We start from the raw sequence: 230,686 nt of genomic DNA, 5'->3' as shown, positions 1-230,686 counted from the left end.
GTCTCGACGGTTGTTAGTGCTAAGGTTGAGCCGAGCGAACTCGCTTCTGCGATGACGTACTGGGCCGCGAAAGTAAATGACTTAGAACTAAGCAAACAATGTCGAGAGCTTGCTTTAACGCTAGATGTAAATGTCGTAATGGAAAAAAATTACCAACAAATTCTTACTGTTTATAATTCCAAGTGACATGACTGCTATTGATTAATTTCAGTAAGGCTTCTTTCTATAGAGTTCAGGTATGAATTAAGAAATTTGCCAGGGGATGCCTTAGTAGAAAATAGTTTTATTAACACGCTTTCTGCTAAGTGCTCCCTATCTGTTACATCTATAAGCTCGTGCTTAAGCATGTTCTCTACAATTTCTGCAAAATTAAAATAGCTCGGTCCGGTAATGACCGGTAGTCCTAATGCCGCAGGTTCTAGCATGTTATGCCCGCCAACTTTGTCACCGACTAAGCTGCCGCCCATAAAGCATACATCGGATGCGCCCATTAAGACCAGCATCTCACCCATGGTGTCACCAAGATAGACCTGTGCTGAATCACTTACTGTGGGCAGTTCTTTCGTTTCAGTACGTCTTACTGTACTAAACCCCGATGTTTGGGCAAGTTGGCACACATCATTAAAACGTTCCGGGTGGCGTGGCACTAGAATTAGTAAAGCGTCTGAGTGTTGTTGTAACACTTTCTTGTGTGCGGCAAGTACTTGTTCATCTTCACCTTTATGAGTGCTGGCTGCAATCCAGACTGGCCGTGTCTGACCTAATTGTTTTCTTAACGCTTTACCTTGTTCTATGGTTTTTTCCGATATGGTGATATCGAATTTTATTGAACCAGTCGTAAATAGTTTATGTTTGCTAACGCCCAGTTTTGCAAAGCGTTCTTTATCTGAGTCAAACTGACACAACACCTTCGTTAGACATTTCTCTATTTGATTAAACAATGACTGCACTTTGGCGTAGTTTCGGCATGACTTTTCAGATAAACGGGCGTTAACCACAGTAATTGGAATCCCGGCTTTGTGCACCGTGTTAAGGGTATTTGGCCAAAGCTCGGTTTCAATGATCAGCATTTGCTTTGGATTTGTAGCCTTTAAAAAACCTTTTACCGCAAAGCTAAAGTCGATAGGCATATATCGGTGTTCAACCAAATCACCTAATTTTGCTATCTGCTCTGCACCAGTACTGGTCGTCGTAGTAACCAGAATCGTCTGTTCAGGATTCTGCTTTTTTAACGCTTTTATTAGCGGTGCCGCCGCGATGCTTTCGCCGACCGATACGGCATGAATCCATATTGGGCGTTGGTGAGTATTAAGCTTTGGCGTAATACCGAAATGTTCTTTCCAGCGCGAACCAAATTTAGGTTTGTTTGGCTTGCTCTTGTACAAGCCAAATAAAAGAATTGGCGACGCCAGAGCAAGCAGCAGCGTATAAATAAGACGAATTAACATGAGCTAACCGTAATGGCTTCAAGCTTTTGGATACTGTTCAGCACTTGTTTCGGAGACAACTCCGTCAAGCACTTAAGGTGGTTAAACTGACATTCACGCTGAAAACATGGGCGACAATCAATATCGGTATGAACAATCTCAACTTTCTCAGCAAGTGGTGGCGTGTATTTTGGCGACGTAGAGCCATACACTGCGACGACATTACAACCAACTGCGGCTGCGACGTGCATTAAGCCCGAGTCATTCGCTACTACCGTTTTACACGCAGCAAGCAGATCCACGGCTTCGATTAAGCTGGTTTGTCCGGCAAGAACATGAATATGTTGATGGAACTGTGGCGGCACCAAGGCTCGAATGCCGTTACAAGTTTCAAGATCTTTCTGTGAGCCGAATAGCCAGATTTGATGGCCTTCTTTACACATCTGTGTGGCGACTTCCGCATAATGGGTTTCTGGCCACTTCTTCGCTGGGCCAAACTCTGCGCCTGGACACAAACCAATAATCGAACGCTCTTGATTCAGATTGAACTTCTGGATAGTTGCCTGCTGCTCTTCTTGATTAATAGTAAGGCTAGGGCGTGGCAGCGTCTCTAATCCGCCAAGTGATGATGAGTCCACCATCTCCGATTTTGGATAAGCCAAAGCCACATAGCGTTCCACCATGTATTGAAACGACTTCATGTTAGGACGAATGTCATTCAGCAAACCAAAGCGCATCTCGCCTTTCCAGCCAGTGCGAAGTGGAATGTTAGCAAACCAAGGAATTAAGGCGGATTTAGCCGATTTTGGCAGGATGTAGGCGTGATCGTATTTCTTCTCACGCAGTGTTTTACCAATTTCACGGCGCCCCAGAAGGTTAAATTCACCATGCCCAATTGGCATTTCAATGGCCTTATTCACCTCAGGCATTCGCTCTAAGATCGGTTTACACCACCCCGGAGCAATGACATCAATTTCGCTCTCTGGATTCAGTTGCTTTAAAACGATGTAGAGGGATTGCGACATCACCATATCGCCAACCCAAGAAGGACCAATAATCAGGATTTTGTTTTTCGACATGTTGATATCACTTATTGTTTAATAAAGCCATGCTCACGCATTTCTCGATAAGGGTTACTGCCATCTGCTTGAGTACGCAGTAGACGCAGGGTCCACATATATTGCTCCGGCTTTTTGCTAACGAAGTACTCAACGGCTTCATTGAGCGAGCGTGCATCGTCGTTATCAGTTTCCTGAAGCGTCAGTGGCGGCATGAACTCAATACTAAAGCGACCGGTTTCCGGATCCAGTGAAGCGAAAGTTGGTATTACTTGCGATTTTGACAGTTTTGCTAACTTCGTCAGACCTGGCAGTGTTGCCTTTGTCGTCGCGAAAAAGTCTACGAACTCACTGAGCTCAGCACCATGATCTTGATCTGGCAGGTAGTAACCTAAGTAACCCTCTTTAATCGATTTGATGAAAGGTTTTATACCTCCGGAACGTTCATATACTCGGCCACCATACTGCACGCGTTGGCGGTGCATTAACCAGTCTGTCACCGGGTTTTTCTGTCTTTTTGCCATCGCAGATACTGGTAGCTCTTTTGAGGCCAGCAGTACTGCCGGAATATCAATAGACCAGGAGTGAGGCACTAATAAAATTACTTTTTCATTTTGTTCAGTGAGCTCGAACAATTGTTCTGCGTTTACAAAATCACACTTTGATTGTAACCACTCAGGAGAACGCAAAGAGACCAGGCCAAATCTAAGAGTAAATACACCGGCAGTGTAAAGAGTTTTGTAAACCAGTTGGTCACGTTCTTGTTCACTTAAATGTGGGAAGCATAACGCTAAGTTAGTTTTTACGTTATTGACGGTATTTGCCTTGGATTTAACTAAACGTGATGCCAACACTTTTGCCAGCCACTTGTGAAAAGAGAGAGGCAGCAAAGCGATAAGTGCAGAGCTGAAAACACCGAGCCAGGTTCCCCAGTATTTAGGCTTGAGAAATGAGTACTCAAATACAGGGTTATAGGCTTTGGGATCGAAGTCGTCACGTTTATTAGTCATAGTGTGTCTAGTTACCTATAGGTATGGGACGAATGGATAAAATGCAGATAGCAGAAATGATACAGACTATTGGAACTGAGTAAAGGTGGCAGACCATAATAGCCGCCACCCCATAATTACAAACAAAGATGCTTAGCGGTTTTGGATAGCCAGGTATTCAGCGACACCTTCTGCAACCGTTTTGAACTCAACGTCACAGCCTGCTGAGCGTAGCTTAGTCAGATCGGCTTGAGTGAACTCTTGATATGCGCCTTTTAGATGATCTGGGAATGGAATCGTTTCGATTTCACCTTTACCGTGGTGAGTGATCACGGCTTTTGCTACTTCTTCAAATGACTCTGCACGGCCTGTACCGCAGTTAAAGATGCCTGAAACGCCGTTTTCAAAGAACCATAGGTTTACTTTGCATACATCGCCCACGTAGACAAAGTCACGCTTGAAGGACTCGCTACCAGCAAACAGTTTTGGATTCTCACCTGCATTTAGCTGGTTGTTCAAATGGAATGCAACGGATGCCATGCTGCCTTTATGATTTTCGCGAGGGCCGTACACATTGAAGTAACGGAAGCCAGTGATTTGAGATAGAGTCTCGCCGTGCTCTTCAGCATCTTGCCATAAGCGACGTACGTAGTTATCAAACTGTTGCTTCGAGTAACCGTAGACGTTAAGTGCGCCTTCGTATTCGCGCTCTTCAACAAATGTGTCTGTCTCACCGTATGTTGCTGCAGAAGAGGCGTAAAGGAATGGAATTTCGCGATCTAAACAGTAATGCAGTAGCTCTTTTGAGTACTCATAGTTGTTCAGCATCATGTATTTACCATCCCACTCGGTTGTCGCAGAGCACGCACCTTCGTGGAAAACTGCTTCGATCGGACCGAAATCATCACCCGCCATAATTTGGGTAAGGAAGTCGTCACGATCCATGTAATCTGTGATGTCCAGATCAACTAAGTTCTTAAACTTCTTGCCATTTTTTAGGTTGTCGACAACCAGGATATCGTTAATGCCAACTTCGTTGAGAGCTTTAACAATGTTGCTGCCGATCATGCCAGCACCACCAGTTACGATGATCATAGAACTTCCACCATAGATTAAAATTTTCTCAGGAATTTTAGCAAGAAACGTATAAAGGTTCTAGGACCTAGGGTCCTAGATCCTAGAGAGGAATTGTTGGGACTATTTTGACTTACAAGATGTTGAGAAGTGGTGGTTAGGTTAATGGAATACGGAATACGGAGTTCCATACTTTAGCCCCGTCATCCTGAACAGCGACGAAGGAGCGTGATTCAGGATCTACTTACCGAGTGTGCTGATGTAAAGGAAGGTTCTAGGACCTAGACCCTAGGATCCTAGGACCTTTCATTACCCGTATTCTGTAAGCGAAGCGCTCGGTAATCCAAAACAACGAACACAAGCGTTTAAGAAATACATTAAAGCTTCAGCAAGCAAGCCTAAAACCCTAAAACCCTAGGACCTAGGACCTAAAAACCTAGGCCCTAAGATCCTAAGCCCTTTCTTTACTTACTTCTCATCCGAATGGTTTGGTCTTTGGAACCAAGGGTTTCGTTCATCCGTTAGTTCAATCAAGCTGTATTTACGACCCAGCTTCTGACCACCATCACGAGTCAGTGGTTGCCAACTGAAGTTCGCACGGTTGTTACTTGGCTTAATTGTCATGATGTCGTATGGAATTGAAATATAGAAGCCTTTGGTATAGCTGCCTTCACCAAACTCATCGGCTGATAGGTCACTCACTGATGCAAAGACACCTGCGATGACACCACTCTTGAATTGTTTCGCAAAATTCAACTGAGCGCCCTTATCACCACCCAGGAATTGACCAACATCCAACTGGAACATTGTGTTAGACAAGAACTCCCATTGCGGGAAGTAGTATCCAGATACAAAACCAGTAAAGCCTTTATCAATAACCTCGAACGGACGACCATATTCTGGAATGTCCTGCCATTTGTCGGTGTAAACGCCAAAGTAACTTTGTGGATCACGCTGAGAGATTAAGTTAACGTCAGCACCAATGGCCCAGTTTGAACCTTGTGGGCGGTATAAGAACTCTGTACCAACACCAGCAAACATACTTTCCAGATAACCCGCATAGAATTGCTGGTCCATCGTATCTGAGTATTCCTGGAACCAGGTTAACTGCAGATTCGACATAGTGACGTCATGCTCGTTCTGGTAAGCTCGGAACATGGTACGCACACGCGGAATTGTTGTACCATCTGGTGGCGTGACGTAATTAAACTTGTCGTAGTTGTTGTACCAATCCCAGTAAAGTGAACCGCCTATTTCCAGGTTGTCAGTTAACCAGTAAGAGGCATTACCATTTAAACCGACGCTAAACAGGTAAAAGTCTTCAGCGTTGCCCAGTGTTTGAACTAATTTGGGCGCAAAACCCCAATCGAAGCGCTTAAAGCCATCATAGGTTGCTTCACCTTGTGGTTTGCTGTTCGATGTTGAAACTGCATCTTCGATTTGTGGGTTGACGTAGTTTACTTGTGCGTAATCTCGGTACTTATCTTTAGAGATAACCGTTTGATTTGATACTAAACCAAGGCTTCGCTCATTAATGGTAAACGTTTCAACACTTTCCGGTACTTGGTTGCTCAACACGGCGGCGGCTTTTTCATGTGCTTCGCTGCGATCACGGTATTTCTTCTGCTCACCGACAATCGATACGGTATCTCCCTTCGCGTAAATTTTGGTATTCTGATAACCCGCAATCTTATCCAGATCTTCCGTTACACGTTCCCAATCGACCTGAGAAAGCTCGGCCGGTTGGTTATCTTCTGCTTTTGGCGTTGGTGTATCACGCCAGAAAGATGGCATTTTGTTGAAGTTGGTGTACAGGCTTAAACCTGCTACGAGGGTATCTCCACGCTCATAACTTACGCGCAGATCAGCCATGTGGCCCAAACGGTACAATACACCAAAGTTCCACGGTGTATGCGGTGTCATGTCTACGCCACCGCGCACAACAGGGTAGTCTTCACTGTAATCGTTGCTGTCGTATTCCAGTTTAAAGCGTAGCGGGGCATAAAGGGTTTGATACTCCACACCGCCGAATATTGCAGAAGAGCCTTTGAACCAGCGTTCATAATCAACGCTGCCACCATTACCTTTATAATCGGATGGTCGGTCACAGTAGCGATCTGAAACTTTACACGCTGGGTTGGTGATATTATCGCGAGTGCCTAAATAGCCCCAGCCCATACCCAAGGTAAAGTCGAACGTACCTAAGTTAGGGTTAGAGTAGCGCTTGGTTGCTGCGATAAACTCGCCGTCAAATAGGCCGGTGCCTGCCAAATCACGAATACCAACCGAAAGCTCTGGTACATACTGAGATTCTTCTAAAAGACGAATTTTAAAGTCGACGCCTTTATCGGTGTACTTTGTATCACCGGAAAAGCTAGGATCATCACTATAGAATAAGTCATTGACCAGGGTATAACGAAGAGTCGTCTCCAGCCATGGCATTACTTGTAGAGTGACATTGTAAAACTGGTATTCATTACTGAAATTGACAGCAAAGTTAAATTCGCCTTCTGGTGCCATACGGCCGGTTGGCATCTGCATTAGACCTACACCGCCAAAATCCATCTGTGATGGCTGTAAAGGTGGTGCTTCAAATGGCATATCCTGAGCCCAAACTAATGCCGGACCCATTAAAGAAAGGGTTAAAGTATTTCTAATCAGCGTCATAGTGGGCTCTTCATTGAGGTTGGCTTCAGTTGTGTAAGCAACTTAACAATATCCTGATCCATTTCAGAGTTTTCAAACTTCTCAAACGGGATATAAACCATGGTCAATGGCGGCAGATAATATTGAGTCGTCAACCAGGAACCGTGATGTGGCTGAGCAACGTTGCCATCGGGATAAATTAAGATTGGCGGGTGGGCCAGTTCACCAATGTCACTTTCCAGGTTTGCAATTTGTTGCTTTAATGGAATACCGGCTTGCTCTTTAACCGAGTAGACTTTGTTTAGGTTACCTAGATAAACGACTTTTTCTTCTCGCTGTATTGATACAAGAGATAAATCACCATCAAGCAGTGGGTTGTTAAATTTATCCAGGCGGATGTCATCCACATCAACATTAGAGAATACACGCGGAGCAAATTGATGCTTTTGAATGTATTTATAGAACGGGTGGGAGACCAGATTGTGCTGAATCATCTGATTCAACACCGAATTTTTCAGCGCAGTTGATTTACTTAATGCTTCTACAGAATCATCAAATAACGTTGTGCCGAGAGGGTATTGTAAAACAAGGTCTTGCTGTTGGGCCTGTTTTAGAACATCCGCTAAACGAGCTTTTTGTTGAAATTGCAACTGTTTACTCACGCCAACCAGTTCAACGTTTAAATACGCATCTTTATTTGGGGTGGATTGAGCGGAAGCAGGTACACCAATTGTGCTTGCTAACAGAGCGAAGCTTAATAAAGGGAACAGTCGTTTACTCATGATTTGCTGTATCCTTTCAAAATCGTTAACTCAACAGGTACCATATTTGGCCCTAAATGTTGTCGGGTCTTCACGACTTGCCCTTCACCATTTACCCAGTAAAGGTTTTCGACGGTTTCCGATAGGCTAGGGAACTCAACGGATTCGCGATATAGATCGGCTGAGGTTGAGGACAGTGGCGTGGTGACCACTTCTTTACCTTGATAGGTTCGAGTAATGTGAGCAGGAAAGCCGTAACGGTATTGTTCAGCCCAGTCATATGAAAGCATGTATTCAGTGTTTGAAAAGGTATAGCCAGGTACTTGGCCATATACGCCCGCAATATTGTTGTTCTGTAAGTTCACGGTTTTAACGATATGGCCGTTCTCTGTTACTACCATCGCCTTATCTGAGCTGACCCACTTCAGTTGAGTTTTACCGGTAAGAGGGTTTTGCTCTGCGAAGGCTAAAACAACAAAAATTTGTTTTTGATTGCCTATCTTAAGGTATGCGCTGGCGTACGGTACGGCTTCAATCTCTTGAGGTGTGAGCTCGACATCGATGTAATTACTATAAGCTTCCTGAACGGTTGCGGACACATCATTGAATTTTTGCGTACATCCGAACGTCAGACTCATTACCGGTAGGATAAGAAGTAGGTGCTTCCACTGTTTTGCTCGAAAGATATTCATTATTCCCTCTTGAAAATGAAATCGCCCTGAATAAATCAGGGCGATTATCTACTATTTACTGAACTCTATTAGTTAGAAGTAGTAGTAGATGTAGAAGTAGTTGTAGTGCTTGAGTCACTGTCTGCTGCTGCTACTGCTACAACAGTTGCTGCTGCTGCTGCACCAACGCCTACTGCAACTTCGCCATTAGCAAGAACTGCTGCTTCTTCAGTTGTGCCAGCTTCAGTTGCTGCGAATGCCGTTGATGCGCTTAGAGCCATAAGAATAGCCAGAGCTGTCTTCTTCATTATTAATCCTTGTTTATCCGGTATAAAAAACATCGATGTTTTGGAACATAAACTAATGTGCCAAAATGTATTTTAGATAAAAAATCGCCAGCATGTAAACAGTTTCGTATGTGTTCGGCTGTTAATTTTAAGAAAATAAACAACCTAGAGATCTAGGCCCTAGGATCCTGGGACCTAGATCTCTAGACGCTTCTACACCTTATTTACTAAAAACGACCGTCTCATTCTTACATTCTAGACACATTCGCCCCCTTGCCGTTTCCTGTCATTACATGCATAATTTGGCAGCTTTGTAGAGTGCTTTAAATCATGATTTTTTTGATTTAATCTCACAAGCTAATAGCTTAATTAAAAATATTTATATTAATAAACCGAATGAAATTAATCGGTAATCAGCGAACAGTGGCTAACGCGTAAATGCCGCAGGGCGGTAGCGTGGAATGCGCGAGATATTTAACAGGCCTCACTGCTCGCATTAGTTAGTATGTGCAGTGGTAGGTCGATACCTAGGGAACAATTACGTGATTAATAAACGACCATGGCTAGGGGCGTTGAGCGCAGTAAGTTTAGGCTTGTGCTCTTTTTCTGCCTCAGCAGATTTTTATGCTGGTGCGTTATTGAGTTACTCTAACGCCGAATATCACCACACCTCCTCATCTTCAGTAGCAGAAGGAAGCCCTTTTCTTCTTCAGGCTCAAGCCGGCTACTTCTTCAATGATTACCTTGCCTTAGAAGCCCGTTACGGAACCTCTCTCGAACGCGATAGTGGTTTAGCAGTCGATAGTATTGCAAGTGGCTTTGCCAAATTTAATATTCCAGTTTCTGATCGAGTCGCTCTTTATGGGTTGGCTGGCTACTCCTCCGTGCAAATAGACCAACAGAATGTTGGATCGGGTAAAGACCAGGGCTTTAGCTTTGGTATGGGAGCGCATTACGCGCTAGATAAGCAAAGTGCGGTTGTGTTCGAGTTTATTGATAGCCTCTCCGAAGATAAAGTTCGCTTGAATGGAATTTCACTAGGCTTCCAACACCGATTTTAATTAAAAGACTTTAATTAGAAACCTAGCGCCTAGGACGTCGTGTCTAGGTTTTTCACCTCATTAAATTTATAGCGAATGATCATGCTTAAAGGATATTTCTCTATTGCGGTTTGTGTGCTGGCAAGCATGTTTGCGCCATACACGTTGGCGCAAAACCCAACTCCAGCACAGATCCAAATGTTTAAGAGCTTACCTGCCGATCAGCAACAAGCGTTGGCCAGTCAGTATGGTATCTCCATCCCATCAGCCTCTTCCCAATCTACGAGCTACCAGAATCCTCAGGTGATTGAGCCACGTACTCTGGTGAACGAAAATGCTCAAAACGGGCAAGTAAATCAACAAGACCAAGATGAAGAACTAAAACGTTTTGGTTTAGAACTCTTTGCTGGCTCACCAACTACTTTTGCACCTATTAGCGACGTTCCTGTGCCTGCTGATTATACGGTCGGAGCGGGTGATGAGATCGTTATCCAGTTATTCGGGAAAGAGAATACTACCCATCGCCTGCGTGTTAACCGTGCGGGTATCATCAACTTTCCATCGTTAGGTCCGGTACAAGTTGCTGGAATGAGCTTCTCTGAAGTGCGCGACTCACTTAATCAACGCGTAAATGAACAGATGATAGGTGTACGCAGTGATATCTCCCTTGGTGAAATGCGTACCATGCAAGTATTTATTATGGGTGATGCGTACAAACCGGGCGCTTACACTGTTAGTGCATTAACGACGATTTCTCAGGCGATTTACTACAGCGGTGGTTTTAGTGAAAGCGGCGCTCTGCGTGATGTTCAGCTAAAACGTAATGGACAAGTCATTCGCAAACTTGATATGTACGATTTGTTGCTGAAAGGTGATGCACGTAACGATGTTCGTTTGTTACCTGGCGATGTAGTCTTCATTGGTTCGGTTAAAGGTACGATTTCTATTGATGGTGAAGTCAATCGCCCTGCCATTTATGAAATCAATTCGGGTGAAACCTACAAGCAAGCGATTCTTATGGCGGGCGGTTTTACTGCAAATGCTTACAGCGACCAGATTGAAATAAAGCGCTATGCAGCAAAAGGCACTCGAGAAGCGTTGACGCTAAACTTTACTCAGTCTACCGATCAGCAAGCTAAAGTAAAAAATGGCGATACCATTAACGTGCTGAAAAAAAGTGAAGAGCTGACTCGCTATGTTCAAATCGAAGGTGACGTGCGCCATCCTGGTTTTGTTGAATGGAATAGCGGGCTACGTATCGCAGACCTTTTCCATTCCGTTGATTCTTCATTCAACTCAACAGCAGATGTTAATTACGCAGTAGTCGTACGAGAAATCAATTCTCAGCGAGATATAGAAGTTCACCAAGTGAACCTTGCCAAAGCTATCTTGTCTCCAGGCAGTAAAGATAACTTACAACTAAATTCTCGTGACCGAGTATTGGTCTTTAACCGCTTTAATAATGAAGACTTAGATAATCTTGCACAGGAAGATGTTGCTACCAAGGCAAAAACTCTCGAGGAGGCTCAGGCTCTGGCTCAGCAAGATCTTAAGCAAGAGCAAGAAGTCTTAAATCCTGCGGTTGCCGTAACTGCGGTGGATAGTAAGTCGAGAGCTAACGCGAATAGAACTAAGATTATTTTCCGCGGTAAAGAGATCACAAAGGAAGACTTTGAAGCACTTAAGCAAAACACTCGCCGTACTTTACTTGCATCAGTGTTATTGCAACTTCAACAACAGTCGCGATTGGGTCTAGCGCCACAAATTGCGGAAGTGTTCGGCGAAGTCAAACACCCTGGCCGTTATCCTCTTACACCACGAATGACAGTTTCTACTCTGGTTGAAGCGGCGGGTGGGCTAACTTACAACGCCTTTACTATTAATGCAGAACTTGCTCGCACCGTGGTTAATAGTGTCGATGAGCGTGCTTATATTGATGTAGAACGTATCGATCTACGCAAAGCGATTCAAGGTAGCACTGCTGACGACGCGATTATTGCAGGCCGTGACCGTTTAAACATTCTAGAGAAGCCAAGCGTGAAATTGCAAAGCACAGTGACTTTGCAAGGTGAAGTCCGCTTCCCTGGTACTTACACCGTGAGTCAGGGTGAGACGCTTGGACAACTCCTCGAACGTGCTGGTGGTCTTACCGAGTTTGCGCATCCGCAAGGTGCAATCTTCACTCGTGAAGCACTACGTCTACAAGAGCAGAAACTGCTAAACGAGTACGCTGCTGATATGCGTGCAGAAACTGCGAAGAAAACCTTCCGTGCAGACAGCAACTTAGGTTCAGTTATTTCTGACCCTGATAAAACGCTGAAGTTTGTTGAAGAAGCAAGCCGCAGTAAAGCACTTGGCCGTATGGTTGTTCAGCTAAATCGTATCATTAAAGATGAGCGTTCTGCGGACTTTATGCTAGAAGACGGCGACTTCCTATTTGTTCCGACCTTCCGCAATACGGTGTCTATCATGGGTGAAGTTCAGGTTCCAATTACTTATCTGCTAGATACTAAGCTAGACGTGGAAGACTACCTGAACAAGGCTGGTGGTGCGAGAAAACAAGCGGATGAAGACCGTATTTTCGTTGTACGCGCTGACGGCTCAGTTTACAAGCCAACTTCAGGTTACTGGTTCGGTAATAACAATGAAGAGCTAAGTGCTGGTGATACCATTGTTGTACCAATCGATACGGACTACCGCGATGCTCTAAGCACCTGGACCGCTGCAACGCAAATCCTCTACCAAACAGGTGTAGCGATCAATGCGCTTAAATAAAGGTTATAGGGCCTAGGATCCTAGGCCCTAGGAAACCCAAAGATTTGGAAGTGGATGATGCGACAACTTGCTTTTGAAAAACTCGAAGTTTGGAAACGCAGTTGTCGCTTGTCTTGTGAGTTATATAAAGAGCTCGACAGTTGTAAGAACTTTGGTTTTAAAGACCAGCTAACAAGAAGCGCACTTTCGATAGCATCCAATATTGCAGAGGGTGAAGAGCGAGAGACAGCAAATGAGTCTGCAAGGTTTCTTTATATTGCAAAAGGCTCTGCTGGCGAAGCAATAACCCAACTTTATATTGGAATAGAGGCTGGTTTTATCGAACGTCCAAAAGGGCTCGCTTTTATTAACGAAGCCAAAGAAATATCAGCGATGATTGCCGCACTAATTAAACGCAGAAAAGGCTCAGTAAGAGAGCAATCTGCAAAATATGAATAGTTAAAAGAAAGGCCCTAGGTCCTAGAAATCTAGGATCCTAGGACCTAATTATCGTAATCCGTAATCCGTAATCCAATTTAAACTCGATCCTATCCCTAGCACCTAGTTTTTACCTAGGATCTAGAACCTAGGACCCTAGGACCTTAAAACTCCCATGGAACAAAATAAACCTCAACATCACGAGTACTTACCCTACCCACCCCAACCTGCAGCGATCGCTGATGACGAAATCGATCTTCGTGAACTTTTCAAAGCCATTTGGAAGGGAAAGTGGATCATCATCGCCACAACGTTTGTATTTGCAGTTGCTTCCGTGTTTTATGCCCTAAGCCTACCAAATAACTACAAAGCAGATGCATTATTAGCTCCCGCAGAAAGCTCAAGCGGTGGTGGTTTATCTAAAATGGCTGGACAGCTTGGCGGGTTGGCTGCATTAGCTGGAGTTAATCTAGGCGGTGGTGAAACTTCCCAAACCGATCTTGCAGTCCAAGTAATGAAGTCTCGCCAGTTTGTGGACGCGTTCATTAACAAACATGATTTACTTGTTCCGTTGATGGCAGCAAAAGATTGGGATTTAACTAATAACAAGTTAGTTATAAATGAAAATCTCTATAACTCAAATACAGGTGAGTGGCTGCGTGAACCGGAAGGTCTTCGCGGCTCTAAGCCAACTGCGCAAGAGGCTTTTGAAATATTCAGTAAAGATACTTTAAGCGTAGGTCAAGACAAAGAGAGTGGTTTGTACACGATTTCTATTAAACACTATTCTCCTTATGTAGCTCAGCAATGGGTTAATTGGCTGATTGAAGATATAAATAAAGTTATGCGTGAACGTACTATCGCAGAAACTTCTCAAAACTTAGACTATCTCAATACCCAATTACAGAAAACTGCTGTAGCCGATATGCAAAGTACCTTTTACAAGCTCATCGAAGAACAAACAAAAAGCTTAATGCTGGCAGAAGTTCAAGAAGAGTTTATTTTTAAGATTGTTGATCCTGCTGTGGTTCCGGAAATAAAGGATGGCCCTAAACGCGCACTAATCTGTGTATTAGGTACTCTACTGGGCGGAATGCTCGGTGTCGCAGTTGTATTGGTGCGTTTTGCATTTAGGAAAGAAGATGTTGAGGACCTAGGACCTAGGACCTAGGTCCTAGGACTAAAATATTTAAGGAGCCGAAATTCGAACTTTGGCTTTATATTGCAGAATTAATGGCTCTCGAAGTAAGCATCTATCGAGACCAGAATAAAAATGTTAACCGATTTATAAGTGTGAAATGATGAAAATATCTCCAGAGAGAATGACTCACCTAAAGCAGCTTGAAGCCGAGTCAATCCATATCATGCGCGAAGTTGCTGCGGAATTTGATAATCCAGTAATGCTTTACTCTGTAGGTAAAGATTCATCCGTAATGCTGCATTTGGCTAAAAAGGCTTTTGCACCAGGTAACCCGCCGTTTCCACTAATGCACGTAGATACTACGTGGAAGTTTAAGGAAATGATTGAGTTTCGCGATTACATGGCAGAAAAGCTAGGCATGAAGCTGATTGTTCACCAAAACCCAGAAGGGTTGGAAATGAACATCAACCCTTTTGTTCATGGTAGCTCAAAGCACACCGATATCATGAAAACTCAAGGGCTTAAACAAGCACTAGATAAATATGGCTTTGATGCTGCTTTTGGTGGTGCACGTCGTGATGAAGAAAAATCACGTGCAAAAGAGCGTGTGTATTCATTCCGTGATGAACATCATCGTTGGGACCCTAAAAATCAACGCCCAGAGCTTTGGAACATCTACAACGGTAAAGTAAATAAAGGTGAAAGTATTCGAGTATTCCCACTTTCGAACTGGACTGAGTTAGATATTTGGCAATATATCTATCTAGAAAGTATTGAAATTCCATCTTTATACCTAGCGAAGAAACGCCCTGTAGTAGAACGAGATGGTATGCTGATCATGGTGGATGATGAGCGTATGGAAATAAAAGAGGGTGAAACCGTAGAAGAAAAAATGGTTCGCTTCCGTACTCTAGGTTGTTACCCGCTTACCGGTGCCGTTGAGTCAGAAGCAACAACGTTACCTGAAATTATTCAAGAAATGCTTCTTACAACGACTTCGGAGCGTCAAGGCCGTGCAATTGACCATGACAGTTCTGGATCAATGGAGAAGAAAAAGCGCGAAGGCTACTTCTAACCTGAAAGCTTTTTAATAACAGCAGTAGCAGAGAGTGAATAAAGTGCCTTTTGAGCAGTGGGTCACCGGTGGGGCTCTTATTGCCCTAATTACATTGTTGGTTTGGGGGCGTATAAGAGCCGTTTACAGTTTTATCATTGTGACCGCAGCTTTGTACGTAACGGGCGTGATCGACCAAAGCACCGTTCTGGGTAATGTGACGAACATGTCGGTAATCACATTGATCATGCTTATGCTCTCGGCGCTTGTTTTAGAACGTACGGCGATTCTTTTTTGGTTGGCGACCAAAATAGCAGATGAGAATTATTATCGTACGTTATGTAAGCTTGGATTGGCGAGCTCATTAAGTTCTGCATTTCTCAACAATACGGCTGTGGTCGCAACATTAATGGGGACGTTACTCAACAACCCATTCCATTCTGCTAAGAAGTTGCTTATTCCGCTGTCTTACTTCTCTATTCTGGGGGGGACGCTCACACTAGTTGGGACAGCAACGAATCTGGTGGTGAATGGCTTATTACAAGAAGAGGATTTGCCTTCTCTTGCTGTTTTTGACTTTTTACCCGTGGGTTTAGCGCTACTGATTGGATGTGGCATAGCTATATTTGCTATCTCTCGTTGGTTACCTAATGGTGGGGTTCAAAAAACGCAAACTCACCAAGAGTATTTTATTGAAGCAGAACTACTTAAGGGAAGCTCTCTAGTTGGTAACTCCGTGTTAAAAAACGGTCTGCGTTCTCTCAAGTCTCTTTTCTTAGTAGAAATCGTTCGTCAGGGAAGATTGATCTCTCCAGTTTCTCCTCATGAGAAAATGGAAGAGGGAGACAAGCTGATTTTTGTCGGTGACGTGAGAGAAGTAAGCCAACTGTCCAATATGAATGGTCTAGAGCTTTTTAGCTCTGATGATTTTGACTTAGAAAAAAATCTTCAAGAAGTGTTAGTGAGTCCTGAATCTATATTGATAGGGAAGACCATCAAGCAAGTGGAGTTTCGTTCTCGGTTTGATGCTGCAGTGGTAGCAATTTCGAGGCAAGGACAAGCAATATCGGGTAAGTTGGGAGAGCTAACCATTCTTGCAGGCGACAAATTGCTGCTAGCAACAGGCAGCGATTTTGATAAGAGACCTAATCTATCGAGGAATTTCTTTTTCCTTAGCCAGAGACAAGTAAATAAACCTTTGTCATTGAAACAGAACGTGGTCGGTATTGTTGGCTTTATTACTGCTGTCGTTATTGCTAGTGCAACGCCACTCAGTTTGGTTGAAACCTTAAGCGCTTATCTGTTGTGCTCGCTTACATTAGGGCTTATCGATGGTTCGGTATTAAGAAGACGCTTCCCATTCGAATTACTGGCTATCTTGGTGTGTGCGTTATCTATTGCGGCTGCGTTCAGTAAAAGTGGTTTATCTACTCAACTAGTTATGAGTACCAGTGCTCTGCTTGAGTCTGTTAGTCACCACCATGCTTTGCTGATGATCATATTGCTGACCATTTTGCTAACCGAAATTATGACAAATACAGCCGCCGCCGCGATTGTTTTACCTCTCGCTCTTAGTGTGTCATCTCATTTGCAAGTTGATTACATGCCTTTTGTCATGGCGGTAGCTTATGGGGCAAGCGCTTCATTTATCAGCCCATTTGGATATCAAACGAATTTAATGGTAATGAATGCTGGCGGTTATAAGTTTGTCGACTTTATAAAAATAGGTTGGTTAATGACGCTCACTTATATCGCGATAGCGTATGCGCTGATTCCGATAGTATTTCCTTTTTAAAAAACAGTGGATTGAATTCAAATGAGCTCTCCCTACGAAGTAAAAGACAATGAATCCGTGAGTAATGATGTCGTTTGGCATAATACGACGGTTACTCATGAAGATCGTATTAAATTAAAGCAGCAAAAGCCGGTAGTGCTTTGGTTTACGGGTTTAAGCGGTTCAGGAAAGTCTACGGTTGCAAATGCGGTTGAAAGTAAGCTGCTGAGTTTAGGAAGACATAGCTACCTGCTTGATGGCGACAATGTTCGCCATGGTTTGAATAAAGACCTTGGGTTTAGCGACGATGACCGTGTAGAAAATATTCGCCGAATAGGTGAGGTAGCTAAGCTATTTGTGGACTCTGGTTCGATAGTGCTCACAGCTTTTATTTCTCCATTTATTGCTGACCGCGAACAAGTCCGAGACTTGATGACAGAAGGCCAGTTTCTGGAAGTGTTTATTGATACGCCGCTTGAAGTATGTGAGCAACGCGATCCCAAAGGCCTTTACAAAAAAGTTCGTGCAGGTGAAATCAAAAACTTTACTGGTATTGATTCCAAATATGAAGTGCCAATTTCACCAGAAATTCATGTGAAAACCGCGGGAAAATCCGTTGCAGAATGTGCGGAGTTTATTGTTGCTCAGCTAACTGACAAAGGTTATTTAACGCTACGTTGATAGCTATATGGCTTTATAAAATATTTTAGATATAACAACAAAATGAAAGAAAGGGAGTATGAATACTCCCTTTAAGCAAAGGATACAAAAATGTCTCACTCTTCAGACTTAATTGCCACAGATATCGAAGCCTACCTAAAAGTTCATGAAAACAAAGATCTGCTTCGCTTTTTGACCTGCGGTAACGTTGATGATGGTAAATCTACCCTGATTGGTCGCTTGCTTTTTGATAGTAAGCTTATCTATGAAGATCAGATGGCAGCGATTGAAAAAGATTCCCAAAAGTTCAATACAACCGACGAAGCATTTGACCTGGCACTTCTCGTTGACGGGCTTCAGTCTGAGCGTGAGCAGGGCATCACTATTGACGTAGCCTACCGTTATTTCTCTACAGATAAGCGTAAGTTCATTATTGCGGACACTCCAGGGCACGAACAGTACACTCGTAACATGGTTACAGGTGCTTCTACGTGTGATCTTGCGATTGTAATGGTTGACGCTCGCCACGGTATTCAAACACAAACTAAGCGTCATAGTTACATCTGTAGCTTGTTAGGTATTAAGCACATTATTGTTGCTATAAACAAGATGGATTTGATGGAGTATAGCCAAGAGGTTTACCAAAAAATCAAAGCAGATTACCGTGAGATGGCAAAGAACTTCAACATTGACGATATTCGCTTCGTACCAATCTCTGCGCTTAAAGGCGATAACGTAGTAACGCCAAGTGAAAACATGGATTGGTATCCAGGTGCGACATTGATGAAGTTACTGGAAACAGTAAAGGTTGACCAAGACAAAGATCTTGAGCACATGCGTTTCCCTGTTCAATATGTAAATCGCCCTAACCTCGACTTTAGGGGATTCTGTGGCACTCTTGCATCGGGTATTGTTCAAGTCGGTGACGAAGTGACAGCTCTGCCTTCAGGTAAAACATCCCGTATTAAATCGATCTTCACTCATGACGGCGAGTTAGAGACCTCTTATCCTGGCCAGGCAATTACCATTACTCTTGAAGATGAAATTGATGTATCTCGTGGAGATATGCTGGTTCATGTTGGCCACGAGCCAATTGTCACTAATAAAGTTGCAGCGCATGTAGTATGGATGGGTGAAAACCCGATGCGTACCCACAAAGAGTACATTTTCAAGTTCGCAACTAAATCATGTACAGGTAAAGTCACTGAGATTGAGCACAAGATTGATGTGAATACACTACAGCAGCATGCTGAAAATAGTGAAACACTTGATCTAAATGAGATTGCCTTATCTAGTATTTTATTGACGGATAAAATTGCCGTTGATAGCTACAAGACCCTCCCTCAAACTGGTGCATTTATTATTATTGACCGCCATACGAATGTTACTGTAGGTGCGGGAATGGTTAATAAAATTGCAGAACGTTCAAAAGAAACTAGTCGAGTTTATTCTCAAGCAGAAAAAGAACTCAATGCTTATATTCGTAAGCATTACCCTGAATGGAATTGTAAAGTGGTTTGAAATTGATATATGAGAATTAACTTACCAACGCTTTCTGGAGCATCGCTACAGTTCCTTAAATTGCTAGGCTCGAGTGGATTTGTAGGAATTATAGGCTTGATGCTTATTCCTGTCATATCAAGACTCTATTCCCCAGAAGAGTTAGGGCAGTTTCAACTTATATTAAGTTTGGTGATTATATTTTCTAGTATATCATCATTAAAATATGAAATGGCAATAGCTTTACCTTTAAAAAGATATAGAAAAAATATTTTATCTCTAGTTTCGTTTATGGCTATTGGTATATATTTTATAATGTTAATTGTATTTATATCTCCGATTTTTAGATATTTAGACGATTTTTATGATGTGAAATATATTTATGATAATAGGTATTTTGTTCTTTCGATTGTATTGGTTATGGGAATAGTACAATCTCTAAATATGAACCTAATAACAAACGGACACTTTGATGTAATAATAAAAAATAAGTTTATCCTTACTCTGATTTCAAATGGTATAAATATAGTTGGTGGCATCTACAATCCAACATATTATATCCTAATTATTTCTCATTTAATATCATATGTTGTTGTATTAGCAAATAGTACCGTGAGGGTAAAAATAAGAAATATATTTACAAGGAGAAACTTAAATCTAAGCTATTATTATGCGCGATTATATAAAAAGTTCCCGACGATAAATACAATACAAGTTGTAATTAACACTTTTTCTATACATATGCCAGTCTTTGTCCTAACAAAGCATTATGGTGCAGAAGTAGTAGGCATTTATATGTTGGCCAACAGAATATTAGAAATGCCCTATTCCTTGATTATTAATTCAATGACTCAAGTGTATATAAAATACTCATCTGAATCATTATCTGAAGATAAGAACAAATTAAAGTCTTATTATAAAAGTACAGTTGGCAAGCTTACTGCTATAGCATTAATGCTGTTGTGCGCTATAGTTTTATTTTATGCTTTTTTTGTTGATTTGATTTTTAATGAAAATTGGTACGGAATTGGACAATATATGTTGTTAATCTGTATATCTAAAACATTTCAGTTATTAAACGCACCAGTTGCCTCTACATTAAATCTCATAAACAAGCAAGAGATGGGTTTGATCATTGTTCTATTTTTTGTTTTGTTAAGATTTGTGAGTATTAATCTTGGAGAAAATCCATTTGACTCATTACTATATTATTGTTTGAGTACAGCAATATTTTACATTGTATACAACTTATCCATCTATAGAGAGTTAAATAAAATATGAAAAACTTTATGATAAGGTTATATCATAAATTAATGATGAAAATTCATTTCTATCGTAACGATATAGTAATATCACCTGGTAGCTTTATTAATCCATCATGCAATATTGGAGAGGGTACAAGAATAAATGCCATTTCATATATAGACTCTTGTGATATTGGACGTTACTGTGCCATTGCAGGTCGGTTAAGCATTAGAGTATCTAATCATTTTACTAATTATATAAATATGCAAGGTCACTTTCAGTACGATATTCTATCATCAAAGGTAAAGGTTACAGGCCATATAAAAAAAAGAGTTAGAATCGGTGATGGAGTTTGGATTGGTGATGGGGTGACCATTCTACCTAATGTACAAATAGGTGATGGAGCTGTAATAGGTGCCGGTAGCGTTGTTACAAAATCAATACCTGCTTATGCAATTGCTGTTGGAAACCCAGCAAGGGTAATAAAGTATAGATTTAATGAGGATATAATAGATGTTCTATTAAAGTATAAACCTCTTAAAAAAAATAAAAAAGATTTAAAAAGAATGAAAGAAATATTTGAGCTTGACATGAGAAAAGTCAATAAAGAAGAGTTAATAAAAAGGTTTGAAGAGCTATAGTATGAGAAAGCTAATTTTGCATATTGGTACACACAAGACAGGAAGCACATCTATACAAAACTACCTCTTCCACAACCAAAAGGAGCTAAAACAAAGCGGTTGGAGATTATTTGACGAAAATAGGTTAGAGCCTAGCGCATCTATAGGTAGTTGTAACTCTTGGATCAAATTCAACGGAAGCAAAGAAAGCTTTGATGCCAAAATAGATGATCTTTTTTTTAAAAAAATAGCGAATACAACTGGGAACGTAATAGCTTCCAGTGAGGAGATGTTTTGGATTTTTGATGAAAAAGAGATATCTAGGCTAAAGAATAAATTAAATTCAATATTTGATGAAGTCACAATAGTTGTATACTTTAGACGACAGGATAAATTTCTGTTGTCTCATTACCAACAAGGTTTTAGAACATATAAATCAACAGCAGCTAGGTTTTATGGAAGGACATTATCACCACTACCAAAGTTAGATGACTACATGGATAAATATCTAAATTATAACGATGCCTTTGAACGATGGTCGAAAATATTTGGGAAAGACAATATAAAAGCAAAGTGGTTCGAAAAGGAGACTCTTGATGGTGGGGATGTAGTTTCTGATTTCTTATCTAATTTGTCAATAAAGCCTTCTAAAACATACCCTCAAATAAATGAGTCGCTTTCTAAGCTAGATATTATCTTAAAGCACTTTTCTCTAGCTGAACCTATTGATATTTTATTTAATAGTCAGGGGACTTTTAGTGAAAAGAGAAAGTTTCTGCCAACAAAGTCAGAAATGAACGGGGTTTTGGTTCGTTATCATTCTAGTAATGTCGATTTATGTAATAAATTAGCTGTCAAATTGCCTTATAATATAGAGAGGGAATCGTTTGAAGCTTACTTGGATAACCCCGATACAATTACAAATGAAGAATATGAAAAGGTTATCATGTTCCTAATTAACTTTATAACCGATAACTTAGTTTTTAAAGTATATATATGTTTTATAAAGTTAAAGCGACGTCTTTTAGAAATCATTTCAAATTTTAAATGTAAGTTTAAAAGGTTAATGCTTTGAATCTATTTTCGATGAAGATAAAAAACTATATATTCTTCAAAGTAATACTCACCGCCCTAACTGTAGTCTTTCTATCATTTGTGCATCCATACTTAGGTGTAGTTGTACTTTTTTTGATTACTATATTCCATATCAACGACTTTAGATTTGTTGCATACTTATCCATACTGTGTTCTGGGTTTCATGGAATTCTTCAGTTGAAAGGGTTATCACCAATAGCTGGCTCTGTTGATGTGTTGTTTACGTTAATACTATTTCTTCAACTGGCTATTTATTTTGTAGTTAATAGAGATATAAATATTGTAGTATCAAATAAATTGTATTTGATATTTTCTTTATTGATATTCATGACAGCTAGTGTTTTGTTATCTAAATATAATAATGACTTTATATTTTTGATATTGTATTTGAAAGACTTCTTTGTGCCATTAACTGCCTTTTTTTATTTCTATATATGTATTAGAAATAAAATGATCAATCCGAATGATGCAATTAGATTTCTATATTATGGTTTGCTGATCGTATCTTCAATGTCATTGATTCATTATCTATTTAATATATCTGACGTGTTTGAGAGATATGTACCGAGGCGGGGTTTTAGTGGTGATGAGTTTGCTTCTATAAGAGTTGTTATGGGTATACCAATTCCTAGAATGAATTCCCTTTTTGTATTGTCTACACAAGGTGCTTCCTCTTGTCTTTATGCAGTTGGTATGTATTTATCTATATTTGAATATAAGCATTTGAATATTAATAAAGCGATAGCTTATGTTTTTGGAATTATATTCACTCTTTGTGGTGTTTTCTCTGTTTCTTTTTCATTCATACTTACGTTATCTATTATATTTTTGATAAGAGTAATGTCTTCGAGAAGTGTATATTTAAGGTTAAGCTCTTTGATATTCGGAGGTGTCGTTTTGTTTTTACTATCCTCCGCTACAATTAATGATGGAAATAGATCTGTTGGTTTAATACCTTATGCTCTGGATAGTTTTATTGGTCCGGCTGTCGGCGTTATAGACGCAATGAGTTTTGGTGACTTCATTTTTGGTTTTGGCATAATACCTAAATTGTACTACAACGAATATATGCCTATCGATACGAAACACTTTCTAAGTGATGTTGTCTACGACAATTGGCTTATAGGAGCATTCTTACAGGCAGGGTTTATTTATTCAATCTTATCTCTATTATTACTTATTTTTGTTGTTCACCGACATTTAAATTTAAAAAACAATCATGTAATTACTTTGGCCTGCACTATTTTTTTATCTTTTTTGGGATTTTCTCATGGTTTTTTTCTATTAGATCGCTTGTTTATATTTAAGGCGGCTTTAGTTCTAGCAATTATTTTTAATGAAAATTCATCTCTTGGAGAGAAGCTATGGAGAAGTTGAACGGTGCGATTTGTATTGTCGCATATAATAGGGAAGGAGCACTACTTCGTATCCTAGATAATATATTATTAAGTGATGTCTGTGATTACAAAATATATGTTTCTATTGATTACAGTGAAGAGCAAGACAAAATTATAAATAAACTTCAAACAAAGGATTACTTTAATAGAATAGAATTAATAAAGCGAGACATCAACTTAGGCCTAAAAGAACACGTATTAGCTTGTGGTGACTTGGTTAACTCTCATGATTTTATCGTTATATTAGAGGACGACTTAATCGTTTCTAAATACTTAAAAAATTATATAAATACTTGCCTTTCTTCTAGTTTGGAAAATATAGCCACAATCTCCTTATACTCCTATCATAGAAGTGAGGGGGATTTGTGTAGTTTCATACCTTTATCATCTGGTTCGGATAACTATTTTATGCAGTTCCCAAGTTCGTGGGGACAAATTTACACAAAATCAATGTGGAACAATTTTAGAAATTGGCTGAAAGTTAATGATTGTGATATGTTTCATGATGATCTTCTTCCTTCATATATTTGTCTCTGGCCCAAATCTTCGTGGAAAAAACACTTTCTAAGATATATGGTGCATACTAATAAGTACTCTATATACCCATACTTTTCATTAACTACTAATCCAGGTGAAGATGGTACACATCACAAAGCGGTAGGAGCCACATGGCAATCCAACTTGTTAATAGAAGACAAAAATTGGGAAATAAAGGATTTTGATTCCTGTAAAGTTATTTATAATAGCCATTTTTGTATTGGAGATAAATCTAAAAATTATGCTCGGTCTCGTGTCCGTGATAGACGAGCTAATGACTCGGCTTTTATACACTTGGATTACCTTTTTTTATTTTTAAAGTCCGTGGCTAATTACTTTATAGGAAAGATTTATAGATGAAGTACTCAATAATTATACCATCATATATAAGGCCTATTGAACTTAGGGAATGTATTAACAACCTAATAGATATATTAAATGAAAACTTAAAGTTAGTAATTGTTCTTGATGGAAGTCCAAAGTCGATATTTGATATGGTTAGAGCATTTAAATCAAAACATATCCATATTCTAGAAGGCGATGGCAATTTGTTTTGGGGAGGAGCAATCAACGCGGGCATGGAGTTTGCTTTTGATAATTTGGCATCAGAACGCGTTATTTGGCTTAATGATGATACAGTATTCACATCAGAAGATGTCCAGAAGTTTATCTCTGAACCATACGATTCAAACACAATAGTAGGAGCTCGGCTTATAGGACGAAATGTTAATAGGAATATATATAAAGTCGAGGAAGGTAAAGGTCTCGTTCATGTAGATTATTTAAATGGGAATTTTACATCTATACCGGTTTCTGCTTTCAAATTTTTTGGTAATATTGACAGCAATAAATTCCCTCATTTTGCAGATGCTCCTTACTTAGAGAAAATTGCTAAGAATAAAAATTATAGTTTACTAGTAAATAGTAGTGTAACTGTTGATATTCATTACGACGTACTTCGTCATCTTTCAATGTACGAACAGTTCATTCTTAGAAAAGATAGGTTTAATTTTTTTTATTGGTCTTTGTTTGATATACGTTCGAAATGGTACCTCCCTTATCGCAAGAATTATTATTTAAATAAGTTTGGAACTTTTGGATATTTTATTATGGTTCTTGGTTTTTTAAGAGATTGGACACAGGTTATTTGTGTAACCCCTTTTGTTTCTTTTATCAAAAATAAAGCTAAGAAAAGTGTTCTTAATAAACTAAAAACTAGCCTAACTGATAAAGAGTACCATAGCCTTTTGGAAGAGTTAAAATGAAGATAGTTGTTTCTAATGTTTTTGGCCCCCTAAACCTAGGAGACTTTGAGCTTTTCAAGAGGCTTGTTGACATAGTCGAACGTGAATCAGTGGAAATTTCGGCTATTGCAAGGGAGCCGAAATTATCTAATGATTTTTTTCCTAATATTGAGTTTTATGAGCAAATAGGCAAGTCTGAAAAACTTTATTTAAGACTTTTATACTTACTATCCTCACTAATGTATGCATACATTCCTAGCCTTTCTAAACTAATATTGCCTAAGTCCCAATACAATGCTTTGGTATCACTTAAAAATAGTGATGTTGTTATTGCATGCCCAGGAGGATTTTTAGAAGACTCATCTTTCTCCTTTTATGCGCATATTGTTCAACTATATGTCGCTACTCAACTATCAAAAAAGGTGATTCTTGCACCTATGTCTATTGGGCCCGCAAGGTCTAAATTAAATAGAACTCTGATTAAATCGGTGTTAAGGAAAGCTAATAAAATATATGTGCGTGAATTGGTAAGTGCAAATTTATGTAAGGACTTAAATATAGATTATATACTGAGTAATGATCTCGCTTTTGACATACAGCACAAGTATTCAAAGGAAAGGAGTAATAGAGCATTATTTACTATCATTAATTGGAATTTTCCAACTAGTCCAAATGCTGAGCAACAACTTGATAATTACCTCAACTCTCTAGTTACTTCCGCAATACATTTACACAATAATTATGGCTTGGAAATTGGTGTGATTCAGCAGGTAGCTAGTGATAGACCTGCAATAGATAGGTTCGTTGAACTTCTTAGTAGACACAATATTACGGTTATTGTTGAGGGTGATGGTTATACTCCAGAACAGATTATGAACCTAATTTCTTCGGTAAAAGTTGTCGTTGCTTCTCGCTTCCATAGTGCTATTTTTTCATTAAATGTAAAAACTCCTGTTGTTCCCATAAGTTATCTTCCTAAGACTTCTGGAATGCTAGATTTATATGATTGTAGTGACTTATATTTAGATATTGTCGATTTAGATTCTAAATTGTTAATTAGTAAGCTTGATAAACTTTTGAATGACCCCGAGTTCTATGCCAATCTATTAAATAAATTAAAGTTTGGCCTTAATAACTATAAGAGATTCGAAGATGATAGTTTTAACGGTTGGTCCTAGAAAAGATCCTGTTACAGGGCAATCGAAATGTTTCAATTATTTTGTTGAAAATACAAAGCATGAAACAATTAATATCTTTAGCACGGGAGTTGGAAAGTTTTATTTTATAAAATATATCTTGTTAGTTTTTTATCATCGTTTATTTTCTAACTATGATGCTATATACTTTACTTCTTCTCGTAGCAAATTGGGCTTTTTGAGAGATCTAATTCTTGTTTTGATAAACAATAGTGACGATAAGCTAATTGTTAATCACCTTCACGGTGCTGATTTTAAGCTATTCTACGAATCGGCTAGTGCTTTTTATAAAGTAATTATTGATTTCGTGTACAAAAAAATTGATATTTCTATAGTTCTTTGTAATGGCATGAAGTCACAATATTCTAATTATAAAAATATGAAGTTGGAAGTTGTTTCGAACTTTTATGATCAACAAGAAGTAGGTAGTTTTCGTGAGTACAATAAACAAAAACCTTTAGAAATCCTATTTCTTTCAAACCTTATAAATTCAAAGGGCTATAAGGAACTAGTTAATGCCGTAAAAATGGTGAACCGGATAGAAAAGGATAGTTGCATATTACATTTAGCCGGGGCCACTTTTGATGAAGATTCCCGAAAGTTTATTTTTGAAATAGAGTCTAACAAACATGTTATGTATCATGGTGTTATTTCTGGAAAAGATAAATCTGATTTATTAAGTCGTGCTCATGTTTTAGCTCTTCCTACTTATTATCCGACTGAGGCTCAGCCGCTTTGTTTAATCGAAGGTATGGCATCTGGTTGTTATATCGTCACAACTGACCACAATTATATTCCAGAGTTTGTTAGTGAATTAAATGGTACAGTGTTGAATATTCATCACGCTCCGATTGATGATAGTTTTAATAGTAGTTTAACTCAAGTGCTTTTATCTCTCATAAAGGGAGAGGATAATTTTCTTGAAAAAATGAATTACAATATCACTTATTCTAAATCTGAGTTTTCTAGCATAGTTTACATTAATAAAATTGATATGATTCTTGAGGGGAAATAATGAAAAAGGCATTAATCACAGGTATTACAGGTCAAGATGGTTCTTACCTAGCTGAATTTCTTTTGGAAAAAGGTTATGAAGTTCACGGATTGATACGCCGTGCATCTTCTTTCAATACAGAGCGTATAGATGCAGCGATAGCAAATTCAAATAATATTAAACTGCATTATGGTGACCTAACTGACTCATCTAACCTAATTCGTCTGGTTAAAGAAATTCAACCTGACGAAATTTACAACTTAGGTGCGATGTCTCATGTAGCAGTCTCATTCGAATCTCCAGAGTATGCTGCCGACGTCGATGCTATGGGTACAATCCGTTTATTAGAAGCGATACGTATCAACGGACTAGAGAAGAAGACTCGCTTCTACCAAGCATCAACTTCTGAACTTTACGGTGAAGTTCAGGAAATACCTCAACGCGAAACTACTCCTTTCCACCCTCGCTCTCCATATGCGGTTGCTAAGATGTATGCTTACTGGATCACAGTAAACTACCGTGAGTCATATGGTATGTATGCGTGTAATGGTATTTTGTTTAACCATGAATCTCCACGTCGCGGTGAAACATTTGTAACTCGTAAAATTACTCGCAGTATCGCCAATATTTCTCAAGGATTAGAGTCTTGTTTATATTTAGGTAACATGGATGCACTTCGTGATTGGGGACACGCTAAAGACTACGTTCGTATGCAGTGGATGATGCTTCAGCAAGATGTGGCTGATGATTTTGTTATTGCTACGGGCAAACAAATCTCAGTGCGAGAGTTCGTACGCATGTCGGCAAAAGAAGCGGGTATAGAGTTAGAGTTTTCAGGAGAAGGCGTGGATGAAATTGCAACTGTAACTGCTGTTGATAGTGAAAAAGCACCATCTGTTAAAGTTGGTGATGTGATTGTTCGTGTTAGTCCTAAGTTCTTCCGACCGGCTGAAGTTGAGACACTTTTAGGTGATCCAAGCAAAGCTAAAGAAAAGTTAGGTTGGGTGCCTGAGATCACTGTAGAAGAAATGTGTTCAGAAATGGTTGCTGCAGATGTGTCTAAAGCGAAACAACATGCATTGTTGAAATCTCATGGTTTTGATGTGGCGATTTCTTTAGAAAACTAAAAGTGAATTTGATTGTGAAAAAACGTATTTTTGTTGCTGGTCATCGAGGAATGGTTGGTTCGGCAATTGTTCGACAGTTATCTTTACGGAATAATGTTGAAGTTATTACACGTACACGCACAGAATTAGATCTCCTAGACCAAAATGCAGTTAATGAGTTTTTTGCAACGGAGAGTATTAATGAGGTCTACTTAGCTGCGGCTAAAGTTGGAGGCATTCATGCAAACAATACTTATCCAGCGGAGTTCATTTATGAGAACTTGATGATGGAGTGCAACATCATCCATGCAGCTCATAATAATAATGTTCAGCATCTTCTATTCCTAGGCTCATCTTGCATTTATCCTAAGTTAGCTGAACAGCCTATGACGGAAAGTTCGTTGCTTACAGGGACCTTAGAGTCCACCAATGAGCCGTACGCGATAGCGAAAATTGCAGGTATCAAGCTTTGTGAATCTTATAACCGACAGTACGGTCGTGACTATCGCAGTGTGATGCCAACAAACTTATATGGTGAAAACGATAACTTTCATCCAGAAAACTCACATGTAATTCCAGCTTTGATGCGCCGATTCCATGAAGCAAAACTAAATAACGATAAAGAAGTTATTGTGTGGGGGACTGGTAAGCCGATGCGCGAGTTTCTTTATGTGGATGATATGGCTGCAGCTTCCGTTCATGTAATGGAACTTGATAGTGAGAGTTACCAAGCTAATACCGAACCTATGCTATCTCATATTAATGTCGGTACAGGCAAGGACTGTACTATTCGCGAAATGGCAGAAACGATGGCAAAGGTCGTCGGTTTTGAAGGCGCTGTGGTTTTCGATAGTACCAAACCAGATGGTACACCGCGCAAATTGATGGATGTTTCACGCCTTGCCTCGTTGGGATGGAAATATAAAGTGGAACTAGAAACGGGCCTGCGTAACACATACCAATGGTTCTTAGCGAACCAAGATCATTTCCGTAAATAATAGGTATAGTTATGACGCAACGACTGGATGAATCAACGTTTAAAACGGTCGTTGCATCTACCCCACTTGTTTCTATAGATCTCATCGTTCGTAACTCGAACGGTCAAGTATTATTAGGATTAAGAACAAACCGTCCTGCAAAAGGTTTCTGGTTTGTTCCTGGTGGACGTATTTGCAAAGACGAAACTTTTGAGCAAGCCTTTTTACGCCTAACCCAAGTTGAGTTAGGGGTATCTATACCTATCTCCAAAGCATCCCTATTAGGTCCATATCAGCACCTTTACAGGGATAATTTTTCTGGTAGTGAGTTTTCAACTCACTATGTGGTTTTAGGTTATCAAATTGAGCTAGATGTACCATTATCTGGTTTGCCCGATGAGCAACACCAGAACTATCAATGGTGGGATGTCAACGAATTACTTGCATCTAAGCTGGTTCATAGTAATACCAAGGCGTATTTTTCTGATAATTATAAATAAAGTAGGTAAGTAATATGCTTTTACCGGTAATAATGGCGGGAGGCTCAGGTAGCCGATTATGGCCCCTTTCACGTAGCTTGTATCCCAAGCAATTCATCAGTTTGGCTAGTGATAAGTCCATGTTGCAAGAGACGATAGCACGTCTTTCTGGACTAGAACATCATGCGCCTTTATTGATATGTAATCAGGAACATCGTTTTATTGTTGCTGAACAGTTGCGAAAGCAGAATATTCAGCACGGTGGAATTATACTAGAGCCAGTAGGCCGAAATACCGCACCTGCAATCGCTCTTGCTGCGTTGCATGCGGTTAGAAGTGGTGAAGACCCATTGTTATTAGTCCTTGCTGCTGATCATGTAATCCAAGATTCTTTTGCATTCTCTGATGCAGTTAGAGCCGCAATCCCATCTGCTGAGCAAGGCATGTTGGTCACTTTTGGTATTATACCTACTGCGCCAGAGACTGGTTATGGTTATATCAAGCATGGTGATGCCATCGAAGAGTCTGTTTTTCGAGTTGCCCAGTTTGTCGAAAAGCCAGATTTAAATACAGCAGAACAATATCTGTCTTCTGGTGAGTATTATTGGAATAGTGGTATGTTTTTGTTTAAAGCTTCTCGTTATTTGGAGGAGCTTAAAGAGCATCATCCTAATATCCTTGAAGCTTGCGAATCTGCTATGCAAGATTCGCGACAAGATTTGGACTTTATTCGACTAGCCGAAGAAGCATTTTTTCTTTGTCCTGATGATTCCATCGATTATGCAGTAATGGAAAAAACTCACGATGCATTGGTCGTTCCTATGAATGCAGGATGGAGTGACGTGGGCTCTTTTAGTGCATTGTGGGAAGTGTCTGCTAAAGATGATTTGGGCAACGTAGCCGTAGGGGATGTACTGACTGATCAAACAAGTAACAGCTATATCTACGCACAAAATAAACTGGTGTCTACGGTTGGTGTTGAGAATCTTGTCATTATTGAAACCAAAGATGCAGTATTAGTAGCCAATAAAGACAAAGTTCAAGATGTAAAAAATATTGTTAATCAGTTGAAAGCCCAAAATCGAAGCGAATGTGAACAGCACAGGGAGGTTTACCGCCCTTGGGGCTCACATGATGAAATTGCGGAAGGCGAACGTTTTCATGTTAAGCACTTGCGTGTAAAACCAGGTGAAAAAACGGCACTTCAGATGCATCATCACCGAGCGGAGCATTGGATTGTGGTTCAAGGCACGGCGAAAGTAACCAATGGTGAGAAAAGCTATCTAGTCAGTGAAAATCAATCCACCTATATTCCACTTGGTTCTGCCCATCGTATAGAAAACCCAGGAAAAGTCGATTTGCATTTGATTGAAGTGCGTTCAGGCAATTATTTAGAAGAAGATGATATTGTGCGCTTAGAAGAGTACGGAGTAGGGTATTAGAACAATGGTTATGTTGAATACAAAACAGGTAATTGCACAGTCTGGCGTTCAATTTGGCACTAGTGGTGCGCGTGGACTGGTTACACAGTTTACTCCTGAAGCGTGTGCAGCTTTTACGCATGCTTTTCTTGACAGCCTATCGGGTCGGTTTGAGTTTAAGCGAGTGGCTATCGCGATTGATAACCGTCCAAGTAGTCCTGAGATGGCGAAGGCTTGTATCGCTGCAATAGAATCTTGTGGTTTTGAAACGATCTACTATGGCGTGATCCCAACTCCTGCACTGGCATACTCTGCAATGCAGGATGATATCCCTTGCATTATGGTCACAGGTAGTCATATTCCTTTTGATAGAAATGGCCTGAAATTCTATCGTCCGGATGGTGAAATTACCAAAGTTGATGAGCAAGCAATTTTAAATGCTGAAGTAAGCTTTGATAGCAAAATGAATTTACTAGAGCTTCTTGTGGATCCTAAAGCAGCTCAGCAGTACGTACAACGTTACACAAGTCTATTTGACGCTAATATGCTTCAAGGCAAGCGCATAGGTATATATGAGCATTCAAGCGCAGGTCGCGATTTGTATAAAGGCTTGTTCGAAGCTTTGGGAGCAGAGGTTATTTCATTAGAAAGAACTGATGGTTTTGTACCAATTGATACTGAAGCTGTGGCTGAATCCGACAAAATTAAAGCTCGCGATTGGTCTGAAAAGTATGAGCTTGATTTTATCTTCTCGACCGATGGTGACGGTGATAGACCGTTGGTGGCTGATGAAAGTGGTGAATGGCTACGTGGCGATATTTTAGGGCTGCTTTGTGCTGAGGCGCTGCAAGTCGAGGCGTTAGCAATCCCAGTAAGTTGTAATACGGTGATTGAAACTTCTCCTGTGTTTAAAGCGGTTTCAAAAACTAAAATTGGCTCTCCTTACGTTATTGCAGAGTTTGACACTCTGTCTAAAAGATACAACACGTTTGCTGGCTTTGAAGCTAACGGTGGCTTCCTATTGGGGTCAGATATAACTTTTAATGGCAAGTGCTTGAAAGCCCTTCCTACGCGTGATGCAGTATTGCCTGCATTGATGTTGCTGGCAAAATCGAAAGGAACTACTGTTTCCGCTCTAGTGAGTGAATTACCACAGCGCTATACGGATAGTGACCGCATTCAAAATTACGCGACGGAGAAAAGTCAGTTAGTAATATCGAAAGCAAGTAAAAATCCCCAAACTTTACTGACCAAGCTTGGTTTTTTAGATACTAACGTCACAAGCATTAACACAACAGATGGTTTGAGAATTGAACTAGAGTGCGGAGATATTGTTCATCTACGCCCATCTGGTAATGCACCAGAACTTCGTTGTTATGCTGAGTCAGACTCAGTAGTAAGTGCGTCTGAAATAGTTAAACGGACTTTAGATAAGTTGCAATCTATTGAACCGATTGACTTATAAAAAGAATGCTGGAGTAAAGGTGCCTCCAGCGTTATATAACAACATTAAAGCAGTTGGTAGTCACAATAAAAATGATATTTCGATTAAGTAATCCAATTAAAAACTTTGAATGGGGTTGTAAGTACGCATTGTCAGAGTTATTTGGTATTCCAAATCCAGATATGCGCCCTCAAGCTGAACTCTGGATGGGAGCTCATTCAAATGGCAGTTCTCACATTAAGATTAGAGGCGAAGAGTTGTCGCTAGCGGATGCCATCAATAGCGATTCGGCTTATTGGTTAGGAGAACAAATGGAAAAAGGTGTAGAGCAGCTTCCGTTTTTAGTCAAAATTTTGGCAGCTAATCAACCACTGTCAATCCAAGTTCACCCGAGTAAAGTGGCAGCGGAAACTGGTTTTGAAAAAGAAAATGCTCAAGGTGTTGCTTTTGATTCTCCTGAAAGAAATTACAAAGACTCTAACCATAAGCCTGAATTGGTTTATGCAATTACTCCCTATCTAGCAATGAATGGATTTCGTCAGTTAGATGAGATCCATAAACTCTTTTCTGCCATGGAATTGCCTTCAGTAGCGTTATTGCTAGAGCCGTTTTTATCTAATCCTAGTAAGCAAACATTAGAGCGACTTTTTGCTGCGATTTTGCAACTTGATGAGTCAGAAAAACAGCAAGCTGTTAGTGAATTATTGAGTTTCGATTCCACTAAAGATCATAGTGCTGAAATTACTGAGGCTTTTCAGTTGATTACTGAGTTAGCGAAGTTATACCCAGACGATGCAGGATTATTCTCTCCTTTATTTCTTAATATCATTGAGTTACAACCTGGGGAGGCTATGTTTTTGTATGCCGAAACGCCGCATTCCTATTTAAAAGGGGTGGGAGTTGAGGTGATGGCGAACTCTGACAATGTGCTCAGAGCGGGGCTCACACCAAAATACATTGACGTACCAGAGTTGATTGCCAACACCAAGTTTGAGTCTATCAAGCCAAGCGATCTTAAAATGGAGCCAATCAAACAAGGAGAGCGTTTGATTTATCCGATACCGGTTGAAGATTTCAAATTTGATATTATCGATGACGCAATACTAGATATTACTGTGTTATCTCCTGAAATTTTGTTGTGTGTGAATGGAACTGCAGAGATAAAAACTGAGCAGAACTGTGTCACGTTGAAAGCTGGAGAGTCGGTGATGATCCCTGCAGCGACTTCAAGTTACTCGCTAAATAGTCAGGGCGTAGTTGCTCGAACCTATTGCTAAATGGCCTTAGTAAAAATGAAAGTATCCATAATTACGGTTTGTTATAACTCTGCGAAGACTATTAAAGATACGATTGAGTCAGTTAAGAATCAAACTTACTCTGATATTGAGTACATTGTTATTGATGGTTGTTCAACAGACAATACATTAGAAGTCCTTCAAGCTTACTCCGACTCAATCAATGTCTTGGTTTCAGAGAAAGATCAAGGCCTCTATGATGCAATGAACAAAGGATTAGCCCTGGCTTCGGGTGACCTAGTAGGAATCCTTAACTCAGATGATATTCTAGCCGATAGCGGCACGATTGAACGGATTGTGCGAGCAGCTGAGAGTGTGGATGGCGTTTATGGTGATGTCGGGTTTTACGATTTCACATTAACTAAAAAAACGCGCCATTATTCATCAAAGGGGTTTCATAAAGCCAAGTTCTCAAGAGGATTTATGCCAGCCCATCCGTCCTGTTACTTTAAAAGATCGTTGCTTAATCGAGTTGGCCTTTATAGCCTGGATTATAAAATAGCCGCTGATTTTGATTTTTTGGTTCGAGCTTTTGCTATCCCTAATTCTTCATTCTGTTATTTACCCGAAGAGGTTGTGAAAATGCGGGAGGGAGGGATTAGTACATCGGGCTTTTCGGCGAATATTTTGCTTAACCGAGAAATCATTCAATCGTGTCGAAATAATGGGCTACCGTGTTCTTGGCTGTCAGTACTGAGTAAGTATCCGGAGAAAATTATGGGGTTGATGTTTAAATGATTTTGATCACAGGCTCCAATGGCTTCTTAGGGAGTCGCATAGTAGAGCGAAGTCACGGTAAAGAGCTCGCCCTTCTTGATCGAGGTGCAGAGAGTAAGCATCCAAACTATCCTTTTTTTCAATCGGAAATAAATGGTCTTGATGATTACTCGCTAGCGCTTGCCGGATGTAGTGCAGTGGTTCACTGTGCCGCACGTGTCCATGTAATGGATGATAAAGTAGAAGACCCATTAGCACTTTATCGAGAGGTGAATACTGCTGGTACCCTTAACCTCGCGAGGCAAGCTATCAAAGCTGGTGTGAAGCGATTTATTTTTATAAGCAGCATCAAGGTTAATGGTGAAAGTAGTCAACTTAGTAAGTCTTTTACTTCAAGCGATCCTCACGCATCTCAAGATGATTATGGCTTGTCTAAATCGGAAGCAGAGCAGCAGCTACTGGAGGTCGCCAAAGGTTCGGTAATGGACGTGGTGATCATCCGTCCAACGTTAGTCTATGGACCTGGGGTGAAAGCCAATTTTGCCTCACTGATGAATTTAGTTTCAAAAGGTATACCGCTTCCGTTTGGTTGCATTACTAATAACAAGCGCAGTTTGGTTTCAGTCGATAATTTGGTTGATTTGATCATCACTTGCATTGACCATCCTAACGCGGCTAACCAAGTGTTTTTGGTGTCGGATGACAACGATGTCTCAACTTCAGCAATGGTTCGTGAAATGGCCACCGCTCTAGGTAAACCTACTATGCAATTGCCAGTGCCCGTTTGGTGTTACAAATTGGCAGGTAAACTATTCAACAAATCAGATGTTGTGGATAGGCTCACGGGTTCATTACAAGTAGATATCACTCATACAAAAGAAACACTAGATTGGAATCCTCCTCAGACCTTACAAGATGGCTTTAAGCAAACTGCTGACGCCTTTCTACAATCTCAGAAAAACAGTGGTAACTCATGATTCGTATAATCGACTTTCTAGCCGCCTTCTTTGGTCTGTTGTTTTTATGGCCTGTATTACTGGTGGTGACCATTATCGGTCTGTTTGATACTGGCTCTCCTATTTTTGTGCAAGAGCGTGTAGGGCGTAACAAAAAGCCTTTTAAGCTGATTAAGTTTCGCACCATGTCTGTTGATACAAAATCAGTAGCGAGTCATTTAGCAAGTAATGCTGCTATCACTAAGTTGGGCTCGTTCTTACGCAAAACGAAGATTGATGAGCTTCCGCAGCTTATCAATGTTTTAAAAGGGGAAATGAGCCTGGTAGGGCCAAGACCGAACCTTTTCAATCAAGAAGAGCTGATTGCGGAGCGTGATGCGTTAGGTGTGTACAATGTTTTACCAGGTATCACAGGATTAGCTCAGGTGCAAAACATTGATATGTCTACACCAACATTGCTCGCCCAAACGGATAAGCAAATGATCGATACTCTGAGCATAAGAGATTACTTTAAGTATATCTTGATGACCGCGACAGGTAGCGGGGCTGGAGATGCTGTGAAGTAGTGCTTGTTCGAAGAGGCTAGTCAACTTTATCTCAGGCTGTTTTGTTGGTTAGTTTGACGAATTTCTCATTATGTGGCATGGGTCTGATTATAATCTTCAGTTAAATCGCATTGACCTTCTTTCATAAGTCTAACTACTATACTAATAAAGGCTATGATAACGTTTCTTTAATTCTTAATAACAACAAATAATATTACTTATGCAGCGTCTACAATTTCTTTGGCAGTTATCTCGCACCAACAAACGTATTGTCAGTGTTTTGATTGATGTGGGGCTGATTTTCTTAGCGCTTCACTTATCGTTATTAGTTCGATTAGGTGATGCACAGTACTTTTCAAAACCTTCAATTTGGGGGATCTTTATTGCGCTGGCAATGGTGACAGTGGTCGTTTTTGCTCGTTTAGGTCTCTATCGGGCTGTACTTCGTTACTTGACCTTTCAAGCTCTATTTGTTGTGAGTGCAGGTGCGGTAGTATCGGCGCTACTATTGGCCGCACTCAGCTTTTATATGAGCGATCCCGTTCCGCGAACGGTTCCAATTATTTACGGTGCCTTCCTAGCGTTACTATGTGGAGGCCCGCGAGTTATTGTGCGTTCTCTGGTTGCTCAGAGCTATCCAAATCAAAGCAAAGAAGTATTGATATACGGTGCTGGGTCGGGTGGTCGCCAGCTAGCGAACGCGCTTCGTAGCACTGGTGAATACCGTGTACGAGCATTCATTGATAAAGATTCTACTTTAACTAACACTGTGATTTTGGGGCTTCCGGTCATTGCTTTAGAAGATGCAATGCCTCTTATCAATAAACATGATGTCTCTCAAGTGTTGCTAGCGGTACCAAGTGCAAGCCGCGCTCGTCGTAAGTTGATTTTAGATGACTTAGCTAAGTTACCTGTTGAGGTGCTAACCGTTCCAGATATGACAGACATTGTCTCCGGCAAAGCAAAAATCGATGAGTTGAAAGATGTTGCGATTGAAGATTTGCTAGGTAGAGATCCAGTTGCACCACAACAAGTACTACTTGAAGCCAATATCAAGAACAAAGTGGTCATGGTGACAGGTGCGGGTGGTTCAATTGGCTCTGAACTATGCCGTCAAATTGTAATGCAGAATCCGACGTCAATTGTCTTATTTGAGTTATCTGAGTTTGGCTTATACCAAATCGATAGGGAACTGAACCAGTTGAAATCAGAGCACGGTCTGGATTGTGATATTATCCCACTTCTTGGCTCTATTCAGCGCAGACACCGACTAGAAACGGCGATGAAGTCTTTCAACGTTCAGACTGTTTATCACGCAGCCGCTTATAAGCATGTTCCTCTTGTTGAATACAACGTCGTCGAAGGTGTGCGTAATAATGTTTACGGCACTTACTATACTGCACGTGCTGCGATTGAAGCAGGTGTCGAGTCATTTGTATTGATATCGACCGATAAAGCGGTTCGCCCTACTAATGTAATGGGTACCACTAAGCGTATGGCAGAGCTAGGCTTGCAGGCACTAGCGGAGCAGGAAAACAAAAAAAACAATGGTACACGATTCTGCATGGTGCGCTTTGGTAATGTATTAGGTTCTTCTGGCTCGGTCATTCCTCTGTTTAAAAAGCAAATTGCAGCGGGTGGACCTGTGACGGTCACGCACCCAGATATTACCCGATTCTTTATGACTATTCCTGAAGCTGCGCAACTAGTGATACAAGCTGGTGCAATGGGGAAAGGTGGTGATGTCTTCGTTTTAGACATGGGCGAATCGGTTAAAATCACTGATTTGGCGACCAACCTAATTCATTTATCAGGTTTGGAAGTCAAATCCGCGACTAACCCTCATGGCGATATTGAAATACTGTTCGCGGGACTGCGTCCAGGTGAGAAACTGTACGAAGAGTTGTTAATCGGGGATAACGTCAAGAAAACCGCCCATGAGCGTATTATGACCGCCCATGAAGTTCATTTACCTCTATGTGAATATGAAACGCTTCTCGATAAATTGGATATAGCATGTCATGCTGTTGATCATGAGCGTATACGAGAATTACTTTTAGAAGCTCCGACGGGGTTTAATCCAACAGATGGCATTGGTGATTTGGTTTGGAATCATAACCGAGTTTGCCGACTGACGTTAGTTGAGACTGATGATGCAGTGAATGCCTAAATTCTTGATAGAGCGATGATACATCCGTACATAATGGATGCGTCATACTCTTTATGATCCAAAAGTACGTCATTAAGCCAATATGACTTTGAGGATATGGGGCAGGATTTGTTTTTTCAAATATTGGCAGAGCTTCGCCAATTATAATGAGTAAGATTTAGAGAACAGAATAATGAAAATAGCAGTTGCTGGTACGGGCTATGTAGGGCTTTCAAATGCCATGTTGTTAGCGCAAAACCACGAAGTTGTTGCGCTGGATATCATTCCAGAAAAGGTTGATTTACTTAACAACAGGAAATCTCCAATAGTGGATGTGGAGATCGAAGATTTCCTTAAAAACAAACCGTTAAATTTTGTTGCTACGACAGATAAAGAGCTCGCTTACCGTGAAGCTAAGTACGTTGTTATCGCCACACCAACCGACTATGACCCGACGACTAACTACTTTAATACCTCTTCGGTAGAAGCGGTTATTAAAGACGTGATGTCAATTAATCCAGAAGCCGTGATGGTCATTAAGTCGACGGTACCTGTCGGCTATACTGCTCGCGTCAAGCAAGAGTTGGGCTGTGAAAACATCATCTTCTCACCAGAGTTCCTACGCGAAGGAAAAGCGCTTTACGACAACTTGTACCCATCTCGTATTATTGTTGGAGAGCGCAGTGAGCGTGCTGAGACTTTCGCTGGTTTGTTAGTTGAAGGGGCAGTAAAAGAGAGCATCCAAGTCTTGTTTACTGATTCAACAGAAGCAGAAGCGGTTAAGCTGTTTTCAAACACCTACTTAGCGATGCGCGTTGCGTACTTTAATGAACTGGATTCATATGCAGAAGCGCACGGTTTAGACGCACGTCAAATCATCGAGGGTGTTGGCTTAGATCCTCGTATTGGCAGCCACTACAATAACCCATCGTTTGGTTATGGTGGTTACTGTCTGCCAAAAGATACCAAGCAGCTTTTGGCGAACTATCAACAAGTACCGAATAATATTATTGGCGCTATCGTTGATGCTAACCGTACACGTAAAGATTTCATTGCTGATTCCATTCTTAAGCGTAACCCTAAAGTTGTTGGTGTTTACCGCCTTATAATGAAGGCTGGCTCGGATAATTTCCGTGCTTCTTCTATCCAGGGCATCATGAAGCGCATCAAAGCGAAAGGTATTGAAGTCGTGGTGTATGAGCCAGTTCTTCATGAAGACGAGTTTTTCAAATCTCGTGTGGTAAAAGACTTGAATGAGTTTAAGCAGACTGCCGATGTGATCGTTTCAAACCGTATGGTGGAAGAACTAGCGGACGTAGCTGATAAAGTTTATACACGTGATCTGTTTGGTAGCGATTAATTTCAATTTTCTTTAAAGCTAAGGGCTCCTACTGTGGAGCCTTTTTTTCAGTTGGTAATTAAAATGATAAAAAAATGTCTGTTCCCTGCAGCGGGTTACGGTACTCGTTTCCTTCCTGCCACTAAATCCATGCCGAAAGAAATGATGCCGGTGGTGAACAAACCATTAATTGAATATGGCGTCGAAGAAGCAATTGAAGCAGGTATGGACGGCATGTGTATTGTTACTGGTCGTGGCAAGCACTCGCTGATGGATCACTTTGATAAAAACTACGAATTAGAACACCAAATCAGCGGTAGCAGTAAAGAAGTGCTACTAGACGATATTCGTAGTTTGATTGATTCAGCGAGCTACACCTATATCCGTCAACGTGAAATGAAAGGCTTAGGTCATGCTATTCTGACGGGGCGCGAGCTTGTGGGTGATGAACCATTCGCGGTGGTATTGGCCGATGACCTTTGTGTTAACGAAGAACAAGGCGTGTTGGCGCAAATGGTTGAATTATACAATAAATACCGCTGCTCGATTGTTGCAGTTCAAGAAGTCCCAGAAACAGAAACGCATAAATACGGTGTGATCGCTGGTGAGATGATCAAAGAAGGTATCTTCCGAGTCGACAATATGGTTGAAAAGCCAGAGCCTGGCACTGCACCGAGCAATCTAGCTATCATTGGTCGCTACATTCTGACTCCTGATATTTTCGAGTTGATTGAAAATACTGAGCCAGGCAAAGGTGGAGAAATTCAAATCACGGATGCCCTGATGCAGCAAGCACAAGACGGTTGCGTACTGGCGTACAAGTTCAAAGGCCAACGTTTTGATTGCGGTAGTGTGGAAGGTTACATTGAAGCGACAAACTACTGCTTTGAGAATATTTACAACAAGGCGTCTAAAAGCCAGGTCGAAGATGCGCCTATAGAGAAGGTTGCTTAATTGGGTTAGGACCTAGGTGCTTTGTGTTAGGGCCTAGGTACTAGAATCCTAGGTCCTAGGTGTTTTCGCGGTAAGTTCAGTGATAAACATAAGTTGCGGTGTTTGTTGCTTTGGAATACAGAGCGCTTCGCTTACAGAAGGTCCTAGATCCTAGGGGACTAGGTCCTAGGATTACTCACTGGGACTGTTGTACCCGATTAAGTATTTGTATTTGCTGTTTTGGAATACTGATTACAGAGTACTGAAAAGTATATTTTTGTATTCGTAATCCCAACAATCTCCCCCTAGGATCTAGGATCTAGGATCTAGGGTCTAGGATCTAGGATCTAGGATCTAGGATCTAGCCCCCTCAATAAACCACCTTATATCCTTTTTCCTCCAACTCTTTTCCTAATGCTTGTTTAGCATCTTCTTCTCCATGAATTAAATGAACGGCCTTTGGTGGAGTTGGGATGCCTGTGACAAACTTCAATAAGTCACTTTTGTCTGCATGTGCTGAGTAACCAGAGATGGTATGAATTTGGGCTTTAACTTGAACTTCTTGAGCATCTATCTCCACCTCTGAAAATCCTGCTTGTATGGCTTCACCTAGCGTCCCTTGAGCTTGATAACCTGCAAAAAGCACATCATTTTTCTTATCTGGAAGTAGTGCTTTTAAGTAGTTAACGATTCTGCCTCCTTCACACATTCCGGAAGCGGCCACAACAAGGGCGGGTTCATCGGTCGAAGCGAGTCTGTTGACCAGAGCTTTATGCTCGGTGTTATTCTCGACCGTAATGCACTGATCAAACGCGAGTGGGTGACGTTGATTTTCGAGTCTTTGCTTAGCCTCTTGTCCCCACAGCGTTTTAAAACGTCGATAAGTTTTCGTCACTTCTTTGGCAAGAGGAGAGTCTAGGATGATGGGTAATGAAGATGCCAAATCATGCTCGTTAATCAACTGCTCAATATCAAACAGCAGTTCTTGTGTTCTGCCGACACTAAAAGCAGGTATTAGAATTACACCACCATCTTTTAACGCATGATCAATGATGTTTTTTAAACGTTGAGTGCGAGTGGTTATGTCCTCGTGTTGTTTATCGCCGTAGGTCGATTCTATAAACAGATAGTCGGCGCGCTGGGGAGATTGTGGATCAGGTAAGAGTGGCGTATTCGACGGTCCTAAGTCTCCGGAGAAAACGATGATGTCATCATTTGGCAGTCTACATTCTACATAAGCGGAACCAAGTATATGTCCTGCGGGTTGAAAGCGAACGTAAGTGTGATGGGATAGATCTATCCATTTCTGGTACTCACAAGGTTTGAGCTGTTTCTTGATGATATTCAGTACCTTCTGGCGCTGGAGGTAATTCAGGCCGAGTTGTAGCTTCAGACCGTCTTCAAGCATTAAAGGGACGAGTTCTGCAGTTGCTTGAGTGCAATATATTGGCCCTTTAAACCCAGCCGCCAGCAACCACGGCAAGCGGCCAATATGGTCTATATGAGCGTGAGTAAGAACGAGCGCTTTTACCTGATCGATAGGAAACTCAATGTTAAGAGAAGCGTCGCGCCCACCAAAACTAAGGTCCTGACCCTGAAACAGGCCACAATCAATCAAAATACTTCCATAAGGCAGTTTGAGCTCATGACAAGAGCCAGTAACGGTGTGCTTGCCACCGTGATGGGTAACGCTTGCAATATCTGAGATTGTTGTCGTCATGCCTAAAGTTCTCCTTATGTATTCAGAATAGGCGAGCTGTTAGTGAAGAGTAAGACTTATGACCCAGTGGATTAGATGTAATTAGTTGGGAAAGTGCGGAAATGCGAGAAAGGAAGCCATTTCATTAAGGTCCTAGATCCTAGGGGACTAGGTCCTAGGTGAGTTAGCTGAAAGTTCGGCGTATCTCTTTGGCGTTTGAGCTTGTTGTTTTGGAATACAGAGTACTGAAAAGTATATTTTTGTATTCGTTATCCCAACAAACTCCCTCTAGGGCCTAGGGCCTAGGGCCTAGGGCCTAGGAACCTAGAACCTAGGTTCTTAGTAAGCCCTTAACATCGAATTTGGGCGGTAAAAAATAATCCGTAATCCCCCCTAGGGCCTAGGATCCTAAAACCTAGGACCTTATAACCTACATCCTCACTGTCTTCCAAGTTCGTGATACAATCCTCGCATTAAATTGAATTCGAAATTTGCTCTCGCAAACGCAACACGCCTTAGTGAGTACAAGAGAGAACATGTAAAGGTTAAAGATGCAATCAGATCATGAATTCCAAAACTGGACTGTCATCGGCAAAGGCGCAGAGCGAGTTTGTTTCCAAAATCCCTCCAATCCTGCTCAATGTGTAAAGTTGAGTCAGAAAAGTGCCGCAAAGCAAACCTATCGAGAGATTCAGTTTTTTGAGCGATTAAAAAAGAAAAACGTCCAGTTCACGCATATTCCTGAATTCTTAGGGAAGGTAACAACAGAGACTCAAGTGGGCTTTAAGCAGCAAGTGGTTTTGGACGAGGATTTATCAGTATCATTAAACTTCGCACAATATATTGTGCAGCAAGGGGATGATCTCGATATGGATAACATGCTGTTAGCCGTTCGAATTTTGAAAGATTATTTGCTTGAGAGCCGAGTGATACCAAGTGACTTGGTGATGACAAATATATTGGTGAGGCAATCAGGGGATGAGATAACGCTCTATCTGATAGATGGATTCGGCAATACTGAGTTTATCCCTGTATCGGACTTTATCCCTTACTTGATGCATAAGAAGATCAATCGTAAGTTTAAGAAGTTTCTAAGAAAAAATTTACACCTCAGTATGGAAATTAGAGAAAACTCTGCGGATTTAGAATCTTACAATCAAAAGATTGATGAGTTTGAAGCCTTGTACCTTTAATACTTTTTTCTCTAATAAACGTGGGCTTTGAGAGCGCGGTTGAGATAGGTAGATATCTGACATACAAAAAGGGATGCATGTAAGCACCCCTTTGTTATTTCTGCTTGTTTAAAAACAAGATTAAGCTTTTGCTGCTGCCGCTGCTTTAGCGATTGCTGCGAAGCTCTTCGCATCTAGAGAAGCACCACCAACTAGAGCACCGTCGATGTCTGGTTGTGAGAAGTATGCTTCTGCGTTTTCTGGCTTAACAGAGCCGCCGTATTGGATGATTACTTGCTCAGCAACTGCTTCGTCTTTAGCCGCGATTAGTGCACGGATAGAAGCGTGGATGCGTTGTGCATCTTCAGCTGTTGCTGCTTTACCAGTACCGATTGCCCAGATTGGTTCGTAAGCGATGATTGCGCCGTTTAGAGCTTCAACACCGTATGCATCGATAACTGCGTTGATTTGACGAGCACATACTGCTTCAGTTTCACCCGCTTCGTTTTGAGCTTCTGATTCACCGATACAGAAAACTGGAGTTAGACCGTTCTCTTTTAGGAAAGCGAATTTCTGAGCGACAAACTCGTCAGATTCGTTGTGGTAGTCACGACGCTCTGAGTGGCCGATGATGATGTGAGTAGCACCGAAGTCTTTCAGCATTTCTGGAGACATATCGCCAGTGAAAGCACCGCTGTTGTTTAGGTCAGTGTTTTGTGCACCTAGGATGATCTTGTTACCGCCTTCAGCGATTAGACGCTCAGCTAGATCTAGGTAAAGTGCTGGTGGAGCTACTGCTACGTCAACACCTTCAACGCCTTCAAGCTCAGCATTAAGACCAGTTAGCAGCTCAGTTACCATTGCCTTGCTACCATTTAGTTTCCAGTTACCCATCACTACAGGACGACGCATAGGAATATCTCCCTTATTTTTTATGTAAAAAGTCTATTAATGTAAAAAATCTACGAAAGAATATAACAGAATAATGTGAACAGATCATGATTGGTATCATGTCTTGTGTGCCTTTCTATCTCTGGTTGGAGCTGAAGTTGTTCTGTCATTTCTATCAAAAGCAATCGATTGGTGATCACGTAGACAGAATGATAGTTCATTCCTCGGAAATTGCTGCCTAGATTGGTATTACTACGCACTGAACTTTTTGTGCTGTAGAAAGGAATCAAAATGCCAAACTTAGTTTTAGAGTATTCAAACTCGGTGGATGAGCGCGTCAATATTCAAGGTCTGCTGGAAGATCTACATAAAGCAGCGCTGGATAGCGGGCTTTTTGAGTTGGCATCAGTGAAATCAAGAACACTCAGATGCCACAACTGGTTGATAGGAGAGGAGGGAGATAGTCTCGATTTTATTCATATCAACTTTGAATTGCTCGCAGGGAGAACCGCAGAGGAAAAGCGAGCGTTATCGCGAGATCTGATGGCAGTACTTCAGGAGCAAGCCAGCCATATCCACAGCTTAACGGTGAATATTCGCGATATGGATGTGGAATGTTTTCAGAAAGTGGTGAATTAAACGTATGAAGCGGTTGTTCAAATCGCTGGCTTTTTCTTTGTGCCTTTTCAAATTAAGTCAGCTCGGCTACTCTAAAACCTTTTAGGGGTAGAGGGATTGTTGATGCTAACTAAAGAGTTATTGTTTTCTTTTCAAGGGCGTATAGGGCGTAAAACTTTTTGGATTTGGAACGTTATTTATTACGTTTCCATCTTAGGTTTTGGAGTGGGTATCAGTAAGCTATTTCCTGCTTTTTCTCACCTTCTGCTTCCTGTTTTTCTCTTGGTTATGCTTATCCCTGATCTCGCCATTACTACTAAGCGCTGGCACGACCGTGATAAATCGATTTATTGGTTAGCGCTCAATATTCCTTTAGTGTTAGGTAGACTCGCAACCCCAATGACTAGCCCTGTTTCGCAGGAGCCGGCCACAGTGCAATTGTTTATTGCATCCATTTCGTTAATTTGTGGGGTATGGATATTGGTTGAGTGTGGTTTTCTGAAAGGGTCAACCGGTCCAAATAAGTACGGCCCAGATCCGGTTGAAGGTCCTAGATCCTAGGTCCTCGGTTCTAGGTTCTAGAGGTGTCTGCGGTAAGTTCAGTTAAAAATGTAAGCTCAGGTGCTTGCTGCTTTGGAATACGGATTACGGAATACAGGTAATGAAAGGTTCTAGGTGGCTAGGATCCTAGGTTCTAGGAGTGTCTGCGGTAAGTTCAGTTAGAAATGTAAGCTCAGGTGTTTGTTGCTTTGGATTACGGATTACAGAGTACTGAAAAGTAAATTTTTGTATTCGTAATACCAACAAGCTCTTTCTAGGACCTAGGAGCCTAGAACCTAGGATCTTAATCGCTCCTGAACTGAACCACATTATGTGTCTTTTCAGGTTGTTGCTCACCTTGCAATGCTGCTCTGAACTTAATGATCTGTTTCTGTAATTCATTCATTAATACCACGTTGATATGGTGAGGGTTTTTACAGTTATTGATCACTCTGTCGATGTGGCTTTGCTGCGCCCATAATCTTGGTTGCATGCTTTCTGATGCACCCTCAATCATCTCGCGAACCATATCTTGGCGGAATTGCTCAAAGGCTTCTGGATCACTTTCTGCCATTCGCACCAGTTCGTCGAATGGAGGAAGGGCTTGTGGCTTGTGAGTCGGTAGATGGGGCATCGCTTCTCTCCAAATCTATATGGATAGTTACGCTTCGATATCAAAAGCGTACATCACGCAGAAGAGGAGTGCGGTGAAACTTATTCTGCAGTCTCACATATAAGAGAATGCAGTCATATTACATTACCAGAGAAGAGATTGAACCTAGGAGATTAGCTACGTTTGAATACGGTAGACGCATCGACGCTGGCCGCTGATGATGTGCTCCGTGCGTTCGATGTGAGTTTCGTTGCCAAGTAAAGCCCGGAACACGCTCAGTTCTGATTTACAGAGACTCGGACAGCGAGTTGCAGCTTTACAAATAGGGCAGTGGTTCTCAATTAAGATAAAGCCGTAGTCATCTTGCTCAAGTTCAGCCATGTAGCCTTCTTGCTCTCGCAGGTAGACGAGCTTCTGTAGTTTGCTTTCCAGAGAGTCACACTGTTCTAGATGCTGGCGATAGTTTTGAATGGTAAGTTTTTCACGTTCTGAGGTGACTTTTTCCAGGCCATCTTTTCCAAAGATATGCTCGACAGCTTCAATGAATTGAACGGTGAGCTCGCCATGGCGGTCTGCAAATTGCTCATGCCCTTTTTGCGTGAGTGTCCAGTGTCTGGTAGGTCGACCGACTTTCACCTTTACATCGTAAATAGACAGGATGCCATCATCTTCTAAACCTTGCAGGTGCTGACGCGCCCCCATGCTTGTCATACCAAGTTCAGAAGAGAGTTGTTTGGCCGTGACAGAGCCGTCACGCTTAACGATTTGCAATATCCTATCTACGGTTTTCATATATCCACCATTTATACATCAGTACATATTATGCGCGATAGGTTTTGTAAAGAAAAGTGTTGACTTAGATAGGGAAGGTTCGAGGTACTAGGAACCTAGGCCCTAGAGGGAGTTTGCTGGGAGTGCGAATACAAAAATATACTTTCCAGTACTCTGTAATCCGTAGTCCGTATTCCAAAGCAGCAAACACCGGAGCTTACGTTTATCACTGAACTTACCGCAGACACACCTAGGACCTAGCCCCTAGGATCTAGGACCTTTCACTCCCTGTATTCCGTAATCCGTATTCCAAAACAGCAAATACAAACGCTTGATCGGGCACAATAGTCCCAGCGAGTAAACCTAGGGCCTAGGAACCTAATCCCTAGGCCCTCATCTTTTATAAAATAATATCGCGAACTTCTGGATCTTTACGTTCCAGGTAGTGGATTGACTTGATACGGCGAATTGTGCGGCAGCGACCACGAATAAGCAGGGTTTCAGTCGTCGCAATATTGCCCTGACGAGTAATGCCTTCCAGCAGATCACCTTTAGTGATGCCGGTCGCTGAGAATACTACGTTGTCGCTGCGTGCCATGTCTTCCATCTTCAACACGACATTTGCCTTAACGCCCATCTCTTCACAACGTTTTAGCTCTGCCGCGCCGTAGATACGGTTTTCTTCAGTATTCCCTTTTACTTCATGACGAGGTAGCAAGCGGCCATGCATATCACCGTCAAGTGCGCGAATCACTGCGGCTGAAACTACGCCTTCAGGTGCGCCACCAATGCAGTACATGACGTCAACTTCACTGTCTGGCATACAAGTCAGGATAGAAGCAGCGACATCACCATCTGGCACTGCGAATACGCGCACACCCATCGCCTGCATTTCTGCGATGACATCGTCGTGGCGAGGTTTTGCCAGTGTGATTACTACTAGGGTATCCAGTGTTTTATTCAGCGCTTTAGCGACGTTTTCCAGGTTTTCTTTCAACGGCTTTTCTAAATCGATCACGCCTTTTGCACCTGGGCCAACCACCAGTTTTTCCATGTACATATCTGGCGCTTTTAGGAAACTGCCTTTTTCTCCAGCAGCAAGTACAGCCAATGCATTCGATTGTCCCATTGCTGTCATGCGAGTGCCTTCAATAGGGTCTACTGCAATATCGACCTCATCACCACCGATTCCCACTAGCTCACCGATGTATAGCATTGGCGCATCATCAATTTCGCCTTCGCCAATGACAATTTCACCACTAATCTCTGTTTTGTTCAGTAGTGCGCGCATAACCTCAACGGCCGCACCGTCCGCTGCGTTTTTATCGCCGCGACCAAGCCATTTGTAACCAGCCAGTGCTGCACCTTCAGTAACACGGGAAAATGCCATTGCTAAATCACGTTTCATGATGTCTCCAAGTAAGCAGAGGGAAGAAGAATTTGCGCGGCGATTCTATCATATCGATGATTAAACGTTTGCTTTTTTGCCAAGCTTTTACTTTGGGTAAATTGAATTTGATCAATACTGAGTCAGTTTTTGCCGTGGCGAGACGCAAATACCTTGCTCAAAAATACTTCGCTGATAAGAAAAGTCAGCGTTTAGTGAGATTGCGCCGGTTTTTTAACCGAATGATGCGAAATATCGAATATAGTGAGTGTTTCTCGTCGCGACGCTGAGTAGAATGAACCTTATATAGGTAAGGTGCGCGCCTGTCTCGTGCATCATCCCAACGGAACAACATAGGTAGGCCAAGATGTCTTTTGAAGTATTAGCACAACTAGAATCTAAAATTCAAACTGCAGTTGACACAATCACTCTTCTTCAGATGGAAGTGGAAGAGCTGAAAGAAGATAAAGTAAAACTAGAAGCAGAAGCGAACGAACTTCGCTCTCAACGTGAAGAGCTAGAGCAAAAAGCTGAGCAAGCTCAACAAGAGCACGCACAGTGGCAAGAGCGTATTCGCGCACTTCTTGGCAAAATGGAAGAAGTGGAATAAGCCAAGCGAAATAAGGGCCTAGGTTCTAGAATCCTAGGTCCTAGATAGAGCTTGTTTGGATTACGGAGTAAAAAGTCAACTTTTCAGTACTCTGTAATCCGTATTCTAAAACTGCAAAACCAAACTTAGCGTTTATCACTTTACTAACCGCAAACACACCTAGGACCTAGTCCCCGAGGATCTAGGACCTTATGTTCTAGCCTTAATCCCTAGGATCAAGAACCTCTAATATTTCTTCCTCTGTCTCATCCAACTCCAGGTCAATATTTAGCGGTTCTGGAGACAAGATGATGCCTGTGCTGTCTGCGTAGATGTAGTCCTCAGGTAGAAAACTTACGCCACCAAAGTTTACAGGCACATCATACTCGCCAATACCTTGGCTAGACGCACCGACTGGGATTGAAGCCAGCGCCTGAATGCCAAGATTCATGTCTTCAAGTTCGTCGAGCTCACGTACACAGCCGTATACGACCAGACCTTCCCATTCGTTTTCTTCTGCAATGGTTGCGATTTCCGCATCAACAAGGGCTTTACGCAAGGAACCGCCACCGTCAATTAGCAATACGCGTCCGAGTCCATCTTGCTCTAACGTTTCCCGTATCAGCGAATTGTCTTCAAAACACTTGATAGTGGTAATTTGACCGGCGAACGAAGCGCGACCGCCAAAGTTACTGAACATAGGTTCAACCACATCTACCTGCTCGAGATAAATGTCACAGAGTGCTGAGGTGTTGTATTCCATAACGTACCTTTCTAAACAGAAACTGGTTGTCTTTGAGTATATCTAGGCATTAAGTCAATGCAATGACAAATCTTTTTTAACTTACCAGAGTTTGAGCTACCACAATTGTTGCAAATAAAACGTTAGTAACAAGAGAGCATTTTACGATGACCGGCATCATCGGTGCGATTTGTGCGGGCTTTTGGGTTTCCCATACTGCTTTGCCATGATGAGCGACAAAATAAATACTCAACAAGAATGGCAGGCTAATCCAAACGGGTTTGCTCTGTATTAGCAGATACGCAGCGAAAGCGAGTATAGCCCCGCCCAATAGAATGAAGTGGTATTGTTTTGATTTATGCTGACCCAGACGAACAGCGACGGTACGTTTGCCGCATTCGCGATCATTATCAATGTCACGCATGTTGTTGATGTTCAGCACTGCAACGGCGAGCAAGCCACAACCGAGGGCTGGCAGGAAAAGTGTGGTATCAACATGACCAGTATGAAGAAAGTAAGTGCCTGATACACCAAGCAAGCCAAAGAACAGGAATACTGAAATGTCGCCTAATCCGACATAGCCGTAGGGTTTGCTGCCCATGGTATAAGCCACTGCAGCTAGAATGGCAAGTATGCCCAATCCAATGAAGGTCAGGATACTTTCCAAAGAGCTTAGTGAGTAAAACACTAAGATGAGTCCAGAAAAGACGGTAAGCACGATATTAAAGATTATTGCTTGTTTCATCTGTTTGGTACTTACCGCACCGGACTGTATAGCGCGCAGCGGGCCCAGACGTTTTTCATTATCTGTGCCTTTTACGGCGTCGCCGTAGTCATTGGCCAGGTTCGAAAGAATCTGCAGTAGCGTAGCCGTCACAAAAGCCATGATGGAAATGGTTAATGAGAACTGACCCGCTGAATATGCGAGGGCGCTGCCGGTAAGAATAGAAACTAATGCCAGCGGTAATGTTTTTGGACGAGCGGCATCAAGCCAGATCTGTAAAGATTGTTTCATGGATATTTCGTGCTAGTAACCGATTTGTCCAGTATAAGCACAAAGAAGCAGATACGCTATTGACCTAAAGCAAGTCAATGAAAGTCAGGGGGAACAGAAGGTCCTAGGTTTTAGGATCCTAGGTTCTAGGAGTGCCTGCTGAGACGGTATTCTCTATCGCGACTCAAAGTTAGCTGATATTAGATTCCTGATGTCGCTATGACTCCTCGGAATGACGGCCTCAAGGTAAGGCGCAAGGGGGGGGCTTTTCGGTAAGCGCAGCGCTCTGTATTCAGTAATCTGTATTCAAGAAAGCGAGCATTTGAGCAAACGTTTTTCGCTTGAATTACAGCAATGACATCTAGGATCTAGGACCTATAACCTAGGCCCTAGATCCTCAAACTTAAAGAATAAAGCGGCTTAGATCTTCATCTTCAATAGTTTCGCCCAGACGCTCGTGCACGTAAGCTGCGTCAATCACGAACTTAGAACCAGCCTGCTCTGTCGCGTCGTAAGAGATTTCGTCCATCAGACGCTCCATGACGGTATGCAGGCGGCGAGCACCGATGTTTTCTGTGGTTTCGTTTACCGTCCATGCTGCTTCGGCAATTTTCTTAATACCATCTTCAGTAAACTCGATGTCGACGTTTTCTGTTTTCATCAGCGCGATGTACTGTTCAGTCAAAGACGCTTTTGGTTCAGTCAGAATACGTTTGAAGTCGTTACTGCTTAATGCTTCCAGTTCAACACGAATTGGCAGACGACCTTGAAGTTCAGGGATCAGGTCAGACGGCTTCGCCACCTGGAATGCGCCAGAAGTAATAAACAGAATGTGATCTGTTCTTACCATGCCGTGTTTAGTCGATACGGTACTACCTTCAATTAGCGGTAACAGGTCACGTTGAACACCTTCACGAGAGACGTCCGGGCCCGAGCTTTCACCGCGTTTACAGATCTTATCGATCTCATCGATGAACACGATACCGTTGTTCTCAACGTTGAAAATCGCAGCTTCTTTTAGTTCTTCCTGATTCACCAGCTTCGCAGCTTCTTCCTCAGCAAGCGCTTTCATTGCATCTTTGATTTTCAGCTTGCGCTTTTTCTTAGTGTCACCAGCCAGATTCTGGAACATACCCTGAAGCTGGTTGGTCATCTCTTCCATGCCCGGAGGAGCCATGATCTCTACACCCATTTGTGGCGCAGCGATATCAATTTCAATCTCTTTATCGTCCAACTGGCCTTCACGCAGTTTTTTGCGGAAGATTTGACGAGTGTTGGATGTCTCTTCTTTTTGCTCAACCTGACCCCAGCTGTCTCGAGCTGGTGGCAGTAGCGCATCCAGAATACGTTCTTCTGCTTGTTCTTCAGCGCGGAATTTTACTTTTTCCATCGCCTGTTGATGAGTCATCTTGACCGCAACATCAGTCAGGTCACGGATGATGGTTTCTACTTCTTTACCAACGTAACCCACCTCTGTGAATTTCGTTGCTTCTACTTTAATGAACGGTGCATTGGCCAGCTTCGCCAGACGACGAGCGATTTCAGTCTTACCAACACCTGTCGGGCCGATCATCAGAATGTTTTTTGGCGTTACTTCTACGCGTAGGCTCTCTTCAAGCTGCATACGACGCCAGCGGTTACGAAGAGCAATCGCAACCGAACGTTTTGCTTTGTCTTGACCAATGATGTGGCGGTTCAGTTCATGAACGATTTCGCGAGGGGTCATTTCAGACATATTCTTTCCTTACTTCGTTACGATTACTCGGTTGGTGCGGCCAGCTCTGTAGTTGATTCTAGTTCTTCTACAGTGTGGTAGTGGTTTGTGAATACACAAATGTCGCCAGCAATGTTCAATGCTTTTTCAGCAATCTCACGCGCATCCAGGTCTGTGTTTTCTAACAGTGCCGTTGCTGCGGCTTGGGCGTATGCACCACCAGAGCCGATCGCGATCAGGTCATTTTCAGGCTGAACCACATCGCCGTTACCGGTAATGATTAAAGATGCCGTTTCGTCTGCGACAGCAAGAAGCGCTTCAAGTCTGCGAAGCGCGCGATCGCTGCGCCAGTCTTTTGCCAGCTCCACGGCTGCTTTGGTCAAGTGGCCTTGGTGCATTTGCAGCTTGCTTTCGAAGCGTTCAAAAAGAGTGAAGGCATCCGCTGTACCGCCAGCAAAACCAGCAAGTACTTTGTTGTTGTATAGGCGGCGAACTTTGCGCGCGTTACCTTTCATTACGGTATTGCCTAGAGATACTTGGCCATCACCCGCGATGACGACTTTATTATTTCGACGTACAGATACAATGGTAGTCACGAGTCGACCTCTTAATTATTTCTCTTTGGATGTATCACTGTATATGGGGGAGGGGGAAAGGGGATTCAAGGGGGAAAAGATAGAGGACCTAGGTTATAGGATCCTAGGTCCTAGGGAAAACACTTGGAATACGGAATACGGAATACGGAATACGGAATACGCGCAAGCGTTGTCTTTCCTGTTTTCTGTAATCGAGAAGCGAAGCGCCCTATACTCTGAATTTTAAGCACGGAAGTTTCAACAAGTAAACCTAGGACCTAGCTACCTAGGACCCTGTAATCCGTATTCTGTATTCCAAAGCAGCGAGCACGTGAGCTGACATTTCTTACTGCACTCACCGCAGACGCTTCTAGGATCTAGGACCTATTTTTCCCTAGGCCCTTCTTTTAATAATTTTCTTTCCAAATCGCACACGGCTCGATTTTAGCTCGTTGCAACTTATGGCGATCTTTCTCAGCATCGCGCTTAAATTTGTATGGACCTAAAATGATCCGATACCAAGAACTACCTTCTTTTTTGACTATCTTGCTCGACAAACCCTGGAAGGCGATAGCCAACTTTCGCTCATCAGCCTGAGCCTGAGTCTTGTAAGCGCCACATTGCATTACGTAAGGGATCTTCGAAACTTCAATCTCTTTTGCTACCACCTCGACTTCACGCTTAGGGAGTGATTCCACGTACTCCCACTTTTCTTCCGGTGGTGGTGGTAAATCCTTCTTCGGCTTAGGTTTGCTGACTGGAGTCGTTGGCTGCTTCTCGGCAACAGGCTGAGGTTCCGGATCATTGTTGAGTAAGTAGAGCCCGTAACCAAAACCGCCCACTAGCACGATTGCCAGTAGACCGCTACGCCAAGGTTTCTTTCTAGACGGTTGTTTTTTTGTCGACTTTTTTGGGGTTCCGCGCCCCCGTCTCACATAATCTCTGTTTGCCACGGCTACTTCTGGTCATCAAGTATTATTCCAATTATGTTAATCCAGAATGAGACCAGAAAACACCCTGTTTCTGTAATCTTGTTAGATACATATACAAAAAAGCGGCGCAAATTTAGCACCGCTTTGAATGGATAGCATCTCACGCCAATGGTGAGAAAAATTATGCGCGTTGAGGAGGCGCTGCGCTTCCTCGTACGATCAAATTAGTTTCCAGAAGACGTGAGCCTGAATGTACGTCGTGACCTTTCAAAAGTTCGAGCATCATTAGCATCGCTTGTCGGCCAATCTCGTAGCGAGGCTGGGAGATGGTCGTCAATGGTGGATCGCAGTACTGAGCAAAGTTGATGTCATCAAAGCCCACTACCGACAGATCTTGCGGCACTCGCAATCCTAGCTTTTTCGCTTCCTGAATCGCACCAATAGCCATAGTGTCACAGTGACAGAAAATAGCGGTTGGTGGATCCGGCAGTTCCAACAGTTTACGTACGGCTTTTGCTCCGCCTTCAAAAGAGAATTCGGTGACGATGCTGTACTGAGGGTCTTTATTGATGCCGGCTCGACGCAGTGCTTGCTGATAACCTTGCTGACGGAATTGGCATAATACGGCGGTATCAGGACCTGAAATCTGTGCAATACGCTTATGACCGAGTTGAGTCAGGTAATTGACGGCTTCAAATGCCGAGGTCAGGTTATCAATGTGGACTGTTGGAAGCTCTAGCTCAGGAGCAAACTCACAGGCCATAACCATTGGAGGCAGGTTCTTTTGTTCTGGTTTACTGACGTCAAAAGGTAAGTCTGTACCAAGCAGCAGCATCCCGTCAGCTTGCTTAGTAAAAACCAGGTTAACGAACGAGCTTTCGCGTTTTTTCTGCTGACCACTATCACCTAGCAACACGAGGTAACCGTGTTCCATTGCGGCATCTTCAATACCACGAATGATTTCAGAAAAGTAAGGGTCGCAGATGTCTGGGACGATAGCAACAATAGTCTTTGATTCGTTTCTTCGTAAATTACGTGCTAACGAATTAGGTGAGTAACCCGCCTCAAGTACTGCGTCTTCAACTCTTTTTCGCGTAGAAGACGAGACTTTTTCTGGATTCATCAATGCTCGAGATACCGTCGCGGTAGATACTCCCGCAAGTTGGGCAACATCCTTCATTGTCGCCATAGTTTTTAACCTCTCAAATATTTCGCCAAGATGACGTTATTTCCTTTATTGAAATCGCTGTGATTTAGCACAGATAAATTCACGCCCTATCATTACATTTTTGGTGTTTATTTGTCAGATAACGCGCTTGTTTCTTGCTAGAACACCACTTTAACTTGTGGGAATCGCCATGGAGTTAAATTAAAGTCTTTTGCTTCAAGGCACTTAAGACTTTACTAATTTGGATAGTCTATTCATTTCTATGGCGAAAGTTACGGTCTGTTTAACAAAAATCGTAATGACAATGTGATATCCATCACATTAAAAGGTAATTCATTACATGAGTAAACGTTTGCTAGCTGAGATCTTGTGGTTCTATGTCTAAATTCCAACGTACTTTTTTGGCATTAGGCAACAACTCAATAGCAGGTTTGGCACTGGTTAATAACTTTTGCATCAAGGAACGATGTTGCGTTTGCAGCAAAAGTTGCCAGCGATATTTACCCGCTCGCTTAGCAAGGGGCGAAGGCGTCGGGCCTAGCACCATACAAGTATCATCAAATAATGGGTGAGATTCGAGGGTAAAACGGACTTGACGCAGAAAGTCCTCCACCAATTCGCTTTGGTTTGCTTCCGCTTTGAATAGAGTCAGGTAACTGTACGGGGGAAGCTGTGCCAGTTTACGCTCTTCTAAAGCGCTCATTGCGAAGTGTCGGTAATCTTTTTGCAGCAGTGCTTGCAACAAACTGTGCTCTGGATGATGAGTTTGCAAAATAACTTCACCGGGTTTACTCGCACGCCCAGCTCGTCCCGCAACCTGAATGAAAAGTTGTGCGAGACGTTCAGAAGCACGAAAGTCACTGCTGTATAAAGATCCATCCACATCCAAAAGAGCAACGAGTGTGACGTTAGGAAAATGATGCCCTTTAGCGAGCATTTGTGTGCCTATTAAAATCTGGTAGTCGCCCTTGCGAATCGACTCGAGGGCATCTTCTAAACTGCCTTTGCGACGAGTGCTGTCTCGGTCGATACGAATAGCTTTGTATTCTGGAAAGAGTTGCGCCAACTGATGTTCTAGCTGCTCAGTACCGACACCAACGGTCACCAGTTGAGTGGAACCACATCCCTGACACTGATGAATCACTGGCTGCTGCGAGCCACAGTGATGGCAGCGTATTTCATTACTGTATTGGTGGAAGGTGTAGTAGGCATCGCACCGTTTACACTCTGCAATCCAGCCACACTCATGACACATAAGCGCAGGAGAAAAGCCGCGACGGTTAAGGAATAGCATTACCTGATTACCGGCTTTTAAGTGTTTACGCATTTCTGCAATTAAAGATGCGGATAAACCACTTTCTAAATATTGTCCTTTGACATCGAGAACTTTGTTTGTTGTTGGTACCGCTGAGCCAGCACGCTGAGTGAGCGTCAGATGGTGATATTTACCCGTTAGTGCATTGTGCAGCGTTTCTAGAGCGGGAGTCGCAGAACCCAGCACGATAGGTATCTGCTCTTTGTGCGCACGCATCACTGCAACATCGCGCGCGTGGTAGCGTAAACTATCTTGCTGTTTGTATGACGAGTCATGCTCTTCATCAACGATAATAATACCGAGTTCGGCAAAGGGAGTGAGCAGGGCAGAGCGGGTTCCGATAATGATCCCTGCGGCTTTATCCCGAGCAGATAACCAGGCATTTAGACGCTCGGTTTCATTTAAACCCGAGTGAATCACATCAACTGGTACATTGAAGCGACGTTTAAATCGGTTAATGGTTTGCGGCGTAAGGCCGATTTCCGGAACCAGTACTAATGCTTGCTTGCCTTTCTCCAATACGGGCTTGATCAGGTTGAGATAGACCTCTGTTTTGCCTGAGCCAGTCACGCCCTCTAATAAATAGCAGGCAAACCCGTTTTGACTGTTCACGCTGGCAATGGCTAATGCCTGCTCATGATTGAGTTTTGGCTTATCGACGTCACTTTCTACCGAGTGTGACCATGTGGATGTGGCTGGTTTCTTCTCTATTCGTTCAACCCAGCCTTTTTCTTCCAATGTATTTAATACGCTTGATGTGATCTCTTGCTCAACCAGTTCCTGATGAGGAATAGGGCCATGAGTCATCATTTGTAGTGCGCGCTGTTGTTTTACGGCGCGTCCGAGCCCTTGCATGAGTTTGTCTTTGCCAGATTCGGTGATTTGCCATTCTTGCAACGTAGCAAAATCGGCAGGCTTGCCCTTTCTTAAAGCTGCCGGCATTGCGTTGTGAAGGGTATCGCCCAATGGGTATTGATAAAACTGGCTACACCATGTGAGCAACGAGAACAGTTTGTCTGACCAGATTGGCTGAGAATCTAATACCGCTTTAATGGGCTTGAGTTGTTCTTTAGGGAAATCAGAGTGGTTCACCATTGCGGTGACAATACCCACCAGAGTCTGGCGACCAAACGGCACAGATACACGTCCGCCAATAATCGGAAACAGATGTCCCGGGATGGCATAATCGAATTGTTTATCGAGTGGGACGGGCAGTGCCACTCTCGCAATGGATGGACGCATAGTTTTCAAGCTGTAATATAAAGAGGGAAAGAAGCTTAGAGTCTATTAAAATCAGTAGGAAAATTCGAGTAAAGCCGATCTTCGGTGCGTGAAAGCGGCTATTACAAATAGACTGGATAAAAAAGTGGCGAAAAAATTGCCAAATATGTTGATCCTATCAATGTGATTCATTAATATATCGCGCCTTGAGATATGGCTTCGGCAATAAGCTGATGCGGTATCGCATTTTTAATATTAATTACGTGTGGTGTACGGCTTAGACTCGTATAGCGACACGGCCTACTATTGAGGTTATCCCATGAAAGCTGGTATCCACCCAGAATACAAAGCAGTAACTGCTACTTGTTCTTGCGGCAACACGTTTGAGTTCAACTCAACTCTAGGTAAAGATTCTATCCACCTAGACGTATGTGACAAGTGCCACCCATTCTACACTGGTAAGCAACGTATCGTTGATACAGGCGGCCGTGTTGATCGCTTCAACAAGCGTTTCGGTGCACTATCAAGCGGTAAGAAATAATAGCAGACGCTATTACGATTACAGTTTAAGAAAAGGACGCTTCGGCGTCCTTTTTGTTTATGAACGTTTTGTTTATGAAGCAGCTGGCTGGTGGCCCTAAAACCGTCAGTTAAAACTCAAAAACAACAAGTTAAAAATAGTTGCGATTATTTTTCACTCAGGTCTTGCAACCTAAAGTGTGATCTGTATAATGCAGCGCACTGGTTAAGCCAGTTGTGAACCAATGAGCAGTGAGGAGCTAATAAACTCAATAGTTTATTAGGTAATGTAGACTCAGCTTATGTTCGCGGTTAATACAATTAGCTATCTTTTCTTCGGAAAAACTATCCCCAGAGGTGACTTTGGCATGTAGGGATAGTTAATCGAAAATTAACTGACAATGCGTCCTAATCTTGGATGCTACGGTTTCACATGAATCAATCGGCATTCTCTCGTCTTGACGAGTCTGAGTGGCGATATTGTTTGTGTAATTTTTTACTATTGGAGCTCTGTCTCATGCAGAACCAACGTATCCGTATCCGCCTAAAAGCTTTCGATTACAAACTAATCGACGCTTCTACAGCGGAAATCGTTGAAACAGCTAAGCGCACTGGCGCACAGGTTCGTGGTCCAATCCCACTACCAACTCGTAAAGAGCGTTTCACAGTTCTTATCTCTCCACACGTTAACAAGAAAGCACGTGACCAGTACGAAATCCGTACTCACAAGCGTCTAATCGACATCGTTGAGCCAACAGACAAAACTGTTGATGCTCTAATGCGTCTAGACCTTGCTGCGGGCGTTGACGTTCAAATTAGCCTAGGTTAAGGGAGATTAGAATAATGATTGGTCTAATCGGTCGTAAAGTGGGCATGACCCGCGTATTTACTGAAGACGGCGTTTCTATCCCAGTAACTGTTGTTGAAGTTGAAGCAAACCGCGTTTCTCAAGTGAAAACTCTTGAAACTGACGGCTACGCTGCAATCCAGGTTACAGCTGGTGCAAAGAAAGCTAACCGTGTAAACAAAGCTGAAGCAGGTCACTTTGCTAAAGCTGGCGTTGAAGCTGGTCGCGGTCTTTGGGAATTCCGTTTAGAAAACGGCGAAGAGTTCGAAGTTGGTGCTGAACTAACTGTTGAACTATTCAACGAAACTAAGAAAGTAGACGTTACTGGTACATCTAAGGGTAAAGGCTTCCAAGGCGCTGTTAAGCGTTGGAACTTCCGTACTCAAGATATGACTCACGGTAACTCATTGTCTCACCGTGCTCCTGGTTCTATCGGTCAATGTCAGACTCCAGGTCGCGTATTTAAAGGCAAGAAAATGGCAGGTCACATGGGTGCTGAGCGTGTAACGACTCAAAACCTAGAGATCGTACGTGTTGACGCTGAGCGCAATCTGCTTCTTATTAAAGGTGCAGTACCAGGCTCAACAGGTGGCAACGTGATCGTTAAACCAGCTGTTAAAGCATAACGTCTCAGGAGTAAGTAATGGAACTAATGGTTAAAGGTGCTGATGCACTAACTGTTTCCGAAACTACTTTCGGACGTGAGTTTAACGAAGCTCTTGTACACCAAGTAGTTGTTGCGTACGCAGCAGGTGCTCGTCAAGGTACTCGTGCTCAAAAAACACGTTCAGAAGTTTCTGGCGGTGGCGCTAAGCCATGGCGTCAAAAAGGTACTGGCCGTGCGCGTGCTGGTACAATTCGTAGCCCAATCTGGCGTACAGGTGGTGTTACTTTTGCTGCGAAACCACAAGATCACAGCCAAAAAGTAAACAAGAAAATGTACCGCGGTGCTATGAAGAGCATTCTTTCTGAGCTTGTTCGTCAAGAGCGTCTAATCGTTGTTGATAACTTCTCAGTTGAAGCACCAAAGACTAAAGAGCTAGTAGCTAAGCTTAAAGAGCTTGAGCTAACAGACGCTCTTATCGTGACTAGCGAAGTAGATGAGAATCTATTCCTAGCTGCTCGTAACCTATACAAGGTTGACGCACGTGACGTAGCTGGTATTGATCCAGTTTCTCTAATCGCGTTCGACAAAGTTGTAATGACTGCAGCTGCAGTTAAGCAAGTTGAGGAGATGCTAGCATGATCACTGAAGAGCGTATCCTAAAAGTTCTACGTGCACCGCACATCTCTGAAAAAGCAACTATGGCAGCTGAGAAAGCGAACACTATCGTTTTCAAAGTAGCTAAAGATGCAACTAAAAAAGAGATCAAAGCAGCTGTAGAAAAGCTATTTGAAGTTGAAGTTAAGTCTGTAAATACTCTTATCACTAAGGGTAAGACCAAACGTCAAGGTCTACGCCAAGGTCGCCGCAGCGACGTTAAGAAAGCGTACGTTACTTTGAAAGAAGGTCAAGATCTTGACTTCGTTGGCGGCGCGGAATAACAGGAGTAGTTAAGAATGGCTATTGTTAAATGTAAGCCGACTTCCCCTGGTCGTCGTCACGTTGTTAAAGTTGTTAACGCTGACCTACACAAGGGTAAGCCATACGCACCTCTTCTAGAGAAAAACTCTAAGAATGGCGGTCGTAACAACAACGGTCGTATTACAGTACGTCACATCGGTGGTGGTCATAAGCAACACTACCGTCTAGTTGACTTCAAACGTACTAAAGACGGTATCCCAGCGACAGTTGAGCGTCTTGAATACGATCCAAACCGTAGCGCAAATATCGCTCTAGTTCTTTACAAAGACGGTGAGCGTCGCTACATCCTAGCACCTAAAGGTGTTGTAGCTGGTGATGTTATTCAGTCAGGTGTTGATGCACCTATCAAAGCTGGTAACTCTCTACCAATGCGTAACATCCCAGTAGGTTCAACAGTACACAACGTTGAACTTAAGCCTGGTAAAGGTGGTCAGCTAGCTCGTTCGGCTGGTGCTTACGCTCAAATCATCGCTCGCGATGGTGCGTACGTAACTGTCCGTCTACGTTCTGGTGAGATGCGCAAAGTTCTAGCTGAAGGTCGTGCAACGATCGGTGAAGTTGGTAACTCTGAGCACATGCTACGTGAACTTGGTAAAGCTGGTGCTTCACGCTGGCGCGGCGTACGTCCAACCGTACGTGGTGTAGTAATGAACCCAGTTGATCACCCACACGGTGGTGGTGAAGGTCGTACTTCTGGTGGCCGTCATCCAGTATCTCCTTGGGGTATGCCAACTAAAGGCTTCAAGACTCGTAAGAACAAACGCACTGACAAGTACATCGTACGTCGTCGTAACAAGTAATCTATATAAAGAGGAATCGCCATGCCACGTTCTCTCAAGAAAGGTCCTTTTATTGACCTACACTTGCTGAAGAAGGTAGAGAAAGCGGTGGAAAGCGGAGACAAAAAGCCTATTAAGACTTGGTCCCGTCGTTCAATGATCATCCCAACGATGATCGGTTTGACCATCGCTGTCCATAATGGTCGTCAGCACGTACCAGTATTTGTAACTGATGAAATGATCGGTCACAAACTGGGTGAATTCGCACCAACACGTACTTACCGCGGTCACGCTGCGGATAAGAAAGCTAAGAAGCGCTAAGGAGTAAATGATGGAAGCAGTTGCTAAACATAACTTTGCTCGCATTTCTCCTCAGAAAGCTCGCTTAGTTGCGGATCTAATCCGTGGTAAATCTGTTGACCAAGCTCTAGAAATCCTAACGTTCAGCAACAAAAAAGCTGCTGCACTAGTTAAGAAAGTTCTAGAGTCTGCTATCGCTAACGCGGAGCACAACGAAGGTGCAGATATTGACGATCTGAATGTCGCAAAAATCTTTGTAGATGAAGGCCCAACCATGAAGCGTATTATGCCTCGTGCTAAAGGTCGTGCGGATCGTATCTTGAAGCGTTCAAGCCACATCACTGTTGTTGTAGCAGATCGCTAGAGACTAGGAGAGTAAGCAATGGGTCAAAAAGTACATCCTAATGGTATTCGTCTAGGCATCGTTAAGCCTTGGAATGCTACATGGTTTGCTAACACCAAAGATTTCGCTGACAACCTAGACGGCGACTTCAAGGTACGTCAGTTCCTTACAAGTGAACTGAAAAAAGCGTCTCTATCACGCATCGTTATCGAACGTCCTGCTAAGAGCATCCGTGTGACTATTCACACTGCTCGTCCAGGCGTTGTTATCGGTAAGAAAGGTGAAGACGTTGAGAAGCTACGCGCAGCTGTAGCTAAAATTGCAGGTGTACCAGCGCAAATTAACATCGCTGAAGTACGTAAGCCTGAACTAGATGCGCAACTTGTTGGTGACAGCATCGCGTCTCAGCTAGAGCGTCGTGTTATGTTCCGTCGTGCTATGAAGCGCGCGGTACAAAATGCAATGCGTCTAGGCGCTAAAGGTATCAAAGTGGAAGTAAGCGGTCGTCTAGGCGGCGCTGAAATCGCACGTTCAGAGTGGTACCGTGAAGGCCGTGTGCCTCTACACACTCTACGTGCTGACATTGATTACGCAACTTCTTCGGCTCACACTCAATACGGTGTGATCGGCATTAAAACTTGGATCTTCAAAGGTGAGATCCTAGGCGGTATGCCAGCAGCTAACGCTGTAGAGCCAAAAGGCGATAAGCCTAAGAAGCAGCGCAAAGGCCGTAAGTAAGGAGTCGACAGATGCTACAACCTAAACGTACTAAGTTCCGTAAGGTTCAGACTGGTCGTAACCGTGGTCTAGCTAAAGGTACTGATGTAAGCTTCGGCGAATTCGGTCTTAAAGCTGTTGGCCGTGGTCGTCTAACTGCTCGTCAAATCGAAGCGGCACGTCGTGCAATGACACGTCACGTTAAGCGTCAAGGTAAAATCTGGATCCGTGTGTTCCCAGACAAACCAATCACAGAAAAACCACTTGAAGTTCGTCAAGGTAAGGGTAAAGGTAACGTTGAGTACTGGGTAGCCCAAATCCAACCTGGTAAGGTTATGTACGAAATGGGTGGTGTACCTGAAGAATTGGCACGTGAAGCGTTCCGTCTAGCGGCACGTAAACTGCCTTTCAAAACTACATTTGTAACTAAGCAGGTGATGTGATGAAAGCACAAGATCTACGCGAGAAAAGCGTTGAAGAGCTTAACGCTGAGCTTATGAATTTGCTACGTGAACAGTTCAACTTGCGCATGCAAGCTGCTACTGGTCAACTACAGCAAACTCATACTCTGAAAGCTGTACGCCGTGATATCGCACGTGTGAAAACTGTTTTGACTGAGAAGGCAGGCGCATAATGAGCGAAGTAAAACGTACTCAAACAGGTCGTGTTGTTAGCGATAAGATGGACAAGTCTATCACTGTTGCTATCGAGCGTTTCGTAAAGCACCCAATTTACGGTAAGTTCGTTAAACGTACGACTAAAGTACATGCACATGACGAGAACAACGAGTGTGGCCTAGGCGACACTGTTGAAATCGCAGAGTGTCGTCCACTGTCTAAGACTAAGTCTTGGACTTTGGTAAAAGTTGTAGAAAAGTCGAAGATCTAATCTTCACTGTTCTATGATAAGAAACGGCTCCAAGAAATTATTTTTGGAGCCGTTTATTTTTTGACTACCCAATCACAAAAAAGGGTGGTACAATTCGCGTCCCTTTTAAAGAGGCAGCCCGACCCGTGATGGGTCTAGTTATTAATATTTAGCGGAGCACTAACATGATCCAAATGCAAAGTATGCTGGACGCAGCTGATAACTCAGGCGCACGCAGCGTAATGTGTATTAAGGTTCTGGGTGGCTCTCACCGCCGTTATGCACATATCGGTGACGTCATCAAAGTTACTGTGAAGGAAGCAATTCCTCGCGGTAAAGTTAAAAAAGGTGATGTTCTGAAGGCGGTGGTAGTGCGCACCCGTAAAGGCGTACGTCGTCCTGACGGTTCTGTCATTCGCTTCGACCGAAATGCTTGTGTATTGCTAAACAATACATCTGAGCAACCAATCGGTACACGTATCTTTGGTCCTGTGACACGCGAACTTCGTGGCGATAAGTTCATGAAGATCGTTTCACTGGCTCCAGAAGTTCTGTAAGGAGCACGTAGAAATGGCAGCTAAAATCCGTCGTAATGACGAAGTAATCGTTCTTGCTGGTAAAGACAAAGGCAAGAAAGGTAAAGTAACTAAGGTTCTAGCAACCGGTAAAGTTATCGTTGAAGGTATCAACCTTGTTAAGAAACACCAAAAGCCTGTACCGGCTCTAGGTCAACAAGGTGGCATCGTTGAACAAGAAGCAGCAATTGATGTTTCTAACGTTGCAATCTTTAACGCAGCTACTGGTAAAGCTGACCGTATCGGTTTCCGTTTCGAAGATGGTAAGAAAGTTCGTTTCTTTAAATCTAACAACGAAATCGTTTCTAACTAATTAGAAGTAATTTGGAGTTCTACTATGGCGAAACTGCATGATTACTACAAGTCGTCTGTAGTCGCTGAACTGACCAAACAGTTCAGCTACACAAGCGTCATGCAAGTCCCTAGAATCGAGAAAATCACCCTGAACATGGGTGTTGGTGAAGCAATCAACGACAAGAAACTGCTAGAAAACGCAGCATCTGATATGGCAACGATCTCTGGTCAAAAGCCACTTATCACTAAAGCGCGTAAATCTGTTGCAGGTTTCAAAATCCGTGAAGGCTACCCTATCGGTTGTAAAGTAACCTTGCGTGGCGAACGTATGTGGGATTTTCTTGAGCGTTTAATTAACATCGCTCTTCCACGTGTACGTGACTTCCGTGGTGTTAGCGCTAAGTCTTTTGACGGACGCGGTAACTACAGCATGGGCGTTCGCGAGCAAATCATCTTCCCGGAAATCGACTTTGATAAAGTTGATCGTGTACGCGGTCTAGACATCACTATTACGACGTCTGCTGGTACTGATGAGGAAGGCCGTGCTCTGCTGGCTGCCTTTAACTTCCCATTCCGTAAGTAAGGTGAAGGGTTACTGTTATGGCTAAACAATCAATGAAAGCACGTGAAGCTAAACGTGCAAAGCTAGTAGCTAAGTTCGCTGAGAAGCGTGCAGCGCTTAAAGCTATCATTAGCGATGTAAACGCATCTGAAGAAGATCGTTGGAACGCAGTTCTTACTCTGCAATCTCTTCCACGTGATTCAAGTGCATCTCGTCAGCGCAACCGTTGTAACCAAACTGGTCGTCCACACGGTTACCTACGTAAGTTCGGTCTAAGCCGTATTAAGGTTCGTGAAGCTTGCATGAAAGGCGAGATTCCGGGTCTTCGTAAGGCTAGCTGGTAATTGCCACTTAATCATTTGGAGTAAATCATATGAGCATGCAAGATCCGATTTCGGATATGCTGACCCGCGTTCGTAACGGTCAGGCAGCAAACAAAGTTGCTGTTAAAATGCCTTCTTCAAAGCTTAAAGTTGCAATTGCTGCACTACTAAAAGCTGAAGGTTACATCGCTGACTTCGCTGTTGAAGGCGAAGCAAAACCTGAGCTAGAAGTTACCCTTAAGTACTTCCAAGCTAAACCAGTTATCGAGCAACTTAAACGTGTTTCTCGTCCAGGTCTACGTGTTTACAAGAAGAAAGATCAACTTCCTTCTGTAATGGGTGGTCTTGGTATTGCAATCGTTTCTACTTCCAAGGGTCTTATGTCAGACCGCGCTGCACGTAAAGCAGGTCTTGGCGGTGAAATCATCTGTTACGTAGCTTAATAAGGAGTAGACTATGTCTCGTGTTGCAAAAGCACCTGTCGCTATTCCAGCTGGCGTAGAGGTGAAACTAAACGGCCAAGAAATCACTGTAAAAGGTGCTAAGGGCGAACTAACTCGCGTTCTTAACGATGCAGTTGTGATCGCTCAGGAAGAAAACAACCTAACTTTCGGTCCTAAAGAAGGCGTTGCTAACGCTTGGGCACAAGCAGGTACTGCTCGTGCACTAGTTAACAACATGGTTGTTGGTGTTACTGAAGGCTTTACTAAGAAGCTAACTCTTAAAGGTGTTGGTTACCGTGCTGCTATTAAAGGCAACGCTGTAGGCCTAACACTAGGCTTCTCACACCCAGTTGAGCACGAGTTGCCAGCGGGTATTCAAGCTGAATGTCCAAGCCAAACTGAAATCGTACTTACTGGTTGTGACAAACAACTAGTTGGTCAAGTTGCGGCTGACATTCGTTCTTACCGTCAACCTGAGCCTTACAAAGGTAAAGGTGTTCGTTACGCAGATGAAAATGTGCGTACTAAAGAAGCTAAGAAGAAGTAAGGTAACACTATGGATAAGAAAGCATCTCGCATCCGTCGTGCTACACGCGCACGTCGTAAGATTGCAGAACTGGGTGCGACTCGCCTAGTTGTACACCGTACTCCTCGTCACGTGTACGCACAGGTTATCGCGGCTAATGGCTCTGAGGTTATCGCAGCAGCTTCTACTGTAGAAAAAGCGATCCGTGAGCAAGTGAAATACACTGGTAACGTTGATGCAGCTAAAGCAGTAGGTAAAGCTGTTGCTGAGCGCGCTCTTGAAAAAGGCGTAACTGCAGTTGCATTTGATCGTTCTGGTTTCCAATACCACGGTCGAGTAGCGGCGCTAGCAGAATCTGCTCGCGAAGCTGGTCTGAAATTCTAAGGTAGGGTTGGAAGATGGCTAAAGAACAACAAGTTCAAGCGAATGATTTGCAAGAAAAATTAATCGCAGTTAACCGTGTTTCTAAAACGGTTAAAGGTGGTCGAATCATGAGCTTCACTGCACTAACTGTAGTTGGTGACGGTAATGGTCGTGTAGGTTTCGGTTACGGCAAAGCTCGTGAAGTACCTGCTGCGATCCAAAAAGCAATGGAAAAAGCGCGTCGTAACATGACTACGATCGCTCTAAACGAAGGCACTCTTCACCACCCAGTGAAAGGTCGCCACTCGGGCTCTAAAGTTTACATGCAGCCTGCAGCAGAAGGTACTGGTGTTATCGCAGGTGGTGCGATGCGTGCAGTACTAGAAGTTGCTGGTGTACACAACGTACTATCTAAAGCGTACGGTTCTACGAACCCAATCAACATCGTTCGTGCAACGATCGATGCACTAGGTAGCATGAAGTCACCAGAAATGGTTGCTGCTAAACGTGGTCTAACTGTTGAAGCTATTTCGGAGTAAGAACACCATGGCAACTATTAAAGTAACTCAAACTAAAAGCTCAATTGGTCGCCTGCCAAAGCACAAAGCTACTTTGCGCGGTCTAGGTCTTCGTAAAATCAACCACACAGTAGAACTTGAAGATACTCCGTGCGTACGCGGTATGATCAACAAGGTTTACTACATGGTTAAAGTTGAGGAGTAATCAGAATGCGTTTGAATACTCTATCACCGGCTGCTGGTTCTAAGCACGCTTCTAAGCGTCTAGGTCGCGGTATCGGTTCTGGCCTAGGTAAAACTGGTGGCCGTGGTCACAAAGGTCAAAAATCACGTTCTGGCGGTAAAGTTCGTCCAGGTTTCGAAGGCGGTCAGATGCCTCTGAAACAACGTCTACCAAAATTCGGTTTCACTTCTCGTAAGAGCCTAGTGTCTGCTGAAGTTCGTCTAGCTGAGCTAGCGAAAGTATCTGGTGACGTGGTTGACCTAAACAGCCTTAAAGCTGCTAACATCATCACTAAGAACATCGAATTCGTAAAAGTTGTTCTTTCTGGTGAAATCAGCAAAGCTGTGACTGTTAAAGGTCTACGTGTGACTAAAGGCGCTCAAGCTGCAATCGAAGCTGCAGGCGGTAAAATCGAGGAATAATCTCGAGGAACGAGGTACAGATGGCTAAGAAACCAGGACAAGATTTTCGTAGTGCTCAGAGCGGCTTAAGTGAACTAAAGTCGCGCTTATTATTCGTAATTGGTGCACTTTTAGTATTCCGAGCAGGCTCTTTTGTGCCGATCCCTGGTATTGACGCTGCTGTACTTGCCGATTTGTTCGAACAGCAAAAAGGTACCATCGTAGAAATGTTTAACATGTTCTCCGGTGGTGCTCTTTCGCGTGCATCTATATTAGCATTGGGCATCATGCCGTATATTTCGGCATCTATTGTTGTCCAATTGCTAACTGTAGTTCATCCAGCGTTAGCTGAACTCAAAAAAGAGGGTGAAGCAGGCCGTCGTAAGATAAGCCAATACACACGCTACGGCACGCTTGTACTTGCAACTTTCCAGGCTATAGGTATTGCAACAGGCTTACCAAACATGGTCGACAATCTGGTTGTTATCAACCAAACCATGTTTACGCTAATTGCTACCGTAAGTTTAGTAACCGGCACCATGTTCCTAATGTGGTTAGGTGAACAAATTACAGAGCGTGGAATTGGTAACGGTATTTCGTTGCTAATTTTTGCAGGTATTGTTGCTGGATTGCCTTCTGCAATCGGTCAAACAATCGAGCAAGCGCGTCAAGGTGAATTGCATGTACTTCTTCTGTTGCTAATCGCGGTATTATCTTTTGCAGTCATTTACTTCGTTGTTTTCATGGAACGTGGTCAACGTAGAATCGTTGTTAACTACGCGAAGCGTCAACAAGGTCGTAAAGTGTTTGCTGCACAAAGCTCGCATCTGCCACTTAAAATTAATATGGCAGGTGTTATTCCGGCGATTTTTGCATCAAGTATTATCCTGTTCCCAGGAACACTGGCTCAGTGGTTTGGTCAGAACGGTGAGAGCAGCATGTTCGGTTGGTTAACTGACGTGTCTTTGGCTCTTAGCCCAGGTCAACCGCTGTATGTAATGCTTTATGCAGCAGCAATTATCTTCTTCTGTTTCTTCTACACGGCGTTGGTATTCAACCCTCGTGAAACAGCAGATAACTTGAAGAAGTCTGGTGCATTCGTACCCGGCATCCGCCCAGGTGAGCAGACAGCGAAATACATTGATAAAGTGATGACACGTTTAACCCTTGCTGGTGCACTGTACATTACCTTTATCTGTCTGATTCCCGAGTTCATGATGGTCGCGTGGAACGTACGTTTCTACTTCGGCGGTACATCACTACTAATCGTAGTAGTTGTAATTATGGACTTTATGGCACAGGTACAGACTCATCTGATGTCTCAACAGTATGATTCTGTGTTGAAAAAAGCGAATCTGAAAGGCTACGGCCGTTAATCCGGCGGTAGACTCAGTTTCATTTACGGAGTTTAGCAATGAAAGTTCGTGCTTCCGTTAAAAAAATCTGCCGTAACTGTAAAGTAATCAAGCGTAACGGTGTCGTTCGCGTGATTTGCAGTGAGCCAAAGCACAAACAGCGCCAAGGCTAATTAGCAGAAATTTTTACTTGAAAACGAAGGTTAGGTCGAGTATATTCCTCGGCCTACCTTTTGCGTGCAAAAGAAGTAGTATCCCGCAGCGTATCCATAACGGGCTTTGCTGCGGCTAATTCTTTTATAGAAACACTTAGGAGTGAATAATGGCCCGTATAGCAGGCATTAACATTCCTGATCAGAAACATGCTGTAATCGCTCTAACAGCGATCTACGGTATCGGTAAAACTCGCTCTCAAGCTATCCTAGCTGAAGTGGGTATTGCTGAAGATGTTAAGATCAGTGAACTAACTGAAGAGCAGATCGATCAACTGCGTGATGGTGTAGCTAAGTACACTGTAGAAGGTGATCTACGTCGTGAAGTATCTATGAACATCAAGCGTCTTATGGACCTTGGCTGTTACCGCGGTCTTCGTCATCGTCGCAGTCTACCACTACGTGGACAGCGTACTAAAACCAACGCTCGCACCCGTAAGGGTCCGCGTAAGCCGATCAAGAAATAGTCGGGAAGGTAGAGTACAATGGCTAAACAACCAACTCGCGCTCGTAAGCGCGTACGCAAGCAAGTTGCAGATGGCGTTGCGCACATCCATGCTTCTTTCAATAACACAATCGTAACCATTACTGACCGTCAAGGTAACGCTCTTGCATGGGCTACTGCAGGTGGTTCTGGTTTCCGTGGTTCTCGTAAGTCTACTCCGTTCGCTGCACAGGTTGCTGCTGAGCGTTGTGCTGAAATGGCTAAAGAATACGGCCTAAAGAACTTGGAAGTTATGGTTAAGGGTCCTGGTCCAGGTCGCGAATCAACTGTTCGTGCACTGAACGCCGCTGGTTTCCGCATCACTAATATTGTTGATGCTACACCAATCCCTCATAACGGTTGTCGTCCACCTAAGAAACGTCGCGTATAACGTTTCTAGGACAATTGGAGAAGAATCATGGCAAGATATTTGGGTCCTAAGCTGAAGCTTAGCCGTCGTGAAGGCACTGACTTGTTCCTTAAGTCTGGTGTTCGCGCGATCGATACCAAGTGTAAAATTGATAACGCACCAGGTGTACACGGCGCTCGTCGCGGTCGTCTATCTGAGTATGGCGTTCAGCTTCGTGAGAAGCAAAAAGTTCGTCGTATGTACGGCGTTCTAGAAAAACAATTCCGTAACTACTACAAAGAAGCTGCTCGCCTAAAAGGCAACACTGGTGAAAACCTACTTCAGCTTCTTGAAGGTCGTCTTGATAACGTAGTTTACCGCATGGGCTTTGGTGCAACTCGCGCAGAAGCACGTCAGCTAGTTAGCCACAAAGCTATCCTAGTTAACGGTAAAGTTGTAAACGTTCCTTCTTTCAAAGTAGCGGCTAATGACGTTGTTTCAATTCGCGAGAAAGCTAAACAGCAAGCTCGTATCAAAGCAGCTCTAGAAGTTGCTGAACAACGCGAAAAACCAACTTGGATTGAAGTAGATGGTGGCAAGATGGAAGGTACATTCAAGCGTATGCCTGAGCGTTCTGATCTATCAGCTGACATCAACGAACAATTGATCGTCGAGCTTTACTCTAAGTAAGGTTTAAACTAAAGAGAGGACACAATGCAGGGTTCTGTAACAGAATTTCTTAAGCCACGTCTAGTTGACATCGAACAAATCAGCTCGACTCACGCAAAAGTAACTCTTGAGCCATTAGAGCGTGGCTTTGGTCATACTCTGGGTAATGCACTTCGCCGCATTCTTCTATCTTCTATGCCTGGTTGTGCAGTGACAGAAGTAGAAATTGAGGGCGTACTTCACGAGTACAGCACTAAAGAAGGCGTACAAGAAGATATTCTTGAAATCCTTCTAAACCTTAAAGGTTTGGCTGTACGTGTAGCTGAAGGTAAAGACGAAGTGTTCATTACTTTGAACAAATCAGGCTCGGGCCCTGTGGTTGCAGGTGACATCACCCATGATGGTGATGTAGAGATCGCTAACCCTGAACACGTTATTTGTCACCTAACGGATGACAACGCTGAAATCGCTATGCGTATTAAAGTAGAACGTGGTCGTGGTTACATTCCAGCTTCTGCGCGTATCCATACTGAAGAAGATGAGCGTCCAATCGGTCGCCTACTAGTAGATGCTACTTACAGCCCAGTAGACAAAATTGCCTACGCTGTAGAAGCAGCTCGTGTAGAACAACGTACTGATCTAGACAAGCTTGTTATCGATATGGAAACAAACGGTACTCTAGAACCTGAGGAAGCAATCCGTCGTGCAGCTACTATCCTAGCTGAACAATTGGATGCGTTCGTAGATCTTCGTGATGTACGTGTTCCTGAGGAGAAGGAAGAGAAGCCAGAATTCGATCCGATCCTACTGCGTCCTGTAGACGATCTTGAACTAACAGTTCGCTCTGCTAACTGTCTGAAAGCAGAAGCGATTCACTACATCGGTGATCTAGTACAACGCACTGAGGTTGAGCTACTTAAAACGCCTAACCTTGGTAAAAAATCTCTTACTGAGATTAAAGACGTACTTGCGTCACGTGGTCTGTCTCTGGGCATGCGCCTAGAAAACTGGCCACCTGCATCAATCGCTGAAGATTAATCGATACTAGTTAGAAGGATTAGGTCATGCGCCATCGTAAGAGTGGTCGTCAACTCAACCGCAACAGCTCACATCGCAAAGCGATGTTCAGCAACATGGCTAGCTCTCTAGTACGTCATGAAGTTATCAAGACTACTTTGCCAAAAGCAAAAGAGCTACGTCGCGTAGTTGAGCCTTTGATTACACTAGCTAAGACTGACAGTGTTGCTAACCGTCGTCTAGCATTTGCACGTACTCGTGACAACGAAGTAGTTGCAAAACTGTTTAACGAACTAGGTCCACGTTTTGCTGCTCGTCAGGGCGGTTACACTCGTATCCTAAAAGCTGGCTTCCGTGCTGGTGACAAAGCTCCAATGGCTTACATTGAGCTTGTAGATCGCCCAGCTGCTGAAGAAGCTGCTGAGTAATCAGTTCGTAAGAACGAAAAAGCCGAGCGTTAGCTCGGCTTTTTTGTATCTGCTATTTCAATCTTCAGAAATCTAAGCGTGTTATATCTTCCAGTGACCTTAAGAAATTCAGTCTAGTCTGGTTGTTAACTAACAGTGCTTAGTTCCTAATTCGTTAGCAATTCTTGCTTATTCGCCTGACCATAATCCTGTCAAAGAACTTAACAGACCTTCACTTGCACCTTGTTCGTTCAGGTATTGCAAAATAACGGGTGCAAACTGGCTGATCATCGAAGCGTCTAACCCTAATTTATCGAATGTACTTTGAACCGTACTTAGACTTTCGACATTACCTAGCAAGCTTTGCGCGCTACTCAGAGTAGATAAGCCAGGAATGAGCGACTCAAGTTCGCTGCTATTTTCATCTGATAGTTGGCTTTGTGCCAATGCCAGCAATGCACTGCTGCCACCCGCCGCTTGTTCCGTTGATACTGGAAGCTGACTGGTTAATAGTCCAGTTAACGGAGAAGATTCCGTACTTAAACTTTGTCCGACCATATCCATCAGCCCGCTCTCGCTACTTTTTTCCGTGATTGCATTGAGGAAAGCATGTGCACTGCCGATATTCATCGATAGAAGTGCAAGAGTTAGGAGTGTTTTACGCATAGTACCTCCAATGGTTGAGCGCGTTTTTGAAATTATTATTTTTCACGTTATTAGGCTGACAGTGTAGCGGATAACGTCTTTTTATCTTAAACAAAAAAGCGGCGCAACAGCGCCGCTTGATAATGTGTAATTGAAACAGTTTTCAATTATAGGATGTCTAGTAGTTCTACTTCGAATACTAGTGCTGCGAATGGAGGGATTGCAGCGCCTGCGCCACGTTCACCGTACGCAAGGTCTTGTGGAATGTATAGTTTCCATTTAGAACCAACAGGCATTAGTTGTAGAGCTTCAACCCAACCTTTGATTACGCCAGTTACTGGGAACTCAGCTGGTTGACCGCGAGATACAGAGCTGTCAAATACAGTACCGTCTGTTAGCTCACCGTGGTAGTGAACACGCACAGATTTGTCTGATGTTGGGATTTCGCCAGTACCTTCAGTGATGATTTCGTACTGAAGACCAGATTCAAGTACTTTAACTTCTGGACGTAGAGCGTTGTCATTTAGGAACGCTTCGCCGTCAGCTGCTGCAGCTTTAGCCGCTTCTTGACGTGCTGCTTCTGCGCGAGTGTGTAGCTCTTGCAGTGCTTTGTTGATTTCGTCGATTTCAATTGCTGGCATGTCGCCAGTCAGTGCAGTAGCAATACCTGCTGCGATTGCATCAACGCTAAGACCTTCTAGACCAGAACCTGCAAGTTGCTGACCCATTTGCAGACCAATGCCGTAGCTTGCTTTTTGTTCTGCAGTTTCAAATTTAATTTCAGACATGACTGTCGCTCTTGTTAGGAGTGAGAAAGATAACAGGATATCAGTTTCGGGCTAAGGTTTAAATGATTGACTCAGATTGTCTTGTTTGACCATGTAGGGTGTGACTTATCTCTTACTCCAAGTGAATTTTCTGCTAATTTAAACCAAATTCCATTTTACTTGAGTGAAAAACATATACTCTCCGCGTTGGTATTTTTATACTGGCAGTAGAAGTAACAAGGGGCTCATCAGAATGAATCGTCGCAGAAAGAAAAAGCAGCAAGTCGACTACATAGAGTTGATCAAACAAAAGTTCGCTGCTATCGACTGGAAGCAGCCGTTCAATAAAAGTAAGTGGTTGGAACGCGTACAGCCAGTCACTGCGTTTTGGCAGCGCCTGCCTAAATTCCACCAACGAGCGCTGATGGTGCTAGTTCCACTCTTTGTATTGCTTTTCATAATGCCGATGCCAAAGAACACTGAAGAAATAGTGGAGCAATCTCAGCCTGTTGAGCATCAACGGGTTACTATCGACCTCAATGCGCAGAGCCTGAGCCAACAACGGACATCGCAAAACTCAGGTCCAAAATCTGAAAACTGGAAAGAGTACCAAGTGAAGAATGGCGATACGTTGGCCCAGGTATTTCGTAATAACCAGCTTTCAATGGCAGATTTAAGTTCGTTAGTTAAAATTGAAGGCAGTGATAAGCCACTTAGTCATATCAAACAGGGACAATTGATTCGATTTAAATTCTCTGGAGATGGCCAGCTTGATATGTTGCAACTGGATAAAGGGGATCATTCAGTGATGTTTTTCCGCTTATCAGATGGCAGTTTCGGACGTAATAAATAGATTTTTGACAATAAAAAAGACGCGAAGGTATCGCGTCTTTTTTATTGGTCACTGTACCGGATTATTTAGAGAGCTTCTCTGCGCATATCTACGTGAGGTATACCATCTTCAAGGTAGATCTCTGAAATGACATTAAATCCGTGGCAGGCATAAAACTCGGTGAGGTGTTCTTGTGCACCAATATCGATGGTCTGTTTAGGCCATAGCGCATCACACTGTTTTAATGCTTCTTCAAGTAATTGGTGACCCAAACCACCTCCACGTGCCGTTTGCTTGGTGACGACTCTGCCAATACTCACATTGTCATAGTTCGCCCCCGCAGGTAACAAGCGAGCGCAAGCGACCAATTCATCATTGTGATAACCGAGCAGGTGGTGGACATCTTCAAGTGTGTCTTTACCATCGAGTTCCGGATATGGGCAGGTTTGCTCCACGACAAATACATCGATACGTAAACGCATTAACTCGTACAGTTGATGGGTTGTCAGTTGATCAAAAGGCAAAGTAATCCAGGTGAGCATTTCCATAGTCCGTTATTGATTTGAGATTACTGACTTTACTCGGTTTTCTGCTAATACTCATTAACAATGGTTAATTTTAACTGGTCTTCCTGACAAATCTGGCGATAATGTGCCCTCTTTTTCATCCTACCTGAGGATATTCCCCTGTGAGCAAACAAACTTTTGACCACGTAGGGCTAAGCCCGGCGTTACTCGCTACGCTTGATGCATTGAATTACACCCATATGACGCCGATTCAAGCGCTGAGCTTGCCTGCGATTCTGAACCAGCGTGATGTGATTGGTCAGGGTAAAACTGGCTCGGGTAAAACCGCTGCGTTTGGTTTGGGGGTTTTGTCTAATTTAAATGTGAAGCGCTTTCGAGTGCAGTCCTTAGTGCTGTGTCCGACAAGAGAGTTGGCCGATCAGGTAGCGAAAGAAATTCGTACACTGGGGCGTGGTATTCACAATATTAAAGTTCTGACGCTTTGCGGTGGTATGCCAATGGGGCCGCAGATAGGCTCACTTGAGCATGGTGCACATATCCTTGTCGGCACGCCTGGCCGTATTCTCGATCACCTTGAAAAAGGTCGAATCAATCTAGAAGAGCTTAATACACTGGTACTGGATGAAGCAGACCGTATGTTGGAAATGGGCTTCCAGGATGCTCTGGATGCCATCATCGATGCTGCGCCGAAACAGCGCCAAACGCTGCTTTTCAGTGCTACTTTTCCTGAGAAAATCGAGCACATTGCCCAGCGTATCATGCAGTCGCCAGAGATGATCAAAGTGGAATCAACTCATGATACTTCGAGCATTGCACAGTACTTCTATAAAGTTGAAGGCTCGGAAGCTCGTGATGAAGCTTTGGCAAACCTTCTCCTTACTTACCAACCTGAGTCTGCAGTTGTATTCTGTAACACCAAAAAAGAAGTGCAAAGCGTGGCGGATGAATTGCATCACCGCGGCTTCAGTGTGATTGATCTTCATGGTGACCTAGAACAGCGCGAGCGTGATCAGGCTTTGGTCCAGTTTGCCAATAAGAGTGTTTCAATTCTGGTTGCCACTGACGTTGCCGCGCGCGGTTTAGACGTTGATAACCTGGATGCGGTATTTAACTTTGAGCTATCTCGAGATCCTGAAGTGCACGTGCATCGCATTGGTCGTACGGGCCGCGCGGGTAGCAAAGGTTTGGCCTTCAGTTTCTTTGGTGAAAAAGACGGCTTGCGTGTTGCTCGTATCGAAGAGTACTTAGATATGGATGTCGTGCCAGCGACGCTACCGGCGAAGTCAAACCAACAGCCGTACCAAGCGAAAATGGTGACGATAAACATTGATGGTGGGAAGAAGCAAAAAGTCCGTCCGGGCGACATTCTAGGTTGCTTAACGGGTAAAGACGGAATCCCAGGAACTCAAGTGGGTAAGATCCATTTGTTCCCAGTACGCGCTTATGTTGCGGTGGAGAAGTCTGCTGCGAAGAAGGCTCTGCAAACCATCAGTACCGGCAAGATGAAAGGGCGTCAATTCCGCGCTCGTCTTCTGAAATAGCTTCCTCATTTCACCGAAAAGGTTCTTCACATTAATAAATGTTAATCGTTGAATGATTCTATGAGTGAAAGTGTTATAGATGCAGTCATCCCGTCATTCCAGCGAGCTTAAGCGAGACTAGGAATCTAATGTCAGCGTGCTGAGGCGTTTTAGGAATGATTCGACCAACAAAGCGCTCGGAGAGTAGATTCTGAATCACGCTCGTGCCTCGCTGTTCAGAATGACGACGTAGAACGAAGATGCTGCTCGCTGTTAATCGAGCAGCATTACTTCAAATCAAGCGCTTTTTCTTACTTATGAGCTTTGCTCAGACGCGCTTTAATACGGCTCAGGCTAATAGGCGTAATGCCAAGATAGGCTGCGATTTGGTTATCGGTAATACGTTGTTCCAGATCTGGATAGTGCACACAGAACAACTGGTAGCGTTCTTCCGGAGAGTAGAGAAGCATGAAGCGTTCTTTGTTCTCTTTATTCATCAACTGAGTTTCCAGCAGTTTGAGATAAATAGGATGCTTATCCGCTCTCCAGTGATGTAGTGTCTCAATTGGCAAACAAAATAATCGGCAAGCCGTCAGTGTTTCCAGCAAAAAGGGTGAGGGCTGATTTTTGATGATGCTTTCGAAACCAATCACCCAGTCCTGTTCCCAATAAAATTCTTTACTGAACTCCTTCCCTTGTTCTGTCAGGTAACTTGCATGACATACCCCTTCAAGAATGAAGTAGATATCTGAACTAAATTCTCCCTGATGGCAGAGAATGTGCCTTGTCGGAAGTTCAAGCGCTTGCCCATGTTCGATAAGTTGTGAGGCTTCTTGTTCGGAAAAGCCATTTTGAGTTAAGTCGTAAAATACGTCGTTTGGCATCAAGGTATAAAAGTTAAACAGTGATTAATGGCATTCTAACCTTTCTTGCTCAATAACAAAAAGCTGCTCAATAACAAAAAGCGACTACTGGGATCAAATGCCAGTCGCTTAACGACTCCTATTGGGTCATTCCAGCGAGCCCTAGCGAGACTAGGAATCTAATATCAGCGTGCTGAGAGATAGAGAAATATCTTTGACAACAAAGTGCTCGGATAGGAGATCCTGAATTACGCTCCTTCGTCGCTATTCAGGACGACGGTAGACTGGGATATGCTGCTCACAGTTCAACGAACGGTATGAATTGCTACGATCCTCTTTATCCCGAGCCATGGTACGCCGTTTATTCGTGTCAGCGAAGCCGAATCAGAAAGCGTTAATATTCGCCTTAATACTTCAACTGGAATGGGGTAAACGGCCAATTCACGCTTTTGAATGAGACCAAACAAAAACTTCTTAGCAGATTTTTGAATAAAAAATGAAATTTTAGAATTTCAGGTAATATAAACGCCCAGCCATAATGCCTGCATACCGATATCTATGGATGATGAGCAAACACATGGCAGCGAAAGATTCAGTAACCACTTTTCCCTTACCAAAGCCGCGATTGGTTTCTGATAACCAAACGGTAGGGACATCGCGATTTTCAAAGCGCTCATTGCAGCCTGGTGAAGTTGCGCTAGTTGGCGCAGGTCCGGGTGATCCTGAACTTTTGACCGTGAAGGCTCTGAACTGTCTACAGCAAGCTGATGTCGTTTTGTACGACTACCTTGTCTCTGAAGAGATCATGGCATTGATCCCAAGCGATACGATCTTAGTTTGTGTGGGCAAGCGTGCCGGACACCATAGTGTGCCGCAGGAAAAGACCAATCAATTATTGGTTGATTTCGCAAAGCAAGGTTACCGAGTGGTGCGAGTGAAAGGTGGTGATCCATTCGTGTTTGGTCGTGGTGGTGAAGAACTTGAAGTTCTGGCTGATGCTGGTGTGCGTTTTCAGGTTGTTCCCGGTATTACGGCGGCGGCTGGAGCAACGGCATATGCCGGGATTCCTCTGACACACCGTGATTACGCTCAATCAGCCATTTTTGTCACCGGTCACTTGAAAGAAGAAAGTGACGAGATGGATTGGTCAACACTGGCTCGTGGCAATCAGACTTTAGTGATCTACATGGGGCTGATGAAATCAAACTATATTCAGAATCAGCTTATTAAACACGGTCGCTCTGCCTCAACACCGATTGCCATTATTGAACGTGGTACGCAAATAGAACAGAAAGTATTTACGGGAGAATTGTCCCAACTATCTGATTTATCGAAGGATGCTCAATCTCCTTCCTTAATCGTGGTAGGTGAAGTGGTTCGATTGTCTCAAAAGTTAGACTGGTTTTTGTCTAGTACTGAATTCAACAAAAGTGCTATCGCCAACTCCATATAATTTCAGTCCAAAGATTAGAGACGTAATGCGCCTTCAAGCTTAAAAGGAAATACAAAACATGGACCAACAACGTTTAACTCACCTTAAACAACTCGAAGCGGAGAGTATTCATATCATCCGTGAAGTTGCGGCTGAGTTTGATAACCCAGTCATGATGTATTCGATTGGTAAAGATTCATCGGTGATGCTGCACCTTGCGCGTAAAGCTTTTTACCCAGGTAAGATCCCATTCCCACTGCTGCATGTGGATACGGACTGGAAATTCCGCGAGATGATTGAGTTCCGTGATCGTACAGCAGAAAAATACGGTTTTGAGCTTTTGGTACATAAGAACCCAGAAGGTATCGCAATGGGTTGTAGCCCATTCGTTCATGGTTCTTCAAAGCACACAGATATCATGAAGACCCAAGGTCTTAAGCAAGCTCTGAACAAATACGGTTTTGATGCTGCTTTTGGTGGTGCGCGCCGAGACGAAGAGAAATCACGTGCGAAAGAGCGTGTGTACTCATTCCGCGATAAAAACCACACCTGGGATCCTAAAAACCAACGTCCGGAATTATGGAAGACATACAACGGTCAGGTTAACAAAGGTGAGAGCATTCGTGTGTTCCCACTTTCAAACTGGACTGAGCTCGACATTTGGCAGTACATCTACCTGGAAAACATTGAGATTGTACCGCTTTACCTTGCTGAAAAACGTCCTGTCGTTGAGCGCGATGGCATGTTGATCATGGTAGATGATGATCGTATGGAGCTTCAGCCAGGCGAGGTGATCGAAGAGAAAAGCGTTCGTTTCCGTACTTTAGGTTGTTATCCGTTAACCGGCGCGATCGAATCAGAAGCTAATACTCTGACGGGCATTATTGAAGAGATGCTGGTGGCCACATCAAGTGAGCGTCAAGGACGAGCGATCGACCACGATCAGTCAGGATCGATGGAACTGAAAAAACGTCAAGGTTACTTCTAAAGGATCGAAGGAAAGATAATGAACAGTGCAGTTGAAGCTCAATTAGCCGAGCTTGGTATCGAAGGCTATTTAACACAACACCAGTACAAGTCTTTACTTCGATTTCTGACTTGTGGTTCTGTTGATGATGGTAAGAGTACCCTTATTGGTCGCTTACTTCATGACTCAAAACAAATTTATGAAGATCAGCTAGCCGCTGTGCATTCCGATAGTCAGCGTGTCGGTACAACGGGTGAGAAGCCAGATTTGGCACTCCTTGTTGATGGTCTGCAAGCGGAGCGTGAACAGGGTATCACTATCGATGTGGCTTACCGTTACTTCTCAACGCAGAAACGTAAGTTCATCATCGCTGATACTCCGGGACACGAGCAGTACACACGTAATATGGCGACTGGTGCTTCGACGTGTGATTTAGCGGTAATCCTTGTGGATGCTCGTAAAGGCATTCTTGATCAGACTCGTCGCCACTCATTCATTTCAAACCTGTTGGGATTGAAGCATTTTGTTGTCGCAATTAACAAAATGGACTTAGTGGATTACTCGCAAGAGCGTTTTGAAGAGATTCGTGATGCTTATCTAGAGTTCTCTGAAAACCTGACGGGTGAAATTGATATTCAAATCATCCCGATTTCAGCACTTGAAGGCGATAACGTCGTTGATAAAGGCGAAAATCTGGACTGGTTCAAAGGTCCTTCACTGCTTGAGTTACTTGAAACTGTTGACGTTGACCGAGAAAAAGGCAACGGTGAATTCCGTTTCCCAGTTCAGTATGTGAACCGTCCTAACCTCGATTTCCGTGGTTTTGCGGGTACGATTTCGTCTGGTTCAGTGAAAGTGGGCGATAAGATCAAAGCGCTTCCTTCAGGCAAGACATCAACCGTTGCGCGCATCGTTACCTTTGACGGTGATATCGACGAAGCACAAGCAGGTCTGGCTGTTACTTTGACTCTGAATGATGAAATTGATATCAGCCGTGGTGATTTGATTGTTCTGGAAAACGCTCAGGTAGAAACCACTAACCATCTGCTTGCAGACGTCGTGTGGATGACAGAGCAGCCATTGCAACCTGGTCGTGATTACGACATTAAGATTGCTGGTAAGAAAACAGTAGGTCACGTTGAGGTGATTCGTCATCAATACGACATCAACAACCTGTCTACGCACGGAGCGGCTGAGCTTCCACTAAACGGTATTGGCTTGTGTGAGTGGTCATTTAACGAGTCTGTTGCAATTGATAACTACCAGGATTGTGCTGATACCGGTGGATTTATCATCATTGACCGTCTGACAAACGTAACAGTTGGTGCTGGCATGGTGAAAGAAAGCCTTGCTGCAGTAGAGCGTGGTTTGACTGACATCTCTGCATTTGAATTGGAGCTTAACGCACTGGTTCGTAAACACTTCCCGCACTGGGAAGCTAAAGACCTAAGCCAATTGCTCAAGAAGTAAATGGTTTGCCTGACTGAGTTGCGAAATGCAGTCAGGCGCTTTCCTCTGAAACCAGAATGTTTCGGTAAATACTGAACATTCTGGCTTCCTTTTCGCTTGCTTTGTTCTGATTATTCATTTTATCGCTCTGCACAAACGTTCTGTGTAGCTGCTTGTTTCGCCCTAATCGGGCTTTTTGGTAAGGAAAGGCTATGTGGGAACAAGGATTTGTATTAGCGATTCTGCTTGGCGTTATTACTTGTTTGCTTGTCACTAAAATTAAGCCTAGCTATATCTTTGCTGGTGCTGCCTTTGTTGCATTCATGGCCGGGATGATGGATTTGAACACCATCGCAGCCAACTTTACCAACTCATCGTTGTTAACACTTGTATTGTTGATACTCGCTTCATGCGCCCTGGAAAAAACGCTGCTTATCAGTTGGGTGAGTCGCAGTATCTCAGAAGGCCAATTAGGAAGTGTTATTGCGAAGCTGGGTTTGTCTACGGCTCTACTTTCTTCTTTTACGAACAATACCGCAGTTGTGGTGTCCCTGATCGGCGCGATCAAACGCAACCAACAACATGCACCCTCAAAGCTATTGATTCCGCTTTCATATACGGCAATTTTTGGTGGCACATTGACGTTGATTGGTACGTCAACCAACTTAATTATCAACAGCTTTGTCGAAGATGCAGGCCTGCCTAGCCTGAACTTTTTTACTCCGACATTGATTGGCTTAGCTGTGCTGGTGGGTGGGTTGTTAATTCTGATCCCATTAAGTTACTTACTGCCAAATTATGACGACCAGACTCAGGAAGATTTACCTTACTTTCTTGAATCCCGCGTTGAGCCTGGCTCACCGTTAGTTGGACGTACGGTCAGTGAAAACAATTTACGTGCTTTACGTAAGTTGTTCTTAGCGGAAGTGATTCGTGATGGCGTGACGGTCTCGTCGGTAGGACCGGATTTTGTGCTCAATGCTAAGGATCGCCTGCTATTTTGTGGTGATGTGGAGAGTGTGGCGACATTGCAAGAGATCCCAGGATTGACACTGTTTGGCCAACAACATTTAAACGGGCAGAACTTTGTCGAAGTCGTGGTGAGCTCCTCTGCTACGTTTTGCCATAAGACACTCAAAGAGAGCCGTTTCCGTGATCGTTTTGATGCGGTTGTTGTCGCGATTCGACGTGGTCATGAGCGTCTGGAAGGCGGCCTTGGCAACATAGTTCTGGCTCCGGGTGACACTTTAGTATTGGTGCCAGGTAAGCGATTTGAAACTGAGCGCAGAGCACATGGTAAAGAGTTCGTCCTGATTCAAGATTTGGATTCGAGTGCCCGTTTAGATGTTCACAAGTCTTCTATCGTATTACTCGGCTTTGCGGCTGTTATTGGTTGTGCATTACTGGAGTTAGTGCCAATCATTAAAGGGCTGGCAGTGTATATCATCGCGTTGATCGCCCTGGGCATTGTTCAACTTGGAGAGCTGCGCCGCCGTTTCCCGGTAGATATTGTTGTGATTGTAGGCTCAGCACTTTCGATTGCACAGCTTATGATCTCTTCTGGCTTATCCATCAGAATGGGTGAGATGTTTATCCAGGCTTTTAATGGCTGGGGCGTATTTGGTGCACTGGTGGCGACGTATATCATGACGCTGGTGTTAACTGAGTTAGTGACCAACAACGCCGCAGCAGCGCTCGCTTTTCCTATCGGCTACAGTATGGCGGTAGGGTACGGCGTCGATCCCATGCCATTTATTATGGCTGTATTGTTCGGCGCGAGTGCGAGCTTTATTTCTCCCTACGGTTACCAGACTAATTTGTTGGTATACAGCGTAGGAAATTACAAATTGACCGATTATGTGAGAATAGGTGTGCCTATTTCAATTGTGTATTCCGTCTTAGTACTGACACTGATTCCGGTCTTCTTCCCGTTTTAATTCCGATATTTACAAGGATACGTTATGACAGCCGACACTACGGTAAAAGATGAAAACATTGTTTGGCATCAGCACTCGGTCGATAAACAGTTTCGTGCTGATTTAAAGAAACAAAAGCCAGCGGTGTTATGGTTTACCGGCTTATCTGGTGCGGGTAAATCAACGGTAGCTGGCGCATTGGAAAACCGTCTTGCAGAGCTTGGTTACCATACTTATTTGCTTGATGGCGATAACGTTCGACATGGCTTGTGCAGTGATTTAGGTTTTTCAGAGCAAGATCGCCGTGAGAACATTCGTCGTATTGGTGAATTGGCTAAGTTAATGGCAGATGCAGGTTTGATTGTACTGTCTGCGTTTATTTCTCCACACCGTGCAGAACGCCAGTTGGTTCGAGATCTATTGCCTGAAGGTGAATTCATTGAAGTGTTTGTGAATGCTTCTCTGGAAGTGTGCGAAGGACGCGATCCTAAAGGTTTGTATCGCAAAGCCCGCGCAGGAGAAATTCCCAACTTCACTGGTATTGATTCAGAATATCAAGCGCCTGAAAGCCCAGAAATTGATTTACCGGCGGGAGAGAAAAGCGTCGATGAGTTGGTCGAGTTGTGCTTACACGATCTAAAACAGCGTGGTGTGATCCGCTGAGATACTTTTTAGATCATGGGTGGTCAAAAGGTTATTGAGTAGGTTGAGGAGCTTTTGGAACATAGGTGACCAAAAGCTCCTGAAGCGTGATTATACGGTGTGATTGATGCTGGTGTTCGTCTCGCTATGCACATTAAATTTCTGATTTAAAAGCGCTAATATTTGATCGTAATACTCTGTGTTAGTCTTATTTCCCAGCAGCTTACACAGTTCGTTGCCGGTTGGGCTAAATCGATAATAAAGCAATCTCACTCCCTTAGAATTGGCATGCAGCGACAAATTCTTCCCTTGATAGGTGAGTGATAAAGGCGTCTCAACACTGATCTCTCCTGACTCAAGTTCGGTACTGTGCAGTAAGCCTAATTCAATCAGTACCAGCAAGCTGGAGTAAGGGAGTTGGAAGGCGCCCATATTTAAGTTACTGGTGGTATCTCGTTTACCAAAACTAAAGAGACCATTGTGGGCTTTGTAGCCAATTAATAACTTGCGACTTCCATCACCACCAAAGCTGCAAGCCAGAGAGGCTGCTCTTTGCAGAGTTTGTGCTTCTTTCGGCGACATGTCTTTAAGCATTTTGAGTGCTTTCATCGATGTAGAACCCGGGTTGGTGACTTCACGTTTCAGCACTTGTGCCCAGAGTTTTTGCATCGAGCTGCTGTGAATGTCTTGTGCCATCTCGAAAAATCGATAAAGCCAGTCCTGATCCGGCTCACCTGCAGTTTCATCTCTGCATGAGCTGTGCGCTAGTTTTAAAATCTGCTCGAGGTTTTTCTGGCGTTGTTCCTGGCGTCGTTGTTCGCGTAATTGTGCTCGTTCAAGCGCTGATTTGGCAGGAGGCTCTTTTTGCAGTAATGCATCTAACCCGTGGGTATGAGCAATGCTCTGAATGCGGCTGGCGCTATCTTTGATGTAGCTGCTCGTTTTTTCATGACGGCGACTCTGCTGGGATGTGGACTGGTGCTCGATGACTACGGGTTGTTTTACTAGGTCTGCCATTTATCTTCCTACCGAGGGAGCTGCGGTTAACGCTTGAAGCAATTTACCTCTTAATGTTCTCAACGACCAGAGAATGAGCATCAGAATTTGATCAAATAACGCTATCCAAAATGATAATGAATTGTTAAAATTGTTATCGTTATTTTGGAGGGGCGATGAAGTTCTCAGAAGCAAACAAACTGAAAAAGCACCTGTCGATAGCGTTTCTTTTAGTCCTGTATGTGAGTGTATTAGCGTATTTGTCTCGCTATATTATTTAGTTCGCATATGAAAAGGGCGCCGAAGCGACGCCCTGGGTGTATCTTTTAAAACGGTGACGATTGGACACTACATATCGTCGTAACTTTCTATTTTCGTACCTTCTATCAAGTAGGCCGTTTCTGCCAGTTCATGGCTCATGACTTCTGTTTTGAGCTTCCCTACGACGTAAACTACATCCCAAAGCTCCTGCACAGGTGCTCCTTTTGGAAACTTCACGTAAATGATCTGATTAGGTGGTGGTGGCGGAACGTGAATACATGCCCCGAAGTATGGCACCAGCAAAAACTCGGTAACGGTATTCGAATCACCTTCCAGCGGAATAACAAATCCCGGTATTTTTACCAGACTACCGTTCAGTTCGGTCCTTACGCTGCCAATCTTAGACTGTTGCGCTGCGCCACCACTATGTTCTGATGCGTTAGGCATGCCGACACTATCGAACATTTTACGCTCCGATTCGGGCACGAGGTCAAGCCAGTCCAGCGTTAATGGCTCTTCGCTTGCCATTACAGGAGCCGTAAAAGAAATCACCAGCAAGCAGCTAGTGAGTATTTTTTTCCACATTTTTTATATCCTTATTGTCATTCCGTCACTCAGTGATTGTCTATAAGCGCGTAGTGCAGGGATGAAACCAATCATAATACCAGCGCATTGTACAAAGCCGAGCAGCATCCATTCATATGCAGAAAGAAAGCTTAGTGTCAGATGTATACCATAGTGCTGTTGTATTATGGGTTGCAATAGCGCCAGAATGGAATAGAGACCCGCAACGCCTGTGATAATCCCAGCTGCGGTCAACAAACTGGCTTCGCTGATCAGCAGAGAGAACACATGGCGAGGTCTCGCCCCCATCGCCCGTAGAATGGCCATTTCTCGACGTCTTTCTTGCAGACTGGTTAGCAGACTGCTTAACATTCCGAGTAATCCTGCGATGACGACAAAACCTGAAACTGCCATCAATGCCTGCTCTGCAACCGACATCATTCCCCACAATTCATGTAAAGCAACGCCTGGCATGATCGCGCTCAAAGGCTCTTTAGGATAAGTGTTAATTTGTCTTTGCAGGGCGAAGGTTTGAATACGTGATTTCAAACCGACGAGCATCGCGGTGATTTGTTTCGGTTGAAAGTCGACGGCTTTTAAATCTTCGGCATTTGGCGTTGCACCTAAATTTGCGCCACTTTCCCAGCCTACGTGGATTGCTTCAATGGCTTCTAAAGATACATGAACGGTCTTATCGACTGGTGTGCCTGTCGGAGACAGAATTCCGACAACATTGAATGGCAGGTTGTCATGACGGCTAAAGCCGACGTCACTGATGCCATGAGCGATGATGATCTTGCTGTCAATCTGGTAACCCAGTTGTTTCGCCACATCTGAACCGAGGACGGTTTCAAATAAGCCATTGAATTCTCGACCCTGAATAAAAGTAAGTGGTTGCTTACTTCCATATTTGTAGTGTTCGAAGTAGCTGTGATTAGTCCCCATAACACGGAAACCTTTATGGGAGTCGCCCAGTGAGATGGGGATAGCCCAATCGACAGAGCGATGCTGACTAAACTCCTGATAGCTCTTCCAGTCGATATTATTGGTAGCGTTGCCAATTCGAAACACTGAATAAAGCAATAAATTTACCGGCCCAGAACGACCACCAATGATTAAATCAGTGCCTGAAATTGTATTCGCAAAGCTGTCTTTTGCCTGAGTCCGAATCCGCTCAACGCCAAGCAGTAAGATGACAGAAATCGCGACAGTCATGATGGTCAGTAAGGCGGTGGCCTTGCGGTTCATTAAGCTTTTCCAGGCAAGCTTTACAACGGCGCTCATGACAATCCTCCTAAGCTACTGCATTGGTTGATTTCAGGAAGGTTAATCGTGCGGCTAAATAATGGCTCTAAGGTTGGGTCATGGCTGACAAACACCAGTGTGGCATTGACTTGATTGGCTTGTTCCATCAGTAGTTCAATGAAAGCCATGCGGTTGTCATGATCCAGAGCAGATGTTGGTTCGTCAGCAATCACTAACGCGGGATGCCCCATCAAAGCTCGAGCCGCGGCCACTCTTTGCTGTTGGCCAATACTCAATTCAGACACCGGACGCGAATGCAGACTGTGAGGCAAATGCAGCCTCTCTAACAACGCAGACGCTTGCTCGACCAATGCATGATGGCTCGCCCTTCGTGCGATACGATCACGTCTTACCTGACTGAACTGGCAGGGCAGTAATACGTTTTCTATCACATTGAGATATGGCAACAAATTGAATTGTTGGAAAATATAACCAATATGGTCCGCGCGAAACTTATCTCTTTGACTTGCCGATAATGTCGATAAATCGGTGCTTAACACGGAAAGTGACCCTGAGCTCAGGGTATTGACTCCGGTAAGCAGAGCCAGAAGTGTTGATTTACCGCAGCCACTTGGCCCTTTGATAAACACATGCTCACCAGATGCAATGCTTAAATGAGGAATAGCGATGGTAGCGATGTCAGAGCCTGGCCAAATAAACTCGGCATCCTTGAGCTCTACAACGCTGGATATGGAATCAGTCATAGATTATCACCAAAGGAATAGCGTGTAAGTGCGCACTTACACGCCAGGCTAGTTATTTGATTTTTATCTCGGCGTTATCTTTGCTGAGATTGGTTGCTGACTGAGTGGTATCAGTAAACAAGTTAACACTGACCGATTCTGTTGCAGGGAATTGATTAAACCAGCCAGCTTTAATGTTACTGAGTTCACTGACTTGCTCACAGTTGAAGCGATATTGCACAGAAAACTCACCATGATCGTTGTGCTCATCATGGTCGTGCCCTTCGTGATGGTCATGTTCATCATGACCATTGTTATCATGGTGCTCGTCATGATCATCGTGCTCATGTTCGTCGTGGTCGTCATGCTTATGAACACTGTGGTCATGCTCTTCATGTTCATCATCAAGAGTGTGGTTCACAAGGGCTTCTGTAAGATCACATTTGGCTTGTGGGTTGATAGCAAACAAGCTATTTGCGTCTTCCAGTTTGGCGACAGCGTGTTTTAGAGCCTGTTCTTGCTCTGCATTCTCAGGCGGGTGTTCGAAGCCAACCACGTCAGCGCCTGGAGCGGTAATTTCAATTAGCAGATCTTTGCCGTCTTGGGCAATGTTAAATTCGACTTTGCCGTGAACGTGTGCATCGTGCTGGCGGTATTCTTCCGCGATTGCGGTTGTAGACAGAGATAAGCCGATAACAAGAGCCAAAGTGTGTTTAGATGGCATTTTTCTTTCCTAATTTTGCGTCTACCAATTTGAATGAGTATGAATTCAAATTGATACTAAGTCTTTTAATACGTTATTAAAAATCACGAATATTGCGAGTCAATAACACTAAATGGTTTAAGTATGAGTGATGACGAAGCAAAATTAGGTGGTGCACGAGCCGCGCTAACGACTTCCTCGATAGGGACTGAAAGTTCGATTACGTATTGGAGTTTGTTACGCGTGTACGTCAGAGTGTGAATGGTTGGCTGAGACTTTGCCAGACCGTGATTCGCATTGGCGAACATCTGGCAGTGATGGTGGGTATGATGTTCAGGCGTCAGATCCAACTGATGGAAGATGGTGGCAAAATTCCATACGATCAGCAAAGCCACACTGAAGAGTACAACAGTGCGATGCCAATCTCTTAATGTCGTTTGCCTGAAGTGAACCATTTTTGAGCCTGAAACCTGACCGAGTGTTATAATATAACACTCATTATTGGTAAAAGTTCACTCTTTTGTATGCAAAGGGAAAAATCAGATGACTGCGGGAGGCGTGACTCCCTGCCCGGAGAGACAAGGAATCTGTGTTAGGTTTAAATGCTCTGTTTGATCAACTCAATCACTTGAGTGATCTCTTTTTGTTCTAATGCCCCTTCTTTGGCGAAGAGCACTTTCCCCTGTTTATCTTGCACGATGATTGCCGAGCTCTCTGGTTTTAATTCCCAGGCTTTTGCTACTACACCATTCTCATCTAATACCATGGATGACCAAGGAAACTCTTTCTTACTATCTTGTGCTGAGGATTTCACAAAGGATCCCGTGCCCCAAATAGCGTCATCCTGATTGATGATCGTTGTTGTCTGGTAGTTTTCTTCAGGAAACTTAGCCGCAGTAATGGCTGACATCAAAGGGGCGTTCATTTCCTTTGCGCTGCTGCGACCGGCAATTGCTTGAATGACGCGCACTTTTCCCTGCATTTGTTGGGTTGCCCAAGGCTGGAATGCAACGCCTTCACCTTGCATTACAATTTCACCATAAGCTCCGACTTTAACGGCAGGAACGGTTTCGCCAATGAGTAAATTATTTGCGAGTGAAAGACCTGGAGTCAGAGCCAGCAGAAGGGGCAGGAGAGTCTTAGTTTTCATATTGTTATATTCCGTAAAGTTAGCATTGTTATAGCTAAATAACCTCGAGATGGTTAGTACAGCAAGCCAAGGTTTGTTGATAGAAGCTAGTTTGGTCTGACCAGTATATAGGTAGTGCAAATAAATTCACAGGGTGTTTGTTAACAATTTATTAACGCATGAAGTTGTGTAATGTTGCGTTGTGATTAGGATTTGCTAAAATGAAGTCGGTCGCAAATTGCGCTATAAGATTGTTAAGGATAGACAATCTGTGTTTTCTCAAAGGAATTGAGGTGAAAGATGCTACGTGAATTCGCAGTATATCGACCACTCCAGGTGGCTCGCTTTGTAAAGACGCTATTCAAAGGTCAGTTTTTTATTGCAGGCGTGGGGAGCTTCTATTTTGACAATGGTAAAGTTCTCCTTCCCGACGTGAATGATCAGAAAAGACTTACGGTTTTTAAAGAAGTGAATCAGGCAATTGCATCGTTATAAGCATTTATAATTGAAGCAATATTAAGAGCGACCAAGGTCGCTCTTTTTAGTTACGCAGATAAAAGTTTATTTAACCTTGTAAGCTTGGTGGGAAGCAAACGCCAGTGCCGCCCAGACCGCAGTAGCCTTCTGGGTTTTTCGCCAGATATTGCTGGTGGTATGTTTCAGCAAAGTAGTATGGTCCTGCGGTTTGTATTTCTGTGGTGATGTTGGCTCTCTGTTCTTCTTGCAGGGCTTGTTGATACTGTTGTTTCGATTGCTCTGCGATCTCCTGCTGTTCTTGCGAATAAGTATAAATAACAGAACGATACTGAGTGCCAAGGTCATTACCCTGACGCATGCCTTGAGTCGGGTCGTGTTTCTCCCAAAACGCGGTAAGAAGCTGTTCCAGTGAAATCATTCGTTCGTCGAATACCACTCTTACGACTTCCGCATGACCCGTTTCTCCGGTACACACTTCTTTATAAGTCGGGTTTTTTGTGTATCCGCCTGAATAGCCAACGGATGTAGAAACCACGCCATCCAGTTTCCAAAACAGGCGCTCAGCACCCCAAAAGCAGCCCATGCCTAATAAAATTTGTTGCTGGTGAGGTTGTAATGGTGCAGTCAAACTCGATTGATTAACAAAATGCGTTTCTTCAATTTGCATCGGCTGATCTCGACCAGGTAGGGCATCTTCTATACTGATTAATGTTTGTTTATTGAGCATGCTATCTGTCCTTTTAAATGTGTCTTAAATTTGCGAACTTGTCCTAGTTCGTCTCTATCTGAAGATGTAATGACAAAGGCTACGGTAAAGCTTTAATATTACAGACTTAGCCTGTAATTGGCGTTATTATTATTCTCATTTATTTTAATCTCAGTTAGCTAAAAAAACGCATGATAAAAAAAGCTCTCCCGATCATTGTTGTTGGCTTGTTTGTCTTTTCTCCCACGGTGTCTGCCAAAGTAGCTTTGAAGCTACAAGGCATTGATGGCGCTTTGGAAGAAAATGTCAAAGCTTACCTGACTTCAATTCCAGAAGAAGACTACTCGACTTCATTGCGTTTTCAGGCGCGACTAGATGAAAGTATCACTGAAGCGCTCAATGCGCTCGGATATTATCATGCCAAAATTTCATATACTGTTCCTGAAAATAAGGATGAATTGATCATCGATATCGCAAAAGGCTTGCCAGTAAAGGTCAAAGTCATGGATGTCGTGATCACGGGTGAAGCGCAGGACGATGAAGAATTCGCGAACCTTCTTAAGGCATCACCATTAAAAGTGGGGCGGGTTCTTAATCAAGGTGACTACGACAGTCTGAAATCCGGTATACGTAACCTGGCGTTGCAGCGTGGCTACTTCAAAGGGGATTATTTACTCAGTCGTCTGGAAGTGGTTCCTGCATTTAACGAGGCGAATATCCGTTTGCATTATGACAGTGGTATTCGTTATCACTTTGGCTCTATCAATATTACCGGTAGCCAGATTTGGGATGAGCGTGTTGCTTCGCTGAGTCCTTTTGACACCGGCGAACCTTACTTAGTCTCAAGTGTTGGTGAATATAACCAGAACCTTTCTAACACTGACTGGTTCTCATCTGTGTTTGTCGAGCCAGATTTGACACAACTCGATGAGGGACGTGATTTACCTATCAAGGTCTCTCTTGCTCCGGCAGCCAAAAACCAGATTGAAACGGGTCTTGGCTACTCCACTGATACTGGTGTGCGTGGCACATTAAAATGGAAAAAGCCCTGGATCAGCTCCCGTGGTCACAGTTTAGATACTGCTCTTTCCCTGTCCCAACCGGAACAAACCATTACTGCAGGCTACAAGATACCGCTTGATGACGTTTTGCACCAATACTACCAGCTTCAGTTTGGGTTAAAGCATGTGGATAACCGTGATACCCAGAGTTTAGAGTCGAATTTAGCGGTAGAGCGTCACTGGATAGTCGATGACGGCTGGCGTAAGACCTTGTATGTACGTCACTTGTACGAAAACTTTTCGCAGGGTTTACAGGAAGATGGTGTGCACTTCTTGCTGCCGGGGGCGACGTTTTCACGTACAAGAGTTCGTGGCGGCAGTATGCCAATGTGGGGCGATAAGCAAACCATCACATTTGAATATGGTGACCCAGCTGTTTTATCTGCGACCCGAGTTTTTCGCTTCTTGGGGCGAACTTCCTGGATTCGTGGGATTGGCGAAAACCATCGTGGGCTCTTCCGCTTAGAAGGCGGCGCTAACTTTATGGAAGAGTTCGATAAGTTACCTCCATCGTTGCGCTTCTTTGCTGGTGGCGACAATAATATCCGCGGATATGGTTACGAATCCATTTCTCCTGTCGATGAGAGTGGAGCGCTAACGGGGGCAAAATACATCCTGAGCAGCACTCTGGAATATCAATACCGTATTACGGGTAACTGGTGGGGAGCCACTTTCTACGATATTGGTGATGCATTCAATAATACGCCCGAATGGAAAGCGGGGGCCGGGGTTGGTATTCGCTGGGCTTCTCCGGTAGGTCCGGTCAGCTTCGATTTTGCATGGGGATTGGATGATCCTTCTAAGAATGAATTCCGCATCCATTTCTCTTTGGGGCCTGAACTATGATGAAAACGATGTTTAAGTGGACCAAATGGTTATCGCTCAGTTTGATTGGTCTTCTGCTGTTGCTCATCATTTTAGTGTCAACAGTACTGTTTACTCACCCTGGTTTAAAGCTGGCAATATGGGGGGCAGAAAAAGCGCTGCCACAATTGCAGGTAGAGAAGATTCAGGGCGCGTTATTCCCTCGTTTTTCGATGCAGAACATCAGTTTTGTTGATGAATCGCTGAAGATTGATGCGAAAGTGGATAGCCTGACGCTGGCGATCAACTTCCGTTGTTTCTTCGATCCGAAAGTCTGTGTTGATGAACTATCGCTGCAAGGTGTGAACTTCCAGATGCCGGATCTTCCGCCTGCCAGTGACGAACCTGAAGAGGAGACACAGCCGCTGCGTTCAGTCAGCACGCCAGTACCAATCTTTGTCAATAAAGTTAGCTTAAATGACATCAATCTGAACATCTTGGGGAACCAAGTGGACTGGCAACAGTTCTCGACCGCGTTATCGATGCAGGGCGATCGCTTAGTGATTGCGCCGACTGCATTAAAAGAGATTAATGTTGCATTGGCCCCAAGTGATGCTGCGTCAGCACCTACAGAGGCTGAGGCAACAGAACCCAAGGCCGGCGAAGCAGAAACAGATAAAGAAGCAGATGCGGCTAAAGATATAGCAGCAGAGGCCACAGAAGATTCGGTAGCGGAAGCAGGATCTACAGAGCCAGCGGATACTGCTCCGCAAGATATTGTTCTGCCTGAAGTGTGGATCCCACTGACAGTGGACGCTCGACGCCTTGATATTAATAACTTCAAGTTAGCAGGCGAAACACCGGTAATTGTTCATCATCTTGGTCTGGTGGCGAAAGCTGGGGGCGATCGCGTTGAAATAAAAACGCTTGAGCTCGATATGCCTGAGGTCGAAGCGACATTAAGCACGCAAGTGACGCTTTCTGCGGACTATCCGATTAACGCTCAGTTAGATGCGTTGGTCAAACAAGCCGATGTAAAAGGACAGAAACTGTCGTTTTCAGCATCTGGATCGGTGGGGGACCTGTCTCTTAAGGCTACCCTTTCTGAACTGACCAAAGCCGAGATCCAAGGAAAACTTCAGCCACTTAAAGCTCAGCTGCCATTTGATGTGACCATTAACAATGTGGAAGCGCAGTGGCCGTTGTTGGGGGAGAGTGATTATCAAGTATCAGTACCAAGTCTGGTGGCTAAAGGCTCTTTAGATGGTTATGAAGTTGCGCTTGAGACGAAAGCATCCGGTAAGGACATCCCAGCAGTTGATGTGGCCCTGAACGGTAAAGGCACATTAGAGCAAATTGATCTGGAAAGCCTTGTAGTTAAAACTTTAGGCGGCGAACTGTCCGGTAAGGTGATGGCCAACTGGGCAGCGCCAATAAACTGGCAAGCCGATCTCAACCTGCAGCACATTCAGCCGGGTCTGCAATGGCCTGAAGCGGAAGGCGACATCAGTGGCAGTTTATCCACTTCTGGCTCGCTAACAGAGCAAGGTGGCTGGCAGGTCAGTCTTCCTACGCTTGATATTGACGGCATTCTGCGCGGTTACCCACTTAAAGTGAAAGGCCAGTTAGAAGCTTCAGATAAAGATGGTAAAGCCGAGGATATCCAGCTCACAACTCAAGGTTTAGTGCTGGCTCATGGTCCTAACCAGTTGAGTGCTAAGGGTAAGATAGATAAACAAATCTTGATGGATGTTGAGGTTAACTTCCCGGACTTTGCGAAAAGTGTGCCTGATCTTAGCGGTAATATGAACGGTAAAATCGCAGTACGAGGCAGTTTAAAAGAGCCAAACATCAATTTAGATCTGGCGTTAAATAAAGTGGGCTGGCAACAGTTAGCCAAAGTAGAAACGGTCACGTTGAAGGGGGACGTTTCACCACTACCGGCACCGAAAGCTAAGGTCAGTATGGTGGCGAACAGTATTACCTATGACAACTTGAAGTTCGATAGTGCTGATCTCGAAGTTTCGGGCGATGAAAAACTGCATCAACTTACCTTAGATGTGGTTTCGGATATCGTGTCTACCAGCCTGGAAATTCAGGGTTCATTTGAACAAAAGCCAGAAATGATCTGGGATGGCGCCTTGACTCGTTTGTCGCTCAATACAGTTCAAGGACCTTGGGCTTTGCAGAAATCGACGGCTGTGAAGGTCAATATCGATAAGCAGATCGCTGATGTTAAGGCGCACTGTTGGTTGCAAGCTCAGTCGAGTGTGTGCCTGTCCGAAAACATCAGTGTCGGTAAAAGTGGTGAGGCGAAGTTAGCGGTAAACAACTTTGATTTCAGCCAGATAAAGACGCTGTTACCGGCAGAAACTAAGCTGCAAGGCTCAGTGAATGCGCAAGCTTTTGCCAAATGGGCACCAAACATGAAGCCGGAAGTGACGCTGAATGTCGACATGCCTGAAGGTCAGGTAGAACAAGCATTAGAACAGCCAATTACGGTTGGTTGGGAAAGTGTCAGCTTTAAAGCCGCATTGGCAAAAGATAAGCTGGATGCGCAGTGGCTTGTAGATGTAACAGATAACGGTGATCTATCTGGTAATGTCTCGCTGATTAATGTGTCTTCTGAATCCCCTGAGATTGCAGGTAATGTGTCACTTTCGACGCTGCATCTGGACTTCTTAGCGCCATTGATTGGTCAGTACAGTTCGTTCAAGGCCAATATGAATACTGATCTTGCTCTGTCTGGTGATGTGATGCACCCTAAAGTCAATGGTCAGTTCTTGATTGATCAGATAAAACTGAATGGAGAAGTCACACCAATTGACATCGATTCTGGTCAGGTGGTGATTAACTTTAAAGGTCATCAGGCTGACTTAAATGCTGATATCAATACCCCAGATGGTAAGCTGGAAGTCACCGGAGATGCGGACTGGCAAGATTTACAAGATTGGCATACCAAAGCGCGAGTGTTCGCCAAAGAGCTGAAAGTGGATATGCCACCTATGGTGAAAATCATCGTTGAGCCAGATATGACGCTTGAGGTGACGCCGAATTTAGCCAAGGTACAAGGCAATATTAACCTGCCTTGGGGGCGAATTGTTGTTGAAGCACTGCCGCCAAGCGCCGTTGGCGTTTCAAGTGACCTGGTTATTCTGGATGAAAACTTACAGCAGGTCGACGATACGGTGGCCGTACCGTTTAATGTTGAAACCGACATTAACATCAAGATTGGTAACGACTTCCAGCTTTCGGCGTTTGGTCTGAAAGGTGACTTACAGGGTAATCTGAATGTTACTCAGAAAGACAAAGGTCCGTTTATCGTCGGTGAAGTAAAAATTGTCGATGGTTCTTACCGTTCCTTTGGCCAGGATTTGGTGATTGATGACGGTAAAATCATGATGAATGGTCCCGCGGACGAACCTTATCTGTCGATTACCGCTATTCGTAACCCTGATAACACGCAAGATGATGTGACTGCCGGTGTCCGGGTAACAGGCCCAGCATCTGATCCAAGTTTGGAAATTTTCTCGGATCCTGCTATGCCTCAGGCGAATGCGCTGTCCTACTTACTACGTGGTCAAGATATTGATGCGGAATCTGGTGGTAATGCGATGACCACAACATTAATTGGTTTAAGTCTGGCGAAAAGTGGTCGTGTTGTCGGTCAGATAGGTGAAGCCTTTGGCGTACAAGATTTACAGCTCGATACCGCAGGGTCGGGTGACGATTCTCAAGTGACGGTAAGTGGATACATACTTCCGGGTTTACAGGTCAAATATGGTGTGGGTATCTTTAACTCGCTGGGTGAATTCACGGTACGTTATCGCCTCATGCAAGATCTGTATTTAGAGGCAGTATCTGGTGTAGACAGCGCCGTTGATTTACTCTATCAATTTGAGTTTGATTGATAACGTAACTCATAGCTAAGGAGTAGTTATGCAGCATTTGGTTTTTGTTTACGGCACGTTACGTAAGGGAGAGTACAATCACCACTATTTGAGTTCGGCGCAGTTTCTAGGCCTCCACGAAAGTGATGCTCAATTTACTTTGTATGACTTAGGTCCATACCCTGGTGTGTCGAAAGGCCATCAATCTGTACAAGGTGAAGTCTATCTGATTGATGACGAAACGCTCACTGAGTTAGATAAACTCGAGGATGTGCCGGTCGAGTACCGCCGCGAGAGTATTAGCACGCCTTTTGGTCAGGCTTGGATTTATATTTATCAAGATACCGAGCAACTGACGGAAGAGATTGCGTCCGGAGACTGGTGCCAAAGAGTGTAAGGTGCTGCCTGTGGTACACGCTGCCTCTGGCATACATTGGTACCGTGGTTACGACGTTGGTCGAATATAGCTTGCTTTGAGTCGCACTCACGGAAGCTAAATTTGGGTATTAAAAAAGAGCTGCAATTATGCAGCTCTTTTTATTGGGATAAGTTTGCACTTATTTTTTCTGTGCACGCTCATAAGATTCAAGGATTTCAGCTTTAGCGGCTTCAACATCTGCCCAGCCGTCTACCTTCACCCATTTACCTGTTTCCAGTTCTTTGTAACGTTCAAAGAAATGCGTGATTTGAGCTTTCAGTAATTCTGGGATGTCACCCACATCTTGGATGTGTTCATACTCTTTTGAAATTTTAGAGTGCGGAACCGCAACTACTTTTGCGTCTTCACCAGACTCGTCAGTCATTTTCAGTACACCAACAGGGCGACAACGAATAACGGAACCCGGCATCAGAGGGTAAGGAGTAGGAACAAGTACGTCTACCGGGTCACCATCAAGAGAAAGTGTGTGGTTCACGTAACCATAGTTACATGGGTAGAACATTGGCGCAGACATAAAACGGTCGACAAATACAGCACCAGAGTCTTTATCTACTTCGTATTTGATTGGGTCTGCGTTTGCAGGGATTTCGATAACCACATAGATATCTTCAGGCAGAGATTTACCTGCTGGTACATGGTTTAGGCTCATTTGAAACTTCCTTTTCATTGAGGATGAGGACGAGGAGTACTCATCTAATTACGATTTATTCGCAACTAACTTTAGCGACAAAAGCGCGGCAGGTAAACACTTGCCGCGTTGGACAAAGGTCTATTCGTCGCGATTCTTCTCAAGGAATTCTTCGACCTTGCGTACCATGTTTTTTGAACCAACAAAGAACGGCACGCGTTGGTGTAATTCAGTCGGTTTGATTTCCATGATGCGATTCACACCGTCAGAAGCAATACCGCCAGCCTGCTCGATTAGGAATGCCATTGGGTTGCACTCGTAAAGCAGGCGAAGTTTACCTTGTGGGTGGCTTTGCGTGCTTGGGTAAAGGTAGATACCACCTTTAAGCAGGTTGCGATGGAAATCTGCTACCAAAGAACCGATGTAGCGAGAGGTGTATGGACGACCATCTTCTGGCACATTCTCCTGGCAGTACTTGATGTACTTCTTCACACCAAGTGGGAAGCGAATGTAGTTACCTTCGTTGATCGAGTAGATTTTACCATCTTCAGGAATCATCATGTTTTCATGTGACAAACAGAAGCTACCAATAGAAGGATCGTAAGTGAAGCCGTTAACACCGTTACCAGTGGTGTAAACCAGCATGGTAGATGAACCGTAAATCACATAGCCAGCCGCAACTTGTTTATGGCCAGGCTGAAGGAAATCTTCTTGAGTCGGTGGGGTACCAATTGGTGAAACGCGACGGTAGATTGAAAAAATCGTACCAACAGACACGTTCACATCGATATTAGAAGAGCCATCAAGCGGATCCATTAATACAACGTACTTCGCGTTTTGGTTAAGTTCTTTGTTGAACGTAACCGCTTCATCTTCTTCTTCACTGGCAACGCCACAAACTTGGTCACGAGCTTCAAGTGCCGCTTTAAATTTGTCGTTTGCATATACGTCTAGCTTTTGCTGAGCTTCACCTTGGACATTATCCGTGCCTACAGCACCAGTAATATCACCAAGACCTGCCGCATTGATTTCGCGGTTAACGATTTTCGCGGCTAAACGAATAGATGCTAAAAGAGATGATAGATCACCACTAGCGTGGGGGAAATCCGCTTGTTTCTCGACAATGAATTCGCCTAGGGTGCGCAATCCAGACATGGTCAATCCTTACATTTTCATTTTGTTGGGGGTGTTGCGCAAGGACACATCTCTTCATGGATGTTAAACGTTTGCGCTAAACGTAATTTTATGTCGAAGATCTTTTTAATGGTAATGAAGTAACCGACTGAGATCTCAATTTATTTGTCTGGTCACTGAGGAATTCATCATTTAGTCAGAAGGTTGTACAGTCCGTGTTCACCCTTGTCATATTTTTGAAAGGGACAACAAGAAGAGCGTGAAAGTCACTCGCTTTTCTGGTCGTTATCGCGATAATGAAAACATTAAAGAAGGCATTACAAGGTTAAGTTTATGCACATCCATATCTTGGGTATCTGCGGCACGTTTATGGGCGGCGCAGCAATTTTAGCACGCCAACTCGGACATCGAGTGACGGGTTCTGATGCCAATGTTTACCCACCGATGAGCACACTGCTAGAGTCTCAAGGTATTGAAATTATTGAAGGCTTTGACCTATCTCAGCTTAATCCTCAACCGGATTTGGTTGTGATAGGTAACGCGATGAGTCGTGGTAACCCATGTGTGGAACACGTCCTCAACAGTAACATGCGTTACACCTCCGGACCACAATGGCTGAGCGAGTTCTTACTGCATGATCGCTGGGTACTCGCGGTGTCTGGTACGCATGGTAAAACCACCACATCAAGTATGCTGGCATGGATACTGGAAGACTGCGGCTATCAGCCTGGTTTCTTAGTCGGTGGTGTGTTGGGTAACTTTGGTGTCTCTGCCCGACTGGGTGAAAGCATGTTTTTCGTGGTTGAAGCGGATGAATACGACAGTGCTTTTTTCGATAAGCGTTCTAAGTTTGTGCATTACCATCCCCGCACGTTAATTATGAATAATCTTGAGTTTGATCATGCAGATATCTTCGACGATCTAGAAGCGATCAAGCGCCAATTCCACCATTTGGTACGTACCGTTCCGGGCAACGGTCTGATTCTGGCTCCAAAACAGGATCAGGCGCTGGCTGACGTACTTGAGCGCGGTTGCTGGACGGAAAAACAGTTCTCTGGTGAAGAGGGAGACTGGCAAGCGGATAAGCTTGTTGTCGATGGTTCAAAATTCGAAGTGTCGCTGCAAGGTGAGAAAGTTGGCATTGTAGAGTGGGACTTAGTGGGCGATCACAACGTGGATAATGCCCTGATGGCGATTGCTGCGGCAAGGCATGTCGGAGTGGCTCCTGAGTTAGCCTGTCAGTCACTCGGCCGTTTTATCAATACTAAGCGCCGACTAGAGCTAAAAGGTGAAGAGCAAGGCGTAACGGTTTACGACGATTTCGCTCATCACCCAACTGCGATTGAACTGACGGTTGGTGGTCTGCGTAACAAGGTGGGTGATAAACGTATTCTGGCAGTTCTGGAGCCGCGTTCTGCCACCATGAAACGCGGCGTACACAAGAATACGCTGGCAGATTCACTACACAGTGCTGATGAAGTGTTCTTATTCCAGCCAGATAACATTGAGTGGTCCGTTGAGGAAATCGCTGACCAATGCCAACAACCAGCGTTTTTTGACGCTAATCTGGATAGTTTTGTCGCGAAAATTGTTGAACGTGCTCAACCTGGAGACCAAATTCTGGTGATGAGTAATGGTGGCTTTGGCGGGATTCACGGAAAACTTCTCGAACAGTTAAAACAAAAAGCTTAATCAGTTATGTCTCACAAAAAAACTCAGCAAAAGAAAGCCATTACCTTAGCACTGACAGGTGCTTCAGGAGCGCCTTATGGTCTCAGACTTCTGGAGTGTCTGGTTGCCGCGGATTATCACGTTTATGTACTGATCTCTTCTGCGGCAAGGGTTGTGATGGCAACCGAGCATGACCTGAAGTTGCCTGGTGGCCCTGAAGCGGCACAAAAAGCGCTGGTGGAACACCTCAATTGCAATCCCGATAATATTACCGTGTGTGGCAAAGACGATTGGTTCTCGCCTGTGGCATCAGGCTCTGCAGCACCCAAACAAATGGTGGTTTGCCCGTGCTCTGCAGGCAGTGTTGCGGCGATTGCGCACGGGATGTCGGATAACCTGATTGAGCGTGCGGCAGATGTAGTGATGAAAGAGCGTGGCCAATTACTGCTTGTGGTGCGTGAAACGCCATTCTCGACCCTGCATCTGGAAAACATGCATAAGTTATCGCAAATGGGAGTAACTATCATGCCTGCCGCGCCGGGGTTCTATCATCAGCCAAAGAGCATCGAAGACTTAATCGACTTCATGGTAGCGCGAATTCTCGACCATCTTGGCATTGAGCAAGGCTTGGTACCTCGCTGGGGATATGACCAGCGTTCATGAGTAAATAGCAAATAAGTTAAGTCACGCATCAATATCATCAATGTATTGCTGTGCGTATCCCCATTTTACTTTGCTGAACCTAGCATCACGCAGTTATTTGGGTATACAATCCATCCAACTCATCGGGGAGCAACCCCACTTAGTATTGTGTTAATCAATACATTTGGGCGCTGAGACCAAATGGCTTAACCTAGTTAGGCCACGGGGACCCGTATTACCTGAACCAGATAATGCTGGCGTAGGAATTGAGTCTGGATATTAGCAATCCCAAATAGCCGCCTCAAACCTGTGCCGCTCAACAAATTTCTCTGAAATAGACATGGAGAGCGAGCAGTGAAAACCACTCTGAGCCTGATTGCCCTGGCTGTAATCACAACAACTTCAGCTTCTGCTGCTGAGAATACATTAACCATCTACACCTACGACTCATTCGCTTCAGATTGGGGCCCAGGTCCTAAGCTTGAACAAGCTTTTGAAGCTAAATGCGGTTGTGACGTTAATTTCGTCGCGCTTGATGATGGCGTATCGATTTTGAACCGCCTACGTCTGGAAGGCAGCAACAGCAAAGCCGACATCGTCTTGGGCCTGGATAACAACCTGATGGCGGAAGCCGAGAAAACGGGTCTGCTGGCCGAGCATAATGTAGATACGTCGAAAACCATTTTGCCAAACGGCTGGAATGACAAAACGTTCGTCCCGTACGACTATGGTTACTTCGCGTTTGTCTATAACAAAGAAAAGCTGACCAATCCGCCGAAAAGCATGAAAGAGCTGGTTGAATCTCGTGATGATCTTAAAGTGATTTATCAGGATCCTCGCACTTCAACTCCGGGTCAGGGGCTGATGTTGTGGATGAAGTCAATCTACGGCGACAATACTGCGCAAGCTTGGAAGCAACTGGCGGGGAAAACCGTAACGGTAACCAAAGGTTGGTCTGAAGCGTACTCAATGTTCCTCAACGGTGAATCTGATTTAGTGCTTTCTTACACGACATCACCTGCGTACCACCTGATTGCGGAGCAGGATGCTAAGTTTGCCACAGCTGACTTTGCAGAAGGTCATTATATGCAAGTGGAAGTGGCAGCGAAGGTTAGCGGTTCGAAGAATCCGAAACTTGCGGATGAATTCTTGAGCTTCATGCTGAGTGATGAGTTCCAATCCGCAATGCCTACAGGAAACTGGATGTATCCAGTGACCGACGTTGCTCTGCCAAAAGGCTTTGAAACCTTAAACGTACCAAGTAAGTCTCTGAGCTTTACGGCGGATGAAGTAGCAAAAATGCGTAAGACTTGGATTCGCGAGTGGCAAAACGCCCTGACTTTCTAAGAGTTGCTCTCTTGAATACCGTACCAAAATTAGGTGTAGGGGTCGCGATAGTCATCGCGGCCTTTGTTCTTTCTGCTCTGGGCGCTTTGATTTTTCAGGCCCCTTCTTTAGATGTGTCGATGGTCTGGGATGACCCGTATTATCAACACGTTACCAAATTCAGCTTCTATCAGGCTTTCTTATCCACATTACTCAGTGTGGGCTTGGCTATACCTGTTGCGCATGCGCTGGCCCGCCGAGAGTTTTTCGGTAAGTCGTTATTGCTCAAACTGTTTGCTTCAACCTTAGTTCTGCCCGTTCTGGTTGGCGTTTTTGGATTATTGGCGATCTATGGCAACAGTGGTTTGGTGGCTAAGTGGCTACAAGATTTTGATGCCAAGCTACCATTTTCTATCTATGGCTTGAATGGCATTTTACTCGCTCATGTATTCTTTAATCTGCCTTATGCCGCACGATTGCTGCTGCAAGCACTTGAGTCAATTCCTGCTGAACAACATAAACTGTGCGCTCATCTCGGGATGAGTCATTGGGAGAAGTTTCGTTGGGTGGAGTGGCCGCGTTTAAGACAACAACTTCCTCATGTCAGCGGCTTAGTGTTTATGCTGTGCTTTACCAGTTTTGCTACGGTAATGGCATTGGGCGGTGGGCCAAAATCGACCACCATTGAACTGGCCATTTACCAAGCCATTAAATTTGACTTTGACCTGCAGGCTGGCGCTTTATTGGCACTGTGGCAAATGTTGTTGTGCGGTGTGCTTGCGATTGGTGTACAGAAGCTGACAAAGCCTGTATCCATAAGCGCTGGCAGTACTTCGGTACAGCAATACTTAACGAAGGATCATGGGTGGTCAAAAGCTTGGGATAGCTTTTGGATCATAGGGGCCTTTTTACTGGTTATTCCGCCGCTGGTTATGGTGGTGTTGAGTGGTATTAATCACCAAGTTGGCACGGTATTGAGTGATGCTCGTTTCTGGTCAGCCTTATTTAACTCGCTAAAAGTCGCCGGGTTAGCCAGTACCCTTGCCGTTGCTGCCGGTGTTTCTATCTTACTTACCAGCCGACGCTGGCGACTGGATTATAAAAACGCGCGTGCAGATCACATTGAGCTCGTGGGCACCATCATTCTGGTGACGCCGGGACTGGTGATCAGTACGGGGTTGTTCTTGTTGCTCCGCTCTTTCACCGATGTATTCAGTATGGCATTTTTTGTTGTCATTCTGGTTAACGGTCTGATGGCTCTGCCTTATGTGATTAAAACGTTGGCGCAGCCGATGCTGCACATTGAACAGCAATATCAATATGTCTGCGCCAGCTTAGGAATGAGAGGCTGGCAGCGATTTAAAGTGGTGGAGTGGCGGGCACTGCGTAAGCCCTTTGCTCACGCCTTTGCGATTAGCTTTATGTTTGCGATAGGGGACTTAAGTGCGATTGCACTGTTCGGCGGACAAGAGTTTCGAACTTTACCGCTGTATTTATTCCAGTTGCTTGGCAGTTATCAAATGGAAGCTGCGGCAGTCGTGTCGGTGACCTTACTGCTACTCAGTGTCGGCTGTTTTACCCTGATTGAGAAAGTATTAAAAACGAAGGAGAGAGCGTAATGTTAGTGTTGGATGATGTGCAGTACACCTACCAACGAGAGCTGTTTCGTTTTGAATTAACCATTGAGCGCGGTCAGATTGTCTCGCTCATGGGACCAAGTGGGGCGGGTAAATCCACGTTATTGGCACTGGTGGCTGGTTTTATTCATCCCGATCAAGGTGACATTCGGGTTGATGGCGAATCGATAGTTCGCAAAGAGCCTTATCAGCGTCCTTTCTCGATGTTATTTCAGGAGCACAATCTGTTTGCTCACTTATCGGTGCGTGACAACATCAGTTTGGGCTTGCATCCGGGGTTAAAGCTCACTGCAGACCAAAAGCGTCAGGTAGAGCAAGCCGCACAGCAAGTTGGTGTCGCAGAATATCTCGACCGTTTACCAGAGCACCTCTCGGGTGGTCAGCGGCAACGTGTTGCGTTAGCACGTTGTTTTGTTCAGCCTCACCCGGTTTGGTTGCTGGATGAACCTTTCTCGGCACTGGATCCTGTGCTGCGTGAAGAGATGCTTGGGTTAGTTAAAAGGTTGGCAACTGAGCGGGGAATTACCGTATTAATGGTGACTCACCATCTGAGTGATGCTAAGGCTATAGCCAGCCACTTTGCGTTTGTTTCTGGTGGTAAAATTGAGGCTTCGGGTGAGATCGGCGAGCTCAGCATGACACATTCAAGTGAGGCTTTACAAGCATTCGTACGGGCGGCTGGATAAGCTTTATTGAGACAGAAAAACAAAAGGTTGATGTGGACATCAACCTTTTTTATATCGATACGAATCGTGAGTGTAGGTTATGGTTTCACGACCATCACGTTGACTGGTGAGTACTCGACCACTTTACTGGCTACAGAGCCGAGCATCACTTTATTTATCTTCGAACGCTTGTGGCTCGGCATAATGATAAGGTCTACCCCTAAACGCGTGGCGTGTTCAATTATCGTGGTGTAAGGCTTACCTTCAGCCACATGGACACTATAGGTGATATCTTCTTTGATGTTGTCTTTAGCAAATGCCGTTAACTGCTGTTCGACATCTTGCTTCATTTTAAGGGCAGCATCTTTCGGAAAATAAGTTGCAACCATCGACATGTGAATACCAGGTACAACAGTTAACAGATGAATTACCGCGTTAGCTTGCTTCGCTTGCCAAACAGCCAATTCAACCGCTCGGTCTGAGAAGCCTTGATCATTAAGATCAACCGGAACAAGAATTTGTTTAAACATTCAATTACTCTCACTCAGCCCCCAGTCTCCCGGGGGCAAATCGGTTATGCGCTCAGTTGTTCCTTGCGCGTACGACGTTTCTGGTTCATAGCAAGTGCCAGCAGAATCAATAAGCAAGGCACAAATACCCACTCTTTCATTGGACGATCGGCCTCTTGAATGACCGATTTGATCTCCCAGTCAAAGTCGATACCTGCGGACTCGGCAGGACTGCCAAACTCGACCATATCCACGATCATTTTTCCGTCATTTTCGGTTAGCATCATACCCATCGATGTGATGCGTTCTTCTGCAGTTTTGGCATTGTCGTCAAACGGCAGCAGTACCGTTTTCTCAATGCTTTCACCTTCTAGGTTCTGTCCGGCGACACGCAGTTCAATCGATTGTCCTACAGGGAGTTTTTCTGCAATTTGGGCTACTTCGATCCCTGGAGAAAACACTTTAGCCGGGTAGATCATGTCCCACCAGAATCCTGGGCGGAAGAATGAGAAAGTCAGCACTAATAATAGGATGGTTTCCCACCACTTATTGCGAGTTAACCACCATCCTTGAGTTGCTGCGGAAAATATCAGCATCGCAATAATGGAAGACATTATCGTCAGCGCTAAATGCCACCATGTGTCGATGCCCATCAATAGCAATTGGGTATTAAAGACGAACATGAATGGCAGAATGGCGGTACGGATATCGTACGCAAAGCCCTGAATACCAGTACGGATTGGATCTGATTTGGCAATGGCAGCCGCAGCAAATGCCGCCAAGCCGACTGGTGGCGTATCATCCGCGAGGATACCGAAGTAGAACACGAACAGGTGTACAGCAATCAGTGGGATGATAAGACCATGTGCAGCGCCAAGAGTGACGATAACCGGTGCCATCAGCGTTGATACTACGATGTAGTTTGCTGTTGTCGGTAGACCCATTCCCAGAACCAAGCTGATCACAGCGGTAAACAGCAGCATAAGGAATACGCTACCACCGGAGATGAACTCGACAAAGTCAGTCATAACCAAGCCAATACCGGTCAATGTGACTACACCTACCACCGTACCTGCAGCTGCGGTCGCAACACCAATACCAATCATGTTACGTGCACCAGCCACCAAGCTCTCCACGAGATCCACAAAACCTTCTTTAGTATGCTGAGCGAGATCCCCTTGTTTTGATAACACCGCAATCAAAGGACGTTGAGTCAGCAAAATAAAGATCATAAACACCGTTGCCCAGAATGCCGATAGGCCCGGAGAAAAGCGCTCTACGGTCAAACACCACACCAATACTACGATTGGCAACAGGTAATGCAGACCTGACTTAACCGTTGGACCCGGTTCTGGTACTTCAGTCAGCTCATCGTCAATGCTAATTTCACCATCTTTAACGTGGTTGGCTGAAACTTTTACTAGAGCGACATAGGTGATTAACAGCGCGATCATCACGATTGGTGTTGCTGCCGCGCCAAAGACATCTTTCGTCCAGCCCACTCCGTAGTAGACCACTGCGCTAATGACACAAAGCCCTAAGATTGTACCGGTGAACGACAACAGGCTTTGCAGCATAGTCGGGTTATGACGGCGAGGTAGTCCTGTCATCCCCGCTTTACATGCTTCAAGGTGAACAATGTAAATCAACGCAATATACGAGATGAGGGCTGGCAGTATTGCTGCTTTGATAACTTCAACGTAAGAGATACCGACGTATTCCACCATCAAGAATGCCGCGGCACCCATGATTGGCGGTGTTAGCTGACCGTTGGTTGAAGCTGCTACTTCTACGGCACCCGCTTTGGTACCCGGGAAACCTACTCGTTTCATCAACGGAATAGTAAACGTACCAGTGGTTACTACGTTGGCAATGGAAGAGCCAGACACCAGACCTGACAGACCTGAAGCCACAACGGCCGCTTTCGCCGGACCTCCTCTCATGTGCCCTAGCAGAGAGAACGCCACCTTAATGAAATAGGCACCAGCACCAGCGCGTTCTAGCATGGCACCAAACAGCACAAATAAGAACACGAAAGAAGTTGATACACCCAGAGCCACACCAAATACCCCTTCAGTGGTCAGCCATAAGTGAGACATCGCTTTATTTAAGCTTGCTCCTTTATGGGCAATGACATCGGGCATATATGGGCCGGCAAAGGTGTACGTAAGAAATAGGGCTGCCACAAGCATCAGTGGTGGTCCAAGAGCCCTGCGCGTCGCTTCCAAAAGCAGTATCATGCCAGTGACCGATGCGACGATGTCTATGGTCGTTGGTGCTCCGGAGCGTCCCGCGAGTTCGGTGTAGAAAATATAGATATAAGCAGCTGAGAAGCTACCAGCAAGAGCGAGAATCCAGTCGACTATAGGAATGTGGTCGCGGGGAGAATGCTTCATTGCTGGATATGCAGTGAAAGCTAAGAAGACCGCAAACGTTAAGTGAATCGCGCGGGCTTCAGTGTCATTCAGTACGCCGAAATTAAAAATAAATGGTAATGGCGATGCATACCATAATTGAAATAGTGACCAACACAGAGGAACAAACCATAGGATTTGTCCTTGTATGCCCGAAGGACTACGTGCCCCTGAGTCTGCTTGAGCCACCATATCTTGCACATCTTGTGACGGAGTTTTGTTCGTCGACATGTACTTTTCCTTATTATTGATGGTTCTGCCTGTTTTGTATGTCGAAAACACACATCGCCTATATCAGTGTAGTGAATTGAGCGAAGTTTGCTGTCGAGTATTCCGCCGCCTGAAATCAAAATGAAGCTTGTCATAAGCTTTGATTGGATGCGTTAAAGTGTTTTCTTTGGCATTGTGAGGTTTAGAAAAACCGATGAATAACCCCAGATGACCTTAATAACCAGGGTGTGCCGCTTTGCCCTTGGTAAGAGATAAGCTCGTGATGCCCCTCATCAAGTTATTCAAAGCAAGTCTGGTATCTTAAGCTACTGCAGTATTAAACAAATATGCTGGTGTAATAACTACAACCAGCATATTGAATAGGGTAGATAACAACTTGTATCTACCTTGACTTGGGTGATTACTTAATCAGACCCACTTCTTTGTAGTACTTCACGGCACCTGGGTGCAGAGGAATTGAAATACCCGCTTTAACCATGTCTTCTTTTTTCAGGTTCGCGAAAGCAGGGTGAAGACGTTTGAAGGTGTCGAAGTCTTCGAATACCGCTTTTGTAACGTTATATGCCACTTCATCTGAAACGTCAGTCGAAGTTACCATTGTTGCTGCCACACCAAAGCTTTTCACGTCTTGATCGGTACCACGGTACATACCAGCAGGTACTGTGCTGTATGCGTAGTAAGGGGTATTTGAAACGATCTTGTCGATCTCAGGACCAGTTGCAGGAACTAGTTTTGCATCGCAAGAGGTTGTTGCTTCTTTGATTGAACCGTTTGGGTGACCAACCATGTAAATGAAGGCGTCGATTTTGTTATCACAAAGTGCTTGGGAACGCTCAGAACCTTTAAGTTCGGAAGCTAGCTGGAAGCTATCATTTGTCCAGCCCATTGCGTCCATAACAACGCTCATTGTTGCGCGGTCACCAGAACCCGGGTTACCGATGTTTACGCGTTTACCTTTGAGGTCTTTAACGTTATTGATGCCAGAATCTGTTCGAGCAATGATGTTGAAAGGTTCAGTATGCAGAGAGAACATTGCACGGAGCTTTTTGTACGGGCCTTGTTCCGCAAACTCACTCGTACCATTGTAGCCATGGTATTGCCAATCAGACTGGACGATACCGAAGTCTAATTCGCCAGATCGAATAGTGTTAACGTTGTAAATAGAACCGCCAGTTGCTTCAACTGAACAACGAATGTTGTGATCCTTACGACCTTTGTTTATCAATTTACAGATAGCACCGCCAGTCGGGTAGTAAACGCCTGTCACAGAGCCTGTACCGATAGTAATAAACTCTTGAGCATTAACTGCGCCAGCACCCATTACAGCTGCTGCGATAGCACCGACTTTGAGTAGTTTGTAAAATGCCATGAAATTCCCTTCCTTATATTCATTATTTACCCGGAAATAACCATCAATCACTTCTGGAGTTTCCTCTTTGGAAACGGCATCTTTTCCAATCCAATTGTTTGAAAAAGCAAACAAATAATAACAAAAAATTGGCAGAAAATTATCCGACTGTTAAAAGTTATAGCGAATAAGTCTGAGGTCTGCGAGAAGAACCAGTGATTGATCTATTATTTTATTCTTTTTATAACAGTAGCTTAGGCTTTGATGTGAGGGAAGAAAGAAAAAACTGTTAGCGTGATTCAGATCACAAATAAGTGACTAGAAAACCAACAAAAAGTGGAGGTGATGGCAGAGAGTGTGAGCCATAAAATTTAATAAATTTATAGCTCACAAAGAGTTATCTGGCTTGAACTAAGCGATCTTAGCCAGTGTATTCGAACAGTTCACAAACCGATTTGAACAATTGTTCAGTAGAGACAGGTAGTGTTGGAGTGATAAAGATGGTGTCATCACCAGCAACTACGCCAAGAATGCCTTCAGATTTACCTAAAGAGTCCAGCATACGAGCAATAAGTTGTGCAGCACCAGGGCCGGTGTGGATAACCACTAATGCTGCATTGTGGTCGATATCCAGAACAAGTTCACGCAAAGAGCTGCTTGTTGTTGGTACGCCTAGCTCAGCAGGCAGACAATAGACCATATCCATTTTCGCATTTCGTGTACGTACCGCACCGAATTTGGTCAGCATGCGAGAAACTTTAGATTGGTTAATGCTTTCAAAACCTTGCAGTTTTAGTGCGTCAACAATTTCGCCCTGTGAACCAAAGCTCTCCTCTTTTAATAGGGCTTTAAAAGCACGAACTAAGTTGTCTTGTTTTTCAGTATTGCGCATGGTCATTATGATTCTCTTAATTACGGAACAGCAATTTTGCATATTCTCGCATATATATTCATCTGTTTCCAAAAAGACCCCGGATAATGTTAGTTACATCACTGTAAACTATTAACAGAATGCCATTCTTTAAGTGAGGGTGGGGGTGTGTGGTTTTGTTTCTTCTAATTTCTTGTCATTTCAAGTGAATAAAAGAATAATCCGGTCGCCGTCTGTGGCACGGCTACAGTGAGTTGCGCGACGTCGCAAAGCTGGCGTTAATTGATTGTAATCAAGTTGTGATTCCGATAGGTTTATCGGGCTGGTTACAAACTACCCTATGAATACATTTATAAGAGAATACTCTCAAGGAGAACTACATGAAAGTAGCCGTTATTGGTGCCGCTGGCGGTATCGGTCAAGCCCTTGCCCTTTTACTTAAGAACCGTCTTCCTGCTGGTTCTGATTTAGCCCTGTATGACATCGCACCTGTTACTCCAGGTGTTGCTGCGGATCTTAGCCACATCCCGACTCCTGTATCGATCAAAGGATATGCGGGTGAGGATCCAACACCTGCACTAGAAGGTGCAGATGTAGTTCTAGTCTCAGCTGGTGTTGCACGTAAACCAGGTATGGATCGTGCGGACCTATTTAATGTTAACGCAGGTATCGTTAAGTCGTTAGCAGAGAAAATTGCTGTAGTTTGTCCTAACGCATGTGTTGGTATCATTACTAACCCTGTAAACACGACTGTGCCAATCGCTGCAGAAGTACTTAAGAAAGCTGGCGTTTACGACAAGCGTAAACTGTTCGGTGTAACAACACTTGACGTTATTCGTTCAGAAACTTTCGTTGCTGAGTTGAAAGACAAAGATCCAAGTGATGTTCGTGTACCTGTTATTGGTGGTCACTCAGGCGTAACAATTCTTCCTCTACTTTCTCAAGTAGAAGGTGTTGAATTTACTGCTGAAGAAGTTGAAGCGCTGACTAAGCGTATCCAGAACGCGGGTACTGAAGTCGTTGAAGCAAAAGCGGGTGGCGGCAGTGCGACACTATCTATGGGTCAAGCTGCATGTCGCTTCGGTCTATCTCTGGTACGTGCTCTTCAAGGCGAAGAAGGCGTAGTTGAGTGTGCATACGTGGAAGGTGACGGCGAGCACGCACCTTACTTTGCGCAGCCAGTGAAATTAGGTAAAGATGGCGTTGAAGAAGTATTAAGCTACGGTGCACTAAGCGACTACGAAAAGTCTGCTCTAGACAGCATGCTAGAAACGCTAAATGGTGATATCAACATTGGTGTTGAATTCGCTAAGTAATCTTGAGCGTTCATCGTTAGTATTAGAAAGCCGATCTTAGGATCGGCTTTTTTGATCCGTTTACTTTTTCCTACGTAGAAGAGAGCAACACGATAACCGTAAGGAGGAGTAGAAAATGGAAGCGAGTCGAATCCGTAAAGGTATGGTCGTGGAATGCCAGCAAGGTGTCGGTACGATACTTGCTGTTGATCGTGAAGCGGAAACAGTACTACTGTCTAAACAAGGTTCAGATGAGCAAATTGCAGTTACGTTTGATGAAATCGAAGATGATCCGCAGTTGCATGGTGGTAGTGAGCGGTATTATTAGTGTATCGCGTGACGAATATGAAAGGCTAAAAAGGAAGAGCGAGGCTCTTCCTTTTTATTTTCGTCTTACAAGCGCGGATTATCGAGTGCGATTTACTGCGACGTGAGCCAATGTGACAAGAGCTTCTTTGTACTCTGACTCTGGTAGTACTGATAGCTCAGCAATGGCCTTATCGGCTTCATCCAGCGCTTTTTGCGTGGTGTATTCCAGTGAGCCTGCCTCTTTCATTACAGCAAGGATCTCTTCCAGACGTTCCATACCGTTGGCTTGCTCAATCGCTTCGCGAATCATCTGCGCGTTTTCTGGGGTCGTGTTGCGCATCGCATGAAGCAAAGGAAGTGTTGGTTTGCCTTCAGCCAAATCATCGCCAACGTTCTTACCCATGTCTTCACCATCGGACGTGTAATCCATGACGTCATCAATCAGCTGGAATGCGGTACCTAAATATTTACCGTAATTCTGCAATGCTGTTTCGACGTGCTCTGGTGCGTCATTGAGGATTGCGCCGATTTGTGTCGCGGACTCAAACAAACGTGCGGTCTTCGAGTAGATGACCTGCATGTAGCTCTCTTCTGTCGTGTCAGGATCATTGCAGTTCATTAGCTGCTGCACTTCTCCCTCTGCGATCACGTTTACCGCGTTACTCATCAATTTAAGGATCTTCATGGATCCTAACTCGGTCATCATTTGAAATGAGCGAGTATAGATAAAGTCCCCAACAAGCACGCTGGCGGCATTGCCAAAGGCGGCATTCGCCGTTGCTTTACCGCGGCGCATGTCTGATTCGTCTACCACGTCATCGTGCAACAGAGTTGCTGTATGGATGAACTCAATAAACGCAGCCGCCATGGTATGGCCGGTTCCTTGGTAACCAAGTGCACGGGCAGACAATATCGCCAGTAGAGGTCGTAGGCGTTTGCCTCCACCACTAACGATATAGAAACCGAGCTGGTTGATTAAAGAGACATCAGAATTTAATTGGGCTTGAATTGTTTCATTCACTTTTGCCATGTCGTCGGCAGTAAGCGCTTGGATAGTTTTAAAATCCATTATACATCCGGCTGAAGTTAGACCCTGCAAGGCTTATTCGATTTATATAATTGTCGAATAATACACTAAAAAACGTTGATTAATACATTACTAAAGGGCATGATTGCCGCACTTTTCATTGGCGATTAGCTTTTCGCCAATTTTTTCAAAATATGGCTTGTCATAGGGACTTCTCTTCTGTAGAATCTGCGCCCTATTGATGATTAGTTTAGCGCACACCCTCACGAAAGGCTGTGCGGAAAAAGCGGAGTAAAATATGTACGCTGTTTTCCAATCTGGTGGTAAACAACACCGTGTAAGCGAAGGTCAAACTCTTCGTTTAGAGAAATTAGACGTTGAAACTGGTGCAACTGTAGAATTTGATAAAGTTCTTCTTGTTGCTAACGGCGAAGACATCAAAGTTGGTGCTCCTCTTGTAGAGGGCGGCAAAATTGTTGCTGAAGTTGTACAACACGGTCGTGGCGATAAAGTTAAAATCGTTAAGTTCCGTCGTCGTAAGCACTCTCGTAAGCAACAGGGTCACCGTCAGTGGTTCACTGAAGTGAAGATCACTGGTATCAACGCTTAATCTATTAGGAGAGTTTAACAATGGCACACAAAAAAGCTGGTGGTTCTACTCGTAACGGCCGCGATTCAGAAAGCAAACGCCTTGGTGTTAAGCGTTTCGGTGGTGAATCTGTTCTAGCAGGTAACATCATCGTTCGTCAACGTGGTACTAAGTTCCACGCTGGTAACAACGTAGGTATCGGTAAAGACCACACTCTATTCGCTCTTACTGAAGGTAAAGTGAAGTTTGAAGTGAAAGGTCCTAAGAACCGTAAGTTTGTTAGCATCGAAGCAGAGTAATTAGGTTCTAAACCAATTACTTAATAGCTTTAAGCTGAATTCAAAAGCCCTGCCGATTCGGTGGGGTTTTTTATTTGTAGCAGTCGACATATCGAAGCTTCTCGCTTGAATCCCAAGCGATTTGAATTTGGGAGCTTAGATCTGTCATCTGCTAAAATTGTCAGATGACAAACTAGATTTAATACCAATCACAGTCAGTAAATGATCAGTTATTTACTACGGTTGGTATAGTCCACGCACGAAGTAGTCGGAGTAAAAGATGAAGTTCGTAGATGAAGCGGTAGTAAAAGTTCAGGCTGGTGACGGCGGTAGCGGCGTTGTCAGTTTCTGGCGTGAAAAATTCATCACTAAAGGTGGTCCTGATGGCGGTGATGGTGGCGACGGCGGCGATGTATACATCCAGGCTGACGAGAACCTCAACACACTGATTGATTACCGTTTCCAGCGCTTTTACGAAGCAGAGCGTGGAGAAAACGGTCGCGGTGGTAACTGTACTGGTAAGCGCGGTAAAGATATTGTGCTACGTGTACCTGTTGGTACTCGTGCGGTTGATATTCACACCAACGAAATTGTTGCTGAAGTTGCTGAACACGGCAAAAAAGTAATGGTTGCTAAAGGTGGCTGGCACGGCCTTGGTAACACGCGTTTTAAATCTTCTGTAAACCGAGCTCCTCGTCAGAGAACGCTGGGTACTAAAGGCGAAATTCGTGAAATTCGTCTGGAGCTACTATTGCTGGCTGATGTCGGTATGCTTGGCTTGCCAAACGCGGGTAAATCAACCTTTATTCGCGCAGTTTCTGCAGCAAAACCAAAAGTGGCAGATTACCCATTTACAACGTTAATCCCAAGTTTGGGTGTTGTGAGTGTGGTACCTGAGAAGAGCTTTGTAGTCGCAGATATTCCTGGCCTGATTGAAGGTGCTGCGGAAGGTGCTGGTCTGGGTATTCGATTCCTAAAACACCTGGAACGTTGCCGCGTGTTACTGCACATGATCGATATCATGCCGATTGATCAATCTGACCCTGTGCAAAATGCGCTAACGATCATTGATGAGTTAGAGCAATACAGTGAGAAGCTGGCAAATAAACCGCGTTGGTTGGTATTCAACAAAGTTGATCTGATGCCAGAAGAAGAAGCGAATGAAACGATCCAGGAGATCTTGGACGCATTGGGTTGGGAAGATGAGTACTTTAAGATCTCAGCGATCAACCGTACTGGCACAAAAGAGCTTTGCTACAAACTCGCTGACTTTATGGAAAATCTGCCTCGCGAAGTGGAAGAAGTGGCTGAAGAAGATAAAGTTAACTTCATGTGGGATGACTACCACAAAGATGCAATGGCAGGTAAGCACGTTATTACTGAAGATGATGACGACGACTGGGATGATTGGGACGACGAAGAAGATGACGGTCACGTTGTCTACGTTCGTGACTAATTTTATCATCTGGTAATATTTGCCAAGAAAATTTAATCAAGCCGCAATGTCTATTGCGGCTTTTTTTGTATCTAATCATATTTAGAAGGTGTGATTTACGGCACAATAGTTTTTATGTAATGAGGTTTTGGGCTGACTTTACCTCGGCACAAGTAAGATCAGAGCACGCAACGTCATCTTCGATAATTGCAGGAACTGGTATAAATGGCACCTAAAAGGAATTAGTTTTATCTATGGCATTGGAAACTTTACCGTCATCAGAGCTGGCGGTATCAAATCAAAGGGCGATTTCTCGCCTAGTTGCTCAAGCGGGACAAATGTTACTCGCTCATGGCGCTGAAAGTACGCTAGTGAGCGATATTATGCGCCGAATTGGGCTTGCTTGCGGTGTTCATGAAGTCGCGGTAGCACTCTCAGCAAATGCGCTTGTCGTCACCACACTGATGGATGGACATTGCATTACCACGACACGAAGTTGTGCCGATCGTGGTATCAATATGCGCGTTATAACGCAAATTCAGCGTATTTGTATCATGATGGAGAGAGGACTGCTCGATGCATCGATGGCCCAGAAAAAGCTGAATACGATCAGTCCCGAGCGTTATAACCGTTGGCTGGTTGTTATTATGATTGGTTTTTCATGTGCGGCATTCAGCCACTTAGCCGGTGGCGATATCGGCGTATTCGTGATGACTTTCTTAGCATCTGCCCTCGGGATGATTGTTCGTCAGGAAATTGGTCACCGTCACTTTAACCCTTTACTTAATTTTGCCGCTACCGCATTTGTTACGACCTTAATTTCGGCGCAAGCGGAGATTTATCAAATCGGCAATCTACCTACAGTTGCGATGGCATCGTCTGTTTTGATGTTAGTACCCGGTTTCCCTTTAATTAACGCGGTAGCCGATATGCTAAAAGGCCATATCAATATGGGGATTGCACGTTTTGTCATGGCAAGTCTGCTGACATTGGCAACCTGTTTAGGCATTGTTGCAGCAATGAGTGTGACTGGTATTTGGGGATGGAGCAGCTAATGAGTATTTTTGATTTGTTGTTTGGTCTCTTAAACGACATGTTTTTCGCTGCAATTCCCGCAGTGGGATTTGCACTGGTCTTCAACGTACCGCAAAGAGCATTAATTTACTGTGCAGTGGGTGGCGCGATTGGTCATGGCAGCCGTTATTTAATGATGCAGTTTGGCGTTCCGATCGAGTGGGCGACATTCTTTGCTGCGACTTTAGTGGGGATGATCGGCGTGCACTGGTCTCATCGCTTTTTGGCGCATCCCAAAGTATTTACTGTTGCGGCATTGATTCCTATGGTTCCCGGTGTGTTTGCCTACAAGGCAATGATAGCGATGGTAGAGATAAACCATTTAGGATATTCACCAGAACTGATTGCGATGTGCATGGAAAATTTTCTTAAAGCGATGTTTATTATTGCTGGTTTAGCCATTGGCCTCGCCGTTCCTGGGCTGTTATTCTATCGCCGTAGACCGATAGTATAAGGACCCGACATGCTCATTAGTATGATTGCCGCGATGGCAGACAACCGCATCATTGGTAAAGATAATCAAATGCCATGGCATTTACCTGCTGATTTCGTATGGTTTAAACGTTGTACCATGGGCAAGCCCGTTGTGATGGGACGTAAAACCTATGAATCGATTGGACGACCATTACCAGGCCGTCTGAACATCGTGATCAGCAGCGATGACTCTCTGAGTATCGAAGGGGTAGAGACAGTTACGTCGATTGAACAAGCCTTAGAGGTTGCAGGTGATGTGGAAGAAATCATGATCATTGGTGGTGGCTCGATTTATGCGGCCTGTTTACCGATGGCAAATAAGCTCTATGTGACTCATATTGAGGCGGCTATCGATGGTGATACACAGTTCCCGGATTGGGGGAGCGAATTTAGAGAGACATATTCTGAAGCGTATAAAGCCGATGAGAAAAACGCTTACAACATGCGCTTTACGGTTCTGGAAAAATAACATCTCCGAATAAATAGCTCCGAATAACAAAAAGCACCGTCAGTACGGTGCTTTTTTTGTTTATCGGGTATGTTTAGACTCAGCGTGTTAGATACTTAACTCAACGCCTGTTGTGTAAAGATTTGCTTATCTTCCCAGCGGATCATGGTCAGTTCTCCACCCCATACACAGCCAGTATCCAGTCCAATCACTTCCTCATCAACATGTCCCTGTAATGCCGCCCAGTGACCAAAAAGAACCGTTTTTCCAAGAGAGACTCTCTGCGGAAGATCAAACCACGGTATCAATTCATCCTTGGGCACTTGCTGCGGAGGAAGCTTGCAATTCATGTCTAATCGCCCATCCGGGAAACAAAAGCGCATACGTGTAAATGCGTTGATGGTGTAACGGTAGCGATCTAATCCAGTAAGAGAATCATCCCAGTAATCGGGCTGGTTACTGTACATGTTATGTAGCAGCCATGATAAGTGATCGCTTTGGAGAATATTTTCAACGTCTCTGGCACATTGACGTGCGGTTGCTAAGTTCCACTGTGGCGAGATACCGGCATGGCACATGACAAAATCATCGTGTTCAGCGAGAAGAGGTTGTTTTGATAACCAGTGCAATAACTTTTTACTGTCTGGTGCAGCGAAAATAGGTGCAGTTTTGTCTTTGTCTTTGAGTTTCTTCACGCCATGGGCAACCGCAAGTAAGTGCAGATCATGATTACCGAGTACCACCTTGGCACTGTCACCTAATGAGTAAGCAAAGCGTAAAGTTTCTAATGACTTAGGGCCTCTGGCTACGAGATCACCTGCAAACCAGAGTTGATCGTTCTTGGGAGAGAAAAATACGTTTTCTAATAGTCGTTGCAGCTCATCAAAGCAGCCTTGGATATCACCAACAATATAGGTAGCCACTGATTCTCCAATCTTATTAATTTAAAACATTTGGAACAGCAAGTCGGAATGGTTCTATCTCTGCGATGAACTCCTGACCCTTTTCGTCCAGCATCTTATAGTGGCCTTGCATGACACCAACTGGCGTTTCTAGCGCGGTACCACTGCTGTACGTGTATTCATCGTTACTTGTGATAAATGGCTGCTGGCCAACCACACCATCTCCTTCAACCGTCATCTGTTTTCCGTTAGAGTCGGTGATCAACCATCGGCGGCTGATCAGTTGTACGGTTTGCTGACTTAGGTTCTTAATCGTGATGATGTAGGCAAAAACGTAGCGTTGTAGCTCAGGATTCGACTGTTCTTCGATGTATTTGGTGTGAACTTGAATTTTAATGCAGGGTTGAATGACGTCCATGTACACTCCTTGAAAACTTAGCAATAAGCCAAACCTTCTGGGTTTGGCTTATTGTTTTGACGAACTTAGTGCTGTGGGTTATCCGCCAGCCAGTTCGCCATCGCGACGAATTGTTGTAGCGTCAGATTCTCTGGACGCATGCCTGGATTGACACCCAACTCTTCCAACACTTCGGTACTCAACAGCGATTTGTAGCAGTTACGTACGGTCTTACGGCGTTGGTTAAAGCCTTCGCGACATACGCGCTCCAGCAAACGCAGATCTTTCGCTGGGCACGGTAACTCTTCGTAAGGCACCAGACGAACGACCGCTGAGTCTACTTTTGGTGGCGGTACGAATGCCGTTGGCGGCACTTCCAGTACAGGCACCACTTTACAGTAGTACTGAGCCATCACGGTCAGACGACCATAAGCTTTGCTGCCCGGTCCTGCCGCTAGTCGGTTAACCACTTCTTTTTGAAGCATAAAGTGCATGTCTTGAATGTCTTTATGGAATTCAAAAAGATGGAACATCAATGGCGTAGAGATGTTGTATGGCAAGTTACCGAAGATACGCAGCTTGTTGTTAGGCTTCACCAACTGAGTGAAGTCGAAGCGCATCGCGTCGCCTTCATGAATCGTTAGCTTGTCTGCCAAGTCAGGGTGATTACGTAAACGCTCTGCCAGATCGCGGTCAAGTTCGATAACGGTGAACTTGTCGACTTCACGACCCACGGGTTCGGTAATTGCACCAAGACCCGGGCCGATTTCAACCAGATTCTGGCCTGGTTTTGGGTTAATCGCTGATACGATGCCATCAATAATGTATGGATCGTTCAGGAAGTTTTGACCAAAACGTTTACGCGCTTTGTGTCCTAAATGGACATCATTTCTCATTGTTTCTTCTCTACCAATTCTATCGCATGCGTGAGCGCTGTTCGGAAACTCCCTGTATCCGCTTGACCTGTCCCTGCCAGCTCTAATGCAGTACCGTGATCCACCGATGTTCTAATAAAAGGTAGACCAAGAGTAATGTTTACTGAACGACCAAAGCCTTTGTATTTTAATACCGGCAATACTTGATCGTGGTACATGCCTAAAACAGCATCAGCATCGTTTAAATACTTTTCATTGAAAATGGTATCTGCCGGCAGCGGGCCGATCAGGTTGAACCCTTTTTCTTTTCGAATCTTTTCTAGTGTCGGAGTGATGGTTTCGATCTCTTCACGACCTAAGCAGCCATCTTCTCCCGCATGGGGATTAAGCCCGCAAACATAGATGTTTGGTTGCTCAATGGCAAACTTTTCTACCAGGTCTTTATGAAGAATATCAATAATCTTTTCTAATCGCTCTTCTGTAACGGCTTTCGACACATAAGCCAGAGGAATATGTGTGGTTACAAGCGCAACACGAAGTCCTTCTGTCGCCAGCATCATCACAACCAGCGGTGTATTTGATTTCTCGGCAAAGAATTCAGTGTGACCACTGAACGCAACGCCAGAGCGATTGATCACCCCCTTATGTACGGGGCCGGTGACAATAGCATCAAATTCATCATTCATACAGCCTAAAGCGGCTCTTTCTAGCGTTTTTAGTACATATCGGCCATTGGCTTCATTGAGTTGACCTGCAACTGCCGTTTCCGATATTTCTACATGATCAACGATAAGCGTGCCTGCCTTTTGAGCTTTAGGCGCTTCATCTGGATTATAATCAGTGAGTTGGACGTCAATGCCAAGCAGGTTGGCACGCTCCATTAACATGTTTTTATCTGCGCAGACGACAATTTGGTGTGCCCAGTCTTCCGTTGACAGGGCTAGCACTAGGTCAGGGCCGATACCAGCAGGTTCCCCTGCGGTAACGACAATTCTGCGGATTGAATTAGTTGTCATTGCTGTCATCCACGATTTCAACAAACGCACTTGCGCGTAACTCTTGCATCCATGCGCCTGCTTCTTCATTAAACTTACGATTAAATAGAATGCGGTAAGCTTTATTCTTCATTGCTGAGTCGGTACGGTCAACTTGGCGACGGTCCATTACCTCAACAATATGCCATCCATGAACCGTTTTGAAAGGTTCGCTGATTGAGCCCACTGGCAGAGTTTCAACCTGATGCTTAAATTCTGGCACGTAAAGATCTGGTGTTTGGTAGCCAAGCTCGCCATTTTGAGCAGCAGAGCCTGGATCCTGACTGTACTGGGTTGCCAGCTGACCAAATGTGGCTTCGCCTGCCTTGATACGACGAGCAAATTCGTTCAACTGTTTCTTCGCACCTTCGTCACTCAGGATGACCGTTGGTTTGATCAGAATGTGGCGAGCATTCACTTCGGTTACCGCGACCGTTTCTAAACCTTTCACGTCGTCAATTTTTAGGATGTGGAAACCAACACCGCTGCGGAATGGACCGATGATGCTGCCCTTGTTCTGCATGTTGATTTGGTCTGCAAAGATGGTTGGCATTTCTTCTTTACGCATCCAGCCCCAATCGCCGCCTTGCAACGCCTTTGGACCGTTAGAGTAGGTGTATGCCATTTCTGTAAAATCCGCGCCATCATTAAGCTTTTTAGCCAAAGCATTAGCTTCAGCTTCTACTTGTGCTTTGTCTTTATCATCAGAGAATCGTAGCTGAATATGACTAATCTTGTATTGAGTCGTCGCACTTGTCTCTTGCGAAAGTTGTTCTGAAAGACTATCCACTTCTGCTGGCAGGATGTTAATGCGGCGGCGTACAAGCGCGTTACGTGCTTCTGATGCTGCGATTTCCTTACGGATTTGCTCACGAAACTCTGGGTAGCTTAGTCCTTCACTTTGAACCGATGCAGCCAGTTGTTCAACACTTTGGTTGTTGTTGCGAGCAATTTCTGCAATCGCTTGGTTCAGACGGCTGTCGTCGATACGAACACCGATACGTTCGGCCTCCTGGCCCTGAAGCGTATCAATGATCAGCTTTTCGACCACTTGGTTATGCAGTACCTGAGCAGAAGGTAAGCTTTTACCACTTTGGCGAGCATTCGCTTGCAGCGTTTTCATCGCCGTGTCGATATCACTTTGTAGAATCACACCGTTGTTAACGATGACAGCAACCTTATCAAGCTCTACTGGTGCTGCAACCGCCCCGCAAGAGAGTAGGGTCGTAAATAAGATTGATTTCCAAATTTTCATTTAAAATTCCGTCAGTAATTTTTAATTAGTGTCCTATTTAGTCTAAGACGCTTAATTCGGTTAATTGTTCAGATAGAATGGGCGGCCATATTTGATAGTGTTATCAGAGCCTTCCAATTCTTTGGCTGCAGTGCCAGTGCTTTGATTGGTTGCAAAGCCTTGAATACCAACATTAACACTGAAGTTGCTCTCGTATTCAGCGGAGGCGCCAGAACTGCCGATCGTTTGGTCTTCCCAGCCTAACAGCTGGTTCGAATAGGTTAAACCGATATACCAACAATCAGATTGGTAACGTAAGCTCGCTAGCCATTCTAATTCATTGTTTTCATTTAGGTCATAGTAGTATTGACCACTGGCAGACCAGTTCGGGTTAAATTCGTAAGCGGCAACAAGACCTGCTTGAGAAATACCTTTACGAGTAATGGTGTCAAGGTTCTCGACAATGATCGTGTCTTCAATGTACTCACGGGTAACATAACGGTAGTTACTCTGAATAAAGCCACCATTAAACTGGTACTCAAGGGTACTGTTGGCAAGCTGCATTGAACTCAGGTCGATATCGTATTGGAGACCGCCATGATAGAACAAATAATCATTGAAATTGAAGTCAGCTTCAATTGCCCATGAAGAGTAGTTTGACGTCTCATCTGGTTCGGTCGTACTGTTGCTGAGCTTAGTCTTTTTATCAATGTAATAGATTTGACCGAATGAGATATTGAGGCGTTCTTTGTAGTCATCATCAAAGAAACGAGTGCTTGCACCGTAGCTTAACTGGTTAGCTGAGGCAATTTTATCGATACTGCTGTATTTACGGCTGCGGAATAGACCGTAGTAGTCGGTTTGCAGCAACGTCGTATCGTAGTTGTAGATGTTGGTTTGATCTTCCTTCGGCACATACAAGTACTGAATTTGCGGTTCGAGAGTTTGAGTGTACCCTTCGATCCAGCTGGTATCTCGCTCCAGATAAATCTGTGCATTGGAACGAAACTCCGGAATGACTCGAGAAACTCGTTCATCGAGCTGATCTTTCAAGTCTGCATCGGTAAGACCGTTCAAGTCTTGAGAGTAGTATGTCGCTAGGACGCGAGCTTCCGTTGTCCAGGTTGACCAAGAGTTGGATAGCGGAACTTTAAAGCCTGGCTCAATATGGAAACGGGTAGCATCTGGTTTAGCGTTATCACGGGTTTCAAAACGGCTGAGTTGGCTCTTCACGTCAAAGTTAAGGTAGTCACCCCAAACTGGCGTGTAGTAGTTTAACGCCAACTGAGGCATCACGCGGTAGGGCTTGTTTTCTTCTTCTAGCAGGATTTGGAAGTCACGAACGGAAAGTGAGGCATCCCAGAAATCCGAGCGGTATTTTACTTCCCCTTCCTGCATCAGTTGACCGTCTTCACGGTTACCGATATCAGAGTCGAGATCCAGAAAGTAATCAATATCACTGACTTCTGAGTAATCGATATCTACTACCCAGTTCTTATCGATAATACCTTCATGCGTATATTGGTAACCCCAGCGAGATTTGTCAGCATACTTTCTGTCTGTGCCCAAGTATTCGCCTTTGATTTCGCCTTCTCCCCAACCATCGGTCAGATAACGGAAATCCGTATCGAATTTGGTACCACGTTGCTGCATGTAGAGTGTGGTGAGGGTCATGTCATATTGAGGTGCAATATTCCAGTAAAATGGCACTTCAATTTCCATACCGTCGTTAGAACCGTACGACAATGAAGGGAATAGCAGACCTGTCTTACGCGTGTTGCCAATCGGCATGGTCAGATAAGGAACATAGAAGATTGGAACGTCTAAAACTTCAAATCGAGGATGATGCAGTGTAGCGGTTTCTTCATCTTGGTCTATGTCAATACCAGACGCCACTAAGCGCCACGAATTATCCCCCTGAGGGCAGGATGTAATAGAGCCGTCTTCCAGTTCATAAATCGACTGACCGGTACGCGCAATGTATGCTGCAGTTCCTCGGCCTTGTTGGCAAAGAAAATGGTAATTGGTGTTCTCGAGCGAAAAAGTGTCTTGATCAATATCACTGGTCACGCGATCGGAGCGAGCTTCGACTCTGCCGTCATTGAAGGTCACGTTACCTTCAGCGACAACAACGTTGTCTTGCTGGTGCAGCGTTACGCTATCTGCGGTGATTTTCTTTTTACCTTGCGTGACTTGTACGTTACCAGAGTATTGTGCTTTATCGCCGCTAACGGCTTGCAGTTTGTCAGCTTCGACCACTACTGGTGCATTAAGTGAGTCCTCCTCACCACTAGTTTCGACCAAACATTGATCTGTGGTGGGCATTTCCTGCACACTATCATTGATATTCGCGTCAGCTTGAGTGGTCGGTACAAACAAGGCGGTACAGATAGAGGCCGCTAAAAATGTGCGGGAGAAATGTTGCATTGAATCGAACTTTCCTGTGTCACTGTTATACCAATCGAAGTTATTAACTGATCACTTACTTACTGTGATTGGTATTACTCGATGGCTATGGGGTTTGTTGTACCCTAGCGTAATAGCCAAATGAATCAACTACTATCGTCCTTTTATCCCAGCGCATTGATTTGCTGTGGCATAATGATGACAAAATAGCTGCAAAGATAGGCAGGCGAAATGGCCTAGCCGAAATAAAACTAATTCCATTATCATAAAGGAAATCGTTGCATCCGGCACTATAAGACCGCCGTCGTCGATAAAAATTCATTGATAGAGAACACATAATGCATATTTTTGGCAAAATTCTGGGTGCCTTTTTTGGCTTGTTACTTGGTGGGCCGCTAGGTCTGCTGTTTGGCTTATTTATTGGTCATCAATTTGATAAAGCGCGACGTTTGAGTCAGGCGGGTTTCTCTACTGGTGGGTTCGGTAAAGGACCAAGTCAGGCGCAACGTCAGGAAGAATTTTTCAAAGCGGCCTTTGCTGTGATGGGACATGTGGCAAAATCGAAAGGTCAGGTCACCAAAGAAGAGATTCAACTGGCGTCAGCGATGATGGATCGTATGAACCTGCATGGTGAACAACGCCGTGCGGCGCAAGATGCGTTTCGTGAAGGTAAGGAAAGCGATTTTCCGCTTGAAGAGGTGTTGGTTCGGGTAAAAATTTCCACGGCTGGACGTTTCGACTTGCTGCAATTTTTCTTGGAATTGCAAATATCAGCCGCATTTGCCGATGGTGAAATTCACCCAAGTGAACGAAATGTACTGCACAAAATCGCTCGCGCACTAGGTTTTTCTTCTGAACAGCTAGAGCGTCGCTTGCACATGCAAGAAGCAGCATTTCGTTTCCAACATCAGGGTGGTTTTCACGGGCAGCATCAAGGCCATTACCAATCGTCTGGTGCAGGGTGGCAGCAAGCGTCTCAAGCCGATCAGTTAGCGGATGCGTATAAAATTCTCGACGTTTCGGCGGATGCGGACAGTAAAACGGTTAAGCGTGCATACCGTAAGCTGATGAACGAACACCACCCTGATAAGCTGATGGCAAAAGGTTTGCCGCCAGAGATGATGAATGTGGCCAAAGAAAAATCGCAAGAAATTCAAAATGCATATGACCTGATTAAGAAGGTAAAAGGTTTTAAGTAATCTCGCTTTTCTATCAACGATGAAAATCCAAAGGGTAGTGGTGCAATGCCGTCATTCTGAAAAGCGAGGAACGAGCGTGATTCAGAATCTTCTATCCGAGCACTTTGCTGTCAAAGGTATTTCTCTATGCTCTCAGTGCGCGGATATTAGATTCCTAGTCTCGCTAAGGCTCGCTGGAATGACCCAATAAGAGTCGTCATCCAGCGACTTTTTTAGCTTTTGGGTTGTGGGTATCCTAAAGCTCTTCAAACTGCCCACTCAGTGAAATCAGTTAGCTTGATTCAAGCTCCAGTCGTAGTCGTATTTCACCTGACCAGAAAAGCTATTGTACTGAGGTGCGTATTGTCTGATGTGGTTAAACACTTGCTTCTCACCACCAAAATCAACCGCAAACCAATCGTAAATAGACGAGATTCGCGCCGTGTTGCCTTCGATAGAGACGCCTTTTTTGCTGTTAATAAAGGCTTTTGCTGCGCTTTCTAACAAGGCTTGGCTATTGTCGGCAGTAAACGCCTGAGCTTGTAGATTCGGACACCCCAAGCTTGCACAGTTAACCGCGTAATGGGTTCTCGGGTCTTGCCAGATTGGCCGCAGAATCCGGTGCTCGATATCATTCAGGGTCAGCTTTTTACCGTTAATCATAACGGCATCCTCATCCCATGGCCCAAAGCTAAACAGCCCGCCTAACTTGGTAATGGATTTGATCGGGTAATTATCCAGAATCAAATCCACCGTGATCGCATTGTACAGATTCACCCAGTAAGCGTATTGCTCGGCTTTGCGGTAGTGCAGAGGATTGAGGCTTGCGAGGTGCTGAATGTATTGCTTCAGCTTGGTTTTATCTACCGCTGAGACTTTGCTGTAGCGAAATAGCGTGTTTTCACCATCGGCAATAAGATAGCTGTCGAGTAACTGTTGCCACTCTTGATGGGAAATTTGTGTTGGGCTGGCTTCGTTAGAGTGGTTCCAGTATGGCCACAGGTCGGCTTTAGGTGCGGAATAGACGGAAAAGGAGAGTAGGGCACACAATAACAATAAGCAACGATTCATAGAGATACCTGCGGAGAAACTTTTGGATGTTAGTGTAGACCGGATTAGTGTTTGTTTTCTTCCTTTTGTGTAGGCGTAAAAATTAAAAAAGGCTGACAATGGTCAGCCTTTTGCTTGTCTGTTGACTAAAGCGTCTTAGCGCAGGAAGCTCGGGATCTTGGCTTCGTATTCAGCAATTTTATCTTCGTGCTGTAGCGTCAATCCGATGTTGTCCAGACCATTTAGTAAGCAGTGGCGACGGAATTCATCGATTTCGAAGTCATACTCTTTACCGTTAGCGCGAACTTTCAGTGCTTCCAGATCTACTTCAATTTGAGCACCTTCATTGGCTTGAACGTATTGGAACAGTTCATCAACTTCTTGCTCGGTCAGACGCACTGGCACCATTTGGTTGTTGATTGAGTTACCGTAGAAAATGTCCGCAAAGCTTGGCGCTATCATCGCTTTAATGCCGTAATCAGCCAAAGCCCAAGGTGCGTGCTCACGAGACGAACCACAGCCGAAGTTTTCACGCGCAAGCAGGATTGAAGCCCCCTTATAACGCGGTGCGTTCATCACAAACTCTGGGTTTGGCTGCTCGCCTGCATCATCAAGGAAGCGCCAGTCATGGAATAGGTGTTTACCAAAACCTAAGCGAGACACCTTTTGTAGGAACTGCTTTGGAATGATGGCATCAGTATCGACGTTGGCGGCATCCAGAGGCACAACCAAACCAGTGTGTTGTTTAAAACCTGACATGATTGTTCTCCCCTAGTCCTGTTTATCAAAAAAAGTCAATTCACGAATGTCAACAAAGTGACCAGCGATAGCTGCCGCTGCAGCCATTGCAGGGCTAACCAAGTGGGTGCGGCCATCACGGCCTTGACGGCCTTCAAAGTTACGGTTTGAAGTAGATGCACAACGCTCATGAGGACCCAAGCGGTCGTTGTTCATCGCCAGACACATAGAACAGCCAGGCAGACGCCATTCAAAGCCGGCTTCTTTAAAGATGACATCCAGGCCTTCTGCTTCCGCTTGCGCTTTCACTTGCTCAGATCCCGGGACGATAAGCGCCTGAACGTGTGGAGCGACTTTACGGCCTTTCGCTACCGCTGCTGCAGCGCGCATATCTTCGATACGAGAGTTAGTACAAGAGCCTACAAACACTTTGTCAACTTGGTAATCAGACAGTGATTTACCTGCTTCAAGTCCCATGTAAGCCAGTGCTTTTTCTGCAGACGCTTTTTCGATTGGGTCGGTGAAGCTTTCTGGTGCAGGAATTGGTTGGTCAACGGCGATAACCTGACCTGGGTTAGTACCCCAGGTTACTTGTGGTTTGATGTCAGCAGCGTTAAGCGTTACTACGGCATCAAACTCAGCATCAGCGTCAGTTTTTAGCGTCTTCCAGTATTCTACCGCTGCGTCAAAATCAGCGCCTTGTGGTGAGAATTTACGACCTTTGATGTATTCGAAGGTAGTCTCATCCGGTGCAATTAAGCCTGCTTTAGCACCTAACTCGATGGCCATGTTACACACGGTCATGCGGCCTTCCATAGAAAGGTCAGTAATCGCTTCACCACAGAATTCAACTACGTAGCCTGTACCGCCAGCTGCCGTGGTTTTACCGATGATCGCAAGCACGATATCTTTTGCGGTAATGCCCGGTGCTACTTTACCTTTGACTTCGATTTTCATCTTTTTAGCACGCGCTTGTTTTAGCGTTTGAGTCGCTAGTACGTGCTCAACTTCAGAAGTACCGATACCGAAAGCTAGTGAGCCAAAAGCACCGTGAGTTGCGGTATGAGAGTCACCACAAACGATAGTCATGCCAGGAAGAGTAATGCCTAGCTCTGGACCCATAACATGTACGATACCCTGATATTTGTGGTTGATATCGTAAAGGGTTACACCAAATTCTTCACAGTTTTTCGAAAGCGTTTCCATCTGGATACGCGCCATTTCACCGGAAGCATTGATGTCTTTGGTCGTCGTTGAAACGTTGTGGTCCATTGTTGCGAACGTTTTGCTTACCTGACGCACTTTACGGCCTTTTTCACGCAAGCCATCGAATGCTTGCGGAGACGTTACTTCGTGTACCAAATGACGATCAATATAAAGAATCGGGGTTTCCCCTTCTGCTGCGACTGCAACGTGTGCGTCGTAGACTTTTTCGTATAGTGTTTTGCCCATTATCACTAATCCTGTGTGTAGCACCTGACAACGGCTTATCAGGTGCGAATAATTATTATCAAGCTGGTTTGAGTTATGAGTTCAAGATGTACTCAGCGATTTTGTCACCCATCTCTGAAGTGCTCAATGCTGGGTTGTTGCTTGCTAAGTCAGCTGTCAGCTCACCAGCAGACAGTGCTTTGGATACTGCTGATTCGATATCTTGCGCTGCGGTTTCTTCACCAAGACTGTAACGCAGCATCAGCGCAGCAGATAGGATCTGTGCTACTGGGTTTGCGATGTTCTTGCCTGCGATATCTGGCGCACTGCCGCCAGCTGGCTCGTACAGACCAAATTTGCTTTCGTTCAGACTTGCAGATGGCAACATGCCCATAGAGCCAGTGATCATCGCACACTCATCTGAGATGATGTCGCCGAAGATGTTTGAACACAGCATCACGTCGAACTGTGCTGGATCTTTGATTAACTGCATGGTCGCGTTGTCGATGTACATGTGAGACAGCTCGACATCAGGGTAGTCTTTCGCGATTTCTTCTACAACTTCACGCCATAGGATAGAGCTTTGTAGAACGTTCGCTTTGTCGATTGAACAGACTTTTTTACGGCGCAGACGTGCAGATTCAAATGCGATCTTAGCGATGCGCTCAATTTCAAAACGGTGGTAAACCTCTGTATCAAACGCTTTCTCAGTTGCGCCTTCACCCTCACGACCTTTTGGTTGGCCAAAGTAGATGCCGCCAGTCAGTTCACGAACAACAACGATATCAAAGCCACGCTCTGAAATGTCTGCACGCAGTGGAGAAAATGCCTCTAGACCGTTATGAATTTGCGCAGGGCGTAGGTTACAGAACAGTTGGAAATGCTTACGCAGTGGAAGCAAAGCGCCGCGTTCTGGTTGATCATTGGGTGGTAGGTGTTCCCATTTAGGACCACCTACTGAGCCAAAAAGAACCGCATCAGACTCTTCACACGCTTTTACCGTACTTTCAGGAAGTGGACAGCCGTGATTATCGATAGCAATACCGCCTACATCATGCTCTTCGCGCTCAAATACGATATTGTGCTTTTTCTCGATTGCATCAAGCACCTTGTGCGCTTGTGCCATCACTTCTGGGCCAATACCGTCACCAGGTAGAACGGCAATTTTGTATGATTTGTCTGTCATGTTAATCCTTTGATATTGTAATTTTTAGCTTAATTTTAAAACGAAGTTATTCTGTCCAGAGCTTGGGCGTTCAGTTTAAACGGCAGCGATTTTCTTTTGCTTCATTTCTGCAATCTTGTCTGCACGGTGAATGCTGTTGATAACGTGCAGTAGAGCCTGACCGGAAGCTTCTACGATATCAGTTGAAACACCTGTGCCGTGGTATTTACGGCCTTTGTAGTTGGCGATGATGTCAGCTTGACCCAATCCATCTTCACCTTCGCCTTTTGCCGTCAGGTCGAACTTGTCTAGCACAATCTCGTAACCTGTCACTCGGTAAATACATTGGTATAGCGCATCTACAGGACCATTACCGACTGCAGCTTCACACATTTCTTCATCACCACATTGCATTTTGATGCTGGTGGTCGCCATGACACTGCCTGATTGCACGCTCAAGTAGTTCAACTTGTAGAAGTCATCTTCTTCGCGCAAATTAGAGAAGTGCATCAGCGCTTCCAGGTCGTAATCGAAAACTTGGCCTTTACGGTCAGCTAGCTTCAAGAAGTCAGCGTACAGCGCATCTAGGTTGTATTCATCTTCTTTATAGCCCATGGTCTCCATGTGGCTCTTCACTGCTGCACGACCACTACGGCTAGTTAGGTTTAGCGCCTGGTTCTTAAGACCAATTGACTCAGGAGTCATGATCTCGTATGTGTTCTTGTTCTTTAGCATACCATCTTGGTGAATGCCTGAAGAGTGGCTAAATGCGTTGGCACCCACGATCGCTTTGTTACTCTGAATTGGCATGTTACATAGCTGACTCACCAACTTGCTGGTACGATGGATTTCATCGTGCTTAATGCCGGTATGCACGCCTAATAGCTCTTGACGTGTTTTGATGATCATCGCGATTTCTTCTAGAGAACAGTTGCCCGCACGCTCACCAATACCATTAATTGTCCCTTCTACCTGACGAGCACCAGCTTGTACAGCAGCAATAGAGTTAGCAACCGACATGCCCAAATCATCGTGGCAGTGCACAGAGATAACGGCTTTATCTATGTTTGGAACGCGATTGAATAGGGTTTGAATAATACCGCCAAATTCACTTGGTACGGTATAGCCCACAGTATCTGGAATGTTAACAGTGGTTGCGCCTGCGTTGATTGCAGCTTCCACCATACGGCATAGGTTGTCGATTGGTGTACGGCCAGCATCTTCACAAGAAAACTCGACATCGTCTGTGTAGTTACGAGCGTGTTTAACCGCATTTACCGCCATTTCAAGGACGTCGTCGTATGTACGGCGCAGTTTATCTTGAACGTGAATGGTGGAAGTTGCCAAAAATGTGTGGATACGGAACTGGTCTGCAACTTTTAGTGCTTCTGCTGCGGCATCGATATCTTTCGCAACGGCACGCGAAAGGGCACAAACTCGACTGTTTTTAATGTGTTTTGCAATAGTTTGTACCGACTCGAAATCACCTGGAGAAGAGATTGGGAAACCTGCTTCGATAACATCAACCCCCAGCCTTTCCAGCGCATAGGCAATCTGCAGTTTCTCTTTAACTGTCAAGCTTGCTGACAACGCTTGCTCGCCATCACGCAAGGTGGTGTCGAAAATAATGACTTGATCGTTCATGTTTGCTTCCTTCATGATTTCTGCACTTTCGCGCAAGTTAATCGTTTACTTCCGGTATTTAGATATAAAAAAACCCGCATTCGCATGCGGGTTCTTAGAATTTGGTGTGGTTATTTTTCTTCCACAGCCTACCCGCGCGAACTGGTCACGATCAGGAGGAGGCTAAGCAGGATAGAAAAATGAGCTGACATAGTTGTTAAGCTTTCCACAAAATTAAGTTAACAAATTAGTACCGCACTCCTTCAACCACGTCAACCCTAAAGTCGATTTTTTATTCATATCGGATGAGTCTTTCGGTGCGGATGTTTCCTAATCTGGAAAAGTTGTGACAGGAAAGCGAAAATTTTAACAAATTTGAACACTCGATTGAGATCACAATGTTCACCCGACTGAAAGTAAAAGAAGGGGATCACGATTACAAGCTATCCAGCGAAGGATTGATTTGTTGTGTAAGAGTCGATAGAGATAGAGTGGATAGTCTAGTGGTTACATTGGGCGAAGAACACAAAAGGTAGAGGATTAATGGCTATAGCAAAACAAATAGGACGTTCAGCGCTAGCATTAACATTGATCAGCTTATCAGGTTGTCAACTGTTTCAATCTCGCACCGAGGCGAAAATCTCGCCATTCGTTACGAATGATCATGCCCAGATTGTTGCGTTGATCCGTGATCAAATGGATATGTATTTGAGCTATGAAGGTCGAGGACACTTTTTAAATCAGATGTTAGTTGCCTTGGAGTCGGATACCCGAGACAGATTTAAAGGAAAAGATCCAGATACTTACGTGTGGTGGAATATTCAAGTTCAACCCAATGAATGGCATCAGGCTGAGGTTATTAGACTCAAGGAAGAGGGAGTAGAGACTTACCATAAATTGGAGTTTATTGATGTGCCATACCGTTCTAAAACGACTATTCACCTGCGCTCGAAACCGAGTTTGGAAGGAGAAGAACTCAGTTTGATCAATAAAGGTGAAGTATTCAATGTTATTGCTCAAGTCTCTGATGTTCCTTGGTTTGTTGTAGAGCAGAAGGGTGTCATTAAGGGCTATATTCATAAAGATTATGCGCGCAGTAATGTCGGAGAGCGGGACATATTGTCTACACCTCCAAACTTACTGTTGAGCCAATCAGAAGTCGGAAATAACAGCTATGGCGATAGCTACAATCTAACCGGAAGCTACACCTGCCGGGTGCTTAGCTACGAGCTGAGTAAAGAAGGAGAGTTTACCTCAGGCTCATTCCGGGCGTGTCGTAAGCAAAGAAAGATATGGTACATCGACTCTTCACGACCTAAGAACTCTCATCCATCCTAGATTCTTCACGGCGTTTAATGCGTCGCTTTTCATTTGCCCAGCATAATCATGCTGGGTAAACATCATCAAATTTACTCCTGTCATTAATTGTCCAACTTCCCGTCATGTGGTTGTCACTAAAAACGCCTAGTTTGCAAATAAAGGCGTTGTCAAAGTGAGGGAAGATCATATGAGAACGATTACTCAGCCAATAGCAACCATCGCTAAGTTTGATTTAGCTCTTTCTAGCGTTTGTCTTCAGCACCGCTTTAACCAGCAAGTTGCCAATGTTAGTAAAGGGATCTCACACAGTGGTGATGGCCACCTATATCTGGTTCTCGGCTTACTAGCCTGGTATTTGGATACCGAGTATGGAGTCTGGTTCCTGCTCACAGGGTTATTGGCCTTTGCTATTGAGTTACCCATTTATTGGATGTTGAAAAACAGTTTTAAGCGTCGTCGTCCTGAGGAACTGAGCGCGTTATTACCCGCTTTTATCACCCCTTCTGATCGCTACAGTTTACCTTCTGGACACACCTCAGCCGCTTTTTTAATGGCCACTCTTATTGATCATTTTTATCCGGAGATAGGCGACGCCGCTTTCTTGTGGGCGAGTCTGATCGGGGCTGCGCGCATCTTTCTTGGGGTGCACTTTTTTACTGACGTCATCATAGGTGCGGTGCTGGGCAGCCTGTGTGGTGGATTGGCGATTTCAATCATCGGAGTTTAATTGATGAAAATCCTATACGGTGTCCAAGGCACCGGAAATGGTCATATTGCTCGTGCCAGAGCAATGAGTAATGCATTTGCGCAGCGCGATGTGCAGGTCGACTTCCTGTTTTCAGGTCGTGCTCCAGAGAAATACTTTTCGATGGAAGCCTTTGGCGATTATCAAACGCGCCGAGGGTTCACTTTTATCACCGAGAAAGGATCGGTGAACTATACAAAAACTGCATTGAATAATAATTTGATTCAGTTTTTCAAAGAAGTGAATCAGCTAGAGCTCTCAGGTTATGATCTGATTCTCAATGACTTTGAACCTGTGACAGCATGGGCTGCGCGTAAGCAGAAAAAGCCCAGTATCGGAATCAGCCATCAGAATGCCTTTCGCTATCCGGTGCCATTAAAAGGCGCAAGTTGGCTAGATAAATCAGTGATTGAGCATTTTGCTCCATCTCAGCATCACCTTGGATTGCATTGGTACCACTTTGATCAGCCAATACTGCCACCTATTATTAATACTCTGGCCAGCCAGGAGCAGAGCGACAACTTTGTATTGGTCTACCTTCCTTTCGAGTCCATTGAAGATATTGCGGATTTGTTGTTCCACTTTAACCAGCAGTCGTTTATCTGCTATCACCCCGATGTGATAGAAAGCGAAACTGTCGAGAATATAGAGCTACGTCCTTTGTGCCATACCAACTTCCAGCATCACTTGCACCGTTGTAGCGGAGTGATTGCCAATGGTGGTTTTGAGTTGCCATCTGAGGCGCTGTCTCTCGGCAAGAAGTTGTTGCTTAAACCTCTGGCTGGTCAATTTGAGCAACAGAGTAATGTAGCGACTCTTGAAAACTTGGGACTTGCTACCTCGATGGACAGCTTGGATATTTCAACGGTTCGTTACTGGCTGAAGGAACAGCAGGCGGAAAGTGTTAAATATCCAGACGTCGCTCAAGCGATAGTGAATTGGGTACTCCAGGGTGCTTGGGATTCGCAGGAAGAGTTATCCAAGCAGTTGTGGGAGCAAGTTGATTTCCCAAGTTATGTATCCAATATTTAGATTTAGCCAGTCTTAGCTCCAAAGACAAACGGCTAATATTATCGAGCGTTTATTTCCAATCTCATTAACTTCTGATGCAGTTATACGGCAATGTATAGCTGCATTTTTATGCGATTTTTGTTGTTTATATTCACTCTGGATTTCTTGTCCATTCAATTTTTTAGCATCATGCAGCCCACTCGTATTGATGAGTTTTCTTTATCTATGGCTCATCTATTTTTAGAGTGAATGGTTCATTGCCTTGTTTTCTCATCACCTCAAAATACTTACGTCCTATTGAATTGGTGGCGAATCAACGTTTTTATATTTTTTTATATTTTTATCAACTTATTGAAATGTAAGGTTTAAATAACTAATCAGCTAAAATTTACTGATTAAATGTCAATCCAGTTGCGAAACGCTGATCAATTAGTTGATAGTACGGTTCGAGCCCGAACTATGCGGACGATAAATATAATAAAAATTGGGTTATCTATTCGTGTAATGATTCGAATCCAGCCGCGTCTTTTGTGCGAGATGGGATTCTATTCACTATGAATTCATTCAACCGAGTTGACGATTACAAATGAGGCGCACTCAATGTTAGATAAGAAAGACGCAATGAGCGCAATTGCTAGCTACCGTATGGAAAGCACGTTGCGTGGTGTAGATTTAAACCTGTTGACAGTATTTGATGCCGTGATGCAAGAGCAAAATATCACACGTGCTGCGCATAATTTAGGCATGTCTCAACCCGCTGTCAGCAACGCTGTCGCGCGTCTGAAAGTGATGTTTAATGACGAACTCTTTATGCGTCAGGGGCGTGGTATTCAGCCTACACAGAGAGCTCGTCAACTATTTGGCCCTATCCGTCAGGCGCTGCAACTGATCCGCAACGAGCTGCCAAGTTCAGTATTCCAACCAGAATCCTCGACCCGTTTGTTCAAGCTGGCAATCTGTAGTCCATGCGATCTGCGTTTTGCGCCCAAGATTATGACTAAAGTGAACGAGCAGGCACCCAACGTTCATCTACATTTAGACGCTGAATTTGATCGTCTCCTTTCCGAGCGTATGCGTTATCAAGAGATCGATTTTGTGATTGACTACGCGCGCTTCGATGAACAAGGTTTCTCAAGCACTGAAATCTTCAAAGATGAGCTGGTGGTGATTGCTTCTAAAACACACCCACGTATTCAAGGTGCCGTTGGTGCCGAGCAGCTTGTTAACGAAAAGCACGCGAAATTATCAAAAGTGCATGGACAACGTAGCTTCTCGGAGCAGGCTTATCGTGAGCTGGATTGCCTGGCAGCATACGAAGGCACTAGTCTGAGCAACCTGCTTTATGTAGTAGGACAGTCTGAGCTGGTAACGATTGCTCCGCGCTGGATGGCGGAAAATGCAGTGAACAGTGATCAGCTACAAATTCTGGATTTCCCGTTTGCAAATAAGGAAATCAGTGGTTACCTGAGCTGGCACGAGTCGAGTGAAAAGGACAAAGGCCACATTTGGTTACGCGATCAGTTAATGATTATATGTGGCGAAGTGGTTGCATTAAAATAATACGATTGTCGGCTGAATGATGATTTAGGCCCTGAGGGATGAAAATCTTTCGGGGCTTTCTTTTTGGGCTAAGAATAGGGAAACGGTAACCAAAATCGCCTAAAGTGAGCGTTATCAGTGACATTTGTCGCTTATTATGGATAAGTTTGATGCCCGTCAGTTGCGTTTTTGCACCCTGTGAGTACACTTGCTCGCTCAAATTAGCTTACACCTGTAAGCCTAAGGTAAGTAGAAATGGCCAAGTTAGATTTTCATATCGTTAAACGTATTCGTGAACAAATTGCGAAAGGTGATACCCGCATTGCGCTTAAACATAAAGTGGGCAATGAATGGCAAGGTATTACTTGGCAGCAATTTGGTCAGCAAGTGGATAATTTATCGCTCGCACTTTTGGCTCAGGGATTGAGAGTTCAAGATAAGATCGGCATTTTTTCAAATAACATGCCTCAATGGACTATCACTGATTTCGCCACGCTGCAATTACGTGGTGTGACGGTTCCTATTTATCCGACTAATACCGCAGCCCAATCGGCATATATCCTCGACAATGCAGACGTGAAGGTTCTGTTTGTGGGTGAGCAGCCTCAATTTGATGCAGCGGTTAGCATTTTCGAGCAGTGCAGTCAGTTAGAGTTGATTGTTGCTATGTCTGACGATATCCAACTTGGAGAGCATGAATTTGCTATCTCCTGGAAGGACTTTATTGCAAAAGGCACGACGAGTTATCAAGAAGAGTTGGAAACCCGTTTGGCTCAGACGCGAGAAGATGATCTGCTGACGTTGATTTATACTTCGGGCACGACGGGCCAGCCTAAAGGTGTGATGCTCGATTACGCTAACATTGCTGCTCAGCTTGAAGGTCATGATCAGCGCTTAAGCTTGTCAGAAGATGATGTCTCTCTGTGTTTCCTGCCTCTTTCACATGTGTTTGAGCGTGCGTGGACCTTTTATGTCTTATATAAAGGCGCAACCAACTGCTACTTGCAAGATACAAAACAAGTACGCGATGCGCTCAGCCAAGTTCGTCCAACCGTCATGTGTGCTGTACCTCGCTTCTACGAGAAGATCTTCTCTGCTATTCATGAGAAGGTTTCCCGCGCTCCGATCCATCGTAAGATCATGTTCACCTGGGCTGTGAACATGGGCGCGAAAATGGCCGTGTGTCACCAAGAAAAAAGTAAGCCTTCATTAGTATTACGTAAATCTTATGCTCTGGCAGACAAGCTAGTGTTGAGCAAACTACGCGCGTTGTTGGGTGGACGCATTAACTTCATGCCTTGTGGTGGCGCAAAGCTGGATGAAACGATTGGCCGATTCTTCCACGCTATTGGTATCAACGTTAAGTTGGGTTATGGCATGACAGAAACCACGGCGACAGTATCGTGCTGGGATGATAAGTGCTTCGATCCAGACTCTATCGGTATGTCGATGCCGGGCGCGCAAGTGAAGATCGGACAAAACAACGAAATTTTGGTTCGCGGCCCGATGGTGATGCGTGGTTACTACAAAATGCCAGAAGAGACGCAAAATACGTTTGATGAGCACGGCTTCCTGAAGACCGGTGATGCGGGCCATATCGATGAAAACGGTAATCTCTTTATTACCGATCGCATCAAAGAGTTAATGAAAACGTCTGGTGGTAAGTACATTGCGCCACAAATGATCGAAGGTGCGATTGGTAAAGATCACTTTATTGAGCAGATTGCCGTTATCGCAGATACACGTAAATTTGTTTCGGCACTGATCGTCCCATGTTTTGACTCGCTGGAGGAGTACGCGAAAGAGCTGAACATTGCTTATCACGACCGTGTTGAATTGATTAAACACCATCAAGTGGTCGAGATGCTTGAGAAGCGAGTCAATGAACTGCAGAAAGAGCTTGCTAAATTTGAACAAGTTAAGAAGTTCAAACTATTGCCAAAGGCTTTCTCTATGGATGATGGCGAGCTGACGCCAACGCAAAAACTGCGTCGTAAAGTTATCAATGATAAATACCAAGATGAAATCGAAGAAATGTACAAGGAAAAGCATTAGTTCTGCCAACTTAAACTCGCTTAGATTTCAAATTGATGAAAAAGTCCCCAGAGATGTCCTGTGCATGTTTGGGGATTTTTCGTTTAGCAGCATTCCTTCTGTATTTTCATTCCATATAGGTGGATTTTTCCGTAATTACCGCGTTGCATATGAAATAATATTCTTTTTTTAAGCAAGACTGTCTCTGATCATACTGTCTATTTTCGCTTCTTTGGCTGCTATCCCTTCAGAGGTGCTCATTCTTAGTATCATGCTAAAAAATGAGATCTATATCTCATTAGACCCGTTGATAATAAAACGTTACATTTGTTGGGTAACCTTGCGGGATGTTATGACGAACGCAAGACATAGCCGAAAACGCGGAAGTATTTCGATTAGGCTACGAATAAGCCCTAAACTATGTGAAACCAGACCAATCCGTTGACCTTACGGAGAGGTAACTGGGTAAGGAGAGCAATTATGACAGCAATGTTGTCAGGTGCAGAGATGGTTGTGCAATCTCTGATCGAAGAGAATGTATCGCAGATCTTTGGTTACCCTGGCGGTTCCGTTCTAGATATCTACGACGCACTGCACGCCAAAACCGACCAAATTAAACACGTACTAGTAAGACATGAGCAAGCGGCGACGCATATGGCAGATGGCTATGCTCGCGCAACGGGTAAGCCGGGTGTCGTACTGGTATGTTCAGGTCCTGGCGCGACCAATACGATTACTGGTATTGCGACCGCTTATATGGATTCTATCCCAATGATCGTTATTTCAGGTAACGTACCGAACAACCTGATTGGTAACGACGCATTCCAGGAATGTGACATTGTTGGTGTATCTCGCCCAGTGGTAAAACACAGCTTTTTAGTAAAGAAAGCAGAAGATATCCCTGAAACCATCAAAAAAGCGTTCTACATTTCGACGACTGGTCGCCCTGGTCCAGTTGTGATTGATTTGCCAAAAGATGTGTTGAATCCGCAAATCAAGCTGCCTTACCAGTACCCTGAAAGCATTTCGATGCGTTCGTACAAGCCAACCACATCGGGTCATAAAGGCCAGATCAAAAAAGCGCTGAAAGCACTTCTTGAAGCGAAAAAACCAGTGCTTTATGTTGGTGGTGGCGCTGTGATTTCTGGAGCTCATGAACACATCCTTGAACTGGCGGACAAGCTTAACCTTCCTGTAGTGAGCACGTTGATGGGCTTAGGCGCATTCCCAGGCACACACAAAAACTCGCTGGGCATGTTGGGCATGCACGGTACTTACGAAGCCAATATGGCAATGCACGAAGCCGACTTAATCTTTGGTGTTGGTGTTCGTTTTGATGACCGTACTACAAATAATCTGGAAAAATATTGCCCTAACGCTAAGGTTATGCATATTGATATCGACCCTTCGTCGATCTCTAAAAACGTTAAAGTGGATTTGCCAATCGTTGGCTCGGCTGAAAAAGTGCTGACCACTATGCTGGGCTTACTGGCTGAGCAAGAGCGTTCAAATGACAAAGAAGCCATTCAGACTTGGTGGAATGATATTCAGGAGTGGCGTGATCGTCAGTGCCTGGCATATGAAACTTCTCCAGAAATTATTAAGCCTCAACAAGTTATTGAAACACTGCATAAACTGACCAATGGCGATGCGTATGTGGCATCTGACGTAGGTCAGCATCAAATGTTTGCAGCGCTCTACTACCCATTTAATAAACCGCGCCGTTGGATCAACTCGGGTGGTTTGGGCACGATGGGCTTTGGTCTTCCTGCTGGTTTGGGTGTTAAATTTGCGATGCCGGAAGAAGAAGTGGTTGTGGTCACCGGTGACGGTAGTATTCAGATGAACATTCAAGAGTTGTCGACTGCAATGCAGTACGACATCCCGGTGAAGATCATCAACTTGAATAACCGATTCTTAGGCATGGTAAAACAGTGGCAAGACATTATTTACCAAGGTCGTCACTCAAATTCATACATGAGTTCTGTTCCTGATTTTGCAGCTATCGCAGAAGCTTATGGTCACGTTGGTATTCGTATCGAAACGCCAGATCAGTTAGAAGCTGGTCTGCAAAAAGCACTTGATATGAAAGACCGCCTGGTGTTTGTCGATATTAACGTCGATGAAACTGAGCACGTTTACCCTATGCAGATTAAAGGTGAGGGTATGGACAAAATGTGGCTAAGCAAAACGGAGAGAACATAATATGAGACACATTATTTCATTGCTATTGGAAAACCAACCAGGTGCTTTGTCTCGCGTTGTAGGGTTGTTCTCTCAACGTGGCTACAACATTGAATCTTTGACAGTATCCCCAACGGATGATGAAACCCTCTCTCGTTTGAATATCACAACGACTTCAAACGAGATGCAACTTGAACAGATTCAGAAACAATTGCACAAACTCATTGATGTGCTGAAAGTTCAGGAAGTGACCGAGTTTGAGCACCTTGAACGTGAATTGATGATGGTTAAAGTGAAAGCGACTGGTTTTGCACGAGCTGAAGCCAAGCGCACTGCTGACATCTTCCGCGGACAAATTATTGATGTGACCGCTTCTCAGTACACCGTACAGTTGGCGGGAACCAGTGAAAAGCTGGATGCGTTCATTAAAGCGATTTCGGAGGTTACCGAAGTGGTGGAAGTGGCACGTAGTGGGGTAGTGGGCATTGCTCGTGGCGAGCGTGCACTGAAGCCTTAAAGCTAATACCTTTTATACAAATCAAAGCCATCGAAATATTCGGTGGCTTTTCTGTTTTTGGTGCCAAGCGATAAGTAAATAAAATTTATTAGAACCAAAGACAAAAAAAGAGGGCTTCATGAGCCCTCTTTCTATTTATTTCACTGATAAATGAATGTTCAGTCTTATAGTACGTGTACAGAAGCTGTGTTCGTTGTACCAGAAGCTACTAGTGCACCTGAAACCATAACAACGATGTCGCCTTTGTTACCAAGACCAGATTCTAGCGCAAGCTCTTTACCAGCAATGTAGAATGCGTCAGTGCTGTCGATAGAATCAACAACAACAGGTGTTACACCTTTAGTCAGAACTAGCTGAGCAGCAGTCTTCTTGTTTGTAGTTAGAGCTAGGATGTTTGCAGTTGGGAAGTACTTACGTACTGAACGAGCAGACTTACCACCTTCAGTTGCAACAACGATAAGTGGAGCAGCTAGTTTTTCAGCCGTGTCTACAGCGCCTTTACATACCGCTTCAGTGATACGTAGACGTGGGCTGTCTAGACGAGAACCTAGTTCAGCTTTAAGTACTGAATCAGTACGCTTAGCGATTTGCGCCATGATAGTTACTGCTTCAACTGGGTATTTACCTTTTGCAGTTTCACCAGAAAGCATTACTGCGTCAGTACCGTCCATTACCGCGTTCGCAACGTCGCCTGCTTCCGCACGAGTTGGACGTGGGTTGTTGATCATAGAATCAAGCATTTGAGTTGCAGTGATAACCATCTTACGAGCACGGTTACACTTCTCGATCATCATTTTCTGAGCGAAGATTACTTCTTCAGCTGGGATTTCAACACCCAGGTCACCACGAGCAACCATGATGCCGTCAGAAAGCTCTAGGATCTCGTCGAAGTTATCAACACCTTCTTGGTTTTCGATCTTAGAGATGATGTGGATGTTCTCGCCGCCGTTTGCAGCAAGTACTTCACGGATTTCTTGAACGTCAGAAGCTTTACGGATGAAAGAAGCCGCTACGAAATCAACGCCTTGCTCACAACCAAACTTAAGGTCGTTTTTATCTTTTTCAGATAGAGCTGGTAGATTTACTGAAACGCCTGGAAGGTTAACACCTTTGTTTTCGCCTAGTGCACCGTTGTTAAGTACTTTACATTTAACTTCAGTGTCAGTTGTAGCGATAACTTCCATCTCGATTAGACCGTCGTCTACTAGGATAGTGTTACCAGTGTTTAGGTCTGCTGCGAAGCCAGCGTAAGTTACCGCAACAGTGTCTTTGTTACCTACAACTGAAGTGTCAGTTGTGAAAGTGAATTCTTGACCAGCCACTAGATCAACGTCGTTGCCGCCTTCTAGTTTGATAGTACGGATTTCTGGACCTTTAGTATCTAGAAGGATTGCTAGAGGTTGGCCAGTTGCTTCCATTACTTGGCGGAAGTTCGCAATACGAGTGCCGTGTTCTTCGTAGTCACCGTGAGAGAAGTTAAGACGCATTACGTTCATGCCTGCGTTTACTAGTTCAGTTAGCTTCTCTACAGATTCAGTTTTAGGGCCAATCGTACAAACGATTTTGGTCTTTTTCATGGAAGATACTCTCCGGTAAGTATAGTTACAATTTGAAAGTCGGTTATTTACTCTGACGTTAGGGTGTGTATGAGGGCATTTTGTGCCTGCCATCTACCGATTTTCCACCACATTTATTAACGTCAGATTCTGAAAGTCTTTCACCAAGTTTAGTCATTTTATGACTAAAAGATCGGCGATTTTGGTTACCTTTTTGTGACTAACCCCGCTTTATATGCAGAAAGGTGCAAAAAAGTAGCCGTCATTTCTGTAATTTTTTTTCTTTTCGGTTGCGAATTCTACCACCTAATGAATCCAATATCACTGTTTAAGAATTGTCTTAGGACAAGGTTTTATCGAGAAATATTAATTTTTTGGATCGAAATAAATGGACATAAAAGTTTCGTTTTAACTATAATAACTTTCAAATCGAAACTAAAAATTAAAACCTAAATGTCGAAACGAAACACCCAGCTAAGAAGGCACGCCATTTCTAACTTGGTTTCTGAACGGGGAGAAGTCAGTGTTGATGAACTGGCGCACAAATTTGAAACCTCAGAAGTCACGATTAGAAAAGACTTAGCTTCTTTAGAAAAAAATGGTCAACTTCTTCGTCGTTATGGTGGAGCGATAGCTATCCCGACGGAAGTTATTCATGAAGAAATGGGCCAAAATGTTTCGACTCGAAAGCTTGGTTTGGCAAAAGCGGCAGCATCCCTGATTCGGGACCACAATCGCATTGTCATAGACAGTGGCAGCACAACTGCAGCGTTAATCCAGCAGTTAAATGACAAGCGTGGCTTAGTCGTCATGACTAACTCATTGCATGTAGCCAACGCACTAAATGAATTAGAGAGTGAACCAACCCTGCTGATGACGGGAGGAACGTGGGACACTCACTCAGAATCCTTCCAAGGCAAAGTGGCCGAATCTGTATTAAGAGCCTATGACTTTGACCAGCTTTTTATTGGTGCTGATGGCATCGACTTAGAGCGCGGTACCACCACATTCAACGAGTTGGTCGGTTTGAGTAAGGTGATGGCGGAAGTTTCTCGAGAAGTGATTGTGATGATCGAGTCTGAAAAAATAGGTCGCAAGATCCCGAACCTTGAACTTGCCTGGCTGCAAATCGATGTTCTGGTGACCGATTCAGAGATACAAGCCGAACATAAGTTACAGATAGAACAACATGGCGTGAAAGTGATTTGCGCCTGACAAACTGATATTCAAACTAACAACTTCAAATTTTACTTCCCTCATATACAGGCCTTTGCTTGCTGCCTTTATGTGAACTGATGGCTAGGGAAGAACAAAACTACAAACGGAGAAAAACACATGTGTGGAATCGTAGGTGCAGTGGCACAACGAGATGTTGCAGAAATTTTGGTCGAAGGTCTACGTCGTTTGGAATACCGTGGTTATGATTCTGCGGGCGTTGCGATTGTTGACTCCGAGTCTAACCTGACGCGTGTTCGTCGCTTAGGTAAAGTACAAGAGCTGGCTGACGCGGTTGAACAAGAAAAAGTGGCTGGCGGAACTGGCATTGCACACACGCGTTGGGCAACACATGGCGAACCTTCAGAAACCAATGCGCACCCACATATGTCTGGTGATATTGCTGTCGTTCATAACGGCATCATCGAGAACTATGAAGAACTTCGTGAAATATTGCGTGCACGTGGCTACGTATTTGAATCTCAAACGGACACAGAAGTTATCGCTCACCTTGTTGAATGGGAGCTTCGCACTTCGGAAACTCTTCTTGAAGCGGTACAAAAAACCGCGAAGCAACTTGAAGGTGCATACGGTACGGTTGCTCTGGATCGTAAAGATCCTTCTCGCATCGTCGTTGCGCGTTCTGGTAGCCCGATTGTTATCGGCTTTGGTGTAGGTGAAAACTTCCTGGCTTCAGATCAGTTGGCACTGCTGAGCGTAACCCGTCGTTTCATGTACCTGGAAGAGGGGGATGTAGCAGAAATCACTCGTCGCGAAGTGACTGTAGTTGATGCAAGAGGTGAGCGCGTTGAACGTGAAATCACTGAATCCAACGCAGAACACGATGCAGGTGATAAAGGTCAGTACCGTCACTTTATGCAAAAAGAAATTTACGAGCAACCAAAAGCGTTGATCAACACAATGGAAGGCCGTATTACTTCTAATTCGGTTGTGACGGATGCGATCGGTGTGAATGCCTCAGACATCTTGAGCAAAGTTGAGCACGTGCAGATCATTGCGTGTGGAACATCTTACAACTCTGGTATGGCTGCTCGCTACTGGTTTGAAGACATCGCTGGCGTTAGTTGTGACGTAGAGATTGCATCGGAGTTCCGTTACCGCAAATTTGTGACTCGTCCAAACAGCCTTTTGATCACCTTATCTCAGTCTGGTGAAACTGCAGATACACTGGCTGCCTTGCGCATTGCTAAAGAGAAAGGTTACATGGCCGCAATGACTATCTGTAACGTATCAGGTTCATCTCTGGTGCGTGAGTCTGATATTGCCTTTATGACTCGCGCTGGTACTGAGATTGGGGTTGCGTCTACTAAAGCTTTCACTACTCAATTAGCAGCTATGTTGATGTTAGTTACTGCGATTGGTAAAGAGCAAGGACGAATTGATAAAGTGAAAGAAGCTGAAATCGTAGAAGCGATTCATGCTCTTCCTGTACAAATTGAAAGCATTCTAGCGTTTGATAAGCAAATCGAAGCATTGGCTGAGGATTTCGCAGATAAACACCACACACTATTCTTAGGTCGTGGTGAGTTCTACCCAATCGCAATGGAAGCCGCACTTAAATTGAAAGAAATTTCATACATTCACGCTGAAGCTTATGCGGCAGGTGAATTGAAACATGGCCCGCTAGCGCTTATTGATGCTGACATGCCAGTAGTGGTTATTGCTCCGAATAACGACTTGCTTGAAAAATTGAAATCAAACGTTGAAGAAGTTCGGGCTCGTGGCGGTTTACTTTATGTATTTGCTGATGAAAAAGCTGGCTTTGAAGCGGACGAGACTTTGAAGATTATACCAATGCCACATGTCAGTGAAATCACAGCACCTATTTTCTACACAGTACCTATGCAGTTGCTGTCTTACTATGTTGCATTAATCAAAGGAACTGATGTAGACCAACCACGTAACCTAGCGAAAGCGGTAACGGTTGAATAAGACTAGTTAGAATATAAAATCACAAACGGCACATGCGAGAGTATGTGCCGTTTTTTATTACCTTGTTGAACGTTAATGCACCACGGTTGGTCAATGAATCAGAAGGCTTTAGGGCTTATGACCCAAATGTCAATTTTCTGAAAGGGTGAGTCTGTCACAATCTTCAATAATGGAATCTACAGGAGCGCCGAGGAGATGAAAATGATCTCGGTTGCATTGGCGTCGACATCGGATGAGGCTTACGCTAAGGCGTTATCTGAACTCAACACTTTCAAATCGATGTCTGTTCACGCGCTGAATCGAATCACGAAAACCATCAATGATTTGCTTTACATTGCGAAGGCTGAGAACAAACTGATTCATCGCAACGATGAAGTCTTTACCGTACCTATTCGATCTATTTTATCGGGTAGATAAGTCCCTCCAATACTCAGGTAGCATTGGTGCTGGATTAGGAGTGTCTATAACTCAATCCATCGTGCAGGCATATGAGGGTGAGATAAGTGAGTCGAAGGACCAAAGTACAAAATTCCAAATCACGTTGCGGTCTGCCCGTTCCCGTCCAGAGATGGACTCAATTTAGATAGCCGTTTTCTTATATCCATCTGTAACTCATTGTGCCGACTCGGTTGGGAGATGGGGGCAGTCTCAAATACTAATCCATCCATATCAAACAACGCGGTTTTACCTGTCATTTATATCCTTCTTCCTACTCCAATCTTAAACGAAATTGGCATGAACTTTTGATGAACTCTTCTTTGTAATTTTATTACATACTGGGGGTTGCAAGTGCGTGTTGGTGAAAAATTGAACTGTTTTAGCACATCTATTGAACTAAGTTTGTGCGATAAAATTTAATAAATAACAGAAGTGAGATATTCATCACTATAAATTTTAGGTGGGCGGAGGTGTTTGTTGTGATCTTTGTCATCATTGAATGATATCCGTTATCATCAATTTGCGGTTGTAATTTACTGACAGTGCTTAAGTGTGAAGTGTGTCAACATCGTCTTGGTGTGGTGAATTTATTAGTGTGAGTTTTGTCACTAAATATTGGGTGGGAGTGCCTTTTAGAAATGTTGTGATACATTTTAATCGACTTTTAAAGAAATTCTTTGGACCAGTTTGGTCATCCAATATAAAAATTGAGGTCTCCCTATGTTATCACCAGAAGCTAAGATCAAAGTCCAAAACTTTGGTCGTTTTCTATCCAACATGGTAATGCCAAACATCGGTGCATTTATTGCCTGGGGTTTCATTACTGCGCTCTTTATTCCAACAGGGTGGTTGCCAAACGAAACATTGGCATCACTGGTTGGCCCAATGATTAAGTTCCTACTGCCATTACTGATTGGTTACACTGGCGGTAAGATGGTCGGCGGCGACCGTGGCGCGGTTGTTGGTGCCATTACTACAATGGGTGTGATTGTCGGTACTGACATCCCTATGTTCATGGGGGCTATGATCGTTGGTCCACTAGGCGGTTACGCGATTAAGAAATTCGATGAGTCGGTTCACGGAAAAGTGAAAAGCGGCTTTGAAATGCTAGTTAATAACTTCTCTGCAGGTATCATCGGTATGATCCTTGCCATTCTAGCTTTCTACATTATTGGCCCTGCGGTAAAAATCTTATCTAGCGCATTGGCTGCAGGCGTAAACATTATGGTTGAAGCTGGCGCTCTTCCACTTGCTTCAATCTTTGTTGAACCTGCGAAAATCTTGTTCCTAAACAATGCGATTAACCACGGTATCTTCTCTCCTTTAGGTATCCAACAGTCTGAAGAGCTAGGTCGTTCAATCTTCTTCCTTATCGAAGCAAACCCAGGTCCTGGTCTCGGTCTTCTACTAGCTTATATGGCGTTTGGTAAAGGTAATGCTAAGCAGTCCGCAGCGGGTGCATCTATCATCCACTTCTTAGGTGGTATCCACGAAATTTATTTCCCATATGTACTGATGAACCCACGCCTAATCCTTGCAGTTATCGCTGGTGGTATGACGGGTGTGTTTACAAACGTGATGTTCGGGTCAGGTCTTATTTCTCCAGCGTCTCCAGGATCAATCTTCGCTGTACTATTGATGACGCCTAAAGGTGCTTACGCTGGTGTAGTTCTATCGGTCATTGCTGCTGCAACAGTGTCGTTCCTTGTAGCTTCACTACTGATGAAAACATCGAAAGCAACAGATGAGGAAGATTCTCTAGATAAAGCGTCTGCAGCCATGCACGATATGAAAGCAGCATCTAAAGGCCAAGCAGCAGCGGACTTTTCTATTGATTCTGCAACAGTGACATCTATTTACGTAGCTTGTGATGCCGGTATGGGTTCAAGCGCTATGGGTGCGGGTCTGCTACGCAAAAAAGTGCAAGCTGCAGGTCTAAATATTGATGTAACGAACCTGGCAATTAACAACTTGCCAAGCGACTCTCAAATTGTTGTGACCCACAAAGATTTGACGGACCGTGCACGTACCCATGCAGTGAGTGCTATGCACATATCTCTTAACAACTTCCTAGATGGAACAGTGTACGACAACCTAGTTGCAAAACTTGTTGAAGCAAAGAGTAGCTCTGTAAAAAAGCCAGAGACACCGGCAGTGCAAGCCGAGAAAACAGAGGAAAAGGAACAGACGTTCACGCTAACTAACGACAGTGTATTCCTCGGACTAAAAGCCAAATCCAAGGAAGAGGCGATTAAGTTTGCAGGTGAGCAATTAGTCAAATTAGGTAATGTTACACCTGAATATGTTGCCGGTATGTTTGCCCGTGAAGAAATGGTGTCTACCTACCTCGGGGAATCAATTGCAGTACCGCACGGAACCATTGAAGCAAAACAGTTCGTCAAGAAAACCGGCATTGTATTCTGTCAATACCCTGAGGGAATTCAATGGGGTGAAGAGGAAGATGATATTGCCAAGATGGTCATCGGCATCGCAGCCCAAGGTGATGAACACAACATGGTATTAATGGCGATTACCAATTCACTTGATGATGAAGCGGCCGTTGAGAAGTTACAGAACACGTCCAATAAACAAGATGTACTGGACATTCTCAATGCATAGTGTGGCTTCAGTTTAGCTCCTGAGTGAACGAGGCCAGTACCCCCTCACTGGCCTCTTTTTTAGTCTTGATAGCTGAAGGTTTAGAAGTATGTCGTTAAGTCATCATCTATCTGGATTTAACAGTTGAAAGGTTACTATTATGAAAGCGTTACATTTTGGTGCAGGTAATATTGGTCGTGGCTTTATCGGTAAATTGCTCTCCGATGCAGGCATGGAAGTAACATTTGCAGACGTTAACGAAACAGTAGTTAACGCTCTAATTGAGCGTAAGGAATACCCAGTAAAAATCGTTGGTGAAGAGTGCGTTGTTGAGATCGTGAAGAACGTTACCGCCGTGAATTCGGCGACCGACGCAGTTATTGATTGTATTGCTGAGTCTGATTTAATCACAACGGCAGTTGGTCCAACGGTACTAAAGATTATCTCAAAATCGATTGCTAAGGGAATTGAAAAACGTGCGGCCTCAGGTAACGTAAGGCCAATGAACATCATAGCGGCAGAGAACATGGTGAGAGGTACAAGCCAGCTAAAAGCAGCGGTACTTGAACATTTATCTGATGAAATGAAGGCGTTCACTGAAGAGAACATTGGCTTTGTGGATTCTGCGGTAGATCGCATCGTACCTCCGGCTGAAGCTGGCGAAACTGATCCTTTGGCGGTAACGGTAGAGACGTTTAGTGAGTGGATTGTTGACCAAACACAATTCAAAGGTGAGATTCCAAACATCCCCGGCATGGAATGCACAGATAACCTAATGGCTTTTATTGAGCGTAAGTTGTTTACTCTCAATACTGGCCATCTGATAACAGCTTACTTAGGCGTATTGGCCGGGTACGAGACCATCAAAGACTCCATTGAAGATCCTGATATTCGCGCGCAAGTAAAAGCGGCGATGCAAGAGAGTGGTGCAGTTCTTGTTAAGCGCTATGGCTTTGATCCAGAGGCTCACGCGGCGTACATCGAGAAAATTTTGGGTCGCTTCGCTAACCCTTACTTGCGTGATGAGGTAGATCGCGTTGGTCGCCAACCAATTCGTAAGTTGAGCCCTCAAGATCGATTGATTAAGCCTCTGAATGGTACCTTAGAATACGGTTTACCGAACAAGCATCTAATTAAAGGTATAGCTGCGGCATTCCACTATAAGAATGACGATGATCCACAGGCGGTAGAATTGCAGAGCATGTTCGCAGAAAAAGGATTTGCTCAGACATTAGCACACTATTCTGAGCTGAATGTTGACTCAGAAGTTGTTAAACTAGCCGAACAAGCCTATAACGCAATCATGTAATGATGGAATACAACAGTGCCACTAATGTGGCACGTTTTCCTTTTGAAGAAGTCATGCCAATATACTCAAATAACGAATCGGAATTACTAGAAGAACTTGCCGGATCTGCTAATGCTGCGGAGTGTTTGTTATGTGCGTATGATGTGTTGGAAGACATGCTCGATGCGGTGTTAAAGAGCATCTTCTACAAAGATGATTATGCGGTGAAGTTCGTCGTAGACCCTCTGCTTTCAGGCAACGGTCCTTTGGGGGAAACTCTTGTTCGTATTAAACTTTTGCTTGGTTTGGGTGTGATCAACAAAGAGACATACGACGACATTGAAGTGTTTGTCACATTAAAAGAGTGGGTCAAAGTTCAGGAAGGAGAGGTGAATTTTTGGGATCAAGATATTATCTTTGAGCTTAATCGAATTCACGCGATACAAAAAATAATGCCCATCGACTATTCTCCAGAATTAGTCGAGGGGCTGAATAATGAAATGAAATCGATGTTTTTAGACAGACATTTCCAAAGAGTGCGCTCCACTATTGTACTCGCAGTTAACGATATACATCAGCAGTTATCTAAAGATAACGCTCTCACTTCTTAAAGCGCTCGCTGTCAGCATCACTTTCGATTTGTTTATTTTGCTGTAAAGTTCAGATTTTTAGGCAGACTTCAGACTCGCGTTTTTAATTTGTTGCATCCATTCATCACACTGAGCCAAGAGCTCTTTTAAAAATGGCACAGGCTTAGAGAGTTTTTCTGTGCCTTTTATTTGTGTGTCTGTTAACTGCCAGAAGTGGTGAGTGATAAGGTTTCTTTTATAAATAAACTGTGAAATCTCGTTAATCGGCATCGGCAGATTGTCAGTCAATTCGTGTTGTAAGATCTGCAATGTAGGTTGGATCTCAGTAGTTGTACCTTTTAAAAATTGGTTAGATGTCATCTTCCCTAAAACTTGAATATCCTTACAGCGAGACTGTTTACACAGTGGTTGGAAAGCACTGTATAGTGCAAACTCTACTTTTTGGATTGCGATCAATGTTGCCCCAAGAAGTGGTAGAACCTCTTGGCTAACATGGGTGTTTTGTTCAGTCTTCATGGCTTCAAAGTTAACTCGTTAATGTGAAAGGGCTATTCGAAAAGAGAGAGGGCTTCTTCAACGCTAAATTGGTTTGCATCAAAAATGATGTAGTCACCACAATGGGTTGGCGTGCATTGAGCGTTTCCCTTAAACCCAATACTGGTAAGTTTTTCCAATACCAAATTACTGGCTTTAGCGTAGATAATATTGAGAAAAGGTAAGTGATTTGAATGCACTGCCCCTTTATCGTTAAAGATATCCAACGCTTGAGAGAGGTGATCGGAGTCAGTGAATTCTATGATCTGGGTGATGTCGTCCAATAGCATACATTTCCATACTTTAAATGCGGTTAATAAGGGGGGTACTCTACTTTGTTAGATTTGAATTCGCTAGTGTTGAATCCATCTAGATATAAAAACCACCTCATATGGAAGTGGTTTTTCTTAGATATAATTCACTAGAATAGAGGTTTAATTAAAGTCCTTGGATATTATCTTTTTCTAGTTCTTTGAAGTAACGTAGCGTTTTCACTTTGAGCTCCTGTTGGGCATCTTCATCTGCAACAATGATTGCCTTACGATGCATTTGTAGCGCGGTTACTGTCCACATGTGGTTAACGCTGCCTTCAACGGCCATTTGTAGTGCAAGTGCTTTATTGTGACCTAGGGAAAGAATCATCACTTCTTCTGCATCTAACAGCGTGGCTACACCAATAGTTAGAGCGTATTTTGGTACTTGGTTAATATCGTTGCCGAAGAAACGAGAGTTAGCAATACGAGTATCTTCTGTTAACGTTTTAATGCGTGTACGAGATGATAGAGAAGAACTAGGTTCATTAAATGCGATATGACCATCAATGCCTACCCCACCCATAAAAAGATTGATTTTTCCGTATGATTTAATCTTCTCTTCGTATGCTGCGCAGTGTGCATCTATATCTTCTGCCTGACCATCAAGAAGGTTGATGTTCTCTTCTTGGATGTCTACGTGATTGAAGAAGTTGGTGTACATGAATGTACGGTAAGACTCTGGGTGGCTGGGATCAATACCTACATATTCATCCATGTTGAATGTCACTACATGTTTGAAGCTTACTTCGCCTGCTTCATATAAGGCAATTAGCTCTTTGTATGTTGTTAATGGTGTTCCACCTGTAGGAAGGCCAAGTACAAATGGACGATCCGCAGTTGGTTTAAATGTATTGATCTTGTTTGCAATATGGCGAGCAGCCCATTTACCTACTTGTGCAGCATTATTTAGAGGAATTAGTCTCATTTGTCTTTTCCTATAGGTGGCAATTTGATGAAGTTGATATCTTATTTTTTATTGTAAAATAAGAGTGGCGTGTTTGCCAGTTTTTTGAGCGAAAAATTACCTAAAACTCTTAATTTCGATCAGGTTTTTACGGTTTTTATGGATATGTATTTGTAATATTTAATGTTGTTTTTCTTTATGAAAAAACCAGGGAGTAGGTGATTTACATTTAAAGATAAGCACATAACTCATTGCTCGTTTCTAGTTTATCTCGTTATATATTGGGCTTAATAACTCAGAAATTGGCGGGTAGGTTTGCAATCGATAGACTTGTTCTGTGGTAAGCGCGACAAAAGTGCTGCCATAGTCTTGCAGCACTTGAGTCAGAGAAGTAATTATCTGATCTCGATATCAACACCATGGGATTTTAGGTAAACCTCTGCTTGGTTTGTCCCCATATATCTCCCAAGTGTTTTGAGTGGAACGTTTCTAAGATCAACCATAATCAAACCATCCAATGCATTGTTAAACGCAGGATCGACATTAAAGCAGACCAATTTCCCATTCAGACTTAGGTATTGGCGTAACAATACCGGAACGCCTTTTCCTTCATCGATTCGAGCGATCACACGCGATAGCAACTGTAAATCACCCAAAGCGGTGAGCATGCTTGTATTCCAATTCAGATTGTTCTCGGGCAATGGATTGGACGGTGTGACGTGCTCTGCACAGGCGTTGTCGTAGTGATGCAGTGTCATCGACTGCGCCAGCAATTGACGTGCGGTCTGACTGTAGTCGTTGCTGATACTGACTGGCCCAAAAAGATGAGTGTACTCTGGGTTCCTATGCACGAATGTCGCAATGCCTTTCCATAGAAGTAGCAAAGCACTCATGCTCTTTTGGTATTGCTCGGCAATGACTGAGCGTCCCATCTCAATGGATTTACCCATTTTATCGAGAAAGCGTTGGTCATAGTTGAAAAGGGTGCGAGAGTACAACCCTTCAACGCCTTGCTTCGCCAGCAATTTATCCACCAAACCAAGACGGTACGCACCAACCATGCATTGGTTCTCTCGATCCCATACAAACAGGTGTAAATAGTCGTGATCGAAATGATCAATATCGATCGCTTGCCCTGTACCTTCTCCAACCTGACGGAAATTGTATTCGCGCAGGCGGCCTATCTCATGCAGCAGGGATGGGATCTGCTCAGCGGCAGTGCAGTACACTTCAAACTCACCACTTTCGAGAAGTTTGGCTTCTTTAGGTAAGCTGTGCAGCTCTTCGAGCAATTGGCTTACTGGTAACCCTGCCGCGATGGGAAGTGAGTTATCGGTGAAAGCCACTTGTTGAGTTGCACTGGAATCGCGGTTAAGCAGGTAGGTATTGAGTCGTAAATAATTGACCACCTGATCATCGCTGAGGTTACTCAGCTCTTTAAATTTAATCGCCTGTCCAAATGATAACTCGATCGTCTGAGCATTCTTATTAAGCAGCTCTCTTCCTAGCATCAAGGTTCTTAGCAAAGGATGAATTTTGCCTGCCATGTAGAAGCGCTTCGAGTTTTGGCCGTTAATAAATACCGGAACCGTTGTGGCTTTATTCTTGCGAATCAAGCTACTGACGCTGCGACTCCATTCTTTGTCTTCAATACGCTGCTGCTTTGAATCAACCAATTGCGATACTTCACCCGCAGGGAAAACCAGCAATAGACCACCATTAGCAAGATGTTTGTTTGCGGCGCGCAGTGCTTTTATGTTCGATTTCACCGCATCTTTGCCTTCAAACACATCAACACCAATAAACAACTGGTCGAGCTCTGGAACCGTTTTAAGGTATTGATTAGCCAGAATTTGTATATCATCCCTAACCATAAGCAGTAACTCTGCCAGAATGACACCTTCGACACAGCCAAGCGGATGGTTGGCGACAATCACGGTAGCGCCTTGTTTTGGTACTGAATCTAATGAGCCATGGGCAATACGATAATCGATGCCTAGGATAGAGAGCGTGAAGCGTAAGAACGTTTGAATATCAGCATTGACGGGTCTCTGGGCATAGAATTTATCAAGTTGACTTAATCCGGTTGCCCATTCAGCGACATTTTCACCAATGCCAAACGGCGTTTTACGAGGGAGACGAAAAGGGGTAGAACTATCCATATTAACCTCAGCGTGTGAGTTGCTTATCGGATAGTAGAAATTGCAGATGACAGTTCAGCGGCAAAATAGTGAGCTTTTGGTGACAAAAGAGTGACGGTTTTTTGAACAGGAAAACGAGGTAAGTCGAAATTAGCGTAGGTTGTTTAAACAGAGGCGGAGGCGATTCTGCAATGATATTTGTCACTCTGGTCCTGGTTTCGTGCGACAAAATCCGTGTCATGTCTCCACCTTCCCCGTATAGATAGACTATCTTATCGAGTACGAACGATATCGAGTTGGCATGATTAGGAGGCGAAATGGAGCGATTTTCCAATAAAGCGGTACTTTGGCTTGGCTTAAGTTTAATACTGGGTCTCGGACTTTTAGGGTTCTTTATCCAGCAAACCGCCATTAAATATAAAGCTTATGAGCGGGTAGTGACGGTGAAGGGATTGTCAGAACGAGAGTACCGGGCGGATACCGTTATTTGGCCAATTCAATTTACTGTTGCGAGTAATGACATGAACATGATGTTTGACGACATCGATGGGCACACGCGTTTAATTGTCGATTTTCTTAATACAAGAGGGATGGCAGAAGCCAATATTTCTCTCTCTTCACCAGCAGTGATTGACCGAAAAGCTCAGCAATATGGTAATGAGCAAGACATCGAGTTTCGTTATATTGCTTCCCGCATAGTAACGGTATATAGCCAGAATATTGATGTTGTCAGAGCCGCAATTAATGAAATTGGAGAACTGGGAAAACAGGGCATATTACTGAATCAGGATCCCTACGCTAATCGTGTTGACTACAGCTTTACTAAACTGAATGACGTAAAACCGGATATGATTGAAGAAGCGACGAAAAACGCGCGAGAAGTAGCGGAGAAGTTTGCTAAAGATTCACAAAGCTCGTTGGGTAAGATAAAGAACGCGACACAAGGCCAGTTCTCTATTTTTGACCGTGATAGCAACACGCCTTATATCAAGAAAGTACGTGTAGTTTCTACCGTGCAGTACTATTTGTCTGATTAAAAATAAAGCCGCTCACAATGCTGAGCGGCTCTTTCTATTCATCGCTTATCCAGAACTATAGGATAGGGTCGATGTTTTGTTCTGTCAGTTCACCCGCCACCACTTCTACTGGTGTGTAGTGTTGATACATCAAGAAACCGTCTTCAGAAGCTTCATGCGCATCCGGAGTATCAATGTATGCAGTACACGTGTAACCGATAGAGTAGGTACCCGGACCGATATAGCCGAACTCGTAGTCGTACGTTACGTTGCCTAGTTCATCTTCCGTCTCATTGACGTCAGCAATCGCAACTGGTGTGCTAAATTCTGCTGGCGCACCTAGGTCACCCATCGTGCTGCGATCCATCTCACCTGCATACAGGTAAACAGAGTGTACCGCTGGAGCATCGTTGATAGCATTCCACGCCGCACTGTCTGCTTCACATGCTTGGTATTGTACTGGGCTTACTTCTCCACCAATATGGCCAGCCTCAGATGCGTTCACTAAGCTTACCGCGTTAGAGTTCATGTTCATGTGGTCCTGACCCGTTGGATCTGCCAGACCTTTACGCAAATCAAACTCAACGATGTAGCTGTTGTAGCCTGTGTGTACTTTCACGTACTGACCTTTCTGAGAGAACTTCAAGCGGCCTTGATCGCTGGTATCTGGTTTAGTGCCATAACAGCTGCCTTTGCTGTTCACAACGAGGCCTTTCACTGTACCGTCCGTTTTTTCTACGTAAGAAAGCGATGTGTCATTCAGTTGAGTACCATCTTTAGCGTACAGACACATTGCGTAGTCACCCGGTGCAATAGTTTGCTCACTGATAATGGTTTCTGCGTTGCTGCCTTGGTATTGCATCAAGTCTACTTGACGTAAATCGCCGTCTTCACTGACGTTCATAATGATAGCATCGCCAGTTTTTTCGCCTGTTTCAGGATCGAAAGGGATTAAAACTACATCTTCAAAAGCCAAAACGACTTTGTTCGCATCGTCTACAGGAGCATCGGAAACCGCTAGAGAAAAAGTAGCTGCTTCTGTATTAGATGAAGAGTCACCGCCATTACAGCCAGTCAGTAAAAGACCACCTGAGATCGCAAGTAGAGGGTAGGTGTAATTTTTCATATTGCCTCTTTTGTTCACACTGCTAATGAGTCTAAAAGGTTAGTCTTAAAAGAGAGAAAGAATGTCATTTCAGAGTAATGAAGGAGTAAATCTTTCTTATTGTTTGACAAATATACACATGTAAATGGTCGTCATTCTCCACTCGATAAATGCAGTAATGAGACACGTTGCTTATAGCTATTTTGTTTAACGGGACAGCGCGTTATAAAACTATGTTCTTATCTGTATTGAGCGGATCTTGATGATAATCAAGCTACAAGGGTGGTTAGGGGAGTATGTTGATCTGACCGACTACTAGAAGGAATTAGTACCATGGCATATAAGTATTTCATAAGAGAGCTATTGGGATTAACCATTGTGGTTTGTGTGGTTTTCGGAGTATTGGGTGTAATGCTGGATCTTTTTGCCCTAACAGCATTTTTTGAGCATCAGAGTTCTATCGCGGCGGTATTTTTTAGTGAGTCGTTTTATTTTGTTATTTTCTTTATCCCGCCATACTTTCTCTGGAAACTTATCAATCGCCCTGATTTGGTTTTAGCGACCCAACAATACCTTGAGAGGAGACTGGAAGCGGAGCGCCGAGAAAGTGCGGGGCACGTTTAGTCCATTCTGCGAGGCAATTCTTTAGTGATCTATAACAACAAAGGCTCATGGATGTTTCCACGAGCCTTTTTCAATATTACCGCCCACCTGACTAGCGAGAGTGATGCCAGGTTAGTAAAGCGCCATTTTGCTTCTAATGGTTAAAACGCTGGCTCAATCGTGCCCTTAAATGTTTCATTCAAAAAGTCACGAATCTCCTGAGACTGGTAGATAGAAACAAACTTTTTGTATTCTTCTTTATTTTTATCTGCTTCGCGAGTCGCAATAACCATAACGGCAAGAGGCGCTTCTTTAGACTCTAGGTAGATACCCTGTTTCTTTGGATCAAGCCCCGATGACATCACGTAGTTCATGGTAATAGCTGCGGCATCCACATCATCTAACGTTCTTGGCAGCTGAGCAGCGTCTACTTCAATGAACTCAAAACCTTTCGGGTTTTCAGTGATGTCTGTCAACGCAGCTTTATGACCAACACCTTGTTTTAATTTAATTAAGCCTGCATCCGAAAGCAGCAGAAGACCACGGCCACCGTTGGTTGGATCATTCGGGATCGCGATACGCGCATTATCAGGCAGTGCATCAAGAGAGTGGTACTTGTTTGAGTATATGCCCATGCGCATCAGAATAGATTTGCCGATAGAAACCAAGTGAGAGTTATGACTGTTGTTGAAGTTGTCTAAAAATGGCTGGTGCTGATAGCTGTTGATATCGATACTTCCATCGCTTAAAGCTGCGTTTGGCGTAACGTAATCAGAGAATTCTACAACTTCTACTTTCAGGCCTTGTTTAGCGGCTGCTTTGGCGACAGCCTCCACAACTTGCGCGTGAGGGCCTACCGTTGCGCCAACTTTAATGACTGAATCTTCTTTTTGCCCACAAGCCGTTAAGCTAAGTGCTGCCATAAGAATTAAAGGCAACTGCTTAATGTGACGAAAACTTTTCATGATAACTCCATTTATACTTACTAAACTTTAGACGTCTATACGGCTACTCTAGCATGATTAAAAATAGCGTCAATATTTTGATTACGGTGTATATCATGCTGCCTCCAACATATTCAATGGAATCGATATTTGTTTCCCAGTCATAGTTCCAGCAGCACACCATGTTCTATACTCAATTTGGGTCGTCCGAAACATCTTATAAATAGTTGGTACAGGGAGGTTACAGTGAAATTTCCACTCATAATTTTGTTGAGCTATATCCTGATTGGGTGCTCATCAATTTCAGAACAATCTATGCTGGCGCAATCTGGCGAGTGGTACAGTGTTGGTTTGCTAGATGGTCAGCAAGGCTATCATCAGCGAGCAAGGGTTGAACTTGTAACGCTAAGTGATATAGGAGAAGAAGGATTCCAGCAGTATAAGCAAGGCTATGTAACGGGAATATCTAGCTATTGTTCACCAGACAGCGCGTACGAACAGGGTAGTTATGGCATTCGCTATCGTGGACAATGTGCTAATACAGAGTTTGAAGACCTAGCGGTAGAAAAATGGCAGGCTGCGTATTCTGATTCATTAGCGATGGAAGCAATGTTATTTGAATATAGCGATTAGGCGGCGCTTTCTAACATGTTAGTTTGAAGAGTGTTTCTGTTGGATTCTTAACTGAACCACAATTGCTAACTGCAAAAAGGCGTAGGAGGTAAGAACCTGCTACGCCTTTTACAATTGGTGGCTCCTATAGGGTACCAATCTTTATTCGCGGACTCTTCGTTCTTATCGTTGGGGGCGTGGCCTTATTTTTTCTGATGCCTTCCCGGGAGATTGCCCCGGTGTTTTACGTGACAGATGAACGGATTCTATTGGCCGTTCATCTGTCTGGTCAGCCAATAAAATTGTGGGTTACCAGGGAAGGTGTTCCATCAACTGAGACAGACAGAAAGCAATAATTAAACCGCAGGTCAGGCTTAACAGTATTCCAGTGATAATGGGCTCAGTGCGAGCTGTTTTTTTGCCGTGTTTGGTCATGGGGAATGTTCCTTACCGGTATACGCTGATACCGTTTCAGTGTTTTATTACGTGCCTCCAGCGAGGTGTTGAGAAATCTTCCCAGCGGGCAGAACAGACGACACCAGAAATTGTTGACTAACAGTGAACCAAACAGACTGAGAGGAAGGATATACCACTGTATTCCTATACCATCCAGTGAAAACAACATCGAAAATGGTTCGTACGACCCAATCGCCGGTGTCCTTGATAAAAAAATCATCATCAGGGACAACCACAGTAATCCGTTAACCCATGTCTTCAGGTTCCGCTTGAGCCGGTTTGGTATTTCCAGATTCAATTGGCTGATTTTGTGCAGCCAGCGCTGAATGTAGTGAAATGGGCAGATGAAACTGCAGTACAAATTTTTCCCCAGAAAGACAATGGAACCCAGTGCACCTACCAGCAGGATGTACCATAAAAGATGATCCTGCAGAGGTGGGAAATAGCCAAGCAGCAGAGCACCAACAGATGAAATGGACAGTGCTGTATTGAAAATGTAGCCGATAAACAAAACTGAACTGATGGCCAGCAACTGTTGGTAATAAGAACGCCATTGACCTGGGATCAATTTGACTGAAGCGGCCGCAATGAACAGAACTATCACTGCTAGCTCCTGATAGCCAAACTGCCACTGGCTCTCCTGGTCTGGAATACTAAGTTTAAGCTGTTTCGCCACAGAATGCGCAGCACTCCGGATACTGGCAGTCATTCCTCTGGAAGTAAAAGTGGCCCCACTGACACCATCAATATCTTCACCCAGAACCAGTGGTTCGTTAACTTTACGGTTTAAATACTGGGAGAAAAATTTGCCCTGGTAAAAACGGGCTAGATATCCAGGTGTTTCCGCATGTTTAACTAACTTAATGTTCGATATTTTGTCGTTATCACTGACTTCAATGGCAACCAGCATCGGGCCGCCATAGCCATAGGCTTCTCCCAGACTTACATGGTGAATATTACCATTCTGCTCTGTCACCAGAAATTGCGGACCCTGAGCGGACTGGAGCTGAGTCACTTCGGTATCAGGATATGCCTGATGCAGGAGAGCAGGATAATCTGGCTGCTGCCAGATAAGGCCGACAACAAACGCGACGGCCAGTGAGATCCAGCTGAAAATGGACAGTATTCGTTTCAACTTCATGCTTTCAACTTCGTGTATGTTATCTGGCGTAGACAGAAGATGACGTCAGTCGGCGCCAGACATATAAAGAGAAGAGCAGTGCCGGTATTCCGAAACAGATCAGCCCCATGGCGCCAGACTGTGGTTCACCCTCTGCGAAAGAAGCCCACGACCAGCCAATACAGAACCAGGTCATTCCAAGTGCGGCCAACAGCCCTAAATGGGTGATCAGATCCAGCTTGTAAGCATCACGGAGAGTCAGATATCCCCATAATGCGGCGGTGGTTCCCATCCCCATTAAATACCACATTAGTCCTATCATATTGATTACTCCTCAGGTGAAATCCCCGTCAATCCCACTTTTCCAGAATTTAATGACGGCCTTTTCGTCATTGATATTTCCGTATCCGAACAGTATGTCCGCCTGTTTCATGAGTTTATGGACAGGACCACCAGTGAAGGTGTTGGAGGCGTCGATAAGCCGGTGATGCCAGAAGTCAGGTTTGTTCCAAGGACATGCGGCAATACAGGCACCACAGTCACCACCGTTATCGGCCCAGAATTTGAAACATTTTTTAGCGTCATTATAGAATTTGCGCATCCCAGGCAGACCATGCCAGTTATAATTTGGATCATCATGGCCGGGATATGTTGGTCCCATAGAGGGCTTGTCATCCATACTGATAGCGCCAGAAGGGCAGGATTCAGCACAGCGTTTACAGTTTTCACAAAATTCCATAATGCCGAAGCTGCGAGGCTTATCATAAGCCGCCTCATCCAGCTCCAAATCTGTATACACTTTAGAGATACGTACGCGGGGCCCAAGTCTTGGGGCGATCAGGGCTCCGTTTCTTGCTCCCTCTCCCAGTCCGGCAGCGATTCCGTAAGCAACAGAGTTACCCAGGTCATTACCTGAGCCTACGGCTTGATAACCAAGAGCGCGAAGGAATTTGGCCATAGAACCAGCCTGAACGGTGTTTCTGCTGTAGCCCATTGCTGCTGTTGCTGATCCTGGAATCGCCGGAGCAGTTGCCATGGCTTCATAATCCATATCGGTCAGCATGACGATGACGCTTTTGGGTTCAAAGGGGAAATCTTTTTCCCAGGATAGTTCTTTCTCCTGGGTTACATCGTAGAGAGGGGTATAATCCCAGCGTTTATCCCGGCGGCATATACCAACACGCGCAGCACCGAATGTTTTCGCTGCAGTTTTGATTGCGCTTACTTTCTCAACGGAATCCTTAAATGGGTAGCGTTCTTTAGCTACATCAGACTGATCCCAGCTCAGAATTCCCTGATTAGGGACGCCTCCGGCCTCCATGGGGGCGAGGCGATTCATCACTTCCCAGCATGCCTGCTCCAGCGCATAATCCAGCTGTGTGTAGCCGATTTTGTTATTATCGGCTCTGGTGTGTGCTGTCCAGTATTTGAAAAAGCCTTCCTGAAAGTTAAACGGTGTTTCCCCCGCCAGAATAGGCCCGCCGGAATCGCTACTGAAGGACTGGTTGCGGTAAGCGAACTTTTCTGGCAGCTTTTTGCTGAGCGCAAAAGTCAGGATAACGTTTCTCTGGTCCATTGATTTGTAGTTGTCGGCAATCTCGACTGGAAAAGCGTCCTGTTCAATACCGTCAACACGATGTTTTACCCAGCCACCGGCTCCAGCCAGAACTCCGACACCAGCTGCTGCTCCCGCCCCCAGTTTTAATAACTGTCTGCGAGAAATATCCGTTTCTTCACTCATACTCACCTCAGAAAAAACACACAATTTTTATAAGGGATAATAAAGTGAAATCTTAGTTAAACGATATGCGAAAAATTAAGAAGGACTTTTCTGATTTTTGCAATAATTCTGCTGAATAAGCTCAAAATGGTGACGAAGGAATTCCAAGACGATTTTAACCCGATAGGGGAGATAACGACGGCTTGGATAGAAGCCCCATAAAGTGACGTCAGTGGCATACTGCCCATCAAACAGTAGTTGCAATTTCTGGTGTTCCAGATGTCCGGCACAAAACAACGAAGGTATCCATGTTACTCCAAGACTGTTAAGTGAACCGGAGATACAGAGGTCAATACTTTCTGATTCAAAGGGGCCGTCAACAGCCACTTTATGGATTCCATCCTGATCCTGCCATAACCAATGGTTTCCGGCCAGTGAGCCCTTAGCGGTCAGCAGACAGGGATAATCAGTCAGCTGTGAAGGATGCTTCAGATCTGGATAACGGGCAATGAAAGTAGGGCTGGCAATGAAATGACGCGGCAGGGTAACGAGGTGATGCCCAATCAGTGAGCTGTCCGGAGGAGCATCATGATCGACATACAGAATCAAATCTGCCTGAATTGTCATGGGATTCTGGCGGCTCTGATAAGAAATAAACTGTAGCTTAATTCCCGGATATTGCTCATACAGATCTGGTAGCAGATGGCTGATCGTCAGGTTGATGAAATCCAGCGGAGCAGCAATAGTCACGACTCCGCTAGGATTATTGCGTAACTGGCCCACGCTCAGTTGTAACTCTTCAATTTCTTCGAGTATTAGCCTGCTGCGTTCCAACAGTTCATCACCTGATTCAGTCAGAGTTAAGTTTCGGGTAGTCCGGTCAAACAGCCGGGTGCCCAGAGAGTCTTCTAACTGCGCAATGCGCCGGCTGATTTTTGATACCGGTACGTTCAGGCTACGGGCCGCGGCGCTCTGACTTCCGCTTTCAGCAACCGTAACAAACAGGGCTAAGTCTTCGGTGTACATAGTTGAGTCTGGATCAATAGTGCGAATTGAGCACATTGTAACAGAATTACCAAACAGGTAAGTGTTGCTGGGCTTACGGTTTTGAACTTCATTACCGATGAATGCTCCGGTACCGTTCAGCCTGCTCCTGACCCATAAATTTACCCAGTGTTTTGCGTGGAACTTTACGCAGATCGTGCCCGTCAAGGGAGTCATTACAATCGGGAGCCACGTTAAAACTAACCAGTTTGCCGTTCAGTCCCAGATACCGCCAAAGAAGCGCTGGCACGCCTTTCCCTTCATTAATTCTGGCGATAACTCGTGATAACAGATGAAGATCCGCCAGAGAGCTGAGCAGACCCGGATTCCAGTTTTTCATCTCGTCCTAATTTTGGTGCTGAGTCTCCTGCGTAATCTCAGCTAGAACCCCATTTAGGTATCTCAATTATATTTATATTAATAACTGGACCTAATGGAACGGATGTTGGTTATATTTTTGTTGGTTCAGGCGCGGAGTTTTTTTGAATTTTAGGTTCTGGCATGAGTGGTATGTGTCTGCTCTGGTTCGTGCTGTACAGACGAGAAAGAGTTCTGATGGTCGACATCATTCTGAGACAGGAAATACATCACTGTGGTGACTACGTGTAATGTTTCGGCTGACTGAATGGACCTGAGCTTACCGGAAGTAACCATTGTTTAGAGAAAAGGTACCGGATATAGACCGGACCAAAAAGACAAAGGCCCGTAGATTTCTCTACGAGCCTTCTAGAATATGGTGGCCCCTCCCAGACTTGAACTGGGGACCAATCGATTATGAGCGAAGGTCTGACCGCATACGCTACACCGGACTAACCCACTAAATATCCCACGTATCTACCTGCAAAATCTCATTGTCCTAAGATTCGCATGACTACGCTGACATTGACGACGTACAGATGTGGCTGGGGTTTGACGACGACGCGTCGATGAAATTGAGCTGAATTTGTAGGGTTGGGACAGGAGAGGGACCGGAACAGCGAGGTGTATAAATCCCTATATCCCTCAGGTTCAGCCAATAACCAAGGGTTTTGTGCCTCAATAATTAGAGATTTAGGTCTAGATAAAAAGTCAGAATCATCAATTTACCTTCACGTATTAGGCGATGAATATCAGAAGATAAAAGCCGAGCTGTTAGCTCTCGCCGGCAAGGAAACCAAATAACCCACCCATTTATCTTCGTTGACGTCGAGCCGACGACAGCAATCCAAATCAAACTCTTCAATCAATAAATCTAATAGGAAATGTAGTAATGAAAAACTACTAATCAGTGCGTTATTTGTAGCTACGGGTTTGAAGAGGGCGGCGGCAAATTGCAGTTGAGTACTGACAATGGACTTATTGACCACTTCCCTCCCTGAAGGAAGAAGGGTTACAGCGTTGTTCTGATAAGGCACGAAACAACAAAATGTTCAGTTCATCACCGTTTCAGTACAATTATTAACATTACACTCTTCTACACGTATAGTGTTGCCAAAATTGTCACTATAAGTGGTCTTATAGCGTTTACCTTGAATCTCACGGATCGCAGTCCACTTATTACCTTCTTTATCAGTACCTCGCAGATACTGATTATCTCCTGCCTCAATCGTTGTTCGACTCCAGGTTAGACCGCTGGTGCGGTCCTTGCACTGTTCGAAATGCATATTTCCGGTTTTCGATTTCATACAATAGACGTTTTCGGTACTATGAAAAGAATCTGCTAAGGCAGAAGTAGTTAAACCATTACAAATAACAAAAATAACCAGTTTATGCATTCCAACGCTCATAAATAACAACCCAAAAAAGAATACTATGCTGAAAGTTATCAACTTATTTTTTGGGGACAGTATCACAAAAAAACGTCAAGCCTACATTGTTTCTTATTGATATTGTGAAATCGAGATCAATATCTTATTTTGATTCATTATTACTGTAAAACTACTTGTTAAAACAAGTGCTTCGGAGCATTCCTAAGACCCATTTCGGTTTAAATCGAACGTACATTCTACCGTAATCTGACAATTCATTAGCCAATGCTTGCCTTGCGCATCCTAAAAGCAGAATTTGGTGGGTAAGGCTTATGCTTAGAAACGGATGAAGGTGAAAAAAGTATTTCCGCACTAGGCTTAAATAAGTCAGAGATAAAATTGATTGAAGATGCATCAAACCAAAAAGGTTGGGTTTGTGTTGACGATTTAGAATACCCAAATCATATTTGTCCTTCTCGTTTGTGTAGATAACCCAACAACTAAAATCCTAGATCGCTGGGTCGGTCACACCAGACTGGCCCTGTAATCTCGCTCTAAGGCTTGCTCTGCCTAACTTCCTGCATGATGTAGTTTCTGCAATTATCGCGACGGCGTCGTCGGTCCGGTCTCTATCCGGTCTTTAGCTGTGATTTTGGCTAGAGACCGAGCTGGACACGAACCCTAATGTAAATTTCCTATTTAGGTTTTCCGTCCAGTTTGCCGTCGTCGTCGACGGTAGTTCCATCTGATTCCACTAACCCAACTCGCAGCCCTAACTCATACCAGATTCGCGCTGTAATCCAGTGTGCCGTTAGTTTTTCCGGTTCCAGTATGAATCCAGCCCTGTAATTAGCTGCTGTTTCTGGGGCTGTGGTTGACAGCTGCTGACTACTGACTTAAATCATTTACGAGAAAGACAGACCGATTACCACTGAGGGTAATCGGTCATCATTGAATGCTGTTTTTTCCTGACTGGCTAGTTCTGAGAGCTTTAGGATCATGGGTGTCCTTCCCGTCACTGAACTAGCTATCCATCCCATATCTATATTAATAACTTCAGCTAATGGACAGGATGTTGGTTATATTTTTGTTGGTTCCTGCGCGAAGTTTTTCTGGGGTTCGGTTCTGATGTTGAGTGGTATGTATCTGCCCTGATTCGCGTTGTACAGACGAGAGAAGGTTCTGATGGTGGATATCACTCTGATAGGGGAAGTGCGACTCTGTGGTGACTACGTGGAGTCTTTCGATGTTGCTAATGGACCAGAGCTTACCGGAAGTAATCGCGGACCGGATATCGACCGGACCAGAAAAGACAAAGGCCCGTAGATTTCTCTACGAGCCTTCTGCAATATGGTGGCCCCTCCCAGACTTGAACTGGGGACCAATCGATTATGAGTCGACTGCTCTAACCACTGAGCTAAGGGGCCGATAGGTCAAAGATTATAGGGGAAGCGTTGTGAGGTGTCTAGATACCAATACCGCTAATTGCGCTTAGTTTTTATTCACTTAGCACAATTGATAATAAAAAAGGTGACCTAGGGCCACCTTTTTTGTTTTTTTGAAGCTTCGTTTATTCGTCTAGGAAGCTGCGCAGTGTTTCTGAGCGGCTTGGGTGACGAAGTTTACGCAATGCTTTTGCTTCGATCTGACGGATACGTTCACGAGTAACGTCGAACTGTTTACCTACTTCTTCTAGAGTGTGGTCAGTGTTCATGTCGATACCAAAACGCATACGAAGTACTTTTGCTTCACGTGGTGTCAGACCAGCAAGAACGTCTTTAGTTGCCACTTTTAGACTAGTCGCTGTAGCAGAGTCTAGCGGCAGTTCTAGCGTCGTATCTTCAATGAAATCGCCTAGATGCGAATCTTCGTCGTCACCGATTGGTGTCTCCATAGAGATTGGCTCTTTAGCAATTTTCAGTACTTTACGAATCTTGTCTTCTGGCATCTGCATGCGTTCTGCCAGCTCTTCCGGTAGCGGTTCACGACCCATCTCTTGCAACATTTGGCGAGAGATACGGTTTAGTTTGTTGATCGTTTCGATCATGTGTACCGGAATACGAATCGTACGTGCCTGGTCCGCGATTGAACGAGTGATTGCCTGACGGATCCACCACGTTGCATAAGTCGAGAACTTGTAGCCACGACGGTATTCGAACTTGTCTACCGCTTTCATCAAGCCGATGTTACCTTCCTGAATCAGATCCAGGAACTGTAGACCACGGTTGGTGTATTTCTTCGCGATAGAAATTACCAGACGTAAGTTCGCTTCAACCATCTCTTTCTTCGCACGACGAGCTTTCGCTTCACCGATAGACATGCGACGGCTGATGTCTTTAACGCTTTGTACGCTCAAAGAAGTCTCTTCTTCAATCATTTTTAGTTTCGTGATTGAACGACGGATTTCTTCTTCGTTACGTTTGATTTTCTCAGCGTATGGCTTATCAGAGGCTAGAATTCCATCTAACCAAGCATCACTTGATTCATTGCCAGTGAACAGCGCAATGAATGATTTCTTCGGCATTTTGCCGTATTCAACCACAGACTTCATGATCAAACGTTCTTGAGTACGAACGCGATCCATAGCTGTGCGCAGTTCATTCACTAGGTGATCAAACTGTTTTGGTGTCAGACGGAACTCTTGGAACACATTCAGCATCATCTCGTTAGCTGCTGCTGCTTTCGGACTTTCGAAGCCGTGTTCGTTGATCGCTAACTGTAGATTTTGGTATGTGTTACGCAGTTCATTGAACTTCTCGAGAGCTAACTCTGGGTCGATACCAACATCTTCTTCAGTCTCTTCTGAATCGTCGTCGCTATCTTCGTCTTCGTCTTCGTCATCTACGTCTTCGTTGTCTTCATCTTCCAACTCAGCTTCAGAAAGCTCTGAGCCGATATGGGTCGCTGTCGGAGCCGCAGTGTCATCAGCGTTAGGATCAACAAATCCAGAGATGATGTCAGTAAGGCGAAGTTCTTCTGCTTGAACTTTGTCAAATTGCTCAAGAATGTATGGAATCGTACCCGGGTATTCAGCAACAGATGATTGAACTTGGTTAATACCTTCTTCAATACGTTTTGCGATGTCGATTTCGCCTTCGCGGGTCAATAGCTCCACGGTGCCCATTTCGCGCATGTACATGCGTACTGGGTCTGTTGTACGGCCAATTTCACTTTCTACGCTAGAAAGTGCAGCTGCTGCGGCTTCGGCAGCATCTTCATCGGTAATATTTGTGTCATCATTTAGTGCTAAATCATCAGCATCAGGAGCAGTTTCTACTACCTTAATGCCCATGTCATTGATCATCTGAATGATGTCTTCTACCTGTTCTGAATCTACGATTTCAGCAGGTAGGTGGTCATTTACTTCGGCGTAGGTCAGATAGCCTTGTTCCTTGCCTTTAATAACAAGTGACTTTAGCTGTGACTGCGGATTTTGATCCATAGACGGTATCCAACTTCGTAATCTGGTGAAGGAATCAGTATGCGAAATGCAAACCACTTACTATAACAAATTAAATTGATGCTGACTAATTAAACAGGGTTACGCTTTTAAATCTAGCATAAGTGCTAGCAGCTCCCTTTTCTCTTCGGCTGATAAACCGACACTTCTTGCTTTGGCCTGCAGGTTTTCAATTTGCTTTTCTACGCACTGGGCGATAATTTTGTCCAGCGAGTCTAAAAATATTTCTTCTTGATTGTCTTCATCGAGCGGAATATCCCAGCTCGCAAGACGAGACAGAAGCGCCTCATTCTGGCTATTTCGCCAGTGCTCTAATAATTGGCCTGTATTGATATGGGGATGTGCCAGGCATTTTTCAAGGACATCGACAAATAAACTAAGGCCTGGTATTGACAAATCTCTTACTGTGGAAAGATCCGGTACCATTTGAGCATAGCTCGGATTTTGAATAAGTAGAGCAATAACCTCACGCATTGGAGTCCGTTTGATCTCTTTGTGCGGCTGAGGTCGAGTTTCGTTAAACTTTTTACGAGCTTGACGCAGGCGGTTATCAAAGCCGGTGCGCTCATCTAGCAGTTTTTCTAGTAACTCCTGAAAGTATGGATCAGGAATTTTATCAATCAAGGCACTCGCGTATGCACGAAGCGCAGATTTACCTTCATTGTTGCCCATATTAATTTGGTGCAGTTCAATGAGGTTATCAAACAGGTAGCTCGATAACGGTGTAGCTTGCTCTATTTGTTGCTCAAACGCCGCTTTACCGTATTTGCGTACAAAGCTGTCAGGGTCTTCGCCATCAGGTAAGAACAAGAACTTGAGTGTGTTACCCGTCTTTAGATACTGAAGTGCGTTTTCTAACGCACGCCAAGCTGCCTCTTTACCTGCACGGTCACCATCATAGCAACACACCACCGTATTGGTTTGGCGGAACAACATTTGAATGTGATCGCCTGTTGTTGACGTTCCCAACGAAGCAACGGAGTAATCGACGCCATATTGTGCCAGCGCGACAACGTCCATATAACCTTCGACCACCAAAACTTGTTGCGGTTCACGGTAAGCTTGTAGTACTTCATAAAGGCCGTAAAGCTCTTTACCTTTATGGAATATTGGTGTTTCTGGTGAGTTGAGATATTTCGGCGTGCCTTCGCCAAGGACGCGGCCACCAAAACCAATTACCCGACCACGTCGGTCACGAATTGGGAACATGATACGACCACGGAATCGGTCATAACGGTTGCCGTTGTCGTTCTCAATCAGCATGCCACCAGTTACGAGCATGTCTTGAGAGTCTTTTTGTTGACCGAAGTTTCTACGTACTAAGTCCCACTCATCAGCAACATAGCCGATCCCAAACCTTTGTACGATTTCGCCGGACAGGCCACGATCTTTTAGGTACTCAATGGCCACTTTACTTGCTGGCAGCTTGAGCTGATTACGATAGAACTGAGCGATGCTGCCCATCAAATCGTAAAGGTTACGCTTTTCGCTGCTGCTGGCTTGTGGGCCGGTTTTAAATTGGCTGCCGCCACTACGCTGTTCACGTGGAACATCTAAACCTAAATAAGAGGCGAGTTCTTCAATAGCCTCAACAAAGTCCAGACGTTCGAACTCCATCATAAAGTCGATGGCATTACCATGCGCACCGCAACCAAAACAGTGGTAGAACTGCTTTTCTTGGCTAACGCTAAATGAAGGCGTCTTTTCGTTGTGGAATGGGCAACAAGCGCCGTAGTTTTTACCTTTTTTCTTAAGTTTCACGCGTGCGTCGATGATATCGACAATATCAAGCCGAGCCAGGAGATCATCAATAAAATTGCGAGGGATGTGTCCAGCCATAAAACCTAACAAAAAAGAAAAATCATGATTGGTGTGAATGAGCAACAAAGGAAAGCATGCGTAGGCTTTCTGTTATTTCATTCATCCAGATACAAACAAGCCGTGCGTTCCAAAGGATAGCACGGCTTGCTGCAATTGGGTTGGGTATTAAGCCAATTTAGCGCGAACTAAACCGCTCACTTTACCCATATCTGTACGCCCTTGAATCTGCGGTTTCAGAACGCCCATTACTTTGCCCATGTCTTGCATGCCAGCTGCACCAGACTCTGCAATTGCATTCTCAATAAGAGTTGCAACTTCTTCGTCGGTCAGTGGTTGAGGCATAAAATCCTCAAGAACCGTAATTTCTGCTTGCTCCGCGTCAGCAAGATCTTGACGACCAGCTGCTTCGAATTGCGTAACAGAGTCGCGACGTTGTTTAACCATTTTAGTCAATACCGCAATGATATCGTCGTCGTTCAGAGTAATCCGTTCGTCAACTTCACGTTGCTTAATTGCTGATAGGGCTAAACGAATGGTACCAAGGCGCAATTTGTCCTTGGCTTTCATCGCTAATTTTTGCTCTTCTTTGAGTTGTTCAATCAGAGCCATAACTAATTTCCTTTAAGGGAGCTTAGTTATTAGTACAGGCGAACGCGACGAGCGTTTTCGCGAGCTAGCTTCTTAGCGTGACGCTTTTGAGCTGCTGCTTTAGCGCGTTTGCGAACTGTAGTTGGTTTTTCGTAGTGCTCACGACGACGCACTTCAGAAAGGATACCTGCTTTTTCGCAAGAGCGCTTAAAACGACGTAGAGCAACGTCGAACGGTTCGTTTTCACGTACTTTAACTACTGGCATATGCCTTTCACCTCAGGGGTTATTCGTTAATGCTGGTATTCAACAGACCAAATCACAAATGTTTGGTCTCTTACCAGCTGATCAAAAATGGTGCGGAATTTTAATCCGATCACAACAGCTTTGTAAAGACTTTTATCGACTATTGTCTGTACAAAATTTGTTTGCAGCACCAAGGCGAGGTAATATTACGCCTAAATTTCCTCTATACAGAAAGCATACTGAGAAAACCATGCGCATTATTGGTATTGAAACCTCTTGTGACGAGACAGGCATCGCGATTTATGACGATGAAAAAGGCCTATTGTCACACAAGCTTTACAGCCAAGTAAAACTTCACGCGGATTACGGTGGCGTGGTGCCTGAGTTGGCTTCACGTGATCATGTGAAGAAAACCATCCCTCTTATCAAAGAGGCGCTAAAAGAAGCGAATCTTACTTCCAAAGACATTGACGGTGTGGCTTACACCGCTGGACCTGGTTTAGTTGGTGCCTTGTTAGTTGGCGCAACCATTGGTCGCAGTATTGCTTACGCGTGGGGCGTGCCAGCGGTACCTGTTCACCATATGGAAGGTCACTTACTGGCTCCAATGCTGGAAGATAACCCGCCTCCATTCCCATTTGTAGCGGTACTGGTATCGGGTGGACACTCGATGATGGTAGAAGTGAAAGGAATTGGTGAGTACAAGATTCTTGGCGAGTCGATTGATGATGCTGCAGGTGAAGCCTTTGATAAAACGGCTAAGCTAATGGGATTGGATTATCCTGGTGGGCCACTACTGTCGAAGCTGGCAGAAAAAGGTACATCAGGCCGTTTTAAGTTCCCGCGTCCGATGACAGACCGTCCGGGACTTGATATGAGTTTCTCTGGTCTTAAAACGTTCACTGCAAATACCATTGCGGCAAACGGCGATGATGAGCAGACTCGCGCTGATATCGCACTTGCGTTCGAAGAGGCTGTATGTGCGACGTTGGCGATTAAGTGTAAGCGTGCACTGGACCAGACTGGTATGAAACGTATTGTGATTGCTGGTGGTGTTAGTGCAAACCGTCGCCTGCGAGCGGAGCTGGAAAAACTAGCGAAGAAAGTTGGCGGTGAAGTGTACTACCCACGTACCGAGTTCTGTACTGACAATGGTGCAATGATCGCTTATGCAGGCATGCAACGTTTGAAAAACGGTGAAGTCTCTGACATGTCGGTAGAAGCGCGCCCGCGCTGGCCAATCGACCAACTGACGCCAATCGCGTAAGCCGATTGATCCTGAATGAGGCCTCTATTGATAGAGGCCTTTGTTTTTGGCATAAGCACATCAACCGCGAGAGTGCGCATAAAGCAATAATCTCAGATGCCATGATCCATGGATAATCGCAGATAGAAACAGAAATAATGGATATCGCAATGCATAAATTTGAAATTGAAGGTCAGCAACTTGCTTATCTGGATAAAGGTGAAGGACCAGTGTTGCTGTTTGGCCACAGCTACCTGTGGGATAACAAAATGTGGGCACCCCAGGTTGAAGCACTGAGCCAGTTTTACCGTTGTATCGTGCCAGATTTATGGGCGCACGGGGATTCAGATGCAGCTCCGGCCTCAACGCGATCTTTGGTGGATTACGCGCAGCATATGTTGGCGCTGATGGATCATCTGGGAATAGAGCAGTTTTCTATTGTTGGCTTGTCCGTCGGTGGTATGTGGGGAGCAGAGTTGACCACTCAAGCCCCACAGCGTGTTAAGTCTCTGATATTGATGGATACCTTTATCGGTCTGGAACCTGAGGTGACGCATAAGAAGTACTTTGCGATGCTTGATACCATCAATCAAGTTCAAGCGGTACCTGAGCCTATTGTCGAAGCGGTTGCGCCTCTGTTCTTTGCCAATAATGTTGAGCAAGCTAACCCAGAATTAATTGCGTCATTTAAGCAAAGCTTACAAGCACTGCAAGGTGAGCGTGCCGTTGAAGTGGCGCGAATTGGTCGAATGGTCTTTGGTCGACGTGATGTGATTGAAGATTCGGAGAAGTTTGCATTACCAACGCTAATCGCAGTGGGCCGTGAAGATAAGCCTCGTCCGGTATTCGAATCTTACTTGATGAATGACTGCATTACTGGCAGTGAGTTGGTGGAGATCCCATCTGCTGGCCACATCAGTTCGTTAGAGCAGCCAGAGTTTGTCAATCAGATGCTCCTGAACTTCTTAAATAAAGTTCACGCTTAAAGTCACTTCAAAAACTCGGCATTACGCCGAGTTTTTTTCTGTCAGTTTCTTTTGGCCTATTTTCGGTTCTTCGCCTGATAACAAACGGCGAATGTTCTGATGATGTTTAAACACAATCAAACAGCACAGCATCGCAACAGGCAGTGTGTATTGTGGTTTGAACATCCAGGTATAAAAAGGCGTTAATAAGACAGTAACCAGTGCCGCCAGAGAAGAGTAGCGGAATATGACCGCCACTGATAACCAGGTCAGCATGACTAACGCAGTGAGATCAAGCCCAATCGGAGCAATCGCGCCCAATGCCGTTGCAACCCCTTTGCCACCTTTGAAATGGAAAAAAATAGGGTACATATGGCCAAGGCAGGCAGCGATAGCTATCACGCCAAGAATAATTGGATCAATGCCGAGAAAGTATCCTCCCCATACGGGAATGGTACCTTTGAGCATGTCGCAAAGCAGAACGGATAAGGCAGCGCCTTTTCCACCGATACGTAAGACGTTAGTTGCGCCTGGATTGTTGGAGCCGACTTTACGTGGATCTGGCAATTTTAACAGACGACAAATTAAAACCGCACTGGAAATAGAACCCAGTAAATAAGCGGCCATTGTCATTATCAGTGCCAGTGCGTCCATAGAAGTCCTTGAGGAATTGGAATTTAATGCTCAGTTCCAGCGTAGTTGGTATCATAGCTTGAATCTGCCTGGAGCAGAAATACTCTCTACGAAGGAGCTTGCATTATGTGAGTTCCTGTATATAAAGGTGTTTCGAAATTTTTATACCTAAGTAACGTTCCGATGATCTAGCCGAAGGTTGCTTAGGTATAGAATATTACGATCAAATTACCCTCGACGGGTATCCGACCTCTGAAATAGAAGGACACAAGATGGCTCTGGATAAAGTGTTTATTGAACAATTAGAAGTAATCACCACGATTGGCGTCTACGACTGGGAACAGCAAATCAAACAGAAGCTGGTGCTTGATATTGAGATGGCCCACGATAATAAACCGGCTGGTAAAAGTGATGACGTTCAAGATGCATTGGATTATTCACAAGTTAGTGAAGCAGTGTTGAACCACATTGAGAATGGTCGTTTTCTATTGGTTGAGCGTGTAGCAGAAGAAGTCGCAGAGCTGATCATGCAGCGTTTCTCTGTTCCTTGGGTGAAAATTCGCTTAGCAAAACCGGGTGCCGTTGCTCAAGCACGTGCCGTTGGTGTTGTGATTGAGCGAGGCCAGGCATGATCACCGCTTATATCGGTGTTGGTACGAATATAGACAGAGAGCAGCACGCCATGGCTGCTTATAAAGAGCTGCAACAGCTTGGAGAAGATCTTCTTGTATCACCGATATACGAATGCGAGCCCATTGGTTTTAGCAGCCAGAATTTCTACAACTTTGTCATTGCTTTACGCACCGCTTTGTCATTAGAAGAGCTGAGTTATCGCCTTCGTGAAATTGAGTTTAAGTGGGGGCGTGAGGAAAATGCACAAAAGTATCAGGATCGAACACTGGATCTCGATATAGTGTTGTTCGGTGAGTGCATCTCGAAGCAAAAACCAGAGTTACCTCGTAGTGATATCTACAAATATCCCTTTGTCACAAAGCCTTTGTATGATCTCGAGCCGCATTTGGTGATCCCAGGTGATGGGCGCACGATAGCCGATATTTGGAATACTATGCAGCCGGTTGATTCACTTAAGCCTGTTTCTTTTTCACTTTAAATTTGAGTTGTTTACATGAGTTATTTTGAAGCCTTTATCTTGGCTCTAATTCAGGGTCTGACGGAGTTTTTGCCCATTTCCAGCTCCGCGCACTTGATCCTGCCTTCCGCTATTCTTGGTTGGGAAGACCAAGGTCTTGCATTTGATGTCGCCGTTCACGTCGGAACCTTGATGGCCGTAGTGATTTATTTTCGTTACGAAGTGATCACGCTATTTAGGGCGTTGTTTGCGTCGATCTTTAAAGGCGATCGTGGTAAAGAGGCGAAACTGGCGTGGATGATCGTTCTGGCAACGATCCCGGCGTGTGTGTTTGGTTTACTGATGAAAGACATCATCGAAGTGTATCTGCGTAGTGCATACGTGATCGCGACGACGACAATTGTGTTTGGTTTACTGCTTTGGTGGGTGGATAAAAACGCGCAACAGGTAACAGACGAATACCAGACTGGTTGGAAGAAAGCACTATTTATCGGTATTGCTCAAGCGTTGGCGATGATCCCGGGCACCTCACGCTCTGGTGCTACCATAACTGCGGCGCTTTACCTTGGTTTTACCCGTGAAGCGGCAGCGCGTTTCTCATTCCTGATGTCGATTCCAATCATCGCTCTTGCCGGTAGCTACCTTGGCATGAAGTTGGTGACCAGTGGCGAGCCAGTTCATGTTGGATTTCTGCTGACAGGCATTCTGACATCATTTGTGAGTGCCTACATTTGTATTCACTTCTTCCTGAAGATGATTTCACGTATGGGCATGACGCCATTCGTTATTTATCGCCTCATTCTGGGTGTGGGCCTCTTTGCTTTCTTGCTTAGTGCCTAACAAAACTCCTGATTGGCAGCTTGCGTAACCGCAAGCTGCATACCTAAACCACAACGTCATTCTGAACAGCGACGAAGGAGCGTGATTCAGAATCTTCTCTCCGAGTCTTTTGTGGCTTAGGCAATGCCTAACAGGTCCCAGCGCGCTGATATTAGATTCCTAGTCTCGCTCAGGCTCGCTGGAATGACCTGGCATGAACACAATTCGGTTAATTAATCACTTATGTAAAGCCCGTCTGACTGCTTCAATCCGACGTTTTTCCTGTTCATCGCGAATATCAGGACCTTTGAAGCCGTCTTTAATGATTGCCTGAACATCCACGGCAGCTGCAGCTTGATAGGCTCGGGTAAATATATCAGCTTGAGGGTAAGGCTGGTCTTCCAACCCTTTTCGGCCAGCATGATCCGCCTGACAGCAAAGCAGAATATCCTGTAAGCGCTCTGCTTTACGCCACACATCAAACTTGTTGAGCACTTTGATGATCGTTTGCGGTTTTAACTCTGCAGCACGATGAATGTTGGAATGTTGCTCGCAGACCATTAAGGCTAAATCACGAAACTCATTCGGCACACGAACACGCTCACACAGTTTTTTTATCAGCTTTAAGCCCGTATGACAGTGCATCTTGTGGCTTGGCCATTCACCTTTTGGCGTTACCCCTTTGCCGAGATCATGCACTTGTGCGGCGAAGCGCACGGGTAGGGAACTACTGAGTTTCGCCGCTTGCTCCGCAACCATTAAGGTGTGAATACCCGTATCGATCTCTGGATGCCACTTCTCAGGTTGAGGAACACCAAACAGCGCATCAATTTCTGGTAGTACAACCGACAATGCACCACATTCACGCAGCACGGAGAGAAATACATCGGGGCGCGCTGAGGAGAGTGATTTATACCATTCCTGCCAGACGCGTTCTGGTGTGAGTGTATTCAGTTCGCCACCCTGAGACATATCACGCATCAATTGCTTGGTTTCTTTCGCTATGGTGAACCCAGATGGCGCCAGTTTGGCAGCGAAGCGTGCTACGCGTAGAACTCGAAGTGGATCTTCGATAAACGCATCTGATACGTGGCGTAGAACGCGATTATTGAGGTCATCCTGACCACCGTAAGGATCATATAGCTTGCCTTGGTCATCCATTGCCATTGCGTTAATGGTCAAATCGCGACGAACTAAATCCTCTTCTAACGTCACGTTTTGATCAAAGAAGCACTCAAATCCGGTATATCCGGAGCCTGATTTTCTCTCAGTTCGTGCAAGCGCGTGTTCTTCTTTGCTATGAGGGTGAAGAAACACAGGAAAGTCTTTTCCTACGGCAGTAAAACCCTTGGCAAGCATCATTTCAGGAGTGGCACCAACCACTACCCAGTCATTGTCATAGCTATCAATTCCGAGCAACTTATCCCGGACTGCTCCACCTACTAAGTAAACTTGCACGTACAACCTCTTAATTTACTGATATGTCGTTGGACATTGTAGCAAGCAATGGTACTTTTCTTTACTCCCAACATCAGATGCATCTATGTTTATTAGGGGCAGTTTCAAAGTGGGCGGGTTTTTTAGCTGGAGATCCTATGTATAAGGACTTTTTTGGGTTTGTTGAGCAACCTTTTTCGATTGTTCCGAACTCTCGTTATCTGTATCTGAGCCAACGCCATAAAGAGGCGATCACACACCTAAAGGCTGGACTGGGTGATGGTGGTGGATTTGCCATGCTGACAGGCGAAGTGGGTACGGGTAAAACCACAGTGGCCAAGGCCATGCTGGCAAACTTGGATGAAACGACCAAGGCTGGGTTGATCCTCAATCCAACGTTTTCGACTCGAGATTTACTTGAGGCGATTTGTGATGAGTTTAAAATCATCTATCCGCCGGATGCGACACTCAAACAGCTAAACCAAGTCATTCATCAATACCTGTTACACAACAATAATGCTGGCTGGCAGACGTTACTGGTTATTGATGAAGCACAACATCTTTCTGCGGATGTCTTAGAACAACTGCGTTTGCTAACCAATTTAGAAACAGAGACCAGAAAGCTGCTCAAAGTGCTCTTAGTGGGGCAGCCTGAATTACAGAGGTTATTACAAACCACCCAGTTACGTCAGCTAGCGCAGCGCATTACCGGACGTTATCACCTGTTACCTTTGGATGAAAATGAAACGGCAGATTATATCGCGTTTCGTTTGCATACTGCTGGCGGCGATCAACAGCTGTTCAATCGCAGCTCTGCCAAAACTATCGCTAAGTACAGTCATGGTATTCCCCGCCTGATTAACCTTATCTGTGACAAAGCTCTGAACATGAGTTATCACCAGGGCAGTGTCGTTGTCGACAAACAGATAGTGTTACGTGCCTGTGAGGAGGTCATGCAGTTTCAGGCTGATATTTATCAGCAAGACCATAAACCGCGCCAAGTGGCTGCACGTCGTCAGTTTAGCTGGCCTGCTTGGGGCACCGCTACTATCGGGGTGGCAGCAGCGTTTGGTGTCGGCTGGGCGGCGATTAATCATTTGCCCGAGAAACCTATTTCTGCGCTTGTGGAAGAAACCGTTGCTAGCAGTACTCTTAGTACTCCTGAGCCTGTACAGCCAACCATCGTGAGCAATCAGCTAAGTAATGAGCAACGTGAGCTATTGCTGTCACAAAAGCAATCCAATCTCGCAGTGAACGACCTGTATAAATTGTGGGGCTATCGAGCTTCGGTTCGAGATAATCTTTGTTTGTCCGAGGCTCAGTCCACCATGAATTGCGAGCGTAAAATGGCAACATGGCCAATGTTGATGAAGCAAAATCGTCCTGTCGTGTTAGAGCTGAATTACCAAGGTGACGTAGGCTATGTGATTTTATACGCCGTCGGAAATGATAAAGTTGAAGTACTCAATGGCAAGCAGCGCCTACGATTACCGCTATCTTGGTTAAAGCCAATGTGGCAAGGCAATATCATTGAACTGTGGCAAGCACCGCTCAAGCAAACCCTGCGTTTAGATATGGAAGGGCCTGCAATTGAAGTGTTAGATCAGTTGCTCGCTGAAGCGGTCAGTGAAATGCCTCTGGGCACATCTATTTTTGATGCAGAGATGAAAGAGCGTGTGGAACTCTTCCAACGCTGGCAAGGCATCGGAGTCGACGGTATCGCTGGTCAACGTACGCTTGAGCGATTACAACAAAGTGTACAACTTAACGCACCGGCATTGGCAAGCATAGATAAGGAGGAAGCGTAATGTCTATCGCGAAACATGTCAGCCTCTTACTTTTGCCTATTGGTGTTTCTGCACTGGGTGCTGCCTGGTATCTGGAGATGCTCGTTCCAGCATCTCAGGCTTCGATGTCAACACCAACACCTACTCCAACACGTGTTATGGTCGAGGATGTTGTTGTGCAGCCATTTGAGGTATTGGACTACCCGGAAATCTCACAACTAGCACAGTTACCAAGAGATTGGCCAAGTGCTGAGTTGTCGGCTGATATCGGGACATATTTACCACCTCAAGATTACGCAAGCAGTTCTCAAAGCTCGGGATCACCTGCTTTGCAAAACGACTCTCAGCCTTCTCAAAACAGCGAAGATGATATGGAGTTGTCTCTGGATGATATTGACTTGTCATCACTGTCACCAGAGTTAGCACAGAAAGTCGAGAATGCTCTGTCGAAACGTAGCAGCCCAGCCTCTCAGTACTCGTTACCAATAAATGACTTGGAAGGTAATGCTCAGCAATGGCAGGGGCGTCTTCCTGCTCTTAACTTACAAACGCACATGTATGCCAGTGATACTCAACGTCGTTGGGTGAAAATTAATAATGTGGAATATCATCAAGGTGACTTGGTGGAAGGGCAGGTGACATTGAAAGAGATTCAGCCGCAAGCCGTTATCGTTGAGTTCCAAGGTGAGCAGATTCGTATTCCCGCCTTGTACGAGTGGAAGGGGTAGGGAGCGTTTATCCTTATTGCGGGTAGAAAAAAGGCCACAAAATGTGGCCTTTTTAGTATCTATCCTTGGATGAGCGATTATGCCCAACCAGCAGGCGAACGTTTCTTACGTGGAATAAGGTGAGGAAGTACCAAACCAAATAGCAGGCCTAAACCAGCCACACCACCACCATAAGTAAAGTATTTAAGCAGCATGTCGTCTTTTTGAGTATCAAGTTTAGCGCGCAGTTCACGGTTTTCCGTTTCAATAGAGGTCAGTTGGTCGCTGATCTCAGAGTACTTGTTCTCAAGATCAGAGATTTGTTGGTTACGCGTTTCCAGCGAGGTTACTAGACCTGCTTTCTCTGTATCTGAAGTTTGACGTGCGTTTGCCAGTTGTTCTTTTACTTCAGCCAGCTCTTTTTCAATACGAGGCAGGCGAATCGCCATACTCTCTTGGTTAGTGACAAATTTGCTTTGCACCCAGCCAGTACGACCACGAGAGTCACGGACTTGTGTATAGCCAGTGTCTTTATTGGCGCTTAATAGTTGTACTTCAGAGCCTGCGTTAATGCTTCCGACGATACGGTAAGTGTTGTTTGGACCTGAGTGCATAAAAGTGAATAGGTCATCAGAAATATAACGGTTTGCCGCTAGGGCTGATGGCGCTGCTAGCAAAGTAAACAAAACCGTGATGATTAGTTTTTTCACAGTAAATCCCTTAACGATTTTCTTGGATACAACCTTGGCACCGAATGATTGGAGCCGGAATTAGACGAATAGTATGCAGTTTCAAACGTCGGTGCAACAAAGAAGGGAGGCAAAGCCTCCCTTTCTGTGCGTTTGAGTCAATAATGACAAAGCGCTTACATTCTATTGACGGATGTCTTAATTAAGAAAACATCGCTTGAATGGCGTAGAAGAATACGACAGCCAATAGAGCACCTGCAGGTAGCGTAACAATCCAAGAAGCAACGATGTTACGTACAACACCTAGGTTTAGTGCCGCGATGCCGCGAGCAAAACCTACACCCAGAACCGCACCTACAAGTGTTTGAGTTGTTGAAATTGGTAGACCTGTACCTGAAGCCAGAACCACAGTACATGCTGTTGCAAGCTGAGCAGCAAAACCACGGCTTGGTGTTAGTTCAGTAATACCCGTACCAACCGTTGCCATTACTTTGTGACCTAGGGTTGCAAGACCAACAACGATACCGATACCGCCTAATGGAAGAATCCACCATGCAATCGCGCTCTTCGACGTGATTTCACCCATGTGTTCAACAGTGGATACGACTGCAGAAAGTGGACCAATCGCGTTTGCAACGTCGTTTGAGCCGTGTGCGAAAGCCATCGCACAAGCAGTGATAACCATTAGTACGCTGAAGATGCCTTCTACACCTGAGAAACCATGGTCATCTTCACGGTTCGCGAATTTCTTCTGAATGTAGAAGTAACCGCCAGCCATAACCAGTGCAGATACCCCAGCAGCCCATATCCAAGCTTCACCATTGCTTAGGTGAAGACCAACGTGCTTAAGACCTTTTTTGATTGTTACAAGCGCAATCACCATTGTCGTGATAAACATGTAAACCGGTACAAAGCGTTTTGCGTTGAATAGTGGTTTTTCCGTATCAAAAATCAGTCGTTGAGCGCTGACGAAGATCACGTATGCAAAGAAGCCCGAGATAACCGGAGTAATGATCCAGCTACCAACAATTCCCTGAACGCTGCTCCAGTCAACCGCTTCTGTACCAACAGACACACACGCGAAACCGATGATAGCACCGATGATTGAGTGAGTAGTTGATACCGGCCAGCCCATGTATGACGCAAGCAGAAGCCATGTGCCAGCTGCCAACAGTGATGACATCATACCGAAGACAAGAACGTCAGGTTGGTGAGCAAAGAGAGATGTTTCGATAACACCTTTACGGATAGTGTCGGTTACTTCACCGCCAGCAAGGTATGCCCCTGCAAATTCGAAGATCATCGCAATGATGATAGCTTGTTTTACGGTTAGCGCCTTTGAGCCTACTGATGTGCCCATCGCATTAGCCACGTCATTCGCGCCAATACCAATTGCCATCATGAAACCAAAAATCGCTGCAACAATAATCAGGACAGTGCCGTAGTTCGCAAGGATATCCATCGTAATACCTAGTTGTTTTATAACAAGCGGAACAAAATTTTACGCGCGCCAAATTGAAAGACGATGAAAATGGTCATCGTCCTTATGATGCGCGTGTATTCGGTTCTTCGTTATGTAGTTAACTTATGTTTTAAGATCGAGACAGCATGACTTCCAAACGAGCACCTACGCGCTGCGCCTGGTCGGCAATACCACCTACCCATTCAAGAATCTTATACAGGAACATGACATCGATAGGGTTCATGTCAGATTCAATTGCCATTAGTTTTTGGCGAAGTTCAATCTGCATTGCATCGGTATCATCTTCGATAACGTCTAACTGATGAATCATTTCAGCGACGAGAGTCACTTCACGGCCTTTGAAGCCTGTTTCTAGTAATTCATCAAGTTCATTGATTACCTTTTGAGCTTGCTCAGCCGCATCAAGGCAACGTTGAACGTAAGCGAGGAAGTTTGGTTGGAGAGCCTCAGGAATGACAAGGCGACGGCCATATACACGGCCTGCAATGTCTTTTGCCAAGTTAGCAAGTTTGTCCTGTTGAGTCAGAAGTTCAAGCATGTCAGTACGGTCTACTGGCATGAACAAACCGCGAGGCAGTTTTAGACGGATTTCACGTTTCAGTACATCCGCTTCTTTCTCAAGATGAGAAATTTGAGCACGGATCTCTGCCGCTTTTTCCCAGTCACCCTTTGAAGAAACTTCAAAGAATTTCACCAAGTGTGAACAACATTCGTTGACGCACACAACGTGGCGTTGCAAAGGCTTAATTGGGGACTTTGCAAATAACCCCATAATTGTATTCACTGGCATGGTCATTCAACCTAATAACTATAACCTTAAAAAAACATACACCATTTCTTTATGCTTGGCGAAATGTTGAGCGATGGCTATAAAGGCGCGCATGTTAACGCATTAAATGGTTCATTAAAACTGTTTTAGATCATCAATAGGGCGATATTTCTTTCTTGCCGTGTGAGAAATTACGCAATATCCTGTTTCTATCTGCTTTGAAAGGTATAGCTATGGAAACCGAAATAGAACTGAAGTTTTTTGTTTCTCCTGAATTTTCAGAAACTTTAAAGGGAAAGATTTCTGAGACAAAAGTACTTCAGCATAGTTGTCGTGACTTGGGTAACACCTACTTTGATACCGCCGATAAATGGTTAAGACAACATGACATTGGTTTAAGAATTCGCCGTTTTGATGATGTGTTTGTCCAAACAGTGAAAACCGCAGGACGCGTCGTCGCAGGTTTACACCAAAGACCGGAATACAATGCTGAGCATACGAGCAATGAGCCAGTGCTCACGCTCCATCCTTCTGATATCTGGCCTGCCGGCAAAGATGTCGAGACGTTACAATCCGAACTTACTCCACTTTTTTCGACTAACTTCACTCGTGAGCAATGGCTAATTGGCATGCCAGATGGCAGTCAGGTTGAAGTTGCCTTTGATCAGGGAATGGTCGTAGCTAAAGGTGAAGACGGAGAAGAGAGGAACGAGCCGATTTGCGAAGTGGAGCTGGAATTAAAGTCTGGTCAAACGGATGCGTTATTCACTCTGGCACGCAGTTTTTGCGAAAATGGCGGGATGCGTCTGGGCAATCTGAGCAAAGCGGCGAAAGGGTACCGTTTAGCGACAGGATACACCGGAGACGAAGTAAAATCTCTTGCTCTGGTAGACAGCAAAAACACCGACACGGTTGAATATTGCCTGATACACTCGTTAGAACATGCACTGTCACACTGGCATTACCATGAGCAAATTTATGCCGAACGCGATTGTGTTGAAGCTCTGCGCGAAATCAACAACGCGATCCGCTTTATCCGTCAGACACTTACTATCTTTGGTGACGTTGTACCTCGTCGAGCAAGCGCGATTCTACGCCAGGAACTGAAATGGCTAGAAGAAGAGCTTCTTTGGCTAGACGAACATGCTCACCTGGAAGAATTACTTGATGACAAAGGAAATGTGCTGCGTAAGCTTGATGCCCGTAAGTTCCTGGTGTCCGAATTAACTCAACAACTGCAAGAGCTACCGAGCCGTGAAGAAGTATTAGAGCTTTTAAGCTCAGCGCGTTATACCGGTTTATTGCTTGATCTGAGTCGTTGGATCCTTGCTCGTGGCTGGCAGCCATTTCTTGATGAAAAAGCGCGTGAGAAAATGGCGAGCAACATCCTGCCATTTTCTGTGACTCAGCTGGATCGCACCTGGGCGGAGTTGATGGAAGCTTTCCCGGCAGAGCGTGACTTGTCTGCGCAGGATTATGTCGACCAGCGCTACCGCTTGCTGCGCAATCTCTACACCGGAATCGGGTTTGCGAGCCTCTACAACAGCGACGAGCGTAATAGTTTCCGTCTTCCGTGGGCCGATCTGGTTCATGGTATCGACGATCTGTTGATGCTGAATCATTTATTACCGCTGGTGGATATGCTGCAAGAAGATGAAAAAGAGCAGCTAGAACGCTGGTTGCATCGTCAGGAGCGCTCTATTCTGCATGCTATGGATCAAACCCGCGCAATCAGCGTCGAGGCGCAGCCATACTGGCGAGAATAATTCACGTAGCGTTTTAAGCGTTGATGAATATGAAATAGGACCTTTGGGTCCTATTTTTGTTTCTGTCATTGCCGTTTTGTACTTTCTCAACCAGATTCAGTGATGAGTGAATTCGTCTGATAGAAACTCACTGCCAATCGTCACCACGATCTTCTATCAATGGAATACGAACTGCTAAATCAATTCTGCTTAGTTAACTAAGATCCCGCCGAACTGTGGCTTGGATCAAATCAATGATGAGTGCTAAAGAAAAATACTACAGATAATGAACGCCAGACCGATAAGTACTTGATGGGTTCCGCGATCGTTTGGGAAATAATGGGCCAGAAATTACAACAATGCCCCTAAGGCCAGAATGAATCACAAAGAGTCCCATTGGACTTGAGATGTTTTGATGTCGTTGGTTTTCATAATCACTCTCGGCATAAATCGCATACAGAACCCTACGTCACATTGCTATAAAACTTTTTAAGACTCGCTGGAGAACGGACAATGGAAAAGCTGGCATTTAAACCATGGGAAAGGGTCATATCTGACATTCGACTGATACCTAAAATGGTCATGCTGATGGTATTCAGTACGGTTTTGATTGTGGCAAAACAACTTTGGGACGCGAATACCTTTTACGATTCGCTTTTTGCTGCGACTCAGAATGCAGACGTTGCCCAGCAGCATTATGAGGCATATCTCACTCAGGTTGTTTGGCAGACTGCTTTGCTTATTACGGTGTTCGTCGTGTTACTGGTTGCCGCTGCCCGAGTCATGCTGCGCCAAACCCAATATCTAAATGACGCAATCAAACTGATGGCGAGCAAAAATTTGTCGGTACCATTCGGGATGGATTGTAAAGATGAATATGGAGACGTGGCACGAGAACTGGAAAAAACACGCCGCCAATTGCATGATGTGATCCAAATGCAAATCCAATCGTCGGACGAATTAGCAACGTTAACCGAAGTCATGACGTTAAGCATGTCAGAAACGAAAGAGTCGGCTCAAGAAGAGTTTAATGAAATAGACCAGCTTGCGACAGCCATGAGCGAGATGTCTTCCACCGTTCAAACCGTTGCCGAACACGCACAGCAGGCTTCCTCTCTGACCGAGCAGGCATCCGCACAAGCCGTTGCCGGTCAACAATTCTTACAGAGCACCGTCGCTAAGATGAGTGAGCTTTCCAGAGATATCGCTTCTTCAGCTCAGGCAGTAAACCAAGTAGAAGAACGAGTGGAAGCGATTGGCAGTGTAGTGGGAACCATTCAGGGCATTTCTGAGCAAACCAATTTACTGGCGCTAAACGCTGCGATAGAAGCGGCACGAGCCGGAGAAGCAGGACGCGGCTTTGCGGTGGTTGCTGACGAAGTTCGTAATCTGGCACAGCGAACACAACAAGCGACGGTTGAGATCCAGGAGATGATTGCTCAGTTGCAAACCAGTGCAGAGTCAGCCGTTGAACTGATGGAGAAAAGCGTTGTTGAGGCAGCAGAAGGCAATGAGCTGGTCTCGAATGCGGGGACAGAACTCGATGGTATCGTGACTCAGGTAACGCACATCAATGATATGAATTTCCAAATTGCCACTGCTTCGGGCCAGCAGAGCAGTGTTGCAGAAGAAATGAACCAAAACTTAACCAATGTTCGGGAGCTGGTTGAGGCATCTGTGGTAGTGGTGACTGAACTGTTAGAAACCTCTGAGACGATGCAAAATAACGCTGAAGAATTGGATAAAAAAATTAAGTTATTCAGTGTTTAAAACTAATAGGTTTTGATTAAACGCCCACAAACCCTTTGTGGGCGTTTTTATTTGCTTTAAGTCTGGTATAAAGAATCAATCATAGTGCTTTTCACACAAGGAAGAAAAATGCAGCTGCCTTCGTCATTGATTTCTGTCGCTGAATCTGCGGTTCATAATGCTCAGCAAGCGGGTTACTTTCAATTGTGGCCAAATGAAGTCGCAGAGCAATTTCAATATGTAGCAGGTCTGAGTAAGTTCATCACCGATACCATTCAACGAGATGAAAAGCTTGCTCAGGACTTACCAGAAATACTGGCAGAGCCAAGTCGAAAAGCGTCTTACCGAACGCGACTTGCTGCATTATTGGCAGAATGTCAGGACGAGATGTCTGGTCATCGTGTATTACGCCAGTTCCGTAATCGTGAGATGGTTTATATTGCGTGGAAGGACTTTCTCCATGCATGGTCACTGGAAGAGTCATTAAGCCATCTCTCTCAACTGGCCGAAGCGCTGATCTTCGAAACTTACCAATGGCAGTATCAGGCTTGCTGTAAAGAGTGGGGGACACCAACTAACGCCAAAGGCGAAGCGCAACCGATGTTAATCATTGGCATGGGCAAGCTTGGTGGCGGAGAGCTGAACTTCTCTTCCGATATTGATCTCATTTTTACCTATCCTGAAAACGGAGAAACTCAAGGCGCGCGCCGTAGCATTGCTAACGCGCAATTCTTTACCCGTCTTGGACAGCGACTGATTAAAGCGCTTTATCAACAAACCTTTGACGGCTTTTGCTACCGGGTCGATATGCGTTTACGCCCATTTGGCGAAAGTGGACCTCTGGTGATGAGCTACGCCGCGCTGGAAGATTACTACCAAGAGCAGGGGCGAGACTGGGAGCGTTACGCGATGGTCAAAGCCCGAGTGATGGGGTGTGAAATGTATCCCCAGTATCAAGAGCTGCGTCAGATGCTGCGCCCGTTCGTGTTCCGCCGCTACATTGACTTCAGTGCCATTCAGTCATTGCGCCGCATGAAGTCCATGATCAGCAGTGAAGTTCGCCGTCGTGGTCTGAATAACAACATTAAACTTGGTGCGGGTGGTATTCGTGAAATCGAGTTTATCGCTCAGGTATTTCAGCTTATCCGAGGTGGGCGAGAGCCTTCTTTGCGTAATCGAGGCTTGCTGGAAACCCTGCAAGGAATTGAAGAGCTCGCTTTACTGACATCACCAGAAGTACGCAGTCTGGAAGCCGCATACAAATATTTGCGTCAATTAGAAAACTTGCTGCAAGCCATGGCGGACAAGCAAACTCAGACACTGCCAGATTGTGATATTGAACAATTGAAACTGGCTACCGCGATGAAATTCGAGTCGTGGGATCAGCTGCTTACTCAAACTCAGTTACACATGGCCAATGTCCACCAAGTATTCGGTTTACTGATCGGTGATGATGAAGAAGATGAAGGCAACAACGTTGCTCGTCATTTCCATGAACTGTGGGACATGGCGAATAAGCAAGATGTGTTGGAACATATTCTGCAGCAAGATATTCAGGTGGAAGATTTTGCATCCTGTGCGAAGACCATCATCGAGTTTAAACAAGATATTGCTAAGAAAACGCTGGGTCCTCGCGGGAGAGAGGTGCTTACTAGGTTGATGCCTAAAGTCTTCGATACGATATTCTCTCATCCCGATGCGCAGTTTGGCTTACCAAGAGTACTGCACTTACTGCACAAGATTTGCACCCGAACTACCTACTTAGAGCTGTTAGACGAACACCCGGCAGCGCTGGTTCAGCTCGTGAGACTGTGTACGGCAAGCCCGATGATTTCGGAGCAGTTGTCCCGATACCCAATACTGCTTGATGAGCTGATTGACCCACAACAGCTGTACAACCCAATTCCATTAGAGAGTTACCGAACTGAGTTACGTGATTTCCTGGCGCGAATTCCAGAGGATGATATGGAGCAGCAGATGGAAGCTCTGCGCCAATTTAAGCAGATTTGTATCTTACGTATCGCTGCCGCAGATATCGCTGGCGCCTTGCCTGTGATGAAGGTGAGTGACCACTTAACCTACCTGGCAGAAGCTATCGTTGAAGCGGTGGTCAGTCAGGCATGGTTACAAGTATCTGAAAAATATGGCGAGCCGACACATGTCAAAGACCGTGAAGGGAGAGGTTTTGCGGTAATTGGTTACGGCAAAGTTGGCGGTTGGGAGTTGGGCTACAATTCCGATTTGGACATCGTGTTTATGCATGACTGTCCGGTCAACGTGTACACTGACGGAAAGAGAGAAATTGACGGCCGACAGTTCTATCTTCGTTTAGCGCAGCGCGTTATCCATATTTTCGCAACCCGCACTGCATCAGGCATTCTGTACGAAGTGGACACTCGCTTACGTCCATCGGGTGCTTCGGGCTTGCTGGTGAGTCCAACCGATGCATTTGAAGAATACCAACATCAGGAAGCATGGACTTGGGAACATCAAGCTCTGGTTCGTGCCCGAATGATTTATGGTGATGAGCCGTTAGCCATCGCTTTTCACAACATTCGCCATGATGTGCTCTGCAAAGAGCGAGACCAAGAGACGCTCAAGAAAGAGGTAGTCGAGATGCGCGAAAAAATGCGAGAGCATCTTGGTGGTAAAAAAGCGGGTCGCTTCATGCTTAAACAAGATATCGGTGGCATTACGGATATTGAGTTCCTCGCTCAGTATCTGGTACTCAACTTTAGCCACGATAAACCTAAGTTAACGCGCTGGTGTGATAACGTGCGAATTTTTGAAACCCTTATCGCACAAGGCGTTATGGACGAAGAACAAGCCATGCAACTGATCAGTGCTTACACGTCTATGCGTAATGAGATACACCACAGAAATCTACTTAATTTAGATGCAGATGTTGTCGAAGATAAATTTGTTGCCGAAAGAGAGTGGGTAAAACAGGCATGGAATCAATGGTTCGCGTAAGCGCATGGTTCTGCCGCGTAAAGGGCTGTGTTAAACTCTCGTCGATTTAATTTTTGGAGACCAATAATGAAACCAATTCTACCTGATTACAACAACGCTGGTGTGCTTATCATCGGTGATGTCATGCTAGATCGTTACTGGTATGGCCCAACCGGACGAATTTCTCCTGAAGCGCCGGTTCCAGTTGTAAAAGTAGAAAACAATGAAGAACGTCCTGGTGGTGCTGCAAACGTAGCTATGAATATCGCATCATTGGGCGGCCATGCTCATATTATTGGTCTGACAGGAATGGATGAGCCAGCAAAAGTGCTGACTGAAACGCTAAACTCGCTCAAAGTAAAATGTGACTTTGTTGCGCTGCCTGACTACCCAACGATCACCAAGCTTCGTGTTATGAGCCGTGGTCAACAGTTGATCCGTTTGGACTTTGAAGACAAGTTCGAAAATACAGACGCAGAGCCAGTACTTTCTCGTATGGATTCAGCATTGCCAAACGTAAAAGCGGTGATCATGTCTGATTACGCGAAGGGTACGTTAGAGCACGTTCAAGCCTACATTAAGAAAGCACGCGAGGCGAATGTGTCAGTTTTTATCGATCCAAAAGGTGCAGACTTTGAACGCTACCGTGGAGCAACACTGCTGACCCCCAACATGAAAGAATTTGAAGATGTTGTTGGCAAAGTGAAATCTGATCAGGATCTGGCGGAAAAAGCGTTAGCTCTTGTAGAAGAATTTGATCTTGAAGCGCTGTTAGTTACACGTAGCGAACACGGCATGACTTTGATCCGCCGTGGCCAAGAGCCATTCCACTTGCCAACACAAGCGAAAGAAGTCTATGACGTTACCGGTGCTGGTGATACGGTGATTTCGGTACTTGCTGCTTCGGTTGCGGCTGGTAAATCTTTCGAAGAAGCGTGCGCGCTGGCAAATGCGGCGGCTGGTGTTGTGGTTGGCAAACTGGGTACATCGACACTGTCTGAAATTGAATTAGCTGAAGCTGTGCACGGTAGTAAAGATACTGACTTTGGCGTGATTTCAGAGAAAGCGCTGATTGAAGCTGTGAAAAAAGCACGTGCGAGAGGCGAGAAGGTTGTCATGACCAATGGATGTTTCGATATCCTTCACGCAGGCCATGTTTCTTATCTAAACCATGCTGCTGAGCTGGGTGATCGCCTTATCGTTGCCGTGAATACCGATGAATCGGTTAAACGTCTGAAGGGACCGGGTCGTCCAGTGAACCCTACTGATCGCCGTATGGCAGTATTGGCAGGTTTGGGAGCCGTAGATTGGGTTGTACCATTTAGCGAAGATACACCTCAGCGTCTGATCTCAGAAGTACTGCCTAGCTTATTAGTCAAAGGTGGTGACTACAAACCAGAAGATATTGCTGGTGGTAAAGAAGTCATTGCAGCTGGTGGTGAAGTCCGTGTACTTAACTTTGAAGATGGCTGTTCAACCAGCGAAATCATTAACGCAATTAAAGGTGGCAAAGGTTAATCATTGATTAATGCTGCTCATAATCGTTAAACATAAGGTCGCCTGCGAGGTGGCCTTTTTTGATCCAATTGGCGATGAAGCCTTCGAGGCAATAAAAAACGCCAGTTGATAAAACAACTGGCGTTTTTGCGTATTCGTTAAAGAATTACATTGTCGGTTTCAGGCCAGCATCGATATTTAAGATATCTTGCTCACTCAACGTACCAACAGCCTGACGTAGCTGCAGACCACTGATGATGTAGTCGTAACGTGCGTTAGACAGGTTTCTGTTTGCATCGTATAAACGACGGGTTGCATCCAGAACGTCAACAATAGTACGAGTACCCACATCAAAACCTGCTTCAGTTGCTTCTAACGCTGATCGCGCTGATACCACTGACTGCTCGTAAGCTTTCAATGCGCCGATCGATGCATTGATGTTGTTGTTTTGTGCACGAACCTCTTTTACTACACTGCGGTATTGTGCTTCAAGATCTTCACTTGCCGCGACATAAGCATACTCTGCCTGTTTCGTTTGTGATGTCGTGTTGCCACCGGTGTATAGAGGAACTGATAGGTTAATACCCACATTAAGTGCATCAAGATCGTAGTCGGCTGCGCTTTCTGATCTATCTGCGTAGTTGTAACCGCCATCCAGTGTCAGCGTTGGTAGGTGACCAGAGCTAGCAAGTGAAATGTTGTCACGAGCAATATCCTGAGAAATGCGGGAAGACAGCAAGCTTAGGTTTTTCTCTTTTGCTTCTTCAATCAGAGCTTCTGCAGGGCTGTCTGAGCCGCTTGCAGAGAAGCGATCAGTATCAAGAACATTCAGGTTCTTGTGTTCTTGACCGGTGATCTCACGTAGAGATTCGTAGCTGTTGATAAGATCATTTTCTGCCAATACTTCATCAGCAAGTACGGCATCGTACTGAGCTTGTGCATCATGTACGTCTGTGATTGCAGAAAGGCCGACTTCAAAACGCTGCTTAGTTTGCTCAAGTTGGCGACCAACTGCAGCTTTTTCTGCGCGGACAAAAACGAGGTTATCTTGAGCGCGCAGTACTTCAAAGTAAGCTTGTGAAACGCGAAGGATCAAACTTTGTTGCGTTGCAGCGTAAGTAGCGTCTGCCTGACGAGCTGATTTCTCTGCAGTATCCAGCGAGATCCAAGATGCGCGGTTGTACAGTTCTTGAGTGAAGTTGATGCCTGCGGTCAGATCATTCTTGTCATAAGTCGTTTTACCCGTCGAACTATAATCGATATCGCCACGGATGATGTCGTAACCTGCAGTTAGATTGATTTGTGGCAAAAGGGCACTACGGCTAGATGTGATTGCTTCAAAAGCTTGATCACGCTGCGCTGCTACACTAAGCAATTGGGGATCGTTCTGTTTTGCTAAGTCATAGATTTGAGCCAAAGAGTCTGCATAAGCCGATGCACTTATGCTGCCTAGCGCTGCACTGATAAATAGTGGAAGCAATTTTTTCATTTTCTATTCCCGCGGTCAATAGATTGGTTAATTCTCAGTAGTTTAACTCAGTTTGAACGATATTTACTCTAAACTTTGCATTTTTTTACACTTAATTATCCATCTGTGCAATAAAAAAATGAATAATACTTAAAATAAATTATAACTATTGTACAAAAAGTTGAGCCAAGTCCTTTGAGCAAGTGAATAACAATGAGTACACTACAAGATTCACTCAGAGAGGTGCTGAATGCAACAGTGTGACAAGCGACAAAATGAGTATACTTCCCAAGATGTGGAGATCGTCTCGAAAGAGACACTGTTTCGCGGATTTTTTAAAATGGTGAAGTACCGTTTCAAACATCGGCTTTTTGCTGGTGGTTGGAGTGACGTTGTTGAGCGAGAAATGTTCGAACGTGGGCATGCAGCTGCGATGTTACCTTATGATCCGATAACGGATCAGGTTGTGATCATTGAACAGATCCGCGTTGGTGCATTAGAACATGAGCATCCTTGGCAGCTTGAAATTGTCGCTGGTATGGTAGACAAAGAAGAGTCTATGGAAGAAGTGATCCGCCGCGAAGCTCAAGAAGAGGCGGGCCTTGAAGTCGGACGTGTCGTTCCAATGACCTCTTACTATCCATCTTCGGGCGGGTGCTCAGAAAAGCTGGATATTTTTGTCGGGGAGGTCGATGCTTCTAAAGCGCATGGCATTCATGGTTTAGACTATGAAGATGAAGATATTAGAGTTCATGTGATCAGTCGTGAAGACGCGTATCAATGGGTGAAAGATGGAAAACTTGAAAATGCTGCTTCAATTATTGCAGTACAGTGGTTGCAATTAAACCATCTGGAGTTGAAATCACAATGGGGGAGCCCCCATAAAGGTGGAGAGTGAGTAATGGTGCAGACAGCTGAAAAACAGCGATATCATGTTGATTTAGTAGGTCTAATGAGAACCTATGAGACGAACTACGCTAAGTTAAATGCCTTGCTGCCTGTCTCTGCCGAGGTCGGTGACGTTCGTTGCTATCAAGCTGCGAACATGGTTTATCAACTGACCGTGAATGAAGTCACAAAATACACCACAGTTGTTGAGATATGTCAGAGTGATGAAACCCCAGTGTTTCCTTTACCGACGATGTCTGTCAGGCTTTACCACGATGCGAGGGTCGCGGAAGTATGCTCAAGCGGAGACTTCTCTCGTATACAAGCTAAATATGATTATCCCAACGACAAGTTGATGCAAAAAGATGAAAAGCATCAGCTCAATACATTCCTTGGTGAATGGCTGACGTTTTGTTTAAGAAGTGGGATCAGTAGAACGCCACTTGCATTCAATAATTTTTCGTCGCGTCATTAAAGGAAAATAATTAATAACTATATAGTGGACGAATCAGGTTTTCATTTTGCAATCATCTAGTGACAGCATCAAACTTTTACAAATCACGGATACTCATCTGTTTGCCGCAGATGAGGGAAGTTTGCTGAGCGTAAAAACTGCCGACAGCTTTGCTGCTGTGGTTGCTGAGGTTTTTCGCCGCAAGGTGGGGTTTGATTATATTTTAGCGACCGGCGATATTTCGCAAGATCATAGCGCGGAATCTTATCAACGATTCGCCGCGGGCATTGCCCCGCTTGAAAAAGATTGTTTTTGGCTGCCGGGCAATCATGACTACAAGCCAAATATGGGCAGTGTTCTTCCATCAGAGCAGATTAAGACGACTGAGCATGTGTTACTTGGTGACAAGTGGCAAATGATTCTTCTCGACTCTCAAGTAGTAGGCGTTCCACATGGGCGTTTAAGTGATCAGCAATTGGCGCTACTTGAAGAGAAGTTAAACGAGTTTCCGGATCGTCATACGCTGGTGTTATTGCATCACCACCCACGTCTTGTCGGTAGCGCATGGCTCGACCAGCATACACTGAAAGATGCGGAAGCATTCTGGCAAGTCGTTGAGCGTTTTGACAGCGTGAAAGGAATTGTATGTGGTCATGTTCATCAAGATATGAATGTGCTTCACAATGGTATTCGAGTTATGGCGACACCTTCAACGTGTGTGCAATTCAAACCTAACTCAGATGATTTTGCCTTAGATACGACATCACCTGGATGGCGTGAGTTAGAACTGCATTCGAGTGGTGACATTACGACTCAGGTACACCGACTCCCTGAAGGTCAGTTCCAACCAGATTTCTCTTCGAACGGATACTAACTAATCCTGCCCGAACAATATGTTCGGGCTTTCTTTTTTCATTGTGAGACTTTTATGACTAAACCTTCTCTATTACTTTACATCCATGGTTTTAATAGCTCACCGCTTTCAATGAAAGCAAACTTAATGCGGGAATATTGCCAGCAGCATCGACCGGACATCAAAGTGATTATTCCACAGTTGCCGTGTTTCCCTCAGCAATCCGCTCAGATGCTGCTAGATATTGTTGAGCAGTATCAGGACGATTACAAAATTGGTTTAGTAGGCAGCTCGCTGGGTGGCTTTATGTCAACCTGGCTGAATAGTAAATTTGGATTCAAAGCGGTAGTTGTCAACCCGGCAGTGAAACCTTATGAGCTGTTAGTCGACTATTTGGGTGAACAAACTAACCCATATACGAATGAAACTTATACACTTGAGGCGCGTCATATTGACGAGCTAAAAGCTCTTGATGTACAAAGCATCGCATCGCCAAATTCGTTTTGGCTGCTGCAACAAACTGAAGACGAGGTTTTAGACTATCGTCAGGCGGTAAATAAGTTTGCACAATCTAAGCAAACGGTAGAACAAGGCGGTGATCACAGTTTTGTAGGCTTTGAGCGTTATCCTGCAAAGATTATCGAATTCCTTGAGCTGTAATTTGCAGGGGGCTGTTGACCTTTCGAACAAAATTAACCACGAAAGATAAGCAGACCCTAGGAACGTTTGGAATACGCTCATAGTTTTTATTGATATATCCAAGCGTTTCTTGACATAGGCGGTTTGCTTTCCGACTATGCTTTGCCGAAAGATTTTAAGAGTCATGGACTCTGGCTGCTTTGTTATGTATCAGATTTACAAACACTAAAAGATACAAACAGGGTGGCTTTTTCGTTTTCTGAGCTCGCACATTCTAATCAGCGGTGCTCAGGCAACAAATAAACGTTGAGAACAATTCCGTATTATGACTGAACAATATAATGCTGGGGCCATTGAAGTACTGAATGGCTTAGAGCCAGTACGTCGCCGACCTGGGATGTATACGGATACAGCGCGCCCAAACCACTTGGGCCAAGAGGTTATCGATAACAGTGTCGATGAAGCGCTAGCCGGACATGCCACTAAAGTACAAGTCATCCTACATGCAGACCAATCACTGGAAGTGATCGATGATGGTCGAGGCATGCCTGTAGATATCCATCCAGAAGAGAAAGTCTCCGGTGTTGAACTGATCTTATGTAAGCTTCACGCAGGTGGTAAATTCTCGAATAAAAACTACCAATTCTCTGGTGGTCTTCACGGGGTAGGTATTTCTGTCGTGAACGCGCTTTCTAAGCGTGTAGAAGTTACGGTTCGCCGTGATGGTCAGATCTACGATATTGCTTTTGAGCATGGTGAGAAAGTCTCTGACCTTACTGTAACGGGGACCTGTGGTCGTCGTAATCGTGGTACCAGTGTACATTTTTGGCCAGATACAAAGTACTTTGATTCTGCAAACTTCTCTGTGACTCGTCTGATTAACAACCTGCGAGCAAAAGCGGTACTTTGTCCTGGCTTAGAAATCACTTTTACCGACAAAGTAAATAACCAAGACTACAAGTGGTTCTACGAAGATGGTTTAAAAGACTATCTTGTGGAAGGTGTTAAAGGTTACACCGTTCTGCCAGAAGAACCATTTACTGGTGAATTTTCAGCGGAAACTGAAGCAGCAAACTGGGCAGTGATCTGGCAGCCAGAAGGCGGTGAGATGATCACTGAAAGTTACGTGAACCTTATCCCTACCGCTCAGGGTGGTACGCACGTAAACGGCTTGCGACAAGGTTTGCTGGATGCAATGCGTGAGTTCTGCGAATTCCGCAACTTGCTTCCTCGTGGCGTGAAACTGACAGGTGACGACGTCTTCGACCGTTGTTCATACGTTTTGTCAGTGAAGATTCAAGATCCGCAATTTGCCGGCCAGACTAAAGAACGTCTTTCTTCTCGTCAAACGGCGGCGTTCGTATCTGGCGTGGTGAAAGACGCGTTCAGCCTATGGTTAAATGAAAAGCCGCAACTGGCAGAGCAACTGGCTGAAGTTTGTATCGCTAACGCACACCGCCGCATGCGTGCGAGCAAGAAAGTCGTGCGTAAGAAAGTCGCATCAGGTCCGGCATTGCCAGGTAAATTGACCGACTGTTCTGTACAAGATTTAAACCGCACAGAAATCTTCTTTGTCGAGGGTGACTCGGCGGGTGGCTCAGCCAAGCAAGCCCGCGATCGTGAGTTCCAGGCCGTCATGCCGCTTCGAGGTAAGATATTGAATACTTGGGAAGTGTCTGCAGACCAAGTTTTGGCGTCACAAGAAGTACACGATATTTCTGTCGCTCTGGGCATCGACCCTGATAATGACAACCTTGAAGGTCTTCGCTACGGTAAGGTTTGTATCCTGGCCGATGCGGACTCGGATGGTCTTCACATCGCGACTCTGCTGTGTGCCTTATTTACTCGTCACTTCCGTGCACTGGTTGAAGCGGGTCATATCTATGTCGCTATGCCGCCACTGTATCGAATCGACTGTGGAAAAGAAGTGTTCTACGCGCTCGATGACGATGAAAAAGATGGCATTTTAGAACGTTTGTCGAAGAAGAAAGCCAAAATCAACGTGCAGCGATTCAAAGGTCTGGGTGAGATGAACCCACTGCAGTTGCGCGAGACCACCATGGATCCAAACACGCGTCGTCTGGTGCAGTTAACCATTGATGACTCTGCAGCGACCATGGAAATGATGGACATGTTGCTTGGTAAGAAACGAGCAGATGACCGTCGCTCTTGGCTACAAAACAACGGCGACTTGGCAGAGGTTTAACGAATGTCTACAGAAATTACTTACGATGGCGTTGAACAGTTGCCAATGCGCAAGTTCACCGAAGACGCTTATCTGAACTACTCGATGTACGTAATTATGGACCGCGCATTGCCATACATTGGCGATGGGTTAAAGCCGGTTCAACGACGTATCATCTACGCGATGTCGGAGCTTGGTCTTTCGGCATCAGCAAAATACAAAAAATCAGCACGTACCGTGGGTGACGTGTTGGGTAAATACCATCCGCACGGTGACTCTGCATGTTACGAAGCGATGGTATTGATGGCACAGCCATTCTCTTACCGTTATCCACTGGTTGATGGTCAGGGTAACTGGGGTGCGCCAGATGATCCTAAATCCTTCGCGGCGATGCGTTATACCGAAGCGAAACTGTCTAAGTTTGCTGAAGTACTGCTGGGCGAATTAGGTCAAGGCACGGTTGAGTGGCAACCAAACTTTGACGGCACGATGAAAGAGCCGCAAATGTTGCCAGCACGTCTGCCACATATCCTGCTTAATGGCGTAACGGGTATCGCAGTTGGTATGGCGACTGATATTCCGCCACACAACGTACGAGAAGTCGCGGATGCAACGATCCACCTCATCGACAATCCGAAAGCCGATCTGCCAGAAGTGATGCAGTTTGTGAAAGGTCCTGACTACCCGACGGAAGCGGAGATCATTTCACCACAAGCGGAAATCGAGAAGATTTATCGCAACGGCCGCGGCAGCATTAAAATGCGTGCTGTGTGGCATAAGGAAGGCTCGGAAATCGTCATCACTTCGATTCCACATCAAGTCTCTGGTGCCAAACTGCTTGAGCAGATCGCAAACCAAATGCGCGCGAAGAAGTTGCCAATGGTTGAGGATCTACGTGATGAATCGGATCATGAGAACCCGACTCGTATCGTTATCGTGCCTCGCTCTAACCGCATTGATTGCGATCTATTGATGAATCACCTGTTTGCTTCCACCGATCTTGAACGCAGCTATCGCGTTAACTTGAATATGATTGGTCTGGATAACCGTCCTCAAGTGAAAGGTCTGGTTCAAATCTTATCTGAATGGATTGAGTTCCGTCGCACTACAGTTCGCCGTCGTCTGCAATATCGCTTAGATAAAGTGATGGCTCGACTACACATCTTAGAAGGTTTGTTGATTGCTTACCTGAACCTGGATGAAGTGATTGAGATCATCCGTACTGAAGACGATCCGAAAGCGGTGCTTATGGAACGCTTTGGTATCACGGATATTCAAGCTGATGCGATTCTGGATACCAAACTTCGTCATCTTGCCAAGCTGGAAGAGATGAAGATCCGCGGTGAGCAAGAAGATCTGGAAAAAGAACGTGAAAAACTAGAGCAGCTATTAGGTTCTGAGCGTCGTCTGAACACATTACTGAAAAAAGAAATCAAAGCGGATGCTGAGAAGTACGGTGATGATCGCCGTTCTCCTTTGGTAGAGCGCTCTGAGGCGAAAGCGCTGACTGAGCGTGATCTGGTACCAAGTGAACCAATTACCGTTGTGCTTTCTGAAAAAGGTTGGATTCGTCATGCGAAAGGCCACGATCTAGAGCCTGAAAGCTTGAACTACAAGTCTGGCGATAACTACTTGGCGCACGCTCGAGGCAAGAGCAGCCAACCTGCCGTGTTCCTTGGCAGTGACGGTAGAAGCTACTCGCTTGAATCTCACTCGTTGCCATCTGCACGCAGTCAGGGTGAGCCGATCACTGGGCGCTTGAACATCACTGTGGGCACCAGCATTCGCCAGGTTATTATGGGTGAAGAAGATCAGCTATGGCTGGTAGGTTCTGATGCAGGGTACGGTTTTGTATGTAAAGGCGCAGAATTACTATCGAAGAACCGCAGCGGTAAAGCGCTGGTGACCTTACCTACTAACTCTGAGGTGATGGAACCAAAAGCGATTGAAGACTTAGATTCTGATGAAATCTTAGCGATCACAAACCAGGGGCGTATGTTGTTGTTCCCAATTAAAGACCTGCCGCAATTAGCGAAAGGTAAAGGTAACAAGATCATCAACATTCCTGCCGCGAAAGCGAAAGATCGTGAAGAAGTCTTGTCACATCTTATTGCTCTGCCGCAAGGCGCATCTTTAACGCTGTACGCTGGTAAGCGTAAATTAGGTTTAAAACCGACGGACTTAGATAACTTCCGTGGTGAGCGTGGCCGTCGAGGAAGCTTGCTTCCAAGAGGCTTACAACGAGTGACGCGAATTGATATCGAACTCGGTGAATCAGACAATACTGAAGAATCGAGCGATAGCGAATAAAAACAAAAATCCCAGCCATTGGCTGGGATTTTTTTATGCCTCTTGTTTGTCTTCGGCAATGGTGACTTTTAACGTAATTTCCTTGCCTTGACGAATGATACCTACGTCGACTGTTGTACCTGGACGCAAATCAGTGACAATATCCATCACACTTTGGCGCCCCTGCACCTTATTACCATCGATACTAATAATAATGTCTTGCTTTTCAAAGCCTGCCGCGCTCGCGGGGCCATTTGGATCAATGCCAAGCACAACAATCCCACCAATGTGTTCATTACCCAATAAACGCGCTGTCACGGCATTGATGTCTTGACCATCAATACCGATATAACCGCGAATAACACGTCCGTCAGCGATGATTTTATGCATGATCTTGTTCGCTAGTGGCGCTGGTATCGCGAACGAAATACCATAGGTTTCTAAATCGGTCGCTTGCTGGAAAGAGGCGGTATTAATACCGACTAATTCGCCTTGGGTGTTCACCAGTGCGCCACCTGAGTTACCTTCGTTGATTGCGGCATCAGTTTGAATAAACGCCTGGCGTCCATCACTGATAGAGGAGCGTCCCGTCGCGGAGATAATGCCAAAGGTGGTGGTTTGTCCCAAGTTATACGGGTTACCAATGGCAAGCACCACGTCTCCAACCTGAGGTTTATAGTCTGAGTTAAGTGGAATTACTGGCAGATTAGAGCCTTCAACGCGTAAAATTGCAATATCAGTGCGTTTGTCTGTACCGACAAGCTGAGCGGCGGCGGCCCGGCCGTCCTGCAGTGCTACCACGATTTGATCGGCCTGCGCCACAACATGGTAGTTAGTAATGATGTAGCCTTTTTCGCTGACGATGACACCAGAGCCCAAGCCTTGTGTAGAAAGCTTACTGCGATCATTTTCAACGTACTTACGACTGTAAATATTCACCACGGCAGGTGCTGCTCTTCTTACGGCCTGATTAAAAGAGATCTCAAGTGACGCGATGTTACTCGGTTCAGGATCAAGTGCAGCGGGAATGACATTGTGACGTAGTGATGGAACGGCCAGTAGAACAATAGCGGCGGTTGCTAAGCCTAAAAAGACAGAACGTAATAAAAAGCTGAGCATATCCTCTCCATGCATGAACGCCAAAATGGCATAGAAAGTTGAAGAATAGCATTACATTGATAAATAACAAAAGGGCAGCACGTGATCATGCTGCCCTTTTAATTGTCTGATTAAACGTTAGTCAAAGTATTCGAGCTTTATCACCCGATGTCGTGAACGCACAGAACGAATACTTCCTCATTTTTAAACAAATGATACTAACGGATTACTAGGTAAATGGTACGCTCTCCACGCTGAATGTTCAGTGCTAAGACGCCTTTTTGCTTCTCAACAATTGCGCGCAGATCTGCTATGTTTTTCACTCGTTGACGGTTCACGCCAATAATGATGTCACCTTGTTGCAGCTGATATTGAGCGGCTGGTGAGTTTTCCACGATGCTGGTGACTTTGACACCTTGCACCGCATCACTCGGTGTCGTGTTACTCAACTCAGCGCCTTTAAGACCTTCATGTAGCGTTTCTGCTTTTGCTTTCACGTTGGTCGATTCACCCAATGTCACATCAAAGGTCTGGTCTTTGCCGTCTCGAATTACGCCCAGAGAAATCTTCTTACCAGCCCCGAGAGTGGCGACTTTGGCGCGCAATTCCGAGAACGTACTGATAGGTTTACCATTCACTGAAACAATGATGTCACCTGCTTTTAGGCCAGCCTTGTCAGCGGCACTATCCGGAACTACCTGACCAATGAAGGCTCCTTTACTCGCCTCATAGCCTAGTGCTTCCGCCAGTTCAGATGTTACTTCTCCACCCTGAACGCCCAGCATGCCACGTTTAACTTCACCAAATTCTAAAATCTGTTCGGTGAGGTTTTTCATCATGTTAGATGGAATAGCAAAGCCAATCCCGACGTTACCACCATTTGGACCCAAAATGGCGGTGTTGATACCAATCAGCTCACCATTTAAGTTGACCAGTGCGCCACCCGAGTTACCGCTGTTGATCGCAGCATCGGTTTGGATGAAGTTTTCAAAGTTTTCGACATTCAGGCCGCTTCGACCAAGCGCAGAAACGATACCGGAAGTGACGGTTTGACCCAGACCAAATGGGTTACCAATCGCCACTGTAAAGTCACCAACACGCAGCTTGTCTGAGTCGGCAATTTTAATTTGAGTCAGGTTCTTCGCTTTTTCTAATTTAAGTAGTGCAACATCAGCCATTTCATCGCCACCGATGAGCTCGGCGTCATATTCACGGCCATCGTATAAACGTACTCGAATCTCATCCGCCCCTTTTATTACGTGATAATTCGTTACGATATGACCCTTACCAGCATCAACGATGACACCAGAACCTAGGCCACGGAACGGACGTTCTCGTTTTTGCTCCATAGGGAAATCTGGGCCGAAGAAAAATTGAAATTGCTCAGGAATGCGGCTGGTTTGCACTTGTTTACCTTCTACCGCGATGCTGACAACCGCTGGGGTTACTTTTTCCAGCATAGGTGCCAAGCTTGGTAATTGCTGGCCATCCATGCTGAGTGGCAAGGCTGCTGTAGCCTGTATTGGCGCTAGAATTGAACTCAGGCTTAAAGATAGAACGGTTAGTGCAAGCAGTGGTTTTTTCATCCAATAACTCCTCTTGAAACATGTCTGCCAAAAAGAAATATCCTAACTGTTAGTAATATAAGGATTAGTTGGGATATTCAAAAGGGGACGGCAGTCCACAAGTAAGTTAGAGATGTGCGGTTTGAGAAAAGTTCAAAACAGGTCGATACAAATTTTAATTTTATGTATCGACCTGCTGGGAGAGTGAAAGAGGGGTTATGATGCTTTAGCTGTTACGACTTCAGGAGCACTAATGATTTCTTTCTCTTTGTCTTTTAACAGGCCAGTTGCGCCATTGGCGTAATCTTTTGGCTGTTCGTTAATATCAGGCTGGTCTTCTTTGATTTGCTCTGACGCCATCGCCGCTCTTTTATCAAACGGATTATCTTGTTCAGGCAGGTTCGGCAGAAGTTCAGAAGAAGTCTTAGCTAAATGCTGATAAAGCTTGGTGTAATCTTTACCCAAGGTATCTAGCATCTCTGCGGTTTGCGCAAAGTGATCAACCAGCTCTTGACGTTGTTGCTCTAGTTCAAATTTAGCTGATTCAAGTTCTTTTTTTACAGACTTCTGCTTTCTGTATTCAGGGGTGGTTAGTCTGCTAATGACTACGCCTACGATTGTACCGACCAGCAAACCCACAATGGCATGAATCCAAGGCATAACTGCTCCTTATATTTGTTTTAACAAGTCTTTTACTACTTAGTTACATGAGGTGTGCGTCCATGTTACTATGGCTTGCAAAGCCGATAAAGAAAAATAGCAGTATGTCTTCGGGGACTGATAAGTAGGGCGTGTTTATTTCTCGCGTTCATTTTCCTGCGTGTATTAATGCTCTATTCTGACATTTCCCGAGGTGATAATTCCCTGTACATCTACTACGACCTAATGCGATGACACCACTAGAACGATATCAAAATGACATAGCAGAACATGGATTTCAGCGTGATGAAGCCCAGCATCAAGCGGTCACTGCTTTAGATAAGCTCTACCATGCTATTGTTGAATTTCAGTCTGCACCGACTCCCCAGCTGCCTAAATGGCAAAAGCTCATGGGTAAAAAAGCGGAAATGCCTCAACCACCCAAAGGGTTGTATTTTTGGGGTGGTGTAGGGCGAGGCAAAACCTATTTAATGGATGCGTTTTTTGATGCATTGCCAACAGACAGAAAAATGCGAGTTCATTTTCATCGATTCATGTACCGGGTACACGATGAAATGAAGCGATTAGGCGATGTTGAAAATCCACTCTCTAAGGTCGCTGAGCAATTCAAAAAAGAAGCGGATGTGGTTTGCTTTGATGAGTTTTTTGTTTCTGACATTACTGATGCAATGATCCTCGCCACTTTGTTGCAAGAGATGTTCAAGCGTCAGATGGTGCTGGTGGCTACCTCGAATATCGAACCGCAAAACTTGTATCGGAATGGCCTACAAAGAGCTCGCTTCCTGCCTGCCATTGAGATGATTCTGCAACGTTGCGACGTACTGAATGTGGATAGCGGTGTGGATTATCGCTTGAGAACGCTTGAGCAGGCGGAGATCTACCATCATCCACTCGATGAGCAGGCAACGGTTAATCTCAATAAGTACTACCAGCAATTAACTGGAGAGAGAAATGTTGTGGCTCACCAGATAGAGATTAATCATCGTAAAATCGAGGTTATTGAAGCTAGTGATGGTGTATTGCATGCTTCATTTGCTCAGTTATGCCAGACGATGCGTAGTCAGAATGACTATATCGAGCTTTCGCGTATTTATCACACCGTATTACTTGCAGATGTCCAACAGATGAGTAGCAAAATTGATGATGCGGCAAGACGTTTTATTGCGTTGGTGGATGAGTTTTACGAGCGCCATGTAAAGCTGATCATTTCTGCCGAAGTGCCAATGGACAGCTTATATACTCAGGGGCAGTTGGAGTTTGAGTTTAAGCGCTGCTTATCCCGTTTGACTGAGATGCAGAGCCATGAGTACCTAGCAAGAGAACATTTAGCCTAAATTGGCGTGATTCTTAAAATGGCGAAGAAAAAATTAGTGATTTGGCGCAAAAAAAGGTGATTTTTTCTGCGCTCTTCTCTATAATCCTGCGACCCACCGTTACTGCAGACCTGATTATCGAAGTTATTCGACATAGAAGGTCGAGAGTACCAACGACTCGAAGGGGTGATGACTGGGCTCTTAGACAGTGTGGGAGCACCAAAAGGGTGTTCCTTTAAAGTTTAAATTTTAATTAACGGGTTATTATTAGCATGAAAACTTTCGTTGCTAAACCAGAAACTGTAAAACGCGACTGGTACGTTGTAGACGCTGAAGGTAAAACTCTTGGCCGTCTAGCAAGTGAAATTGCATCTCGCCTACGTGGCAAACATAAAGCTGAATACACTCCTCACGTTGACGCTGGTGACTACATCATCGTTATCAACGCTGAGAAAGTTGCTGTAACTGGTAACAAAGCTAAAGACAAAGTGTACTACCGTCACTCTGAGTTCCCAGGTGGTCTAAAATCTATCACTTTTGAAAAGTTGATCGATCGTAAACCTGAGATGGTTCTTGAGATTGCAGTTAAAGGCATGCTTCCACGTGGTCCTCTAGGCCGTGCTATGTACCGTAAGCTTAAAGTTTACGCAGGCGCTGAGCACAACCATGTTGCTCAACAACCACAAGTACTAGACATCTAATTGGGGATTTCGAAAATGGCAGAGAATCAATACTACGGCACTGGCCGTCGCAAAAGCTCAGCTGCACGTGTTTTTATTAAACCAGGCAGCGGCAACATTGTAGTAAACAAGCGTAGCCTTGATGAATACTTCGGTCGTCCAACTTCTCGCATGGTTGTTAAACAACCTCTAGAGCTAGTTGAACTAACTGAGAAGCTAGACCTTTACGTTACAGTTAAAGGCGGCGGTATTTCTGGTCAAGCTGGTGCTATCCGTCACGGTATCACTCGCGCGCTTATGGAATACGATGAGTCTCTACGTCCTGCTCTACGTGCAGCTGGTTACGTTACTCGTGACGCTCGTTGCGTTGAACGTAAGAAAGTTGGTCTACGTAAAGCACGTCGTCGTCCACAGTTCTCTAAGCGTTAATTTCCAATTATCGGAAATTATGCTTTCCAGATTTATTCTGGAAACTGTGCACCAAAAGCTCGGCTATATGCCGAGCTTTTTGTTTTTATCCAACCGTAAAAAATAGCGCTCAGTTTCGAAATTATTCCTCCGATTTCTTCCGCTAAGTCTGCACAATATATTCTCTGAATAATTTTAAAGTTTTATCTTAATTTGCGTGCTACAAGTTTTTTATAACAGACGTAACCGATTTTTCATCTTTTTATAATATTTTCCGACGTAATTAGCTGAAAACTACCGATATAAAAAGCACAGAGCGTGTTATGTCACGTCTCTTCCTTCTGCTTTCTTGTTACAAATCACATCAAACTTTTATAATTTTACTGCTTTTGTGACGACACGAGCGATTCGCCTCACAAATGTTACAAAAAGGTAGCTTTATCTTGTCAAAAAGTAGGGTTTTCTTTATCATTTCTCCCTATTAATAGAACAAAATTCATTATGTGTTAGCCATGCTCTTATAAGCGGAATAATAACGATCCAAGGGAGCAAATGGGAGAATGTTTGGATGAGCAACGCGCCTTTAAATAACGGTCGCAGGCGTTTTCTAACCGCTACAACGGCAGTTGTTGGCGGATTAGGGGCAGCTGCCGTCGCCGTTCCTTTTATAAAATCATGGAATCCGAGTGCCAAAGCAAAAGCTGCGGGTGCACCGGTGGAAGTGGATATCAGTAAAATCGAACCGGGCCAATTGGTTCGTGTTGAGTGGCAGGGTAAACCAGTATGGATAGTACGCCGCACTCAACAAGTGTTAGATAATCTGAAAACTATCGGAGATAAGCTTCGCGACCCTCAATCTGAAATGGAGCAGCAACCTGCTTATGCTCAGAATGAGTACCGCTCAATTAAACCTGAGTATTTTGTCGCTGTTGGTTTCTGTACTCACTTGGGGTGTTCACCTAGTTATCTGCCGGACTCTTTCTCAGAGCAAGTTCAGGGTGTTAAATCTGGCTTCTTCTGTCCATGTCACGGTTCTAAGTTTGATATGGCTGGTCGAGTGTTCCAGGGGGTTCCTGCACCGTTAAACCTTGTGATTCCTAAGCACATGTATTTGAGTGACACGAAGCTCATTGTCGGTGTTGATGAGGGGGATGCATAATGCAAGCAATGTTAGACTGGGTAGAAAAACGTATACCAGCAATGAATGCTTATAAAAAGCATTTATCTGAATACCCGATGCCGAAGAACTTCAACTTTTGGTACCTTTTCGGTTCTCTGGCTATGTTGGTTCTTGTTAACCAAATCCTTACCGGTATTTGGCTAACGATGAACTACGTTCCTTCTGGTGAAGGTGCGTTTGCGTCTATCGAATACATCATGCGTGATGTTGAATACGGTTGGTTGTTGCGCTACATGCACTCTACCGGCGCTTCAGCATTTTTCGTTGTTGTGTACCTGCACATGTTCCGTGGTCTGATCTACGGTTCTTACCAAAAGCCTCGTGAACTACTGTGGATCTTCGGTATGTTGATCTTCCTGGTTCTTATGGCAGAAGCGTTCATGGGTTACCTACTACCATGGGGTCAGATGTCATACTGGGGTGCACAGGTAATCATTTCATTGTTTGGTGCGATTCCTGTTATCGGTGACGATTTAACACTTTGGATCCGTGGTGACTACATCATCTCTGGTGCAACGTTGAACCGTTTCTTCGCACTTCACGTTATCGCGCTACCTATCGTACTGCTTCTACTGATCGTTCTTCACGTATTGGCGCTGCACGAGGTTGGTTCAAACAACCCTGACGGTATCGAGACTAAGCTGCCTAAAGGCACGATGGGCGATGATTACAAAACGCAGTTCAAGTTCCACGATTACTACTCGAAAAAATACGACATCATCGATTCTATTCCGTTCCACCCATACGGTACGGTAAAAGATTTGGTTGGTGTTGCTGGTTTCTTGTTCTTGTTCTGTTACGTGCTGTTCTTCAACCCAGAAATGGGTGGTTACTTCTTAGAGCCGCCTAACTTTGAAGCAGCGAACCCACTGAAAACACCTGCGCACATCGCTCCTGTGTGGTACTTCACACCGTTCTATGCAATCTTGCGTGCAGTTCCGGACAAGCTGTTGGGTGTAATCCTTATGGGTGCCTCGATTGCAGTACTGTTTGTTCTACCTTGGTTGGATCGTTGTAAAGTACGTTCTTACCGTTACCGTAGCAAACTTCATCTGTTGAATATTATCCAATTCACTATTAGCTTCATTGCGCTAGGTATTTTGGGTGCGCTGCCAGCCACACCAACATACACACTACTAGCACAGATCTTTAGTTTGGGTTACTTCATGTTCTTCGTACTGCTGTTCTTCTACAGCAAAAATGAAGCAACCAAACCATTACCAGAGAGGGTAACATTCAAATGAAGAAGTGGATTGTAATTCTATTTGCTATGTTGCCATCTCTAGCGATGGCATCGGGTGCCAGCGTGCATCTTGATAAAGCGCACGTAGACCTAACGGATAAAGCTTCGCTGCAAAACGGCGCGAAGCTATTCATGAACTACTGTTTTGGCTGCCACTCTACGCAATATCAGCGTTATGAGCGTGTCGCAACCGATTTGGAAATTCCAACGGACTTAATGAAAGAGAACCTGATTTTCAACCCAGAGGCGAAAATCGGTGATCTGATGGTTAACGCAATGCCACCTAAGCAAGCGGCAAACTGGTTTGGTGCTCCACCACCAGATTTGACGCTGGTTGCCCGAGTTCGCGGTGCTGACTGGATTTACACTTACTTGCGTTCTTTCTATGTGGATCCATCACGTCCGTTTGGTGTGAATAACATTGTCTTCCCAAGTGTTGGTATGCCACACGTTCTAGAAGAACTACAAGGTATTCCAACGCCGGTTTACGATACTCATGTCGCTGATGGAGAAGAAGTACAAGTTGTTGTTGGTACTGAAACGAACGGTACTGGTGAGCTTAGCACTGGCGAATACGACAAAGCGGTCGGCGATTTAGTTAACTTCCTGGTTTACTCTGGTGACCCAGTGCAACTAGAGCGCCACTCAATTGGTTGGTGGGTTATGGGCTTCTTAGTCATTCTGACCATCATTGTTGTGTTGCTGAAGAAAGAGTATTGGCGTGATGTGCATTAATTGTGCTAAAATGTCATGCTAATTCCCAATTTTAATTGATGTACAATGGAGGCTTAGCCTCCATTGTTTTTATTTGTAAGTGTACTGGAGGGCTCCATGGCTGTAGCTGCCAACAAACGTTCTGTGATGACTCTTTTCTCAAGTGCATCAGATTTATATAGCCATCAGGTTCGCATTGTACTAGCTGAAAAAGGCGTAAGTGTTGAAGTAGAGCTTGTTGATGAAGCTAACCTTCCTGCTGAGCTTGTTGAGCTAAACCCATATAAATCAGTGCCAACTCTTGTTGATCGCGAGCTCGCGCTTTACGATTCAAAAATCATCATGGAGTACCTGGACGAGCGTTTTCCTCATCCGCCTCTAATGCCGGTTTACCCTGTTGCTCGTGGTAACAGCCGCTTGATGATGTACCGTATCGAACGTAACTGGTACTCACTAGCTGAAAAAATCATGAAAGGTAATGCGGAAGAATCAGAAAAAGCACGTACTAAACTGCGTAACGACCTTCTGACTCTAGCGCCAATCTTTGCTGAATATGAGTACTTCATGAGCGAAGAATTCAGCCTGATTGATTGTTACCTAGCTCCATTGTTGTGGCGTTTACCTCAACTTGGCATCGATTTAATCGGCCCAGGTTCAAAAGAAATTAAGGTATACATGAACCGCGTATTCGAACGTGATTCTTTCCTTGCTTCTTTGACTGAAGCTGAACGTGAAATGCGTCTGGTTCGTTAAGCAATTAGAGACGTTATGGATATTGCAAAGATGACTGCCCGCCGTCCGTATATGCTTCGCGCATTCTACGATTGGCTGGTAGACAATGACTTAACTCCTCATTTGGTTGTTGACGCAACCATGCCAGGCGTACGTGTACCTGTTGAATTTATTCAAGATGGTCAGATTATCTTGAATATTGCACCTCGTGCCGTTGGTAATCTAGAGTTGGGTAACGATGCGATTACTTTCCACGCTCGTTTTAGTGGTCGCCCGCATTCGGTAATTGTCCCTGTGTATGCGGTTCAGGCAATTTATGCACGTGAGAATGGTGCAGGTACTATGTTTGAACCAGAAGAGGCTTACACTCATATCGAAGAAGAGACGATGGAAGACGAACAATCCCCATCGTTTACGACGGTAAGTGATGGCGTTCCCCAAGTTGCGGACTCGGAATCTGGTGATAACGAAAGTGAAGTACCTCGTCCGAAAGGAAAACCAAGCTTAAGAGTTATTAAATAAAAAAAGCAGCGATTACGCTGCTTTTTTTTTGGTTTGTTGAGATGATGCTTTAGCAATTATCGACTTATAGTAAATACTTCAACGTTTGCTTCATCATCGTCGTTTGTATCAGTTTGTATTGGTTTCGTAGCATTATTAGGTAAGTCAACTTCAACGGGCTCTGTCCCTCCGTACTGGAACCCATTAATCACTTGCTTTACTCCAGAGATGTTACGTGCGATTTCTATCGCTCGCTCGCTCTGTGCTTCTGTTACATAACCAAACAGAAATACTTCACTATCTTCAGTAATCACTTTAACTTTGACAGCATTGAGCTTCTCATCAGTGAGCAATGATGATTTCACTTTTGTGGTGATCCAACTGTCATTACTGATTTGGGTAACGGTAAGAGGCTCTTTTACTTTCATTTGATTATGAATGATTTTTACGCCAGATAGTTCCCGGGTTCTTCTTTCAAGGTCGTTAACCAAATCTTGTGTTGGGGCTTGCCCCATAAGAACCACGGTTCCATTGTAAGAGCTCGCGAATACTCTCGCTATACCTTTGAAAGGCTGCTTGTTGCCCATTGCAGCTACTTCAAACTCTATATTATTGTCTAACCAGATCTGCTTGGTTGAGCGCGTATCCGTGACGATGTTCGCTGTCGTGGCAGCACCAGCGATAAACAAGCCTGCGCAACCACTGATACTTAGAACGGTTAATAAGACAACTAGGCTACGTATCATTATTCTGACTCTCAATCTTCGTTATTCTTCGTGAGCTGGGAAAAGCACTTGATCAATGAGATCACACAGGCAGTGTAGAGTAAGCAAGTGAACTTCGTGAATACGCGCGGTACGGTGAGAAGGGATGCGAATTTCAACATCATTTTCACCCAGCAAACCCGCCATCTCGCCACCATCTTTACCGGTAAGCGCGATAATCGTCATGTCACGTGTTACGGCTGCTTCCATTGCTTTGATTATATTTTTACTGTTACCGCTAGTTGAGAGAGCGAGCAGAATGTCACCAGGCTGGCCAAATGCGCGAACTTGTTTGGAAAAGATTTCCTGATAGTGATAGTCATTGGCAACTGCGGTAAGCGTCGTGTTGTCAGCGGTCAGGGCCATTGCTGGGAGGCTCGGGCGTTCTGTCTCAAAACGGTTTAAAAGGCAAGAAACAAACTGTTGCGAATTAGAGGCACTACCACCGTTACCACAACAAAGAATTTTGTTGCCATTAAGTAAGCTCGAAACCATCGCTTGAGCGGCATGAGTAATGGCATCTGGCAATGCTTCTGCTGCTGCAATTTGAATTTGAATACTTTCTGTAAAACTGTCTTTAATGCTGTCTAGCATCCCTTATCCTTCAGATATTGCGTTTTGTATCCAGTTAATATCTCGGCCACTATCGTGAATGGCGATCACATCAAACCGGTAATCAATTGAGTGTACTGAGTGTTTTTGGCGACTTAGCCAAATGTGCGCAGTTTTAACCAGCTTACGCATCTTCGCGTGAGTGACCATTTCTGCCGCCGAGCCAAAACGATCATTGTTACGATATTTGACTTCAACGAAGACGATAGTTTCATCTTGTTGAAAGATTAAATCAATTTCGCCGACTTTTGTCAGAAAATTTTGATCTAAAAAGCGTAAACCCTGGCGCAGTAGATACTGCTTCGCCAGGGTCTCGTATTGATTTCCTATCTGGCGCTTACTAAAAAGCCCCACGCTCAGCCCAGCTTAGTTCACGTTGTACCACACAATTACTGTCGATACTTAATATGCCGGTCTGACCTCGGATAGAAAGACCCGGAACGGCTTTCATCTGAGGTAGTTCACCAATCAATTTATATGCGTCCATCCCTAGTGCTTTAAGACGGATTTCCATATTTGATTGTGGTCCCCATAACTCCTTCATTTCAGCCGCGACAGTTGGATCTGGATCAATCAGCAGTGGAATGTCACTGTAAATGATGCCATTCAAATCGTCGTAAGTCGCACCGCCACTGTTACTACGAGAGTTTGAGAACATCTTCGGTGGTTTAGCGTCCGGGTTAATTGCAACTTCAATGAATGGTTTAATTAACGTAAGTTCTGTGCTTCTAGCCGCAATGTAGACCGCATCGACATCACGACGACTGCGTGGTTGTGTCTCCAGCTTAATTTGCATTAAAGACTGCATTTGGGCAATACGCTGCTTACTCTCTTGCAAACCGAAGACATCGTTTATGTCTTTCTGCAACTGACGATTATCACCAAAATAGCTGGTCGCTACTTTGTTTGAGCTGTATTTACGCCATTCCTCATTAAACGCTTCCACAACACGTTGGCCGTAGCTGCCTTTTGGCGCAAGAACAAGCGGGAAGTTATAGCCTTGGCTGAAGAGATACTTAGCTGCCTGAGCAACTTCTTGTTCTGGTGACAGTGCCAAGTAGCAGATATTGCTACCAGGCTGTACTTCTTCAGGAATGTTCAATGCTAACGCTGGGATTGTTGGGCCTGCGGCTGAACCATCAATTGAGGTTTGTAATACCTCAACATTTTCTTTTTGCAGCGGACCGACAACGAAGTCGATATTTTCACTAATAAGACGTTGTTTGATCTGCTCTGGACTATAAGCATTCGTGTCAATCACGGTCAGGCTTGTGCTTTGATCACGATTTTCATCGTTCATCATTGCAAACATAAAGCCTTCACGAATCAGCTGTGCTTGAGGGGCGAATTTGCCCGTTAGTGGCAGCAACAGTGCGGTGTTGTTTGGTTTGACGATATTTAACGACAGAATATTTTGGATTTCTGTCGGAGTGTAAACAGCCGCCGGATGTGATGGATTTTCAGCTAACCAGCGCTCTAGCGTATTTCTCAACTGAGAAAGGTTGCCAGAATACGTTTTTGAGTAAATAGCTAATTGTAACCAGCCATCCAGAATATCTTCGTTTGGTTCAGTCTTTAACGAAGTCAGCTCTGATTGTGAGTAACTGCCAAAGTTCATCCAAATGCGGCTGGAAATTTCACGTTGCTCTGGTGAAGACGAATACTGGCCTAACAACACCAGCTCACGGTTGGCCTCAAACGGTTGGTTCAGGCTCTGGTAAGCATCCGCACGTATTGCGTAGTAGTCTTTCCACTGATCGTTTGGCAGTTTCCACCACGGCTGAAAGTTCAGTTGTTGCAGTAACTGTGAGTAATTACCTTGCTTTTGCTGTATGGTCGCACGCGCCAGTTGCCATTCTGCCTGTTGAACTTCTGACAATTGCTGGCGGGAAAGACGTGTTAACAACAAGTTAGCTTCGTCAAATTGGTCAGACTGAATTGCCGCTTTGGTTGCCATGATCAACCAGTCGTTTTGTAAGCTGCCTTCCGAACTGTCAGCTTGAATCATGTAGCTCTGAACCGACTGGGTAGGCTCTAGTGTGACATCTACGCCATCTGGTTGTCTCGGGCCTGAAGAACAGGCGGCGAGTGTAATTGCTAGTGCAACAGGAGTGAGTATGCGTGGTACACTGAGTCGCTTATGGTTAATCATTGCCGTGAGTTCTCTATAATTTTGTACAAAATTGTCTTTATATTAATCGTTGAAGTGATGGTAAACAAATGACAGATAAAAATAAGTTGCCGAATGAGGGGCCAACTCTCTATATCGTACCGACTCCAATCGGAAATTTAGCTGATATCACCCAACGTGCTATCGAAGTTCTGTCGAATGTGGACATCATTGCTGCTGAGGATACCCGACATACGGGTAAATTACTGTCTCACTTCAATATTCAAACCAAAACTTTTGCATTGCATGATCACAACGAACAGCAAAAAGCTCAAGTTTTGGTGGAGAAGCTACTTTCAGGCCAGTCCATCGCATTGGTTTCTGACGCTGGTACGCCGCTAATCAGCGACCCAGGATACCATTTGGTAACAAAATGTCGTCAAGCGGGCGTAAGAGTTGTGCCTCTTCCTGGTGCGTGTGCGGTTATCACAGCGTTAAGCGCTTCTGGTTTGCCGTCTGATCGCTTTAGTTTTGAAGGCTTTTTACCGCCTAAAAGTAAAGGACGCAAAGACAAGTTTTTAGAAATCGCAGCGGTGGAACGTACGTGTATTTTCTATGAGTCTCCGCACCGTATTTTGGACTCGCTACAAGATATGTTAGACGTTCTTGGCCCTGAACGAGAAGTTGTTTTGGCGCGAGAGTTGACCAAAACGTTTGAAACTATTCAAGGTATGCCGCTTGGAGAGTTAATCGAGTGGGTGAAAAGCGACGATAACCAACAGCGTGGAGAAATGGTGTTACTGATTCATGGCCATCGTGAAACCGCGGATGACTCTTTGCCTGACGACGCGTTGCGCACACTGGGCATTTTGACCAAAGAATTGCCACTTAAAAAGGCCGCGGCGTTGGTGGCAGAAATTCATAACCTTAAAAAGAATGCTCTGTATAAATGGGGTTTAGAAAACCTGGATTAATAAGGCGACCTCTGCCTAAACGGGTTTACCAAGCAAAATTGATTAGGGCTGATGATTTTCATTAGCCCTTTTTTGTGCTGACCAGACGTCATTACGGGGCGTTGTTAGAGCAAAAAAGCATCATTTGATGCATTCCTTACATCATATCTGTGATCTAACTAGACTCTGAAGTGAGAACTCTATACAATCCGCCCCGGAGCTGACTGGGTAGTCGCTGCTTTGTTGATGTCCTTCGGGAGACTGACGTTGAGGTCCTTCGGGAAACTGACGTTGACGTCCTTCGGGAGACTGACAAAGGGGAGGAAAGTCCGGGCTTCATAGAGCAAGGTGCCAGGTAACGCCTGGGGGGCGCAAGCCTACGACAAGTGCAGCAGAGAGAAGACCGCCGATGGCCCGTAAGGGATCAGGTAAGGGTGAAAGGGTGCGGTAAGAGCGCACCGGGCGACTAGTAATAGTTCGTAGCAGGGTAAACTCCACCTGAAGCAAGACCAAATAGGCCTCCACATTGCGTTGCTCGCGTAAGGAGGCGGGTAGGTTGCTCGAGCCAGTGAGTGATTGCTGGCCTAGACGAATGGCTACCGCCGCGCAAGCGGAACAGAACCCGGCTTATGTGTCGGCTCCAACTATTCGAGACCCATCATTACTTCATAGTAATGATGGGTTTTTTGCATTTTATTGACTCAGACTGCGTCATTACCAATAAACTTGGCGTTAAATCACGTCTAACTCTAGACTTGTGGTGGCGATGATGTGGGAAATCAGTACACTAGGAACTATTATTCACTCGCTGATTAAATCAGCATGAGAGAACAACACGTCCTAAAAATCGCTTCAAGATTATTCAACGAGAAAGCTATGACCGAAACCTTCCAACATATTTCTGTGTTATTAAATGAATCCATTGATGGCCTGGCTATCAAACCTGACGGTATCTATATCGATGGAACATTTGGCCGAGGCGGTCACAGCCGTACGATTTTGTCTAAGCTAGGTGAAAATGGCCGTCTGTACAGTATTGACCGTGACCCACAGGCTATCGCGGAAGCGGGCAAGATTGACGATCCTCGTTTTACCATTATTCATGGCCCATTCTCGGGCATGGCGAAATACGCACAAGAGTACGATCTGGTTGGCAAAGTGGATGGCGTTTTGCTCGATCTTGGTGTCTCTTCTCCTCAGCTTGATGATGCCGAGCGTGGATTTAGCTTTATGAAAGATGGCCCGCTGGACATGCGTATGGATCCGACATCTGGCATCCCGGTATCTCAGTGGCTGATGGAAGCGGATCTGGATGACATCACGTGGGTCATTCGTGAGTTTGGTGAAGACAAACACGCACGCCGTATCGCTCGTGCGATAGTTGAATACCGTGAAAATGAAGAAAATGAGCCTCTTACTCGCACTGGTCAATTGGCTAAACTGATCTCAGAAGCTGCACCAAAGAGTTTTAAAGAGAAGAAACACCCAGCAACGCGTGCATTCCAGGCGTTCCGCATTTACATCAACAGCGAACTCGAAGAAATAGATACTGCACTAAAAGGTGCGGCAAGTATTCTTGCTCCTGAAGGGCGTTTATCGGTCATCAGTTTCCACTCGTTAGAAGATCGAATGGTTAAGCGCTTTATACGTAAAGAGAGTAAAGGGCCGGAAGTGCCACATGGGATCCCTCTGACAGAAGCTCAAATCAAAGAGCTTGGCAGTGCGAACATGAAAGCGGTAGGCAAAGCGATAAAGCCGACGAAACAAGAAATTGACATAAACCCTCGTTCACGCAGTTCTGTGTTAAGAATTGCTGAAAAGCTTTAATTATTATGACGAAATCCACTCCTAACCTTGCTAAGTTGATAGCCACGGATTTACTTACCGTTGGTCGCTGGCCGTTACTGTTGTTGCTACTTATTCTGGCATCAGCAATGGGAGTGGTATTCGCTACCCACCATGCGCGTCAAGCGATCACAGAAAAAGATCACACACTGGTTGAGCGCGAGCGACTAGACAGCGAATGGCGCAACCTGATGTTGGAAGAAACCGCCCTGGCAGAACATAGCCGAGTTCAAGACCTTGCGAAAAAGGAACTTGAAATGAAACGACCTGACGGCGATAAAGAAGTGGTTATCACACTAAAATGATTAGAAAGAAAACCAGTACCAAACAAGGAAACAAGCGGAAGTCTCCTGCAAAAACTAAAGCTGCAGTCGATGAGAAAAAAATCGAAGATAAAGCAGCAAAAGTTGAGGTCGAAGAGTCATTTTTGATTCGTTGGCGTTTTCACCTGTTACTGTTTTTTGTTTTCTGTGCGTTTGCTCTTCTTGTAGGGCGAGTGGCGTACATTCAAATCATCGAGCCTGATAACCTGATAAAGGAAGGTGACCTTCGCTCGATTCGCGTAAAGTCGATTCCTTCTGCTCGAGGCATTATCTCCGACCGAAATGGTGAGCCTCTTGCCGTTAGTGTGCCTGTTGAAGCGGTATGGGCCGATCCTGCGACCATCTTTAAAGAAAATGCTTTAAGCCAAACCCAAAGCTGGTATGCACTGGCGGACGTTCTTGGTATTAACCGTGAAGGTTTAATTGAAAAGATCAAGCGCAATGAAAAGCGCCGCTTCATTTACCTGCAGCGTCAGGTCAGCCCTGCAATGGCGAATTACATTCGTGAGCTAAAACTACCTGGTATCGGTCTTAAGTCTGAATCTCGCCGTTATTATCCGGCAGGGGAAGTAAGTGCCCACCTTGTTGGGGTGACGGGGATTGATGGCCATGGTTTGGAAGGTGTCGAGCGCAGTTATGATGAGTGGCTGACGGGTGAAGAAGGCAAAAAAACCATCCGCAAAGACCGCTACGGTCGAGTGGTAGAGAACATTGCATGGCAGGACAAGCAAGAAGGTAAGTCACTGCAATTGACGATTGACCAGCGTTTACAAGCTATTGCGTATCGAGCCATTAAACAGGCAGTTGCCGATCACCGTGCGACCTCTGGCTCTGTTGTGATGATGGACGTAAAAACCGGTGCAGTGCTGGCGATGGTGAACGCGCCGTCGTATAACCCGAATAATCGCAGTGACTGGCAAAGTTACAAAATGCGTAACCGTGTGATCACTGACTCGATGGAACCAGGGTCAACAATTAAGCCTTTTGTTGTTCTGGCTGCCTTAGAAAATGACATTGCAACAAAAGACACGATTGTTGATACAGGTAATGGTGTGCTTCGGTTAGGTGGGAGCCGAGTTAAGGATATAACTCCAGTTGGGAAAGCCAGCCTGGAAATGATCCTGAAAAAATCCAGTAACGTCGGTGTGACGAAGCTGGCGATGCAAATGCCTGTTGAAGCGTTGTTGGGACTATATAGCTCGGTTGGATTAGGTGAGCTTTCAGGTCTGAATCTGGTTGGTGAAGTAACGGGTATTTTCCCTACCCGCTCACGTTGGTCGCCGATTGAGCGAGCTACCATTTCTTTCGGTTATGGTCTTTCTTTTACTCCAATTCAGTTAGTTCACGCTTATTCGACGCTCGGTAACCTCGGTAAATATGAGCCAATACATATCATTAAAAATAATGACAGCGGGATGGCTCATCAGGTTGTTAGCCCTGAGCATGCGCGTCAGGTGCTTGATATGCTCGAAACGGTAACTCAGCAAGGCGGCTCAGCTCGTCGTGCAGCGGTACCGGGGTATCGAATCGGGGCGAAAACCGGTACATCGCGTAAAGCTTCTGCCGGTGGATACAGTGATGAGTACATTACTTACACCGCCGGTCTTGCTCCCGTCAGTGATCCTAAAATCGCACTCGTTGTGATCGTCAATGAGCCTCAAGGCGATGATTACTACGGCGGCTCGGTAGCATCTCCCGTCTTTTCTGAAATTATGAAAGGCGCGTTGCAGATCCTGAACGTGGCACCGGATGAAAACAAATTCCAGCAGTAAGCACAGTAAGCTTATTGCGACCAACTTGAGTAAACCTGAGCTAATGCTCGGAGAACATATATGACTAAAGCCATCAGTATGGACGCATTGCTTTCCCCTTGGGTTGATTGCCCAAGTCTGGCGTCCGTCCTTGTCTCTGAACTGGAACTCGACAGTCGAAGAGTTCAAACCGGTACCACCTTTGTTGCGATTGTCGGGCATGTGGTGGATGGGCGGAGATTTATCTCGTCAGCTATTGAGCAAGGGGCGAATGCCGTTATCGCGCAAGCATGTGACCTCAAATCGCATGGCACGATAGAAATGGTCGGTGATGTTCCGGTTATCTATTTAAATGCTTTGGATAAATGCCTGTCAGAAATCGCAGGCCAGCTTTACACTTACCCAGCCATGGAACTTATTGGTGTAACTGGAACCAATGGCAAAACCACCATCACCCAACTGATTGCACAGTGGATCGAATTAGTTGGTTCAAAAGCCGCCGTTATGGGTACGACGGGAAATGGTTTTTTAGGTCATTTACAACAAGCCGCGAACACCACAGGTAACGCGGTGGAAATTCAACACACCCTCTCGTCGCTAGCGGCGCAGGGTGCAAAATATACGTCACTGGAAGTCTCTTCTCATGGCTTGGTGCAAGGGCGAGTGAAAGCATTGTCGTTTTCGGCTGGTGTGTTTACCAATCTAAGCCGCGATCACCTCGATTACCATGGCACGATGAAAGATTATGCGAGTGCTAAATTTACCCTCTTTACTGAGCATCAGTGTGAAAAAGCCGTTATAAACGTTGATGATGAAGTCGGTGCGGCTTGGGCCAAAGATCTTTCGAATGCTATTGCGGTCTCTTTAACACCGACTGCTGAGTTTGCAAACGCACTTTGGGCGAATAATGTCGCGTATGCCGAATCTGGCATTACTATCGAATTCGAAGGCACATTTGGAGCTGGCACTCTCTACGCGCCGTTGATTGGTGAATTCAATGCGGCGAACTTGATGCTGGCTTTTGCCACTTTGTTAAGCTTGGGTTTTGACAAACAAGAACTTTTAGCGACAGCAAGCCAACTGCAACCAGTATTAGGTCGAATGGAACTGTTCCAGACAGAAAAGCGGGCCAAAGTGGTGGTCGACTATGCTCATACTCCTGATGCATTAGAAAAAGCATTGCAGGCACTGCGTGTTCACTGTGAAGGTCAGCTTTGGGCGATCTTTGGCTGTGGCGGTGATCGTGATGCAGGAAAACGCCCGATGATGGCAGAAATTGCGGAACGCTTGGGTGATAAGGTTGTGCTGACAGACGACAACCCTCGTAGTGAAAGTCCTGAACTTATTGTGAACGATATGCTGGCAGGTTTATTGAAGCCCGCTGAGGCGATTATTGAGCATGACCGCTTCAAAGCACTGTCTTATGCACTGGAGAATGCTTCGGCGCAAGACATCATCTTACTGGCTGGTAAAGGCCACGAAGACTACCAAATCCGCAACGGCGAAACGATTCATTATTCGGATAGAGAATCTGCAATGCAGCTATTAGGACTGTCATCATGATTAAAGTAACCTTGTCTCAACTTGCTGAAATTACCAATGGTGAACTGGTCGGGGAAGACATCACCATCGCTGCGGTTTCAACCGATACGAGAACCATTGAGAAAGGATCGCTGTTTGTCGCATTAGTGGGTGAACGATTCGATGCCCACAACTTCTGCCAGCAGGCGGTAGAATCTGGCGCAGGCGCACTGCTGGTGCAAAAGCGTCTCGATGTGAATGTTCCTCAGGTTGTAGTGGCTGACAGCAAAGTTGCTCTGGGAGAAGTTGCGGCTTGGGTACATCACTCTTGCCAGACTCCGACGGTTGCTATTACAGGGAGTTGTGGCAAAACGACGGTGAAAGAGATGGTGGCGAGCATTTTGCAGTTGAAAGGGCAAGTGCTGTTCACGGCTGGCAACTTTAACAATGACATCGGTGTACCGCTCACCTTGTTACGTTCGCAGTCAGATGATAATTACGCCGTCATTGAACTGGGCGCAAACCATATCGGTGAAATTGCCTATACCACGCAATTGGTTAAACCGGATATCGCACTGGTCAATAATGTGGCCGCCGCGCACCTTGAAGGTTTTGGTTCTCTTGACGGGGTTAAGCAAGCGAAAGGTGAAATCTATCAAGGCTTGTCGGCTGGTGGAGTTGCGATTGTCAATTTGGATAGTAATGGTGATGTGCTATGGCAGCCTGTTCTTGCAAATAAGAAGGTGATCACTTTTTCGCAAAGTAACGCTCAAGCCGATTTCTATGCTTCCGATATACAAATGAATGAAGAGGGTAAAGCCAGCTTCACTTTGCATATCTCCTCAGACGCACAACAAATTGAACTATCTCTGGGTATTATTGGTCAACACAATGTTGCAAACGCGATTGCCGCTTCCATTATTGCTCTGCAGATGGGCGCGACGATGGAAGAGATTCAATCTGGTCTGATGCATCTCAACAAGGTTAAAGGCCGGGTAGACGTTGAGCAACTGAGTCAATCCATCAAATTGATTGATGACAGCTACAATGCCAGTGTCCCTGCAATGAAGGCGGCGGTTGACCTATTAGGCGCTTTCCGAGGTCAGCGTTGGTTGATTTTAGGTAATATGGCGGAATTGGGCGAGGAAAGTCTTGCACTTCATCGTCAAGTCGGGGAACATGCTGCCCCACAAAAATTTGAACACGTTCTCACTTATGGTGCGGATGCAAAGGTTATTAGCGACCTTTGCGACGGTATCCACTTTGAGACACATCAAGATATGATTGACTACATCAAGCAGCATCTAGACCAAACCGTTTCTGAAAACCACACCATTTTGGTTAAAGGAGCGAACGGTGCTCGTATGTTTGAAGTCGCTGCTGCTTTGAAGGAGTATTTTTAATGATTATCTGGCTTGCCGAGCTGCTACAGCCATATTTCTCTTTTTTCCGATTGTTTGAATACCTGTCTTTTCGAGCAATTTTGAGCGTATTGACTGCCTTAGGTCTGTCTCTCTGGATGGGACCTATTATGATCAAGCGATTGCAAATGCTGCAAATCGGTCAGGTAGTACGTAACGAAGGTCCTGAATCTCACTTTAGCAAACGTGGTACGCCGACCATGGGCGGCATCATGATTTTGGCTGCTATATCCATCACTATTCTGCTTTGGGCTGATTTATCAAATCCTTACGTCTGGGCAGTGTTGGTGGTATTACTTGGCTACGGCGCAGTTGGCTTTGTCGATGATTACCGTAAAGTGGTGCGTAAGAATACCGATGGTTTGATCGCTCGCTGGAAATACTTCTGGCAATCTTTGATCGCGTTTGTAGTGGCGTTCGCTCTCTACGCGTATGGCAAAGATACCGCTGCAACTCAACTTGTCGTGCCATTCTTTAAAGATGTGATGCCTCAAATGGGGATGTTGTACATTATCTTCACTTATTTTGTGATTGTAGGTACGAGTAACGCTGTCAACCTGACCGACGGTCTGGATGGTTTGGCGATTATGCCGACCGTACTGGTAGCCGCAGGTTTCGCTGTGATTTCGTGGGCGACCGGTAACGTTAACTTCTCTGAATACCTGCACATTCCATACCTTCCTCATGCCTCTGAGCTTGTTGTGGTGTGTACGGCGATTGTTGGTGCTGGTCTTGGCTTTTTGTGGTTCAACACATACCCAGCACAAGTATTTATGGGCGATGTAGGCTCGCTTGCACTTGGCGGTGCGCTGGGCACTATCGCTGTATTGGTTCGCCAGGAATTTGTACTGGTTATCATGGGTGGTGTATTTGTAATGGAAACCCTGTCCGTTATCCTTCAGGTGGGTTCTTACAAACTACGTGGTCAGCGTATTTTCCGCATGGCACCAATTCACCATCACTACGAACTTAAAGGGTGGCCAGAGCCTCGCGTAATCGTGCGTTTCTGGATTATTTCTATTGTTCTTGTTCTGATTGGTCTAGCAACATTGAAGGTGCGTTAATCGCGCCTTCTCAGACAAGATATACAGTGTGGACAAATATGGAACGTTGGCAAAACATACATAACGTTGTCGTCGTAGGGCTCGGTATTACCGGGCTCTCTGTCGTTAAACACCTCAGAAAAAATCAGCCACAACTGGTGGTTAAAGTCATTGATACCCGCGCCAATCCTCCGGGAGAAGACCGCCTTCCTGAAGGGGTTGAACTACACAGTGGTGGTTGGAATAGCGAGTGGCTTGCGAAGGCTGATCTGGTCGTGGCCAATCCGGGTATCGCGCTTGCGACGCCTGAAATCCAGTCAGTGCTGAATAGTGGGACATCAGTTGTTGGTGATATTGAACTGTTTGCCTGGGCAGTAACTAAGCCGGTCGTTGCGATTACAGGATCCAATGGCAAAAGTACAGTGACCGATTTAACTGGAGTGATGGCAAAAGCGGCTGGTTTGAAGGTGGGCGTTGGCGGCAATATTGGTGTCCCTGCTCTGGACTTGCTAGAGCAAGAGGCTGACCTGTATGTACTTGAGTTGTCTAGTTTCCAGCTGGAAACTACTTCCAGTCTAAAATTGAAAGCGGCGGCATTTCTAAATCTTTCTGAAGATCATATGGATCGTTATGAAAGTATGGCAGATTACCGAGCAGCAAAACTACGCATTTTTAATCATGCTGAGCTTGCGGTGGTGAATCGTGATGATCCGGAAACCTTCCCTGATCATGAAATGCCAGTGGTTACGTTTGGCAGTGATAACCAAGCATTTGGCTTAGATGCTCATGGCGACAAAACTTGGCTTATTGACCATGGTCAGCACGTCATTGCCAGCGATGAACTTAAGCTGGTCGGCAAACACAATTTAGCCAATGTACTGGTTGTGCTGGCACTGCTCAAAGCCGCGGGTATAGAATATTACAACACATTGAATACACTTAAAAATTACACCGGACTGACACACCGTTGTCAGGTGGTTGAGGATAATCAAGGTGTTAAATGGGTGAATGACTCCAAGGCGACCAATATCGCAAGCACGATGGCAGCATTATCGGGTCTTGAACTGACGGGCACTCTTTATTTGCTCGTTGGTGGCGTAGGGAAAGGCGCAGACTTCACACCATTGAAACCGATCTTGGCGGCATTGAACTTACAGTTGTGCTGCTTTGGCAAAGATGGCGATGCGTTTTTGCCTCTGCATGAGTCTGCCATCCGTTTTAACTCGATGGAAGATGTGATTCAGCAAATATCTTCGCAGTTAAAACCTGGGGATATGGTGATGCTGTCTCCCGCATGTGCTAGCTTTGATCAATTCGACAACTTTATGGCAAGAGGTGATGCATTCGCTGCTCTTGCGAAAAAATACGCATAATAATTAAAGGTCACTCATTTCGTGGGTTTAGGTAACGTTAAACACAATATCAGTAACTGGCTTAGACAGCCCGCTCCACAGGCGTTGTTTGATCGCCAGTTGGTATGGATTGCGTTGGGTTTGATGTTGACGGGTTTGATCATGGTAACGTCGGCTTCTTTTCCAATCAGTTCACGATTGACCGATCAGCCTTTCCATTTCATGTTCCGTCACGCCACCTTTCTGGTGTTGGCGCTTGGGGCATCGGCAGTGATACTCCAAGTGCCTTTAGAAGAGTGGTTCAAACGGAGCCACTACTTGCTTTGGGTCTCTTTTGCTTTATTGATCATCGTGTTGCTTGCAGGTAAATCTGTAAATGGTGCATCGCGCTGGATACCTCTGGGGCTATTTAACCTGCAGCCTGCAGAGGTGGCAAAACTCTCGCTGTTCATCTTTATGTCCGGTTACTTAGTCCGTAAGCAGGACGAAGTTCGTCAAACCTTCTTTGGCGGCTTTATGAAGCCAATCATGGTGTTTGCGTTTTTCGCTGTCTTGTTGCTTGGACAGCCTGACTTAGGTACCGTCGTTGTAATGCTGGTAACCTTGTTCGGCATGTTATTCATCGCCGGCGCTAAGCTGACCCAGTTTCTTGCACTGATGGTTGCCGGAATTGGTGCTGTGGTGGGTTTGATTTTGGTCGAGCCTTACCGTATGCGACGAGTAACGTCATTTCTCGATCCTTGGGAAGACCCGTTCGGCAGTGGCTATCAGCTGACTCAATCGTTGATGGCGTTTGGTCGTGGTGAATGGTTTGGCCAAGGGCTGGGTAACTCCATTCAGAAACTCGAATACCTGCCAGAGGCGCACACCGACTTTGTATTTGCGGTATTGGCTGAAGAGCTTGGTTTCGTTGGTGTCGTATTAGTGCTGATGCTGATTTTTAGCCTGGTACTGAAAGCGGTCTACATCGGAAAACGAGCTTTTGAACAAGACGAAATATTTGGCGGCTATCTGGCATTTGGTATTGGTATTTGGTTTGCGTTTCAGACATTGGTTAATGTTGGTGCCGCTGCCGGTATTGTCCCAACAAAAGGTTTGACGCTTCCGCTAATCAGTTATGGTGGTTCCAGTCTGATTATTATGTCCGTTGCAGTATCCATATTGCTGCGCATTGATCACGAATGCCGCTTGAAACGCGAGCAACAACAATCAGAACAACAAACTAATGAAGAAAACTAAACGTTTGATGGTGATGGCTGGTGGAACTGGCGGTCACGTATTCCCAGGTTTGGCCGTTGCTAAACAGTTGCAAGAGCAAGGTTGGGAGATCCGCTGGTTAGGCACTGCGGATCGAATGGAAGCGGATTTAGTACCAAAGCACGGTATTGAAATCGACTTCATCAAAGTAAAAGGTTTGAGAGGACAGGGCATTAAGCGTCTTATTGCTGCGCCGTTTCAAATCATCAATGCCATCATGCAAGCTCGTGCACATATGAAGCGCTGGCAGCCAGATGCGGTTCTGGGCATGGGCGGCTATGTAAGTGGTCCCGGTGGTATTGCAGCTTGGCTAAGCGGTATTCCGGTTGTACTTCATGAACAAAATGCCGTTGCAGGTTTGACGAACCAGTGGCTATCTAAAATTGCCAAAAAGGTATTTCAAGCGTTTCCTGGTGCCTTCCCGAAAGCTGAAGTGGTTGGTAACCCTGTGCGGGAAGACGTCACTCAACTTGAAGAACCATCCCAGCGTATGCAAGGCCGCCAAGGTCCTGTTCGCATTCTGGTCATGGGTGGAAGCCAAGGCGCTCGTATTCTTAATCAAACCCTGCCGGCGGTAATGGCCAATCTGGGTGAAGAATACTCTATCCGTCACCAAGCGGGTAAGGGCTCAGCTCAAGAGGTGCAAGCGGCTTATCAGGAACACAAAGTGACAAGTGCTGAAGTGACCGAATTTATTGACGATGTGGCAGATGCGTACGCGTGGGCTGACCTGCTGGTGTGTCGCTCGGGAGCTTTGACAGTGTCAGAAGTTTCTGCCGCTGGCGTAGGCGCTATTTTCGTACCGTTTATGCACAAAGATCGTCAGCAGGCACTGAATGCGGATCACTTAGTAGAATGCGGAGCGGCGAAAATGATTGAGCAGCCTGATCTGACGGTTGACTCTCTCACTCAGCAAATCCAACAATTAGATCGCAAAACTTTATTAGAGATGGCTCAGCAGGCACGTGGTGCTGCTAAATTGGACGCTGACAAAATAGTCGCTCAAGCCATCGTCGCTTTGACAGAAAAGCGTTAACGAATTATCGAGAATAGATACAGATGACTATCCAACATACACAAGACCTAGCCCAGATTCGCGCAATGGTGCCAGAGATGCGTCGCGTTAAATCAATCCATTTCATTGGCATTGGTGGTGCGGGGATGAGCGGTATTGCTGAAGTGCTCTTAAACGAAGGTTATCAAATTACGGGCTCAGACTTGGGGAATAACCTCGTTACAGAACGTTTAGCTTCTAAAGGGGCAAGCATCTATATCGGTCACCAAGCGAGTAATGTAGAGACAGCGAGTGTGGTCGTTGTTTCTACGGCAATTAACGAAGATAACCCGGAAGTTAAAGCGGCTCGTGAGTTGCGTATCCCAATCGTTCGTCGAGCTGAAATGCTAGCAGAGCTGATGCGTTTCCGTCATGGTATTGCTGTTGCCGGTACGCATGGTAAAACGACAACCACGGCGTTGGTTACTCAAATTTATTCAGAAGCAGGTCTTGATCCAACGTTTGTTAACGGTGGATTAGTGAAAAGTGTTGGTACTAACGCACGTTTGGGCTCCAGCCGAATCTTGATCGCTGAAGCCGACGAGAGTGATGCGTCATTCCTGCATCTTCAACCGATGGTGAGTATTGTCACTAATATTGAAGCAGACCATATGGATACTTATGGCGGTGATTTCGAAACGTTGAAGCAGACCTTCATTGATTTTCTTCACAACCTGCCGTTTTATGGTCAAGCTATTGTTTGTATTGATGATCCTGTGATTAGAGAACTGATTCCACGTATTAGCCGCCAAGTTATTACTTATGGATTCTCAGCAGATGCCGATATACGTATTGAGAATTACCGCCAAGAAGGCCAGCGCGGCAAATTTACCGTTGTGCGTAAAGGCCGTGCAGATCTGGATATCACACTGAACATTCCGGGTCGCCACAATGCACTCAATGCTTCAGCCGCAATTGCTGTTGCGACAGAAGATGATATTGAAGATGAAGCGATTCTGAAAGCAATGGCCGGAACACAAGGTACCGGACGCCGTTTTGATCATCTTGGTGAATTTGATACTGGCAATGGTCATGTAATGCTGGTGGATGATTACGGACACCACCCAACTGAAGTTGGAGTGACGATTAATGCGGCGCGCAATGGTTGGCAGGATAAGCGTTTGGTGATGATTTTCCAACCGCATCGCTACAGCCGAACTCGTGATTTATATGATGATTTTGCAAACGTACTTGAGCAGGTCGACGTGTTGATCATGTTGGATGTTTATGCAGCGGGTGAAAAGCCAATTTCGGGGGCCGATGGGCGCTCTTTATGTCGTACAATTCGCAGTAGAGGCAAGATAGATCCAATTTTTGTCCCAGAAATCGAGCAATTACCGTCAGTTTTGGCTAACGTTATACAAGACGGAGACCTAATTTTAACGCAAGGCGCGGGAGATGTTGGTAAAGTTGCTAAACAACTCGCAGCTCTTGAGTTGAATATTAATAAGATGCTGAAATAAATTGGAACGCACCGCAAACTTTCAGATAAAGACATAGATCTCGATTTTGCGTCAAGAACGTTGTGATTTCTTGTTAACAGTGTTTGATAGTTTATTAGAGCTCAGTATAATCCGAAGGTTAAAGTCAATACTTTTGCTGCAGTGTGATTATGCAGGCAAAAGTACGCGGCAAGAGTCAGGAAACGAAGACGTTGTTGAATATTGCACTAAATGAAGAACGACAAAACACGGACGATAACCGTGGTCGTCAAGAAAAAATCTTAGGTGCGCTATTTTTCGTCGTAGTTGTGACTTTAATTAGTTCTGTTTTGTACTCGGCGATCAGTTGGATGTGGGATGACCAAAGACTACCCCTCTCCAAAATAGTGCTCCAGGGAAAGCTGGAGTATATCAAAGCTGATGATGTTCAGGCTGCATTTAGCAGGATTGACCACATCGGAACGTTTATGTCACAAGACATTGATGTATTACAGCAAAGTGTTGAAGCCTTGCCTTGGGTTGCTCATGCAGCGATTCGGAAGCAATGGCCCGATACAGTAAAAGTTTTCTTAACAGAGCACCAACCTGAGGCCATTTGGAATGGCAACGAGCTGTTAGATAAAGACGGCTGGGTTTTTGATGGGGATGTTGGTCTGTTAAAGGAAGAAAAAGTTAAGCTGTATGGACCCAAAGACAGCGGACCTGAGGTTTTAGAGACCTACCGTGAGTTGAGTCCTAAATTTCAGCAATTAGGTTTAGCGATATCGTCTCTGGTGTTAAACGAGCGACGAGCTTGGCAAATCATCCTTGATAACGGTATTCGATTAGAGCTCGGTAAAGAGTCTCTTCTTGAACGTGTAGAGCGCTTTTTTTCGCTCTATAACAAGCTTGGCAGTGACACGCAAAGAATCAGTTATATCGATCTCAGGTACGATACAGGGGCTGCAGTCGGTTGGTTTCCTGAAGAAGAGTTAGAAGAGAGTACAGATGACTAAGGCCGCAGATGACAACATTATTGTTGGTCTTGATATAGGCACTGCAACCGTATCAGCTCTAGTGGGCGAGATTCTACCTGATGGCCAAATTAATATTATTGGTGCAGGTAGTAGCCCCTCTCGCGGCATGGATAAAGGTGGCGTGAATGACTTGGAGTCGGTTGTAAAATCAGTACAACGCGCGATTGATCAAGCTGAGCTAATGGCCGAGTGCCAAATCAGCCGAGTATTCATTTCGTTGTCTGGTAAGCATATCGCAAGCCGAATTGAAAAAGGTATGGGCACTATATCGGACGAGGAAGTTTCTCAAGAAGATATGGATAGAGCAATCCATACTGCTAAATCAATAAAGATCGGTGATGAACAGCGAATCCTTCATGTGATTCCACAAGAGTTCACTATCGATTACCAGGAAGGGATTAAGAATCCGCTTGGTCTTTCTGGGGTAAGAATGGAAGTGAGTGTCCATCTTATCACGTGCCATAACGACATGGCTCGCAATATCATTAAGGCGGTAGAACGGTGCGGTCTTAAGGTAGAGCAACTTGTATTTTCTGGGCTTGCTGCAAGTAACGCAGTAATTACCGAGGATGAAAGAGAGCTTGGAGTATGTGTGGTTGATATTGGCGCCGGCACGATGGATGTTTCTATCTGGACGGGTGGTGCGCTACGTCACACTGAAGTATTTTCATACGCAGGAAATGCTGTAACAAGCGATATTGCTTTTGCTTTTGGTACGCCAGTAAGCGATGCTGAAGAAATAAAAGTGAAATATGGCTGTGCTCTAAGTGAACTGGTCAGTAAGGATGACACGGTTAACGTACCAAGCGTAGGTGGTCGACCTTCACGAAGTCTGCAACGTCAAACGTTGTCAGAGGTGATAGAACCACGTTACTCTGAGCTTATGGGACTCGTTAATCAAACTATCGATTCCGTTCAGGCTAAATTGCGCACAGAGGGCATTAAGCATCATCTTGCCGCTGGTGTTGTTTTAACTGGCGGCGCTGCGCAAATGGACGGAGTGATAGAATGTGCGGAACGCGTATTCCGCAACCAAGTAAGGGTCGGCAAACCGCTCGAAGTCAGCGGGTTAACTGACTATGTAAAAGAGCCGTACCATTCTACGGCAGTTGGATTACTTCATTACGCAAGAGACATGCAGTCTAGTGACGATAGCGATTACAATGAACCTAAACGCTCATCTGTGACTGGCTTTTTCGGTAAATTGCGTAATTGGATACAAAAAGAGTTTTAACCTGAGTTGCAGGATAAACGGAGACAACACATGTTTGAACCGATGATGGAAATGTCTGACGATGCAGTAATCAAGGTCGTTGGGGTTGGTGGCGGCGGTGGTAACGCTGTTGAACACATGGTGCGTGAATCCATCGAAGGTGTGGAATTCATCAGCGTTAACACTGATGCGCAAGCACTTCGTAAGACAAGCGTTGGCAATGTCATTCAGATTGGTGGTGATATCACCAAAGGTCTGGGTGCAGGTGCGAATCCACAGGTCGGCCGTGAGGCAGCTCTCGAAGATAGAGACAGAATTAAAGATTCCCTAACTGGTGCCGATATGGTGTTTATCGCGGCTGGTATGGGCGGTGGTACAGGTACTGGTGCAGCACCTGTTATCGCTGAAGTAGCGAAAGAGCTAGGCATTCTTACCGTGGCAGTGGTAACTAAACCATTCAGCTTTGAAGGTAAAAAGCGTTTAGCGTTTGCAGAACAAGGTATCGATGAGCTTTCAAAACATGTTGACTCATTGATTACTATTCCAAACGAAAAGCTACTTAAAGTCCTTGGTCGTGGCGTGACTTTGCTAGAAGCGTTTGCAAGTGCGAATGACGTTCTTAAAAACGCAGTTCAAGGTATTGCGGAACTTATTACTCGTCCTGGTATGATCAACGTCGACTTTGCAGACGTACGTACAGTGATGTCTGAAATGGGTCACGCGATGATGGGTAGCGGTATCGCTAAAGGTGAAGACCGCGCTGAAGAAGCTGCAGAAATGGCAATTTCTAGCCCGCTTCTGGAAGATATCGATCTGGCTGGTGCTCGTGGTGTTCTTGTTAACATTACTGCTGGTCTGGACATGCGTCTTGATGAGTTTGAGACGGTAGGTAATACAGTTAAAGCATTTGCTTCGGACAATGCAACTGTGGTTATCGGTACTTCTCTAGACCCAGATATGACTGACGAGATCCGCGTGACTGTTGTTGCTACGGGTATTGGCAACGAAAGAAAACCTGATATCACGTTGGTTGCAGGTGGCAAAGCGAAAGTAGCTGCGGCTCCTCAAGCTCAGCCACAGCAAGTTGCGGTAGCGCAAGCTGAAGAGACTCCGGCACAAACTATGCGCACTCAAGTGCAAGAGAAGCCACAGGTAACTCCTCAGCCAACAAATACGATTTCTTCTTCTGCGTCGGGCCAAGGTTCAGCGGCACCAAAGCAAGAGAAAGAAAGCGGATATCTTGATATCCCGGCATTTTTGCGTCGTCAGGCTGATTAATCTTTAACCCATAAATTTGACATGGTTCAAAATTATGGTAGCATTCACGGTCGACGTTACAGACGACCGTGTTTTGTAGCACACTTTAGAGAGGCAAGCAGATGATCAGACAACGTACTCTGAAAGAGATAGTGAAAACAACTGGTGTGGGCCTCCACTCTGGTCGTAAAGTCACGCTTACTCTGCGCCCGGCTGCTGCAAATACAGGTATCATTTACCGTCGTACAGATGTAAATCCACCTGTAGATTTTCCAGCTGACCCAGCGTCTGTTCGTGACACTATGCTATGTACCGCACTAGTGAACGATCAAGGCGTGCGTATTTCCACGGTTGAACATTTGAATGCAGCACTTGCTGGTATGGGTATCGACAACATTGTTGTTGAAGTAGACGCTCCTGAAATCCCAATCATGGATGGTAGCGCAAGCCCATTCGTATATCTGCTTCAGCAAGCTGGTATCGAAATGCAAAATGCACCGAAGCGTTTTATCCGCATTAAAAAGCCAGTTCGTTTCGAAGATGGCGATAAATGGGCAGAATTTGTGCCATTTAACGGCTTCCGTATGGACTTTGAAATCGACTTTAACCACCCTGCGATTGAGGCAGACGAGCAACGTCTTCTGTTTGATTTCTCATCTAAAGGGTTCGTACGCGAAATTTCTCGTGCACGTACGTTTGGTTTCATGCGTGATATTGAATACCTACAATCTCAAAACCTAGTTTTGGGTGGTAGTTTTGATAACGCTATCGTAC

At 44.7% G+C, this 230,686-nt stretch carries 222 protein-coding genes, 1 tRNA gene, 1 other RNA gene and 3 pseudogenes (2 of these 227 only partly in view); 146 read left to right on the top strand and 81 right to left on the bottom strand.

Translation table 11 applies throughout. The features are described from left to right. Window positions 1-186, top strand: the final stretch of a protein-coding gene (locus tag WJM94_RS14010) for a glycosyltransferase family 4 protein (protein ID WP_444494806.1). 921 nt of this gene lie to the left of the window's left edge; only the last 186 of its 1,107 coding nucleotides appear in the window; the start codon falls outside the window, past its left edge; its stop codon occupies window positions 184-186. 8 nt (window positions 187-194) lie between these two features. Here the strand turns inward: WJM94_RS14010 and waaA are convergent, their stop codons facing one another. The 8 genes from waaA to WJM94_RS13970 form a co-directional block, all read right to left on the bottom strand. Continuing rightward, window positions 195-1,448, bottom strand: coding sequence for a lipid IV(A) 3-deoxy-D-manno-octulosonic acid transferase (waaA, locus tag WJM94_RS14005; RefSeq protein WP_444494805.1), 1,254 nt, complete (start codon window positions 1,446-1,448; stop codon window positions 195-197). After that, window positions 1,442-2,506 (bottom strand): lipopolysaccharide heptosyltransferase II, encoded by a 1,065-nt coding sequence (gene waaF, locus WJM94_RS14000; protein ID WP_444494804.1) that lies wholly within the window; start codon window positions 2,504-2,506, stop codon window positions 1,442-1,444. Before waaF ends, waaA begins: the two co-directional genes overlap by 7 nt. A gap of 11 nt (window positions 2,507-2,517) precedes the next feature. Next, a complete protein-coding gene (gene lpxM / locus WJM94_RS13995; RefSeq protein WP_444494803.1) occupies window positions 2,518-3,495 on the bottom strand; it encodes a lauroyl-Kdo(2)-lipid IV(A) myristoyltransferase in 978 nt (325 codons plus the stop codon). A gap of 132 nt (window positions 3,496-3,627) precedes the next feature. Further along, window positions 3,628-4,569, bottom strand: coding sequence for an ADP-glyceromanno-heptose 6-epimerase (gene rfaD, locus WJM94_RS13990; protein WP_444494802.1), 942 nt, complete (start codon window positions 4,567-4,569; stop codon window positions 3,628-3,630). 447 nt (window positions 4,570-5,016) lie between these two features. Further along, complete coding sequence (locus WJM94_RS13985) at window positions 5,017-7,215, bottom strand: YjbH domain-containing protein (protein WP_444494801.1); 2,199 nt, start codon at window positions 7,213-7,215, stop codon at window positions 5,017-5,019. Further along, complete coding sequence (locus WJM94_RS13980; protein WP_444494800.1) at window positions 7,212-7,976, bottom strand: capsule biosynthesis GfcC family protein; 765 nt, start codon at window positions 7,974-7,976, stop codon at window positions 7,212-7,214. The genes WJM94_RS13985 and WJM94_RS13980 overlap by 4 nt, the downstream gene beginning before the upstream one ends. Beyond that, on the bottom strand, window positions 7,973-8,647 hold the full coding sequence (locus WJM94_RS13975; RefSeq protein ID WP_444494799.1) for a YjbF family lipoprotein: 675 nt from the start codon (window positions 8,645-8,647) through the stop codon (window positions 7,973-7,975). The genes WJM94_RS13980 and WJM94_RS13975 overlap by 4 nt, the downstream gene beginning before the upstream one ends. Window positions 8,648-8,715: 68 nt before the next feature. Next, entirely contained in the window at window positions 8,716-8,934 is a 219-nt protein-coding gene (locus tag WJM94_RS13970; protein WP_444494798.1) for a hypothetical protein, read from the bottom strand. A gap of 521 nt (window positions 8,935-9,455) precedes the next feature. On the opposite strand from WJM94_RS13970, the gene WJM94_RS13965 reads away from it, so the two are divergent. From WJM94_RS13965 to galU, 28 genes are all read left to right on the top strand, one after another. Next, complete coding sequence (locus WJM94_RS13965) at window positions 9,456-9,974, top strand: porin family protein (RefSeq protein WP_444494797.1); 519 nt, start codon at window positions 9,456-9,458, stop codon at window positions 9,972-9,974. Window positions 9,975-10,055: 81 nt separating this feature from the next. After that, window positions 10,056-12,728 carry an SLBB domain-containing protein gene (locus tag WJM94_RS13960; RefSeq protein ID WP_444494796.1) on the top strand — a complete coding sequence of 891 codons (2,673 nt, stop codon included), beginning with the start codon at window positions 10,056-10,058 and terminating at the stop codon, window positions 12,726-12,728. A gap of 54 nt (window positions 12,729-12,782) precedes the next feature. Then, on the top strand, window positions 12,783-13,166 hold the full coding sequence (locus WJM94_RS13955; RefSeq protein WP_444494795.1) for a four helix bundle protein: 384 nt from the start codon (window positions 12,783-12,785) through the stop codon (window positions 13,164-13,166). Window positions 13,167-13,320: 154 nt separating this feature from the next. Next, on the top strand, window positions 13,321-14,316 hold the full coding sequence (locus tag WJM94_RS13950) for a Wzz/FepE/Etk N-terminal domain-containing protein (protein ID WP_444494794.1): 996 nt from the start codon (window positions 13,321-13,323) through the stop codon (window positions 14,314-14,316). A gap of 130 nt (window positions 14,317-14,446) precedes the next feature. Further along, complete coding sequence (gene cysD, locus WJM94_RS13945; RefSeq protein ID WP_444494825.1) at window positions 14,447-15,361, top strand: sulfate adenylyltransferase subunit CysD; 915 nt, start codon at window positions 14,447-14,449, stop codon at window positions 15,359-15,361. A gap of 34 nt (window positions 15,362-15,395) precedes the next feature. After that, the gene (locus tag WJM94_RS13940) at window positions 15,396-17,135 is read left to right on the top strand and encodes an SLC13 family permease (RefSeq protein WP_444494793.1); all 1,740 of its coding nucleotides are present in this window, start codon (window positions 15,396-15,398) and stop codon (window positions 17,133-17,135) included. 21 nt (window positions 17,136-17,156) lie between these two features. Further along, entirely contained in the window at window positions 17,157-17,795 is a 639-nt protein-coding gene (gene cysC / locus WJM94_RS13935; RefSeq protein ID WP_444494792.1) for an adenylyl-sulfate kinase, read from the top strand. A 90-nt stretch (window positions 17,796-17,885) separates the two neighbouring features. Continuing rightward, window positions 17,886-19,295, top strand: a complete 1,410-nt coding sequence (gene cysN / locus WJM94_RS13930; RefSeq protein ID WP_444494791.1) for a sulfate adenylyltransferase subunit CysN — start codon at window positions 17,886-17,888, stop codon at window positions 19,293-19,295. Window positions 19,296-19,304: 9 nt separating this feature from the next. Next, window positions 19,305-20,555 (top strand): lipopolysaccharide biosynthesis protein, encoded by a 1,251-nt coding sequence (locus WJM94_RS13925; protein WP_444494790.1) that lies wholly within the window; start codon window positions 19,305-19,307, stop codon window positions 20,553-20,555. 32 nt (window positions 20,556-20,587) lie between these two features. Next, entirely contained in the window at window positions 20,588-21,160 is a 573-nt protein-coding gene (locus WJM94_RS13920; protein ID WP_444494789.1) for a CatB-related O-acetyltransferase, read from the top strand. A 1-nt stretch (window position 21,161) separates the two neighbouring features. Further along, window positions 21,162-22,214, top strand: a complete 1,053-nt coding sequence (locus WJM94_RS13915; protein ID WP_444494788.1) for a hypothetical protein — start codon at window positions 21,162-21,164, stop codon at window positions 22,212-22,214. Between the two features lie 197 nt (window positions 22,215-22,411). Further along, window positions 22,412-23,611, top strand: coding sequence for a hypothetical protein (locus WJM94_RS13910; RefSeq protein WP_444494787.1), 1,200 nt, complete (start codon window positions 22,412-22,414; stop codon window positions 23,609-23,611). Continuing rightward, window positions 23,599-24,528 carry a glycosyltransferase gene (locus WJM94_RS13905; RefSeq protein ID WP_444494786.1) on the top strand — a complete coding sequence of 310 codons (930 nt, stop codon included), beginning with the start codon at window positions 23,599-23,601 and terminating at the stop codon, window positions 24,526-24,528. Before WJM94_RS13910 ends, WJM94_RS13905 begins: the two co-directional genes overlap by 13 nt. Then, complete coding sequence (locus WJM94_RS13900; protein ID WP_444494785.1) at window positions 24,525-25,433, top strand: glycosyltransferase family 2 protein; 909 nt, start codon at window positions 24,525-24,527, stop codon at window positions 25,431-25,433. The genes WJM94_RS13905 and WJM94_RS13900 overlap by 4 nt, the downstream gene beginning before the upstream one ends. Continuing rightward, entirely contained in the window at window positions 25,430-26,590 is a 1,161-nt protein-coding gene (locus WJM94_RS13895; RefSeq protein ID WP_444494784.1) for a polysaccharide pyruvyl transferase family protein, read from the top strand. Before WJM94_RS13900 ends, WJM94_RS13895 begins: the two co-directional genes overlap by 4 nt. Beyond that, window positions 26,565-27,623: a glycosyltransferase family 4 protein gene (locus WJM94_RS13890; RefSeq protein ID WP_444494783.1), complete on the top strand. Its 1,059-nt coding sequence runs from the start codon at window positions 26,565-26,567 to the stop codon at window positions 27,621-27,623. The genes WJM94_RS13895 and WJM94_RS13890 overlap by 26 nt, the downstream gene beginning before the upstream one ends. Next, entirely contained in the window at window positions 27,623-28,729 is a 1,107-nt protein-coding gene (gene gmd, locus WJM94_RS13885) for a GDP-mannose 4,6-dehydratase (protein WP_444494782.1), read from the top strand. The genes WJM94_RS13890 and gmd overlap by 1 nt, the downstream gene beginning before the upstream one ends. Window positions 28,730-28,740: 11 nt before the next feature. After that, entirely contained in the window at window positions 28,741-29,706 is a 966-nt protein-coding gene (gene fcl, locus WJM94_RS13880; protein WP_444494824.1) for a GDP-L-fucose synthase, read from the top strand. Between the two features lie 11 nt (window positions 29,707-29,717). Continuing rightward, entirely contained in the window at window positions 29,718-30,185 is a 468-nt protein-coding gene (locus WJM94_RS13875) for a GDP-mannose mannosyl hydrolase (RefSeq protein ID WP_444494781.1), read from the top strand. Window positions 30,186-30,199: 14 nt separating this feature from the next. Beyond that, entirely contained in the window at window positions 30,200-31,606 is a 1,407-nt protein-coding gene (locus tag WJM94_RS13870; RefSeq protein ID WP_444494780.1) for a mannose-1-phosphate guanylyltransferase/mannose-6-phosphate isomerase, read from the top strand. Between the two features lie 10 nt (window positions 31,607-31,616). Beyond that, on the top strand, window positions 31,617-33,050 hold the full coding sequence (locus tag WJM94_RS13865; RefSeq protein ID WP_444494779.1) for a phosphomannomutase: 1,434 nt from the start codon (window positions 31,617-31,619) through the stop codon (window positions 33,048-33,050). 71 nt (window positions 33,051-33,121) lie between these two features. After that, window positions 33,122-34,306, top strand: coding sequence for a mannose-6-phosphate isomerase, class I (manA, locus tag WJM94_RS13860; protein ID WP_444494778.1), 1,185 nt, complete (start codon window positions 33,122-33,124; stop codon window positions 34,304-34,306). Beyond that, window positions 34,307-35,062: a glycosyltransferase family 2 protein gene (locus WJM94_RS13855; protein WP_444494777.1), complete on the top strand. Its 756-nt coding sequence runs from the start codon at window positions 34,307-34,309 to the stop codon at window positions 35,060-35,062. It abuts the gene before it with no gap. Beyond that, a complete protein-coding gene (locus tag WJM94_RS13850) occupies window positions 35,059-36,018 on the top strand; it encodes a UDP-glucose 4-epimerase family protein (RefSeq protein ID WP_444494776.1) in 960 nt (319 codons plus the stop codon). The genes WJM94_RS13855 and WJM94_RS13850 overlap by 4 nt, the downstream gene beginning before the upstream one ends. After that, window positions 36,015-36,563: a sugar transferase gene (locus WJM94_RS13845; protein ID WP_444494775.1), complete on the top strand. Its 549-nt coding sequence runs from the start codon at window positions 36,015-36,017 to the stop codon at window positions 36,561-36,563. Before WJM94_RS13850 ends, WJM94_RS13845 begins: the two co-directional genes overlap by 4 nt. 199 nt (window positions 36,564-36,762) lie before the next feature. Continuing rightward, a complete protein-coding gene (locus WJM94_RS13840; protein WP_444494774.1) occupies window positions 36,763-38,712 on the top strand; it encodes a polysaccharide biosynthesis protein in 1,950 nt (649 codons plus the stop codon). Between the two features lie 172 nt (window positions 38,713-38,884). Next, window positions 38,885-40,051 (top strand): nucleotide sugar dehydrogenase, encoded by a 1,167-nt coding sequence (locus tag WJM94_RS13835; RefSeq protein WP_444494773.1) that lies wholly within the window; start codon window positions 38,885-38,887, stop codon window positions 40,049-40,051. A gap of 63 nt (window positions 40,052-40,114) precedes the next feature. Continuing rightward, on the top strand, window positions 40,115-40,984 hold the full coding sequence (gene galU, locus WJM94_RS13830; RefSeq protein WP_444494772.1) for a UTP--glucose-1-phosphate uridylyltransferase GalU: 870 nt from the start codon (window positions 40,115-40,117) through the stop codon (window positions 40,982-40,984). A 349-nt stretch (window positions 40,985-41,333) separates the two neighbouring features. On the opposite strand, the gene WJM94_RS13825 is transcribed toward galU, so the two are convergent. Further along, window positions 41,334-42,683, bottom strand: a complete 1,350-nt coding sequence (locus WJM94_RS13825) for an MBL fold metallo-hydrolase RNA specificity domain-containing protein (protein WP_444494771.1) — start codon at window positions 42,681-42,683, stop codon at window positions 41,334-41,336. 530 nt (window positions 42,684-43,213) lie between these two features. Between WJM94_RS13825 and WJM94_RS13820 the strand changes: the two genes are divergently transcribed. Continuing rightward, window positions 43,214-43,855 (top strand): YrbL family protein, encoded by a 642-nt coding sequence (locus tag WJM94_RS13820; protein ID WP_444494770.1) that lies wholly within the window; start codon window positions 43,214-43,216, stop codon window positions 43,853-43,855. A 120-nt stretch (window positions 43,856-43,975) separates the two neighbouring features. Here the strand turns inward: WJM94_RS13820 and tpiA are convergent, their stop codons facing one another. Beyond that, entirely contained in the window at window positions 43,976-44,746 is a 771-nt protein-coding gene (gene tpiA, locus WJM94_RS13815; RefSeq protein ID WP_444494769.1) for a triose-phosphate isomerase, read from the bottom strand. A 270-nt stretch (window positions 44,747-45,016) separates the two neighbouring features. Here tpiA and WJM94_RS13810 point away from each other — a divergent pair, with 270 nt between their 5' ends. Further along, complete coding sequence (locus WJM94_RS13810) at window positions 45,017-45,364, top strand: 5-carboxymethyl-2-hydroxymuconate Delta-isomerase (protein WP_444494768.1); 348 nt, start codon at window positions 45,017-45,019, stop codon at window positions 45,362-45,364. A gap of 102 nt (window positions 45,365-45,466) precedes the next feature. Continuing rightward, a complete protein-coding gene (locus tag WJM94_RS13805; RefSeq protein WP_444494767.1) occupies window positions 45,467-45,904 on the top strand; it encodes a DUF805 domain-containing protein in 438 nt (145 codons plus the stop codon). A gap of 283 nt (window positions 45,905-46,187) precedes the next feature. Here the strand turns inward: WJM94_RS13805 and WJM94_RS13800 are convergent, their stop codons facing one another. The 3 genes from WJM94_RS13800 to glpX all read right to left on the bottom strand — a co-directional run bounded on the left by WJM94_RS13800 (window position 46,188) and on the right by glpX (window position 48,675). Continuing rightward, a complete protein-coding gene (locus WJM94_RS13800) occupies window positions 46,188-46,517 on the bottom strand; it encodes a DUF3135 domain-containing protein (protein WP_444494766.1) in 330 nt (109 codons plus the stop codon). Between the two features lie 156 nt (window positions 46,518-46,673). Continuing rightward, entirely contained in the window at window positions 46,674-47,288 is a 615-nt protein-coding gene (locus WJM94_RS13795) for a helix-turn-helix transcriptional regulator (protein ID WP_444494765.1), read from the bottom strand. Between the two features lie 379 nt (window positions 47,289-47,667). Further along, window positions 47,668-48,675, bottom strand: coding sequence for a class II fructose-bisphosphatase (gene glpX, locus WJM94_RS13790; protein ID WP_444494764.1), 1,008 nt, complete (start codon window positions 48,673-48,675; stop codon window positions 47,668-47,670). Between the two features lie 346 nt (window positions 48,676-49,021). Here glpX and zapB point away from each other — a divergent pair, with 346 nt between their 5' ends. Beyond that, window positions 49,022-49,264, top strand: a complete 243-nt coding sequence (gene zapB, locus WJM94_RS13785; RefSeq protein WP_444494763.1) for a cell division protein ZapB — start codon at window positions 49,022-49,024, stop codon at window positions 49,262-49,264. Between the two features lie 202 nt (window positions 49,265-49,466). On the opposite strand, the gene rraA is transcribed toward zapB, so the two are convergent. The 7 genes from rraA to priA all read right to left on the bottom strand — a co-directional run bounded on the left by rraA (window position 49,467) and on the right by priA (window position 57,925). After that, the gene (gene rraA, locus WJM94_RS13780) at window positions 49,467-50,006 is read right to left on the bottom strand and encodes a ribonuclease E activity regulator RraA (protein ID WP_444494762.1); all 540 of its coding nucleotides are present in this window, start codon (window positions 50,004-50,006) and stop codon (window positions 49,467-49,469) included. A gap of 76 nt (window positions 50,007-50,082) precedes the next feature. Then, on the bottom strand, window positions 50,083-51,000 hold the full coding sequence (locus WJM94_RS13775) for a 1,4-dihydroxy-2-naphthoate polyprenyltransferase (RefSeq protein ID WP_444494761.1): 918 nt from the start codon (window positions 50,998-51,000) through the stop codon (window positions 50,083-50,085). Between the two features lie 382 nt (window positions 51,001-51,382). Further along, entirely contained in the window at window positions 51,383-52,714 is a 1,332-nt protein-coding gene (hslU, locus tag WJM94_RS13770; RefSeq protein ID WP_444494760.1) for an HslU--HslV peptidase ATPase subunit, read from the bottom strand. Window positions 52,715-52,737: 23 nt separating this feature from the next. Further along, window positions 52,738-53,289 (bottom strand): ATP-dependent protease subunit HslV, encoded by a 552-nt coding sequence (gene hslV / locus WJM94_RS13765; RefSeq protein ID WP_444494759.1) that lies wholly within the window; start codon window positions 53,287-53,289, stop codon window positions 52,738-52,740. Window positions 53,290-53,675: 386 nt separating this feature from the next. Then, window positions 53,676-54,221, bottom strand: a complete 546-nt coding sequence (locus WJM94_RS13760) for an SPOR domain-containing protein (RefSeq protein WP_444494758.1) — start codon at window positions 54,219-54,221, stop codon at window positions 53,676-53,678. 160 nt (window positions 54,222-54,381) lie between these two features. After that, a complete protein-coding gene (gene cytR / locus WJM94_RS13755) occupies window positions 54,382-55,389 on the bottom strand; it encodes a DNA-binding transcriptional regulator CytR (protein WP_444494757.1) in 1,008 nt (335 codons plus the stop codon). Window positions 55,390-55,723: 334 nt separating this feature from the next. Further along, window positions 55,724-57,925 carry a primosomal protein N' gene (gene priA, locus WJM94_RS13750; RefSeq protein ID WP_444494756.1) on the bottom strand — a complete coding sequence of 734 codons (2,202 nt, stop codon included), beginning with the start codon at window positions 57,923-57,925 and terminating at the stop codon, window positions 55,724-55,726. Window positions 57,926-58,223: 298 nt separating this feature from the next. On the opposite strand from priA, the gene rpmE reads away from it, so the two are divergent. The 29 genes from rpmE (at window position 58,224) to rplQ (ending at window position 72,603) form a co-directional block, all read left to right on the top strand. Then, a complete protein-coding gene (gene rpmE, locus WJM94_RS13745) occupies window positions 58,224-58,445 on the top strand; it encodes a 50S ribosomal protein L31 (protein WP_444494755.1) in 222 nt (73 codons plus the stop codon). 495 nt (window positions 58,446-58,940) lie between these two features. Beyond that, window positions 58,941-59,252, top strand: coding sequence for a 30S ribosomal protein S10 (gene rpsJ / locus WJM94_RS13740; protein WP_004410492.1), 312 nt, complete (start codon window positions 58,941-58,943; stop codon window positions 59,250-59,252). A gap of 14 nt (window positions 59,253-59,266) precedes the next feature. After that, a complete protein-coding gene (gene rplC / locus WJM94_RS13735; RefSeq protein ID WP_334554631.1) occupies window positions 59,267-59,896 on the top strand; it encodes a 50S ribosomal protein L3 in 630 nt (209 codons plus the stop codon). A 17-nt stretch (window positions 59,897-59,913) separates the two neighbouring features. Next, window positions 59,914-60,516, top strand: coding sequence for a 50S ribosomal protein L4 (rplD, locus tag WJM94_RS13730; protein ID WP_211915506.1), 603 nt, complete (start codon window positions 59,914-59,916; stop codon window positions 60,514-60,516). Continuing rightward, window positions 60,513-60,815, top strand: coding sequence for a 50S ribosomal protein L23 (gene rplW, locus WJM94_RS13725; RefSeq protein WP_004398471.1), 303 nt, complete (start codon window positions 60,513-60,515; stop codon window positions 60,813-60,815). The genes rplD and rplW overlap by 4 nt, the downstream gene beginning before the upstream one ends. A 15-nt stretch (window positions 60,816-60,830) precedes the next feature. Further along, entirely contained in the window at window positions 60,831-61,655 is an 825-nt protein-coding gene (gene rplB / locus WJM94_RS13720; protein WP_444494754.1) for a 50S ribosomal protein L2, read from the top strand. A gap of 21 nt (window positions 61,656-61,676) precedes the next feature. Next, on the top strand, window positions 61,677-61,955 hold the full coding sequence (gene rpsS, locus WJM94_RS13715) for a 30S ribosomal protein S19 (protein WP_004394525.1): 279 nt from the start codon (window positions 61,677-61,679) through the stop codon (window positions 61,953-61,955). 10 nt (window positions 61,956-61,965) lie between these two features. After that, window positions 61,966-62,298, top strand: coding sequence for a 50S ribosomal protein L22 (gene rplV / locus WJM94_RS13710; RefSeq protein WP_140246622.1), 333 nt, complete (start codon window positions 61,966-61,968; stop codon window positions 62,296-62,298). A gap of 18 nt (window positions 62,299-62,316) precedes the next feature. Further along, on the top strand, window positions 62,317-63,015 hold the full coding sequence (rpsC, locus tag WJM94_RS13705; RefSeq protein ID WP_005383161.1) for a 30S ribosomal protein S3: 699 nt from the start codon (window positions 62,317-62,319) through the stop codon (window positions 63,013-63,015). A gap of 11 nt (window positions 63,016-63,026) precedes the next feature. Then, the gene (rplP, locus tag WJM94_RS13700; RefSeq protein ID WP_005379577.1) at window positions 63,027-63,437 is read left to right on the top strand and encodes a 50S ribosomal protein L16; all 411 of its coding nucleotides are present in this window, start codon (window positions 63,027-63,029) and stop codon (window positions 63,435-63,437) included. Then, a complete protein-coding gene (gene rpmC / locus WJM94_RS13695; protein WP_005379576.1) occupies window positions 63,437-63,628 on the top strand; it encodes a 50S ribosomal protein L29 in 192 nt (63 codons plus the stop codon). Before rplP ends, rpmC begins: the two co-directional genes overlap by 1 nt. Then, window positions 63,628-63,882 (top strand): 30S ribosomal protein S17, encoded by a 255-nt coding sequence (gene rpsQ, locus WJM94_RS13690; RefSeq protein WP_444494753.1) that lies wholly within the window; start codon window positions 63,628-63,630, stop codon window positions 63,880-63,882. Before rpmC ends, rpsQ begins: the two co-directional genes overlap by 1 nt. Before the next feature lie 164 nt (window positions 63,883-64,046). Beyond that, entirely contained in the window at window positions 64,047-64,418 is a 372-nt protein-coding gene (gene rplN / locus WJM94_RS13685) for a 50S ribosomal protein L14 (protein WP_444494752.1), read from the top strand. A gap of 13 nt (window positions 64,419-64,431) precedes the next feature. Next, the gene (gene rplX, locus WJM94_RS13680; protein WP_010445323.1) at window positions 64,432-64,749 is read left to right on the top strand and encodes a 50S ribosomal protein L24; all 318 of its coding nucleotides are present in this window, start codon (window positions 64,432-64,434) and stop codon (window positions 64,747-64,749) included. A 24-nt stretch (window positions 64,750-64,773) separates the two neighbouring features. Next, the gene (rplE, locus tag WJM94_RS13675; protein ID WP_005455660.1) at window positions 64,774-65,313 is read left to right on the top strand and encodes a 50S ribosomal protein L5; all 540 of its coding nucleotides are present in this window, start codon (window positions 64,774-64,776) and stop codon (window positions 65,311-65,313) included. 17 nt (window positions 65,314-65,330) lie between these two features. Then, window positions 65,331-65,636 (top strand): 30S ribosomal protein S14, encoded by a 306-nt coding sequence (gene rpsN, locus WJM94_RS13670; protein WP_005455658.1) that lies wholly within the window; start codon window positions 65,331-65,333, stop codon window positions 65,634-65,636. A 29-nt stretch (window positions 65,637-65,665) separates the two neighbouring features. Then, window positions 65,666-66,058, top strand: a complete 393-nt coding sequence (gene rpsH, locus WJM94_RS13665) for a 30S ribosomal protein S8 (RefSeq protein ID WP_444494751.1) — start codon at window positions 65,666-65,668, stop codon at window positions 66,056-66,058. 13 nt (window positions 66,059-66,071) lie between these two features. Continuing rightward, window positions 66,072-66,605, top strand: a complete 534-nt coding sequence (gene rplF / locus WJM94_RS13660; RefSeq protein WP_444494750.1) for a 50S ribosomal protein L6 — start codon at window positions 66,072-66,074, stop codon at window positions 66,603-66,605. Between the two features lie 9 nt (window positions 66,606-66,614). Further along, entirely contained in the window at window positions 66,615-66,968 is a 354-nt protein-coding gene (rplR, locus tag WJM94_RS13655; RefSeq protein WP_005435088.1) for a 50S ribosomal protein L18, read from the top strand. A gap of 14 nt (window positions 66,969-66,982) precedes the next feature. After that, window positions 66,983-67,486, top strand: coding sequence for a 30S ribosomal protein S5 (rpsE, locus tag WJM94_RS13650; protein ID WP_005435090.1), 504 nt, complete (start codon window positions 66,983-66,985; stop codon window positions 67,484-67,486). Between the two features lie 7 nt (window positions 67,487-67,493). Continuing rightward, window positions 67,494-67,670, top strand: coding sequence for a 50S ribosomal protein L30 (gene rpmD, locus WJM94_RS13645; protein ID WP_000201159.1), 177 nt, complete (start codon window positions 67,494-67,496; stop codon window positions 67,668-67,670). A 5-nt stretch (window positions 67,671-67,675) separates the two neighbouring features. Then, complete coding sequence (rplO, locus tag WJM94_RS13640; protein ID WP_444494749.1) at window positions 67,676-68,110, top strand: 50S ribosomal protein L15; 435 nt, start codon at window positions 67,676-67,678, stop codon at window positions 68,108-68,110. A 20-nt stretch (window positions 68,111-68,130) separates the two neighbouring features. Continuing rightward, on the top strand, window positions 68,131-69,465 hold the full coding sequence (gene secY / locus WJM94_RS13635) for a preprotein translocase subunit SecY (RefSeq protein WP_444494748.1): 1,335 nt from the start codon (window positions 68,131-68,133) through the stop codon (window positions 69,463-69,465). Between the two features lie 38 nt (window positions 69,466-69,503). Further along, window positions 69,504-69,617 (top strand): 50S ribosomal protein L36, encoded by a 114-nt coding sequence (gene rpmJ / locus WJM94_RS13630; protein WP_000868186.1) that lies wholly within the window; start codon window positions 69,504-69,506, stop codon window positions 69,615-69,617. Window positions 69,618-69,766: 149 nt separating this feature from the next. Beyond that, window positions 69,767-70,123 (top strand): 30S ribosomal protein S13, encoded by a 357-nt coding sequence (gene rpsM, locus WJM94_RS13625; protein WP_005450559.1) that lies wholly within the window; start codon window positions 69,767-69,769, stop codon window positions 70,121-70,123. 18 nt (window positions 70,124-70,141) lie between these two features. Then, window positions 70,142-70,531 (top strand): 30S ribosomal protein S11, encoded by a 390-nt coding sequence (gene rpsK, locus WJM94_RS13620; RefSeq protein ID WP_001118870.1) that lies wholly within the window; start codon window positions 70,142-70,144, stop codon window positions 70,529-70,531. 27 nt (window positions 70,532-70,558) lie between these two features. Continuing rightward, window positions 70,559-71,179: a 30S ribosomal protein S4 gene (gene rpsD, locus WJM94_RS13615; protein WP_005383146.1), complete on the top strand. Its 621-nt coding sequence runs from the start codon at window positions 70,559-70,561 to the stop codon at window positions 71,177-71,179. A gap of 24 nt (window positions 71,180-71,203) precedes the next feature. After that, complete coding sequence (locus WJM94_RS13610; RefSeq protein WP_014230672.1) at window positions 71,204-72,196, top strand: DNA-directed RNA polymerase subunit alpha; 993 nt, start codon at window positions 71,204-71,206, stop codon at window positions 72,194-72,196. Window positions 72,197-72,222: 26 nt separating this feature from the next. Continuing rightward, complete coding sequence (rplQ, locus tag WJM94_RS13605; protein ID WP_005383141.1) at window positions 72,223-72,603, top strand: 50S ribosomal protein L17; 381 nt, start codon at window positions 72,223-72,225, stop codon at window positions 72,601-72,603. A gap of 168 nt (window positions 72,604-72,771) precedes the next feature. Here rplQ and WJM94_RS13600 read toward each other — a convergent pair whose 3' ends face one another. Then, window positions 72,772-73,248: a DUF2780 domain-containing protein gene (locus tag WJM94_RS13600; RefSeq protein WP_444494747.1), complete on the bottom strand. Its 477-nt coding sequence runs from the start codon at window positions 73,246-73,248 to the stop codon at window positions 72,772-72,774. Between the two features lie 146 nt (window positions 73,249-73,394). Then, on the bottom strand, window positions 73,395-74,015 hold the full coding sequence (locus tag WJM94_RS13595; protein WP_444494746.1) for an FKBP-type peptidyl-prolyl cis-trans isomerase: 621 nt from the start codon (window positions 74,013-74,015) through the stop codon (window positions 73,395-73,397). A gap of 232 nt (window positions 74,016-74,247) precedes the next feature. Between WJM94_RS13595 and WJM94_RS13590 the strand changes: the two genes are divergently transcribed. Beyond that, a complete protein-coding gene (locus WJM94_RS13590; protein ID WP_444494745.1) occupies window positions 74,248-74,847 on the top strand; it encodes a LysM-like peptidoglycan-binding domain-containing protein in 600 nt (199 codons plus the stop codon). A gap of 65 nt (window positions 74,848-74,912) precedes the next feature. Here the strand turns inward: WJM94_RS13590 and WJM94_RS13585 are convergent, their stop codons facing one another. Beyond that, complete coding sequence (locus tag WJM94_RS13585) at window positions 74,913-75,368, bottom strand: GNAT family N-acetyltransferase (protein WP_444494744.1); 456 nt, start codon at window positions 75,366-75,368, stop codon at window positions 74,913-74,915. Between the two features lie 146 nt (window positions 75,369-75,514). Here WJM94_RS13585 and dbpA point away from each other — a divergent pair, with 146 nt between their 5' ends. Continuing rightward, window positions 75,515-76,894 (top strand): ATP-dependent RNA helicase DbpA, encoded by a 1,380-nt coding sequence (dbpA, locus tag WJM94_RS13580; RefSeq protein ID WP_444494743.1) that lies wholly within the window; start codon window positions 75,515-75,517, stop codon window positions 76,892-76,894. A gap of 290 nt (window positions 76,895-77,184) precedes the next feature. Here dbpA and WJM94_RS13575 read toward each other — a convergent pair whose 3' ends face one another. Then, entirely contained in the window at window positions 77,185-77,757 is a 573-nt protein-coding gene (locus WJM94_RS13575; RefSeq protein ID WP_444494742.1) for a Crp/Fnr family transcriptional regulator, read from the bottom strand. 556 nt (window positions 77,758-78,313) lie between these two features. On the opposite strand from WJM94_RS13575, the gene cobA reads away from it, so the two are divergent. From cobA to cysC (WJM94_RS13550), 5 genes are all read left to right on the top strand, one after another. Then, complete coding sequence (gene cobA, locus WJM94_RS13570) at window positions 78,314-79,189, top strand: uroporphyrinogen-III C-methyltransferase (RefSeq protein ID WP_444494741.1); 876 nt, start codon at window positions 78,314-78,316, stop codon at window positions 79,187-79,189. Between the two features lie 58 nt (window positions 79,190-79,247). Beyond that, window positions 79,248-80,156 carry a sulfate adenylyltransferase subunit CysD gene (cysD, locus tag WJM94_RS13565; protein WP_193281905.1) on the top strand — a complete coding sequence of 303 codons (909 nt, stop codon included), beginning with the start codon at window positions 79,248-79,250 and terminating at the stop codon, window positions 80,154-80,156. A gap of 18 nt (window positions 80,157-80,174) precedes the next feature. Further along, window positions 80,175-81,605: a sulfate adenylyltransferase subunit CysN gene (gene cysN, locus WJM94_RS13560; RefSeq protein ID WP_444494740.1), complete on the top strand. Its 1,431-nt coding sequence runs from the start codon at window positions 80,175-80,177 to the stop codon at window positions 81,603-81,605. Window positions 81,606-81,796: 191 nt separating this feature from the next. Beyond that, window positions 81,797-83,521, top strand: a complete 1,725-nt coding sequence (locus WJM94_RS13555) for an SLC13 family permease (protein ID WP_444494739.1) — start codon at window positions 81,797-81,799, stop codon at window positions 83,519-83,521. 24 nt (window positions 83,522-83,545) lie between these two features. Then, window positions 83,546-84,163, top strand: coding sequence for an adenylyl-sulfate kinase (cysC, locus tag WJM94_RS13550; RefSeq protein WP_444494738.1), 618 nt, complete (start codon window positions 83,546-83,548; stop codon window positions 84,161-84,163). Between the two features lie 90 nt (window positions 84,164-84,253). Here the strand turns inward: cysC (WJM94_RS13550) and WJM94_RS13545 are convergent, their stop codons facing one another. From WJM94_RS13545 to WJM94_RS13515, 7 genes are all read right to left on the bottom strand, one after another. Next, complete coding sequence (locus tag WJM94_RS13545) at window positions 84,254-85,159, bottom strand: TIGR03899 family protein (RefSeq protein WP_444494737.1); 906 nt, start codon at window positions 85,157-85,159, stop codon at window positions 84,254-84,256. Between the two features lie 327 nt (window positions 85,160-85,486). Then, on the bottom strand, window positions 85,487-85,984 hold the full coding sequence (locus tag WJM94_RS13540) for a DUF3299 domain-containing protein (RefSeq protein WP_444494736.1): 498 nt from the start codon (window positions 85,982-85,984) through the stop codon (window positions 85,487-85,489). Window positions 85,985-85,987: 3 nt separating this feature from the next. Then, a complete protein-coding gene (locus tag WJM94_RS13535; protein ID WP_444494735.1) occupies window positions 85,988-87,247 on the bottom strand; it encodes an ABC transporter permease in 1,260 nt (419 codons plus the stop codon). Then, window positions 87,244-87,972 carry an ABC transporter ATP-binding protein gene (locus WJM94_RS13530; RefSeq protein ID WP_444494734.1) on the bottom strand — a complete coding sequence of 243 codons (729 nt, stop codon included), beginning with the start codon at window positions 87,970-87,972 and terminating at the stop codon, window positions 87,244-87,246. The genes WJM94_RS13535 and WJM94_RS13530 overlap by 4 nt, the downstream gene beginning before the upstream one ends. Before the next feature lie 52 nt (window positions 87,973-88,024). Then, on the bottom strand, window positions 88,025-88,675 hold the full coding sequence (gene zrgA, locus WJM94_RS13525) for a zinc uptake protein ZrgA (RefSeq protein ID WP_444494733.1): 651 nt from the start codon (window positions 88,673-88,675) through the stop codon (window positions 88,025-88,027). 83 nt (window positions 88,676-88,758) lie between these two features. Then, window positions 88,759-89,109, bottom strand: coding sequence for a DUF2607 family protein (locus WJM94_RS13520; protein ID WP_444494732.1), 351 nt, complete (start codon window positions 89,107-89,109; stop codon window positions 88,759-88,761). A gap of 143 nt (window positions 89,110-89,252) precedes the next feature. Then, a complete protein-coding gene (locus tag WJM94_RS13515) occupies window positions 89,253-89,804 on the bottom strand; it encodes a YtfJ family protein (protein WP_444494731.1) in 552 nt (183 codons plus the stop codon). A 279-nt stretch (window positions 89,805-90,083) separates the two neighbouring features. Between WJM94_RS13515 and WJM94_RS13510 the strand changes: the two genes are divergently transcribed. Next, a complete protein-coding gene (locus tag WJM94_RS13510; protein ID WP_444494730.1) occupies window positions 90,084-90,278 on the top strand; it encodes a DUF1107 domain-containing protein in 195 nt (64 codons plus the stop codon). Between the two features lie 70 nt (window positions 90,279-90,348). Here WJM94_RS13510 and msrA read toward each other — a convergent pair whose 3' ends face one another. Next, the gene (gene msrA / locus WJM94_RS13505; protein ID WP_444494729.1) at window positions 90,349-90,987 is read right to left on the bottom strand and encodes a peptide-methionine (S)-S-oxide reductase MsrA; all 639 of its coding nucleotides are present in this window, start codon (window positions 90,985-90,987) and stop codon (window positions 90,349-90,351) included. 170 nt (window positions 90,988-91,157) lie between these two features. Here msrA and tamA point away from each other — a divergent pair, with 170 nt between their 5' ends. Genes tamA through WJM94_RS13490 form a run of 3 tightly spaced genes read left to right on the top strand, consistent with a single transcriptional unit; the run spans window position 91,158 to window position 97,118 of the window. After that, window positions 91,158-92,873: an autotransporter assembly complex protein TamA gene (tamA, locus tag WJM94_RS13500; RefSeq protein ID WP_444494728.1), complete on the top strand. Its 1,716-nt coding sequence runs from the start codon at window positions 91,158-91,160 to the stop codon at window positions 92,871-92,873. After that, window positions 92,870-96,742: an autotransporter assembly complex protein TamB gene (gene tamB / locus WJM94_RS13495; RefSeq protein WP_444494727.1), complete on the top strand. Its 3,873-nt coding sequence runs from the start codon at window positions 92,870-92,872 to the stop codon at window positions 96,740-96,742. The genes tamA and tamB overlap by 4 nt, the downstream gene beginning before the upstream one ends. Window positions 96,743-96,770: 28 nt before the next feature. Next, window positions 96,771-97,118 (top strand): gamma-glutamylcyclotransferase family protein, encoded by a 348-nt coding sequence (locus tag WJM94_RS13490; RefSeq protein WP_444494726.1) that lies wholly within the window; start codon window positions 96,771-96,773, stop codon window positions 97,116-97,118. 160 nt (window positions 97,119-97,278) lie between these two features. Here WJM94_RS13490 and ppa read toward each other — a convergent pair whose 3' ends face one another. Together ppa and fbp are read right to left on the bottom strand one after the other, a co-directional pair. Next, complete coding sequence (gene ppa / locus WJM94_RS13485; RefSeq protein ID WP_444494725.1) at window positions 97,279-97,809, bottom strand: inorganic diphosphatase; 531 nt, start codon at window positions 97,807-97,809, stop codon at window positions 97,279-97,281. A 120-nt stretch (window positions 97,810-97,929) separates the two neighbouring features. After that, complete coding sequence (gene fbp, locus WJM94_RS13480) at window positions 97,930-98,943, bottom strand: class 1 fructose-bisphosphatase (RefSeq protein WP_444494724.1); 1,014 nt, start codon at window positions 98,941-98,943, stop codon at window positions 97,930-97,932. Between the two features lie 312 nt (window positions 98,944-99,255). Between fbp and mpl the strand changes: the two genes are divergently transcribed. From mpl to thiQ, 5 genes are all read left to right on the top strand, one after another. After that, window positions 99,256-100,614, top strand: coding sequence for a UDP-N-acetylmuramate:L-alanyl-gamma-D-glutamyl-meso-diaminopimelate ligase (gene mpl, locus WJM94_RS13475; RefSeq protein WP_444494723.1), 1,359 nt, complete (start codon window positions 99,256-99,258; stop codon window positions 100,612-100,614). A 6-nt stretch (window positions 100,615-100,620) separates the two neighbouring features. After that, window positions 100,621-101,256, top strand: a complete 636-nt coding sequence (locus WJM94_RS13470; RefSeq protein ID WP_444494722.1) for a flavin prenyltransferase UbiX — start codon at window positions 100,621-100,623, stop codon at window positions 101,254-101,256. A gap of 333 nt (window positions 101,257-101,589) precedes the next feature. Continuing rightward, window positions 101,590-102,582: a thiamine ABC transporter substrate binding subunit gene (gene thiB / locus WJM94_RS13465; RefSeq protein ID WP_444494721.1), complete on the top strand. Its 993-nt coding sequence runs from the start codon at window positions 101,590-101,592 to the stop codon at window positions 102,580-102,582. A gap of 11 nt (window positions 102,583-102,593) precedes the next feature. Then, on the top strand, window positions 102,594-104,180 hold the full coding sequence (gene thiP, locus WJM94_RS13460; RefSeq protein WP_444494823.1) for a thiamine/thiamine pyrophosphate ABC transporter permease ThiP: 1,587 nt from the start codon (window positions 102,594-102,596) through the stop codon (window positions 104,178-104,180). Then, window positions 104,180-104,884, top strand: coding sequence for a thiamine ABC transporter ATP-binding protein (thiQ, locus tag WJM94_RS13455; protein WP_444494720.1), 705 nt, complete (start codon window positions 104,180-104,182; stop codon window positions 104,882-104,884). Before thiP ends, thiQ begins: the two co-directional genes overlap by 1 nt. A 77-nt stretch (window positions 104,885-104,961) precedes the next feature. Here thiQ and WJM94_RS13450 read toward each other — a convergent pair whose 3' ends face one another. The 4 genes from WJM94_RS13450 to argR form a co-directional block, all read right to left on the bottom strand. Further along, window positions 104,962-105,393, bottom strand: coding sequence for a universal stress protein (locus WJM94_RS13450; protein ID WP_444494719.1), 432 nt, complete (start codon window positions 105,391-105,393; stop codon window positions 104,962-104,964). A gap of 44 nt (window positions 105,394-105,437) precedes the next feature. Continuing rightward, the gene (locus WJM94_RS13445) at window positions 105,438-108,017 is read right to left on the bottom strand and encodes a TRAP transporter permease (protein WP_444494718.1); all 2,580 of its coding nucleotides are present in this window, start codon (window positions 108,015-108,017) and stop codon (window positions 105,438-105,440) included. 400 nt (window positions 108,018-108,417) lie between these two features. Beyond that, window positions 108,418-109,386: a TAXI family TRAP transporter solute-binding subunit gene (locus WJM94_RS13440; protein WP_444494717.1), complete on the bottom strand. Its 969-nt coding sequence runs from the start codon at window positions 109,384-109,386 to the stop codon at window positions 108,418-108,420. 400 nt (window positions 109,387-109,786) lie between these two features. Beyond that, window positions 109,787-110,257, bottom strand: a complete 471-nt coding sequence (argR, locus tag WJM94_RS13435; protein ID WP_444494822.1) for a transcriptional regulator ArgR — start codon at window positions 110,255-110,257, stop codon at window positions 109,787-109,789. Between the two features lie 359 nt (window positions 110,258-110,616). Here argR and mdh point away from each other — a divergent pair, with 359 nt between their 5' ends. Next, a complete protein-coding gene (gene mdh, locus WJM94_RS13430; RefSeq protein WP_444494716.1) occupies window positions 110,617-111,552 on the top strand; it encodes a malate dehydrogenase in 936 nt (311 codons plus the stop codon). A 115-nt stretch (window positions 111,553-111,667) separates the two neighbouring features. After that, complete coding sequence (locus WJM94_RS13425; protein WP_444494715.1) at window positions 111,668-111,859, top strand: hypothetical protein; 192 nt, start codon at window positions 111,668-111,670, stop codon at window positions 111,857-111,859. 78 nt (window positions 111,860-111,937) lie between these two features. Here the strand turns inward: WJM94_RS13425 and ispB are convergent, their stop codons facing one another. Next, window positions 111,938-112,909 (bottom strand): octaprenyl diphosphate synthase, encoded by a 972-nt coding sequence (gene ispB / locus WJM94_RS13420; RefSeq protein ID WP_444494714.1) that lies wholly within the window; start codon window positions 112,907-112,909, stop codon window positions 111,938-111,940. A gap of 256 nt (window positions 112,910-113,165) precedes the next feature. Here ispB and rplU point away from each other — a divergent pair, with 256 nt between their 5' ends. The 6 genes from rplU to folA all read left to right on the top strand — a co-directional run bounded on the left by rplU (window position 113,166) and on the right by folA (window position 117,186). Continuing rightward, window positions 113,166-113,477, top strand: coding sequence for a 50S ribosomal protein L21 (gene rplU / locus WJM94_RS13415; protein WP_005383096.1), 312 nt, complete (start codon window positions 113,166-113,168; stop codon window positions 113,475-113,477). 20 nt (window positions 113,478-113,497) lie between these two features. Further along, entirely contained in the window at window positions 113,498-113,755 is a 258-nt protein-coding gene (gene rpmA, locus WJM94_RS13410) for a 50S ribosomal protein L27 (protein WP_005383095.1), read from the top strand. 259 nt (window positions 113,756-114,014) lie between these two features. Further along, window positions 114,015-115,190: an Obg family GTPase CgtA gene (gene cgtA / locus WJM94_RS13405; protein ID WP_444494713.1), complete on the top strand. Its 1,176-nt coding sequence runs from the start codon at window positions 114,015-114,017 to the stop codon at window positions 115,188-115,190. A gap of 233 nt (window positions 115,191-115,423) precedes the next feature. Next, the gene (locus tag WJM94_RS13400; protein ID WP_444494712.1) at window positions 115,424-116,224 is read left to right on the top strand and encodes a threonine/serine exporter family protein; all 801 of its coding nucleotides are present in this window, start codon (window positions 115,424-115,426) and stop codon (window positions 116,222-116,224) included. Then, window positions 116,206-116,697, top strand: a complete 492-nt coding sequence (locus WJM94_RS13395) for a threonine/serine exporter family protein (RefSeq protein WP_444494711.1) — start codon at window positions 116,206-116,208, stop codon at window positions 116,695-116,697. Before WJM94_RS13400 ends, WJM94_RS13395 begins: the two co-directional genes overlap by 19 nt. 9 nt (window positions 116,698-116,706) lie before the next feature. Next, window positions 116,707-117,186 carry a type 3 dihydrofolate reductase gene (folA, locus tag WJM94_RS13390; protein WP_444494710.1) on the top strand — a complete coding sequence of 160 codons (480 nt, stop codon included), beginning with the start codon at window positions 116,707-116,709 and terminating at the stop codon, window positions 117,184-117,186. A 95-nt stretch (window positions 117,187-117,281) separates the two neighbouring features. Here the strand turns inward: folA and apaH are convergent, their stop codons facing one another. From apaH to lptD, 6 genes are all read right to left on the bottom strand, one after another. Beyond that, entirely contained in the window at window positions 117,282-118,088 is an 807-nt protein-coding gene (gene apaH, locus WJM94_RS13385) for a bis(5'-nucleosyl)-tetraphosphatase (symmetrical) ApaH (RefSeq protein WP_444494709.1), read from the bottom strand. A gap of 16 nt (window positions 118,089-118,104) precedes the next feature. Continuing rightward, window positions 118,105-118,485, bottom strand: a complete 381-nt coding sequence (apaG, locus tag WJM94_RS13380) for a Co2+/Mg2+ efflux protein ApaG (RefSeq protein WP_444494708.1) — start codon at window positions 118,483-118,485, stop codon at window positions 118,105-118,107. Window positions 118,486-118,550: 65 nt separating this feature from the next. Continuing rightward, window positions 118,551-119,360 carry a 16S rRNA (adenine(1518)-N(6)/adenine(1519)-N(6))-dimethyltransferase RsmA gene (gene rsmA / locus WJM94_RS13375; protein WP_444494707.1) on the bottom strand — a complete coding sequence of 270 codons (810 nt, stop codon included), beginning with the start codon at window positions 119,358-119,360 and terminating at the stop codon, window positions 118,551-118,553. Continuing rightward, complete coding sequence (pdxA, locus tag WJM94_RS13370) at window positions 119,357-120,355, bottom strand: 4-hydroxythreonine-4-phosphate dehydrogenase PdxA (protein WP_444494706.1); 999 nt, start codon at window positions 120,353-120,355, stop codon at window positions 119,357-119,359. The genes rsmA and pdxA overlap by 4 nt, the downstream gene beginning before the upstream one ends. Next, window positions 120,345-121,628 carry a peptidylprolyl isomerase SurA gene (surA, locus tag WJM94_RS13365; protein ID WP_444494705.1) on the bottom strand — a complete coding sequence of 428 codons (1,284 nt, stop codon included), beginning with the start codon at window positions 121,626-121,628 and terminating at the stop codon, window positions 120,345-120,347. The genes pdxA and surA overlap by 11 nt, the downstream gene beginning before the upstream one ends. 60 nt (window positions 121,629-121,688) lie before the next feature. Continuing rightward, window positions 121,689-124,034 carry an LPS assembly protein LptD gene (lptD, locus tag WJM94_RS13360; RefSeq protein ID WP_444494704.1) on the bottom strand — a complete coding sequence of 782 codons (2,346 nt, stop codon included), beginning with the start codon at window positions 124,032-124,034 and terminating at the stop codon, window positions 121,689-121,691. 317 nt (window positions 124,035-124,351) lie between these two features. On the opposite strand from lptD, the gene djlA reads away from it, so the two are divergent. Then, a complete protein-coding gene (djlA, locus tag WJM94_RS13355; RefSeq protein WP_444494703.1) occupies window positions 124,352-125,212 on the top strand; it encodes a co-chaperone DjlA in 861 nt (286 codons plus the stop codon). A 267-nt stretch (window positions 125,213-125,479) separates the two neighbouring features. Here djlA and WJM94_RS13350 read toward each other — a convergent pair whose 3' ends face one another. From WJM94_RS13350 to leuA, 5 genes are all read right to left on the bottom strand, one after another. Continuing rightward, window positions 125,480-126,262 carry a DUF547 domain-containing protein gene (locus WJM94_RS13350; RefSeq protein WP_444494702.1) on the bottom strand — a complete coding sequence of 261 codons (783 nt, stop codon included), beginning with the start codon at window positions 126,260-126,262 and terminating at the stop codon, window positions 125,480-125,482. 135 nt (window positions 126,263-126,397) lie between these two features. Continuing rightward, window positions 126,398-127,000, bottom strand: coding sequence for a 3-isopropylmalate dehydratase small subunit (gene leuD, locus WJM94_RS13345; RefSeq protein WP_444494701.1), 603 nt, complete (start codon window positions 126,998-127,000; stop codon window positions 126,398-126,400). Between the two features lie 12 nt (window positions 127,001-127,012). Beyond that, window positions 127,013-128,431, bottom strand: a complete 1,419-nt coding sequence (leuC, locus tag WJM94_RS13340) for a 3-isopropylmalate dehydratase large subunit (RefSeq protein ID WP_444494700.1) — start codon at window positions 128,429-128,431, stop codon at window positions 127,013-127,015. A 73-nt stretch (window positions 128,432-128,504) separates the two neighbouring features. Beyond that, window positions 128,505-129,596, bottom strand: a complete 1,092-nt coding sequence (gene leuB, locus WJM94_RS13335) for a 3-isopropylmalate dehydrogenase (protein WP_444494699.1) — start codon at window positions 129,594-129,596, stop codon at window positions 128,505-128,507. Between the two features lie 75 nt (window positions 129,597-129,671). Next, a complete protein-coding gene (gene leuA / locus WJM94_RS13330) occupies window positions 129,672-131,219 on the bottom strand; it encodes a 2-isopropylmalate synthase (protein WP_444494698.1) in 1,548 nt (515 codons plus the stop codon). A gap of 522 nt (window positions 131,220-131,741) precedes the next feature. Here leuA and WJM94_RS13325 point away from each other — a divergent pair. The 7 genes from WJM94_RS13325 to ilvN all read left to right on the top strand — a co-directional run bounded on the left by WJM94_RS13325 (window position 131,742) and on the right by ilvN (window position 140,548). Beyond that, window positions 131,742-132,536, top strand: a complete 795-nt coding sequence (locus WJM94_RS13325) for an SH3 domain-containing protein (protein WP_444494697.1) — start codon at window positions 131,742-131,744, stop codon at window positions 132,534-132,536. 169 nt (window positions 132,537-132,705) lie between these two features. Continuing rightward, on the top strand, window positions 132,706-133,245 hold the full coding sequence (locus WJM94_RS13320) for a phosphatase PAP2 family protein (protein ID WP_444494696.1): 540 nt from the start codon (window positions 132,706-132,708) through the stop codon (window positions 133,243-133,245). A gap of 3 nt (window positions 133,246-133,248) precedes the next feature. Further along, complete coding sequence (locus tag WJM94_RS13315; protein ID WP_444494695.1) at window positions 133,249-134,295, top strand: MJ1255/VC2487 family glycosyltransferase; 1,047 nt, start codon at window positions 133,249-133,251, stop codon at window positions 134,293-134,295. 579 nt (window positions 134,296-134,874) lie between these two features. Continuing rightward, window positions 134,875-135,834, top strand: a complete 960-nt coding sequence (calR, locus tag WJM94_RS13310) for a LysR family transcriptional regulator CalR (protein WP_444494694.1) — start codon at window positions 134,875-134,877, stop codon at window positions 135,832-135,834. Between the two features lie 234 nt (window positions 135,835-136,068). Continuing rightward, entirely contained in the window at window positions 136,069-137,868 is a 1,800-nt protein-coding gene (locus WJM94_RS13305; RefSeq protein WP_444494693.1) for an AMP-dependent synthetase/ligase, read from the top strand. Between the two features lie 459 nt (window positions 137,869-138,327). Continuing rightward, window positions 138,328-140,052 carry an acetolactate synthase 3 large subunit gene (locus tag WJM94_RS13300; RefSeq protein WP_444494692.1) on the top strand — a complete coding sequence of 575 codons (1,725 nt, stop codon included), beginning with the start codon at window positions 138,328-138,330 and terminating at the stop codon, window positions 140,050-140,052. A 1-nt stretch (window position 140,053) separates the two neighbouring features. Then, entirely contained in the window at window positions 140,054-140,548 is a 495-nt protein-coding gene (gene ilvN, locus WJM94_RS13295) for an acetolactate synthase small subunit (RefSeq protein ID WP_444494691.1), read from the top strand. A 164-nt stretch (window positions 140,549-140,712) separates the two neighbouring features. Here ilvN and pykF read toward each other — a convergent pair whose 3' ends face one another. Further along, the gene (gene pykF / locus WJM94_RS13290) at window positions 140,713-142,125 is read right to left on the bottom strand and encodes a pyruvate kinase PykF (RefSeq protein ID WP_444494690.1); all 1,413 of its coding nucleotides are present in this window, start codon (window positions 142,123-142,125) and stop codon (window positions 140,713-140,715) included. A gap of 432 nt (window positions 142,126-142,557) precedes the next feature. Between pykF and WJM94_RS13285 the strand changes: the two genes are divergently transcribed. The 6 genes and pseudogenes from WJM94_RS13285 to WJM94_RS13260 all read left to right on the top strand — a co-directional run bounded on the left by WJM94_RS13285 (window position 142,558) and on the right by WJM94_RS13260 (window position 150,207). Further along, complete coding sequence (locus tag WJM94_RS13285) at window positions 142,558-143,319, top strand: DeoR/GlpR family DNA-binding transcription regulator (RefSeq protein WP_444494689.1); 762 nt, start codon at window positions 142,558-142,560, stop codon at window positions 143,317-143,319. Window positions 143,320-143,439: 120 nt separating this feature from the next. Beyond that, on the top strand, window positions 143,440-145,272 hold the full coding sequence (gene glmS / locus WJM94_RS13280) for a glutamine--fructose-6-phosphate transaminase (isomerizing) (protein ID WP_444494688.1): 1,833 nt from the start codon (window positions 143,440-143,442) through the stop codon (window positions 145,270-145,272). A 282-nt stretch (window positions 145,273-145,554) separates the two neighbouring features. Beyond that, window positions 145,555-145,855 (top strand): annotated as a pseudogene (locus WJM94_RS13275) (hypothetical protein); the annotation flags it as partial. A gap of 575 nt (window positions 145,856-146,430) precedes the next feature. Next, complete coding sequence (locus WJM94_RS13270; protein ID WP_444494687.1) at window positions 146,431-148,329, top strand: PTS mannitol transporter subunit IICBA; 1,899 nt, start codon at window positions 146,431-146,433, stop codon at window positions 148,327-148,329. Between the two features lie 139 nt (window positions 148,330-148,468). Continuing rightward, entirely contained in the window at window positions 148,469-149,617 is a 1,149-nt protein-coding gene (locus WJM94_RS13265; RefSeq protein WP_444494686.1) for a mannitol-1-phosphate 5-dehydrogenase, read from the top strand. A 53-nt stretch (window positions 149,618-149,670) separates the two neighbouring features. Further along, the gene (locus WJM94_RS13260) at window positions 149,671-150,207 is read left to right on the top strand and encodes an MltR family transcriptional regulator (protein WP_444494821.1); all 537 of its coding nucleotides are present in this window, start codon (window positions 149,671-149,673) and stop codon (window positions 150,205-150,207) included. A gap of 57 nt (window positions 150,208-150,264) precedes the next feature. Here the strand turns inward: WJM94_RS13260 and WJM94_RS13255 are convergent, their stop codons facing one another. The 4 genes from WJM94_RS13255 to WJM94_RS13240 all read right to left on the bottom strand — a co-directional run bounded on the left by WJM94_RS13255 (window position 150,265) and on the right by WJM94_RS13240 (window position 154,100). Then, window positions 150,265-150,702: a glucosamine-6-phosphate deaminase gene (locus WJM94_RS13255; protein ID WP_444494685.1), complete on the bottom strand. Its 438-nt coding sequence runs from the start codon at window positions 150,700-150,702 to the stop codon at window positions 150,265-150,267. 32 nt (window positions 150,703-150,734) lie between these two features. Next, window positions 150,735-151,010 carry a hypothetical protein gene (locus WJM94_RS13250; protein WP_444494684.1) on the bottom strand — a complete coding sequence of 92 codons (276 nt, stop codon included), beginning with the start codon at window positions 151,008-151,010 and terminating at the stop codon, window positions 150,735-150,737. A 148-nt stretch (window positions 151,011-151,158) separates the two neighbouring features. Further along, on the bottom strand, window positions 151,159-151,959 hold the full coding sequence (gene nagB, locus WJM94_RS13245) for a glucosamine-6-phosphate deaminase (protein ID WP_444494683.1): 801 nt from the start codon (window positions 151,957-151,959) through the stop codon (window positions 151,159-151,161). A 374-nt stretch (window positions 151,960-152,333) separates the two neighbouring features. Then, window positions 152,334-154,100, bottom strand: coding sequence for a lysophospholipid acyltransferase family protein (locus tag WJM94_RS13240; protein WP_444494682.1), 1,767 nt, complete (start codon window positions 154,098-154,100; stop codon window positions 152,334-152,336). Window positions 154,101-154,396: 296 nt separating this feature from the next. On the opposite strand from WJM94_RS13240, the gene WJM94_RS13235 reads away from it, so the two are divergent. Beyond that, entirely contained in the window at window positions 154,397-155,116 is a 720-nt protein-coding gene (locus WJM94_RS13235; RefSeq protein ID WP_444494681.1) for an SIMPL domain-containing protein, read from the top strand. A gap of 55 nt (window positions 155,117-155,171) precedes the next feature. Here WJM94_RS13235 and WJM94_RS13230 read toward each other — a convergent pair whose 3' ends face one another. Continuing rightward, window positions 155,172-156,221 carry a DUF4382 domain-containing protein gene (locus WJM94_RS13230; RefSeq protein WP_444494680.1) on the bottom strand — a complete coding sequence of 350 codons (1,050 nt, stop codon included), beginning with the start codon at window positions 156,219-156,221 and terminating at the stop codon, window positions 155,172-155,174. 312 nt (window positions 156,222-156,533) lie between these two features. On the opposite strand from WJM94_RS13230, the gene WJM94_RS13225 reads away from it, so the two are divergent. After that, on the top strand, window positions 156,534-156,824 hold the full coding sequence (locus WJM94_RS13225) for a D-fructose-6-phosphate amidotransferase (RefSeq protein ID WP_444494679.1): 291 nt from the start codon (window positions 156,534-156,536) through the stop codon (window positions 156,822-156,824). Between the two features lie 140 nt (window positions 156,825-156,964). Here the strand turns inward: WJM94_RS13225 and WJM94_RS13220 are convergent, their stop codons facing one another. After that, the gene (locus WJM94_RS13220; RefSeq protein WP_444494678.1) at window positions 156,965-157,768 is read right to left on the bottom strand and encodes a MetQ/NlpA family ABC transporter substrate-binding protein; all 804 of its coding nucleotides are present in this window, start codon (window positions 157,766-157,768) and stop codon (window positions 156,965-156,967) included. A 225-nt stretch (window positions 157,769-157,993) separates the two neighbouring features. On the opposite strand from WJM94_RS13220, the gene WJM94_RS13215 reads away from it, so the two are divergent. After that, window positions 157,994-158,380: a DUF2799 domain-containing protein gene (locus WJM94_RS13215; RefSeq protein WP_444494677.1), complete on the top strand. Its 387-nt coding sequence runs from the start codon at window positions 157,994-157,996 to the stop codon at window positions 158,378-158,380. Between the two features lie 379 nt (window positions 158,381-158,759). Here the strand turns inward: WJM94_RS13215 and WJM94_RS13210 are convergent, their stop codons facing one another. The 5 genes and pseudogenes from WJM94_RS13210 to WJM94_RS13190 all read right to left on the bottom strand — a co-directional run. Next, complete coding sequence (locus WJM94_RS13210; RefSeq protein WP_444494676.1) at window positions 158,760-159,956, bottom strand: FMN-binding protein; 1,197 nt, start codon at window positions 159,954-159,956, stop codon at window positions 158,760-158,762. A gap of 19 nt (window positions 159,957-159,975) precedes the next feature. Next, complete coding sequence (locus WJM94_RS13205) at window positions 159,976-160,257, bottom strand: tetrachloroethene dehalogenase (RefSeq protein WP_444494675.1); 282 nt, start codon at window positions 160,255-160,257, stop codon at window positions 159,976-159,978. A gap of 12 nt (window positions 160,258-160,269) precedes the next feature. Then, entirely contained in the window at window positions 160,270-161,676 is a 1,407-nt protein-coding gene (locus WJM94_RS13200; protein WP_444494674.1) for a reductive dehalogenase, read from the bottom strand. 75 nt (window positions 161,677-161,751) lie between these two features. Next, the gene (locus WJM94_RS13195; protein WP_444494673.1) at window positions 161,752-162,681 is read right to left on the bottom strand and encodes a LysR family transcriptional regulator; all 930 of its coding nucleotides are present in this window, start codon (window positions 162,679-162,681) and stop codon (window positions 161,752-161,754) included. 91 nt (window positions 162,682-162,772) lie between these two features. After that, window positions 162,773-163,030: pseudogene (locus WJM94_RS13190) on the bottom strand (hypothetical protein); the annotation flags it as partial. 644 nt (window positions 163,031-163,674) lie between these two features. On the opposite strand from WJM94_RS13190, the pseudogene WJM94_RS13185 reads away from it, so the two are divergent. After that, a pseudogene (locus tag WJM94_RS13185) lies at window positions 163,675-163,860 on the top strand (hypothetical protein); the annotation flags it as partial. A 248-nt stretch (window positions 163,861-164,108) separates the two neighbouring features. On the opposite strand, the gene WJM94_RS13180 reads toward WJM94_RS13185, so the two are convergent. Continuing rightward, a complete protein-coding gene (locus WJM94_RS13180; RefSeq protein ID WP_444494672.1) occupies window positions 164,109-164,453 on the bottom strand; it encodes a hypothetical protein in 345 nt (114 codons plus the stop codon). 1,158 nt (window positions 164,454-165,611) lie between these two features. On the opposite strand from WJM94_RS13180, the gene WJM94_RS13175 reads away from it, so the two are divergent. Continuing rightward, complete coding sequence (locus WJM94_RS13175) at window positions 165,612-165,752, top strand: hypothetical protein (RefSeq protein WP_444494671.1); 141 nt, start codon at window positions 165,612-165,614, stop codon at window positions 165,750-165,752. A 25-nt stretch (window positions 165,753-165,777) separates the two neighbouring features. Here the strand turns inward: WJM94_RS13175 and WJM94_RS13170 are convergent. The 5 genes from WJM94_RS13170 to rpsU form a co-directional block, all read right to left on the bottom strand. Next, window positions 165,778-165,853, bottom strand: a tRNA-Ile gene (locus WJM94_RS13170). A 143-nt stretch (window positions 165,854-165,996) separates the two neighbouring features. Then, on the bottom strand, window positions 165,997-167,868 hold the full coding sequence (gene rpoD, locus WJM94_RS13165) for an RNA polymerase sigma factor RpoD (RefSeq protein WP_444494670.1): 1,872 nt from the start codon (window positions 167,866-167,868) through the stop codon (window positions 165,997-165,999). Between the two features lie 99 nt (window positions 167,869-167,967). Beyond that, complete coding sequence (dnaG, locus tag WJM94_RS13160; protein ID WP_444494669.1) at window positions 167,968-169,725, bottom strand: DNA primase; 1,758 nt, start codon at window positions 169,723-169,725, stop codon at window positions 167,968-167,970. 147 nt (window positions 169,726-169,872) lie between these two features. Beyond that, on the bottom strand, window positions 169,873-170,316 hold the full coding sequence (locus WJM94_RS13155) for a GatB/YqeY domain-containing protein (RefSeq protein ID WP_444494668.1): 444 nt from the start codon (window positions 170,314-170,316) through the stop codon (window positions 169,873-169,875). 29 nt (window positions 170,317-170,345) lie between these two features. Further along, window positions 170,346-170,561, bottom strand: coding sequence for a 30S ribosomal protein S21 (gene rpsU, locus WJM94_RS13150; RefSeq protein WP_001145625.1), 216 nt, complete (start codon window positions 170,559-170,561; stop codon window positions 170,346-170,348). Between the two features lie 229 nt (window positions 170,562-170,790). On the opposite strand from rpsU, the gene tsaD reads away from it, so the two are divergent. After that, window positions 170,791-171,807: a tRNA (adenosine(37)-N6)-threonylcarbamoyltransferase complex transferase subunit TsaD gene (tsaD, locus tag WJM94_RS13145; protein WP_444494667.1), complete on the top strand. Its 1,017-nt coding sequence runs from the start codon at window positions 170,791-170,793 to the stop codon at window positions 171,805-171,807. A 149-nt stretch (window positions 171,808-171,956) separates the two neighbouring features. Beyond that, window positions 171,957-172,772 carry an alpha/beta fold hydrolase gene (locus WJM94_RS13140; protein ID WP_444494666.1) on the top strand — a complete coding sequence of 272 codons (816 nt, stop codon included), beginning with the start codon at window positions 171,957-171,959 and terminating at the stop codon, window positions 172,770-172,772. Window positions 172,773-172,793: 21 nt separating this feature from the next. Here WJM94_RS13140 and plsY read toward each other — a convergent pair whose 3' ends face one another. After that, window positions 172,794-173,405: a glycerol-3-phosphate 1-O-acyltransferase PlsY gene (plsY, locus tag WJM94_RS13135; protein ID WP_444494665.1), complete on the bottom strand. Its 612-nt coding sequence runs from the start codon at window positions 173,403-173,405 to the stop codon at window positions 172,794-172,796. 251 nt (window positions 173,406-173,656) lie between these two features. Between plsY and folB the strand changes: the two genes are divergently transcribed. Genes folB through WJM94_RS13120 form a run of 3 tightly spaced genes read left to right on the top strand, consistent with a single transcriptional unit; the run spans window position 173,657 to window position 175,314 of the window. Continuing rightward, complete coding sequence (gene folB / locus WJM94_RS13130; protein WP_182009950.1) at window positions 173,657-174,016, top strand: bifunctional dihydroneopterin aldolase/7,8-dihydroneopterin epimerase; 360 nt, start codon at window positions 173,657-173,659, stop codon at window positions 174,014-174,016. After that, the gene (gene folK, locus WJM94_RS13125; protein ID WP_444494664.1) at window positions 174,013-174,495 is read left to right on the top strand and encodes a 2-amino-4-hydroxy-6-hydroxymethyldihydropteridine diphosphokinase; all 483 of its coding nucleotides are present in this window, start codon (window positions 174,013-174,015) and stop codon (window positions 174,493-174,495) included. Before folB ends, folK begins: the two co-directional genes overlap by 4 nt. Window positions 174,496-174,510: 15 nt before the next feature. Continuing rightward, window positions 174,511-175,314: an undecaprenyl-diphosphate phosphatase gene (locus WJM94_RS13120; RefSeq protein ID WP_444494663.1), complete on the top strand. Its 804-nt coding sequence runs from the start codon at window positions 174,511-174,513 to the stop codon at window positions 175,312-175,314. A 216-nt stretch (window positions 175,315-175,530) separates the two neighbouring features. Here WJM94_RS13120 and WJM94_RS13115 read toward each other — a convergent pair whose 3' ends face one another. After that, window positions 175,531-176,751 (bottom strand): multifunctional CCA addition/repair protein, encoded by a 1,221-nt coding sequence (locus WJM94_RS13115; protein ID WP_444494662.1) that lies wholly within the window; start codon window positions 176,749-176,751, stop codon window positions 175,531-175,533. Window positions 176,752-176,888: 137 nt separating this feature from the next. Between WJM94_RS13115 and WJM94_RS13110 the strand changes: the two genes are divergently transcribed. Together WJM94_RS13110 and WJM94_RS13105 are read left to right on the top strand one after the other, a co-directional pair. Further along, window positions 176,889-178,538 carry an AAA family ATPase gene (locus WJM94_RS13110; protein ID WP_444494661.1) on the top strand — a complete coding sequence of 550 codons (1,650 nt, stop codon included), beginning with the start codon at window positions 176,889-176,891 and terminating at the stop codon, window positions 178,536-178,538. Further along, the gene (locus tag WJM94_RS13105; protein WP_444494660.1) at window positions 178,538-179,245 is read left to right on the top strand and encodes a general secretion pathway protein GspB; all 708 of its coding nucleotides are present in this window, start codon (window positions 178,538-178,540) and stop codon (window positions 179,243-179,245) included. The genes WJM94_RS13110 and WJM94_RS13105 overlap by 1 nt, the downstream gene beginning before the upstream one ends. 77 nt (window positions 179,246-179,322) lie before the next feature. Here the strand turns inward: WJM94_RS13105 and WJM94_RS13100 are convergent, their stop codons facing one another. The 3 genes from WJM94_RS13100 to WJM94_RS13090 all read right to left on the bottom strand — a co-directional run bounded on the left by WJM94_RS13100 (window position 179,323) and on the right by WJM94_RS13090 (window position 182,186). Further along, window positions 179,323-179,934: a TIGR04211 family SH3 domain-containing protein gene (locus WJM94_RS13100; RefSeq protein WP_444494659.1), complete on the bottom strand. Its 612-nt coding sequence runs from the start codon at window positions 179,932-179,934 to the stop codon at window positions 179,323-179,325. A 181-nt stretch (window positions 179,935-180,115) separates the two neighbouring features. Continuing rightward, window positions 180,116-181,375 (bottom strand): inorganic phosphate transporter, encoded by a 1,260-nt coding sequence (locus WJM94_RS13095; protein WP_444494658.1) that lies wholly within the window; start codon window positions 181,373-181,375, stop codon window positions 180,116-180,118. 130 nt (window positions 181,376-181,505) lie between these two features. Next, window positions 181,506-182,186, bottom strand: coding sequence for a TIGR00153 family protein (locus WJM94_RS13090; RefSeq protein WP_444494657.1), 681 nt, complete (start codon window positions 182,184-182,186; stop codon window positions 181,506-181,508). Between the two features lie 212 nt (window positions 182,187-182,398). Here WJM94_RS13090 and WJM94_RS13085 point away from each other — a divergent pair, with 212 nt between their 5' ends. From WJM94_RS13085 to hldE, 4 genes are all read left to right on the top strand, one after another. Continuing rightward, a complete protein-coding gene (locus tag WJM94_RS13085; protein WP_444494656.1) occupies window positions 182,399-183,931 on the top strand; it encodes a CYTH and CHAD domain-containing protein in 1,533 nt (510 codons plus the stop codon). 492 nt (window positions 183,932-184,423) lie between these two features. Beyond that, window positions 184,424-185,680: a methyl-accepting chemotaxis protein gene (locus tag WJM94_RS13080; RefSeq protein WP_444494655.1), complete on the top strand. Its 1,257-nt coding sequence runs from the start codon at window positions 184,424-184,426 to the stop codon at window positions 185,678-185,680. Window positions 185,681-185,788: 108 nt separating this feature from the next. Further along, window positions 185,789-188,632 carry a bifunctional [glutamate--ammonia ligase]-adenylyl-L-tyrosine phosphorylase/[glutamate--ammonia-ligase] adenylyltransferase gene (gene glnE / locus WJM94_RS13075; RefSeq protein WP_444494654.1) on the top strand — a complete coding sequence of 948 codons (2,844 nt, stop codon included), beginning with the start codon at window positions 185,789-185,791 and terminating at the stop codon, window positions 188,630-188,632. A 66-nt stretch (window positions 188,633-188,698) separates the two neighbouring features. Next, a complete protein-coding gene (gene hldE, locus WJM94_RS13070) occupies window positions 188,699-190,129 on the top strand; it encodes a bifunctional D-glycero-beta-D-manno-heptose-7-phosphate kinase/D-glycero-beta-D-manno-heptose 1-phosphate adenylyltransferase HldE (RefSeq protein ID WP_444494653.1) in 1,431 nt (476 codons plus the stop codon). A 145-nt stretch (window positions 190,130-190,274) separates the two neighbouring features. On the opposite strand, the gene tolC is transcribed toward hldE, so the two are convergent. Next, window positions 190,275-191,597 (bottom strand): outer membrane channel protein TolC, encoded by a 1,323-nt coding sequence (gene tolC / locus WJM94_RS13065; RefSeq protein ID WP_444494652.1) that lies wholly within the window; start codon window positions 191,595-191,597, stop codon window positions 190,275-190,277. Window positions 191,598-191,826: 229 nt separating this feature from the next. On the opposite strand from tolC, the gene nudF reads away from it, so the two are divergent. The 6 genes from nudF (at window position 191,827) to parC (ending at window position 198,905) form a co-directional block, all read left to right on the top strand. Continuing rightward, entirely contained in the window at window positions 191,827-192,474 is a 648-nt protein-coding gene (gene nudF / locus WJM94_RS13060) for an ADP-ribose diphosphatase (protein WP_444494651.1), read from the top strand. A 3-nt stretch (window positions 192,475-192,477) separates the two neighbouring features. After that, entirely contained in the window at window positions 192,478-192,939 is a 462-nt protein-coding gene (locus WJM94_RS13055; RefSeq protein ID WP_444494650.1) for a DUF1249 family protein, read from the top strand. Window positions 192,940-192,985: 46 nt separating this feature from the next. Beyond that, entirely contained in the window at window positions 192,986-193,792 is an 807-nt protein-coding gene (gene cpdA, locus WJM94_RS13050; protein ID WP_444494649.1) for a 3',5'-cyclic-AMP phosphodiesterase, read from the top strand. 54 nt (window positions 193,793-193,846) lie between these two features. Then, on the top strand, window positions 193,847-194,431 hold the full coding sequence (gene yqiA / locus WJM94_RS13045; protein WP_444494648.1) for an esterase YqiA: 585 nt from the start codon (window positions 193,847-193,849) through the stop codon (window positions 194,429-194,431). Between the two features lie 304 nt (window positions 194,432-194,735). Continuing rightward, window positions 194,736-196,616, top strand: coding sequence for a DNA topoisomerase IV subunit B (gene parE, locus WJM94_RS13040; RefSeq protein ID WP_444494647.1), 1,881 nt, complete (start codon window positions 194,736-194,738; stop codon window positions 196,614-196,616). A gap of 3 nt (window positions 196,617-196,619) precedes the next feature. Then, window positions 196,620-198,905, top strand: coding sequence for a DNA topoisomerase IV subunit A (gene parC, locus WJM94_RS13035; protein ID WP_444494646.1), 2,286 nt, complete (start codon window positions 196,620-196,622; stop codon window positions 198,903-198,905). A 33-nt stretch (window positions 198,906-198,938) separates the two neighbouring features. Here the strand turns inward: parC and degS are convergent, their stop codons facing one another. The 3 genes from degS to zapG all read right to left on the bottom strand — a co-directional run bounded on the left by degS (window position 198,939) and on the right by zapG (window position 202,207). Further along, the gene (gene degS, locus WJM94_RS13030; protein ID WP_444494645.1) at window positions 198,939-200,003 is read right to left on the bottom strand and encodes an outer membrane-stress sensor serine endopeptidase DegS; all 1,065 of its coding nucleotides are present in this window, start codon (window positions 200,001-200,003) and stop codon (window positions 198,939-198,941) included. A 197-nt stretch (window positions 200,004-200,200) separates the two neighbouring features. Then, window positions 200,201-201,568 carry a DegQ family serine endoprotease gene (locus tag WJM94_RS13025; RefSeq protein ID WP_444494644.1) on the bottom strand — a complete coding sequence of 456 codons (1,368 nt, stop codon included), beginning with the start codon at window positions 201,566-201,568 and terminating at the stop codon, window positions 200,201-200,203. Between the two features lie 195 nt (window positions 201,569-201,763). Continuing rightward, a complete protein-coding gene (gene zapG, locus WJM94_RS13020; protein WP_444494643.1) occupies window positions 201,764-202,207 on the bottom strand; it encodes a Z-ring associated protein ZapG in 444 nt (147 codons plus the stop codon). 230 nt (window positions 202,208-202,437) lie between these two features. Between zapG and zapE the strand changes: the two genes are divergently transcribed. The 8 genes from zapE (at window position 202,438) to sspB (ending at window position 208,999) form a co-directional block, all read left to right on the top strand. Beyond that, window positions 202,438-203,541 carry a cell division protein ZapE gene (gene zapE, locus WJM94_RS13015; RefSeq protein ID WP_444494642.1) on the top strand — a complete coding sequence of 368 codons (1,104 nt, stop codon included), beginning with the start codon at window positions 202,438-202,440 and terminating at the stop codon, window positions 203,539-203,541. 251 nt (window positions 203,542-203,792) lie between these two features. Continuing rightward, complete coding sequence (gene rplM / locus WJM94_RS13010) at window positions 203,793-204,221, top strand: 50S ribosomal protein L13 (RefSeq protein ID WP_444494641.1); 429 nt, start codon at window positions 203,793-203,795, stop codon at window positions 204,219-204,221. 15 nt (window positions 204,222-204,236) lie between these two features. Then, on the top strand, window positions 204,237-204,629 hold the full coding sequence (gene rpsI / locus WJM94_RS13005) for a 30S ribosomal protein S9 (protein ID WP_005458217.1): 393 nt from the start codon (window positions 204,237-204,239) through the stop codon (window positions 204,627-204,629). 547 nt (window positions 204,630-205,176) lie between these two features. Next, entirely contained in the window at window positions 205,177-205,767 is a 591-nt protein-coding gene (gene petA / locus WJM94_RS13000; RefSeq protein ID WP_444494640.1) for a ubiquinol-cytochrome c reductase iron-sulfur subunit, read from the top strand. Continuing rightward, on the top strand, window positions 205,767-207,032 hold the full coding sequence (locus tag WJM94_RS12995) for a cytochrome b (RefSeq protein WP_444494639.1): 1,266 nt from the start codon (window positions 205,767-205,769) through the stop codon (window positions 207,030-207,032). The genes petA and WJM94_RS12995 overlap by 1 nt, the downstream gene beginning before the upstream one ends. Further along, window positions 207,029-207,766, top strand: coding sequence for a cytochrome c1 (locus tag WJM94_RS12990; protein WP_444494638.1), 738 nt, complete (start codon window positions 207,029-207,031; stop codon window positions 207,764-207,766). The genes WJM94_RS12995 and WJM94_RS12990 overlap by 4 nt, the downstream gene beginning before the upstream one ends. Window positions 207,767-207,862: 96 nt before the next feature. Next, complete coding sequence (gene sspA / locus WJM94_RS12985) at window positions 207,863-208,498, top strand: stringent starvation protein SspA (protein ID WP_444494637.1); 636 nt, start codon at window positions 207,863-207,865, stop codon at window positions 208,496-208,498. A 15-nt stretch (window positions 208,499-208,513) separates the two neighbouring features. Further along, window positions 208,514-208,999, top strand: coding sequence for a ClpXP protease specificity-enhancing factor (gene sspB, locus WJM94_RS12980; protein ID WP_444494636.1), 486 nt, complete (start codon window positions 208,514-208,516; stop codon window positions 208,997-208,999). Window positions 209,000-209,055: 56 nt separating this feature from the next. On the opposite strand, the gene WJM94_RS12975 is transcribed toward sspB, so the two are convergent. Genes WJM94_RS12975 through WJM94_RS12960 form a run of 4 tightly spaced genes read right to left on the bottom strand, consistent with a single transcriptional unit; the run spans window position 209,056 to window position 212,506 of the window. Next, entirely contained in the window at window positions 209,056-209,724 is a 669-nt protein-coding gene (locus WJM94_RS12975; protein WP_444494635.1) for a BON domain-containing protein, read from the bottom strand. A 21-nt stretch (window positions 209,725-209,745) separates the two neighbouring features. Then, window positions 209,746-210,336, bottom strand: a complete 591-nt coding sequence (locus tag WJM94_RS12970) for a phosphoheptose isomerase (protein WP_444494634.1) — start codon at window positions 210,334-210,336, stop codon at window positions 209,746-209,748. A gap of 3 nt (window positions 210,337-210,339) precedes the next feature. Beyond that, window positions 210,340-210,708, bottom strand: coding sequence for a YraN family protein (locus WJM94_RS12965; protein WP_444494633.1), 369 nt, complete (start codon window positions 210,706-210,708; stop codon window positions 210,340-210,342). After that, a complete protein-coding gene (locus WJM94_RS12960) occupies window positions 210,695-212,506 on the bottom strand; it encodes a penicillin-binding protein activator (protein WP_444494632.1) in 1,812 nt (603 codons plus the stop codon). The genes WJM94_RS12965 and WJM94_RS12960 overlap by 14 nt, the downstream gene beginning before the upstream one ends. Window positions 212,507-212,574: 68 nt before the next feature. On the opposite strand from WJM94_RS12960, the gene rsmI reads away from it, so the two are divergent. The 16 genes from rsmI to lpxC form a co-directional block, all read left to right on the top strand. After that, window positions 212,575-213,438 carry a 16S rRNA (cytidine(1402)-2'-O)-methyltransferase gene (rsmI, locus tag WJM94_RS12955; protein ID WP_444494631.1) on the top strand — a complete coding sequence of 288 codons (864 nt, stop codon included), beginning with the start codon at window positions 212,575-212,577 and terminating at the stop codon, window positions 213,436-213,438. Between the two features lie 195 nt (window positions 213,439-213,633). After that, an RNA gene (gene rnpB / locus WJM94_RS12950) (RNase P RNA component class A) lies at window positions 213,634-214,063 on the top strand. A 230-nt stretch (window positions 214,064-214,293) separates the two neighbouring features. Further along, window positions 214,294-215,244, top strand: a complete 951-nt coding sequence (rsmH, locus tag WJM94_RS12945) for a 16S rRNA (cytosine(1402)-N(4))-methyltransferase RsmH (protein ID WP_444494630.1) — start codon at window positions 214,294-214,296, stop codon at window positions 215,242-215,244. A 5-nt stretch (window positions 215,245-215,249) separates the two neighbouring features. Continuing rightward, window positions 215,250-215,567, top strand: coding sequence for a cell division protein FtsL (ftsL, locus tag WJM94_RS12940; protein WP_444494629.1), 318 nt, complete (start codon window positions 215,250-215,252; stop codon window positions 215,565-215,567). Continuing rightward, window positions 215,564-217,357 (top strand): penicillin-binding transpeptidase domain-containing protein, encoded by a 1,794-nt coding sequence (locus tag WJM94_RS12935; protein ID WP_444494628.1) that lies wholly within the window; start codon window positions 215,564-215,566, stop codon window positions 217,355-217,357. Before ftsL ends, WJM94_RS12935 begins: the two co-directional genes overlap by 4 nt. Before the next feature lie 60 nt (window positions 217,358-217,417). Then, window positions 217,418-218,899: a UDP-N-acetylmuramoyl-L-alanyl-D-glutamate--2,6-diaminopimelate ligase gene (gene murE, locus WJM94_RS12930; protein ID WP_444494627.1), complete on the top strand. Its 1,482-nt coding sequence runs from the start codon at window positions 217,418-217,420 to the stop codon at window positions 218,897-218,899. Further along, window positions 218,896-220,260: a UDP-N-acetylmuramoyl-tripeptide--D-alanyl-D-alanine ligase gene (locus WJM94_RS12925; protein WP_444494626.1), complete on the top strand. Its 1,365-nt coding sequence runs from the start codon at window positions 218,896-218,898 to the stop codon at window positions 220,258-220,260. The genes murE and WJM94_RS12925 overlap by 4 nt, the downstream gene beginning before the upstream one ends. After that, window positions 220,260-221,342, top strand: a complete 1,083-nt coding sequence (gene mraY, locus WJM94_RS12920) for a phospho-N-acetylmuramoyl-pentapeptide-transferase (protein WP_263838004.1) — start codon at window positions 220,260-220,262, stop codon at window positions 221,340-221,342. The genes WJM94_RS12925 and mraY overlap by 1 nt, the downstream gene beginning before the upstream one ends. A 38-nt stretch (window positions 221,343-221,380) precedes the next feature. Continuing rightward, the gene (murD, locus tag WJM94_RS12915; protein ID WP_444494625.1) at window positions 221,381-222,694 is read left to right on the top strand and encodes a UDP-N-acetylmuramoyl-L-alanine--D-glutamate ligase; all 1,314 of its coding nucleotides are present in this window, start codon (window positions 221,381-221,383) and stop codon (window positions 222,692-222,694) included. Between the two features lie 21 nt (window positions 222,695-222,715). Beyond that, on the top strand, window positions 222,716-223,912 hold the full coding sequence (gene ftsW / locus WJM94_RS12910; RefSeq protein WP_444494624.1) for a cell division protein FtsW: 1,197 nt from the start codon (window positions 222,716-222,718) through the stop codon (window positions 223,910-223,912). Continuing rightward, window positions 223,899-224,966, top strand: coding sequence for an undecaprenyldiphospho-muramoylpentapeptide beta-N-acetylglucosaminyltransferase (gene murG / locus WJM94_RS12905; protein WP_444494623.1), 1,068 nt, complete (start codon window positions 223,899-223,901; stop codon window positions 224,964-224,966). Before ftsW ends, murG begins: the two co-directional genes overlap by 14 nt. Before the next feature lie 23 nt (window positions 224,967-224,989). Further along, window positions 224,990-226,447, top strand: coding sequence for a UDP-N-acetylmuramate--L-alanine ligase (gene murC, locus WJM94_RS12900; RefSeq protein WP_444494622.1), 1,458 nt, complete (start codon window positions 224,990-224,992; stop codon window positions 226,445-226,447). Window positions 226,448-226,638: 191 nt separating this feature from the next. Continuing rightward, window positions 226,639-227,421 carry a cell division protein FtsQ/DivIB gene (locus WJM94_RS12895; RefSeq protein WP_444494820.1) on the top strand — a complete coding sequence of 261 codons (783 nt, stop codon included), beginning with the start codon at window positions 226,639-226,641 and terminating at the stop codon, window positions 227,419-227,421. After that, on the top strand, window positions 227,414-228,676 hold the full coding sequence (gene ftsA / locus WJM94_RS12890) for a cell division protein FtsA (protein ID WP_444494621.1): 1,263 nt from the start codon (window positions 227,414-227,416) through the stop codon (window positions 228,674-228,676). Before WJM94_RS12895 ends, ftsA begins: the two co-directional genes overlap by 8 nt. A gap of 30 nt (window positions 228,677-228,706) precedes the next feature. Next, window positions 228,707-229,933 (top strand): cell division protein FtsZ, encoded by a 1,227-nt coding sequence (gene ftsZ, locus WJM94_RS12885; RefSeq protein ID WP_444494620.1) that lies wholly within the window; start codon window positions 228,707-228,709, stop codon window positions 229,931-229,933. Window positions 229,934-230,034: 101 nt separating this feature from the next. Further along, window positions 230,035-230,686 carry the 5' portion of a UDP-3-O-acyl-N-acetylglucosamine deacetylase gene (gene lpxC, locus WJM94_RS12880; protein ID WP_444494619.1) on the top strand. Its footprint extends 266 nt past the window's final position, so only the first 652 of its 918 coding nucleotides appear in the window; its start codon is at window positions 230,035-230,037; its stop codon lies beyond the right edge, outside the window.

Source organism: Vibrio sp. YIC-376 (assembly GCF_052353105.1).
Classification (GTDB): Bacteria; Pseudomonadota; Gammaproteobacteria; order Enterobacterales; family Vibrionaceae; genus Vibrio.
This window is presented reverse-complemented; position numbering and strand designations above follow the sequence as displayed.

Bases quoted from the DNA above. Each gene is read 5' to 3' on its own strand.
- WJM94_RS13820 (WP_444494770.1), top strand. From the start codon at position 43,214: ATGCAATCAGATCATGAATTCCAAAACTGGACTGTCATCGGCAAAGGC.
- WJM94_RS13850 (WP_444494776.1), top strand. From the start codon at position 35,059: ATGATTTTGATCACAGGCTCCAATGGCTTCTTAGGGAGTCGCATAGTA.
- rpsD (WP_005383146.1), top strand. From the start codon at position 70,559: ATGGCAAGATATTTGGGTCCTAAGCTGAAGCTTAGCCGTCGTGAAGGC.
- WJM94_RS13985 (WP_444494801.1), bottom strand. From the start codon at position 7,215: ATGACGCTGATTAGAAATACTTTAACCCTTTCTTTAATGGGTCCGGCA.
- priA (WP_444494756.1), bottom strand. From the start codon at position 57,925: ATGCGTCCATCCATTGCGAGAGTGGCACTGCCCGTCCCACTCGATAAA.
- WJM94_RS12995 (WP_444494639.1), top strand. From the start codon at position 205,767: ATGCAAGCAATGTTAGACTGGGTAGAAAAACGTATACCAGCAATGAAT.
- folA (WP_444494710.1), top strand. From the start codon at position 116,707: ATGCTCATTAGTATGATTGCCGCGATGGCAGACAACCGCATCATTGGT.
- WJM94_RS13960 (WP_444494796.1), top strand. From the start codon at position 10,056: ATGCTTAAAGGATATTTCTCTATTGCGGTTTGTGTGCTGGCAAGCATG.
- WJM94_RS13090 (WP_444494657.1), bottom strand. From the start codon at position 182,186: ATGCCAGTGAATACAATTATGGGGTTATTTGCAAAGTCCCCAATTAAG.
- nagB (WP_444494683.1), bottom strand. From the start codon at position 151,959: ATGAGACTAATTCCTCTAAATAATGCTGCACAAGTAGGTAAATGGGCT.
- waaA (WP_444494805.1), bottom strand. From the start codon at position 1,448: ATGTTAATTCGTCTTATTTATACGCTGCTGCTTGCTCTGGCGTCGCCA.
- yqiA (WP_444494648.1), top strand. From the start codon at position 193,847: ATGACTAAACCTTCTCTATTACTTTACATCCATGGTTTTAATAGCTCA.
- WJM94_RS13800 (WP_444494766.1), bottom strand. From the start codon at position 46,517: ATGCCCCATCTACCGACTCACAAGCCACAAGCCCTTCCTCCATTCGAC.
- rpsM (WP_005450559.1), top strand. From the start codon at position 69,767: ATGGCCCGTATAGCAGGCATTAACATTCCTGATCAGAAACATGCTGTA.
- WJM94_RS13865 (WP_444494779.1), top strand. From the start codon at position 31,617: ATGTTGAATACAAAACAGGTAATTGCACAGTCTGGCGTTCAATTTGGC.
- ftsL (WP_444494629.1), top strand. From the start codon at position 215,250: ATGACGAAATCCACTCCTAACCTTGCTAAGTTGATAGCCACGGATTTA.
- WJM94_RS13250 (WP_444494684.1), bottom strand. From the start codon at position 151,010: ATGCTATTGGACGACATCACCCAGATCATAGAATTCACTGACTCCGAT.
- WJM94_RS13520 (WP_444494732.1), bottom strand. From the start codon at position 89,109: ATGGTTCACTTCAGGCAAACGACATTAAGAGATTGGCATCGCACTGTT.
- gmd (WP_444494782.1), top strand. From the start codon at position 27,623: ATGAAAAAGGCATTAATCACAGGTATTACAGGTCAAGATGGTTCTTAC.
- tamB (WP_444494727.1), top strand. From the start codon at position 92,870: ATGATGAAAACGATGTTTAAGTGGACCAAATGGTTATCGCTCAGTTTG.
- pykF (WP_444494690.1), bottom strand. From the start codon at position 142,125: ATGAAAAAGACCAAAATCGTTTGTACGATTGGCCCTAAAACTGAATCT.
- WJM94_RS13915 (WP_444494788.1), top strand. From the start codon at position 21,162: ATGAGAAAGCTAATTTTGCATATTGGTACACACAAGACAGGAAGCACA.
- WJM94_RS13810 (WP_444494768.1), top strand. From the start codon at position 45,017: ATGCCAAACTTAGTTTTAGAGTATTCAAACTCGGTGGATGAGCGCGTC.
- WJM94_RS13260 (WP_444494821.1), top strand. From the start codon at position 149,671: ATGCCAATATACTCAAATAACGAATCGGAATTACTAGAAGAACTTGCC.
- WJM94_RS13120 (WP_444494663.1), top strand. From the start codon at position 174,511: ATGAGTTATTTTGAAGCCTTTATCTTGGCTCTAATTCAGGGTCTGACG.
- tolC (WP_444494652.1), bottom strand. From the start codon at position 191,597: ATGAAAAAATTGCTTCCACTATTTATCAGTGCAGCGCTAGGCAGCATA.
- WJM94_RS13175 (WP_444494671.1), top strand. From the start codon at position 165,612: ATGGTGGATATCACTCTGATAGGGGAAGTGCGACTCTGTGGTGACTAC.
- cysN (WP_444494791.1), top strand. From the start codon at position 17,886: ATGTCTCACTCTTCAGACTTAATTGCCACAGATATCGAAGCCTACCTA.
- lpxM (WP_444494803.1), bottom strand. From the start codon at position 3,495: ATGACTAATAAACGTGACGACTTCGATCCCAAAGCCTATAACCCTGTA.
- petA (WP_444494640.1), top strand. From the start codon at position 205,177: ATGAGCAACGCGCCTTTAAATAACGGTCGCAGGCGTTTTCTAACCGCT.
- rsmI (WP_444494631.1), top strand. From the start codon at position 212,575: ATGACAGATAAAAATAAGTTGCCGAATGAGGGGCCAACTCTCTATATC.
- cobA (WP_444494741.1), top strand. From the start codon at position 78,314: ATGGCAGCGAAAGATTCAGTAACCACTTTTCCCTTACCAAAGCCGCGA.
- mpl (WP_444494723.1), top strand. From the start codon at position 99,256: ATGCACATCCATATCTTGGGTATCTGCGGCACGTTTATGGGCGGCGCA.
- WJM94_RS13400 (WP_444494712.1), top strand. From the start codon at position 115,424: ATGGCATTGGAAACTTTACCGTCATCAGAGCTGGCGGTATCAAATCAA.
- WJM94_RS13080 (WP_444494655.1), top strand. From the start codon at position 184,424: ATGGAAAAGCTGGCATTTAAACCATGGGAAAGGGTCATATCTGACATT.
- rplD (WP_211915506.1), top strand. From the start codon at position 59,914: ATGGAACTAATGGTTAAAGGTGCTGATGCACTAACTGTTTCCGAAACT.
- WJM94_RS13825 (WP_444494771.1), bottom strand. From the start codon at position 42,683: ATGACGACAACAATCTCAGATATTGCAAGCGTTACCCATCACGGTGGC.
- WJM94_RS13240 (WP_444494682.1), bottom strand. From the start codon at position 154,100: ATGGATAGTTCTACCCCTTTTCGTCTCCCTCGTAAAACGCCGTTTGGC.
- WJM94_RS13545 (WP_444494737.1), bottom strand. From the start codon at position 85,159: ATGGCAGACCTAGTAAAACAACCCGTAGTCATCGAGCACCAGTCCACA.
- WJM94_RS13200 (WP_444494674.1), bottom strand. From the start codon at position 161,676: ATGAGTGAAGAAACGGATATTTCTCGCAGACAGTTATTAAAACTGGGG.
- zrgA (WP_444494733.1), bottom strand. From the start codon at position 88,675: ATGCCATCTAAACACACTTTGGCTCTTGTTATCGGCTTATCTCTGTCT.
- ppa (WP_444494725.1), bottom strand. From the start codon at position 97,809: ATGAGCCTAAACCATGTACCAGCAGGTAAATCTCTGCCTGAAGATATC.
- WJM94_RS13220 (WP_444494678.1), bottom strand. From the start codon at position 157,768: ATGAAAAGTTTTCGTCACATTAAGCAGTTGCCTTTAATTCTTATGGCA.
- rplV (WP_140246622.1), top strand. From the start codon at position 61,966: ATGGAAGCAGTTGCTAAACATAACTTTGCTCGCATTTCTCCTCAGAAA.
- WJM94_RS13450 (WP_444494719.1), bottom strand. From the start codon at position 105,393: ATGTTTAAACAAATTCTTGTTCCGGTTGATCTTAATGATCAAGGCTTC.
- WJM94_RS13540 (WP_444494736.1), bottom strand. From the start codon at position 85,984: ATGTGGAAAAAAATACTCACTAGCTGCTTGCTGGTGATTTCTTTTACG.
- WJM94_RS13425 (WP_444494715.1), top strand. From the start codon at position 111,668: ATGGAAGCGAGTCGAATCCGTAAAGGTATGGTCGTGGAATGCCAGCAA.
- WJM94_RS13590 (WP_444494745.1), top strand. From the start codon at position 74,248: ATGAATCGTCGCAGAAAGAAAAAGCAGCAAGTCGACTACATAGAGTTG.
- WJM94_RS13920 (WP_444494789.1), top strand. From the start codon at position 20,588: ATGATGAAAATTCATTTCTATCGTAACGATATAGTAATATCACCTGGT.
- rraA (WP_444494762.1), bottom strand. From the start codon at position 50,006: ATGGAATACAACACCTCAGCACTCTGTGACATTTATCTCGAGCAGGTA.
- WJM94_RS13595 (WP_444494746.1), bottom strand. From the start codon at position 74,015: ATGTCTGAAATTAAATTTGAAACTGCAGAACAAAAAGCAAGCTACGGC.
- WJM94_RS13155 (WP_444494668.1), bottom strand. From the start codon at position 170,316: ATGGCTCTGATTGAACAACTCAAAGAAGAGCAAAAATTAGCGATGAAA.
- rpsK (WP_001118870.1), top strand. From the start codon at position 70,142: ATGGCTAAACAACCAACTCGCGCTCGTAAGCGCGTACGCAAGCAAGTT.
- WJM94_RS13890 (WP_444494783.1), top strand. From the start codon at position 26,565: ATGATAGTTTTAACGGTTGGTCCTAGAAAAGATCCTGTTACAGGGCAA.
- WJM94_RS13205 (WP_444494675.1), bottom strand. From the start codon at position 160,257: ATGATAGGACTAATGTGGTATTTAATGGGGATGGGAACCACCGCCGCA.
- WJM94_RS13975 (WP_444494799.1), bottom strand. From the start codon at position 8,647: ATGAATATCTTTCGAGCAAAACAGTGGAAGCACCTACTTCTTATCCTA.
- cysC (WP_444494792.1), top strand. From the start codon at position 17,157: ATGAGCTCTCCCTACGAAGTAAAAGACAATGAATCCGTGAGTAATGAT.
- rplU (WP_005383096.1), top strand. From the start codon at position 113,166: ATGTACGCTGTTTTCCAATCTGGTGGTAAACAACACCGTGTAAGCGAA.
- WJM94_RS12970 (WP_444494634.1), bottom strand. From the start codon at position 210,336: ATGCTAGACAGCATTAAAGACAGTTTTACAGAAAGTATTCAAATTCAA.
- rpsH (WP_444494751.1), top strand. From the start codon at position 65,666: ATGAGCATGCAAGATCCGATTTCGGATATGCTGACCCGCGTTCGTAAC.
- rplP (WP_005379577.1), top strand. From the start codon at position 63,027: ATGCTACAACCTAAACGTACTAAGTTCCGTAAGGTTCAGACTGGTCGT.
- WJM94_RS12925 (WP_444494626.1), top strand. From the start codon at position 218,896: ATGATTAAAGTAACCTTGTCTCAACTTGCTGAAATTACCAATGGTGAA.
- ilvN (WP_444494691.1), top strand. From the start codon at position 140,054: ATGAGACACATTATTTCATTGCTATTGGAAAACCAACCAGGTGCTTTG.
- WJM94_RS13055 (WP_444494650.1), top strand. From the start codon at position 192,478: ATGGTGCAGACAGCTGAAAAACAGCGATATCATGTTGATTTAGTAGGT.
- lptD (WP_444494704.1), bottom strand. From the start codon at position 124,034: ATGCAACATTTCTCCCGCACATTTTTAGCGGCCTCTATCTGTACCGCC.
- WJM94_RS13925 (WP_444494790.1), top strand. From the start codon at position 19,305: ATGAGAATTAACTTACCAACGCTTTCTGGAGCATCGCTACAGTTCCTT.
- WJM94_RS13225 (WP_444494679.1), top strand. From the start codon at position 156,534: ATGGCATATAAGTATTTCATAAGAGAGCTATTGGGATTAACCATTGTG.
- rplW (WP_004398471.1), top strand. From the start codon at position 60,513: ATGATCACTGAAGAGCGTATCCTAAAAGTTCTACGTGCACCGCACATC.
- rfaD (WP_444494802.1), bottom strand. From the start codon at position 4,569: ATGATCATCGTAACTGGTGGTGCTGGCATGATCGGCAGCAACATTGTT.
- WJM94_RS13285 (WP_444494689.1), top strand. From the start codon at position 142,558: ATGTCGAAACGAAACACCCAGCTAAGAAGGCACGCCATTTCTAACTTG.
- rpsQ (WP_444494753.1), top strand. From the start codon at position 63,628: ATGAGCGAAGTAAAACGTACTCAAACAGGTCGTGTTGTTAGCGATAAG.
- ftsZ (WP_444494620.1), top strand. From the start codon at position 228,707: ATGTTTGAACCGATGATGGAAATGTCTGACGATGCAGTAATCAAGGTC.
- WJM94_RS13140 (WP_444494666.1), top strand. From the start codon at position 171,957: ATGCATAAATTTGAAATTGAAGGTCAGCAACTTGCTTATCTGGATAAA.
- rplE (WP_005455660.1), top strand. From the start codon at position 64,774: ATGGCGAAACTGCATGATTACTACAAGTCGTCTGTAGTCGCTGAACTG.
- rpmJ (WP_000868186.1), top strand. From the start codon at position 69,504: ATGAAAGTTCGTGCTTCCGTTAAAAAAATCTGCCGTAACTGTAAAGTA.
- WJM94_RS13875 (WP_444494781.1), top strand. From the start codon at position 29,718: ATGACGCAACGACTGGATGAATCAACGTTTAAAACGGTCGTTGCATCT.
- WJM94_RS13955 (WP_444494795.1), top strand. From the start codon at position 12,783: ATGATGCGACAACTTGCTTTTGAAAAACTCGAAGTTTGGAAACGCAGT.
- hldE (WP_444494653.1), top strand. From the start codon at position 188,699: ATGAAACCAATTCTACCTGATTACAACAACGCTGGTGTGCTTATCATC.
- pdxA (WP_444494706.1), bottom strand. From the start codon at position 120,355: ATGACAACTAATTCAATCCGCAGAATTGTCGTTACCGCAGGGGAACCT.
- WJM94_RS13575 (WP_444494742.1), bottom strand. From the start codon at position 77,757: ATGCCAAACGACGTATTTTACGACTTAACTCAAAATGGCTTTTCCGAA.
- rpsU (WP_001145625.1), bottom strand. From the start codon at position 170,561: ATGCCAGTAGTTAAAGTACGTGAAAACGAACCGTTCGACGTTGCTCTA.
- tpiA (WP_444494769.1), bottom strand. From the start codon at position 44,746: ATGCGTCGTCCTGTAGTGATGGGTAACTGGAAACTAAATGGTAGCAAG.
- zapB (WP_444494763.1), top strand. From the start codon at position 49,022: ATGTCTTTTGAAGTATTAGCACAACTAGAATCTAAAATTCAAACTGCA.
- WJM94_RS13610 (WP_014230672.1), top strand. From the start codon at position 71,204: ATGCAGGGTTCTGTAACAGAATTTCTTAAGCCACGTCTAGTTGACATC.
- leuC (WP_444494700.1), bottom strand. From the start codon at position 128,431: ATGGGCAAAACACTATACGAAAAAGTCTACGACGCACACGTTGCAGTC.
- folB (WP_182009950.1), top strand. From the start codon at position 173,657: ATGGCTCTGGATAAAGTGTTTATTGAACAATTAGAAGTAATCACCACG.
- WJM94_RS13970 (WP_444494798.1), bottom strand. From the start codon at position 8,934: ATGAAGAAGACAGCTCTGGCTATTCTTATGGCTCTAAGCGCATCAACG.
- WJM94_RS13555 (WP_444494739.1), top strand. From the start codon at position 81,797: ATGTGGGAACAAGGATTTGTATTAGCGATTCTGCTTGGCGTTATTACT.
- degS (WP_444494645.1), bottom strand. From the start codon at position 200,003: ATGCTCAGCTTTTTATTACGTTCTGTCTTTTTAGGCTTAGCAACCGCC.
- leuB (WP_444494699.1), bottom strand. From the start codon at position 129,596: ATGACAGACAAATCATACAAAATTGCCGTTCTACCTGGTGACGGTATT.
- rpsJ (WP_004410492.1), top strand. From the start codon at position 58,941: ATGCAGAACCAACGTATCCGTATCCGCCTAAAAGCTTTCGATTACAAA.
- sspA (WP_444494637.1), top strand. From the start codon at position 207,863: ATGGCTGTAGCTGCCAACAAACGTTCTGTGATGACTCTTTTCTCAAGT.
- ispB (WP_444494714.1), bottom strand. From the start codon at position 112,909: ATGGATTTTAAAACTATCCAAGCGCTTACTGCCGACGACATGGCAAAA.
- WJM94_RS12990 (WP_444494638.1), top strand. From the start codon at position 207,029: ATGAAGAAGTGGATTGTAATTCTATTTGCTATGTTGCCATCTCTAGCG.
- fbp (WP_444494724.1), bottom strand. From the start codon at position 98,943: ATGTCTGGATTGCGCACCCTAGGCGAATTCATTGTCGAGAAACAAGCG.
- cysD (WP_444494825.1), top strand. From the start codon at position 14,447: ATGAAAATATCTCCAGAGAGAATGACTCACCTAAAGCAGCTTGAAGCC.
- tamA (WP_444494728.1), top strand. From the start codon at position 91,158: ATGATAAAAAAAGCTCTCCCGATCATTGTTGTTGGCTTGTTTGTCTTT.
- WJM94_RS13105 (WP_444494660.1), top strand. From the start codon at position 178,538: ATGTCTATCGCGAAACATGTCAGCCTCTTACTTTTGCCTATTGGTGTT.
- mdh (WP_444494716.1), top strand. From the start codon at position 110,617: ATGAAAGTAGCCGTTATTGGTGCCGCTGGCGGTATCGGTCAAGCCCTT.
- WJM94_RS13300 (WP_444494692.1), top strand. From the start codon at position 138,328: ATGACAGCAATGTTGTCAGGTGCAGAGATGGTTGTGCAATCTCTGATC.
- manA (WP_444494778.1), top strand. From the start codon at position 33,122: ATGATATTTCGATTAAGTAATCCAATTAAAAACTTTGAATGGGGTTGT.
- WJM94_RS13845 (WP_444494775.1), top strand. From the start codon at position 36,015: ATGATTCGTATAATCGACTTTCTAGCCGCCTTCTTTGGTCTGTTGTTT.
- murE (WP_444494627.1), top strand. From the start codon at position 217,418: ATGACTAAAGCCATCAGTATGGACGCATTGCTTTCCCCTTGGGTTGAT.
- ftsA (WP_444494621.1), top strand. From the start codon at position 227,414: ATGACTAAGGCCGCAGATGACAACATTATTGTTGGTCTTGATATAGGC.
- WJM94_RS13470 (WP_444494722.1), top strand. From the start codon at position 100,621: ATGTCTCACAAAAAAACTCAGCAAAAGAAAGCCATTACCTTAGCACTG.
- WJM94_RS13255 (WP_444494685.1), bottom strand. From the start codon at position 150,702: ATGAAGACTGAACAAAACACCCATGTTAGCCAAGAGGTTCTACCACTT.
- WJM94_RS12975 (WP_444494635.1), bottom strand. From the start codon at position 209,724: ATGATACGTAGCCTAGTTGTCTTATTAACCGTTCTAAGTATCAGTGGT.
- parE (WP_444494647.1), top strand. From the start codon at position 194,736: ATGACTGAACAATATAATGCTGGGGCCATTGAAGTACTGAATGGCTTA.
- rpoD (WP_444494670.1), bottom strand. From the start codon at position 167,868: ATGGATCAAAATCCGCAGTCACAGCTAAAGTCACTTGTTATTAAAGGC.
- WJM94_RS13440 (WP_444494717.1), bottom strand. From the start codon at position 109,386: ATGGCATTTTACAAACTACTCAAAGTCGGTGCTATCGCAGCAGCTGTA.
- cysN (WP_444494740.1), top strand. From the start codon at position 80,175: ATGAACAGTGCAGTTGAAGCTCAATTAGCCGAGCTTGGTATCGAAGGC.
- WJM94_RS13895 (WP_444494784.1), top strand. From the start codon at position 25,430: ATGAAGATAGTTGTTTCTAATGTTTTTGGCCCCCTAAACCTAGGAGAC.
- rpsC (WP_005383161.1), top strand. From the start codon at position 62,317: ATGGGTCAAAAAGTACATCCTAATGGTATTCGTCTAGGCATCGTTAAG.
- rplF (WP_444494750.1), top strand. From the start codon at position 66,072: ATGTCTCGTGTTGCAAAAGCACCTGTCGCTATTCCAGCTGGCGTAGAG.
- WJM94_RS13095 (WP_444494658.1), bottom strand. From the start codon at position 181,375: ATGGATATCCTTGCGAACTACGGCACTGTCCTGATTATTGTTGCAGCG.
- WJM94_RS13210 (WP_444494676.1), bottom strand. From the start codon at position 159,956: ATGAAGTTGAAACGAATACTGTCCATTTTCAGCTGGATCTCACTGGCC.
- rplR (WP_005435088.1), top strand. From the start codon at position 66,615: ATGGATAAGAAAGCATCTCGCATCCGTCGTGCTACACGCGCACGTCGT.
- folK (WP_444494664.1), top strand. From the start codon at position 174,013: ATGATCACCGCTTATATCGGTGTTGGTACGAATATAGACAGAGAGCAG.
- WJM94_RS13510 (WP_444494730.1), top strand. From the start codon at position 90,084: ATGCTACGTGAATTCGCAGTATATCGACCACTCCAGGTGGCTCGCTTT.
- rpsI (WP_005458217.1), top strand. From the start codon at position 204,237: ATGGCAGAGAATCAATACTACGGCACTGGCCGTCGCAAAAGCTCAGCT.
- rpsS (WP_004394525.1), top strand. From the start codon at position 61,677: ATGCCACGTTCTCTCAAGAAAGGTCCTTTTATTGACCTACACTTGCTG.
- msrA (WP_444494729.1), bottom strand. From the start codon at position 90,987: ATGCTCAATAAACAAACATTAATCAGTATAGAAGATGCCCTACCTGGT.
- nudF (WP_444494651.1), top strand. From the start codon at position 191,827: ATGCAACAGTGTGACAAGCGACAAAATGAGTATACTTCCCAAGATGTG.
- WJM94_RS13795 (WP_444494765.1), bottom strand. From the start codon at position 47,288: ATGAAAACCGTAGATAGGATATTGCAAATCGTTAAGCGTGACGGCTCT.
- WJM94_RS13235 (WP_444494681.1), top strand. From the start codon at position 154,397: ATGGAGCGATTTTCCAATAAAGCGGTACTTTGGCTTGGCTTAAGTTTA.
- WJM94_RS13515 (WP_444494731.1), bottom strand. From the start codon at position 89,804: ATGAAAACTAAGACTCTCCTGCCCCTTCTGCTGGCTCTGACTCCAGGT.
- plsY (WP_444494665.1), bottom strand. From the start codon at position 173,405: ATGGACGCACTGGCACTGATAATGACAATGGCCGCTTATTTACTGGGT.
- WJM94_RS13840 (WP_444494774.1), top strand. From the start codon at position 36,763: ATGCAGCGTCTACAATTTCTTTGGCAGTTATCTCGCACCAACAAACGT.
- WJM94_RS13870 (WP_444494780.1), top strand. From the start codon at position 30,200: ATGCTTTTACCGGTAATAATGGCGGGAGGCTCAGGTAGCCGATTATGG.
- cysC (WP_444494738.1), top strand. From the start codon at position 83,546: ATGACAGCCGACACTACGGTAAAAGATGAAAACATTGTTTGGCATCAG.
- rpmD (WP_000201159.1), top strand. From the start codon at position 67,494: ATGGCAACTATTAAAGTAACTCAAACTAAAAGCTCAATTGGTCGCCTG.
- WJM94_RS13110 (WP_444494661.1), top strand. From the start codon at position 176,889: ATGTATAAGGACTTTTTTGGGTTTGTTGAGCAACCTTTTTCGATTGTT.
- rpmA (WP_005383095.1), top strand. From the start codon at position 113,498: ATGGCACACAAAAAAGCTGGTGGTTCTACTCGTAACGGCCGCGATTCA.
- tsaD (WP_444494667.1), top strand. From the start codon at position 170,791: ATGCGCATTATTGGTATTGAAACCTCTTGTGACGAGACAGGCATCGCG.
- zapE (WP_444494642.1), top strand. From the start codon at position 202,438: ATGACACCACTAGAACGATATCAAAATGACATAGCAGAACATGGATTT.
- WJM94_RS12960 (WP_444494632.1), bottom strand. From the start codon at position 212,506: ATGATTAACCATAAGCGACTCAGTGTACCACGCATACTCACTCCTGTT.
- thiQ (WP_444494720.1), top strand. From the start codon at position 104,180: ATGTTAGTGTTGGATGATGTGCAGTACACCTACCAACGAGAGCTGTTT.
- rpmE (WP_444494755.1), top strand. From the start codon at position 58,224: ATGAAAGCTGGTATCCACCCAGAATACAAAGCAGTAACTGCTACTTGT.
- WJM94_RS13195 (WP_444494673.1), bottom strand. From the start codon at position 162,681: ATGTACACCGAAGACTTAGCCCTGTTTGTTACGGTTGCTGAAAGCGGA.
- WJM94_RS13835 (WP_444494773.1), top strand. From the start codon at position 38,885: ATGAAAATAGCAGTTGCTGGTACGGGCTATGTAGGGCTTTCAAATGCC.
- murG (WP_444494623.1), top strand. From the start codon at position 223,899: ATGAAGAAAACTAAACGTTTGATGGTGATGGCTGGTGGAACTGGCGGT.
- rpmC (WP_005379576.1), top strand. From the start codon at position 63,437: ATGAAAGCACAAGATCTACGCGAGAAAAGCGTTGAAGAGCTTAACGCT.
- argR (WP_444494822.1), bottom strand. From the start codon at position 110,257: ATGCGCAATACTGAAAAACAAGACAACTTAGTTCGTGCTTTTAAAGCC.
- leuA (WP_444494698.1), bottom strand. From the start codon at position 131,219: ATGAACGATCAAGTCATTATTTTCGACACCACCTTGCGTGATGGCGAG.
- rplM (WP_444494641.1), top strand. From the start codon at position 203,793: ATGAAAACTTTCGTTGCTAAACCAGAAACTGTAAAACGCGACTGGTAC.
- cysD (WP_193281905.1), top strand. From the start codon at position 79,248: ATGGACCAACAACGTTTAACTCACCTTAAACAACTCGAAGCGGAGAGT.
- WJM94_RS13950 (WP_444494794.1), top strand. From the start codon at position 13,321: ATGGAACAAAATAAACCTCAACATCACGAGTACTTACCCTACCCACCC.
- WJM94_RS13905 (WP_444494786.1), top strand. From the start codon at position 23,599: ATGGAGAAGTTGAACGGTGCGATTTGTATTGTCGCATATAATAGGGAA.
- WJM94_RS13900 (WP_444494785.1), top strand. From the start codon at position 24,525: ATGAAGTACTCAATAATTATACCATCATATATAAGGCCTATTGAACTT.
- secY (WP_444494748.1), top strand. From the start codon at position 68,131: ATGGCTAAGAAACCAGGACAAGATTTTCGTAGTGCTCAGAGCGGCTTA.
- WJM94_RS13265 (WP_444494686.1), top strand. From the start codon at position 148,469: ATGAAAGCGTTACATTTTGGTGCAGGTAATATTGGTCGTGGCTTTATC.
- parC (WP_444494646.1), top strand. From the start codon at position 196,620: ATGTCTACAGAAATTACTTACGATGGCGTTGAACAGTTGCCAATGCGC.
- WJM94_RS13180 (WP_444494672.1), bottom strand. From the start codon at position 164,453: ATGCATAAACTGGTTATTTTTGTTATTTGTAATGGTTTAACTACTTCT.
- WJM94_RS13775 (WP_444494761.1), bottom strand. From the start codon at position 51,000: ATGAAACAATCTTTACAGATCTGGCTTGATGCCGCTCGTCCAAAAACA.
- rplC (WP_334554631.1), top strand. From the start codon at position 59,267: ATGATTGGTCTAATCGGTCGTAAAGTGGGCATGACCCGCGTATTTACT.
- WJM94_RS13490 (WP_444494726.1), top strand. From the start codon at position 96,771: ATGCAGCATTTGGTTTTTGTTTACGGCACGTTACGTAAGGGAGAGTAC.
- WJM94_RS13980 (WP_444494800.1), bottom strand. From the start codon at position 7,976: ATGAGTAAACGACTGTTCCCTTTATTAAGCTTCGCTCTGTTAGCAAGC.
- WJM94_RS13085 (WP_444494656.1), top strand. From the start codon at position 182,399: ATGGAAACCGAAATAGAACTGAAGTTTTTTGTTTCTCCTGAATTTTCA.
- zapG (WP_444494643.1), bottom strand. From the start codon at position 202,207: ATGCCTTGGATTCATGCCATTGTGGGTTTGCTGGTCGGTACAATCGTA.
- WJM94_RS13230 (WP_444494680.1), bottom strand. From the start codon at position 156,221: ATGAAAAATTACACCTACCCTCTACTTGCGATCTCAGGTGGTCTTTTA.
- WJM94_RS13600 (WP_444494747.1), bottom strand. From the start codon at position 73,248: ATGCGTAAAACACTCCTAACTCTTGCACTTCTATCGATGAATATCGGC.
- WJM94_RS13350 (WP_444494702.1), bottom strand. From the start codon at position 126,262: ATGAATCGTTGCTTATTGTTATTGTGTGCCCTACTCTCCTTTTCCGTC.
- cytR (WP_444494757.1), bottom strand. From the start codon at position 55,389: ATGGCGACAATGAAGGATGTTGCCCAACTTGCGGGAGTATCTACCGCG.
- apaG (WP_444494708.1), bottom strand. From the start codon at position 118,485: ATGGACGTCATTCAACCCTGCATTAAAATTCAAGTTCACACCAAATAC.
- glmS (WP_444494688.1), top strand. From the start codon at position 143,440: ATGTGTGGAATCGTAGGTGCAGTGGCACAACGAGATGTTGCAGAAATT.
- WJM94_RS13315 (WP_444494695.1), top strand. From the start codon at position 133,249: ATGAAAATCCTATACGGTGTCCAAGGCACCGGAAATGGTCATATTGCT.
- calR (WP_444494694.1), top strand. From the start codon at position 134,875: ATGTTAGATAAGAAAGACGCAATGAGCGCAATTGCTAGCTACCGTATG.
- rsmA (WP_444494707.1), bottom strand. From the start codon at position 119,360: ATGAGAAATGATGTCCATTTAGGACACAAAGCGCGTAAACGTTTTGGT.
- murC (WP_444494622.1), top strand. From the start codon at position 224,990: ATGACTATCCAACATACACAAGACCTAGCCCAGATTCGCGCAATGGTG.
- rplO (WP_444494749.1), top strand. From the start codon at position 67,676: ATGCGTTTGAATACTCTATCACCGGCTGCTGGTTCTAAGCACGCTTCT.
- sspB (WP_444494636.1), top strand. From the start codon at position 208,514: ATGGATATTGCAAAGATGACTGCCCGCCGTCCGTATATGCTTCGCGCA.
- glpX (WP_444494764.1), bottom strand. From the start codon at position 48,675: ATGAAACGTGATTTAGCAATGGCATTTTCCCGTGTTACTGAAGGTGCA.
- WJM94_RS13530 (WP_444494734.1), bottom strand. From the start codon at position 87,972: ATGACTGATTCCATATCCAGCGTTGTAGAGCTCAAGGATGCCGAGTTT.
- WJM94_RS13805 (WP_444494767.1), top strand. From the start codon at position 45,467: ATGCTAACTAAAGAGTTATTGTTTTCTTTTCAAGGGCGTATAGGGCGT.
- dnaG (WP_444494669.1), bottom strand. From the start codon at position 169,725: ATGGCTGGACACATCCCTCGCAATTTTATTGATGATCTCCTGGCTCGG.
- WJM94_RS13535 (WP_444494735.1), bottom strand. From the start codon at position 87,247: ATGAGCGCCGTTGTAAAGCTTGCCTGGAAAAGCTTAATGAACCGCAAG.
- surA (WP_444494705.1), bottom strand. From the start codon at position 121,628: ATGAAAATTTGGAAATCAATCTTATTTACGACCCTACTCTCTTGCGGG.
- WJM94_RS12935 (WP_444494628.1), top strand. From the start codon at position 215,564: ATGATTAGAAAGAAAACCAGTACCAAACAAGGAAACAAGCGGAAGTCT.
- galU (WP_444494772.1), top strand. From the start codon at position 40,115: ATGATAAAAAAATGTCTGTTCCCTGCAGCGGGTTACGGTACTCGTTTC.
- WJM94_RS13025 (WP_444494644.1), bottom strand. From the start codon at position 201,568: ATGAAAAAACCACTGCTTGCACTAACCGTTCTATCTTTAAGCCTGAGT.
- rplX (WP_010445323.1), top strand. From the start codon at position 64,432: ATGGCAGCTAAAATCCGTCGTAATGACGAAGTAATCGTTCTTGCTGGT.
- WJM94_RS13305 (WP_444494693.1), top strand. From the start codon at position 136,069: ATGGCCAAGTTAGATTTTCATATCGTTAAACGTATTCGTGAACAAATT.
- rpsN (WP_005455658.1), top strand. From the start codon at position 65,331: ATGGCTAAACAATCAATGAAAGCACGTGAAGCTAAACGTGCAAAGCTA.
- djlA (WP_444494703.1), top strand. From the start codon at position 124,352: ATGCATATTTTTGGCAAAATTCTGGGTGCCTTTTTTGGCTTGTTACTT.
- rplN (WP_444494752.1), top strand. From the start codon at position 64,047: ATGATCCAAATGCAAAGTATGCTGGACGCAGCTGATAACTCAGGCGCA.
- cgtA (WP_444494713.1), top strand. From the start codon at position 114,015: ATGAAGTTCGTAGATGAAGCGGTAGTAAAAGTTCAGGCTGGTGACGGC.
- murD (WP_444494625.1), top strand. From the start codon at position 221,381: ATGGAACGTTGGCAAAACATACATAACGTTGTCGTCGTAGGGCTCGGT.
- waaF (WP_444494804.1), bottom strand. From the start codon at position 2,506: ATGTCGAAAAACAAAATCCTGATTATTGGTCCTTCTTGGGTTGGCGAT.
- rplB (WP_444494754.1), top strand. From the start codon at position 60,831: ATGGCTATTGTTAAATGTAAGCCGACTTCCCCTGGTCGTCGTCACGTT.
- rpsE (WP_005435090.1), top strand. From the start codon at position 66,983: ATGGCTAAAGAACAACAAGTTCAAGCGAATGATTTGCAAGAAAAATTA.
- rsmH (WP_444494630.1), top strand. From the start codon at position 214,294: ATGACCGAAACCTTCCAACATATTTCTGTGTTATTAAATGAATCCATT.
- WJM94_RS13855 (WP_444494777.1), top strand. From the start codon at position 34,307: ATGGCCTTAGTAAAAATGAAAGTATCCATAATTACGGTTTGTTATAAC.
- glnE (WP_444494654.1), top strand. From the start codon at position 185,789: ATGCAGCTGCCTTCGTCATTGATTTCTGTCGCTGAATCTGCGGTTCAT.
- WJM94_RS13585 (WP_444494744.1), bottom strand. From the start codon at position 75,368: ATGCTCACCTGGATTACTTTGCCTTTTGATCAACTGACAACCCATCAA.
- WJM94_RS13270 (WP_444494687.1), top strand. From the start codon at position 146,431: ATGTTATCACCAGAAGCTAAGATCAAAGTCCAAAACTTTGGTCGTTTT.
- WJM94_RS13320 (WP_444494696.1), top strand. From the start codon at position 132,706: ATGAGAACGATTACTCAGCCAATAGCAACCATCGCTAAGTTTGATTTA.
- WJM94_RS13445 (WP_444494718.1), bottom strand. From the start codon at position 108,017: ATGTCGACGAACAAAACTCCGTCACAAGATGTGCAAGATATGGTGGCT.
- WJM94_RS13325 (WP_444494697.1), top strand. From the start codon at position 131,742: ATGGCTATAGCAAAACAAATAGGACGTTCAGCGCTAGCATTAACATTG.
- mraY (WP_263838004.1), top strand. From the start codon at position 220,260: ATGATTATCTGGCTTGCCGAGCTGCTACAGCCATATTTCTCTTTTTTC.
- rplQ (WP_005383141.1), top strand. From the start codon at position 72,223: ATGCGCCATCGTAAGAGTGGTCGTCAACTCAACCGCAACAGCTCACAT.
- hslU (WP_444494760.1), bottom strand. From the start codon at position 52,714: ATGTCTGAAATGACCCCTCGCGAAATCGTTCATGAACTGAACCGCCAC.
- leuD (WP_444494701.1), bottom strand. From the start codon at position 127,000: ATGTCAGGTTTTAAACAACACACTGGTTTGGTTGTGCCTCTGGATGCC.